This window comes from Roseovarius sp. B08, assembly GCF_051417955.1.
Taxonomy (GTDB): Bacteria; Pseudomonadota; Alphaproteobacteria; order Rhodobacterales; family Rhodobacteraceae; genus Roseovarius.
Genome location: NZ_JBPRLW010000001.1, coordinates 509,637 through 731,496, shown reverse-complemented (window position 1 = coordinate 731,496; position 221,860 = coordinate 509,637). Strand labels below are relative to the sequence as shown.

Annotated in this window: 213 protein-coding genes and 17 pseudogenes (2 of these 230 only partly in view); 114 read left to right on the top strand and 116 right to left on the bottom strand. The window is 65.3% G+C overall.

Translation table 11 applies throughout. The features are described from left to right. Window positions 1-976, bottom strand: a pseudogene (gene cbiE, locus ACSQ76_RS03680) (precorrin-6y C5,15-methyltransferase (decarboxylating) subunit CbiE) (it extends 220 nt beyond the left edge of the window). A 214-nt stretch (window positions 977-1,190) separates the two neighbouring features. Here cbiE and ACSQ76_RS03675 point away from each other — a divergent pair. After that, window positions 1,191-2,165, top strand: coding sequence for a glutathione S-transferase family protein (locus ACSQ76_RS03675; protein ID WP_437155505.1), 975 nt, complete (start codon window positions 1,191-1,193; stop codon window positions 2,163-2,165). A gap of 9 nt (window positions 2,166-2,174) precedes the next feature. Here ACSQ76_RS03675 and ACSQ76_RS03670 read toward each other — a convergent pair whose 3' ends face one another. Together ACSQ76_RS03670 and ACSQ76_RS03665 are read right to left on the bottom strand one after the other, a co-directional pair. Then, window positions 2,175-3,761: a methyl-accepting chemotaxis protein gene (locus tag ACSQ76_RS03670; protein ID WP_437155504.1), complete on the bottom strand. Its 1,587-nt coding sequence runs from the start codon at window positions 3,759-3,761 to the stop codon at window positions 2,175-2,177. Between the two features lies 1 nt (window position 3,762). Next, window positions 3,763-4,059 carry a hypothetical protein gene (locus ACSQ76_RS03665; RefSeq protein WP_306128465.1) on the bottom strand — a complete coding sequence of 99 codons (297 nt, stop codon included), beginning with the start codon at window positions 4,057-4,059 and terminating at the stop codon, window positions 3,763-3,765. Between the two features lie 250 nt (window positions 4,060-4,309). On the opposite strand from ACSQ76_RS03665, the gene rpmB reads away from it, so the two are divergent. The 3 genes from rpmB (at window position 4,310) to ACSQ76_RS03650 (ending at window position 6,392) form a co-directional block, all read left to right on the top strand. Then, entirely contained in the window at window positions 4,310-4,600 is a 291-nt protein-coding gene (gene rpmB, locus ACSQ76_RS03660; protein WP_057791083.1) for a 50S ribosomal protein L28, read from the top strand. A 107-nt stretch (window positions 4,601-4,707) separates the two neighbouring features. Beyond that, window positions 4,708-6,045: a sulfite oxidase gene (locus ACSQ76_RS03655; protein ID WP_437155503.1), complete on the top strand. Its 1,338-nt coding sequence runs from the start codon at window positions 4,708-4,710 to the stop codon at window positions 6,043-6,045. A gap of 5 nt (window positions 6,046-6,050) precedes the next feature. Then, a complete protein-coding gene (locus ACSQ76_RS03650) occupies window positions 6,051-6,392 on the top strand; it encodes an aldehyde dehydrogenase (RefSeq protein WP_437155502.1) in 342 nt (113 codons plus the stop codon). Between the two features lie 128 nt (window positions 6,393-6,520). Here the strand turns inward: ACSQ76_RS03650 and rpe are convergent, their stop codons facing one another. Continuing rightward, the gene (rpe, locus tag ACSQ76_RS03645) at window positions 6,521-7,204 is read right to left on the bottom strand and encodes a ribulose-phosphate 3-epimerase (RefSeq protein ID WP_437155501.1); all 684 of its coding nucleotides are present in this window, start codon (window positions 7,202-7,204) and stop codon (window positions 6,521-6,523) included. Window positions 7,205-7,354: 150 nt separating this feature from the next. Here rpe and ACSQ76_RS03640 point away from each other — a divergent pair, with 150 nt between their 5' ends. From ACSQ76_RS03640 to cueR, 5 genes are all read left to right on the top strand, one after another. Beyond that, complete coding sequence (locus ACSQ76_RS03640) at window positions 7,355-8,992, top strand: long-chain fatty acid--CoA ligase (protein WP_437155500.1); 1,638 nt, start codon at window positions 7,355-7,357, stop codon at window positions 8,990-8,992. Next, entirely contained in the window at window positions 8,989-10,008 is a 1,020-nt protein-coding gene (locus tag ACSQ76_RS03635) for a phosphotransferase family protein (protein WP_437155499.1), read from the top strand. The genes ACSQ76_RS03640 and ACSQ76_RS03635 overlap by 4 nt, the downstream gene beginning before the upstream one ends. Further along, a complete protein-coding gene (locus tag ACSQ76_RS03630; RefSeq protein ID WP_437155498.1) occupies window positions 10,005-10,418 on the top strand; it encodes a PaaI family thioesterase in 414 nt (137 codons plus the stop codon). Before ACSQ76_RS03635 ends, ACSQ76_RS03630 begins: the two co-directional genes overlap by 4 nt. A gap of 152 nt (window positions 10,419-10,570) precedes the next feature. Then, entirely contained in the window at window positions 10,571-13,015 is a 2,445-nt protein-coding gene (locus tag ACSQ76_RS03625) for a heavy metal translocating P-type ATPase (RefSeq protein WP_437155497.1), read from the top strand. Beyond that, a complete protein-coding gene (cueR, locus tag ACSQ76_RS03620) occupies window positions 13,015-13,401 on the top strand; it encodes a Cu(I)-responsive transcriptional regulator (protein ID WP_437155496.1) in 387 nt (128 codons plus the stop codon). The genes ACSQ76_RS03625 and cueR overlap by 1 nt, the downstream gene beginning before the upstream one ends. Window positions 13,402-13,732: 331 nt before the next feature. Here cueR and ACSQ76_RS03615 read toward each other — a convergent pair whose 3' ends face one another. The 10 genes from ACSQ76_RS03615 to ACSQ76_RS03570 all read right to left on the bottom strand — a co-directional run bounded on the left by ACSQ76_RS03615 (window position 13,733) and on the right by ACSQ76_RS03570 (window position 21,912). Beyond that, window positions 13,733-14,917, bottom strand: a complete 1,185-nt coding sequence (locus ACSQ76_RS03615; protein ID WP_437155495.1) for a cytochrome P450 — start codon at window positions 14,915-14,917, stop codon at window positions 13,733-13,735. Window positions 14,918-14,961: 44 nt separating this feature from the next. Next, window positions 14,962-15,267, bottom strand: a complete 306-nt coding sequence (locus tag ACSQ76_RS03610; RefSeq protein ID WP_437155494.1) for a trimethylamine methyltransferase family protein — start codon at window positions 15,265-15,267, stop codon at window positions 14,962-14,964. After that, window positions 15,164-15,763, bottom strand: a complete 600-nt coding sequence (locus ACSQ76_RS03605) for a hypothetical protein (RefSeq protein WP_437155493.1) — start codon at window positions 15,761-15,763, stop codon at window positions 15,164-15,166. The genes ACSQ76_RS03610 and ACSQ76_RS03605 overlap by 104 nt, the downstream gene beginning before the upstream one ends. Next, on the bottom strand, window positions 15,760-16,611 hold the full coding sequence (locus tag ACSQ76_RS03600) for a carbon-nitrogen hydrolase family protein (protein ID WP_437155492.1): 852 nt from the start codon (window positions 16,609-16,611) through the stop codon (window positions 15,760-15,762). Before ACSQ76_RS03600 ends, ACSQ76_RS03605 begins: the two co-directional genes overlap by 4 nt. A gap of 22 nt (window positions 16,612-16,633) precedes the next feature. Next, a complete protein-coding gene (locus tag ACSQ76_RS03595; RefSeq protein ID WP_306128475.1) occupies window positions 16,634-17,047 on the bottom strand; it encodes a hypothetical protein in 414 nt (137 codons plus the stop codon). Between the two features lie 78 nt (window positions 17,048-17,125). After that, a complete protein-coding gene (locus tag ACSQ76_RS03590; RefSeq protein WP_437155491.1) occupies window positions 17,126-18,283 on the bottom strand; it encodes an FMN-binding glutamate synthase family protein in 1,158 nt (385 codons plus the stop codon). Window positions 18,284-18,312: 29 nt separating this feature from the next. Continuing rightward, entirely contained in the window at window positions 18,313-18,489 is a 177-nt protein-coding gene (locus ACSQ76_RS03585) for a hypothetical protein (RefSeq protein ID WP_437155490.1), read from the bottom strand. A gap of 80 nt (window positions 18,490-18,569) precedes the next feature. Next, window positions 18,570-19,439 carry a GXGXG motif-containing protein gene (locus tag ACSQ76_RS03580; protein WP_437155489.1) on the bottom strand — a complete coding sequence of 290 codons (870 nt, stop codon included), beginning with the start codon at window positions 19,437-19,439 and terminating at the stop codon, window positions 18,570-18,572. Further along, on the bottom strand, window positions 19,427-20,362 hold the full coding sequence (locus ACSQ76_RS03575; RefSeq protein WP_437155488.1) for a glutamine amidotransferase: 936 nt from the start codon (window positions 20,360-20,362) through the stop codon (window positions 19,427-19,429). The genes ACSQ76_RS03580 and ACSQ76_RS03575 overlap by 13 nt, the downstream gene beginning before the upstream one ends. Before the next feature lie 80 nt (window positions 20,363-20,442). Beyond that, the gene (locus ACSQ76_RS03570) at window positions 20,443-21,912 is read right to left on the bottom strand and encodes a glutamine synthetase family protein (protein ID WP_306128625.1); all 1,470 of its coding nucleotides are present in this window, start codon (window positions 21,910-21,912) and stop codon (window positions 20,443-20,445) included. Window positions 21,913-22,138: 226 nt separating this feature from the next. On the opposite strand from ACSQ76_RS03570, the gene ACSQ76_RS03565 reads away from it, so the two are divergent. Continuing rightward, window positions 22,139-22,822 carry a FadR/GntR family transcriptional regulator gene (locus tag ACSQ76_RS03565; protein ID WP_437155487.1) on the top strand — a complete coding sequence of 228 codons (684 nt, stop codon included), beginning with the start codon at window positions 22,139-22,141 and terminating at the stop codon, window positions 22,820-22,822. A 134-nt stretch (window positions 22,823-22,956) separates the two neighbouring features. Here ACSQ76_RS03565 and ACSQ76_RS03560 read toward each other — a convergent pair whose 3' ends face one another. Together ACSQ76_RS03560 and hemC are read right to left on the bottom strand one after the other, a co-directional pair. Continuing rightward, window positions 22,957-23,508, bottom strand: a complete 552-nt coding sequence (locus ACSQ76_RS03560) for a hypothetical protein (protein WP_437155486.1) — start codon at window positions 23,506-23,508, stop codon at window positions 22,957-22,959. Between the two features lie 183 nt (window positions 23,509-23,691). Next, entirely contained in the window at window positions 23,692-24,639 is a 948-nt protein-coding gene (gene hemC, locus ACSQ76_RS03555; RefSeq protein ID WP_437155485.1) for a hydroxymethylbilane synthase, read from the bottom strand. Between the two features lie 93 nt (window positions 24,640-24,732). Here hemC and hemE point away from each other — a divergent pair, with 93 nt between their 5' ends. The 3 genes and pseudogenes from hemE (at window position 24,733) to ACSQ76_RS03540 (ending at window position 28,056) form a co-directional block, all read left to right on the top strand. Then, on the top strand, window positions 24,733-25,767 hold the full coding sequence (hemE, locus tag ACSQ76_RS03550; protein ID WP_437155484.1) for a uroporphyrinogen decarboxylase: 1,035 nt from the start codon (window positions 24,733-24,735) through the stop codon (window positions 25,765-25,767). A gap of 148 nt (window positions 25,768-25,915) precedes the next feature. Continuing rightward, window positions 25,916-26,212, top strand: a pseudogene (locus ACSQ76_RS03545) (aminopeptidase P family protein); the annotation flags it as partial. Window positions 26,213-26,812: 600 nt separating this feature from the next. Continuing rightward, window positions 26,813-28,056 (top strand): annotated as a pseudogene (locus ACSQ76_RS03540) (bifunctional alpha/beta hydrolase/OsmC family protein). Here the strand turns inward: ACSQ76_RS03540 and ACSQ76_RS03535 are convergent. Further along, window positions 28,038-28,415 carry a response regulator gene (locus ACSQ76_RS03535; RefSeq protein ID WP_306128485.1) on the bottom strand — a complete coding sequence of 126 codons (378 nt, stop codon included), beginning with the start codon at window positions 28,413-28,415 and terminating at the stop codon, window positions 28,038-28,040. The pseudogene ACSQ76_RS03540 and the gene ACSQ76_RS03535 overlap by 19 nt on opposite strands. Window positions 28,416-28,711: 296 nt before the next feature. Here ACSQ76_RS03535 and ACSQ76_RS03530 point away from each other — a divergent pair, with 296 nt between their 5' ends. Together ACSQ76_RS03530 and ACSQ76_RS03525 are read left to right on the top strand one after the other, a co-directional pair. Then, on the top strand, window positions 28,712-29,881 hold the full coding sequence (locus tag ACSQ76_RS03530; protein WP_437155483.1) for a lytic murein transglycosylase: 1,170 nt from the start codon (window positions 28,712-28,714) through the stop codon (window positions 29,879-29,881). Further along, complete coding sequence (locus tag ACSQ76_RS03525; protein ID WP_437155482.1) at window positions 29,878-30,993, top strand: THUMP domain-containing class I SAM-dependent RNA methyltransferase; 1,116 nt, start codon at window positions 29,878-29,880, stop codon at window positions 30,991-30,993. Before ACSQ76_RS03530 ends, ACSQ76_RS03525 begins: the two co-directional genes overlap by 4 nt. Window positions 30,994-31,315: 322 nt before the next feature. On the opposite strand, the pseudogene smc reads toward ACSQ76_RS03525, so the two are convergent. Continuing rightward, window positions 31,316-34,772 (bottom strand): annotated as a pseudogene (gene smc / locus ACSQ76_RS03520) (chromosome segregation protein SMC). A 273-nt stretch (window positions 34,773-35,045) separates the two neighbouring features. On the opposite strand from smc, the gene ACSQ76_RS03515 reads away from it, so the two are divergent. Beyond that, window positions 35,046-35,549 (top strand): hypothetical protein, encoded by a 504-nt coding sequence (locus ACSQ76_RS03515; protein ID WP_437155481.1) that lies wholly within the window; start codon window positions 35,046-35,048, stop codon window positions 35,547-35,549. Between the two features lie 10 nt (window positions 35,550-35,559). Next, a complete protein-coding gene (locus ACSQ76_RS03510) occupies window positions 35,560-36,033 on the top strand; it encodes a GNAT family N-acetyltransferase (RefSeq protein WP_437155480.1) in 474 nt (157 codons plus the stop codon). Here the strand turns inward: ACSQ76_RS03510 and ACSQ76_RS03505 are convergent. Then, window positions 36,021-36,404, bottom strand: a complete 384-nt coding sequence (locus ACSQ76_RS03505; protein WP_437155479.1) for a hypothetical protein — start codon at window positions 36,402-36,404, stop codon at window positions 36,021-36,023. The genes ACSQ76_RS03510 and ACSQ76_RS03505 overlap by 13 nt on opposite strands. A 192-nt stretch (window positions 36,405-36,596) precedes the next feature. On the opposite strand from ACSQ76_RS03505, the gene ACSQ76_RS03500 reads away from it, so the two are divergent. Next, window positions 36,597-37,184, top strand: a complete 588-nt coding sequence (locus ACSQ76_RS03500; protein ID WP_437155478.1) for a PRC-barrel domain-containing protein — start codon at window positions 36,597-36,599, stop codon at window positions 37,182-37,184. 156 nt (window positions 37,185-37,340) lie between these two features. Here ACSQ76_RS03500 and ACSQ76_RS03495 read toward each other — a convergent pair whose 3' ends face one another. After that, window positions 37,341-38,528 (bottom strand): NAD(P)/FAD-dependent oxidoreductase, encoded by a 1,188-nt coding sequence (locus ACSQ76_RS03495; protein ID WP_437155477.1) that lies wholly within the window; start codon window positions 38,526-38,528, stop codon window positions 37,341-37,343. A 191-nt stretch (window positions 38,529-38,719) separates the two neighbouring features. Here ACSQ76_RS03495 and ACSQ76_RS03490 point away from each other — a divergent pair, with 191 nt between their 5' ends. The 6 genes and pseudogenes from ACSQ76_RS03490 (at window position 38,720) to preA (ending at window position 43,904) form a co-directional block, all read left to right on the top strand. After that, window positions 38,720-39,070, top strand: coding sequence for a Lin0512 family protein (locus ACSQ76_RS03490; RefSeq protein ID WP_437155476.1), 351 nt, complete (start codon window positions 38,720-38,722; stop codon window positions 39,068-39,070). Continuing rightward, on the top strand, window positions 39,067-39,429 hold the full coding sequence (locus ACSQ76_RS03485) for a Lin0512 family protein (RefSeq protein ID WP_437155475.1): 363 nt from the start codon (window positions 39,067-39,069) through the stop codon (window positions 39,427-39,429). Before ACSQ76_RS03490 ends, ACSQ76_RS03485 begins: the two co-directional genes overlap by 4 nt. Before the next feature lie 73 nt (window positions 39,430-39,502). Beyond that, window positions 39,503-40,270, top strand: a complete 768-nt coding sequence (locus ACSQ76_RS03480; protein WP_437155474.1) for an FCD domain-containing protein — start codon at window positions 39,503-39,505, stop codon at window positions 40,268-40,270. 205 nt (window positions 40,271-40,475) lie between these two features. Next, window positions 40,476-41,800 (top strand): annotated as a pseudogene (locus ACSQ76_RS03475) (NAD(P)-dependent oxidoreductase). Window position 41,801: 1 nt separating this feature from the next. After that, window positions 41,802-42,587, top strand: coding sequence for an Fpg/Nei family DNA glycosylase (locus tag ACSQ76_RS03470; protein WP_306128498.1), 786 nt, complete (start codon window positions 41,802-41,804; stop codon window positions 42,585-42,587). Window positions 42,588-42,599: 12 nt separating this feature from the next. Then, window positions 42,600-43,904 (top strand): NAD-dependent dihydropyrimidine dehydrogenase subunit PreA, encoded by a 1,305-nt coding sequence (gene preA, locus ACSQ76_RS03465; RefSeq protein WP_437155473.1) that lies wholly within the window; start codon window positions 42,600-42,602, stop codon window positions 43,902-43,904. A 78-nt stretch (window positions 43,905-43,982) separates the two neighbouring features. Here preA and ACSQ76_RS03460 read toward each other — a convergent pair whose 3' ends face one another. The 3 genes from ACSQ76_RS03460 to ACSQ76_RS03450 all read right to left on the bottom strand — a co-directional run bounded on the left by ACSQ76_RS03460 (window position 43,983) and on the right by ACSQ76_RS03450 (window position 45,520). Further along, window positions 43,983-44,213, bottom strand: a complete 231-nt coding sequence (locus ACSQ76_RS03460; RefSeq protein WP_437155472.1) for an N-(5'-phosphoribosyl)anthranilate isomerase — start codon at window positions 44,211-44,213, stop codon at window positions 43,983-43,985. Window positions 44,214-44,298: 85 nt separating this feature from the next. Further along, entirely contained in the window at window positions 44,299-44,766 is a 468-nt protein-coding gene (locus ACSQ76_RS03455) for a hypothetical protein (protein ID WP_437155471.1), read from the bottom strand. Between the two features lie 127 nt (window positions 44,767-44,893). Further along, window positions 44,894-45,520 carry a TetR family transcriptional regulator C-terminal domain-containing protein gene (locus ACSQ76_RS03450; protein WP_437155470.1) on the bottom strand — a complete coding sequence of 209 codons (627 nt, stop codon included), beginning with the start codon at window positions 45,518-45,520 and terminating at the stop codon, window positions 44,894-44,896. 192 nt (window positions 45,521-45,712) lie between these two features. Here ACSQ76_RS03450 and ACSQ76_RS03445 point away from each other — a divergent pair, with 192 nt between their 5' ends. The 9 genes and pseudogenes from ACSQ76_RS03445 to ACSQ76_RS03405 all read left to right on the top strand — a co-directional run bounded on the left by ACSQ76_RS03445 (window position 45,713) and on the right by ACSQ76_RS03405 (window position 55,486). Then, a complete protein-coding gene (locus tag ACSQ76_RS03445) occupies window positions 45,713-46,963 on the top strand; it encodes a Zn-dependent hydrolase (protein ID WP_437155469.1) in 1,251 nt (416 codons plus the stop codon). A gap of 144 nt (window positions 46,964-47,107) precedes the next feature. Beyond that, complete coding sequence (locus ACSQ76_RS03440) at window positions 47,108-47,419, top strand: GIY-YIG nuclease family protein (RefSeq protein ID WP_437155468.1); 312 nt, start codon at window positions 47,108-47,110, stop codon at window positions 47,417-47,419. A gap of 46 nt (window positions 47,420-47,465) precedes the next feature. Next, window positions 47,466-48,929 (top strand): dihydropyrimidinase, encoded by a 1,464-nt coding sequence (gene hydA, locus ACSQ76_RS03435; protein ID WP_437155467.1) that lies wholly within the window; start codon window positions 47,466-47,468, stop codon window positions 48,927-48,929. A 4-nt stretch (window positions 48,930-48,933) separates the two neighbouring features. After that, complete coding sequence (locus ACSQ76_RS03430) at window positions 48,934-49,260, top strand: hypothetical protein (protein ID WP_437155466.1); 327 nt, start codon at window positions 48,934-48,936, stop codon at window positions 49,258-49,260. A gap of 142 nt (window positions 49,261-49,402) precedes the next feature. After that, window positions 49,403-50,208 (top strand): annotated as a pseudogene (locus tag ACSQ76_RS03425) (ABC transporter ATP-binding protein). Between the two features lie 93 nt (window positions 50,209-50,301). Further along, the gene (locus ACSQ76_RS03420; protein ID WP_437155465.1) at window positions 50,302-51,177 is read left to right on the top strand and encodes an ABC transporter permease; all 876 of its coding nucleotides are present in this window, start codon (window positions 50,302-50,304) and stop codon (window positions 51,175-51,177) included. Continuing rightward, window positions 51,174-52,019: an ABC transporter permease gene (locus ACSQ76_RS03415; protein ID WP_437155464.1), complete on the top strand. Its 846-nt coding sequence runs from the start codon at window positions 51,174-51,176 to the stop codon at window positions 52,017-52,019. The genes ACSQ76_RS03420 and ACSQ76_RS03415 overlap by 4 nt, the downstream gene beginning before the upstream one ends. Window positions 52,020-52,048: 29 nt before the next feature. Beyond that, on the top strand, window positions 52,049-53,041 hold the full coding sequence (locus ACSQ76_RS03410; RefSeq protein ID WP_437155463.1) for an ABC transporter substrate-binding protein: 993 nt from the start codon (window positions 52,049-52,051) through the stop codon (window positions 53,039-53,041). A gap of 321 nt (window positions 53,042-53,362) precedes the next feature. After that, window positions 53,363-55,486, top strand: coding sequence for a peroxidase family protein (locus tag ACSQ76_RS03405; RefSeq protein ID WP_437155462.1), 2,124 nt, complete (start codon window positions 53,363-53,365; stop codon window positions 55,484-55,486). A gap of 97 nt (window positions 55,487-55,583) precedes the next feature. Here ACSQ76_RS03405 and ACSQ76_RS03400 read toward each other — a convergent pair whose 3' ends face one another. After that, on the bottom strand, window positions 55,584-56,930 hold the full coding sequence (locus tag ACSQ76_RS03400; RefSeq protein ID WP_437155461.1) for a TrkH family potassium uptake protein: 1,347 nt from the start codon (window positions 56,928-56,930) through the stop codon (window positions 55,584-55,586). Window positions 56,931-56,932: 2 nt separating this feature from the next. Continuing rightward, on the bottom strand, window positions 56,933-57,589 hold the full coding sequence (locus ACSQ76_RS03395; protein ID WP_437155460.1) for a potassium channel family protein: 657 nt from the start codon (window positions 57,587-57,589) through the stop codon (window positions 56,933-56,935). Window positions 57,590-57,881: 292 nt separating this feature from the next. On the opposite strand from ACSQ76_RS03395, the gene ACSQ76_RS03390 reads away from it, so the two are divergent. Further along, entirely contained in the window at window positions 57,882-59,369 is a 1,488-nt protein-coding gene (locus ACSQ76_RS03390; RefSeq protein ID WP_437155459.1) for a D-alanyl-D-alanine carboxypeptidase family protein, read from the top strand. Between the two features lie 141 nt (window positions 59,370-59,510). On the opposite strand, the gene ccoS is transcribed toward ACSQ76_RS03390, so the two are convergent. The 5 genes from ccoS to ACSQ76_RS03365 all read right to left on the bottom strand — a co-directional run bounded on the left by ccoS (window position 59,511) and on the right by ACSQ76_RS03365 (window position 64,861). Then, the gene (gene ccoS / locus ACSQ76_RS03385) at window positions 59,511-59,669 is read right to left on the bottom strand and encodes a cbb3-type cytochrome oxidase assembly protein CcoS (protein ID WP_306128515.1); all 159 of its coding nucleotides are present in this window, start codon (window positions 59,667-59,669) and stop codon (window positions 59,511-59,513) included. Beyond that, window positions 59,666-61,861, bottom strand: coding sequence for a heavy metal translocating P-type ATPase (locus tag ACSQ76_RS03380; protein ID WP_437155458.1), 2,196 nt, complete (start codon window positions 61,859-61,861; stop codon window positions 59,666-59,668). The genes ccoS and ACSQ76_RS03380 overlap by 4 nt, the downstream gene beginning before the upstream one ends. Next, on the bottom strand, window positions 61,858-62,325 hold the full coding sequence (locus ACSQ76_RS03375; RefSeq protein ID WP_437155457.1) for a FixH family protein: 468 nt from the start codon (window positions 62,323-62,325) through the stop codon (window positions 61,858-61,860). The genes ACSQ76_RS03380 and ACSQ76_RS03375 overlap by 4 nt, the downstream gene beginning before the upstream one ends. Beyond that, a complete protein-coding gene (locus ACSQ76_RS03370; protein WP_437155456.1) occupies window positions 62,322-63,890 on the bottom strand; it encodes an RdxA/RdxB/FixG family protein in 1,569 nt (522 codons plus the stop codon). The genes ACSQ76_RS03375 and ACSQ76_RS03370 overlap by 4 nt, the downstream gene beginning before the upstream one ends. A gap of 77 nt (window positions 63,891-63,967) precedes the next feature. Then, window positions 63,968-64,861, bottom strand: a complete 894-nt coding sequence (locus ACSQ76_RS03365; RefSeq protein WP_306128519.1) for a LysR family transcriptional regulator — start codon at window positions 64,859-64,861, stop codon at window positions 63,968-63,970. 97 nt (window positions 64,862-64,958) lie between these two features. Between ACSQ76_RS03365 and ACSQ76_RS03360 the strand changes: the two genes are divergently transcribed. Both ACSQ76_RS03360 and ACSQ76_RS03355 read left to right on the top strand, forming a co-directional pair. After that, window positions 64,959-65,114: a hypothetical protein gene (locus tag ACSQ76_RS03360; protein WP_306128520.1), complete on the top strand. Its 156-nt coding sequence runs from the start codon at window positions 64,959-64,961 to the stop codon at window positions 65,112-65,114. Between the two features lie 220 nt (window positions 65,115-65,334). Beyond that, complete coding sequence (locus ACSQ76_RS03355) at window positions 65,335-66,153, top strand: alpha/beta fold hydrolase (RefSeq protein WP_437155455.1); 819 nt, start codon at window positions 65,335-65,337, stop codon at window positions 66,151-66,153. 116 nt (window positions 66,154-66,269) lie between these two features. Here ACSQ76_RS03355 and ccoP read toward each other — a convergent pair whose 3' ends face one another. Genes ccoP through ccoN form a run of 4 tightly spaced genes read right to left on the bottom strand, consistent with a single transcriptional unit; the run spans window position 66,270 to window position 69,767 of the window. Next, window positions 66,270-67,136, bottom strand: a complete 867-nt coding sequence (gene ccoP / locus ACSQ76_RS03350; protein ID WP_437155454.1) for a cytochrome-c oxidase, cbb3-type subunit III — start codon at window positions 67,134-67,136, stop codon at window positions 66,270-66,272. A 1-nt stretch (window position 67,137) separates the two neighbouring features. After that, window positions 67,138-67,335, bottom strand: coding sequence for a cbb3-type cytochrome c oxidase subunit 3 (locus ACSQ76_RS03345; RefSeq protein ID WP_437155453.1), 198 nt, complete (start codon window positions 67,333-67,335; stop codon window positions 67,138-67,140). Between the two features lie 12 nt (window positions 67,336-67,347). Continuing rightward, on the bottom strand, window positions 67,348-68,118 hold the full coding sequence (gene ccoO, locus ACSQ76_RS03340; protein WP_306128626.1) for a cytochrome-c oxidase, cbb3-type subunit II: 771 nt from the start codon (window positions 68,116-68,118) through the stop codon (window positions 67,348-67,350). 44 nt (window positions 68,119-68,162) lie between these two features. Continuing rightward, a complete protein-coding gene (ccoN, locus tag ACSQ76_RS03335) occupies window positions 68,163-69,767 on the bottom strand; it encodes a cytochrome-c oxidase, cbb3-type subunit I (RefSeq protein WP_437155452.1) in 1,605 nt (534 codons plus the stop codon). A 203-nt stretch (window positions 69,768-69,970) separates the two neighbouring features. On the opposite strand from ccoN, the gene ACSQ76_RS03330 reads away from it, so the two are divergent. Next, entirely contained in the window at window positions 69,971-70,819 is an 849-nt protein-coding gene (locus ACSQ76_RS03330) for a universal stress protein (protein WP_437155451.1), read from the top strand. 142 nt (window positions 70,820-70,961) lie between these two features. Here the strand turns inward: ACSQ76_RS03330 and ACSQ76_RS03325 are convergent, their stop codons facing one another. Both ACSQ76_RS03325 and fnrL read right to left on the bottom strand, forming a co-directional pair. Beyond that, complete coding sequence (locus ACSQ76_RS03325; protein ID WP_437155450.1) at window positions 70,962-71,615, bottom strand: hemerythrin domain-containing protein; 654 nt, start codon at window positions 71,613-71,615, stop codon at window positions 70,962-70,964. A 148-nt stretch (window positions 71,616-71,763) separates the two neighbouring features. Further along, entirely contained in the window at window positions 71,764-72,459 is a 696-nt protein-coding gene (gene fnrL / locus ACSQ76_RS03320; RefSeq protein WP_437158156.1) for a transcriptional regulator FnrL, read from the bottom strand. Between the two features lie 118 nt (window positions 72,460-72,577). Between fnrL and hemN the strand changes: the two are divergent. After that, a pseudogene (gene hemN, locus ACSQ76_RS03315) lies at window positions 72,578-73,934 on the top strand (oxygen-independent coproporphyrinogen III oxidase). Between the two features lie 6 nt (window positions 73,935-73,940). Here the strand turns inward: hemN and ACSQ76_RS03310 are convergent. From ACSQ76_RS03310 to greA, 6 genes are all read right to left on the bottom strand, one after another. Then, a complete protein-coding gene (locus ACSQ76_RS03310; RefSeq protein WP_437155449.1) occupies window positions 73,941-74,357 on the bottom strand; it encodes a GNAT family N-acetyltransferase in 417 nt (138 codons plus the stop codon). Beyond that, window positions 74,347-75,024: a tRNA (adenosine(37)-N6)-threonylcarbamoyltransferase complex dimerization subunit type 1 TsaB gene (tsaB, locus tag ACSQ76_RS03305; RefSeq protein ID WP_437155448.1), complete on the bottom strand. Its 678-nt coding sequence runs from the start codon at window positions 75,022-75,024 to the stop codon at window positions 74,347-74,349. The genes ACSQ76_RS03310 and tsaB overlap by 11 nt, the downstream gene beginning before the upstream one ends. Next, complete coding sequence (locus tag ACSQ76_RS03300) at window positions 75,017-75,577, bottom strand: NifU family protein (protein ID WP_306128531.1); 561 nt, start codon at window positions 75,575-75,577, stop codon at window positions 75,017-75,019. Before ACSQ76_RS03300 ends, tsaB begins: the two co-directional genes overlap by 8 nt. A gap of 96 nt (window positions 75,578-75,673) precedes the next feature. Further along, a complete protein-coding gene (locus ACSQ76_RS03295; RefSeq protein ID WP_152493874.1) occupies window positions 75,674-76,129 on the bottom strand; it encodes a universal stress protein in 456 nt (151 codons plus the stop codon). A gap of 74 nt (window positions 76,130-76,203) precedes the next feature. Further along, entirely contained in the window at window positions 76,204-77,220 is a 1,017-nt protein-coding gene (locus tag ACSQ76_RS03290) for a hypothetical protein (protein WP_437155447.1), read from the bottom strand. A gap of 37 nt (window positions 77,221-77,257) precedes the next feature. Then, a complete protein-coding gene (gene greA, locus ACSQ76_RS03285) occupies window positions 77,258-77,728 on the bottom strand; it encodes a transcription elongation factor GreA (RefSeq protein WP_306128534.1) in 471 nt (156 codons plus the stop codon). A 283-nt stretch (window positions 77,729-78,011) separates the two neighbouring features. Between greA and ACSQ76_RS03280 the strand changes: the two genes are divergently transcribed. The 4 genes from ACSQ76_RS03280 (at window position 78,012) to ACSQ76_RS03265 (ending at window position 82,313) form a co-directional block, all read left to right on the top strand. Continuing rightward, a complete protein-coding gene (locus ACSQ76_RS03280; RefSeq protein WP_437155446.1) occupies window positions 78,012-79,658 on the top strand; it encodes a 4Fe-4S dicluster domain-containing protein in 1,647 nt (548 codons plus the stop codon). A gap of 120 nt (window positions 79,659-79,778) precedes the next feature. After that, on the top strand, window positions 79,779-80,519 hold the full coding sequence (locus ACSQ76_RS03275; RefSeq protein WP_437155445.1) for a tetratricopeptide repeat protein: 741 nt from the start codon (window positions 79,779-79,781) through the stop codon (window positions 80,517-80,519). Continuing rightward, complete coding sequence (locus ACSQ76_RS03270; RefSeq protein WP_437158155.1) at window positions 80,516-81,490, top strand: tetratricopeptide repeat protein; 975 nt, start codon at window positions 80,516-80,518, stop codon at window positions 81,488-81,490. Before ACSQ76_RS03275 ends, ACSQ76_RS03270 begins: the two co-directional genes overlap by 4 nt. Then, complete coding sequence (locus ACSQ76_RS03265; protein ID WP_437155444.1) at window positions 81,477-82,313, top strand: 4-(cytidine 5'-diphospho)-2-C-methyl-D-erythritol kinase; 837 nt, start codon at window positions 81,477-81,479, stop codon at window positions 82,311-82,313. Before ACSQ76_RS03270 ends, ACSQ76_RS03265 begins: the two co-directional genes overlap by 14 nt. 9 nt (window positions 82,314-82,322) lie before the next feature. Here ACSQ76_RS03265 and ACSQ76_RS03260 read toward each other — a convergent pair whose 3' ends face one another. Then, entirely contained in the window at window positions 82,323-83,324 is a 1,002-nt protein-coding gene (locus ACSQ76_RS03260) for a polyprenyl synthetase family protein (protein WP_437155443.1), read from the bottom strand. A gap of 56 nt (window positions 83,325-83,380) precedes the next feature. Here ACSQ76_RS03260 and ACSQ76_RS03255 point away from each other — a divergent pair, with 56 nt between their 5' ends. The 3 genes from ACSQ76_RS03255 to ACSQ76_RS03245 all read left to right on the top strand — a co-directional run bounded on the left by ACSQ76_RS03255 (window position 83,381) and on the right by ACSQ76_RS03245 (window position 84,630). Further along, on the top strand, window positions 83,381-83,602 hold the full coding sequence (locus tag ACSQ76_RS03255; RefSeq protein ID WP_306128538.1) for a putative signal transducing protein: 222 nt from the start codon (window positions 83,381-83,383) through the stop codon (window positions 83,600-83,602). Next, window positions 83,599-84,354 carry a tRNA1(Val) (adenine(37)-N6)-methyltransferase gene (locus ACSQ76_RS03250; RefSeq protein ID WP_437155442.1) on the top strand — a complete coding sequence of 252 codons (756 nt, stop codon included), beginning with the start codon at window positions 83,599-83,601 and terminating at the stop codon, window positions 84,352-84,354. The genes ACSQ76_RS03255 and ACSQ76_RS03250 overlap by 4 nt, the downstream gene beginning before the upstream one ends. A gap of 111 nt (window positions 84,355-84,465) precedes the next feature. Next, on the top strand, window positions 84,466-84,630 hold the full coding sequence (locus tag ACSQ76_RS03245; protein WP_306128540.1) for a YdcH family protein: 165 nt from the start codon (window positions 84,466-84,468) through the stop codon (window positions 84,628-84,630). A gap of 50 nt (window positions 84,631-84,680) precedes the next feature. Here ACSQ76_RS03245 and ACSQ76_RS03240 read toward each other — a convergent pair whose 3' ends face one another. The 5 genes from ACSQ76_RS03240 to ACSQ76_RS03220 all read right to left on the bottom strand — a co-directional run bounded on the left by ACSQ76_RS03240 (window position 84,681) and on the right by ACSQ76_RS03220 (window position 89,700). Next, entirely contained in the window at window positions 84,681-85,619 is a 939-nt protein-coding gene (locus ACSQ76_RS03240; protein ID WP_437155441.1) for a transcriptional regulator GcvA, read from the bottom strand. 300 nt (window positions 85,620-85,919) lie between these two features. Then, window positions 85,920-86,642, bottom strand: a complete 723-nt coding sequence (gene phbB / locus ACSQ76_RS03235; RefSeq protein ID WP_306128543.1) for an acetoacetyl-CoA reductase — start codon at window positions 86,640-86,642, stop codon at window positions 85,920-85,922. Window positions 86,643-86,750: 108 nt separating this feature from the next. Further along, on the bottom strand, window positions 86,751-87,581 hold the full coding sequence (locus tag ACSQ76_RS03230) for a patatin-like phospholipase family protein (protein ID WP_437155440.1): 831 nt from the start codon (window positions 87,579-87,581) through the stop codon (window positions 86,751-86,753). 69 nt (window positions 87,582-87,650) lie between these two features. After that, complete coding sequence (locus ACSQ76_RS03225) at window positions 87,651-88,826, bottom strand: acetyl-CoA C-acetyltransferase (protein ID WP_437155439.1); 1,176 nt, start codon at window positions 88,824-88,826, stop codon at window positions 87,651-87,653. Between the two features lie 130 nt (window positions 88,827-88,956). After that, window positions 88,957-89,700 carry an EAL domain-containing protein gene (locus ACSQ76_RS03220; RefSeq protein ID WP_437158154.1) on the bottom strand — a complete coding sequence of 248 codons (744 nt, stop codon included), beginning with the start codon at window positions 89,698-89,700 and terminating at the stop codon, window positions 88,957-88,959. Window positions 89,701-89,907: 207 nt separating this feature from the next. On the opposite strand from ACSQ76_RS03220, the gene ACSQ76_RS03215 reads away from it, so the two are divergent. The 5 genes from ACSQ76_RS03215 to ACSQ76_RS03195 all read left to right on the top strand — a co-directional run bounded on the left by ACSQ76_RS03215 (window position 89,908) and on the right by ACSQ76_RS03195 (window position 94,152). Then, a complete protein-coding gene (locus ACSQ76_RS03215) occupies window positions 89,908-90,486 on the top strand; it encodes a DNA-3-methyladenine glycosylase I (RefSeq protein ID WP_437155438.1) in 579 nt (192 codons plus the stop codon). A gap of 76 nt (window positions 90,487-90,562) precedes the next feature. Next, window positions 90,563-92,320 carry a dihydroxy-acid dehydratase gene (gene ilvD / locus ACSQ76_RS03210; protein WP_437155437.1) on the top strand — a complete coding sequence of 586 codons (1,758 nt, stop codon included), beginning with the start codon at window positions 90,563-90,565 and terminating at the stop codon, window positions 92,318-92,320. Between the two features lie 8 nt (window positions 92,321-92,328). Further along, a complete protein-coding gene (locus ACSQ76_RS03205; protein ID WP_437155436.1) occupies window positions 92,329-92,901 on the top strand; it encodes a hypothetical protein in 573 nt (190 codons plus the stop codon). Window positions 92,902-93,000: 99 nt separating this feature from the next. Further along, window positions 93,001-93,771: a DUF6478 family protein gene (locus tag ACSQ76_RS03200; RefSeq protein ID WP_437155435.1), complete on the top strand. Its 771-nt coding sequence runs from the start codon at window positions 93,001-93,003 to the stop codon at window positions 93,769-93,771. Between the two features lie 9 nt (window positions 93,772-93,780). After that, window positions 93,781-94,152 (top strand): hypothetical protein, encoded by a 372-nt coding sequence (locus tag ACSQ76_RS03195; RefSeq protein ID WP_437155434.1) that lies wholly within the window; start codon window positions 93,781-93,783, stop codon window positions 94,150-94,152. 273 nt (window positions 94,153-94,425) lie between these two features. Here ACSQ76_RS03195 and ACSQ76_RS03190 read toward each other — a convergent pair whose 3' ends face one another. Both ACSQ76_RS03190 and mutL read right to left on the bottom strand, forming a co-directional pair. Further along, the gene (locus ACSQ76_RS03190; RefSeq protein ID WP_437155433.1) at window positions 94,426-95,661 is read right to left on the bottom strand and encodes a DNA recombination protein RmuC; all 1,236 of its coding nucleotides are present in this window, start codon (window positions 95,659-95,661) and stop codon (window positions 94,426-94,428) included. Further along, window positions 95,658-97,520, bottom strand: a complete 1,863-nt coding sequence (mutL, locus tag ACSQ76_RS03185; RefSeq protein WP_437155432.1) for a DNA mismatch repair endonuclease MutL — start codon at window positions 97,518-97,520, stop codon at window positions 95,658-95,660. The genes ACSQ76_RS03190 and mutL overlap by 4 nt, the downstream gene beginning before the upstream one ends. Before the next feature lie 183 nt (window positions 97,521-97,703). Between mutL and ACSQ76_RS03180 the strand changes: the two genes are divergently transcribed. Together ACSQ76_RS03180 and ACSQ76_RS03175 are read left to right on the top strand one after the other, a co-directional pair. Further along, window positions 97,704-98,081, top strand: coding sequence for a rhodanese-like domain-containing protein (locus ACSQ76_RS03180; RefSeq protein WP_437155431.1), 378 nt, complete (start codon window positions 97,704-97,706; stop codon window positions 98,079-98,081). Between the two features lie 95 nt (window positions 98,082-98,176). Further along, window positions 98,177-98,857, top strand: coding sequence for a hypothetical protein (locus ACSQ76_RS03175; RefSeq protein WP_437155430.1), 681 nt, complete (start codon window positions 98,177-98,179; stop codon window positions 98,855-98,857). Between the two features lie 9 nt (window positions 98,858-98,866). Here ACSQ76_RS03175 and ACSQ76_RS03170 read toward each other — a convergent pair whose 3' ends face one another. Further along, window positions 98,867-99,901 (bottom strand): succinylglutamate desuccinylase/aspartoacylase family protein, encoded by a 1,035-nt coding sequence (locus tag ACSQ76_RS03170; protein ID WP_437155429.1) that lies wholly within the window; start codon window positions 99,899-99,901, stop codon window positions 98,867-98,869. Window positions 99,902-100,038: 137 nt separating this feature from the next. On the opposite strand from ACSQ76_RS03170, the gene ACSQ76_RS03165 reads away from it, so the two are divergent. Together ACSQ76_RS03165 and ACSQ76_RS03160 are read left to right on the top strand one after the other, a co-directional pair. Then, window positions 100,039-100,635: a hypothetical protein gene (locus tag ACSQ76_RS03165; RefSeq protein WP_437155428.1), complete on the top strand. Its 597-nt coding sequence runs from the start codon at window positions 100,039-100,041 to the stop codon at window positions 100,633-100,635. A gap of 57 nt (window positions 100,636-100,692) precedes the next feature. Next, on the top strand, window positions 100,693-100,845 hold the full coding sequence (locus tag ACSQ76_RS03160) for a hypothetical protein (protein WP_437155427.1): 153 nt from the start codon (window positions 100,693-100,695) through the stop codon (window positions 100,843-100,845). 147 nt (window positions 100,846-100,992) lie between these two features. Here ACSQ76_RS03160 and ACSQ76_RS03155 read toward each other — a convergent pair whose 3' ends face one another. Next, complete coding sequence (locus tag ACSQ76_RS03155) at window positions 100,993-101,646, bottom strand: peroxiredoxin (RefSeq protein ID WP_437155426.1); 654 nt, start codon at window positions 101,644-101,646, stop codon at window positions 100,993-100,995. A 152-nt stretch (window positions 101,647-101,798) separates the two neighbouring features. On the opposite strand from ACSQ76_RS03155, the gene ACSQ76_RS03150 reads away from it, so the two are divergent. Genes ACSQ76_RS03150 through ACSQ76_RS03135 form a run of 4 tightly spaced genes read left to right on the top strand, consistent with a single transcriptional unit; the run spans window position 101,799 to window position 105,986 of the window. Then, window positions 101,799-103,241, top strand: a complete 1,443-nt coding sequence (locus ACSQ76_RS03150) for an aldehyde dehydrogenase family protein (RefSeq protein WP_437155425.1) — start codon at window positions 101,799-101,801, stop codon at window positions 103,239-103,241. A 5-nt stretch (window positions 103,242-103,246) separates the two neighbouring features. Continuing rightward, entirely contained in the window at window positions 103,247-104,035 is a 789-nt protein-coding gene (locus ACSQ76_RS03145; RefSeq protein WP_437155424.1) for a glycosyltransferase family 25 protein, read from the top strand. Next, window positions 104,025-104,885 (top strand): alpha-1,2-fucosyltransferase, encoded by an 861-nt coding sequence (locus tag ACSQ76_RS03140; protein WP_437155423.1) that lies wholly within the window; start codon window positions 104,025-104,027, stop codon window positions 104,883-104,885. Before ACSQ76_RS03145 ends, ACSQ76_RS03140 begins: the two co-directional genes overlap by 11 nt. A gap of 54 nt (window positions 104,886-104,939) precedes the next feature. Next, window positions 104,940-105,986 (top strand): serine/threonine protein kinase, encoded by a 1,047-nt coding sequence (locus ACSQ76_RS03135; protein WP_437155422.1) that lies wholly within the window; start codon window positions 104,940-104,942, stop codon window positions 105,984-105,986. A 58-nt stretch (window positions 105,987-106,044) separates the two neighbouring features. Here ACSQ76_RS03135 and ACSQ76_RS03130 read toward each other — a convergent pair whose 3' ends face one another. The 9 genes and pseudogenes from ACSQ76_RS03130 to ACSQ76_RS03090 form a co-directional block, all read right to left on the bottom strand. Continuing rightward, window positions 106,045-106,689, bottom strand: coding sequence for a pseudouridine synthase (locus ACSQ76_RS03130; RefSeq protein ID WP_437158153.1), 645 nt, complete (start codon window positions 106,687-106,689; stop codon window positions 106,045-106,047). 177 nt (window positions 106,690-106,866) lie between these two features. Then, window positions 106,867-109,740, bottom strand: a pseudogene (locus tag ACSQ76_RS03125) (error-prone DNA polymerase); the annotation flags it as partial. Window positions 109,741-109,904: 164 nt separating this feature from the next. Beyond that, entirely contained in the window at window positions 109,905-110,363 is a 459-nt protein-coding gene (locus ACSQ76_RS03120; protein ID WP_437155421.1) for a hypothetical protein, read from the bottom strand. Between the two features lie 17 nt (window positions 110,364-110,380). Next, complete coding sequence (locus ACSQ76_RS03115; protein ID WP_437155420.1) at window positions 110,381-110,863, bottom strand: RNA pyrophosphohydrolase; 483 nt, start codon at window positions 110,861-110,863, stop codon at window positions 110,381-110,383. Next, window positions 110,860-112,872: a M3 family metallopeptidase gene (locus tag ACSQ76_RS03110; RefSeq protein WP_437155419.1), complete on the bottom strand. Its 2,013-nt coding sequence runs from the start codon at window positions 112,870-112,872 to the stop codon at window positions 110,860-110,862. Before ACSQ76_RS03110 ends, ACSQ76_RS03115 begins: the two co-directional genes overlap by 4 nt. Next, window positions 112,850-113,914, bottom strand: coding sequence for a HesA/MoeB/ThiF family protein (locus ACSQ76_RS03105; RefSeq protein ID WP_437155418.1), 1,065 nt, complete (start codon window positions 113,912-113,914; stop codon window positions 112,850-112,852). Before ACSQ76_RS03105 ends, ACSQ76_RS03110 begins: the two co-directional genes overlap by 23 nt. After that, window positions 113,914-114,369 (bottom strand): dUTP diphosphatase, encoded by a 456-nt coding sequence (gene dut / locus ACSQ76_RS03100; RefSeq protein WP_437155417.1) that lies wholly within the window; start codon window positions 114,367-114,369, stop codon window positions 113,914-113,916. Before dut ends, ACSQ76_RS03105 begins: the two co-directional genes overlap by 1 nt. An 80-nt stretch (window positions 114,370-114,449) precedes the next feature. Continuing rightward, window positions 114,450-115,643: a bifunctional phosphopantothenoylcysteine decarboxylase/phosphopantothenate--cysteine ligase CoaBC gene (coaBC, locus tag ACSQ76_RS03095; RefSeq protein WP_437155416.1), complete on the bottom strand. Its 1,194-nt coding sequence runs from the start codon at window positions 115,641-115,643 to the stop codon at window positions 114,450-114,452. Between the two features lie 137 nt (window positions 115,644-115,780). Beyond that, window positions 115,781-116,659, bottom strand: coding sequence for an RNA polymerase factor sigma-32 (locus tag ACSQ76_RS03090; protein ID WP_437158152.1), 879 nt, complete (start codon window positions 116,657-116,659; stop codon window positions 115,781-115,783). 100 nt (window positions 116,660-116,759) lie between these two features. On the opposite strand from ACSQ76_RS03090, the gene ACSQ76_RS03085 reads away from it, so the two are divergent. The 4 genes and pseudogenes from ACSQ76_RS03085 (at window position 116,760) to ACSQ76_RS03070 (ending at window position 120,417) form a co-directional block, all read left to right on the top strand. After that, window positions 116,760-117,263 (top strand): bifunctional adenosylcobinamide kinase/adenosylcobinamide-phosphate guanylyltransferase, encoded by a 504-nt coding sequence (locus tag ACSQ76_RS03085; protein WP_437155415.1) that lies wholly within the window; start codon window positions 116,760-116,762, stop codon window positions 117,261-117,263. A gap of 131 nt (window positions 117,264-117,394) precedes the next feature. Beyond that, window positions 117,395-117,890, top strand: a pseudogene (locus tag ACSQ76_RS03080) (histidine phosphatase family protein). Beyond that, entirely contained in the window at window positions 117,887-118,765 is an 879-nt protein-coding gene (locus ACSQ76_RS03075; RefSeq protein ID WP_437155414.1) for a glutathione S-transferase, read from the top strand. Before ACSQ76_RS03080 ends, ACSQ76_RS03075 begins: the two are co-directional and overlap by 4 nt. A gap of 138 nt (window positions 118,766-118,903) precedes the next feature. Then, window positions 118,904-120,417 (top strand): annotated as a pseudogene (locus tag ACSQ76_RS03070) (YifB family Mg chelatase-like AAA ATPase). Here ACSQ76_RS03070 and ACSQ76_RS03065 read toward each other — a convergent pair. From ACSQ76_RS03065 to rsmI, 4 genes are read right to left on the bottom strand one after another with little or no spacing between them, the layout of a single operon-like run. Next, window positions 120,395-121,291 (bottom strand): alpha/beta hydrolase, encoded by an 897-nt coding sequence (locus ACSQ76_RS03065; RefSeq protein WP_437155413.1) that lies wholly within the window; start codon window positions 121,289-121,291, stop codon window positions 120,395-120,397. The pseudogene ACSQ76_RS03070 and the gene ACSQ76_RS03065 sit on opposite strands and share 23 nt — an antisense overlap. Further along, the gene (gshB, locus tag ACSQ76_RS03060; RefSeq protein WP_437155412.1) at window positions 121,288-122,223 is read right to left on the bottom strand and encodes a glutathione synthase; all 936 of its coding nucleotides are present in this window, start codon (window positions 122,221-122,223) and stop codon (window positions 121,288-121,290) included. Before gshB ends, ACSQ76_RS03065 begins: the two co-directional genes overlap by 4 nt. Window positions 122,224-122,280: 57 nt before the next feature. Beyond that, complete coding sequence (locus ACSQ76_RS03055) at window positions 122,281-122,670, bottom strand: YraN family protein (protein ID WP_437155411.1); 390 nt, start codon at window positions 122,668-122,670, stop codon at window positions 122,281-122,283. A 49-nt stretch (window positions 122,671-122,719) separates the two neighbouring features. Next, the gene (rsmI, locus tag ACSQ76_RS03050; RefSeq protein WP_437158151.1) at window positions 122,720-123,586 is read right to left on the bottom strand and encodes a 16S rRNA (cytidine(1402)-2'-O)-methyltransferase; all 867 of its coding nucleotides are present in this window, start codon (window positions 123,584-123,586) and stop codon (window positions 122,720-122,722) included. 85 nt (window positions 123,587-123,671) lie between these two features. Between rsmI and ACSQ76_RS03045 the strand changes: the two genes are divergently transcribed. Together ACSQ76_RS03045 and ACSQ76_RS03040 are read left to right on the top strand one after the other, a co-directional pair. After that, complete coding sequence (locus ACSQ76_RS03045; RefSeq protein ID WP_306127658.1) at window positions 123,672-124,856, top strand: penicillin-binding protein activator; 1,185 nt, start codon at window positions 123,672-123,674, stop codon at window positions 124,854-124,856. 22 nt (window positions 124,857-124,878) lie between these two features. Beyond that, the gene (locus tag ACSQ76_RS03040; protein ID WP_437155410.1) at window positions 124,879-127,644 is read left to right on the top strand and encodes a [protein-PII] uridylyltransferase; all 2,766 of its coding nucleotides are present in this window, start codon (window positions 124,879-124,881) and stop codon (window positions 127,642-127,644) included. Window positions 127,645-128,013: 369 nt separating this feature from the next. Here ACSQ76_RS03040 and ACSQ76_RS03035 read toward each other — a convergent pair whose 3' ends face one another. Both ACSQ76_RS03035 and ACSQ76_RS03030 read right to left on the bottom strand, forming a co-directional pair. Next, complete coding sequence (locus ACSQ76_RS03035) at window positions 128,014-128,517, bottom strand: hypothetical protein (RefSeq protein WP_437155409.1); 504 nt, start codon at window positions 128,515-128,517, stop codon at window positions 128,014-128,016. Next, window positions 128,514-130,091, bottom strand: a complete 1,578-nt coding sequence (locus ACSQ76_RS03030; protein ID WP_437155408.1) for an FAD-dependent oxidoreductase — start codon at window positions 130,089-130,091, stop codon at window positions 128,514-128,516. Before ACSQ76_RS03030 ends, ACSQ76_RS03035 begins: the two co-directional genes overlap by 4 nt. Window positions 130,092-130,401: 310 nt before the next feature. Between ACSQ76_RS03030 and murJ the strand changes: the two genes are divergently transcribed. Further along, complete coding sequence (gene murJ / locus ACSQ76_RS03025) at window positions 130,402-131,940, top strand: murein biosynthesis integral membrane protein MurJ (RefSeq protein WP_437155407.1); 1,539 nt, start codon at window positions 130,402-130,404, stop codon at window positions 131,938-131,940. Here murJ and ACSQ76_RS03020 read toward each other — a convergent pair. Then, window positions 131,937-132,635 (bottom strand): rhomboid family intramembrane serine protease, encoded by a 699-nt coding sequence (locus ACSQ76_RS03020; RefSeq protein ID WP_437155406.1) that lies wholly within the window; start codon window positions 132,633-132,635, stop codon window positions 131,937-131,939. The genes murJ and ACSQ76_RS03020 overlap by 4 nt on opposite strands. 74 nt (window positions 132,636-132,709) lie before the next feature. Here ACSQ76_RS03020 and trpS point away from each other — a divergent pair, with 74 nt between their 5' ends. The 3 genes from trpS (at window position 132,710) to ACSQ76_RS03005 (ending at window position 135,323) form a co-directional block, all read left to right on the top strand. Beyond that, window positions 132,710-133,729, top strand: a complete 1,020-nt coding sequence (trpS, locus tag ACSQ76_RS03015) for a tryptophan--tRNA ligase (protein WP_437155405.1) — start codon at window positions 132,710-132,712, stop codon at window positions 133,727-133,729. A 179-nt stretch (window positions 133,730-133,908) separates the two neighbouring features. After that, a complete protein-coding gene (locus ACSQ76_RS03010; RefSeq protein WP_437155404.1) occupies window positions 133,909-134,394 on the top strand; it encodes a VOC family protein in 486 nt (161 codons plus the stop codon). A 56-nt stretch (window positions 134,395-134,450) separates the two neighbouring features. After that, the gene (locus ACSQ76_RS03005) at window positions 134,451-135,323 is read left to right on the top strand and encodes a branched-chain amino acid aminotransferase (RefSeq protein WP_437155403.1); all 873 of its coding nucleotides are present in this window, start codon (window positions 134,451-134,453) and stop codon (window positions 135,321-135,323) included. Here ACSQ76_RS03005 and ACSQ76_RS03000 read toward each other — a convergent pair. Then, window positions 135,305-135,772, bottom strand: coding sequence for a DUF411 domain-containing protein (locus ACSQ76_RS03000; RefSeq protein WP_437155402.1), 468 nt, complete (start codon window positions 135,770-135,772; stop codon window positions 135,305-135,307). The two genes, ACSQ76_RS03005 and ACSQ76_RS03000, sit on opposite strands and share 19 nt — an antisense overlap. Window positions 135,773-135,979: 207 nt before the next feature. Here ACSQ76_RS03000 and ACSQ76_RS02995 point away from each other — a divergent pair, with 207 nt between their 5' ends. The 3 genes from ACSQ76_RS02995 to ACSQ76_RS02985 all read left to right on the top strand — a co-directional run bounded on the left by ACSQ76_RS02995 (window position 135,980) and on the right by ACSQ76_RS02985 (window position 140,193). Continuing rightward, entirely contained in the window at window positions 135,980-138,007 is a 2,028-nt protein-coding gene (locus tag ACSQ76_RS02995) for an FAD-dependent oxidoreductase (protein ID WP_437155401.1), read from the top strand. A 113-nt stretch (window positions 138,008-138,120) separates the two neighbouring features. Then, window positions 138,121-139,005 (top strand): CorA family divalent cation transporter, encoded by an 885-nt coding sequence (locus ACSQ76_RS02990; RefSeq protein WP_437155400.1) that lies wholly within the window; start codon window positions 138,121-138,123, stop codon window positions 139,003-139,005. A 282-nt stretch (window positions 139,006-139,287) separates the two neighbouring features. After that, window positions 139,288-140,193 carry a LysR family transcriptional regulator gene (locus tag ACSQ76_RS02985; protein WP_306127646.1) on the top strand — a complete coding sequence of 302 codons (906 nt, stop codon included), beginning with the start codon at window positions 139,288-139,290 and terminating at the stop codon, window positions 140,191-140,193. Window positions 140,194-140,259: 66 nt separating this feature from the next. Here the strand turns inward: ACSQ76_RS02985 and amrS are convergent, their stop codons facing one another. Further along, complete coding sequence (gene amrS / locus ACSQ76_RS02980) at window positions 140,260-141,321, bottom strand: AmmeMemoRadiSam system radical SAM enzyme (RefSeq protein ID WP_437155399.1); 1,062 nt, start codon at window positions 141,319-141,321, stop codon at window positions 140,260-140,262. A 54-nt stretch (window positions 141,322-141,375) separates the two neighbouring features. Here amrS and amrB point away from each other — a divergent pair, with 54 nt between their 5' ends. Continuing rightward, window positions 141,376-141,774, top strand: a complete 399-nt coding sequence (gene amrB / locus ACSQ76_RS02975; protein WP_437155398.1) for an AmmeMemoRadiSam system protein B — start codon at window positions 141,376-141,378, stop codon at window positions 141,772-141,774. Then, window positions 141,686-142,759 (top strand): AmmeMemoRadiSam system protein A, encoded by a 1,074-nt coding sequence (amrA, locus tag ACSQ76_RS02970; RefSeq protein WP_437155397.1) that lies wholly within the window; start codon window positions 141,686-141,688, stop codon window positions 142,757-142,759. Before amrB ends, amrA begins: the two co-directional genes overlap by 89 nt. Window positions 142,760-142,763: 4 nt before the next feature. Here amrA and ACSQ76_RS02965 read toward each other — a convergent pair whose 3' ends face one another. Then, the gene (locus ACSQ76_RS02965) at window positions 142,764-143,162 is read right to left on the bottom strand and encodes a VOC family protein (protein ID WP_437155396.1); all 399 of its coding nucleotides are present in this window, start codon (window positions 143,160-143,162) and stop codon (window positions 142,764-142,766) included. An 80-nt stretch (window positions 143,163-143,242) separates the two neighbouring features. Between ACSQ76_RS02965 and ACSQ76_RS02960 the strand changes: the two genes are divergently transcribed. Next, entirely contained in the window at window positions 143,243-144,031 is a 789-nt protein-coding gene (locus ACSQ76_RS02960; RefSeq protein ID WP_437155395.1) for an FAS1-like dehydratase domain-containing protein, read from the top strand. Here ACSQ76_RS02960 and ACSQ76_RS02955 read toward each other — a convergent pair. Next, a pseudogene (locus ACSQ76_RS02955) lies at window positions 144,032-145,082 on the bottom strand (NAD(P)/FAD-dependent oxidoreductase). Between the two features lie 55 nt (window positions 145,083-145,137). On the opposite strand from ACSQ76_RS02955, the gene mnmD reads away from it, so the two are divergent. The 4 genes from mnmD to ACSQ76_RS02935 all read left to right on the top strand — a co-directional run bounded on the left by mnmD (window position 145,138) and on the right by ACSQ76_RS02935 (window position 147,734). After that, complete coding sequence (gene mnmD / locus ACSQ76_RS02950) at window positions 145,138-145,806, top strand: tRNA (5-methylaminomethyl-2-thiouridine)(34)-methyltransferase MnmD (protein ID WP_437155394.1); 669 nt, start codon at window positions 145,138-145,140, stop codon at window positions 145,804-145,806. A 2-nt stretch (window positions 145,807-145,808) separates the two neighbouring features. Further along, window positions 145,809-146,675 carry a DMT family transporter gene (locus tag ACSQ76_RS02945; protein ID WP_437155393.1) on the top strand — a complete coding sequence of 289 codons (867 nt, stop codon included), beginning with the start codon at window positions 145,809-145,811 and terminating at the stop codon, window positions 146,673-146,675. A gap of 91 nt (window positions 146,676-146,766) precedes the next feature. Beyond that, complete coding sequence (locus ACSQ76_RS02940; protein WP_437155392.1) at window positions 146,767-147,132, top strand: hypothetical protein; 366 nt, start codon at window positions 146,767-146,769, stop codon at window positions 147,130-147,132. 131 nt (window positions 147,133-147,263) lie between these two features. Further along, complete coding sequence (locus ACSQ76_RS02935) at window positions 147,264-147,734, top strand: copper chaperone PCu(A)C (protein WP_437155391.1); 471 nt, start codon at window positions 147,264-147,266, stop codon at window positions 147,732-147,734. A gap of 55 nt (window positions 147,735-147,789) precedes the next feature. Here ACSQ76_RS02935 and ACSQ76_RS02930 read toward each other — a convergent pair whose 3' ends face one another. Both ACSQ76_RS02930 and ACSQ76_RS02925 read right to left on the bottom strand, forming a co-directional pair. Next, window positions 147,790-148,482: a lytic transglycosylase domain-containing protein gene (locus tag ACSQ76_RS02930; RefSeq protein WP_437155390.1), complete on the bottom strand. Its 693-nt coding sequence runs from the start codon at window positions 148,480-148,482 to the stop codon at window positions 147,790-147,792. Then, the gene (locus ACSQ76_RS02925) at window positions 148,431-149,855 is read right to left on the bottom strand and encodes a hypothetical protein (RefSeq protein WP_437155389.1); all 1,425 of its coding nucleotides are present in this window, start codon (window positions 149,853-149,855) and stop codon (window positions 148,431-148,433) included. The genes ACSQ76_RS02930 and ACSQ76_RS02925 overlap by 52 nt, the downstream gene beginning before the upstream one ends. Window positions 149,856-150,020: 165 nt before the next feature. Between ACSQ76_RS02925 and dapA the strand changes: the two genes are divergently transcribed. Further along, window positions 150,021-150,896: a 4-hydroxy-tetrahydrodipicolinate synthase gene (gene dapA, locus ACSQ76_RS02920; RefSeq protein WP_306127635.1), complete on the top strand. Its 876-nt coding sequence runs from the start codon at window positions 150,021-150,023 to the stop codon at window positions 150,894-150,896. Between the two features lie 102 nt (window positions 150,897-150,998). Further along, window positions 150,999-151,484 carry a flavodoxin family protein gene (locus tag ACSQ76_RS02915; protein ID WP_306127634.1) on the top strand — a complete coding sequence of 162 codons (486 nt, stop codon included), beginning with the start codon at window positions 150,999-151,001 and terminating at the stop codon, window positions 151,482-151,484. Window position 151,485: 1 nt separating this feature from the next. Here the strand turns inward: ACSQ76_RS02915 and ACSQ76_RS02910 are convergent, their stop codons facing one another. Further along, entirely contained in the window at window positions 151,486-152,202 is a 717-nt protein-coding gene (locus ACSQ76_RS02910) for an NYN domain-containing protein (RefSeq protein ID WP_306127633.1), read from the bottom strand. A gap of 65 nt (window positions 152,203-152,267) precedes the next feature. Then, window positions 152,268-153,137, bottom strand: coding sequence for a glutathione-dependent disulfide-bond oxidoreductase (yghU, locus tag ACSQ76_RS02905; protein WP_437155388.1), 870 nt, complete (start codon window positions 153,135-153,137; stop codon window positions 152,268-152,270). Window positions 153,138-153,375: 238 nt separating this feature from the next. Here yghU and ACSQ76_RS02900 point away from each other — a divergent pair, with 238 nt between their 5' ends. From ACSQ76_RS02900 to ACSQ76_RS02890, 3 genes are all read left to right on the top strand, one after another. Beyond that, window positions 153,376-153,663, top strand: a complete 288-nt coding sequence (locus ACSQ76_RS02900; RefSeq protein WP_306127631.1) for an I78 family peptidase inhibitor — start codon at window positions 153,376-153,378, stop codon at window positions 153,661-153,663. Between the two features lie 131 nt (window positions 153,664-153,794). Then, window positions 153,795-154,676, top strand: coding sequence for a LysR family transcriptional regulator (locus ACSQ76_RS02895; RefSeq protein ID WP_437155387.1), 882 nt, complete (start codon window positions 153,795-153,797; stop codon window positions 154,674-154,676). Then, window positions 154,673-155,551: a DMT family transporter gene (locus ACSQ76_RS02890; protein ID WP_437155386.1), complete on the top strand. Its 879-nt coding sequence runs from the start codon at window positions 154,673-154,675 to the stop codon at window positions 155,549-155,551. The genes ACSQ76_RS02895 and ACSQ76_RS02890 overlap by 4 nt, the downstream gene beginning before the upstream one ends. Here the strand turns inward: ACSQ76_RS02890 and ACSQ76_RS02885 are convergent, their stop codons facing one another. Genes ACSQ76_RS02885 through ACSQ76_RS02875 form a run of 3 tightly spaced genes read right to left on the bottom strand, consistent with a single transcriptional unit; the run spans window position 155,552 to window position 157,519 of the window. Further along, the gene (locus tag ACSQ76_RS02885; RefSeq protein ID WP_437155385.1) at window positions 155,552-156,187 is read right to left on the bottom strand and encodes a hypothetical protein; all 636 of its coding nucleotides are present in this window, start codon (window positions 156,185-156,187) and stop codon (window positions 155,552-155,554) included. It lies immediately after the preceding gene. 20 nt (window positions 156,188-156,207) lie between these two features. Next, the gene (locus ACSQ76_RS02880) at window positions 156,208-157,200 is read right to left on the bottom strand and encodes a glycosyltransferase family 61 protein (protein ID WP_437155384.1); all 993 of its coding nucleotides are present in this window, start codon (window positions 157,198-157,200) and stop codon (window positions 156,208-156,210) included. After that, window positions 157,190-157,519 (bottom strand): ArsR/SmtB family transcription factor, encoded by a 330-nt coding sequence (locus tag ACSQ76_RS02875; RefSeq protein ID WP_306127626.1) that lies wholly within the window; start codon window positions 157,517-157,519, stop codon window positions 157,190-157,192. The genes ACSQ76_RS02880 and ACSQ76_RS02875 overlap by 11 nt, the downstream gene beginning before the upstream one ends. Window positions 157,520-157,665: 146 nt before the next feature. Between ACSQ76_RS02875 and ACSQ76_RS02870 the strand changes: the two genes are divergently transcribed. Further along, the gene (locus ACSQ76_RS02870) at window positions 157,666-159,327 is read left to right on the top strand and encodes a Y-family DNA polymerase (RefSeq protein WP_437155383.1); all 1,662 of its coding nucleotides are present in this window, start codon (window positions 157,666-157,668) and stop codon (window positions 159,325-159,327) included. A gap of 349 nt (window positions 159,328-159,676) precedes the next feature. Here the strand turns inward: ACSQ76_RS02870 and ACSQ76_RS02865 are convergent, their stop codons facing one another. The 4 genes from ACSQ76_RS02865 to ACSQ76_RS02850 form a co-directional block, all read right to left on the bottom strand. Beyond that, entirely contained in the window at window positions 159,677-162,049 is a 2,373-nt protein-coding gene (locus ACSQ76_RS02865) for a DUF1989 domain-containing protein (RefSeq protein ID WP_437155382.1), read from the bottom strand. Between the two features lie 33 nt (window positions 162,050-162,082). Continuing rightward, a complete protein-coding gene (locus tag ACSQ76_RS02860) occupies window positions 162,083-164,089 on the bottom strand; it encodes an ABC transporter permease (RefSeq protein WP_437155381.1) in 2,007 nt (668 codons plus the stop codon). Continuing rightward, a complete protein-coding gene (locus ACSQ76_RS02855) occupies window positions 164,082-165,119 on the bottom strand; it encodes a quaternary amine ABC transporter ATP-binding protein (protein WP_437155380.1) in 1,038 nt (345 codons plus the stop codon). Before ACSQ76_RS02855 ends, ACSQ76_RS02860 begins: the two co-directional genes overlap by 8 nt. A gap of 90 nt (window positions 165,120-165,209) precedes the next feature. Then, entirely contained in the window at window positions 165,210-166,166 is a 957-nt protein-coding gene (locus tag ACSQ76_RS02850; protein WP_437155379.1) for an ABC transporter substrate-binding protein, read from the bottom strand. 188 nt (window positions 166,167-166,354) lie between these two features. Here ACSQ76_RS02850 and ACSQ76_RS02845 point away from each other — a divergent pair, with 188 nt between their 5' ends. Beyond that, entirely contained in the window at window positions 166,355-167,284 is a 930-nt protein-coding gene (locus ACSQ76_RS02845) for a LysR substrate-binding domain-containing protein (protein WP_437155378.1), read from the top strand. 82 nt (window positions 167,285-167,366) lie between these two features. Here the strand turns inward: ACSQ76_RS02845 and ACSQ76_RS02840 are convergent, their stop codons facing one another. Further along, window positions 167,367-167,945 carry an N-acetyltransferase family protein gene (locus tag ACSQ76_RS02840; RefSeq protein ID WP_437155377.1) on the bottom strand — a complete coding sequence of 193 codons (579 nt, stop codon included), beginning with the start codon at window positions 167,943-167,945 and terminating at the stop codon, window positions 167,367-167,369. 130 nt (window positions 167,946-168,075) lie between these two features. After that, entirely contained in the window at window positions 168,076-169,002 is a 927-nt protein-coding gene (locus ACSQ76_RS02835) for a histone deacetylase family protein (RefSeq protein WP_437155376.1), read from the bottom strand. A gap of 179 nt (window positions 169,003-169,181) precedes the next feature. On the opposite strand from ACSQ76_RS02835, the gene ACSQ76_RS02830 reads away from it, so the two are divergent. The 8 genes and pseudogenes from ACSQ76_RS02830 (at window position 169,182) to ACSQ76_RS02795 (ending at window position 176,526) form a co-directional block, all read left to right on the top strand. Beyond that, window positions 169,182-170,591, top strand: coding sequence for a mechanosensitive ion channel family protein (locus ACSQ76_RS02830; RefSeq protein ID WP_437158150.1), 1,410 nt, complete (start codon window positions 169,182-169,184; stop codon window positions 170,589-170,591). A 32-nt stretch (window positions 170,592-170,623) separates the two neighbouring features. Further along, window positions 170,624-170,872: an FAD-binding oxidoreductase gene (locus ACSQ76_RS02825; protein ID WP_437155375.1), complete on the top strand. Its 249-nt coding sequence runs from the start codon at window positions 170,624-170,626 to the stop codon at window positions 170,870-170,872. Beyond that, complete coding sequence (locus ACSQ76_RS02820; RefSeq protein ID WP_437158149.1) at window positions 170,869-171,291, top strand: hypothetical protein; 423 nt, start codon at window positions 170,869-170,871, stop codon at window positions 171,289-171,291. The genes ACSQ76_RS02825 and ACSQ76_RS02820 overlap by 4 nt, the downstream gene beginning before the upstream one ends. Window positions 171,292-171,535: 244 nt before the next feature. Next, window positions 171,536-171,892 (top strand): ribosome silencing factor, encoded by a 357-nt coding sequence (rsfS, locus tag ACSQ76_RS02815; protein ID WP_437155374.1) that lies wholly within the window; start codon window positions 171,536-171,538, stop codon window positions 171,890-171,892. Further along, window positions 171,893-172,363, top strand: a complete 471-nt coding sequence (rlmH, locus tag ACSQ76_RS02810; RefSeq protein ID WP_437155373.1) for a 23S rRNA (pseudouridine(1915)-N(3))-methyltransferase RlmH — start codon at window positions 171,893-171,895, stop codon at window positions 172,361-172,363. Between the two features lie 153 nt (window positions 172,364-172,516). Beyond that, window positions 172,517-174,035: pseudogene (gene gpmI, locus ACSQ76_RS02805) on the top strand (2,3-bisphosphoglycerate-independent phosphoglycerate mutase). Then, window positions 174,032-175,171 carry a murein hydrolase activator EnvC family protein gene (locus ACSQ76_RS02800; protein ID WP_437155372.1) on the top strand — a complete coding sequence of 380 codons (1,140 nt, stop codon included), beginning with the start codon at window positions 174,032-174,034 and terminating at the stop codon, window positions 175,169-175,171. Before gpmI ends, ACSQ76_RS02800 begins: the two are co-directional and overlap by 4 nt. 8 nt (window positions 175,172-175,179) lie before the next feature. Next, window positions 175,180-176,526 (top strand): S41 family peptidase, encoded by a 1,347-nt coding sequence (locus ACSQ76_RS02795; protein ID WP_306127613.1) that lies wholly within the window; start codon window positions 175,180-175,182, stop codon window positions 176,524-176,526. Between the two features lie 555 nt (window positions 176,527-177,081). On the opposite strand, the gene ACSQ76_RS02790 is transcribed toward ACSQ76_RS02795, so the two are convergent. Next, window positions 177,082-177,495 (bottom strand): hypothetical protein, encoded by a 414-nt coding sequence (locus tag ACSQ76_RS02790; protein WP_437155371.1) that lies wholly within the window; start codon window positions 177,493-177,495, stop codon window positions 177,082-177,084. Window positions 177,496-178,357: 862 nt separating this feature from the next. Here ACSQ76_RS02790 and ACSQ76_RS02785 point away from each other — a divergent pair. Next, window positions 178,358-179,023 carry a hypothetical protein gene (locus ACSQ76_RS02785; RefSeq protein ID WP_437155370.1) on the top strand — a complete coding sequence of 222 codons (666 nt, stop codon included), beginning with the start codon at window positions 178,358-178,360 and terminating at the stop codon, window positions 179,021-179,023. A 68-nt stretch (window positions 179,024-179,091) separates the two neighbouring features. Here ACSQ76_RS02785 and ACSQ76_RS02780 read toward each other — a convergent pair whose 3' ends face one another. From ACSQ76_RS02780 to ACSQ76_RS02735, 10 genes and pseudogenes are all read right to left on the bottom strand, one after another. Beyond that, complete coding sequence (locus tag ACSQ76_RS02780; protein WP_437155369.1) at window positions 179,092-179,970, bottom strand: IS1595 family transposase; 879 nt, start codon at window positions 179,968-179,970, stop codon at window positions 179,092-179,094. A gap of 73 nt (window positions 179,971-180,043) precedes the next feature. Beyond that, window positions 180,044-181,023: pseudogene (locus ACSQ76_RS02775) on the bottom strand (aminotransferase class I/II-fold pyridoxal phosphate-dependent enzyme). 169 nt (window positions 181,024-181,192) lie between these two features. After that, the gene (locus ACSQ76_RS02770) at window positions 181,193-181,537 is read right to left on the bottom strand and encodes a DUF2794 domain-containing protein (protein ID WP_306127609.1); all 345 of its coding nucleotides are present in this window, start codon (window positions 181,535-181,537) and stop codon (window positions 181,193-181,195) included. A 205-nt stretch (window positions 181,538-181,742) separates the two neighbouring features. After that, window positions 181,743-182,453, bottom strand: a complete 711-nt coding sequence (locus ACSQ76_RS02765; RefSeq protein WP_306127607.1) for an SDR family oxidoreductase — start codon at window positions 182,451-182,453, stop codon at window positions 181,743-181,745. Next, window positions 182,450-183,985, bottom strand: coding sequence for an AAA family ATPase (locus ACSQ76_RS02760; protein WP_437155368.1), 1,536 nt, complete (start codon window positions 183,983-183,985; stop codon window positions 182,450-182,452). The genes ACSQ76_RS02765 and ACSQ76_RS02760 overlap by 4 nt, the downstream gene beginning before the upstream one ends. 123 nt (window positions 183,986-184,108) lie before the next feature. After that, window positions 184,109-184,744, bottom strand: a complete 636-nt coding sequence (locus tag ACSQ76_RS02755) for an acyl-homoserine-lactone synthase (protein WP_437155367.1) — start codon at window positions 184,742-184,744, stop codon at window positions 184,109-184,111. Window positions 184,745-184,840: 96 nt separating this feature from the next. After that, the gene (locus ACSQ76_RS02750; RefSeq protein ID WP_437155366.1) at window positions 184,841-185,566 is read right to left on the bottom strand and encodes a helix-turn-helix transcriptional regulator; all 726 of its coding nucleotides are present in this window, start codon (window positions 185,564-185,566) and stop codon (window positions 184,841-184,843) included. Then, complete coding sequence (locus tag ACSQ76_RS02745; protein WP_306127603.1) at window positions 185,505-185,726, bottom strand: hypothetical protein; 222 nt, start codon at window positions 185,724-185,726, stop codon at window positions 185,505-185,507. Before ACSQ76_RS02745 ends, ACSQ76_RS02750 begins: the two co-directional genes overlap by 62 nt. A 223-nt stretch (window positions 185,727-185,949) precedes the next feature. Then, complete coding sequence (gene ccrA / locus ACSQ76_RS02740) at window positions 185,950-187,242, bottom strand: crotonyl-CoA carboxylase/reductase (protein WP_437155365.1); 1,293 nt, start codon at window positions 187,240-187,242, stop codon at window positions 185,950-185,952. A 133-nt stretch (window positions 187,243-187,375) separates the two neighbouring features. Next, complete coding sequence (locus ACSQ76_RS02735) at window positions 187,376-188,752, bottom strand: 1-acyl-sn-glycerol-3-phosphate acyltransferase (RefSeq protein ID WP_437155364.1); 1,377 nt, start codon at window positions 188,750-188,752, stop codon at window positions 187,376-187,378. 364 nt (window positions 188,753-189,116) lie between these two features. Between ACSQ76_RS02735 and ACSQ76_RS02730 the strand changes: the two genes are divergently transcribed. Beyond that, a complete protein-coding gene (locus tag ACSQ76_RS02730) occupies window positions 189,117-191,096 on the top strand; it encodes a methylmalonyl-CoA mutase family protein (RefSeq protein WP_437155363.1) in 1,980 nt (659 codons plus the stop codon). Beyond that, window positions 191,093-191,479, top strand: coding sequence for a nuclear transport factor 2 family protein (locus ACSQ76_RS02725; protein WP_437155362.1), 387 nt, complete (start codon window positions 191,093-191,095; stop codon window positions 191,477-191,479). The genes ACSQ76_RS02730 and ACSQ76_RS02725 overlap by 4 nt, the downstream gene beginning before the upstream one ends. Window positions 191,480-191,554: 75 nt before the next feature. Here ACSQ76_RS02725 and ACSQ76_RS02720 read toward each other — a convergent pair whose 3' ends face one another. Further along, window positions 191,555-192,106 (bottom strand): hypothetical protein, encoded by a 552-nt coding sequence (locus ACSQ76_RS02720; protein ID WP_437155361.1) that lies wholly within the window; start codon window positions 192,104-192,106, stop codon window positions 191,555-191,557. Between the two features lie 145 nt (window positions 192,107-192,251). Between ACSQ76_RS02720 and ACSQ76_RS02715 the strand changes: the two genes are divergently transcribed. After that, window positions 192,252-192,692, top strand: a complete 441-nt coding sequence (locus ACSQ76_RS02715) for an N-acetyltransferase family protein (protein ID WP_437155360.1) — start codon at window positions 192,252-192,254, stop codon at window positions 192,690-192,692. A gap of 19 nt (window positions 192,693-192,711) precedes the next feature. Here ACSQ76_RS02715 and ACSQ76_RS02710 read toward each other — a convergent pair whose 3' ends face one another. Next, window positions 192,712-193,239, bottom strand: a complete 528-nt coding sequence (locus ACSQ76_RS02710) for a DUF4329 domain-containing protein (RefSeq protein ID WP_437155359.1) — start codon at window positions 193,237-193,239, stop codon at window positions 192,712-192,714. Between the two features lie 72 nt (window positions 193,240-193,311). On the opposite strand from ACSQ76_RS02710, the gene deoD reads away from it, so the two are divergent. Continuing rightward, the gene (gene deoD / locus ACSQ76_RS02705; protein ID WP_437155358.1) at window positions 193,312-194,016 is read left to right on the top strand and encodes a purine-nucleoside phosphorylase; all 705 of its coding nucleotides are present in this window, start codon (window positions 193,312-193,314) and stop codon (window positions 194,014-194,016) included. A 70-nt stretch (window positions 194,017-194,086) separates the two neighbouring features. On the opposite strand, the gene ACSQ76_RS02700 is transcribed toward deoD, so the two are convergent. From ACSQ76_RS02700 to ACSQ76_RS02690, 3 genes are read right to left on the bottom strand one after another with little or no spacing between them, the layout of a single operon-like run. Continuing rightward, complete coding sequence (locus ACSQ76_RS02700) at window positions 194,087-194,938, bottom strand: MBL fold metallo-hydrolase (RefSeq protein ID WP_437155357.1); 852 nt, start codon at window positions 194,936-194,938, stop codon at window positions 194,087-194,089. 5 nt (window positions 194,939-194,943) lie between these two features. Then, entirely contained in the window at window positions 194,944-195,642 is a 699-nt protein-coding gene (locus tag ACSQ76_RS02695) for an SGNH/GDSL hydrolase family protein (protein WP_437155356.1), read from the bottom strand. Beyond that, complete coding sequence (locus tag ACSQ76_RS02690) at window positions 195,635-196,375, bottom strand: DUF2161 domain-containing phosphodiesterase (RefSeq protein WP_437155355.1); 741 nt, start codon at window positions 196,373-196,375, stop codon at window positions 195,635-195,637. The genes ACSQ76_RS02695 and ACSQ76_RS02690 overlap by 8 nt, the downstream gene beginning before the upstream one ends. A gap of 25 nt (window positions 196,376-196,400) precedes the next feature. Here ACSQ76_RS02690 and ACSQ76_RS02685 point away from each other — a divergent pair, with 25 nt between their 5' ends. After that, complete coding sequence (locus ACSQ76_RS02685; RefSeq protein WP_437155354.1) at window positions 196,401-197,321, top strand: manganese-dependent inorganic pyrophosphatase; 921 nt, start codon at window positions 196,401-196,403, stop codon at window positions 197,319-197,321. A 353-nt stretch (window positions 197,322-197,674) separates the two neighbouring features. Here the strand turns inward: ACSQ76_RS02685 and ACSQ76_RS02680 are convergent, their stop codons facing one another. Together ACSQ76_RS02680 and ACSQ76_RS02675 are read right to left on the bottom strand one after the other, a co-directional pair. Then, entirely contained in the window at window positions 197,675-198,232 is a 558-nt protein-coding gene (locus ACSQ76_RS02680) for a DUF2585 family protein (RefSeq protein ID WP_437155353.1), read from the bottom strand. Between the two features lie 12 nt (window positions 198,233-198,244). Beyond that, window positions 198,245-198,970, bottom strand: coding sequence for an HdeD family acid-resistance protein (locus ACSQ76_RS02675; RefSeq protein ID WP_437155352.1), 726 nt, complete (start codon window positions 198,968-198,970; stop codon window positions 198,245-198,247). Window positions 198,971-199,107: 137 nt separating this feature from the next. Here ACSQ76_RS02675 and ACSQ76_RS02670 point away from each other — a divergent pair, with 137 nt between their 5' ends. The 7 genes from ACSQ76_RS02670 (at window position 199,108) to ACSQ76_RS02640 (ending at window position 205,372) form a co-directional block, all read left to right on the top strand. After that, complete coding sequence (locus tag ACSQ76_RS02670) at window positions 199,108-199,875, top strand: HpcH/HpaI aldolase family protein (protein ID WP_437155351.1); 768 nt, start codon at window positions 199,108-199,110, stop codon at window positions 199,873-199,875. Further along, window positions 199,872-200,783: a glucokinase gene (locus ACSQ76_RS02665; RefSeq protein WP_437155350.1), complete on the top strand. Its 912-nt coding sequence runs from the start codon at window positions 199,872-199,874 to the stop codon at window positions 200,781-200,783. Before ACSQ76_RS02670 ends, ACSQ76_RS02665 begins: the two co-directional genes overlap by 4 nt. Before the next feature lie 45 nt (window positions 200,784-200,828). Beyond that, window positions 200,829-201,077 (top strand): hypothetical protein, encoded by a 249-nt coding sequence (locus ACSQ76_RS02660; protein WP_437155349.1) that lies wholly within the window; start codon window positions 200,829-200,831, stop codon window positions 201,075-201,077. Next, window positions 201,074-201,451 carry a type II toxin-antitoxin system death-on-curing family toxin gene (locus ACSQ76_RS02655; protein WP_306127585.1) on the top strand — a complete coding sequence of 126 codons (378 nt, stop codon included), beginning with the start codon at window positions 201,074-201,076 and terminating at the stop codon, window positions 201,449-201,451. Before ACSQ76_RS02660 ends, ACSQ76_RS02655 begins: the two co-directional genes overlap by 4 nt. 88 nt (window positions 201,452-201,539) lie before the next feature. Further along, on the top strand, window positions 201,540-203,498 hold the full coding sequence (gene parE / locus ACSQ76_RS02650; protein ID WP_437155348.1) for a DNA topoisomerase IV subunit B: 1,959 nt from the start codon (window positions 201,540-201,542) through the stop codon (window positions 203,496-203,498). Next, the gene (locus ACSQ76_RS02645; RefSeq protein WP_437155347.1) at window positions 203,491-204,321 is read left to right on the top strand and encodes a hypothetical protein; all 831 of its coding nucleotides are present in this window, start codon (window positions 203,491-203,493) and stop codon (window positions 204,319-204,321) included. The genes parE and ACSQ76_RS02645 overlap by 8 nt, the downstream gene beginning before the upstream one ends. A gap of 367 nt (window positions 204,322-204,688) precedes the next feature. Next, a complete protein-coding gene (locus ACSQ76_RS02640; RefSeq protein WP_437155346.1) occupies window positions 204,689-205,372 on the top strand; it encodes a hypothetical protein in 684 nt (227 codons plus the stop codon). A 110-nt stretch (window positions 205,373-205,482) separates the two neighbouring features. Here ACSQ76_RS02640 and ACSQ76_RS02635 read toward each other — a convergent pair whose 3' ends face one another. Beyond that, complete coding sequence (locus tag ACSQ76_RS02635) at window positions 205,483-205,881, bottom strand: c-type cytochrome (RefSeq protein WP_437155345.1); 399 nt, start codon at window positions 205,879-205,881, stop codon at window positions 205,483-205,485. Window positions 205,882-205,943: 62 nt separating this feature from the next. After that, entirely contained in the window at window positions 205,944-207,518 is a 1,575-nt protein-coding gene (locus tag ACSQ76_RS02630) for a lysine--tRNA ligase (RefSeq protein ID WP_437155344.1), read from the bottom strand. A gap of 113 nt (window positions 207,519-207,631) precedes the next feature. Here ACSQ76_RS02630 and ACSQ76_RS02625 point away from each other — a divergent pair, with 113 nt between their 5' ends. From ACSQ76_RS02625 to ACSQ76_RS02610, 4 genes are all read left to right on the top strand, one after another. Then, entirely contained in the window at window positions 207,632-208,057 is a 426-nt protein-coding gene (locus tag ACSQ76_RS02625; RefSeq protein WP_306127578.1) for a tellurite resistance TerB family protein, read from the top strand. Window positions 208,058-208,147: 90 nt separating this feature from the next. After that, window positions 208,148-208,384 (top strand): Lrp/AsnC ligand binding domain-containing protein, encoded by a 237-nt coding sequence (locus ACSQ76_RS02620; protein WP_306127577.1) that lies wholly within the window; start codon window positions 208,148-208,150, stop codon window positions 208,382-208,384. A gap of 22 nt (window positions 208,385-208,406) precedes the next feature. Next, entirely contained in the window at window positions 208,407-209,543 is a 1,137-nt protein-coding gene (locus ACSQ76_RS02615; protein ID WP_437155343.1) for an ABC transporter substrate-binding protein, read from the top strand. A gap of 622 nt (window positions 209,544-210,165) precedes the next feature. After that, window positions 210,166-211,002, top strand: coding sequence for a hypothetical protein (locus tag ACSQ76_RS02610; RefSeq protein ID WP_437155342.1), 837 nt, complete (start codon window positions 210,166-210,168; stop codon window positions 211,000-211,002). Between the two features lie 172 nt (window positions 211,003-211,174). On the opposite strand, the pseudogene ACSQ76_RS02605 reads toward ACSQ76_RS02610, so the two are convergent. The 5 genes and pseudogenes from ACSQ76_RS02605 to ACSQ76_RS02585 form a co-directional block, all read right to left on the bottom strand. Further along, a pseudogene (locus ACSQ76_RS02605) lies at window positions 211,175-212,365 on the bottom strand (IS3 family transposase). A 69-nt stretch (window positions 212,366-212,434) separates the two neighbouring features. Further along, window positions 212,435-212,893, bottom strand: a complete 459-nt coding sequence (locus tag ACSQ76_RS02600; protein ID WP_306127784.1) for a (2Fe-2S)-binding protein — start codon at window positions 212,891-212,893, stop codon at window positions 212,435-212,437. Window positions 212,894-213,537: 644 nt separating this feature from the next. Next, window positions 213,538-214,110, bottom strand: a complete 573-nt coding sequence (locus tag ACSQ76_RS02595) for an FkbM family methyltransferase (protein WP_437155341.1) — start codon at window positions 214,108-214,110, stop codon at window positions 213,538-213,540. Beyond that, window positions 214,080-214,430 carry a hypothetical protein gene (locus tag ACSQ76_RS02590; RefSeq protein ID WP_437155340.1) on the bottom strand — a complete coding sequence of 117 codons (351 nt, stop codon included), beginning with the start codon at window positions 214,428-214,430 and terminating at the stop codon, window positions 214,080-214,082. The genes ACSQ76_RS02595 and ACSQ76_RS02590 overlap by 31 nt, the downstream gene beginning before the upstream one ends. An 85-nt stretch (window positions 214,431-214,515) precedes the next feature. Further along, window positions 214,516-214,635: pseudogene (locus ACSQ76_RS02585) on the bottom strand (amino acid ABC transporter permease); the annotation flags it as partial. 85 nt (window positions 214,636-214,720) lie between these two features. On the opposite strand from ACSQ76_RS02585, the pseudogene ACSQ76_RS02580 reads away from it, so the two are divergent. Beyond that, a pseudogene (locus tag ACSQ76_RS02580) lies at window positions 214,721-215,034 on the top strand (ABC transporter permease subunit); the annotation flags it as partial. Next, window positions 215,031-215,801 carry an amino acid ABC transporter ATP-binding protein gene (locus ACSQ76_RS02575; protein WP_437155339.1) on the top strand — a complete coding sequence of 257 codons (771 nt, stop codon included), beginning with the start codon at window positions 215,031-215,033 and terminating at the stop codon, window positions 215,799-215,801. The pseudogene ACSQ76_RS02580 and the gene ACSQ76_RS02575, both read left to right, overlap by 4 nt. 60 nt (window positions 215,802-215,861) lie before the next feature. Here ACSQ76_RS02575 and ACSQ76_RS02570 read toward each other — a convergent pair whose 3' ends face one another. The 3 genes from ACSQ76_RS02570 to ACSQ76_RS02560 all read right to left on the bottom strand — a co-directional run bounded on the left by ACSQ76_RS02570 (window position 215,862) and on the right by ACSQ76_RS02560 (window position 219,255). Next, complete coding sequence (locus ACSQ76_RS02570; protein WP_437155338.1) at window positions 215,862-217,325, bottom strand: catalase; 1,464 nt, start codon at window positions 217,323-217,325, stop codon at window positions 215,862-215,864. A 166-nt stretch (window positions 217,326-217,491) separates the two neighbouring features. Further along, on the bottom strand, window positions 217,492-218,256 hold the full coding sequence (locus tag ACSQ76_RS02565; RefSeq protein WP_437155337.1) for an alpha/beta fold hydrolase: 765 nt from the start codon (window positions 218,254-218,256) through the stop codon (window positions 217,492-217,494). Window positions 218,257-218,601: 345 nt separating this feature from the next. Next, a complete protein-coding gene (locus ACSQ76_RS02560) occupies window positions 218,602-219,255 on the bottom strand; it encodes a hydrolase (protein WP_437155336.1) in 654 nt (217 codons plus the stop codon). 324 nt (window positions 219,256-219,579) lie between these two features. Between ACSQ76_RS02560 and ACSQ76_RS02555 the strand changes: the two genes are divergently transcribed. Both ACSQ76_RS02555 and ACSQ76_RS02550 read left to right on the top strand, forming a co-directional pair. Next, window positions 219,580-219,849, top strand: a complete 270-nt coding sequence (locus ACSQ76_RS02555) for a LysE family transporter (protein WP_437158148.1) — start codon at window positions 219,580-219,582, stop codon at window positions 219,847-219,849. 137 nt (window positions 219,850-219,986) lie between these two features. After that, a pseudogene (locus tag ACSQ76_RS02550) lies at window positions 219,987-220,088 on the top strand (transposase); the annotation flags it as partial. Between the two features lie 188 nt (window positions 220,089-220,276). On the opposite strand, the gene ACSQ76_RS02545 reads toward ACSQ76_RS02550, so the two are convergent. The 3 genes from ACSQ76_RS02545 to ACSQ76_RS02535 form a co-directional block, all read right to left on the bottom strand. Continuing rightward, window positions 220,277-220,540: a CBS domain-containing protein gene (locus tag ACSQ76_RS02545; RefSeq protein WP_437155335.1), complete on the bottom strand. Its 264-nt coding sequence runs from the start codon at window positions 220,538-220,540 to the stop codon at window positions 220,277-220,279. 27 nt (window positions 220,541-220,567) lie between these two features. Further along, window positions 220,568-220,726, bottom strand: coding sequence for a hypothetical protein (locus ACSQ76_RS02540; RefSeq protein WP_437155334.1), 159 nt, complete (start codon window positions 220,724-220,726; stop codon window positions 220,568-220,570). Between the two features lie 435 nt (window positions 220,727-221,161). Then, a protein-coding gene (locus ACSQ76_RS02535) for a catalase (RefSeq protein WP_437155333.1) crosses the window boundary here: on the bottom strand, window positions 221,162-221,860 show its 3' end. Its footprint extends 1,365 nt past the window's final position; the window shows 699 of its 2,064 coding nt (coding positions 1,366-2,064); the start codon falls outside the window, past its right edge; it ends in the stop codon at window positions 221,162-221,164.

Below are 221,860 nucleotides of genomic sequence, written 5' to 3'. Positions count from 1 at the left end.
TCAGCCCTCCGCCGATGTACACGGCGTCTGGCGCAGGCAGCCCGCCCAGCGCGTCCGGCGCCGTTCCGTCGACGAGGTCCAGCTTCGGCACGCCCAGCGCCAGTGCGTTCGCAGCGGCCATCGCCCGGCGGTCGGCCCGCGGCTCGATCCCGATGGCCCGGGCATAGCGGGCGCCGCGCATCCATTCCACCGCGACCGAGCCGCACCCGGTGCCGATGTCCCACAGGACCGCACCGCGCATCGGCATCAGTTTGGCCAATGTCGCCGCGCGCACCTCTCTCGGGGTTACGGTGCCGTCATGGTCGAACAACGCGTCATCAAGTCCCGGCACCCGCGGCAGAAGGGCGGCGTCCGGCGTGGCCACGCACTCCACCGCCAAGGTGTTGAACGCCGGCACCTCATGGTCCCACGTGTCCGCCACGCCCTCGAACCGCGCCTCCTGGGTTCCACCCATCGCGGCCAGCACCGTCATGCGGGAGGCGCCAAACCCGCGCTCTGCCAAAAACCGCGCGATCCGGCCCGGCGTGCCGGCGCCGGTGGCCAGGATCAGCAACCGCGCATCCGGCTGGATGAAGGCGATCATCTGCTCCACCGGGCGGCCATGCACGGTCAGGGTTTCCACGTCCGGCAGGCTCCAGCCCATGCGGGCGGCGGCCAGCTGAAACGCGCTCACCTGCGGATGATACGTGATCTCCGCCGGATCGAGCACCCGCCCGATCCGGGCCCCGATGGAAAACCACAGCGGGTCGCCGGCGACCAGCATCACGACGCGCCGCCCGCGCAGGCCGCGCAAAAGGGTGATCAGGTCCTCGAATGACTCGGGCCACGCCACGCGCTCGCCCGCGCCGGGCAGGACCGGATGCCGGTCGCCACCCACGATGATCTCGGCCGCCTCGACCACGGCCCGGGTGGCAGGCAAGAGACCTTCCATGCCGTCCTCGCCGATGCCCGCCACATGCAACCAACGTGTATCCATTGCTCATCCATCCCCGGCGCGAGGGCCTTGCGGCGCGCTGCTCCACCTGTCGGCACGACACCTACATCAGGCATCGCGAACGGGCAAACCAAAGCGAACGCGCCGTCGCGGCTGGCCCACCTTGTGTATGTCTGCACAGGGTCTGCGCGGCCGAGGGGCCTGCCCGAAACCATCTTTGCCGCTATGTGTTGACCCACAGGCAAAGGAGGACCCGATGGGCGAACTGATAGACGGCGTCTGGCATAGCGGCTGGTACGACACCAAGAAACACGGCGGCGCGTTCAAGCGCGACACGTCGCAATTCCGGAACTGGATTACCGCCGACGGCAGCCCCGGCCCCAGCGGCGACGGCGGCTTCAAGGCCGAAGCGGGGCGCTATCACCTGTATGTCTCGCTGGCCTGCCCCTGGGCGCATCGGACGTTGATCTTCCGCCGGCTGAAGGACCTGACGGACCTCATCGACGTCTCGGTGGTCCACCCCGACATGCTGTCCGACGGCTGGACCTTCGACGATGACTTCCCCGGTGCGACCGGCGACAAGCTCTACGGCCTTCCTTTCGCGCGAGACATCTACATCCGCGCCGATCCCGAAACGACCGGCCACGTCACCGTGCCGATCCTGTGGGACATGCAGCGCGAAACCATCGTGTCGAACGAAAGCGCCGAGATCATCCGCATGTTCAACTCCGCCTTCGACGACATCACCGGCAACCGCGACGACTATTATCCGGCCGACCTGCGCGCGACGATCGACCCCATCAACGACCGCGTCTACGACACGGTGAACAACGGGGTCTACAAGGCGGGGTTCGCGACCACGCAAAAGGCCTATGACGAGGCCGTCGGACCGCTTTTCGACTCGCTGGACTGGCTGGAAGAGCTGCTATCCGAACGGCGCTACCTGGCAGGCAACCAGGTGACCGAGGCCGATTGGCGGCTTTTCACGACACTCATCCGCTTCGACAAGGTCTATCACGGGCATTTCAAGTGCAACCGCAACAGGATCGTCGATTTCCCTAACCTGTGGGGGTATCTGCGCGAACTCTATCAATGGCCCGAAGTGGCGATGACGGTGAACTTCGACCATATCACCCGGCACTATCATTACAGCCACGACACGGTGAACCCGCACCGCATCATTCCGATCGGCCCCGACCTTGACCTGACGGCGCCGCACGGGCGCGGCTGACCGACGCGATCAGGCGGCCTGCCAGCCGGGCGCGCCGCCTGAATTTGCGCGGACCGCAGCACCAGCGCCCGCGCCGGCTTCGCCTTGCGCGTCAAGGTGGAACCGCGTCACGAGGGCGTGCAATGTTTCGGCTTCATTCTTCAGGCTGGTGGAGGCTGCCGATGATTCCTCGACCATGGCGGCATTCTGCTGGGTGACATGATCCAGCTGCGCGACCCCGGTGTTCAGTTCGGCCAGGCTGGTTGATTGTTCATGTGCGCCGCTCGCGATGTCCGCGATCAGATCCGCGATGTTGCCCACCCGCGTGACGATGTCGGTCAGCGCGTCGCCGGCGTTGTTCACGAGCGAAACGCCGTTCTCCACATGCCGGCTGCCGGCTCCGATCAAGCCTCTGATCTCGCGCGCGGATTCGGCGCTGCGCTGCGCCAGCGCCCGGACCTCGGAGGCGACGACGGCAAATCCCCGGCCGGCGTCACCGGCGCGCGCCGCCTCGACACCGGCATTCAGCGCAAGAAGGTTGGTCTGGAATGCAATATCGTCGATCACCCCGACGATCTGGTTGATCTCGTCCGACGATTTCTTGATCTCCGTCATCGCGCCTATGGCATCGCGCACCACGTCACCGCTGGTTTCTGCGCGGCCACGCGTTTGCTGGGCTACGTCTTTCACACGCGTCGCACCTTCCGCGGCGGACCGCACGCTCGACGTCATTTCCTCGAGCGCCGCGGCGGTTTCCTCCAGAGTGGCGGCCTGTCCTTCGGTGCGGCGCGACAGATCCAGAGAACCGGCGCTCAGTTCCTCTGCGCGCAGATGGATCTCCGTCGCGTTCTCGGCCACCGCGCCGATCAGCTCACGCAGGCTCGTGACGGTCGTGTTGAAATCCCGACGCAGGCTGTCGTACCCCGCCGGGAAAGGCGTGTCGATCGTCTCGCGCAGGTTGCCGGCGGCAAGGGTGTTCAGCCGCTCGCGCAGAACGCCGACAATGTCCTGCACGTCGCGCTCGGCCTGCTGTGCCGCGTTCCGCGCGGTGTCCGCTTCTTTCGTCAGCCTCAGCGCCTCGCTGCGCTGGCCGATCATGGCCGCGCGGCGCCGGTTGGCATCCAGCATGGACAACGACAGCACACCGCCTTCGATCACGACGATCGTACCGTGCAGCGCCGTGCGTATCACGTTGCTCATCAACTCGGCCGAGGGATACACCATCGCCGGCACCGCCAGGGTCAGGCCAAGGTGATGCACCGCCGTCAGGCCGCAGGCCATGACGAGCACCCGGATGCTGCCCATGGTCGAAATCACCGCCAGCACGGCAAAGAACATCATGTGGGTGTCAATCTGCCAGGGATGTCCGGCCAATGCCGCCGTGAACAGCGCGCATTGCCCGACCAGGCCCGCGGCGATGAATGCGGCCGCCAGCCTGCTGCGCGAATGTTGCGCCAGTGCGCCCGCACCGGCAAAGCCGAAGGACATCAGCACGAGGGGCAGAACCGCGTTGCCGGCCAGCCATGCCGCAGCCCCCGGCAGCGGCGCCACGAGCATCAGCATGAGGCTCGCGAATTTCAAACGATTTCCGTCGTCGATCGGTTCGTCCCTGGTCATCTCAATACCCTTCGATCCCGCAAAGCGACGCAAGCGCCGTGGCGTCCATCACCGCCCAGGCGCCAGCCGGAACCACGTCTTCCGGCCTGTCGAGAACCGCCAGGCGCGCCAAGGGCGCGGAACCCGGCCCGATTTCACGCCCACCGGCCGCCGCGATGATCCTGGCCGGGTCTGCACCCCAGGGCGAAACCACGACCAGCGCCGGACGGCCCGCACGGGCCGGAGCGGACATCAACACCGTCACCGGCAGCGTCGCCAGAAGCTGCACCGCAACAAAGCCCGCAAGGCAGGTTTCCAAGATCCTCGAACGTCGCACGCCCCGGGTTTAGAGGCACAATCCCTAACAGGCGGTTTAGCCGGGCGGAAAAATCCGGTCAGGCTTTCGGATCGGTTAAGGCAAACCCCGCAAAAACCGGCCCCGAATCCCTTGACGGGGTGGTCCAATGGCCGTAAAGACGCGCAACGGAATTCAGGGCGCTGCCTATGGCGGTGCCCGTTTGTATTGAGAGGGTCCGCGCAAGCGGCCCGACAAAAACGAGGATGAACCCATGTCGCGCCGCTGCGAACTGACCGGAAAAGGCCCGATGGTTGGCAACAATTCCAGCCATGCCAACAACAAGACCAAGCGTCGCTACCTGCCCAACCTGAACGACGTGACCCTGCAGTCCGAAACGCTGGGTCGCGGCATCAAGCTGCGCATCACCGCCGCTGCCCTGCGCAGCGTCGATCACCGCGGCGGGCTGGACCGCTTCCTGGCCAAGGCCAAGGACACCGAGCTTTCGGACCGCGTGCTGAAGGTCAAGAAAGAGATCGCCAAGGCCCAGGCCGCCAACGCCTGATCGCCCCGGCGCATCGACAAGACGAAGGCCCTGCCATCCGGCGGGGCTTTTTCTTTGCACGAACCAGGTCGGGCCGCGGAAAAGCCCTGCGCGGCCTCCAATGTCCCATGGTGCATGGCACTTTCCTGAGCAAAGCAGCAGATTTTTTGGAACGTACGAGGCTCCAGTCGCGTTTATTCTTGATGTTTTCCAGCAGGAGGAGCCACTTCATGAAACAGAATCCGGAAATCGGTATCGAAGACACTCTGCAAGACACCGGACGCCGCGGTTTTCTCGGTCTTTCGGGCGTCGGTCTTGCCGCGGGGATCCTGGGCCTTGGACTACCGGTTCAGATGACGGCCACTCGCGCGCTGGCGCAGGGCAGCGGCCTGGACGGCAAGGATGGACTGGACGTGCTGAACGACAGACCGGTAAACGCCGAAACGCCGGCGCATCTTCTGGACGACGAAATCACGCCGACCGATCGCCATTTTGTCCGCAACAACGGGATCGTTCCCGCCGAGACTTCGGCCGAGAACTGGACCCTGATCATCGACGGCCTTGTGGACCAGACCATGGAAATGAGCATCGACGAGCTTCGGGAGAACTTCGATGTCGTGACGATGGCGCTGACGCTGGAATGCGGCGGAAACGGGCGTGCGTTTTTCGATCCACCCGCCTCCGGCAACCAATGGACGTACGGCGCGGTCGCGTGTTCGGAATGGACGGGCGTCCGCCTGCGCAACGTGCTCGAAGCCGCGGGTATCCAGGATGGCGTTGTCTATACCGGCCATTTCGGCGCGGACGCCCACCTTTCGGGCGATCCGGACAGGTCACCCCTCTCGCGCGGCCTGCCGATCGAGAAGGCGATGACCGACAACGTGCTGATCGCGTTCGAAATGAACGGAGAGCCATTGCACCCGCTGAACGGCGCGCCACTGCGGCTTGTCGTGCCGGGCTGGCCGGGCTCGTGCTCCCAAAAATGGTTGACGCGGATCACGCTCTTGGACCAGAAGCACGACGGAACCAAGATGGCGGCCCCGTCCTACAGCGTGCCGACCTATCCGGTCGCGCCGGGAACGGAGGTTCCGCTCGAGGATTTCGAGACCATCCATGCGATGCCGGTCAAATCCCTGATCACGCATCCTCAGGACGGCGCCGAGGTGGGGCAGGAGTTCGAGGTGCGCGGCCACGCTTGGGCCGGTGACCGCGAAGTGGAGCGGATGGAGGTTTCCGCCGACTACGGAGAAAGCTGGCAGGAGGCAGAACTGGATGATCCGGTGAACGACGGCGCCTGGCAGCACTGGCGGACCAACGTTACAGTTCCGCAGGCCGGCTACTACGAGATCTGGGCCCGGGCGACCGACACGGACGGTGTCATGCAGCCATTTGCGATAAAATGGAATCCGAAGGGATACCTCAACAATTCGTTCCACAAAGTCGCTGTTCAAGCTGGGAGTGCGTAACCAAAATGCGTTTGAATGCAATTATTGCAGCGGTGGCACTTGCCGCCGCTCCGCCCTCGGGGGGCGTCGCACAGGAAGACGAACATGACGATACCAAGGCAGATGTCGGAGACGTAGGCGCGCTTTACCCTGCACAAGGCGCGGGCGTGACCTACGACTATTGCGCAAGCTGCCACTCCGAGATGCTTGTCGCCCAACAGGGCCAGACCCGTGAAGGCTGGGATGAGCTGTTGATATGGATGGTGGAGAAGCAGGGCATGCAGCCCATTCCGGAAGAGGACCGAGAGGTCATTCTCGACTACCTTTCCACGCACTACAATACCGACCGACCGCATTTCCCACGCTGACACCCGCGGACGAGTCACACGCTGAAACCGTGGCCCAAAATAGACGCGTTTCGCCTTGACCTTGCTGCACCTTAGGCGGACCGCGCCACGCACCCAAATCGCCACTGGTCCCGGCGCGACCCGGCCCGTCAGCCGTCCACCGCCGCCCGGATCGCTTTCATGTTCTGCCCGTACACCTCGGGCTTCTCCACCGAACCACCCTTGAACACGGCGGATCCTGCCACCAGCACATCGGCCCCCGCCTCCACCACCAGCGGCGCGGTCTCGGGCGTCACGCCGCCGTCGATCTGGATATGCACCTCGCGGTCCCCGATCATCTGGCGCAGCCGGCGCGTCTTCTCGATCCCGGACGTGATGAACTTCTGCCCGCCAAAGCCGGGGTTCACCGTCATCAGCACCACCATGTCCACCATGTCGAGCACATACTCGATCGCCTCCAGCGGCGTGCCGGGATTGACGCAGACCCCCGCCTTGCACGCCGCCCCGCGGATGGCCTGCAAGGTGCGGTGGATATGCGGCCCGGCCTCCACATGTGCGCTTATCATGTCCGCGCCCGCCTCGGCATAGGCCTCGATATACTGATCCACCGGCGCAATCATCAGGTGCACGTCCATAAACGTTTTCACATGCGGCCGAAACGCCTTTACCGCCGGCGGGCCGAAGGTCAGGTTCGGCACGAAATGCCCGTCCATCACGTCCACATGCACCCAATCCGCGCCCTGCTCCTCAACCGCCCGGATCTCGGCCCCGAAATTGGCGAAATCGGCGGACAGGATGGATGGTGCAATCTTGACGGAACGGTCGAACGGCATGGCAGGCTCTCCTTGGGGTTTGCCGTGCACATGCGGGGTTTGGCGCGCGCCGTCAAGCCTTGGGCAAACCCGATTGATCCCGGCCGATTGATCCCCCGGCCCATTCGTGCCACCAATTGGCCCCGCCATTCCGTTCAAGGGACCCCCGCCATGCTCGGCCAGATGCAGCACCGCCCGCTCAGGATCATCGATATCCTGATCTATGCCGCCGAAGCCTTCCCCGAACAGGGCCTCGTGTCCGTCCGCGACGAAGGCGACATTCACCGCGCCACATACCCCGAAACCCTGGCGCGCGTCGGCCAGTTGGCCCACGCGCTTGAGGCGCTCGGGCTGAAGACCGGCGACCGCATCGCCACGCTTGCCTGGAACGGATACCGCCATTTCGAGCTTTACTACGCCATCGCCGGCATCGGCGGGGTCTGCCACACGATCAACCCCCGCCTGCCGCCCGAGCAGATGCAGTATATCCTCGACCACGCGCAAGACAGCGCGATCTTCGTCGACATCAGTCTCGTGCCGCTGCTGGACAACGTCACCCTGCCCGAAGGCTGCCGCGTCATCGTCATGACCGACGCGGGCCACATGCCCGATGCCCCCGAGGGCGCGCATATCTACGAGGATCTCCTTGCCGATCAGCCCACGGGCTACGACTGGCCCACCCTGCCGGAGGACACCGCCGCCGGCCTCTGCTACACCTCCGGCACCACCGGCAACCCCAAGGGCGCGCTCTATTCCCATCGCTCTACCGTGCTGCACGCGCTGCTGGTCATCGCCGGGCACCCGCAAAGCCTGCGCCACGGGTCGCGCGTGCTGCCCGTGGTCCCGCTCTTTCACGTCAACGCCTGGGGCATGCCCTACACCGCGCCGCTGGCGGGCATGACCATGGTCATGCCGGGCCGCCATCTCGACGGGGCCAGCCTCTATGACCTGATGGACGCTGAACAGGTCTTTTCGGCCTGGGGCGTGCCCACCGTCTGGGCCGGCCTGCAACAGGAGATCGCCAAGCGTGGTACGCCGCCCAACGGCTTCAAGGACCTCGTGGTCGGAGGCTCCGCCGCCCCCCGCTCGATGATCGCCGCATTCGAGGAGATGGGCGTCAACGTCAACCAGGCCTGGGGCATGACCGAGATGAGCCCCATCGGCACTCGCGGCATCCTGCCCAGCCATCTCGACGACGCGCCCTTCGACGAACGCATCGACGCCAAGGTGGGCGCCGGGCGCCGCCTATTCGGCGTGGATTTCCGGCTCAAGGACGATGACGGCACCTTGATTCCTCACGACGGCAAAGCTCCCGGAGAGCTCTTCGTGCGCGGCAGCACCGTGATCTCGGGCTACTACAACAACGACCAAGCCACCGCCGACGCGATGGACGAAGACGGCTGGTTCGGCACCGGCGACGTCGCCACCCTCGACGGCAATGGCCGCCTCATCATCCGCGACCGCGCCAAGGACCTGGTGAAATCGGGCGGCGAATGGATCAGCTCCATCGACCTCGAAAACGCCGCCATCTCGCATCCCCTGATCGACACCTGTGCCGTCATCGCCGTCCCCCACCCCAAGTGGGACGAGCGCCCGGTGCTGGTCGTCGTCCCGGCGGGCGATGGAAAACCCACATTGAGCGACATTCATTCCCATCTCGAACCCTATTTCGCCAAGTGGCAGATGCCCGACGACATCCTCTTCACCGATGCCCTGCCACTGACCGCCACCGCCAAGGTTTCCAAGCTGACCCTGCGCAAGCAATTCTCCGATTACGTCCACCCCGACCTACGCGAGGACGGCGCGTGAGCCTCTCGCTCGACACCGCCGCGCTGGAGGATTGGGCCAGAACCCACCTGCCCGCCCTCGGCGGTCCGGTCACGGCCACCAAGTTCTCCGGCGGGCAATCCAACCCCACCTACATGCTCGACACGCCCACGGGCCGCTTCGTGCTGCGCCGCAAGCCCCCCGGCGTGCTGCTCAAATCCGCCCATGCCGTCGACCGCGAATACCGCGTGCAAAAGGCACTGGCGGACACCGACGTGCCGGTGCCCAAGATGCACGCCCTTTGCGAAGACGACAGCGTGATCGGCTCGGCCTTCTACATCATGGACCACGTCGAAGGCCGCAATTTCGACCAGCCGTCCCTGCCCGACATCGCGCCCAAAGACCGCAGCCCCCTCATCGACGCCATGAACCGCACCCTCGTGGCCATCCATTCCGTCGATCTCGACGGCACCGGCCTCGCCGACTATGGCCCCCCCGGCCACTATTGCGAACGCCAGACCGAACGCTGGACGAAACAATACCGCGCCACCGCGACCGAGGATATCGCCGAGATGGACGCCCTCATCGACTGGCTCTTCGCCAACATGCCCCCCGACGACGGCCAGCGCACGCTCGTCCACGGCGACTACCGCCTCGACAACCTGCTCTTTGCGCCCGACGCTCCCCGCGTCGCCGCCGTGCTGGACTGGGAGCTGTCGACCACCGGCCACCCCTATGCCGACCTCGCGGCGGTCATCATGCAATGGTCCATGCCCGCCACCACCGAGGGGCGCGGGCTGGAGGGGATCGACCGCGCCGCCCACGGCCTCTGGTCCGACCGGCAGTTCATCGACACCTATTGCGAAAGGCGCGGCCTCCCCGGCATCGAGGACTTTCACTTCTACCTTGCCTTCACCTATTTCCGCATGGCCGCCATCCTGCAGGGCGTCAAGAAACGCGCCCTTGATGGCAACGCCTCCGACCCCGACCGCGCCCTGAAACTGGGCGCCTACGTTCCCTTTTTCGCCCGTTCGGGCCTCCAGGCAGCAACAGGATGACACAGACCACAGATCCGACCACTTTCGAGACGCCCTCTCCGCTGTCCCAGACCTTCGGCTTTCGGCTGACCAAGTGGACCGAGGGGCACGCCCGCGTCGAGGCCCCGATCTCGCACAACATGACGAACCGCCAGGGCCTGCCCCATGGGGGCGTCTACGCCGCCCTTCTGGACACCGCGATGGGGTATTGCGGATGCTACACCGGCGACCCCGAAGTGAAGCAGAACGCTCTCACGCTGTCGATGACCGTGAATTACCTCGCCCGGGCCACCGGCACGCGGCTCATCTGCGAAGCGCATGTCACGGGCGGCGGCCGCTCCACTTTCTTCGCCAGGGGCGAGGTGCGCGACGACACCGGCACCCTCATCGCCGAGGCGACCGGCGTCTTCAAACTGCGCTCCCGGAAATAACCGTAGGGTGGGGTTCCACCCCACCGCGCCCCACTCGCACAAATGCCTCGCCAACGCGTAGGGTGGGTAAAACCCACGCGCCGGCACCCGGACCGAAGAAAGGCGTTCCACCCCCTTGACCTTCCAGTCACTGGAACCCTTATCTGCGTCCCATGACAACGCTCACCCTCGAACTTGACGGCATGTCCTGCGCCGGATGCGCAGGCCGGGCCGAGCGCGCCCTCACCGCCCTGCCGGGCGTGGGCAAGGCGTCGGTCAACTTCGCAACCGGCACCGCACAGGTGGACCCGGACGGCGCATCGCTCGAGACCATCACCGACGCGCTCGTCGCCGCCGGCTATCCCGCCCGCACCCAGCAAACCACCCTCTCCATCGACGGCATGCACTGCGCCTCCTGCGTGGGCCGGGTCGAGGACGGCCTGACCGCCACCCCTGGCGTCCTGACCGCCGCCGTGAACCTCGCCACCCAGACGGCGCAGGTCACCTATCTCTCGGGCACCACCACCCCCGCCGAGCTTGCCCGCATCGTTACGCAAACCGGCTATCCGACACGCCCCGCCGAGGATGACGCACCCGATCCCGCCGCCTCCCGCCGCGCGGCAGAGATCACCGATGCCCGCGATGCAACCCTGATCGCCGCCGTTCTGACGCTGCCTGTTTTCCTGGCAGAAATGGGCGGCCACCTCGTGCCCGTCTTTCACGAACGGCTGCACGCAACCATAGGCCAGACAAATCTCTGGACCCTGCAGTTTCTGCTCACCTCACTGGTCCTCGCCTGGCCCGGACGCCAGTTCCTGACCCTCGGGTTGCCCGCCCTCCTGCGCGGCGCGCCCGACATGAACAGCCTTGTCGCCTTGGGCACGCTCGCCGCATGGAGCTTCTCGACGGTGGCCCTCTTCGCCCCCGGCCTCCTGCCCCCCGGCACCGTAGCCGTCTATTTCGAGGCCGCCGCCGTGATCGTCACCCTCATCCTGCTGGGCCGCTGGATGGAGGCCCGCGCCCGCGGCCAGACCGGCGCCGCCATCCGCCGCCTGATCGGCCTGCAACCCGACACCGCCCGCGTGATCCGCAAGGGCGCGGCGCAGGAGATCCCCGTGGCCGAGGTCGCGGTCGGAGACACGCTGCAAATCCGTCCGGGCGCGCGCATTCCCGTCGACGGCACCGTCACCGACGGCACCTCCCACGTGGACGAATCCATGATCTCGGGCGAGCCCCTGCCGGTCTCCAAGGCCCAGGGTGACCCCCTCGTCGCCGGCACCATCAACAAAGAGGGCGCACTGACCATGACCGCCACCGGCGTGGGGCGCGACACGATGCTCGCCCGCATCGTCGCCATGGTGCAAGAGGCGCAGGGCGCCAAACTGCCGATCCAGGCGCTGGCCGACAAGGTCGTGCGCATCTTCGTGCCCGTGGTCATCGCCACCGCACTCGCGACCATCCTCGCCTGGCTCACCTTCGGCCCTGCGCCTGCGCTCGGCCTTGCCCTCGTGGCGGGCGTTTCGGTTCTGATCATCGCCTGCCCCTGCGCCATGGGCCTCGCCACGCCCACCTCGATCATGGTCGGCACCGGCCGCGCCGCCGAGCTTGGCGTGCTCTTCCGCAAGGGCGACGCGCTCCAGACCCTGGCCGAGGCCCGCGTCGTGGCCTTCGACAAGACCGGCACCCTCACGATGGGCCGCCCGACCCTCACCACGCTGCACCTCGCCGCCGGCTTCGAGCGCGCCGAAACCCTCGCCGCCATCGCCGCCGCCGAGGCACAGTCCGAACACCCCATCGCCCGCACCATCGAGACCGCGGCGCGCGATGAGGGGCTGACCCTGCCGCTGGTCAAGCACTTCTCCGCAATTCCCGGCCACGGCCTGTCGGCAACCGTCGGTGGCCAGGTCCTGCTGGCCGGCACCGCGCGCCTGATGCGCGACCACGGCGTCGACACCGCGCCCTTTGCCGACCGGCTGGACGAACTGACGGCCAATGGCGAAACCCCGGTCTTTGCCGCCATCGAGGGCCGCCTGGCGGCCCTGCTCGCCGTCTCCGACCCTGTCAAGGACACCGCACGCGACACCATCCGCGCCCTTCACGCCATGGGCCTTCAGACCGCCCTCGTCACCGGCGACACGCCGGCCACCGCCCACGCCGTCGCTGTCGCATTGGGCATCGACCATGTCGAGGCCGAGGTCCTGCCCGCCGACAAGCGCGACACCATCGCCCGCCTGCAGAAGGTCCACGGCCGGGTCGCCTTCGTCGGCGACGGCATCAACGACGCCCCGGCGCTGGCGCAGGCCGATACAGGTATCGCCATGGGCACCGGTACCGACATCGCGATCGAAAGTGCCGACGTGGTGCTTGTCTCCGGCAACCCCAAAAGCGTACTGACCGCCCTGCATGTCTCGCGCCGCACGCTGCGCAACATCCGGCAAAACCTCTTCTGGGCCTTTGCCTACAATGCCGCGCTCATTCCCGTGGCCGCCGGTGTGCTCTACCCTGTCACCGGCACGCTCCTGTCACCCATGCTCGCCGCCGGCGCCATGGCGCTCTCCTCGGTCTTCGTGCTGACCAACGCCCTGCGCCTGCGCCGCCTCTCGCCAGAGGGAACCTGATGAACATATCCCAAGTCGCCGACCGCACCGGCCTGCCGCCCAAGACCATCCGCTACTACGAAGAAATCGGCCTCATCACGCCCGATCGTGGCGCCAACGGCTATCGCAGCTTCTCGGATCAGCACCTGCACAAGCTGGCCTTCATCGGTCGCGCCCGCGCGCTGGGATTTTCCATCGAGGAGTGCCGCACCCTGCTGGCCCTCTACGAGGACGACACCCGCGCCAGCGCCGACGTCAAGGCCATCGCCCGCCAGCATCTCGAACATATCAACGAGAAAATCGAACAGCTGCAGTCCATGGCCGACACGCTCGGCCATCTCATCGACTGCTGCGCCGGCGACAACCGCCCAGACTGCCCGATCCTCAACGACCTCGCCCGCCACTGAGCGCCAGAATTTTCGTACGAAAATTCTTCCCCAAGATTATTCGTACGAATAATCTCTCGAACCTCCGCGCCGCTCTCCATTCCCCCCGCTCATCGTCGCATCCGCCCCGATATACCTGAACGGCAGGCGCGACGGCGCGCCTTGCGCCATGACGTGCTCCACGATCTCGCTCTCGGCATGGCCATGCAGGGTCAAATTGACCCCGGGCGCCGTCACCCGGACCTCCGTTATAACCGCTACACAACCGCCCTCGCGCCGCAGTTCCGTCACGGGCGGCTGCTTAAAAATCCGCTTTCGGTTGCGGGTCAGACCCTTCGCCCACGGCCCCGCATCACGCGATCTCGTATTTTATCGGCAGGCTCAGCGCACCGGTGTTCCCGCTGTCCGGCAGCCATTCCGGCGCGCCGTCATACGCCACCGTACGGAACGTCTGCCGCAATGCATCCAGCGCACAGCCCGTATCCGTCCGCGCCACGAAATGACCGATACAGTGATGCGCCCCTCCGCCGAACCCGAAATGCCGCTTGCGCCTCACCGTGATGTCGAACGCCGGATCCTCGCAGATCTCCGGGTCTCGGGCCGACGCATGGACCAGCAGGTTCAGCACCGTTCCCTTGGGGATCACCATCCCGTCCATTTCCACATCCTCGACGGCCTCACGGGTGGACCACGTCGTGGTGGGCCGTGCCCGGATGAACTCTTCCACCGCGTTGGGGATCAGGCTCTCGTCCTCGCGCAGCATCTGCCACTGCTCGGGGTTCTCGATGAACAGTGACAGGCCAAGCCCCAGCAAGGCCCGCGTCGTATCCACGCCGCCGAAGATGGAAATGACGATGGTGTTCAGCAGTTCCTCGTGCGTGCAGTCGCCGTTGCGGTCGAACTCCGCCACCATGCGGGCCACGTAGCTTTCGCTGTCCTCGCCGCGCCGCACCTTTGTCACCAGTTGGTCGGCCAACTGGAACAGCGTCTCGCAGGCCGCGTTGAACCGCTCCTGGTATTTCGGCGCCTCGATCCCCATCGCCAGCCCCAGGTCGGCGGCATTATGCGCCACCAGCGGCCACGCCTCGCGTTCCATGCCCAGCAGCGTCGTGATCGCCTGCCCCGCGAACGGCTCGCAGAACGCCGACTGGAACTCGCATGTGGTTTTCTCGCGCAGGTCCGCGCAAAGGTCCCGTGCGATCTCGTCGAACGCAGGGACCAGCGACAGCACGTAGTCCTCGCTCAGCGCCTGCACCGCCAGCGCCCGCAACTTCTGGTGCGAGTCCCCCTCGCGCCCGATCACGGAATCGCGCCAGAAATCCGCGAAAGCGCCTTCGATGCCCACCGTCTCCGGCCAGTTATGGCTGCCTTGTCGAAACCGCCGGTCGCGCAGGATCTTGCCCACCTGCCGGTACCGCAGCACCGCCAGGCCAAAGGGCGTCTCGGCGCACCAATGGGCCTCCCGCGCGGCGATGACTTCCGGCGCCCGGGTCGAGAACGTCGGGTCCTTAAGGTTCAGATACGGCAGGTTGCCCATGTGCGTCACTCTCCCGCGCCGCTGCGCGTCTCATAACTCCTGATTCATCGCGTCGGGTTTTCGCGCTCGCGCCTGGCAATATACGCCAGCAGCACCTCTTTCACCCCCTCGTCCAGCTTCGGCTCTTCATACTCGTTCAGCATCCTGCGCGCATGGGTCTTCCCCGAAGCACGATTTCTTTTGCGCGCATCGGCGCGGTCAGCGCCCCCCACGATCCTTGATCGGCAAGACGTCCAAATAGAAAGACTACCGCCGCCCACCCACCGGCGGATCGGCCCGGCTCGCGTCCCAGTCGGGCTCGAATCCCAGCACCTCGGTCGCGGGTGGCAAGGCCGGGTTGAACAGGACATTATGCGCCATCGTCGCCTGGTGCAGCAGGTTGTGCGGCGCCAGCCGCCAGACCTTGCAAGCCAGCTCGAACTCGTGACCGTAGGCATCAAAGCGCAACGTGGCATGCCCCGCCTCGTGCAGCGCCTTGGCGCCTTCGCTGCCCGGCGGGAAGGTCGCGGTCAGGATGTCGGAAAACTCCTTGGCCTTCTGATAATACGTCGCCGACAGGAACTGCAGCGCGTTCTGCCGCCGCTGCGCCGGGTCGTTGGTCTTGGCCGCCATATGCTGCAACTCCGGCGTCACCGAATACCCCGGCGCCTTGTTCAAAAGCGTGATCACAACGCCCATGGGCGCCTCATGCCCTTCGGGCGTCACCTCCGGCATGATCGCATCATCCGGTCGCCCGTCATTGTTGCGCATCGCCAGCTGCCGCACATGGCACTGCCACTTCAGGAACCCCAGCCGCAGCGGATTGTCGGAATAGCTTTGCCCCAGTTGGGCCGCTAAAGATGTCATGCCACGCTCCTCTCGGGGTCTGGCGTTTCCATGTCGAACTCCCGGTCGCTGGTCAGGCTCGGCACCCGACCGGCGGCCTTGTCCACGTCATCCAGGTCGATCTCCGCCTGCACCACGCCCGGCTCCGTACCGCCCTCGGCAAGCACCTCGCCCCACGGCCCGACAATCAGCGAATGGCCAAAGCATTCGCCCCCGCCCGGCACCGGCCCGATCGCACAGGGCGACACCACGAACCGCGTGGTCTCGATCGCCCTTGCCCGGTTCAGCACATGCCAATGCGCCTCGCCCGTCTTCCTGGTGAAGGCGGCGGGGCAGATCAGCATCTCCGCCCCCGCCTGCGCCAGCCCGCGCCACAGCATCGGAAACCGCAGGTCGTAACAGATCGTATGCCCGATCCGCCCGAACGGCGTGTCATGGATGACAGCCCGGCTGCCCGGCGCCACCCGCTCGCTTTCACGATAAACTTCCGTCTCGCTCAACTGAATGTCGAACATGTGGATCTTGTCATACCGCCCGGTGACCCTGCCGGACGCGTCCAGCATGATCCCGCGATTGATGATCCGCCCGTCCGGTCCGTCCACCGCGATGGAGCCGAGGTTCATCCACACCCCCGCCGCCCGCGCAAACGCCTGCGCGTCGCGCAGGAACGGATGCTCGCCTTCCGGGGCAGAGGGCGCCGCCACAGCCGCACCCTCCGTTTTCAGCCCGCCGCAATATTCCGGCAGGAAAAGAACCTGCGCGCCGTCTGCCACCGCCCTCTCGGCCAGGGGCCGCGCCTCCGCCCAAGCCGATGCGAAATCGGGCATGGGCCGTGTCTGCAGGCAGGCGATGCTGATCGGGCGCGTCATGTCTGGTCCTTTCAAAGTTCCTTCAGAACTTCATATAGGCCTTGCGCAGGTTCACCAAAGGGTGCCGGTCCGACATCTGGAACTTGATCAAGAGCTCCCGCGCGATCATGTCCCGGTCCTGCTGGTTGTCCGGCAGGTCGATAGAATCGGGCACCCGCACCCAGCCATTGTTGTTGCGGTCGAACACCGCCGGCGCGCCTTCCTCGTAGCCCATGTGCACGTCTTCCAGCCAGTTCAGGTCGTCCCAGCCCATTGTTTCCATGTACTTTTCCAGGAACGGCGTGATCCGGTCATAGTCCGGCACAAGGTTCACGTCATAGCGATAGCCGATATGCTGCCCGATTTCCTTTTCACGTTCCGAGCCAAGCCCGTCCTTGTCCTTCAGGAACTGGTCGACATCGGTAATCTGTGATCCGCGATACTGTGATCCAGCCATTGTTTTCCCTCCTTGTCGGGAGGTGGGGTGAAACCCCACCCTACGCGATATCCGTAGGGTGGGTTTCAAACCCACCGATTAGAAATGGTGATAATCCTCGACGCCAACCGTATGGCTGGTGCCCGCCAGCGGAACCCCCGCCATGGCCGAGGCCTCCATCGTCAGCGCGGCCAGGTCCTCGGGCTCCAGGCTGTGCAGGTAGGTCTTGCCGCACGCCCGTGCAAAGAGCTGCGCCTCGATGGTCAGCGTGTGCAGGAAGTTGTACACGCGTTCCGCCGCCTCGTCCGGGTCCAGCCGCTCGCGCAGCTTGGGATCCTGCGTCGCCACACCCACCGGGCAGCGGCCCGTGTGACAGTGATAGCAATAGCCCGGCTCGGCCCCGATTTCCTCGGGATAGTTGGCCTCGGGGATATCCTTGTTGCAGTTCAGCGCCATCATGGCCGAGTGGCCGATCGCGATGGCATCCGCGCCCAGCGCGATGGCCTTGGCCACGTCCGCGCCGTTCCGGATCCCGCCCGCGTAGACCAGGCTGATCTCGCCCCGCTTGCCAAGGCTGTCGATGGCCTTGCGCGCCTGACGGATCGCCGCCATGCCGGGCACGCCGGTATCCTCGGTCGCAAGGTGCGGGCCCGCGCCCGTGCCACCTTCCATCCCGTCGATATAGATGCTGTCCGGGTCGCACTTCACCGCCATCCGCACATCGTCGAACACGCGGGAGGCCCCCAGCTTCAGCTGGATCGGAATCTGCCAGTCGGTCGCCTCGCGGATCTCCTGGATCTTCAGCGCCAGGTCGTCCGGGCCCAGCCAGTCGGGGTGCCGCGCCGGCGAGCGTTGGTCAATGCCCGCAGGCAAACTGCGCATCTCCGCCACTTGGTCCGTCACCTTCTGACCCATCAGGTGCCCGCCAAGGCCAACTTTACAGCCCTGCCCGATGAAGAACTCGCAGCCATCGGCCAGAACAAGGTGGTTGGGGTTGAAGCCATAGCGCGACTGGATGCACTGATAGAACCACTTGGAGCTATAGCGCCGCTCGTCGGGGATCATGCCCCCCTCGCCCGAACAGGTCGCCGTGCCCGCCATCGTGGCCCCCCGCGCCAGCGCGGTCTTGGCCTCATACGAAAGCGCGCCGAACGACATGCCGGTGATATAGACCGGTATATCCAGCTCCAGCGGCACCTTGGCGCGCGGCCCGATCACGGTCTTGGTCTCGCATTTCTCGCGATAGCCTTCGATCACGAACCGCGTCAGCGTGCCGGGAAGGAAGGTCAGGTCATCCCAGTGCGGGATCTTCTTGAACAGCGAAAACCCCGCATCCGGTAGCGGCCAAGCTCGGACTTGATGTGGATGTCATCCATCACACGCGGCGGGAAGATGAAGCTGTCGCCGATGCGGTTCACATCGCGGTCCAGCTGTTTTTTCTGCGGCAGATCACCATCAGCCATGTTTGTCTCCTTCGTGCATGGTGAGGTGGGTTGCAAACCCACCCTACACGCCCGGCGTAGGGTGGGGTTTCACCCCACCATTACAAAATCAGTTTCTTCTCGGTCGGCTCGAGGTTGTCGTAGTTCCACAACATCTTGCCCGCGACGATCTTGGTGAAATGATCCACACCCTTGTCGGGCATCAGGCCGTATTGCGTCAGCTTCCGCGTCAGCCACTTCTTGTCCAGCTCGGTCAGCTCCGCCTCAACCGCGTCCACGCCCAGGCTCTTGATCTCTCCGCCCACGTAGATCGTGCCGTCATACATCGAGTCGCCCAGGTTCTTGCCCGCGTTGCCGCAAACCACCATCCGCCCCCGCTGCATCATGAAGCCCGACAGAGCGCCGGTATCGCCACCGACGATGATCGTGCCGCCCTTCTGGTCGATCCCCGTGCGCGAGCCCACCGAGCCGCGACACACAAGGTCACCGCCCCGGATGGCCGCGCCAAAGGTCGAGCCGGCATTCTTCTCGATCATGATCGTCCCGGACATCATGTTCTCGCCGCAGGACCAGCCCACGCGCCCGCTGATGCGCACGTTCGGCCCGTCGATCAGGCCGACGGCAAAATACCCGGTCGAACCTTCGATGATAAGGTTCAGCTTGCTCAGGATACCCACGCCAAGGCTGTGCATGCCCCGGGGGTTCTGCAACACGATCGTGCCATAGCCCTCGCGCATCAACGCGCGGATGTTCGAGTTCACTTCCGTCACGGTCTTGCCGTCACAGTCGATCTCGGTCCGCTTGTTGAAGTCGACATCAGGCGCCCACGGATAGGTGAACCGCTCCTCAGCATCCGGGTCGAACTCGACATACAGCGACTTGCCCGTCAGCTGTTCGGTCCGCATCCCCAGCGCGGTCACCCGCTCCTCCTGGGTCATCTTTTTCAGTTCTGCATCGCTTACGCTTGCCATACCCGGACCTCCTCATCGTAGGGATCTGTCGTGTCGATTTCCTGCGGCAGGATCGCGCGGATCGCCACCTCCTCGCTCGCCATGGCAATGAGGTCGTCGGATTCGTAAAGAACCAGCGGTTTCGCCGCCATCGTGTCCTTCGCCATGCCCAGCTGGTCCTTGGTGGCCACCAGGTAGGTGAACACCCCGTCGATCTCCTCGATCGACTTGCGCAGGGATTCCTCCAGCGTGATGCCGTTGGCCAGGTTATGCGCGGTATAGACCGCCAGCAGTTCGCTGTCGCAGTTCGACATGAACCGGTGGCCCTTGCGCTCCATCTCGCGGCGCATGATCCAGTAGTTGGTGATCTGGCCGTTATGCACCACGCTCACGTCGTTATAGGGAAACGCCCAGTAGGGGTGCGCCGACTTGATGTCGACATCCGATTCCGTGGCCATCCGCGTGTGCCCGATGGCGTGCGTGCCCTTGAAATCGTTCAGCCCATAGGCTTTCGAGACCACCGACGCATCGCCCAGGTCCTTGATCAGTTCCAGCCCGTTGCCCATCGACAGGATCTCGATCCCGTCGGTTTCCTCGATATGCTCGGCCATCTCGCCGACATTGTCGGCCCCGCTGAACACGTAGCGCAGCGCGTATTCCAGCGGCGCGTCCTTGGACTTGATCTTGGCGCCATGCTCTTCCATGACCTGCTCGACATAGGCGATCCGGTCCTCGATCACCTTGTGAACGCCGCGGCCCTTTTCCATGTCCTCGGCCTCGGCCACCTTCAGGCGCATGATGTAATCGCCCTCGGTCGGTTCACCGTATACCGCGTAACCGGTGCTGTCCGGCCCCCGGTGCTTGAGCGCCAGCAGCATCGAGGTCATCTCCGACCCCACGTCGCTGCTCTTGCCCTTGTAGATTAGTCCAGCAATTCCACACATCGCGAAACGCCTCCTCTGGGTTGCATAGTCGTTAGATCGGCGGCGGGCTCCTCAACCCGCCGCCAGACGCATGGGGTGCCTCAGGGCAGACACTCCATGTACGTGTCCTTGTCCCAATCCGTCACGGTGGACATGAACCGGGCGTATTCGTCGTGCTTGTACTCGTCGTAAAGCCGGTACATCTCGCCGGGCATCCCGCGCTGAACGACCTCATCGTTCTTCAAGAAGTCCAGCGCCTCGCCGAGCGACATCGGAAGCTTCTTGACCTGCTTGCCGGCCTCGATCGCGGCGTAGATGTTGCGCTCCTCGGGCGCGCCCGGGTCCAGCTTGTTGTCGATGCCGTCGTCCATCGCCGCCAGCAGGGTCGAGCCCATCAGGTACGGGTTCACCATGCTGTCGACCGAGCGGTACTCGAACCGCCCCGGCGCCGACACGCGCAGGCCGGTGGTGCGGTTCTGGAAGCCCCAGTCGGCAAAGACCGGCGCCCAGAATCCCGTGTCCCACAGCCGGCGATAGGAGTTCACCGTCGAACAGCCCACCGCGGTCAGCGCCTGCAGGTGATGCACCACGCCGCCGATCGCCTCCAGGCCCTCCTTGCCGGGCATCTGCGGGTCGTCGTCATCGGGCATGAACGTGTTCTCGCCGCCCTTGACGTACATGTAGTTCTCTTTCATGCCCGGCAGATCCTTGGGATCGTTGCCGCACTTGACGAACTCGTCCTCGCCGCCACGCCACAGGCTCATGTTGTGGTGGCAACCGCTCGCCGACACGCCCATGAACGGCTTGGTCATGAAGCAGGCGAAAATGCCGTTCTCGCGCGCGACCTGCGCACAGATCTGGCGATAGGTGGTCAGACGGTCCGCATTGCGCAGCACGTCGTCGAACATCCAGTTCAGTTCCAGCTGCCCGGGCGCGTCCTCGTGGTCGCCCTGGATCATGTCCAGGCCCATCTGCCGCGCATAGCGGATCACCTGCATGGAGACAGGCCGCAGGCTCTCGAACTGGTCGATGTGATAGCAGTAGGGCTTGGAGAAGCCGTCGCGCGGCTTGCCGTTCTCATCGAACTTCAGCCACATCATTTCCGGCTCGGTCCCGATCCGCAGGCTCCGGCCATGCTTCTTCTTGAAGTCCTCGTGCATCCGCCGCAGGTTGCCGCGGCAATCCGAGGTCAGAAAGCCGCCCGGATTTTCCTTTTCCTCGCGGTTGCGGAACAGCGTGCAGTAGAACCGGCCGATCGTCGGCGCCCACGGCAACTGCATGAAGGTTTCCGGCTCGGGGATGCCCACCAGCTCGGCCGCTTCCGGCCCATAGCCCAGGTAGTCGCCCGCGCGGTTGGTAAACAGGTTCACGGTGGCGCCATAGACCAGCTGAAAGCCCTTCTTCGCGACGGTTTCCCAGTGATCGGCAGGAATGCCCTTGCCCATGATCTTGCCGGTCACCGACACGAATTGAAGATAAAGGTACTCGATGCCCTTCGCATCGATCATCTTGCGGACTTCTTTGATTTTCTCGTCGCGCCCGGGGGCCTCGACAAATTTCTCAAGATCCATTTCAGCCACGGTTTAGCTCCCTGATGTTGTGCCGCCTTGCTTCGGTCTGGGACCAAGAAGCGGCTGGTATTTTAGGTGGCATGGGCAGGCATCGCGATACCGCCCAGCCCCTTCACGATTCCGAGGCTCAATCCAAAAGTCAACCGAATTTGATCCAAACATGCAGATTTCGCTGGAAATGGCCGCTATATGGTATATAATTGGTCCAATTAACGGAGGAATCACAGTGGGTGACGCACAAAGAATGGGCGCGGCCGATATCGCCGGCCTCATCCGGCGCGAAATTTCCAAGGGCACGCTGCAACAGCATGACCGCCTGCCGCCCGAACGGGTCCTGGCCGATACCTACGGCGCCGCTCGCGGCACCGTGCGCAAGGCGCTCATGCAGTTGGAATCCGAAGGTTTTGTCGAGATCCGGCCGGGCAGCGGCACCTATGTTCTGCACAAGACCGAGACGGCGGCGGCCAGCGCCATCGACAATGCCACGCCGCTGGAATTGATGGATGCCCGATTCGCGCTCGAGCCGCACAGCTGCCGCCTGTCGGTCCTGCACGGCCGCCACGCCGATTTCGACCGGATGGAGGCCCTGTGCGAGCAGATGGAGGCCAGTCTCGACGACCCCGCCGCGTTCTCCGAGGCCGACACGCTGTTTCACCGGGCCATCGCCGACAGCACCCGAAATGGCCTCCTGGTCTGGATCCTCACCCAGATCGGCAGCGTCCGCGGCCAGGATGACTGGACCCGGATGCGCCGCCTGACGCTGGATGAGCCGACGATCACCACCTACAACACCCAGCACCGCCAGATCCTCGACGCCCTGCGCGCCCGCGAACCCGAACGCGCCGCGACCATCATGAAGGAACACCTGGAAACCGCCCGCCTGTCGCTCACGCGCGCATCGGAAACCTGACACCCCGTCCCGGGCCTGACCCGGGACCTCACGCTGCAAAAGCCCATCGCCAACCGCGTAGGGTGGGTGAAAACCCACCTTTGGTGGATGAAAACCCACCTTTGGTGGGTAAAACCCACGCGCCGCAACGCCCGCTACTTCTTGTAAAGCCGCGCCATCTCGTCCTCGAAATACCGGTCGAATTCCTCCGGCGGCAACCACCCTACCGGCGCATCCTCCAGCTTCTGCCCCAGGAACAGCTTCACCGCCGCCACCGCGTGCCAGCTCTGGCTGCCCGCCGCGTGATAGGGCCGCATCGGCACATAGGTCCCATCCTTCAAAAGCAAATGCGGACGGTCGATCCCGCTGTCCGTGCCTTGCGCGCCCACCGTGCCGATCACGGCGGTTTCGACGTCACTCAACCGCCATTCCCATTCCTCGGCACCCTTGCGGTCCGTCACCGTCAGATGCACCCGGTCCGCCGCCCGGTCGAAGACCAGCACGGACCGCATCTTGCTGCGCTTCCAGTAGACCACCATCACGACGATCAGCACCGCTCCCGGCAACAGCAATTCGGGAAAGCCCTCCCACGCCATGAAGAGGCTCATGCCCGCCACGAACACGCCGGCCAGCGTCAACCCCAGCTTCTTGTCCGCCTGCTCATCGACCAGGGTCAGGGTGGTATCGGTCTTGTCCTCGATCCGCATCCACCGACGATGCCCCGCGCCCCGGAGTCCGTCAATACTACGTTGGGTGGGTGAAAACCCACACGTCCCACCGCACGCCGCATTAACACCCCGGCCTGCCGACGTCTCCACCGCCGCGATACCACCCGGATACCGACGCGGGTACCGACGTCCGAAATCAGCAAAACAAGGCCGTTAACCTTTTCATTCGCGCCAGTCGAAGAACCCCGGCCCCGCGCGCTCCAGCAGCCCCCGCGCCAGCGCTTCGCCCAGCTTCGCCCCGTCCTCGACCGGCGCCTCGCCCTCGTCGCTGATGCTCTCGCTGCCATCGGGCCGCAGCACCTCTCCGCGCAGCCGGATCGTGTCGCCCTGCAACTCCGCCAGCCCGGCAATCGGCGTCTCGCAGGACCCGTCCAGCGTCGCCAGAAAGGCCCGCTCCGCCGCCAGCCGCTTGCCCGTCTCGACGTCATGGATCGCCGCCAGCATCTCGGCCGCGCGGCAGTCATCCGCCCGCCGCTCGATCCCGATCGCGCCCTGCGCCACGGCGGGCAGCATGTCGCCCGTGTCCACCGCGCCCACCGCCACCTCGGGCTGTCCCAGCCGGTTCAGCCCGGCCATGGCCAGAAAGGTGCATTCCGCCACGCCATCATCCAGTTTCTTCAATCTTGTCTGTACGTTACCGCGAAACTCCACGACCTCCAGATGCGGGAACTTCACCAGCACCTGCGCCTTGCGCCGCAGGCTCGACGTGCCCACCTTGGCGCCCTCGGGCAGACCCGCCAGCCCCTCATAGCGCGGCGACACGAACGCATCGCGCACGTCCTCGCGCGGCAGGTACGTGTCCAGCATCAGTCCCTCGGGCTGCAACACCGGCATGTCCTTCATCGAGTGCACCGCGATGTCGATCTCGCCCGACAGCATCGCCTCCTCGATCTCGCGGGTGAACAGACCCTTGCCGCCGATCTCCTTCAGCGGTCGGTCGATCACCCGGTCGCCCGTGGTCTTGATCACCACGATCTGGAACGCCTCGTGCGGCAGGTCAAAGGCGTCGGCCAGACGGTCGCGCGTCTCGTTCGCCTGCGCCAGCGCAAGCGGGGAACCTCGTGTACCGATCTTCAACGGCGCGGCGGGGGTGGGCATGGTCACTGTCATGCAGACGGTCTAGACGTGTAAATCTGGGCTGACAAGTTTTGGTTGACTTTCCAAGGCTCAAAGCGGACCAAACCACCAAAAGGGAGACCGCACATGGCGCCAAAGAAAACCATTCTCAAGGCCCTCGCAGGCGAGACGCAGGCAACGCCGCCGATCTGGATGATGCGCCAGGCCGGGCGCTATTTGCCCGAGTATCGCGCCACGCGCGAACAGGCCGGGGATTTCCTGTCGCTGTGCTACAACCCCGATCTGGCCACCGAGGTCACGCTGCAACCCATCCGCCGCTACGGCTTTGACGGGGCAATCCTTTTCGCCGATATCCTGCTGGTCCCGCAGGCGCTCGGCGCCGACCTGTGGTTCGTCACCGGAGAGGGCCCGCGCCTGTCGACCATCACCCAGCAAGCCGATTTCGACAGGCTCGGCCCCGCCGACGAGGTGCACGAGACGCTCAACCCGATCTACCAGACCGTCCGCAATCTCTCCGGCGCCCTGCCCCCCGAGACCACGCTCATCGGCTTTGCCGGCGCCCCCTGGACCGTCGCTACCTACATGATCGCCGGCCGCGGCACGCCCGACCAGGGCCCCGCCCACGCGCTCAAATCCGAAAACCGCCCACTCTTCGACGCGCTGATGGAACGCATCACCGAAGCCACCATCCACTACCTCTCGGCCCAGATCGACGCCGGCGCCGAGGCGGTCAAGGTCTTCGACAGCTGGGCCGGCTCCCTCAAGGGCCAGGATTTCGAAGATTTCGCGGTGGCGCCGACCCGCCGCATCATCTCGGCGCTCAAGGAAAAACACCCCGGCATCCCCGTCATCGCCTTTCCCCGCGAAGCCGGCGACGGCTATATCGGCTTCCACGAAAAGACCGGCGCAGACTGCGTCGCCATCGACAATTCCGTGAGCCCCGACTGGGCCGCCGAACACGTGCAAAAGGACGGCTGCGTGCAGGGCAACCTCGCCTCGTCCCACATGGTCACCGGCGGCGACGATCTGGTGCGCGTGACGCGCGCCGTGGTCGAGGCGTTCCGCGGCGGCCCGCACATTTTCAACCTCGGCCACGGCATCACCCCGGATGCCGACCCCGACAACGTGCAACTGATGATCGACACGGTGCGCAGCACCTGACCTCAGGGACGTTTTCTTGGAAAGAAAACGCCCCGAAATCTTTTCAAGATTTCGCCCCACCTGTCCGAAAGCGACCAAAAAACATGTCGCGTCCCGGCGGGCCGCCCCGTCGCGCCTCCGTCAAGCTGGCTTGAGGGAGGCCTGCCGGATGAACATCCATCACCGCGACACGCGCAAGATCGACCCCACCCGTGGCCCCGTTCTGGGCGACAACACCCCCAACGACGCCGACCGGATCGAGATCGGACCCACCCAGCTGGCGTTCCGCGAATGGGAAGCCGCAGGCCTGCAGCTCCCCGACCTGCAAGCCATGCGCCGCTACCGCTGGGAGCGTCTGACCCGCTTCATCCAGGACCGCGACTATGCCGGGCTGCTGGTCTTCGATCCGCTCAACATCCCCGAACTCACGCAGCGCCATGTCGACGGCGCTCACCGCACCCTTTGGCCCCTTGCCCGAACCCGCCCGCCGGATGCGCTCGGGCCCGCTCTGGCCTTCCAGGGTCACGACCCCGTCCAGCAAATGCCCCCCGAACCCGTGGCTGGTTTCCTCTTCCGGCACGATCGTCGCGGTCGCGGTCACCCGGCGCACCGTGACCTCCCGGCACTTCAGCCGCGTCAGATGCTCCGACACCCTTTGCGCGACCTCGCGCTCCAGGGCCGTGCCGCCGCCGTTTGCCACCGCGGGTCCGGTTGTCTCGGAGGCACCGTCGGTCTCCGGCGCCTCCGGATCGACCGCGCCGCCAGGCTGCGACGTCATGAACGTTTCGCTCAGCGCGAACAACCCCACGCCCCCGCACCCAAGGGCAAGGACCAGGATGACCGACTTGGCGATCAGGAAATCGCTGGACATTCCGGCGTCTATCACCTTCCAACCATGCCGCCACCATGGCACAGCCCAAGGGGAGGCGGCAACAAAACAGGGGCTCTGCCTCCCATATTGCTCTGCCCACGCCGCGGACAGCCTCACATTCCCGAGACGACCGTGAAACACACCTTACGCTTCGGCCCGGAACCGCCATCTTGAAAGCAACCGAGAGGATTTCCGATGCCAAGCGAACGTTTCACATTCAAGGGCCATGACGGGCATGATCTGGCCGCCCGGCTCGACCTGCCCGAGGGGCCGCACCTGGCCACCGCGCTCTTTGCCCATTGCTTCACCTGCTCCAAGGACATCCCGGCCGCACGCCGCATCGCGGCAAGGCTGATGGGCGCGGGCATCGCCGTGCTGCGGTTCGATTTCACCGGGCTGGGCCACTCCAAAGGCGAGTTCGAAAACACGTCGTTCACCTCGAACATCGAGGATCTGGTCCTGGCCGCCGACGCCCTGGCCGTCCGCGGCATGCCCCCCAGCCTGCTGATCGGCCACTCTCTCGGCGGTGCCGCCGTGCTGGCCGCCGCGTCGCGCATCTTCAGCGCCCGCGCGGTCGCCACCATAGCCGCGCCTTTCGACCCGGGCCATGTCACCCACAATTTCGGTGGCGCGCTAGACCGGATCGCCGCCGACGGCTCGGCCGAGGTCGAACTGGGCGGTCGCCGCATCCGCATCGGCCAGAAATTCGTCGAGGATGTCCGCGCCGAGAAACTCGCCCCCCGCATCGCCAGTCTCAAGCGCGCGCTTCTCGTGCTGCACGCCCCGCGTGACGAAACTGTCGGCATCGACAACGCGACCGAAATTTTCAGGGCCGCGAAACATCCCAAGAGCTTCGTCACCCTCGACAGCGCGAACCACCTGGTCACCGACCCCGGTGATGCCGAGTACGCCGCCGGCGTGATCGCCGCCTGGGCGCAGCGTTATCTCGACCTAAAGCATCCCGCGCCGCCCCCGGCGCGCCCGAAGGCGTCGTGCGTGTGTGCGAGGTGGATCCCGACGGGTTCCTGCAAGACGTCCACGCCGGCCCGCGCCACCATGTCCGCGCCGACGAACCCGAAGCGTATGGCGGCACCGACCGCGGCATGAGCCCCTATGGCTTTCTCGCCTCGGGCCTGGGTGCCTGCACGTCAATGACCATCCGGATGTATGCCCGTCGCAAGGGCTGGCCGCTCGAGCACGTCTCGGTCGACGTCACCCACGACAAGGTCCATGCCCAGGATGCCGACTGCACCAGCCCCGCCAAGATCGACAGTTTCATTCGCACCATCCGTCTCAAGGGCGCGCTTAGCGACGACCAGCGCCAGCGCCTGCTGGAGATTGCCGACAAGTGCCCCGTGCACCGGACGCTGGAACAGACGTCCAGGATCGAGACCCGGCTGGCCGCGCCCGAGACCCCGGCTCAGCCCGAACGCGCGTAATGCTCCACCATCGCCGTCAGGTCGTCGGGCGGCGTATCGGCGCTGACGAAGGCCCGTGCATTGGCGCACAGCCCGAAAACCGACCCGTCCGCAAAGAACGACGTACTCGAGACGAACAGGATCGGCACACCGGGAAACCGTGCCTCGGCCGCGTCTGCAATGGCAAAGGCGCTGCTGCGCGTCAGGATCAGGTTCAGCACCACGACGTCACAGCGGGTTTCGCTCAGCGCATCCAGTGCGCCCTGCTGGTCATGCTCCAACCGCACGAACATACCGTGCCGTTCCAGGTGCCGCTGCCACACCCGGCCCAGCGCCGCATCGCTTTCCACGATCAGCACACGCAGTCGTCGCTTCGCCACCCTTCGGTCTTCTTCGGTCGTTCCGTTCGCACATGTGATCCGATCTCTGCACGACCAAAGGTTAACAAAAGGTTAATTTCAACCGGCCTCGCAAGTTGCCGGGCCTTGGAACCGGCACTCTATGCCCTGCGGCGCACAGCGTTGCACACCCGGCAAAGCGCGTCGGATGAAACGCCGCCGCCCGCCCGCGCGTTCGGGGCAGGTGATATTGAATAACACGCACCCGAAACTACAGGTTTTCCGGACTGGCCTCGGCCCGCCCGCTGCTGCACTCTGACGCAAAAAGGAAGTACTGAATGATCCGCTGCCTCGCTCTCGCCCTGTCGCTCTGCACCGCCACGACTGCCTATGGTCAAAGCTGCGGTGGCTCGTTCTCCGGCTTCGTCGACGCGCTCCGGCAAGAGGCGATTGCCCGCGGCCACGCACCGGACAGCGTGAACAGCTTTTTCTCCTCTGTACGCCAGGACCAGAGCGTGCTTCAGGCCGACCGCCAACAGGGCGTCTTCCAGAAACCCTTCACCGAGTTCGCTCGCCGCCTGATCAGCTCGGGTCGCCTCGACACCGGCCTTGCCAAGGCACAGGAATACGATGCCGTGTTCGACCGGATCGAGGCCGAGTACGGTGTGCCCCGCGGGGTGCTGCTGGCCTTCTGGGCGTTCGAAACCGACTTTGGCGGTTTCCAGGGCGATTACAACACGCTCAACGCGCTGGTCACCCTGTCGCATGACTGCCGCCGGCCCGAGCTCTTCCGCCCCCAGGTTTTCGCCGCGTTGGAGCTCTACGAGATGGACGGCTTCGACCCTGTGCGCACCACCGGCGCCTGGGCCGGGGAAATCGGCATGGTCCAGATGCTGCCGCAGGACATCATCGACAACGGCGTCGATGCCGATGGCGACGGCCAGGTCGACCTCAAGACCTCCGCCCCCGATGCGCTGATGTCGGGCGGCAAGATGCTGCAACACCTCGGCTGGCGCGCGGGCGAGCCGTGGCTGCAGGAAGTCGACGTACCCGACAATTTCGACTGGTCCACGACGGGATTGCGCACCACGCTGCCCGCCGCCGAATGGGCCGCGATGGGCGTCACGCCGCGCCACGGCCAGATCCGCGGCGACCTGCCCGCCAACGTGCTGCTGCCGCAGGGACGTAACGGGCCGGCCTTTCTCGCCTACCCGAACTTCAACGTCTATTTCGAATGGAACCAAAGCTACGTCTACGTCCTGACCGCCGCCTATTTCGCCAACCGGCTCGAAGGCGCGCCGGTCTTCGACGCGGGCAATCCCGATCCGGGCCTTTCCGGCGAGCAAATGAAGCGCTTGCAGGAAAAGCTCGCCGCGCGCGGCTATGACGTGGGCGGGGTCGACGGCATCCTCGGCTCCGGTACCCGCGCCGCCGTGCAGGACGTACAGCAGGAACTGGGCATGCCCGCCGACGCGTGGCCCACGCCCGCGCTCCTGAACGCCCTATGACACCACGCCGCGCGTTCGAGATTTTTCTCACCGCCCCGCCCGGCCTGGAACTCGTGCTCAAGGACGAGGCGCAGGCGGCGGGCTTCGCCAAACCCAAGGCCACCCCCGGTGGCGTACGCTTTCGCGGCCATTGGCCGGACGTCTGGCGCGCCAACCTCGCCCTGCGCGGTGCGGGCCGGGTCTTGGCCCGCGTCGCCCGCTTTCAGGCGATGCATCTCGACCAGCTTGAGGCCCGCACGCGAGAGATCGGCTGGACGGACCTTTTGCGCCCCGACGTGCCGATCACAGTCGAGGCCACCACCCGCAAATCAAAGATCTACCATCAGGGTGCCGCCGCCGAACGCGTCGCCCGCGCCATCCACGAGATCACCGGCGCCCCGCTCGAAGGCGACAACCCCGTGCGCGTCCAGTTGCGCATCGAGGACAACCAGTGCCTGCTCAGCCTCGACACCTCCGGCGAGCCGCTGCACCGCCGCGGCCAGAAACCCTTCGTGGGCAAGGCCCCCATGCGCGAGACCCTCGCCGCCCTGTTCCTGCGCCAATGCGGCTATACCGGCACCGAACCGGTGCTGGACCCGATGTGCGGCTCCGGCACCTTCCTGCTGGAGGCCGCGGAAATCGCCCTCGGACGCGCCCCGGGCCGCGACAGGCCCTTCGCGTTCGAGCGCTTCGCCAATTTCGATGCAGACGCATGGAAAGAGCTGGCGGCTGACCAACCCGATATCGAAACCGCCCTCCACTTCCACGGCAGCGACCGTGACGCCGGCGCCGTCGCGGGCGCGCGCTCCAACGCGGCGACCGCCGGCCTCGGCGACCTCATCACGATCTCGCACCATGCCGTCAGCGACCTCGAGCGGCCCGAGGGCCCGCCCGGCCTCGTCATGGTGAACCCGCCCTACGGCACCCGCATCGGCGAGCGCAAACAGCTCTTCGGCCTCTACGGCGCCCTCGGCAAGACCTTCGCGGAACGGTTCGCAGACTGGCGCGTCGGCCTCGTGACCACCGATGCCAGCCTCGCCAACGCCACCGCCCTGCCTTTCACCGACCCCGGCCCGCCCGTCGCCCATGGCGGCCTGCGCATCACCCTCTGGCAGACCGGACCGCTGCCCTAAGGCGTTAACCAAGGTCGCGCGCTCGGCTTTACTTTTTCGTAAGAAAAGCGCATCATATTGAGAATGCGGAAGTTGTCTTTCAGGTGAACCACCAAAGACGTGACCCCGCGAAGTTGCTGCTTCGCGGGGTCTTTCTTTGTCAGGGTATCAAAGCCCTATCCAAAGTCGAATGATCGTCACAACCAACGTTCCCGCTGCCAGAACGACCATCCATTTGCGGAAGGTGTTTTCCTTCAGTTGAACCACCTCCTCTCACTGCAAAGGGTTGCAGCGAGACCAGAGATATCGGCTCAATGTTCGTAAAATCTTAACGACGGAGGGCTCACGCCACCAACTGCTCCGCCTTCTTCAGGTCGACCGAAACAAGCTGGCTGACCCCTGCTCGCCCATCGTCACCCCGAACAGGCGGTCCATCCGGCTCATCGTCACCGCATGGTGCGTGATGATCAAAAACCGCGTCTCGGTCCGGCGGCACATCTCGTCCAGCAGATCACAGAACCGGCCCACATTCGCGTCGTCCAGGGGTGCATCCACCTCGTCCAGCACGCAGATCGGCGCGGGATTGGCCAGGAACACCGCAAAGATCAGCGCCAGCGCGGTCAGCGTCTGTTCGCCGCCCGACAGCAGGCTCAGCGTCGCCAGTTTCTTGCCCGGCGGCTGGCACATGATCTCCAGCCCCGCCTCGAGCGGGTCGTCGCTCTCGACCATCACCAGGTTCGCCTCGCCGCCGCCGAAAAGGTGCTTGAACAGCATCGAGAAGTTCGAGTTCACCTGCTCGAACGCCGTCAGCAGCCGTTCGCGCCCTTCGCGGTTCAGCGACGCGATGCCACCCCGCAGGGTGCGGATCGCTTCCTCGAGATCGGACTTCTCATTCACCAGCGTGTCGTGCTCTTCCTGCACCTCGCGCGCGTCCTCCTCGGCCCGCAGGTTCACCGCCCCCAGCGCATCGCGCTGGCGTTTCAGCCGGTTCACATCCGCCTCGATCGCCTCCGATGCGGGCATGGTCTCGGGGTCGACCTGCAACGTCTCCAGCAGGTCCTCGGGCGAACAGTCCAGCTCTTCCTCGATCCGCCCCGCCGCCTGCGCCTGCGTCTCCCGCGCGGCTTCCGCCCGCGCCTCGGACCGCGCCCGCGCCTCGCGCGCCTCGCCGGCCAGGCGCTCGGCGTCGCGCTCGTTCCCGACTGCCTCACGCGCCACCCCTTCGGCGTTCGACAGCGTATCGGCCGCCTCGGCCCGGCGCGCCTCGGCCTTGGTGATGTCGGCGTTCAATGCCTCGCGCTTCGCCGCCAGTTCGCCCGGCTTCGCTCCGGCCTCGGACAGTTCCGCTTCGCTGGCTTCCTTGCGCTCGGCCAGCTCCGCGCTGCGCGTCTTCGCCGTCTCCAGCCGGTGCCGCCAGCCCGACAATTCCTTGGTCACTTCCTGGCTGCGCTTCAGCCGGGCCTCGCCCTCGCGGCGCAATTCGTCATGGGCCGAGCGCTTGGACATCATCGTCATCCGCGCCGCCTCGACCGTCATCTTGACGTCTTCCACCTCGGCCCGCGCGGTATCCAGGTCGGCCAGGTCGCCCATCGCCTTCTCGGCCTCGGCCAGCGTCTTGCGCGCGGCCAGCGCCTCTTCCTCATGCCGCGTCACCGCCAGCCCGAGGCTTTCCAGCTTGGATCCCGCCAGGCTCCGCTCCGCCTCGGCCCGGCTCAGCGCCCGGTTCGCCTCGGCGACCCTGCCGTCCGCCGCGCGCCGCGCCTCGCGCGCCGCCTTGTCCGCCTCGGTCAACTCCACCAGCCGCGCCTTCAGCGTCTCGTGCGCCCGCTGCGCGCCCTCGGCCCGCGCCGTGGCGTGCGCCAACTGCTGCTTCAACTCCTCCAGCCGGTTCAACTGTTCCAGCCGCAGCGCGGCGGCCGACGGCGCGTCCTCGGCCCAGGCGCGGTACCCGTCCCAGCGCCACAGGTCACCCTCGACGCTCACCAGCCGTTGACCGGGTTTCAACAAGGCCTGCAGACGCGGCCCGTCATCCGGATCCACCAGCCCGATCTGCGCCATCCGCCGTGCCAGAACGCCCGGCACGTTCACATGAGCGCCAAGCGCAACGACGCCTTCAGGCAAGGTCTGCGCCTGGGCATACCCGTCCAGCGGAACCCAACCCGACGGCCCGTCCGCATCCACCTCCGGTGCCCGCAAATCATCGGCCAAGGCCGCGCCCAGCGCCTTTTCATAGCCCGAGGCCACCTGCACCGCGTCAAGGATCTGTCCGCCCTCGGCCGTGTCCCTTTCCAGCAAGCGCGCCAGCGCCGACACCTCCGCCGACAGGGCACTCACCTCGCCCTCGGCCTCGGAGCGTTCCGCCCGCGCATCCGCCTCGCGCCCCTGCGCATCGGCGCGCGCGTCGTCGCGGCCGCGGTCAACGCAGTTTCAGCTGCCTGCGCCGCCTCGGTCGCGTTCTTCTCGGCTGTCTCGGCCGCCTCGAACTCTTCGCTGGCCCGCGTCACGGTGTATTGCGCCGCCTCTACCGCGTCCTTGGCCCGCGCCGCCTCGGCATCGGCCCGGTCGCGGGTCTTGCGGCTGTCGTCCACCAACCTTTGCGCTGACTGGTGTCGCGCGGCCAGCCGGGCGACATCCTCGGTCAGTTCCGACAGTTCCGTTTCCCGCGCCTGCAAGACCTGGCTGGCATCCGCCGCCTCCGCGCTCGCCGCCTCCAGCTTGCCCTCATGCCCGTCCGAGGCTTTGGCCAGTTCCTGCGCTTCCCATTCCAGCCGCTCGATCGTCTCGCCCGCATCGCGGTTCAGGCTGTCCTCGCGCTCCATGTCGCGGGCCAGCTGCTCGATGCGCGCCTGCAACGTCTCGATACGGTCCTTGGCCGCCGCTTCCTGCTCGGCCAGCGTATCGCGGCTCACTTGCAGGCGTTGCAGCACCGCGGCGGCAATCGCCTCTTCCTCGCGCAGCGGCGGCAGTGCCTCGTCCGCCCGCGCCCGCAGCCTCGCCGCTTCCCGCGCCGCGCCCTCGGCCCGGGCCGCATCGCTCGTCCGTTCGGTCAGCTCGGTCTGCGCATTGGCCCGCGCCAGGTCCGCTTCCTTCCAGCGACGATAAAGCAGCAAGCCCTCGGCCTGCCGCAATTCCTCGCCGATCTGGCGATACCGCGCCGCCTGCTTGGCCTGCCGCGCCAGCTGCGCCAGTTGCGTGGCCAATTGCTCGATCACGTCATCAACGCGGGCCAGGTTGCTCTCGGCCCCCTTCAGCTTCAACTCCGCCTCGTGCCGCCGCTGGTAGAGGCCGGAAATCCCCGCCGCCTCTTCCAGGATACGCCGCCGCGCCGTGGGCTTGGCGTTGATCAGCTCCGAGATCTGCCCCTGCCGCACCAGCGCCGGCGAATGCGCCCCGGTAGAGGCGTCGGCAAACAGCATCTGCACGTCCCGCGCCCGCACATCCTTGCCATTCACCTTGTAGGCGCTCCCCACGTCCCGCGTGATGCGCCGGATGATCTCCAGGTGATCGGCATCGTTGAAGCCCGCCGGCGCCAGCCGGTCGGAATTGTCCAGGTGGATGCTCACCTCGGCAAAATTGCGGGCAGGCCGCGTGGCCGCTCCGGCAAAGATCACGTCCTCCATCCCCGAGCCGCGCATCGAGGTCGGCCGGTTCTCCCCCATCACCCAGCGCAGCGCCTCCAAGAGGTTCGACTTGCCACAGCCGTTCGGCCCCACCACCCCGGTCAACCCATTCTGGATGAACAAGTCGGTGGGGTCGACGAAGCTCTTGAACCCGGTCAATCTCAGCTTGGTGAACTGCACGGCGCGTGTCCCTCCGGTGGGGCCGGTCTGATTGTTCGACGTGATTCCGGCCTTGGGACCACATGCAAGCGCACGACCTTGCACCCTGTCAACGCAAAACCCCTGCATATGGCGCGAGCGCGGTACTTATCCACAAGATATTGCGCCTCCTTGGGCAAAACCAAAGGCGACTCGGCCCGTCTGGCCCGCATGTCCGTGCAAGATATTGCGGCATGTGCCCGCGAAACATATGCTGCGACGCAGATCAATATCGATGCCACGGAAAACATCGCCATGTCCAATCCGATAGCCCTTCTCGTTGCCGGTCTTGCCGGTGGGGCCGGTCTCGGCGCGCTGGTCACCGCAACGGTGATCGACCGGCCAGCCATGTCCAAGGCGGCGATGTCCGAGGGCATGGCCCACGACCATTCCGCCCACGATCACGGGCAGGGAAACGCCATGCACGATCACAAGATGGTCGAGGCCGCCGACCCCGCCCCGACACTGGAAATCGAGCTTCACCCCGACGGTCCGCAAAGCCGCAACCTGCACATCATGACCACCAACTTCACCTTCGACCCCGAAGGCGTGAACGGCGCGCACCGCCCCCGCCACGGCCATGCCCATGTCTACATCAACGGTGTCAAGCAGCCCCGCGCCTACAGCCCCTGGGTGCAACTGGACGCCCTGCCCAAAGGCACCCACGAGATCCGCGTCACGCTCAACGCCAACGACCACGGCCACCTCGCCACAAACGGCATGCCGATCGAGGCCGTGACGACCGTGACCATCGAATAGCCCGCGCACCATGCTCATCGTCGAAATCGCCAACCCGTCCAGCCCCGGCCCCCGCGCCCTGCTGGAACAAAGCCACGCCCTGATGCGAGAGCTGTTCCCGCCCGAGGACAACTATGCCCTCGATATCGAGGAATTGCGCGGACCCGACATCCGCTTCTACGCCGCCCGCGACGGCGCCCAGACACTCGGCACCGGCGCGCTGGCTCTCAAGCGCGGTTATGCCGAGGTGAAATCCATGTTCACCTCCGAGGCCGCCCGCGGCCGGGGCGTCGCTGCCGCGATCCTGCGCGCGCTGGAAGACGAGGCGCGCGGCGAGGACATCCCCGTCCTGCGCCTGGAAACCGCCGACGCGCTCGGCGCCGCGATCCGGCTCTATGAACGCCACGGCTTTGCCCGGTGCGGCATCTTCGGCGACTACCGCCCGAACACCACCAGCGTCTTCATGGAAAAGATCCTGTCACGGCCCGCCGCTCAGAACGGGTAACAGATCAGTTCTCCGCCATCCGCGTCCAGTTCGAACGCGTCGCATTCGAGATACGTCTCGCGCCGCTTTGGCGCCGGGGCGCCCGCCCCGCAATCCAGAGTGGCCCGCATCATCGCCTGGTCCCCGCTCAGTCGGTCCACCCGGCACCCGCTGACCCGCTCGATCGCCAGCACCGCGGGCACGCCCACGCTCGACAGGCGCATCGCGGGTTGCGGGTTCAACCGGATCGCCTCGGCCCGCCGCCCCGCCACCCGGATGTCGAATACCGACGCGCCCATCTTGGTCCGCACCGGCGAAACCCCGGAAAACTCCGGGCCGGGCGTCGCGCAGGCCGCGACGGCAAGTATCGGTATCAGGACAGGCAGGCGCATCGCCCAATCTTCGCAGGCATATCGTTAAAAAACAGTAACAACTGGCTTTTTCGCGCGGCGAAACGCAGAGGTCCGCGATTTGTTTCATCACGAACCCGGATTCTTTTTCCGGTCTCCGGGGAACGCCCCGGGGGGCCACGCACGTTTATCTACCAGATACGGAACGTAAAAACGTAAAAAAGGAGAAACATCATGAAACTCTTTGGCACAACAGCCATCGCAATGGCGCTCGCCACCACCGCCGCGTTCGCCCAGAGCGACTCGGATACCGACATGGATCCCGACACCCAGAACACCCAGGTCGAGTCCAGCACTGAAATGGACACGGCCGATGACGCCGCCACTCGAGGCGGCAGCGACGCTGGCGACACCCAGTCGGCCATGAACGACGGCACGACCTGGGACAAATCCAGCGAAGAAATGGGCCAGATGCAAGGTGATCTGATCCGCAGCCGCGACATCACCGGCGGCGCGGTCTACACCACCAACGAAGCCAACGACGAAGGCGAAGGCTGGGAAACGTCCGAGTATAACGAAGTCGGCTCGGAATGGAGCCAGATCGGCGAAATCGAAGACCTCGTCATGTCTCGCGACGGCAAGCTGACCGGCATCGTCGTCGAAGTCGGCGGGTTCCTCGACATCGGTGACAAGCACGTCCTGCTGTCGGTCAAGGACGCCAAGCTCGTCCCCGTCGATGACGCGACCTACACCTTCGTGACCAAGTTCAGCGAAGAAGAGATCGAGGAAATGAACGGCGTCGACGAAGGCTTCTGGAACTAAGCCGAGCCACGTCTCGCCATTGCCGCCGCCCCTTGCCGGGCGGCGGTTTTCGTTTGGCAGGTGCGCGCTACAGGCTCTTCCACCACTGGTGCGCCACGAACGCCGCCCGCATCGCGCCGGTCCTGGCCGCCTTGAACGGCACGCGGGTCAGATCGCTCAGCGGCACCGGCAACGCCGCCGGATCACCCCCGCGATCAGCTCCGCCATGCACTGGCCGAACACCGTTCCGGTCGTGATCCCCCGTCCGTTATACCCGATCGGCGTCAGCACCCCGGGCGCCAGCCGGATGATCCGTGGCAGATGATCGGGCGTCATCGCGATCTGACCGTGCCACGCCGCTTCGAACGTCACCTTTCCCAGTTCCGGAAACAGCCGCTCCAGCCGTTTTGCCGCCCAGCGCCGCGAAAGACCCCGACCCGCCGCGCCCATCACCGGCCCCATCGAACCCAGAACCATCCGCCCCGCCGCATCCCGGCGCAGGCTGGTCATGATCGTGCCGGTATCCCACACACCCTGCCGGCCCGGCAGCACATGCGCCATCTCCGCGCCCAGCGGCGGCGTCGCCAACTGAAAGAACTCGATCGTGGTGAAGATATCACGCAGCCCCGGCCACAGCCCGTCGGTATAGGCATTCGTCGCCAGCACCACGTGCCGCGCCCGTACCGTGCCGCGGTCCGTCTCGACAACCCATGCCTCGCCGTCCCGCCGCAGCGCCGTCGCCGTCACGCCGGTATGCACCACCGCCCCGGCCCCCTGCGCCGCCCGGGCCAGCCCGCGCACGTAGCCCATCGGGTTCACCGTCCCGGCGCGATGATCCAGCAAACCGCCGTGAAACGCCCATGTCCCTGTCCGCTCCGCCACCGCTTCGCGCGACAACAGCTCCACCGGCGCGCCCAGCCGCTGCCATTCGTCATATCGCTCCCGCAGGCCGTGCATCCCCCGGGCGGCATGGGCGGCATGAATGGTCCCCGTCCGCGTCACCTCGCAGCGCATCTGGTGCGTCTCGATCAGGTCGAATACCTGCCCCGGCGCGTTGCCGAACCGCTCGATGAATCGCGGCCCATAGGTGTCGCCCAAAAGCTTGCGCACCTTCGCCGGCGGATACCACACGCCGGCGTTTACCAGCCCGACGTTGCGCCCCGACGCGCCATACCCGATCCGCTTGGCCTCCAGCACATGCGCCCGCAGCCCCTTCCCGGCGGCGTAAAGCGCGGTCGCCAGCCCGGTATAGCCACCGCCCACGATGGCCAGGTCCGTCACCACGTCGCCCGGCATCGGCACGCCGCTCTCCGGCTCCTCCGCCGAGTTGTCCCACAGGGATATGCTGGGGCCATGCCCTGTCATCGCTGCCGTCCCGCGCCGCGTCTCGCCGCGGCACCGTGAGACGCAATGCCCCCAACGTCAATATCGCAGGCGGCACGACGATGCACCGCCCTGCGCCTTTCACGCGGCGCGTCCGCCGATCCACTGACAGCTTGCAATTTCACTGTTCCAAAAATACTCCGATCCCGACGCCAGCCACTTCGGAGCCCCACATGCCCAAAACCCGCCTTCTCACCGAATTCGGCATCGGCTCGTCCCTGCGCCACCGCGACTATACCGCTGCCGCCCGCCGCGCACTTCAGGATGCGCTCTGGCGCAACTCCATCAACCTCGCGGAACTCTTCGGCCAGCCCAAAGAGGCGATGATCATCGACGTGGAAATCGCCGCCCCCGACCCCGACGCCGTCGATATCGCCGCGCTGGCGGATGTTTTCCCGTACGGCCAGGTCTCCATCACCGCGCACAAGGGCGGCCTCGACGTGCCCCGCCCCGACGGCGGCACCCCCACCGTGATCGTCAACGCCGCCATCAATGTCAGCCTCAACCTGGAGCCCGCGCAATGACAGATCACCGCTTCATCATCGAAATGGGCATGGGCAACGACCAGTACGGCATGGATTACCAGAAGGCCGCCGCCCGCGCGATCGAATCCGCCATCCGCCGCTCGGCCATTCCGATGTATTCGACCACCGCGCTCGACCCCTCGCAGATGCGCGTCCAGGTCACCATCGGCGTGCAGGAACCCGACAAGCTCGACACCCACGCGCTCGCCGCCGGCCTGCCGCGCGGAAAGGCCACCGTCACCGCCACCTTCGGCGGGCATAACGTGGTGAACCCCGACACCGGCGACACCATCATCATCGCCACCGCGGCGGTCGAGGCGTTCCTGCCCGACCAGTCCGGCAACTACACCGCAGGCTAATTCCGAACGGCCCGGCGCTTGCCCCCTCTCGCCTCTGGTCATATGATTTGACCAATCCAATCCCGGGGCCGCCATGCCGTTCCAGAAAGTCACGCCCGAAAAACTCTCGCTCGCGGTCACCCGCCAGATCGAGAAACTGATCCTGCGTGGCATCCTGCGCCCCGGCGAACGCCTGCCATCGGAACGCGAGCTTGCAGACCGCTTCGGCGTCTCCCGCCCCTCCCTGCGCGAGGCCGTGGCCGAGCTTCAGGACAAGGGCCTGCTGACCACCCGCGCCGGCGCCGGCATCTTCGTGGCCGACGTTCTGGGCAGCGCCTTCTCCCCCGCCCTGATCGAGCTTTTCGCCAGCGACGACGAGGCCGTCTTCGACGTCATCGCCTTCCGCCGCGACATGGAAGGGCTCGCCGCCGAACGCGCCGCCCGCCTGGCCTCGGACACCGACCTTGAGGTCATCGCGTCCACCTTCGCCCGCATGGAAAGCGCCAAGGGCCGCGCCAACCCCGAACGCGAGGCACGGCTCGACGCCGAGTTCCACATGGCCATCCTCGAGGCCAGCCACAACGTCGTGATGCTGCACATGATGCGCTCGATGTTCCAGCTCATGCAGGAAGGCGTGTTCTACAACCGCCAGGTCATATTCAACCAATCGACCAGGCGCTCCAGCCTGCTGGACCAGCACCGCGCCATCCGTGACGCCATCCTCGCGCGCGACCCCGTCGCGGCCCGCGCGGCGGTCGAAACCCACCTCGATTTCGTCGAACGGGCGCTGACCGACCAGCGCAAGGCCGAGGCCCACGAACACATCGCCCGCCAGCGCCTGGAACACGAGAACCGCCGCTGAATTCCTCACCAAAACCGTAGGGTGGGTGGTACTGCGCGACGCGCAGGTTCACCCACCGCTGCGCCTCACGCCCTGCAGATGGCGGCCTGTCGCGCGCCTCCGGAACTCATTTCGCGCCGTTCACAAACTGCTCAAATTTTACCAATTGATAAAATTTTGATCTGTGCAATACTTTCTCCAAAGCGCACAGCCACTGGAGCCCTCCATGAGCCATTCCGCCCTGACCCCCGGCATCACCTCCGGCCGCCTGTCAGAGGACGACCTCGCCCGCAACTTCTCCGACCTGCACCCGCCGCTCGACGCGCACGAGGCGCTGGTGGCCGCGGACCGCTGCTATTTCTGCCACGATGCGCCCTGCATCACGGCCTGCCCCACCGATATCGACATCCCGCTCTTCATCCGCCAGATCGCCACCGGCACGCCCGAGGCCGCCGCGAAGACGATCCTCACCCAGAACATCCTTGGCGGCATGTGCGCCCGCGTCTGCCCGACCGAGACGCTCTGCGAACAGGCCTGCGTGCGCGAGGCCGCCGAAGGCAAGCCCGTGCTGATCGGGCAACTTCAACGCTACGCCACCGACACCCTTCAAGCCACGGGCATGCATCCCATCGCCCGCGCGGCCGAGACGGGCAAGTCGGTCGCCGTGGTGGGCGCGGGACCGGCCGGTCTGGCCTGCGCCCATCGTCTGGCGATGCACGGCCATGCCGTCACGCTCTTTGACGCCCGCCCCAAGCCCGGCGGCCTCAACGAATACGGCATCGCCGCCTACAAGACGGTCGACGGCTTCGCCGAGCGCGAGGTCGACTGGCTGATGCAAATCGGCGGGATCACCCTGGAAAACGGCAAGGCGCTTGGAGCCGACCTTTCGCTTGACGACCTTCGCGCCCGCTTCGACGCGGTCTTCCTCGGCATCGGGCTGGGCGGCGTCAATGCCCTCGGCCTTGCGGGCGAAGACAAGACAGGCATGCTCGATGCGGTCGATTTCATCTCCGACCTGCGCCAGGCCGGCAACCTGCGCGACTTGCAGATTGGCCGCGACGTGGTGGTGATCGGCGGCGGCATGACCGCCATCGACGCCGCCGTGCAGGCCAAGCTTCTCGGTGCGCTCAACGTCACGCTGGTCTACCGCCGCGGCCGCGACCGCATGAACGCCAGCGTCTTTGAACAGGACCTCGCCGCCTCCAAGGGCGTGCGTATCATCACCAATGCCACGCCCCGCGCCATCCACGGCAACGGCACCGTGCGCGAGATCGAGTTCGAATACACCGACGACGCCCTCACCCCCACCGGCGAGACCGTCCGCATCCCCGCCGACCAGGTCTTCAAGGCCATCGGCCAGGCGCTCGCGGGCGACGCCCTGCCCGATCTCGACGGTCGCAAGATCGCCGTCACCGGCCCGGGCCGCACCTCGGTCGCCGGCGTCTGGGCGGGGGCGACTGCGCCGCGGGCGGCGACGACCTGACCGTCACGGCGGTGGCCGAAGGCCGCGATGCCGCCGAAGACATCCACGCCCGGCTGACGGCGGGCTGACATGCCCGAGCTGCCCGAATGCGAGGCCAACCGCCGCAGGGTCGAGGCGCACTGCCTCCACCGTACCATCGAGGCGATCAAGATGGGCGAGACCTCGCACATGGACCTGCCCGGCAAAAACGCCCGCGGCCGCCTCACGGGCCGCCAGTTCACCGAAACCCGCCGCCGCGGCAAGGCGATCTTCGCCGGGTCGCAGACCGGCCCGTGGATCGTCGTGTCGCTCGGCATGACAGGCTCTTTGCGTCCCTATGAAGACGGCGACACGGCACCCGATCACGCCCGCATGACCTTCGTCTTCGAAGGCGGCCGCCGCCTCGCCTTCCGCTGTCCGCGCAAGCTGGGCTGGATCCGCGTCATCGACCGCCCCGACGACTGGATCGCAAAGGCCGGTCTCGGTCCCGACGCGATGGATATCGATCGCGACACCTTCGCCGACCGCGTCGGCAGCACGCGCGGCGCGGTCAAGTCCGCCCTCATGGCACAAAAGAAGATCGCGGGCATCGGCAACCTGTGGTCGGACGAGGCGCTCTTTCACGCAGGCCTCTCTCCCGACAGCCGTGGCGATGCTTTGACCGGCGATCAGCTCGACACGCTTTTCGACTGTACTCACAATGTACTTGGCCGCCTGCTCGACGCCAATGCCGATTACAGCCGGATTCCGAAAGAATGGCTTTTCCCGCACCGCCAGGAGGGCGCCACCTGCCCCACCTGCGGCGGAACCATCACCCGAAAAAAGGTCGGCGGCCGCTCCGCGTTCTACTGCCCCGACCATCAGCCCCGCACCTGAGGAGGTATCCCCATGGCAGACCTGACCACGAACTTCATCGGCATCACCTCGCCCAACCCCTTCTGGCTCGCCTCGGCGCCGCCCACAGACAAGGAATACAACGTCCGCCGCGCCTTCGAGGCCGGCTGGGGCGGCGTGGTCTGGAAGACATTGGGCGAAGAAGGCCCGCCCGTGGTCAACGTCAACGGTCCGCGCTACGGCGCGATCTGGGGCGCCGACCGCCGCCTTCTGGGGCTCAACAACATCGAACTGATCACCGACCGACCGCTGCAGACCAATCTCGACGAGATGACGCGCGTGAAAAAGGACTATCCCGACCGCGCCCTCATCGCGTCCCTGATGGTGCCGGTGAACGAGGACAGCTGGAAGTCCATCCTCGACCGCGTTCTGGAAACCGGCTGCGACGGCGTTGAACTGAACTTCGGCTGCCCGCACGGGATGTCCGAACGCGGCATGGGCTCCGCCGTGGGCCAGGTACCCGAATACGTGGGCCAGGTCACCGAATGGTGCAAGAAACACTCGAACCTGCCCGTCATCGTCAAGCTCACGCCCAACATCACCGACGTCCGCAAACCCGCCCAGGCGGCCAAGGACGGCGGCGCCGACGCGGTCTCGCTCATCAACACGATCAACTCTATCACGTCCGTCAACCTCGACAGTTTCGCGCCCGAGCCCACCATCGACGGCAAGGGCGCGCATGGCGGCTATTGCGGCCCGGCGGTGAAACCCATCGCGCTCAACATGGTGGCCGAGATCGCCCGCACGCCATCGCTCGCCGGCCTGCCCATCTCGGGCATCGGCGGCATCACCACCTGGCGCGACGCCGCCGAATTCATGTCACTCGGCGCCGGCAACGTGCAGGTCTGCACGGCGGCCATGACCTACGGCTTCAAGATCGTGCAGGAAATGATCTCGGGCCTGTCCCAATTCATGGACGAAAAGGGCTTCACCTCCACCAAAGACCTCGTCGGCCGCGCCGTTCCGAACCTCAGCGACTGGCAGCACCTGAACCTCAACTACATCACCAAGGCCCGCATCGACCAGGACCTTTGCATCAAGTGCGGCCGCTGCTATGCCGCCTGCGAGGACACCTCGCACCAGGCCATCTCGATGTCTCCCGGCCGCACCTTCGAGGTGATCGATGCCGAATGCGTGGCGTGCAACCTCTGCGTCAACGTCTGCCCGGTCGAGAACTGCATCACGATGGAGCAAATGGCTCCCGGCACCACCGACCCTCGCACCGGCAGAACCGTCGAGGCCGACTACGCCAACTGGACCACCCATCCCAACAACCCCGGCACCTGCGCCGCGGAATGACAACCCCAGATTCTTCGTACGAAGAATCTGAACCCCCAGAAAATTCGTACGAATTTTATGGGGGTCACCCGCACGGTATCAAAACACGATCCGGATCGGCCCGGCATGACAAACGACGATCATCTGGTCGCCGGTTTCGATCAAGTGGTACCCGCGTCTGCGCACTTCCCGCTCGAACGCCTCTCGCCCGACTTCCCGTTCCACCCAGCGGCGCGAGCGGCGCACTACCGCGCCGTTCCGGGCGGATTTGCTTGAAAACAACTGTGAGACCCAAGGGGCGGCGGGAACGGGGCGGGTAATCTGCATCATGCTCCGAACCTGACATCACCATGGTAAAGATGATGTTAAGGCTTCAGCACAAGCCGAGCCAAATGCGTCCCTGGACCTTTGGCCCTTACGCTCCGCCGTCGACCGCCGGCGCACCTGCCCGGCCGGACGGCCGGTCACCGCTAACCTCGACCTTCAGAACCTCGATCATCTCGCGCAGATCGGTTATGTCGCGCACGGCCCGCGACTGTTCCTGCCGCGTGCTGGCGCGCAGGAGGTCCTGCTGTCGTCCTACAAGCTCATACTGCGCCGCCACCAATTGATCGCGCGGGGTCTCCTGGCTCTTGATTCGCGCATCGAGCACGCTTTCGCCCGATGCCTTGGCCGGCAACCGCGAGACCTCGTCGCGCGCCGAACGCACCGTCGCCTCCGTGCGCGGCCCGTCCTCGCCCGTGGCATTGTCGGAATTGTTGCCGCTCGCACTGCTTTCCGCCGACCCCGAGGCGCTCCTGACGGCAAGTTTCTGAAGGTTCTGCCCGGCGCCGGCCGGCACCGAGGGCAGGAAGGTCACAGGGGCTGGTCCTGTGATGTTCATGTGTCCACTCCAAACACGGGGGATCGCTAGATCCGGCGCCCGCACCCAACCGACCTTGTACCACGCCACGAGGGGGGCCGCGACGCCATAAAAGAAAGCATTTTAGGCGATTTGGCCGCGCCGGGCGTCACACCGCCAGCATCCGGCGATAGAGCGTGTCGAGGAAAACAGACGCATCTTCATGCCCGTCACGCCCGTCCAGCAGCACCTGCACCTGCGCGTCGAAATCCGCGTAGTGCTGCGTCGTGGCCCAGATCGAAAAGATCAGGTGGCGCCCGTCCACCGGCTTCAGCCGCCCTGCCGCGCCCCAGGATTCGATCAGCGCCGCGGTCTCGTCCACCAGCGGCTTGAGGACCGACACCAGCCCCGCCCCGATCATCGGCGCGCCTTGCAGGATCTCGTTGGCAAACAGCCGGCTCTCGCGCGGCAGCGCCCGGCTCATCTCCAGCTTGCGATGCACATAGCGCAGGATTTCCTCCAGCGGCTCGCCGGCGGGGTCGATGGCGCGCATCGGGTCCAGCCACGTGTCCATCAACCCGTTCAGCAGCGTCACATGGATCTCTTCCTTGCCGGCAAAGTAATACAGGATGTTCGGCTTCGACAGCCCCGACGCCTCGGCGATCTGGTCCAGCGTCGCGCCCCGAAACCCGTGCATGGAAAACACGTCCAGCGCCGCGTCCAGGATGCGCTTGCGGTTGCGCAACTGTATCCGGCTCGGCTTGGCTCCGCCGGCCGCCTGCGTCCCGTCTTCCATCGCGCCCCTCACTCATTGCTGCCCGAAGATGTAGCACCGCCCGGCCCGAATTGGCCAGCGACGGGTGCAATGCTTGACAGACCCGCCCCGCTTCGCAATCGTGCTTTTACCATTTGGTAAAAAAGTGGCAACCGGGATGGCAGCCAATATCGCGTCCGCCCGTGCTATGATACGACAGACAGGGGGATAGCGATGACCGCACCGGGCCAAAACCTCAAGATCGACGGCGACAGGCTCTGGGACAGCCTGATGGAGATGGCCAGGATCGGCCCCGGCGTCGCGGGCGGCAACAACCGCCAGACCCTGACCGACGAGGATGCCGAGGGCCGCGCGCTCTTCCAGTCGTGGTGCGAGGCGGCGGGCCTGACCATGGGCCTCGACACGATGGGCAACATGTTCGCCCGGCGCGAGGGCACCGACCCTGACGCGCTGCCGGTCTACGTGGGCTCCCACCTCGACACGCAACCCACCGGGGGCAAGTATGACGGCGTCCTCGGCGTGCTCGGCGGCCTCGAGATCATCCGCACCCTCAACGACCTCGGCATCAAGACGAAACACCCCATCGTGGTCACCAACTGGACCAACGAGGAAGGCACGCGCTACGCCCCCGCCATGCTCGCCTCAGGCGTCTTCGCCGGCGTGCACGACCAGCAATGGGCCTACGACCGTGTCGATGCCGACGGCAAGAAATTCGGCGACGAGCTCGACCGCATCGGCTGGAAAGGCGACGAGCCGGTCGGCAACCGCAAGATGCACGCCTTCTTCGAGCTGCATATCGAACAGGGCCCCATTCTGGAGGCCGAAGGCAAGGATATCGGCGTCGTCACTCACGGTCAGGGCCTGCGCTGGATCGAATGCACCGTGACCGGCAAGGAAAGCCACACCGGCTCGACGCCCATGCACATGCGCAAGAACGCCGGCCGCGGCCTCGCCCGGATCACCGAACTGGTGCACGAGATCGCGATGAAGAACCAGCCGAATGCCGTGGGCGCGATCGGCCAGGCCAACGTCTATCCCAACAGCCGCAACATCATCCCCGGCAAGGCCGTCTTCACCATCGACTTCCGCTCGCCCGACCTGGAAAAGCTCGAAGGCATGGTCGCGGAGCTGCTGGAAAAGGCGCCGAAGCTCTGCGAAGAGATCGAGGTCGGCTTTTCCTCCGAGATCGTCGGCCAGTTCAACCCGCCCGCGTTTGACGAGACCTGCGTCAAGGCCGTCCGCGACGCCGCCGAACGCCTTGGCTACTCCCACATGGACATCGTCTCGGGCGCCGGCCACGATGCCTGCTGGATCAACGACGTCGCCCCCACCGCCATGGTCATGTGCCCCTGCGTGGACGGCCTCAGCCACAACGAGGCCGAGGAGATTTCCAAGGACTGGGCCACGGCGGGCGCGGACGTGCTGATGCACGCGGTGGTCGAGACGGCGGAGATCGTTGAATGATCGTCAAACGATCATTCAACGTCCCGGACTTGATCCGGGACCTCCCCGCCACTTCGCGCACCGCAGTCCCGGACTTGATCCGGGACCTCCCCGCCACCAGCGTGGCGCCACAAACATCAAAGCCGCGTTTACATCAAATTAACCATGTTCCCACACCACCGGACCATGGCGTTCTACACCTACATCATGGCCTGCCGCTCAAACACGGCGATCTACGTTGGAACCACAGGCAACCTGCGCGACCGCGCGGCTCAGCACCGGTTGGGGGCCGGCTCCGTGCACACGTCGAAATACAACATCACCAAGCTGGTCTACTTCGAGACCCACGAAACACTGGATGCCGCCGTCGCCCGCGAACGAAAGCTGAAACGCTGGCGGCGCGAGTGGAAAGACAGGCTGATCGAACACGCAAACCCAAGCTGGTCCGACTTGAGCATGGAGGCCTCGTTTCTCTGAGGTCCCGGATCAAGTCCGGGACTGCGTAGCACCAGGGAGACACCCAATGACCACCAAAGTCATCAAGAACGGCACCGTCTGCACCGCAGACCGCACGTGGAAGGCCGATGTCCTGATCGAGGACGAAAAGATCAAGCAGATCGGCGAGAACCTGAAAGGCGACGAGACCATCGACGCCGAGGGCGCCTATGTCATCCCCGGCGGCATCGACCCGCACACCCATCTGGAAATGCCCTTCATGGGCACCACGGCGGCCGAAACCTTCGAGACCGGCACCTGGGCCGCGGCCTGTGGCGGAACAACGATGCTGGTGGATTTCTGCCTGCCCGGCGCGGACGGCTCCATCAAGAACGCCATCGAGGAATGGCACCGCAAATCCGCTCCGCAGATCTGCTCCGATATCGGCTACCACATGGCGGTGACCGGCTGGAACGAGACCATCTTCAACGAGATGAAGGACGCCGTCGACATGGGCGTCAACTCCTTCAAGCACTTCATGGCCTACAAGGGTGCCTTGATGATCGAGGATGACGAGATGTTCGCCTCCTTCAAGCGCTGCCGCGAACTGGGCGCGCTGCCCATGGTCCATGCCGAGAACGGCGATCTGGTGGCCGACATGCAGCAGGAAATGCTGTCCAAGGGCATCACCGGCCCCGAGGGCCACGCCTATTCCCGCCCGCCCGAGTTCGAAGGCGAGGCCGCCAACCGCGCCATCACCATCGCCGACGCCGCCGGCGTGCCGCTCTATATCGTGCACGTCTCCTGCGAACAGGCGCACGAGGCCATCCGCCGCGCCCGCCAGAAGGGGATGCGCGTCTATGGCGAACCGCTGGCGCAGTTCCTGACCCTCGACGAGGGCGAGTATTTCAACAAGGATTGGGACCATGCCGCCCGCCGCGTCATGTCGCCCCCATTCCGCTCCAAGGACCACCAGGACAGCCTCTGGGCGGGGCTTCAGGCTGGCTCGCTCCAGGTCGTCGCCACCGATCACGCCGCCTTCTCGACCGAGCAGAAACGCATGGGCGTGGGCGATTTCACCAAGATCCCCAACGGCTCCAACGGGCTGGAGGAACGGATGCCCGTGCTCTGGACCCGCGGCGTGGAGACGGGGCGCCTCACGCCCAACGAGTTCGTCGCCGTCACCTCCACCAACGTCGCCAAGATCCTCAACATCTACCCCAAGAAGGGCGCCATCGTCGAAGGCGCGGACGCCGATATCGTGGTCTGGGACCCCAAGATCACCAAGACGATCTCGGCCTCCAACCACCATTCGATCCTCGACTACAACGTGTTCGAGGGCTTCGAGGTCACGGCCAATTCCCGCTACACCATTTCGCGCGGCGAGGTGATCTGGGCCTGGGGCCAGAACTCCCAGCCCCAACCCGGCCGCGGCCGCTTCGTCCCCCGCCCCGCCTTCCCCTCGGCGCACGAGGCGCTGTCGAAATGGAAGGCGCTGACGGCTCCGAAGATGATCGAGCGCGATCCGCTGAATATCCCGGCGGGCATCTGACCCCGTGCGCCTCGCCCTCGCCCTTCTCCTGCTGGCCAGCCCGGCCACGGCCCAGCTGGCCGCCCCCCTCGGCAATCCCGACGGCTGCGCCCGCATCCTGGGCGAGGAGGCCACCAAGGAAAACGAGGTCGCCATCGTCGCGGGCCACCTGAACCTGCACGGCGCGATCTGCCAGATCACCGCCGTGCAGACCGGCACGCTCATGGCCACCTGCCCCGGCGACGCCGAGAGCCGCAAAAAGGTCCTCGGCATCACCCGAAGCGCCGATGGCACCGGCGTCACGCTGACCCTGCCCGACGGCTCGGTCGAAGACCTGGTTCCCTGCGAATGAGCCACGCCGCCATGCGCCCGCGCCATTGCCCGCAAATTCATCATGTGCCTGCTCCACAGGCATCTGACGCCCGGACCCGCCTTGACACCGCCTTGCGGCATGGGATTGTTCCCTTCACCCGGCCCGGAGACACGACACCATAATGCAAGACGCCCAAGCCACCACGACATCCAGCTCCGTGATCGCCGCCCGCGACCTTTCGCTGACCTTCCAGACCAATGACGGGCCCGTGCATGCGCTCAAGGACGTGACGCTGGACGTGGACAAGGGCGATTTCGTCTCCTTCATCGGCCCCTCGGGCTGTGGCAAGACCACCTTCCTGCGCTGCATGGCCGACCTTGAACATCCCACCGGCGGCAGCATCTCGGTCAACGAAATGACCCCGCCGAGGCCCGCCAGCGGCGCGCCTATGGCTACGTCTTCCAGGCCGCCGGCCTCTACCCGTGGCGCACCATCGCCGGCAACATCCGCCTGCCGCTGGAAATCATGGGCTACTCCAAGGCCGACCAGCAAAGCCGCATCGCCCGCGTCCTCGAACTGGTCGATCTCGCGGGATTCGAAAAGAAATTCCCCTGGCAGCTGTCCGGCGGGATGCAACAACGCGCCTCCATCGCCCGGGCGCTGGCATTCGATGCCGATATCCTGCTGATGGACGAACCCTTCGGCGCGCTCGACGAGATCGTCCGCGACCACCTCAACGAACAGCTTCTCCAGCTCTGGGACCGCACGAACAAGACGATCTGCTTCGTCACCCACTCGATCCCAGAGGCGGTGTACCTCAGCACGAAGATCGTCGTCATGTCCCCCCGCCCCGGCCGGATCACCGACGTGATCGAAAGTACGCTCCCTCGGGAACGCCCGCTCGACATCCGCGACACGCCGGAATTCCTGGAAATCGCCCACCGCGTCCGCGACGGGCTTCGCGCGGGTCACAGCTATGAGGAGTGACTTCGCAAAACGCGCCCCGGACTTGATCCGGGGCCTCCTGCTCACCACGGGCCCAGAGGCCCCGGCTCGGTGGCCGGGGCGGGAGACGCCCTGATGCGCAACATCGTCCCTGTCCTGACGGTCGTCGCGACCCTCATCGCGCTCTGGTACGCGGGCGCCGTCGTCCTCAATGCGCCCTGGGCCTATGACAAGGCCGCCCGCGCCGAGGTCACGCTGACCTTCCCGGAACTCGTCGCCGACACCTGGTCGCAGGAAAAACCCAAGCTGCCCGCGCCGCACCAGGTTGCGGCGGAAATGTGGAACACCACCGGCGCGATGATCGCCAGCGGGCGGGCTTTCTCCAAGCGCTCTCTGATCTACCACAGCTGGATCACCTTCAGTTCCACCGCCCTGGGCTTCCTCTTGGGCACCGCCCTCGGCACGCTTCTGGCCATCGGCATCGTCTACAACCGCACCATGGACATGAGCGTCATGCCCTGGGTCATCGCGTCCCAGACCATCCCGATCCTCGCCATCGCGCCGATGATCATCGTGGTGCTGAACGCCGTGGGCATCTCGGGGCTTCTGCCCAAGGCGATGATCTCGATGTACCTGTCGTTCTTCCCGGTCGTGGTCGGCATGGTGAAGGGCCTGCGCAGCCCCAGCCAGATGCAGCTCGATCAGATGCGCACCTGGAACGCCAGCCGCTCGCAAACCTTCTGGAAACTGCGCCTGCCGTCGTCGATGCCCTACTTCTTCACCTCGCTAAAGATCGCCATGGCTGCCAGCCTCGTCGGCGCCATCGTCGGCGAACTGCCCACCGGCGCCGTCGCGGGCCTTGGCGCGCGGCTTCTCGCGGGCAGCTATTACGGCCAGACCATCCAGATCTGGAGCGCGCTGATCATGGCCGCCGCGCTGGCCGCCATTCTCGTTGGCCTGATCGGCCTGATCCAAAGGTTCACGCTCAAGCGCATGGGAATGGCGACATGAGCTGGCTGATCGCAGGGGCGCTCATCTGGGCCGCGGGCTGGTGGATCAACACGCGGCTGGCCCGCCACCCGCAGAACACCGCCGCACAACTGGCCGCGCCCATCGTTTTCGGCGCCACGCTCATCGCCGTCTGGGAATGCCTCGTCTGGGGATTGGGCATCAAGCTCGCCCTCCTGCCCGCCCCCAGCGTCATCGCCGTGACGTTCGCCAATTCCCTCAACATCCTCTGGGGCGACTTCCTTCAGACCGCCATCAAGGGCGCGCTGACCGGCTATATCCTCGGCTGCGGCGTCGCGTTCCTGACGGCCATCGCCGTCGACCGCTCCGATTTCCTGAAACGCGGCCTGCTGCCCGTGGGCAATTTCGCCGCCGCCCTGCCGATCATCGGCCTCGCCCCCATCCTGGTGATGTGGTTCGGCTTCGACTGGCAGTCCAAGGCCGCCGTCGTCGTCGTCATGGTGTTTTTCCCCATGCTGGTGAACACCGTCCAGGGCCTGTCCGAGGCGGACGCGATGCAGCGCGACCTGATGCGCACCTACGCCGCCGGCTACTGGACGACGCTCCTGAAACTCCGCCTGCCCGCCGCCATGCCCTTTGTCTTCAACGGGCTCAAGATCGGCACCACGCTCGCGCTCATCGGCGCCATCGTGGCGGAATTCTTCGGCTCGCCGATCCAGGGCATGGGCTTTCGCATTTCCACCTCCGTGGGGCGCCTCGCGATGGATCTGGTCTGGGCCGAGATCGTCGTCGCCGCCCTCGCCGGCTCGGGATTTTACGGCGCGGTCGCCCTGATCGAGCGCGCCGTCACCTTCTGGCACCCGTCCCAACGGGGCCGGACATAACCAAAGCAAACCAGAACAGGGAGAAGACAATGAAACATCTCACAACCACGCTCGGCCTTGCCGCCGCCACCCTTTGGGGCGGCATGACCCAGGCCGCCGACGACGTCACGCTGCAACTCAAATGGGTAACGCAGTCGCAATTCGCCGGCTACTACGTGGCACAAGACCAGGGCTTCTACGAAGAGGAAGACCTGAACGTCACCATCAAGCCCGGCGGGCCGGATATCGCCCCCGCCCAGGTCATCGCCGGCGGCGGTGCCGATGTGATCATCGACTGGATGCCCTCGGCCCTTGCCAGCCGCGAAAAGGGCCTGCCCCTCGTCAACATCGCCCAGCCGTTCAAAAGCTCCGGCATGATGCTGACCTGCCGCAAGGACACCGGCATCGAAGGCCCCGAGGATTTCAAGGGCAAGACGCTCGGCGTCTGGTTCTTCGGCAACGAGTACCCCTTCCTGTCGTGGATGAGCCAGCTCGGCATCCCGACCGAGGGCGGCGAGGATGGCGTCACCGTCCTGAAACAGGGCTTCAACGTCGATCCCCTGCTACAGAACCAGGCGGCGTGCGTCTCGACCATGACCTACAATGAATACTGGCAGGTCATTGACGCCGGCCTCACGCCCGAGGACCTCGTCGTGTTCAAGTACGAGGACCAGGGCGTCGCCACGCTCGAGGACGGCATGTACGTGCTGGAGGAAAACCTCGAAGACCCCGAGTTCGTCGACAAGATGGTCCGGTTCGTCCGCGCCTCGATGAAGGGCTGGAAATGGGCCGAGGAGAACCCCGAAGAGGCCGCGATGATCGTGCTCGACAACGACGCCACCGGCGCCCAGACGGAAGAGCATCAAAAACGGATGATGAGCGAGGTTGCCAAGCTGACCGCCGGCTCCAACGGCGCGCTCGACCCGGAAGATTTCCAGCGCACGGTCGACTCGCTGCTGTCGGGTGGCTCCGACCCGGTCATCACCGAGGACCCGGGCGAGGCCGCCTGGACCCACCAGATCACGGACGAGGCGCTGAACTGAGGCCAATCGCCGTTTAACTGACGCGTTCCGCCTGTCGCCTTCGCATGGGGCACCGGGCGGAACGCCCATTCTCTCAGGGGCCGGATACCTGCTGCGGCAGGGTCGAAAATGTCCGGGCAGAGCCACGCGGCGACTGGCGCCGTAAACAGTTAATTTCTTCGTTAATGAATTACACCGCTCACAGTTTCGTGATATCCTGTGAGACAACTAAATGAGTCGCACGCAATCCGCTGCGCATTTTTTTATAAATTCAGGGCGCCGGTAGCCCAGAAAAATATGTATTGCGCGTCGTAAGCGCGACACAGGGTGAGGGGAAGCCAAGTGTCACAGAGTTCAACTACGCCACATCCGACAACACTGACCCGGCCGGCAGACGGGACCGGGTCGAATATCGACAATCCGGAATGGGGGGCGACAGGCACGCACCTGTTGCGGATCGCACCGAGCGGCCTCGGCCCGGAGGCCGAAATGTCCGGCGCGGACAGGCCCGGCGCCCGCGAGATTTCCAACGCGGTGGCGGCGCAATCCGCCGATACCAAGAACGCGGCGGGCGCTTCGGATTTCTTGTGGATCTGGGGCCAGTTCATCGATCACGACATATCGCTGACCGAGGCGGGCTCGACCAAATACGTGCCGATCGACGTGCCCGCGGGCGACCCCTATTTCGACCCGTTCCACACCGGCACCGCCGAGATTCCGTTCTTCCGCGTCGATCAGCACGACGGCGTCTACGCGAACGAGATCACCAGTTTCATCGACGCCTCCATGATCTACGGCTCCGACGCGGCCACGCTGGCCGCGCTGCGCGTGGACGGGGGCAAGCTGCTGCTGGACGAAAACCAGCGGCTAGTGCTGGACGGCGACGCGCTGCTCACCGGCGACGTGCGTGCCGCGGAAAACGTGATGTTGTCCTCGATGCACACCATCTTCACGCGAGAGCACAACCGCATCGTCGATGAGCTGGCCGCGGACGACCCCACGCTGACCGACGAGGCGCTCTTCAACATGGCCCGCGCGCATGTCGAGGCCATCGTTCAGGCCATCACCTTCAGGGAATTCCTGCCGATCCTCGTCGGCGCAGACGCCATCGAGGCCTATGACGGCTATGACCCGACGGTGAACCCCGGCATCTCGGTCGAGTTCTCCACCGCCGTCTTCCGTCTCGGGCACACGCTCTTGTCCTCGAACCTGCAAAGTGTCGCCGAGGACGGCACGGTCGGCCCGTCGCTGGCCCTGCGCGATGCCTTTTTCCAGCCGGCACTCCTCGACCAGCCGGATCTGATCGAGGACATGCTGCGCGGCGCGGCCACCCAGAACGCACAGGCGCTCGACACCCAGGTGGTCGAAGACGTGCGGTCCTTCCTGTTCGGCCCGCCGGGCGCGGGCGGGTTCGATCTCGCCGCGCTCAACATCCAGCGCGGCCGCGACCTCGGCATCGCCAGCTACAACGACCTGCGCGAGGCGCTTGGGCTCGCAAGGGCCACGACCTTTCAGGACATCACCTCGGACACCACGCTCGCGGGCAAGCTCGCGGCGGTCTACGGCTCCGTCGACCTGGTCGATGCCTGGATCGGCGGGCTGGCAGAGGACCCTCTGGATACCGGCCTCCTGGGGGAAACCTTCCACATCATGGTGGTCGACCAGTTCTCGCGCCTGCGCGACGGCGATCCGTTCTGGAGCGAGGCCCGCGACGGGCTCACCGACGAGGCGCGCGCGGCGCTCTGGGACACGACGCTCAGCGACATCATCCTGCGCAACACCGATGTCGGCGCCCTGCAGAACGACGTTTTCGCCGCCATGGACCGCAGCATCGGAACCGTGGACGCGGACGTGATGAAAGGCAGCGTCCGCGCCGATTTCATGTTCGGCGGCGACAGCAACGACATCCTCCGCGGCCGCAAGAACCACGATGACCTGCAAGGCGGAGAGGGCAACGACAAGCTCTATGGTCAACAGGGGGCCGATACGCTGGAAGGCGGCGCAGGCAACGACATGCTCAAGGCCGGCTCCGGCTCCGACCTGCTCGAAGGCGGCGACGGCAATGACCGGCTCTACGGCGACAAGGGCCGCGACACCTTGATGGGCGGCGCCGGAACCGACGAGCTCTGCGGCGGTCAGGCCCGGGATCTTCTTATGGGCGGCGAGGGCGATGACACCCTTTACGGCCACGACGGAAGCGATACGCTCGAGGGCGGCGACGGCGATGACCTGCTTATCGGCGGCCGCGGCAACGATGTCGTCACCGGCGGCGCCGGCAGCGATTGCTTCGTGTTCCGGACCGGACAGGCCGGCCACAACACGATCACCGATTTCGAAGCCGGCGTCGATGTCTACAAGATCCACGAGAATTCGACCGAGACCCTCAGATTCAAGACGTTCTCCGACGACCTCGTGTTCTACGCTGGCGATGACTGGAGCCTGACGATCGAGGATTATTTCCTCTGACACCCGGTCGCGCCTGACAGTCGCAACGGGGACGCGTGGGAAAAGCCGGGATCGCGCTGGTCATCCGCCGTAGGGTGGGTTTCCAACCCACCTCGCCTCACCCCAGGAACACCTTGTCGCCCGGGTAGCGCACCCGCGGCCGGCTCTTCACCGCCAGGAAGAATCCCAGCGTCAGCGGACCCACCCGGCCCAGGAACATCACCGCGATGATCACGGCCCGCCCCAGCCAGTTCAATTCGCCGGTCGCCCCGTTCGACAGCCCCACCGTGCCAAAGGCCGAGGCCACCTCGAACGCCAGGTCCCGGAACGCGATGTTCTGCGTCGCCGTCAGCACGAACAGGCTCGCGAACATCAACAGCCCGCTGATCGTCGCCAGCGCCATCACCTTCAGCACCTGATCCAGCGGCAGGCTCCGCCCGAAGACATGCAGCGCCGGCCGCCTCTGGAAAAACGCGACCGTCGCCAGCAGCATCACGATCAGCGACGTCACCTTGATCCCGCCCGCGGTCGAGGTCGACCCGCCCCCCACGATCATCAGCATGATCGTCAGCAGCGAGGTGGAATCCTTCATCGCCGCGATGTCGATCGTGTTGAACCCCGCCGTGCGCGGCGTCACCCCCTGGAACCAGCTGGCCCACAGCTTATCGCCCGTGCTCTCCAGCCCGGCCAGCGTGCCCGGATTGTTCCATTCCAGCAGCGCGAAACAGACCACCCCGATCACGATCAGCCACAGCGTCCCCGCGATCATCAGCTTGGAATGCAGCGACAGCTTGCGCCACTTGCGGTGCTGATAGACGTCGCCCACCACGATGAACCCCAGACCGCCGAGGATGAACATCGCCGTGACCGTCAGGTTGACCACCGGGTTGCCCACCCACTTCGACAGGCTGTCGGGCTCCAGTGCGAAACCTGCGTTGTTGAAGGCCGAGATACTGTGAAACACCGCGTACCACAGCCCCTGCCCCCAGCCGAGGTCCGGCACGAAGACCACGGCCAGCAGCACCGCGCCCACCGCCTCGCAGCCCAGCGCCACGTAAAGGATGATCCGCACAAGCTGGCCCAGGTTGCTGATCGTCGCCTGATTCAGGTCCTCGCGCAGCATCACCTTGTGCGGCATCCCGATGGGTATGCCGAACGCGGTCAGGATCAGCACCGCGAACACCATCAGGCCCAGGCCCCCGAACTGCATCAGGCAGGCGATGATGATCTGCCCGAACAGGGTGAAATCCGACCCGGTATCGACCACCACCAGGCCCGTCACCGTCACCGCCGAGGTCGCGGTGAAGATCGCCTCGCCCAAGCCCACCTTGTCGTGATGCGACGCCGGCAGCCACAACAGCAGCGCGCCCAGCGCCACGGTCAGGAAATACATCACCGCCAGAACCGCCGGCGGCGACAGGTTCAGACGTGTCGAGCCCAGCTTGATCGACGATCTTCGCGCCACGCTCAGAGACTCGCGGAAAAGTCGCGCAGGTTGTTGCGCTCACCCAGCATCAACAGCAGGTCGCCGGCCTTCAGCGTGCAATCGTCCCCGTCCTGTCCGAGGAACTTGGTTCCCCGCATCACGCCCAGGCAGCGCAGGTCGAACTTGTCCACGTGGTTCAGCTTCGACAGCGTGGTGTCCTCCAGCTCTTCCGGCACCTTCAGGTTCACCACGAAGAAACCGTTGCCCAGGCCGACATAGTCGCGCACCAGCGGATTGTGCATGACCTGCGCGATGCGCTGGCCGATCTCGACCTCGGGGTGAATCACCCGGTCCACGCCTATCCGCGACAGGATGCGGTGATGCGTCCGGGTGGTGGCCTTGGCCCAGACCGCGCCCGCGCCCACCTGCCGCAGGTTCACCGCCGCGAGGATGCTCGATTCCAGGTTGTCGCCCACCGCCACCAGCGCCATGTCGACCTCGCCGATGCCCGCTTCCTTCAGGGCTTCGTCGTCGCGTGCGTCCAGGATTATGGCCTCGCCCAGCTTGTCCGCGTGGCGGCTGACCCGGGTTTCGTCGATGTCTACGCCGATCACGTGGTTGCCGAACCGTTCCAGCTCGGTCGCCACCGTGCTGCCGAAATTCCCGAGGCCGATCACGGCAAAACTGCGACTTGACATGAGGTCCCCTTCCTCTTCGCACGCAAACGCGCGGGGTGATGCGCCAGTTCCGCGGACGGCGTGGAACCCGGCCCGCCGGCCGCCGGTCGGGCCGACATAATCCCGCCACAATTGCCGGTTTAGCGGTCGAGGCGCCTGAAACCACAACATGTGTCCTGCATTGCCCTGGAACTCCTTCAAAATCTTTGAAAATAAGCACTTTATCCAAAACAACCCCTGTGCTACCTTTTTTCCAATAATGACAAGCCAGCCGAAAAATCGGCGGTGAACGAGGCAGAGAAAGAGCAGTTCCATGAGAACGCGAAGCAGGCAGCCCATCCGCTGGGGTCTGGTGGCTATGGCCACTATCTGGATGATGGTTATCGTACCGCTGAGCGCGGTCGCGGCCCCTTACGCAGCACTGGTGATGGACGCACGATCCGGCGAGGTGCTCCACGCGAGCAACGCCGACACCCGCCTTCACCCGGCATCCCTGACCAAGATGATGACCCTCTACGTGGTCTTCGAGGCGGTCGAGAACGGCGAGATCACCCTCGACACGCCCGTGCGCATTTCAAAACATGCGGCCTCCGAGCCGCCGTCGAAACTCGGCCTTCGGTCGGGCTCGACGATCAAACTGCGCTACCTCATCCGCGCCGCGGCTGTGAAATCGGCCAATGACGCCGCCACCGCCCTGGGCGAGGCGATCGAGGGATCCGAGGCCGCCTTCGCCCGGCGCATGAACCGCACCGCCAAGGCGCTCGGCATGACCCGCACCACCTTTAAGAACGCCCACGGGCTGACCGAAGAGGGCCACCTGTCGACCGCCCGCGACATGACCCTGCTGGGCCGGCACCTCTTTTACGACTATCCGGAATACTACAATCTCTTCTCCCGCGTCACCGCCGACGCGGGCCTCAAGACGGTCTATCACACCAACCGCCGCCTGCTGAGCGACTACAAGGGCGCCGACGGGATCAAGACCGGCTACACCCGTGCCGCCGGCTTCAACCTCACCGCCAGCGCCGAGCGGGGCGGCGAGCGCATCATCGCCACCGTGTTCGGCGGCCGCTCCACGGCAACGCGCAACGCCAAGGTGGCCGAACTCCTGGATCTCGGCTTCCGCAGCGCCCCCAGCCGCGTCGCCGTGAACCGCCCGACCAAGCCTGTCTACATGGGCAAGGTCGGCCCCGGCCCGGCCGATGATGGCCATTCCGTGCCCGGCGGCGTGGGCAAGACCGTGCGCCTGGCCTCGGCCGCGGCGGTCAAGAAATCGCTCCGCCCGCAGCCGCGCCCCGGCGAGGCCATCGTGGCCAGCGCCACGCCCGATGTCGGCAACAAGCAGGATATCGAAAAGGCCCTTCTCGCCGCCGCCGAAACCATTACCGAGGACGCCCGGCCCGCCGCGCAGGGCAGCATCGCGCCCAGCGCCAACCCCAAGGCCCGGCCCCAAGACCTCGTCCTGGCCAGCGTCGACCCCACCGCCGAGACCACGCCGAAGGCGCAAGAGCCCGCCAGCGACCCGGTGCAGAAGGTCGTCACCCGCATCTCCACCTCCGGCGGGCGTCACTGGGGCATCAACGTCGGCCGCTATCCCAGCCAGTACAAGGCCCAGAAGGTCCTGCTGAAAACCGCGCTGAACGAGATGGAGACGCTCGACGGCTCCCTGCGCAAGGTGGTCAAGCGCTCCACCGGGTTCGATGCCAATTTCATGGGCCTCACCCGCGAAACCGCCGACCTCGCCTGCCGCCGCCTTCAGGCCAAGCAGATCACCTGCTTCATGATCGACCCCGGCGCGTAACGCCGCGTCCGATCCACAGAACGCCTGCGCCTCGTTCCGCGCAGGCGTTTGCCGTTGCGGGCCCCGCCCCCGGCTTTCACTGTTCCCAAAATACTCAAGATACCACCGACGCCACCCGGCACGCCGCTCTACAGCGATGCACTACCGCTTCGGCTTGTCGTCGTAGGTGTCGCTCAGGATGCGATGCGCATTGCCCTCTGGGTCGTCATACTGGTTGCTGCGCACCGTCCAGACAAAAAATGCCAGCCCCAGCCCGCCCAGTATCAGCGAAATCGGAATGAGATAGGCCAGAATGGTCATGCACGCCTCCCCGACAGCCTCAGCGCGTTCAGCGACACGGTAATCGAACTGGCCGACATCGCCAAGGCCGCGATCAGCGGCGTCGCCAGCCCGGCCACGGCCAGCGGCACGGCAATGACGTTATACAGCGTCGCCAGACGGAAATTCTCGGTGATCCGCCGCCGCGCCTTGCGCGCCACGACCAGCGCGTCGGCCAGCGGGCTCAGGTCCGTGCCCAACAGCACCACGTCGCTCGCCACCCGCGCGGCATCCAGCGCCGAGGCGGGCGAGATCGACACATGCGCCGCCGCCAGCGCCGCGGTGTCATTCAACCCGTCGCCCACCATCAGCACATGGGCACCCGTGTCGGACAACTCCGCCACGATCCGCGCCTTGTCCTCGGGCAGCACGCCCGCGTGCCACGCCTCGATCCCCAACCGTTCCGCCAGCGCCTTCACCGCCGGCTCCGTGTCCCCTGACACCAGCCAGACAGCCTTGCCCGCGCGCAACAGCGCCGCCACGGCCTCTTCCGCGCCGGGCCGCAACGCATCCTCGAAAGTCAACGCCACGGGCGTCGCCTCGCCGATCTGCAGATAGGTCGCTGTACTCGCCGCAGGCTCCGCCCCGACCCAGGCCGCCCGACCCAGCCGCACCTCCAGATCGCCCACGCGCCCCGACACGCCATAGCCCGGCACCTCGGCAATCTGCGTCACGTCCGCCGCCTTCGCCTCCGCCTCGCCCAGCGCCTTCGCAATCGCCCGCGCCAGCGGATGGGCCGAGCCGCGCGCCAGCGCCAGCGCCACGCCCCGCGCCGCGTCGTCCAGAACCTCCGCATTGGTCAGCACCGGCACGCCCGCCGTCAATGTCCCGGTCTTGTCGAACACCACCGTGTCGACCTCCGCCAGCCGCTCCAGCGCGGTCTCGTGTTTGATCAGCATCCCCTTGCGAAACAGCCGCCCCGACGCCGCCGTCGTCACCGCCGGCACCGCAAGCCCCAGCGCACAGGGGCAGGTGATGATCAGCACCGCCGCCGCGATGTTCAAAGCGGTGCGCATGTCGAACGTGTAAAGAAACCAGCCGGCAAAGGCCAAAGCCGACAGGATATGCACGCCGGGTGCATAAAGCTTCGCCGCCCGGTCGGCCAGCGACGTATAGCGCAACCGCCCCGACTCAGCGATGGCCACCAGATCCGCCATCCGGTGCAGGGACGTCTCCGCCCCTACCGCGCTGGCGCGAATGCGCAGCGGCCCGGTCAGGTTCACCTCGCCCGCCGAAACCGCCTGCCCCGGCCCGGCAAAGACCGGCACCGTCTCGCCCGTCAACAGCGACCGATCCAGTTCCGACGTACCGTCGACGATCTCGCCATCCACCGGCACGCGCCCCCCGGCCCGCACCAGCAGCACGTCGCCCACCGCCAGTTCCGCGATGGGCCGCTCGACCTCTTGGCCGTCCTCGATGCGCCACGCGCGCGGCACTTCCAAGGCGGTCAGTTCCTCGGCCGCCGACCGCGCGACGGCCCGTGTCCGGTGATCCAGGTAGCGCCCCGCCAACAGGAAAAAGACCAGCGCAATCGCCGCGTCGAAATAGGCGTGATGCCCCGACAGCGCCGTCTCCCATAGCGACGTCACCACCGCCAGCGCCACGGCCAGCGTGATCGGCACGTCCATGTTCAGCCGACCCTGCCGCAGCGCACTCCACGCGTTGCGATAGAACGGCACCCCGCAGAACGCCACGGCGGGCAGGGCAATCGCCGCCGAAATCCAGTGGAACATATCCCGCGTCGCGTCATCCGCGCCGGACCAGACCGACACCGACAACAGCATCACGTTCATCATCGCGAACCCGGCCACCGCCAGCCGCATCAAGAGCTCGCGCCCGGCCTTGTCCGTCGCCGTGGCGTTCAGCGTGCCGGGGTCCAGCTCATGCGCCTCGTATCCCAACCCTTCGACCAGGCTCACCATCTCGGCGGGCGTCACGTCCTCGTCCGCGTCGATGCTCGCCCGTTTCAGCGTCAGGTTCACCCGTGCCGAGCGCACGCCGGGATGCGCGTTCAGCCCGTCCTCGATCTTCGAAATACACGCGGCACAATGGATCGTCGGCAAGGACAGCGCAATCTGCCCACCCTCGGGCGTAACCTCCACGTCCTCTGCCGCAGGGGCCGCCGCACAGGCCGGGCAGCCCATCGCCGCCTGATGCCGCATCGCCAGGGTCACGCGCCGCTCTCCTTGATGAGTACCACGCGCTGCTGGAACACCGTGCCGTCCTCGGCCCGCGCCTCCATCCGGATGTTCCAGTTGCCCGCGCCCAGCGGGACGGTGGCGAAATACGCCTCGCCGTCGAACCGGAACGCCGGCGTCACGTCATCCTGCACATGGGTCGCCCGCCCCACAGTTGCGTCCAGCGCCGCCACTTCCACCGGCTGGCCGTCAGCATCGGTGATCTTCAGCTCCAGCAGACCCGCCTTGTGCGTCGCGGCCACGCTCCAGCCCAGCGCCTCCTGCGCGTCGCGCCGGTCGTCAAAGCTCTGGCTGGCGATATAGGAGTTTTTCGTCTCCAGCCCCGGAAAGGTCTTCACCGCCGAAAACGCCAATATCAGGTTCACCGCGATGATGATCGAAAACGCCCCGGCAAACCCGGCAAAGACGTGCCATCCCTTGAGTGTGAAATCGCGCTTCATTCGCCCCTCCCGTTAAAGATCGTGTCCTTGTGGGCGCGGTCCCCGTTCGAGATATCCTCGACCCACAGGCGCACGTCCGTCGCATCGCTCTGCGCCGCGTCCGATCCCGGCGGCGCAATCAGGTAGACGCGCTGCAGATAGGTCTCATTGGCCGGCACCTCTACCGTTTCATAGGGCGTCCCTTCAAGCTGCACGCGAATGGCCGGGTCGCCCTTGGCCGAAATCCGCATCGGGCGCGCCTCGCCATGCTTGTTGCGCAGCCGCACCTCATAGGTGTTGCGGATCGACCCGTCCGACAGGGTGACGAAGGTGGGGTTGCGCACCGGCGCCACCGTCAGGTCGATATCCGCCCGGATGAACAGCGCAAAGAGCAGCCCTGCCCCCACCAGCGACCACAACGAGGTATACATGATCGTTCTGGGTCGCAGGATATGCTTCATCACCGGCTTCGGTGGCTTGCCCTCGCGCTCGCGCACCTCGTCGGTCAGAGCCATGTAGTCGATCAGGCCGCGCGGCTTGCCGATCTTGGCCATGATGTCGTCGCACGCGTCGATGCACAGGCCACAGGTGATGCACTCCATCTGCTGCCCGTCGCGGATGTCGATCCCCATCGGGCAGACATTCACGCAGGCCATGCAGTCGATGCAGTCGCCCGGCCCCTTCGCCGCCGCCGTCGCATCCGGCACCATGTCGCTCTCGTTGTTCGGCACCGGCGTCCTGGCATAACTGCCGCCTGCCGTTGCCCCGGCTGCGTGCGACGCCGCCTCGGCCTTGACCGCGTCCTCGGCCTGCCGCCGCCGCACGTTGCCCTTGCCACGCGGCTCGCCCCGCCAGTAGCGGTATCCGATGGTCAGCGTGTCCTCGTCCATCATCGCCGCCTGGATACGCGGCCACGGGCAGGCATAGATACAGATCTGCTCGCGCGCGAACCCGCCGAAAAAGAACGTCGTACCGGTCAGGATGGCGATGGTCGTATAGGCGATGGGATGCGCGTTCAGCGTGAAGAGGTCCACCAGCAACGTCGGCGCATCGGTGAAATAGAACACCCAAGCCCCGCCGGTGGCCACCGCGATCAGCAGCCACAGCGCCCACTTGGTCAGCCGCAGACGCACCTTGCGGGCATCCATCTTCTTCTGCCGGTGCAAGCGCAGCCTTGCGTTGCGGTCCCCCTCGACCCAGCGCTCCACCGCGATGAAAAGGTCCGTCCACACCGTCTGCGGGCAGGCATAGCCGCACCAGACCCGGCCCAACGCCGAGGTGAACAGGAACAGGCCCAACCCCGCCATCACCAGCAATCCGGCCACGAAATAGAACTCGTGCGGCCAGATCTCGATCCAGAAGAAAAAGAACCGCCGGTTCGCCATGTCCACCAGCACCGCCTGATCGGGCAGCGACGGCCCCCGGTCCCAGCGTATCCAGGGCGTGACGTAATAGATCCCCAGCGTCACGATCATGATGATCCACTTGAACCGGCGGAACCAGCCGCTGACACGCTTGGGAAAGACAGGCTCGCGCGCGGCGTAAAGGCTCGGCGGCGTCCCGGAAGATTCAGGTGATGAAGTCACGGCAGCTCTCGCTCCGATGAAGGTCTGTTGCGCGAGGTCCTTCTGCCACGGCGCGTTTTACAAAACCTTGACTCAGATCAACCCTTTTCGTCGCAGGGCGCTTCCTTCTGGCGCCGCAGCCACGTGACGAAGGCCCGCGCCTTCGGGCGCAAGACGCCGGGCCGCGTGACGATATGATACCCCGTCTCGCCCGCATCCCGAAAGAGCAGCCTCAACCGCCCCGCCTCCAGCTCCGCCTCGACCGACGACCTGGCCGTGCTGATGATCCCCTGCCCGGCCCGCGCGCCGTCCAGCATCAGGTTCCCGGGCACCTGCGTCACGCTCTTGGCGCGGCCTTCCGTCACCCCGTGCTTGCGCAGCCAGTCGGTCGATTCCGAGGTGCCCAGCTCTTCCAGCCACGGATACTCCAGCAACTGTTCGGGCCGCGTGATCTCGCAATCGCCCACCAGCTTCGGCGCCGCGGTGATCACGATGTCCGACGGCACCAGCATCTCCACCTCCAGCCCCGGCCAGTTGCCATCACCAAAGCGCAGCGCAAGGTCATAGCCCCCCGGCGTCAGCTCGTGCAGCTCCGCCGAGGGGTTGATCATCAGGTCCACGCCGGGGTGCCGCGTCTGGAAATCCATCAGCCGCGGCATCAGCCACGTCGTGGCAAAAAGCTGCGTCGTCGACACCTGCACCGCCCGGTCCGCATCCGCACCCGTCAGCGCATCGATGCTGCGCGCGATCGTGTCGAAGCCGGTCTTCAGCGCATCGGCCAGCTCGCGCCCCTCCGTGGTCAGCTGCAGCTTGCGCCCGCTGCGATCGACCAGCGGCACCCCCATCCGCGTCTCCAGCGCCTTGACCTGCTGGCTGATCGCCGCGTGGCTGACGTTCAGCGCCGCTCCCGCCGCCTGGGCCGAGCCGGTCTCGGCAAGGGCCGCGAAAGCGCGCAAGGCCGTCAGGGGCGGGAGGGTCAGCCAATCGGTCATGTAAGCCTGCCTTACATATCCAAATTTTTCCTGAGTCGCAATAACGCGCTATAGGTGCCAGATTGAGGCTATCACACGAACCAGAAAGGAGAACGACATGCTGGGTATTCTTTCAGATAGCTTCCACACCGCCACCCGCCTCAATGACACCAACGTTCGCGAGGGCCGCGGCCACTGGGCGCCCAACACGCGCTTCGACAACCGCCGCGATGCCGAGCTCGAGGCGCACCGCGTCGGCCGTCTGCCGCGCTAGACCAAAGCGATGTACGACGCCCGTATCTTTCACCCCAGACCGGCCGCGCGCCTCCGGCTCCGTCACTGTCCCTGGCCCTGGCGCACACGCCGCTGGCCCTACCCCATCACCGATGTCGGCCCGCGCGCGCGTTAGGCGCGCGGGGCGTCTCCCCGACTGACCCGTGGTCCCGGCCTTCTGGCCGCGCCACGGGTCTTTTTTCACCGTCCGGATTATCGTGATGACCTGGAACCTTGATCACACTGCAGACACCCCCGCCGGAACCGTCGCCTGGGGCCGCGCCGGATCCGGCCCGCCTCTTGTGCTCGCGCATGGCTGGCCGTGGTCGTCAGTAACGTGGCACCGGATCATTCCCGCGCTGGCCCAATCGCATACCGTCCACTGGTACGACATGCCCGGCTACGGCTGCTCAGACAAACGCGCCGATCAGCCCACCGGGCTCGACGTGCAGGGCCAGGTCTTCGCTCACATGCTGACGCACTGGGGGCTCGACCGCCCCCGCGTCGTGGCACATGATGTCGGCGGTGCGACCAGCTTGCGAGCGCATTTGCTGCACGGGGCCGAGTTCGACCGTCTCGTGCTGATCAACGTGGTGGCGATGCGGCCCTGGGGCTCGGATTTCTTCGACCATGTCGGCCGCCATGTCGACGCCTTCACCGGCCTGCCTCCGCAAATCCATCAGGCCGTCGTGCGGGCCTATATCGACGGCGCGCTGGTCACCGACCTTGCCGACGACGACACCGAGGCGCTCGTCGCCCCGTGGCTCGACGAGGCCGGACGCGCCAGTTTTTACCGCCAGTTCGCCCAGGCCGACGAACGCTTCACCGCCGAAATCGAGCCGCGTTACGGCGCCGTCCGCTGCCCGGTCACGATCCTCTGGGGAGAGGCCGATCCCTGGATCCCCCTCGCCCGGGGCCGCGCCCTGCACGCCCTGATGCCGCGGTCGGAGTTCAAGACGCTGCCAAGTGTCGGCCACCTGCCCCAGCTCGAAGCGCCCGACGCGGTTCTGCGCGCCCTGTCGGGCGTGCTCGAAAACTGACCTGGTGAAACGAAAAACACCGGCCCCTCCTGGAATGCGCGAACAGAGGGAGGGGCCGGTGCCGTCCCGGGGGCATTGCAATAGTGCCTCCGGGAATCTCGTGTCGGGCTGTCAGATTACTCGCCGCCGCCCAGCTGGTGGACATAGGCCGCCACCGCGCGGATCTCGGCCTCCGTCAGGCGCTCCCGCCAGGGCGGCATCACGCCAAAGCGCGAGTTCCACACCGTCTCGTACAGCGCGTCGTAATCGCCGCCATACAGCCAGATCGCATCGGTCAGGTTGGGGGCGCCCTGTTCGACCATGCCCGTGGCGTCCTCGCCGTGGCAGGCGGCACAGTTGTATTCGAACACTTCCGCGCCCGCCTCGGCGGCCTGCGCGTCCTGCGGCTCGCCCGACAGGGACATGACGTAATTCACCACCTGCACGACCTCTTCCTTGGTCAACAGCTCGTCACGGCCAAAGGCCGGCATTGCCGAGTAGCGCGCGTCGGGGTCGTCGTCGTTGCGAATCCCGTGGGTGACGGTGGTGTGGATCGCCTCCATCGTACCGCCCCACAGCCACGAGTCGTCCGACAGGGTCGGATAGCCGACGAATCCGCCGCCCTCGCGCCCGTGGCACTGCACACACCAGGTGTTGAACACCGCCTCGCCCGCCGAGCGCGCATAGCCGGCCAGCTCATCGTCGCCGGGAATAGACGCCAGTTCGACACTGGCCAGCCGCTCGTTGAGCTGCGAGTTGGCCGCCTCGGCCGTTTCAATGTCGACCTGCACATTGGCTCGGGTCGAGTATCCTAGATAGCCCTGCGTCGCGCCCGAGATCATCGGCCAGGCCGGATAGGCGATTGTGTACCAGACGCCCCAGAGAATCGTGGCATAGAACACCCACAGCCACCAGCGCGGCAAGGGGTTGTTGTATTCCTCGATCCCGTCCCATTCGTGACCGGTCGTCTCGACCTCGTGCTTGTCTTTCGATGTCTTGGCCATCTCAGTGCTCCTCGTCCGAGGCATGGCGCGCGGCCCGTGCCGGCGCGTCTTCGTTGCGAAACGGAATGTCCGCGACATTCTCGTAGGTGTCCCGCGATCCGGGCCGCATGACCCAGATCACGACGCCGATGAAGAAGGCGAAGAGCGCCAGCAGCATCCAGCTGTCCGCGAACTCCCGCAGCAGGGAATAGGTGTCCATCGTCGTTGCTCCTTACCGGCTGGCCACGGGCGTGAAGGTCGAGAAATCGACCAGCGTGCCCAGCATCTGCAGATACGCGATCAGGGCATCGGCTTCGCTGATGCCCGGGCGGCCGTCGAAATTGGCCACCTGCACCTTTTCGCCATACCGTTCGATCAGCCCGTCAAAGTCGCTTTCCGGGTCGGCCTGCGTCCGGAAATCCGCCTGCGCGTTTTCCACATGCGCGTCCTCGTAAGGCACACCCACCAACCTGTGCGTCGCCAGAAGGTCCTCCACGTACTGCCCGTCGAGCAGCCGCTCCTCCAGATAGCCGTACTTGGGCATCACCGATTCCGGCACCACCGATTGCGGGTCGCGCAGGTGGTCCACATGCCACGCGTTCGAGTACCGCCCGCCCACACGCGCCAGGTCCGGTCCGGTCCGCTTGGACCCCCATTGGAACGGGTGGTCGTACTGGCTTTCGGCGGCCAGGCTGTAATGGCCGTAACGCTCCACCTCGTCGCGCATCGGCCGGATCATCTGGCTGTGGCACACATAGCATCCCTCGCGGATGTAGATGTCACGCCCGGTCAGCTCCAGCGGGGTGTAGGGGCGCATCCCCTCCACGTCCTCGATGGTGTTCTCCAGCCAGAACAGCGGTGCGATCTGCACGATGCCGCCGATTGTCACCACCAGGAAGGCAAAGATCGCCAGCAGGGTCACGTTGCGTTCCAGGATCTGGTGCCGGTCCAGGAAGGTCTTCTTCTTGGGCCGGTCCCCCACGCCCGTGGCCGAAGCCGGCATCGGGGGTTTCTGCATTTTATCGTCAGCCATTTTTCCGGCCCTCCTTATTCAGCCGGGACAGCGGAGTTGTCGGCTTGCACTGCCGGGCTCCGTCTGACTGTCATGTAAAGGTTGTAGCACATGATGATCGCGCCAGAGAGGAACATGACCCCGCCCAGACCGCGCACCACGTACATCGGCAGCTTCGCACTCACCGTGTCGGCAAAGGAGTTCACCAGGAACCCGTTGGCATCCACTTCACGCCACATCAGGCCTTCCATGATGCCGGTCACCCACATCGACGCCGCGTAAAGAATGATCCCGATCGTCGCCAGCCAGAAGTGCCAGCTCACCAGGCTCAGGGAATACAGCCGCTCGCGGTTCCACAGCTTGGGCACCAGGAAGTAGAGGCAGCCGAACGTGATCATCCCGTTCCAGCCCAGCGCGCCCGAGTGCACGTGCCCGATGGTCCAGTCGGTGTAATGCGACAGGCTGTTCACCGCGCGGATCGACATCATCGGCCCCTCAAAGGTGGACATCCCGTAAAAGCCCAGGCTGATCACCATCATCCGGATCACCGGATCGGTGCGCAGCTTGTCCCACGCGCCACTCAGCGTCATCAGACCGTTGATCATCCCGCCCCAGCTGGGCATCCACAGCACGATCGAGAACACCATGCCCAGCGTCGAGGCCCAGTCGGGCAGCGCGGTGTAGTGCAGGTGGTGCGGACCGGCCCAGATATACAGAAAGATCAGCGCCCAGAAGTGGATGATCGACAGTTTGTAGCTGTAGACCGGCCGCCCGGCCTGCTTCGGCACGAAGTAGTACATCATCGCCAGGAACCCCGCCGTCAGGAAGAAGCCCACGGCGTTGTGCCCGTACCACCATTGCGTCATCGCATCCTGCACGCCCGAGAAAACCTGCACGGACTTGGAGCCGAAGATGCTCACCGGGATCGACAGGTTGTTCACCACGTGCAGCATCGCGACGGTGATGATGAACGACAGGTAAAACCAGTTCGCCACGTAGATATGCGGCTCTTTCCGCTTCACCAACGTGCCGACGAAAACGGCCAGGTAGGACACCCAGACGATGGTCAGCCACCAGTCCACGTACCATTCAGGCTCGGCGTATTCCTTGGATTGCGTCGCCCCCAGCAGGTAGCCCGTGGCGGCCAGAACGATCACCAGCTGGAACCCCCAGAACACGAACCACGCCAGGTTCCCGCCCCACAGGCGCGCGGCACAGGTCCGCTGCACCACGTAGAACGACGTCGCGATCAGGGCGTTGCCCCCAAAGGCAAAGATCACCGCGCTGGTGTGCAAAGGCCGCAACCGGCCGAAGTTCATGTAGCCCTGCGCCCACTCGAAGTTCAGCGCCGGAAAGGCCAGCTGGAACGCGATGAACGTCCCCACCAGAAAGCCCACGACACCCCAAAGCGCCGTGGCGATCACCCCGGCGCGCACGACCCCGTCCATGTATTCGCCGGACAGGTCGACCACCGGCCGCTCCTCGTCCGTGTTGCGCAGCACCCAGATGAACATGCCCGCCGCCACCAGGGCGATGGTCAGCGCATTCACAAGGTACGCGATATCCCGCGCCTGGTTGGCGGCGAACAGCGCGAAAAACGCGATCAGCCCCAACAGGATCAGTTTTACGTAGTTACCCATTTTGCGTCCCTTTGCCGTATGTCCGCGCAGGCCCTGCCGGGGCGCACGGAGTCATTTGACTGGGGCCGCTTATTTCCGATGCCGCCTGCCCCCGCTTTGATCTGCATCAAAGGATTTGCGGGAATGGATTGACCGGCATCAAGGCAGCGTCTCGCCCCGGGGGCCAGACTGCGTTCGAAATGGTTAATGAAAAGCGAATCGCAATGTCCTGGAAAACGATCTTCTGCGCCCTGTCAGACGTGTCTCGCGTCGAGCACACCTTGACCCACGCCGCCGCCCTCGCCCGCCTGCACGGCGCGCATCTCGACGTGCTCAGCCTCGGCGTCGCCCGCGATCCGGCAACCCATTATTTCACCGGCGCCGGTGTCAGCGCCGTGGCGCTGCAGGACACCTTCCAGCGTTGCCACGAAGAGGCCGCCGAGATCGACAGCGCCGTACGCGCCTTTCTTGCCCGGCAGGACGGTTTCCTCTGGTCCTGCGACAAGGGTGTCGCCCAGCTTGCCGATCTCGGGCACCATGTCGCCGACCGCGCCCGCTTCGCCGATCTCGCCGTTCTGCCCATGCCCTATGGCGAGGGGCTGGGCGCCGAGCTTGCTCGCCTGACCGAGGCAATCCTCTTCGACGGGCGCATCCCCGCCATGGTCCTGCCGGACACGCCCGACATCACCCTCGACCCCAAGCGGGTCGTGATCGCCTGGAACGACGGCCGCGAGGCGCTGCGCGCCGCCCGCGACGCCCTGCCGATGCTGCGACGCGCCGACCGCGTGCATCTCGTGGTGGTCGATCCGCCGGTGCACGGCCCGAACCGCTCCGATCCCGGTGGGCTGGTCTCGCAGTTCCTCGTGCGCCACGGCGTCACGGTCGAGATTGACGTGTTGTCCAAAACCCTGCCCCGCGTCGCCGACGTGCTCTTGCGCCGCGCGCAGGACATCGACGCCGACGCGCTGGTCATGGGCGCCTATGGCCATTCCCGCGTCCGCGAAGCGGTCTTCGGCGGTGCCTCCCGCTACATGCTGGAACACGCGCCCCTGCCGGTCTTCATGGCGCATTAAAGCGTTTCCGGGTCGGTCTGAAACATGCATCGCTTTTTGCGTCTCAAGAGGCAGCGAAAAGCGATTCAGTGTTTCCCGGAAACACTCAGGTCGGGACTGGGGTCGCGCAACGGACCAGACACATGGGCTCGTGCGCGCGGCCTCAGATCGTCCCGAGGTAATACCCGATGGCCTCTTCCAGTTCCGTCTCCTCGTATCCGAAATGCGAGCGCACGACCTCTTCCAGCTTCCGGAACGTCGCGGCGGCCTGGACAAAGTTCGCCTCAACGGGGTCTTCCGCCAATGCCTCGGCGGCGCGCCCTAGGCGGACGATCAACTCGTGCACCACCTCGTGCTCCGACATCAGCTTGGCCACGACCTGCCGGAACATGCCTCCCCCCGCCGCCTCGATCCGGGGGAACATATCGGCGCTTTCGATGTCGTGGTGAAACTTCAGTACCTGACACTCGCGCCCGCACAGCGTCCCGAACACCCGGAAATTCTCGGCCATGTCGAGTGACAATACGATCCGCCTCAGGTTTTCGGGCGGGGTATCCCCGGCTTCGATCCGCGCCAGCACCGCGCCGACCTGCGCCATCTCCATAAGGTACTGACGATGAATTGCCGCCAGATGTCGACCTTGGCGCCGGTGCCTGTCCGTGGCGGCCGGAACCTTCGGCGCCTTGGGCCGCGCGGCTTCGTCGATCGTGAGGTCTTCCAGGGAATGGGTCGAGAGGTCAGCCATGCCCGGTAACAAAGCCCCCGCCCTCGCGAAGTCAAGCCCGCCCGACACACCGTAGGGTGGGTGAAAACCCACGCGCCGCGCCTTAACCACGCATTAATCCCGAACGCTCCGTTAACCCGCCAAATCGCGAAAATTCCACCGTCGTAATACCACTTGAATACCGACGCGATACCGACACCGAATTTCTCCTTAATTCAATAGGTTAACCCGATTCGCGCACTCAGGCCAGCATCCCGCCATCACTGTCATCGCCCGCCTCTTCCAGCAGGCGGTCGAAATCCGGCACCGTCACATGCCGTTTGCCTTCCAGGTGGATCACCTGGTCGCGCTTCAGCGCGCTGATCTGGCGGCTCACCGTCTCCAGCGTCAGGCCAAGATAGTCGGCCATCGCCTCGCGTGTCAGCGGCAGGTCGAACACCACCTGCCCCGCGGCCTTGGACATGTTCAGGACCGCGTTGCGCCGCCCCAGGATGGCCAGGAAGGACGCGATCTTCTCCCGCGCCGTCTTGCGCCCCAGAAGCAGCATCCATTCGCGCGCCGCATCCAGCTCGTCCAGCGTCATCTCCAGCAGGCGCTGGCCGATATGCGGCGTGGTTTCCATCATGTTTTCAAAGGGATGCTTGCGGAAACAGCACATCACCACGTCGCTCACCGCGACCACGTTATAGGCCGCCTTCTCGCGCCCCGGACGCCCCACGAAATCGCTCGGCAACAGCAGGCCCACCATCTGCGTGCGCCCGTCCTCCAGCGTCTGGGTCAGCATCGCGATGCCCGACACGACCGAGCCCACGAAATCCATCCGGTCCCCGGCCCAGATCAGCGTCCGCCCCGCCTCGAAGCTGCGATAGTACTTGATCTGGTCCAGCTTCTCCAACTCATGCGCGTCACATCGCGCACACACGGCCCTGTGTCGAATCGGGCACTCCTCGCACTCGCGGGGGTCAGGTCCTGTGCCTCATTGAGCATCGAGAATGCTTTCGGTCGGGTTGATCTGCATCAAGGTTTCTGCGCTTTCCCATGTCTAATTTAACGCCATGATTGACCGAGAACAACTCCGCAGACTGGGCCTGTTCGACGCGAACGTACCGCGTTACACGAGCTACCCCACCGCACCGCATTTTACCGATTCCGTCGGGTCCTCGACCATGCGGAACTGGATTTCCAACATCGAACCGGGCAGCGCAATCTCGCTTTACCTGCATGTGCCCTTCTGCCGCAGGTTGTGCTGGTTCTGCGCCTGCCGCACGCAGGGCACCAAGTCGCTCTCACCCGTCGCCGCCTATGTCGAAACGCTCAAGGCGGAACTGGCACTTCTGAAGAACACCCTGCCCGAGGGCATCACCCTGTCGCGCCTGCACTGGGGCGGAGGCACGCCGACGTTGCTGTCACCGGACCTGATCACCGACCTCGCCGAGGCCGTCCGCAACGCCGTGCCTTTCGGTGGCGATACCGAGTTCTCGGTCGAGATCGACCCCAACGAGATTGACGCCCCCCCGGATCGACGCACTCGCCGCCGCCGGCATGAATCGTGCCTCGGTCGGCGTGCAGGATTTCGACGACGTGATCCAGCAGGCCATCGGCCGCATCCAGACCTTCGACATCACCCGCGACGCGATCGACGCCCTGCGTGCCGCAGGGGTGCGCAGCCTCAACGCCGACATCCTCTATGGCCTGCCGCACCAGACCAGGGGGCGCATGGTCGAAAGCGTGCAGAAGCTCCTTTCGCTCAACCCCGACCGCGTGGCGCTTTATGGCTATGCCCACGTGCCGTGGATGGCCAAGCGCCAGCAGCTCATTCCGTCCGAAGCGCTGCCCACGCCCGAGGAGCGGCTGGAGCTGTTCGACGCCGCCCGCCGCCTGTTCGTCTGGGACGGCTACCGCGAGATCGGGATCGACCATTTCGCCACGCCCGAAGACGGGCTCAGTTGCGCGAAAAGGCTGGGCCGCCTGCGCCGCAACTTCCAGGGCTACACCGACGACACGTCCGAGGTGCTGGTGGGCCTCGGCGCCTCTTCGATCTCGCGTTTCCCGCAGGGCTATGCCCAGAACGCCCCCGCCACGGGCGCCCATACCGGCGCCATCCGCGAGGGCCGTTTCTCGACCAGCCGCGGGCACGTCTTCAAGGGGCAGGATCTTTTGCGCGCACGTCTGATCGAGGCCGTCATGTGCGACTTCCGCATCGACGCGGGCGAGATCTGCGAAACCTTCAGCATGTCGCGTCTCGATGTCCGCACCCTGCTGGAACCGACGGCGCGCGCGTTCCAAGGGCTTGTCGATCTCAGCAACGAAGGCCTCTTCATCCCGCCTGCGGCGCGCCCACTGACCCGCATGATCGCCCGCAGCCTGGACAGCTACGACCTCAGCCGCGCAGGCCACAGCCCGGCAATCTGAGGCGTCTCAGGAGAACCGCTTTTCCAGCACCAGCGCATCGACCGGCCCTCCCTCGGGCCGGTTGTAGTACTCCTTGCGCCGCGCAAGCTCGGTGAACCCTTCGGAAAGATAAAGCGCCAGCGCCGCCACGTTGTCCGCGGCCACTTCAAGGAACAGCCTGTCGGCGTTGCGCCCTCGCGCCTCTGCCTCGAACGCCCGCAGGCAGGCCCGGCCATGTCCCTCGCGTCGCGCGTGCGGGTCGGTCGCCAGGGTAAGCAGCTCCGCCTCGCCCGCCACCGCCTGCCCCATGGCAAAGCCTTTCCCGTCGCCGGTCACGAAAACATGCGGGCGCTCCAGAAGGTCGCGAAACTCCGCCGCGCTCCAGCCACGCCCCTGCCCTGCAAAGGCGCGTCCGTGCAGCGTCGCCAGCGCCTCAGGCGTCATCGAGGATGACCGGCGGTGCCTCGCGCGACGGCGCGGCATCGGCCGGTTTGAGGTAGAGCGGCGCGGGCGCGACGATCTCGCCGCCCAGCCGCTGCACGGCGATACGGGCAATGGCCGCTGCAGTGGGATGTTTCTGCGCCACCGCCTCGGCACCGATCCGCTCGGCCACGGCCTTTGCCGCCGCGCCAACGCAGACCAGCCCCGGTTCGCCAAGCACCGGGTCGATGGCGTCGACAGTCACAAGTGCCGGTGCGACTGGGCTGCGCGTTCCGAATCCCTGCACATAGACCTGCCCCAAGGGCGCGTCGCGCGTCGCCAATACCGGTCCGTCCTGCCCGAAGGCCGCCGCCTCCAGGATACTCACGCCCACCGCCGGAATATCCAGCGCCAGAGCAAGCCCCCGCGCCGCCGAGACCGAAATCCGTATACCGGTAAAGTTGCCGGGCCCGGTGCCGACGCCGATCGCGTCAAGCTCCGCCCACGCCACGCCGGCGGCCGAAAGAACCTCCTCCAGCGCCGGGAAAAGCGCCTCCGCCTGTCCCTTGGCCATCTCGACTGCGTGCTCCGACAGTACCTCCTGACCCGAAAGCAGACACACCTCCAGCCATGGGCCGGAGGTGTCAAAGGACAGGATCAGCGGTGCGTCGGTCACAGGCGTGTCAGACACCGACCGGGCGCACCTCGGTCACTTCGGGAATGTAATGGCGCAGCAGATTCTCGATGCCCATCTTCAGGGTGATGGTCGAAGACGGACAGCCTGCGCAGGCGCCCTGCATGTGCAGGTAGACGACGCCCCGCTCAAAGCCGTGGAACGTGATGTCACCGCCATCCTGCGCCACTGCGGGGCGCACCCGCGTATCAAGCAACTGCTTGATCTGGTCGATCACCTCGGAATCCTCGCCCTCACTCGCGGCGTGGCCCGATTCGGCGGCCTCACCCGTCATGACAGGCTGACCCGACTGGAAATGTTCCATGATCGCGCCCAGGATCGCGGGCTTCACATGGTCCCACTCGACCGCGTCCTGCTTGGTCACGGTCACGAAATCGTTGCCCAGGAAAACGCCGGTCACGCCTTCCACTCCGAACACACGGGCGGCCAGAGGCGACTTGTCGGCCCCCTCCGACGACGGGAAGTCCGCCGTCCCGGTCTCCAGCACGGTCTGGCCGGGCAGGAACTTCAGCGTGGCGGGATTGGGGGTCGATTCTGTCTGGATGAACATGATGCACGCCCTTTCGAAACTGTTATCCAAGATATGCGCAGGGGCGCGGGTGCTGTCAAGGTTTGGAACGATTCTAAATTCTCCGGTGGCGACTCCTCAGGTGATCGCTTCCAGCCGTTCCTTGCTCAGATCGCCCGGAACGATGGTGATCGGAATCGGCAAACCGCCCGAATTCTTCGACAATTGCGACACCAGCGGCCCCGGCCCCTTCTTGTCCGCGCTGGCACCCAGCACCAGCACGCCGATTTCGGTATCTTCCTGCACCTGCGCCATGATCTCGGCCACCGGCTCACCCTCGCGGATCACCAGCTCCGGGTCGATCCCCTGCTTGTCGCGCATCCACTTGGCGAAAACCTCGAAATGCGCATGGATGCGCTCGCGGGCCTCCTCGCGCATGATGTCGCCCACGCCGATCCAGTGGTTGAATTCCTCGGGTGGAATCACCGCCAGGATCTCGACCCCGGCCTGCGTATTCTTGGCGCGCATGGCAGCGAACCGCATGGCATTCAGGCATTCGCGGCTGTCATCCAGCACCACCAGAAACTTGCGCATGGTTTTCCCTTTGTCTTGCGGCGCTCATATTGACGGGTTCGGAGGCTTCGGGCAACAGCAGCTTTCGGGCAAACTCAGTCGAACGTCCCCGCCACGCGCCCCACCAGCATGAAGGCCCGCGCCGTGCGCGTATCCGACATTTCGGACATTTCCGCATCCGTCGCGGTTTCCGCGAACTGGCTGATGGTGCGGTCGAATATCCGCAAAAAATGGTGCGCCGCGTCGCGAAAGATCGTGTCCTGCTTCATCCGCGCCGCCGTCAGCGCCAGCGACGAGCGGTCGCGCACACCCCCCAGCGCCGCCACCGCCCGGCCCCGTTCCCCGGCGGCGAACCGGCGCCACACCTCGGGCCGGGCCATGTCGGGGCGCAGATCGTCCATGTAGATGCCGTCCTGCGACAACAGCGTCAGCACGTCCTGGCTGGCCTGCACCAGCTGCGCGCTGTGCCGGACCTTCAGCGCCCGTCGCAACGCGGCAAAGCCTTCGCGGTCCTCGGCATTCTCCGGAAAGTTCAACGCCCGGATGAAATCCGATGTCGCCAGCGGCGGGGCCATCTCCTCGGGCGGGGTGCCCAGGGGCAGCGCCACCTGGTCCGTTCCCGTCTCGACCGCGGTCGCCACCGGCGCGGGCCGCACATCCGCCGGGCTGCGCGAGGTCGAGAACATGGCCAGCGCGGTCTCGGTCTTGCGCTGCGCCGCCGCGATCTCCTCCAGCTTCTTGGTCACAGAAGGCTGGGCCGTCTCATGCGCCATCTGGCTCTGCGCCACATAGGCATGCCGTATCGCGTCGATCGCGGTCTGCAGCCGCCGGCTCTCCTCGCGCATCACCTTGCTCGACCGTGCCGCCGTCGCCGCCACCCAGATCATCGCCACCGGCATGAAGATCGCCAACAGGACCACCACGAACTGCAATGCCCCGCCGGTTCCCCCGAAAACCCCCATGGGCGCCAGAACCAGAAAGAAAACCGCCGTTCCGACAAGCCAGGCCACCGTCAGCGCCAGCGCAATAACCTCGACGCCCGTGGCCCTGTCCTTTCGGGGCCGGTCGTAGACACCCAGCGGGGTCTGTGGGGCTTGCGGTCGGTCGGTCATCGGTGAACCTGATTGCGGTGAGGCTGGCAAGGCCGGGTCAGATATACTCGACCTTCAGAACTTCGTAGGACTTGTCGCCACCGGGCGTGCGCACTTCTACGCTATCGCCCTCCTCCTTGCCAATCAACGCCCGCGCAATCGGCGATTTCACGTTCAGCAGGCCCTTCTCGATATTGGCCTCGTACTCGCCCACGATCTGATAGGATTTTTCCTCGTCCGTGTCCTCGTCCACCAGCGTGACCGTCGCGCCGAACTTGATCGGGCCCGAAAGTTTCCTGGGGTCGATCACCTCCGACAAGCTGATCGCGCCTTCCAGCTCCTTGATGCGGCCCTCGATGAAGGATTGCTTCTCCTTGGCCGAATGGTACTCGGCATTTTCCGACAGGTCGCCATGCTCGCGCGCCTCGGAAATGGCCCGGATGATGGCGGGGCGCTCGACGGATTTCAGGTGTTTCAACTCCGCGTTCAGCGCGTCGAACCCGTCCTGTGTCATCGGGATCTTTTCCATGCCCTGTCCTTCTTTTCTGTCCCTAGTATCACCAAGGGGCCGCCCTTGCGCGACCCCGTGCCAATCTCAAACCATGCGCGACAGATTGACCTGACCTGACCCGCCAATGCAAGTAGGTCCTGACAGTCGACCGCGCAATCGCGCCGAAACTTGCGCCTTTTTGACGCTTTTGACCGCCTGTTACGTCGTGTTCGAATTGACCTTGCGCAACCCCGCACGATAACCAGTTGCGAAGTTTCTTACGCGGGCCGGCATGCGACCGGACGACCAGGAGAGGACCAAGATGACCCAAGTCGAACGCGAAGCCATGGAATACGATGTCGTGATCGTGGGCGCGGGGCCCGCCGGCCTCAGCGCCGCGATCCGCCTGAAACAGCTCGACCCCGAGCGCGAGGTCGTCGTGCTGGAAAAAGGCTCCGAAGTGGGTGCGCATATCCTGTCGGGCGCGGTGCTCGATCCCTGCGGCCTCGACGCGCTCATCCCCGACTGGAAGGAAAAGGGCGCGCCGGTCACGGTGGAGGTCAAGGAAGACAATTTCTACATGCTGGGCGAGGCGGGCAAGGTCCGCATCCCCAACTTCCCGATGCCGCCGCTGATGAACAACCACGGCAACTATATTGTGTCGATGGGCAATGTCTGCCGCTGGATGGCCGAACAGGCCGAGGCGCTGGGGGTCGAGATCTTCCCCGGCATGGCCTGCTCGGAAATCGTCTATGGCGAGAACGGCGAGGTAAAGGGCGTGGTGGCCGGCGAATTCGGCAAGAACCCCGACGGCACCCCCGGCCCCGGCTACGAGCCGGGCATGGAATTGCACGGCAAGTACGTGTTCCTGGGCGAAGGCGTGCGCGGCTCGCTGTCCAAGGAGGTCATCGCGAAATACGACCTCGCACAGGGCAAGGAGCCGCAGAAATACGGCCTCGGCATGAAGGAAATCTGGGAAATCGACCCCGAAAAGCACCGCGAAGGCACCGTCACCCACACGATGGGCTGGCCGCTGGGCAAGAACGCGGGCGGCGGCTCGTTCATCTACCACCTCGACAACAACCAGGTCTACGTGGGCTTCGTGGTTCACCTCAATTACAAGAACCCGCACCTTTACCCCTACATGGAATTCCAGCGGTTCAAGCATCACCCGGTGGTGGCCGACCTGCTGAAAGGCGGCAAACGCGTCGCGTACGGCGCCCGCGCCATTTCCGAGGGCGGGTATCAGTCCATGCCCAAGATGGTCGCCCCCGGCGTCGCCCTGCTGGGTTGCTCGGTCGGCATGGTCAACGTGCCGCGCATCAAGGGCAACCACAACGCCATGTTGTCGGGCAAGGCCGCGGCCGAGGCCGCCCATGCCGCGATCGAGGCGGGGCGTGCCAGTGACGAACTGCCGGACTACGAGACCGAAGTGCGCAACGGCGCGATCGGCGCGGACCTCAAAAGGGTCCGAAACGTCAAGCCCTTGTGGTCCAAGTACGGCCTCACCGCCTCGCTCACGCTGGGGGGCCTCGACATGTGGACCAACACGCTGGGCTTTTCGGTCTTCGGCACGCTGGGCCACGGCAAGACCGACGCCGAGTCGACCGAAGAAGCCAGCAAGCACAGCGAAATCGCGTATCCCAAGCCGGACGGCAAGCTCAGCTTCGACCGCCTGACCAATGTCAGCTTCTCGATGACCAACCACGAGGAAAGCCAGCCGTCGCACCTCAAGCTGAAGGACCCGAAGATCCCGGTCGAGGTGAACCTGCCCAAATATGCCGGCCCCTCGGCCCGCTACTGCCCGGCAGGGGTCTACGAATTCGTGGAAAAGGACGGCGAGCAGCAGTTCGTCATCAACTTCCAGAACTGCGTCCACTGCAAGACCTGCGACATCAAGGATCCGCCACAGAACATCAACTGGACCACGCCGCAGGGCGGTGACGGGCCGAACTATCCGAATATGTAGGCCACAGGCGAAATCACGCGGATAACGAGGGCGGCAAATTGGCCGCCCTCATTGCGTTGGCAGGCGGCTCATACTACCTTTGCGCAAATCATCGACCGCACAGGCAGGGAGCCCATACCCGTGAAAATCCTGACCGCAGGCGCGATTGCCGCGCTCTTGCAGGGCATCGCATTGCCCGCTCTGGCAGATATCAATGTCGGCGCCTATCTCGCCGCCCGACAGGCCCGCTACCAGAACGACTTCGACGCGGCCGCCCGGTACTACACCCAGGCGCTGACCCGCGACGCGGCGAACCCGGTGATCCTGGAAAGCGCCGCCATCGCCTTCATGGCCCTGGGCCAGATCGACCGTGCCGTGCCCGTGGCCCGCCAGATCGAAGAGCAGGAGCTGCAAAGCCAGGTCGCCTTCATGGCCCTCATTGCCGAGGACGTGGCCGCCGGCAACCACGACGCCGTGATCGAGCGGATCGAGGCCGGCCAAGGCGTGGGCCAACTGGCCGACGGGCTGATCATGGCCTGGACAGAACTGGCCCGCGGCGATGTAGACGCGGCCCTCGCCCTCTTCGACGAGGTCTCCGAGGAACGCGGCCTGAAGAACTTTGCCCTTTATCACAAGGCGCTGGCGCTCGCCTCCGTCGGCGATTTCGAAGCGGCCGAGGCCATATTCGCCGGCGGCAACGATGACGCCCCCTGCAACGCACCCGCCGCGGTACCCGCGCCTGGGCCGTCGTGCTCAGCCAGCTGGAACGCAACGACGAGGCCATCGCCCTTCTCGACGATGCCTTCGGCCCCACCGCCGATCCCGAGATCCTGGCGCTTCGCTCAGAGCTGGAAAGCGGCCTGCCGGTCGCCTTCGACATGATCTCCGGCCCGAAGGACGGCGTGGCCGAGGTGTTCTTTTCCATCGGTCAGGCCCTGCTTGGCGACATGGGCGACGACTATACCCTGCTCTATGCCCGCGTGGCGCAGTATCTCAATCCCGACCATGTCGACGCGATCCTGATGTCCGCGGAATTGCTGGAATCGCTGGAACGCTACGAATTGGCCACCCAGACCTACAAGAGCGTGCCGCGCGATCACCCCTCCTTCACCGCCGCCGAGATGGGCCGCGCTGAATCGCTGCGCCGCGACGACAAGATGGACGCGGCGATCGAAGTGCTGGAGCAACTGCGCGACTCGCATCCCGAACTGCCGCTGGTTCACGTGGCCGCCGCCGACCTTTATCGCCAAACCGAAAAATACGACCAAGCGGTGTCGGCCTATGACGACGCGCTCGATCTTCTCGGAGAGACTCAACCGGAGCACTGGTTCGTCTATTACGCACGGGCCATCAGCCATGAACGGCAGGACAACTGGGAGCAGGCAGAGGCCGATTTCCGCAAGGCGCTCGAGCTGAACCCCGAACATCCGCAGGTCCTGAACTATCTCGGCTACTCATTGGTCGAGAAACAGGTCAAGCTGGACGAGGCGCTGGGCATGATCGAGCGCGCCGTCGAGGCCCAGCCCGAGTCGGGCTATATCGTCGACAGCCTCGGATGGGCCCTGTACCGCCTGGGCCGGTACGAGGAATCCATCGGCCACATGGAACGCGCCGCCGAACTGATGCCGGTCGACCCGGTGGTCAACGATCACCTCGGCGACGTACTCTGGGCCGTGGGCCGCGAGATCGAGGCGCAATTCCAGTGGCGGCGCGCCCTGTCCTTCGTGGACATGGAAAACCCCTCGCCCGATATCGATCCGGAACGGATCCGCCGCAAGCTCGAGGTCGGCCTCGACACGGTGCTGCGCGAAGAAGGCTCGCCCCCGCTGGAGGTTGCGGATGACGGCGGCTGAGGGTTTCGCCCCGGCCAAGATCAACCTGACGCTGCACATCACCGGGCAGCGCGACGACGGCATGCATCTGCTCGATTCGCTGGTGATGTTTGCCGATGTGGGCGATCACCTGACGGTCACGCTATCGGACACCCCGCACCTTTCGGTCACCGGCCCGATGGCCAAGGGCGTGCCGGACGGGCGCGACAACCTCGTGCTGCGGGCCGCCGAGCTGATGGGGATCAGCGCCGACATCACGCTCGACAAGGTTCTGCCCCATGCCGCGGGCCTGGGCGGCGGCTCGTCCGACGCGGCCGCGACCCTGCGCGTGCTGTCGCGCCTGACCGATACGCCCCTTCCCACCGATGTCACGCCGCTGGGCGCCGATGTGCCCGTCTGTCTCGGCAACGGCGCCGCGCGGATGCAGGGGATCGGCGAAAAGATAACCGCGGCCCATGACCTGCCCTGCCTTCACGCGGTGCTGATCAATCCCGGTGTGCCCATGCGCACGCCCGATGTCTTTGCCGCGGTCGGTCAGAAGAACAACACAGCGATGCCCACCGAAATACCTCACGATCTCAGCGCGATCGACTTCATCGACTGGCTTCGCGGAATGCGCAACGATCTGGAATATGCGGCCATCGGGCAGACGCCCGTCATCTCGCAGGTGCTGGGCGCGCTCAGCGTTACGGCGGGCTGCCGCATGGCCCGCATGACCGGCTCGGGCAGCAGCTGTTTCGGCCTTTACACCGGCGAGGAAACCGCTCGCGCCGCGATGGGCCGCCTGAAAGAGGAAAATCCGGGCTGGTGGGTCACCGCCACCCGCCTCAATGCGCATCCCTGAGGGCGCGGCCTAGCGGATTCGTGCCACCACGTAATCCGACAGCGCCAGCAGCATGTCCCGCACCGGGTGCTCGGGCAATTGCTCCATCGCCGCGTTGGCCTTTGACGTCCATTCCAGCGCATCGGCGCGCGTCGCCTCCAGCGTGCCGTGATGGTTCAGCAGCCGCAGCGCCTCGTCCAGGTCGCCGTCGCGCTGGTCGCCCTTCTCGATGGTCCGCGCCCAGAAGGCCCGCTCGCTCTCGTCGGCCAGCGCCACCGCCTTGATCACCGGCAGGGTCAGCTTGCGCTCGCGGAAATCGTCGCCCACGTTCTTGCCCGTGGCCCTGGTATCGCCCTGGTAGTCCAGCAGGTCATCGACGATCTGAAACGCGATGCCCAGCGCATCGCCATAATCGAAAAGCGCCTGCACCTGGTCGTCCGTCACACCCGCGATCACGCCGCCCACCTCGGTCGCCGCCGAAAACAGCGCTGCGGTCTTGCCGCGCACGATCTGCAGGTAGACATCCTCGTCCGTCTTCAGGCTGCGCGACGCGGTCAGTTGCAGCACTTCGCCCTCGGCAATCGTCGCCGCGGCGTTGGACAGGATGTCCAGCACCGTCAACGACCCGGTTTCCACCATCAACTGGAAGGCACGCGCGAACAGGTAATCCCCGGTCAGCACGCTGGACTTGTTGTCGAACAGCAGGTTCGCCGTCGGCCGACCGCGCCGCTGCGCGCTTTCGTCCACCACGTCGTCGTGCAACAGCGTCGCGGTATGAATGAACTCCACCGTCGCGGCCAGCTTCACGTCATCGCCGCCGCCATATCCGCACAGGTCCGCCGCCGCCAGCGTCAGCATCGGGCGCAGCCGCTTGCCGCCCGCCTCGACCAGATGCGCCGTCACTTCCGGGATACGCGGCGCATGGCGCGACGCCATCCGCTCACGGATCAGGATGTTCACCTCGTCCAGCTTGCCCTGCAAGTGCGAGGCCAGCGCCTCGTGCGGTTTGGTTGCGGCGTGGTCCAGTCCCATCAAACTCCTGTCACTCAGGCTCGACAATGCGCGTCCGGTGTCCTTAAGTCATCCCCATGAAGCATCTTCTCAGCACCACCGACCCGACCGTGATGGCGTTTGCCAAGGCCCTGCTTCAGGGCGAGGATATAGACTGCTTTGAATTGGACGTAAACATGAGCATCCTCGAAGGCGGCATCGGGATCTTCCCGCGCCGCCTGATGGTAGGAGAGGAAGATTACCTTCCCGCTCGCCAGACCCTTGAAGACAACGGGATAGAGGTCGAGCCGCTCTCGTGACGCGTGACACCACCTGCGACGATTTTCTCGGCGGCCGGCTGAAGATCCTGCAGCCCCGGGCCGGCTATCGCGCCGGGATCGACCCGGTCCTGCTGGCCGCCAGCATTCCTGCCAAGCCGGGCGACACCGTGCTCGACCTCGGCTGCGGCGTCGGCGTCGCAGGGCTCTGCCTGGCCCGGCGCGTATCCGGGGTCCACCTGACGGGCCTGGAACGTCAGCCCGCCTATGCCGACCTCGCCAGGGCGAACGGCGCGGCGAACGACCTGCCCTTCGAGGTGGTCGAGGGCGATCTGTCGGACATGCCGCGCACCCTGCGCGACCGCCAGTTCCACCACGTCCTCGCCAACCCGCCCTATTTCGACCGCGCCGCCAGCACCACGGCCGCCGATCCCGGCCGCGAAGGCGCCATGGGCGAGGATACCCGCCTCGCCGCCTGGGTGGCCGCCGCGGCGAAACGCACCCGGCCCAAGGGCACCACCACCTTCATCCAGCGCGCCGAGCGCCTGCCAGAGCTTCTGTCCCACGCCGCAGGCCACCTCGGCAGCCTCCAACTTCTGCCACTGATTCCCCGCCCCGGACGCCCCGCGCGACTGGTCCTTCTGCGCGGACGGCGCGGTGGACGGGCCGCATTTCGGCTGCACGACGGCTTGTGCCTGCATAATGGGCAGCACCACGTTAACGATTGCGAAAACTACACACCGGCAACGGCTTGCATCCTGCGCGACGGCGGGGAAATGCCATTTCCAGACTGATTTAGGCAAGTTGTAGCTAAATCCCGCCACCCGATTTTGCGTACGCAGCGTGACAGATTACATGTTTTGTGCTGCACTATCCCGTGCACATCAGAAAGAGGAGACGCATTCATGGCTTTGAGTTCGCACGTCGAGGAACTGAAAAAGAAACACCAGGCTCTCTCGGAACAGGTCGAAGCGGCACAGCGTGCCCCGGGCACACCAGACCTCGAAATCTCAAGCATGAAGAAACGGAAACTCCGGCTGAAAGAAGAAATCGAACGACTTTCCCATTAACATGTCACGCAAAGTCTGATCGGGATGCGCCCTCGCGGCGCATCTCGTGATCACATTGGCCTCAGCGGGATCAACTCCAGTCTGGCCGTGGTATCGAACCCCTTGGCGGTTTCGGCCAGCATCCAGTCGCGGAACGCCTTGATCTGAGGCTTGTCTTCCGCACCCTTGCGGCAGACGAACCTGAATTCCGCGCCGCCGCTGATTGCCTTGCCATAGGGGGCCACCAACCGCCCTTCCATCACGTCCTTGATGACCAGCGCCCGGCGCCCCAGAACCACGCCCACCCCGGCCAGCGCCGCATCCATAGCGTGATCGCCTTGCGAGAACCTCGGGCCATGCGGCTCTACCGGGTCGACGCCAACCGCCCGGAACCACGCCGCCCAATCCGTCGGCGGGTCCAGGAAATCGATCGACTGGTCCACGATCAGCACCGCCTCGCGCAGGCTTTCTGGCGTCGGATATCGCTCGGCCAGTGCGGGCGTCATAACCGGCGTTACCCATTCTTCGGCCAGCGGCAGCGAATACAGTCCCTTGTCCGGCCCCTGGCCAAACCGGATCGCTACATCCACCTGGTCGCGGTCGAAATCCATCAGCCGCAGCGACGCCGAGAATCGCAGCTCGATCTCTGGATGCGCTTGCGCGAATTCATACAGCCGCGGCGCCATCCACTTGGCGGTAAAGGCCGGCCCCGCCGTCACCGTCAACGTGCTGGCGTCCAGTTCCCGCCGTGTCGCCGCCCAGGCCGCCGACAGCGCCGAGAACCCGTCGCGGCACCCCGGCGCCAGCGTTTCGCCCGCCTGCGTCAACTCCACCGCCCGGTTCAGCCGCCGGAACAGCGGCGCCCCCAGATGCTCTTCAAGCGACTTTATCTGAAAAGACAGGGCGGCCGGCGTCACGTTCAACTCCGCCGCGGCCTTCTGGAAAGACATGTTCCGCGCCGCGGCCTCGAAGGCGCGCAAGGCGGTAAGAGGGGGCAGGCGGTCACTCATTTCAATAAAGTATAACTTAACCGAAGACGTGAAAAGTCTCGTTTGTCGCCTGCACCGAAAAGGCTCATGTTGAACCCAGTCAAGTTTACCTGAAAGGTACGGCCATGATCGAGACCGCCTCTGATGCAAAGACCCGCGACGCTTACCGCGCCGCACACTACCAGCGCAGCCGCTTTTTCGGCGAAGTCTTCGGCTGGCTCTCCCGCAAGCCTTCTTCCAGGTGATCGTTGCAGGTCTCTGGAAACAGAAAGGGCCGGTTCCCCTGACCGGCCCTTTCGCATTCGATAATTTCAGCGCTCTTCAGACGAAGAACTGTGCCCCGTTGGCCGAGATCGTCGAGCCGTTGATGAAGCCCGCATCGTCCGACGCCAGGAAGGCCACGCAGCGCGCGATCTCTTCAGGCTCGCCCAGGCGGCCCGCCGGGATCTGGCCGATGATCGATTCGCGCACCTTTTCCGGCACCGCCATCACCATTTCCGTGGCGATATAGCCGGGGCAGACCGCATTCGCGGTAATTCCCGCCCGCGCCCCTTCCTGTGCCAGCGACTTCACGATGCCAAGGTCGCCCGCCTTGGTCGCGGCATAGTTCACCTGCGCGAACTGGCCTTTCTGACCGTTGATCGAGCTGATGACGATCACGCGCCCGAACTTGCGCTCGCGCATCCCGGGCCAGACCGGGTGCACCGTGTTGAACACGCCCGTCAGGTTGGTGTCGATCACGTCTTTCCACTGATCCGGCGTCATCTTGTGGAACGGCGCGTCACGGGTGATGCCGGCATTCGCCACCACCACGTCGATCGGCCCCAACTCGGCCTCGACCGTCTCGATCCCGGCCTTCGACGCGTCGTAATCGGCCACGTTCCACTTGTAGGTCTTGATGCCGGTCTCGTCGGTGAACTTCGCCGCGGCCTCGTCGTTGCCCGCATAGGTGGCGGCCACTTCGTATCCTTCCGCCTTCAGTTTCTTCGAAATGGCTTCGCCGATACCGCGGCTACCGCCGGTCACAAGGGCAACTCTTGCCATGGGAATCCTCCAGTCTTTCTGTTCAGTGTTGGGTTGCTTGGAAACTTTGCTACTCATCTCACGCACAAATCGCAACATTGTTGCGCAATTCTTTTTGTCGCGCGGCACTCATCCGCCATTCAGATACGCCTCCGCGTCTTGTTGCCCCAAGGACCAGGTCTCGCGCAGCTTCTGCGGATCGGTAAAATCGATCTTGTCGGCCGGCGTCTCCTCGGATGGCCAGACATAGACCCGCCCCGGCACATCGGGCAGCTTGCGGTACTGCCGCGTCAGCAGCACCAGCGTTTCGCCCTCATCAGGCTCGGGCAGGGGTGCCTGGTCGGCCATGCCGCCGTCAACCACGCGCCGGTCACCCCAAAGCGGCGGCTCGAACACCGGGGGGATCACCGCCGCCGCGTTCACCAGTTCCACCAGCCGCCCGTCCCGCGCCGCCTGGTTCGCATCCACCAGCTGCGCCGCCAGGCCCATCTTCTCGGCCCAGTCGAAATGCGGGCTGCCCTTCACGTGCAACTCCGCCTCGTAGGCCGCCGCGAGCGCGGTGCCCGTCATCGTTGGATTGTCCGTCGAAGGCGGATGCGCGATCTGGATCTGAAAGGCCGGGCCGTCCGCGACCCGTGCGCAGGCTGCCTTGTCCAGCACCGTTTCCACTACGTCGCAATAGATCCGCTGATGCGGCGTGATGCCCTCCTCATCGGCGGCGAACAGATCGAGATTGTGATCCCGTTTCTCGAACGCATCGCACATCTCGTCCAGCAGCCGCCGTTCGATCCCGGCGATCCATGCGGCACCGGCCAAAGCCCCGCCGCTGACCCCGGTCACGCGCTTGGGCGTGAACTTGCGCTCCTGTTCCAGCCGGGTGATGAACCCGCCCTGCCAGAAACACCGCAACCCACCGCCGGAAAAGACGATCTGAGGGGGATTGTCGGGCAGCTTCATCAAGGATCATCCGTGGGCCTGGACAGAAAAACAGGCCCCGCGGGGCCTGCTTCCTATTTTTAAATCAGCATCTTAGGGGCGCTCGATGCACATGGCCACGCCCATTCCGCCGCCGATGCACAGCGTGGCGAGGCCCTTTTTGGCGTCGCGGCGCTTCATCTCGAACAGCAGGGTGTTCAGAACACGGCAGCCCGAGGCGCCGATCGGGTGGCCGATGGCAATCGCGCCGCCGTTCACGTTCACGATCGACGGGTCCCAGCCCATGTCCTTGTTCACCGCACAGGCTTGCGCAGCAAAGGCTTCGTTGGCTTCCACCAGGTCCAGGTCGTCAACGCTCCAGCCCGCCTTTTCCAGCGCCTTGCGGCTGGCATGGATCGGGCCCACGCCCATGATCGACGGGTCCAGACCGGCCGTGGCATAGGACGCGATCCGCGCCAGCGGCTCGATCCCGCGCTTCTCGGCATTCTCGGCACTCATCAACAGCACGGCGGCCGCACCGTCATTCAGGCCCGAGGCGTTGGCCGCTGTGACCGAGCCGTCCTGCGTGAAGGCGGGGCGCAGTTTCTGCATCGCTTCCATCGTGGCGCCGTGGCGGATGTATTCGTCCTTGTCCACGACCGTCTCGCCCTTGCGGGTCTTGACGGTGAACGGGATCACCTCGTCATCGAACTTGCCCGCCTTCTGCGCCGCCTCGGCCTTGTTCTGGCTGGCGACGGCGAACTCGTCCTGCTGGTCGCGCGTGATCTGCCACTTGTCGGCAACGTTCTCGGCGGTCTGGCCCATGTGATAGCCGTTGAACGCGTCCCACAGCCCGTCGCGGATCATCGTGTCGATGTATTTCATGTCGCCCATCTTGTGGCCCGAGCGCAGATGCGCGGCGTGGGGGCTCAGGGTCATGTTCTCCTGCCCACCGGCAGCCACGACATCGGCATCGCCCAGCTGGATATGCTGCGCACCCAGCGCCACGGCCCGAAGGCCCGAACCGCAGACCTGGTTGATGCCCCAGGCCGCGCTTTCGATCGGCAGGCCGGCATTCACATGCGCCTGGCGTGCGGGGTTCTGGCCCTGCGCCGCCGTCAGAACCTGGCCGAGGATGGTTTCTGAAACCTCGGATTTGTCGATGCCTGCGCGCTCGACGATGGCTTCCAGAACGGCCGCGCCAAGGTCATGCGCCGGGGTGTTGGCAAAAGCGCCGGAAAAAGAGCCGACAGCGGTCCGTGCTGCCGAGGCGATAACAACGTTGGTCATAGTGTCCTCCACCAATTCTTGCTGGCCGAGGATCGCAGGCCTGCACATCACGTGCAGGCCCCGGATTCCCCGCATTGCGCAGGGTGTACCGCAGTCGCCGCAGCGCGGCAACTGTAGCCGTTGTCACAGGTCAGGCGATCACCGCTTCCTGGGCAGTTTCCAGCCATGGCGGCTGCACCGTGGGTGCCCCGAAATAGTAGCCCTGAAGACAATCCATGCCGATGTTCTGCAAAAAGACGGCGTCGTTGGGGCGCTCCACGCTTTCGGCGACGGTCACCATGTCGAACTGCTCGGCGATCGAGATCAGCGCCCGCGTCAACACCTGATTGTCCGGGTTGTCGGCGATCCCGCGGATGAACTGCCCGTCGATCTTGAGGATGTCGAAGTAGAAATCCCTCAGGTACCGGAACGAGGTGAACCCGGCGCCGAAATCGTCCAGCGCGAAACTGATACCTTTCTTTTGCAGGCTGGCCATGAAGTTCACCACCAGTTCCGGCACCAGCATGGCAGAGCTTTCCGTGATCTCCAGAATCAGGCGCTCGCCCAGGGTCGGGTCGTGGCCCAACCCGCGCTTCAGCGTGCGCATCCAGCGCGGATAGCCGATCGACCGGGCCGACATGTTGATCGACAGGCGGATATCGGGATGCTCGCGCAAGGTGCGGATTCCCTTTTCCAACGACAGGCAATCGACGATCCGGCCCGTCTCCATGGTCTCGATGACATGAATGAACTCCCGCGCCGGAATGATCCGGCCGGTTTCATCCAGCACCCGCACCAGCCCCTCGTAAAAGGCCGGCCTGTCCTGCCGCCCCGACGGCACCACGGCCTGGTAGGCCAGCATCACGTGGCCGTGCCGCACCGCCGCCTCGACCATCCGGATCACCGACTGGTCCCGCCCCGACACCGCATAGGCCAGGGGTTGTCATGCCCGGACGGGACATTCGCCCACTTCAATCTCTTGTCACCCATGAAACTCTCCGTACTCCACAGCCGCCCAATAAGCGCCACGCAAGCTAAGGAATTGTTAAACCGGGCATTTGAGTCATATTGTCCGCTACAGGCGAAATCGGGGGCGTGAACCATGGAAAGATGCGGCTGGGTCGGCACCGATCCCATCTACGAGGACTATCACGACACCGAATGGGGCGTACCCGAATGGGACAGCCGCGCGCTGTGGGAAAAGCTCATCCTCGACGGCTTCCAGGCCGGTCTCAGCTGGATCACCATCCTCAAGAAGCGCGAAAATTTTCGTGAAGCGTTCCAAGGGTTTGACCCGGATCTCATCGCCACTTGGGGCGAGGATGACGTGCAGCGTCTTCTGGGCGATCCCGGCATCATCCGCCACCGCGGCAAGATCGAGGCCACCATCGCCAACGCCCGCGCCTGGCAGACGATCGAGGCCGAACAGGGCTTTGACACCTACCTTTGGTCCTGGATGGGCGACGCGCCCTTGCATAACCGCTGGGCCAACCTTGCCGAGGTCCCCACCGAGACCGAAATATCCCGCGCAATTTCGAAAGATTTGAAGAAACGCGGCTTCAAGTTCTGCGGCCCCACCATCGTCTATGCCTTCATGCAGGCCGTGGGCATGGTCAACGACCACATCATCACTTGCCATCGCCATGCCCCCGTGGCCGCCATGGCCCGGCCGCCACGCTGAACTTTGCCTGCGCGAAAGCTTGCCCCCGTCGCGGCTCTGGCCTAGACCGGATCCAACGATTTCAGGGGAGGCCCAGATGACCAAATTCGACAAAAGCAAACTGCCCAGCCGCCACGTGACCGAAGGGCCCGCGCGCGCGCCGCACCGCTCGTATTACTACGCCATGGGCATGACCGAAGAGGAGATCCACCAGCCTCTCGTCGGCGTCGCCACCTGCTGGAACGAGGCCGCGCCTTGCAACATCGCCCTCAACCGCCAGGCCCAGGCCGTCAAGGGCGGCGTGAAAGAGGCCAAGGGCTCCCCCCGCGAGTTCACCACCATCACCGTCACCGACGGCATCGCCATGGGCCACGAGGGGATGCGCTCCTCGCTCGCCTCCCGCGAGGCCATCGCGGATACGGTAGAGCTTACCATGCGCGGCCATTGCTATGACGCCATCGTGGGCCTTGCGGGCTGTGACAAGTCTCTGCCCGGCATGATGATGGCCATGGTCCGCCTCAACGTGCCGTCGGTCTTCATCTACGGCGGCTCGATCCTGCCGGGCAAGGCCCCACAGATCGACGAGATCCCCGAGGAATTCCGCACCCGCGACCTGACCGTGCAGGACATGTTCGAGGCCGTGGGCTGGAACCAGAACGGCACCATGTCCGACAAGGCGCTCGACGCGCTCGAACGCGTCGCCTGCCCCTCGGCGGGCGCCTGCGGAGGCCAGTTCACCGCCAATACCATGGCCTGCGTGTCCGAGGCGATCGGCCTTGCCCTGATGAACTCCTCCGGCATGCCCGCACCTTATGAATCCCGCGACCAGTATGCCGAGGCGTCGGGCCGCGCCGTCATGGCGCTGCTCGAAAAGAACATCCGCGCCCGCGACGTGGTCACCCGCAAGTCCATGGAAAACGCCGCGCGCGTCGTCGCTTGTACCGGCGGTTCCACCAATGCCGGGCTTCACCTGCCCGCCATCGCGCATGAGGCCGGGATCGAGTTCTACCTCGACGATGTCTGCGAGATCTTCCGCGACACGCCCTATTTCGTCGACCTGAAACCGGGCGGGCAATACGTTGCCAAGGACCTCTACGACGCAGGCGGCATCCCCGTGGTGATGAAGGAGCTGCGCAAGGCGGGCCTCATCCACGAGGACTGCATGACCGCGACCGGGCGCTCCATCGGCGAAGAACTCGACCGCATCGAACGCGAGGCCGACGGCAAGGTCATCTACTCCGTCGACGCGCCCCTCACCAAGACTGGCGGCGTCGTCGGGCTCAAGGGCAACATCGCGCCGCAAGGCGCCATCGTGAAGGTGGCGGGCATCGCGCCCGAGCATCAAGTCTTCACCGGCCCCGCCCGCGTCTTCGAATGCGAGGAAGACGCGTTTGCCGCCGTGCAAAAGCGCGAATACGAAGAAGGCGAGGTGATCGTCATCCGCAACGAAGGCCCCGCCGGCGGCCCCGGCATGCGCGAGATGCTGGCCACCACCGCCGCGCTCTCGGGGCAAGGCATGGGCAAGAAGGTCGCGCTCATCACCGATGGCCGCTTCTCGGGCGCGACACGCGGCTTCTGCGTGGGGCACGTGGGCCCCGAGGCCGCCCATGGCGGCCCCATCGCAATGCTGAAAAATGGCGACATTATCACCATCGACGCGATCAAGGGCGAGCTTTCCGTCGATCTCAGCGACGCCGAACTGGAGGCCCGCAAGAAAGACTGGCCCGGCCCGCGCGAGACGATCTACGCCTCCGGCGCGCTCTGGAAATACGCCCAGCTCGTGGGCGAAACCTACAAGGGCGCCGTCACCCATCCGGGCGCCAAGGCCGAGCGCCACGTCTACGCAGACCTCTGAGCCGTCCCGTGCGCGCGCTCCGAACAATCTGGCTGGCGGCCCTGCTCTGGCCGCTGGCCGCCTGCGATGATGTGGGGGGCACCTCCGACGCATCCAACGTGGTCAGGGCGCTGTCGCTCTATGACGGCGCTGTCGTGGTGCGCGGCCCGCGCGGCTATTGCGTCGACGCCGACAACACCCGCCGCCAGCCCTCCAACCGCCTCGTCTTTCTCGGCAGCTGCGAGTCGCTCAGCGGCGAACCCGGCGTCACCGTGCCCCTGGCCCTGATCGTGGTCAACGTGGCCGACCGGCAGCCGGGCCGCGCCCAGCCCACCGCCGCCACCATCGCCGCCAGCGCCGCCCCGAAAAAGCCGCTGGCCGCGATAGATTCCGACGGTCTCGCGCTGGTGCATCTCGACGCGGGCGGCGAACTGGCCCTGCCCGGCGGCGACCCGCGCTACTGGCGCGGCGGCATGGTCATCAACGACCATTTCGTCAGCCTCGCAGTCTACGCCCCGGCCGGCAGCCGCCTTGCCGGAGGGGCAGGCCGGGGCTTCATCACCGACCTCGCCCAGACCCTGCGGGCCGCCAGCGCGCAGTAACCCAAGGCAATCAATGCATTGTTTCCAAACTCTGCTTAATGCTATGACAATGTCTCAGGGGCAGAGTGCGGCGAAACCAACCGGAAACGATCCACGACAATGGGGCTGAAACGTTCAGGACTGGATTGGCTGGCCCATCGGCGCGACCTGCGGCGATGGCGGCAAACCGTGCGCGAGGCCACGTCGATGACGCTGGAACAACTTCGCGCCGAACGCTCCGAGGCGCGCAAACTGCGCTATCACCTGAACGAGTTGATCAGCCACGCCGACAATCGCCTCGCTCTCCCCATGATCGGCTCCCACGCCTTTCCCAAACCGCATGGCACCGACTGGTCCTGGCGTCCCGCGATCTGGCGCGAACCGCTGGCCGTACCGGGGCAATCCTCGGTCCTCAGCAAGACGCAGTTGGGCCACGAGCTGACGCTGTTTCACGACTGTCAGCATTCCGAGCTGTCGCTGCGCCAGTTGCGCAACACGCGCGAGGCCGATCTTGCGCCTTTCGGCCTGCGCATGGATGTGTTCAGCTTCGACGGCTCCTTCCTGTCCCTCGTGCTCGACCTTCCCGCGGCAGCAGTGAGCGGGTTGCAGTCCCGCCACCTCATCCGCATGGACACCATCGTCGAGATGGAAAAACCGCTGGAAATCTTCGCCCGGCTGAACATCAAGCACGGCCCGAACACCGAACAGATCGTGCGCGAATTGCCGCTGCACGAAGAGGATATCATGGTCGAATTCGACCTCGCCTATTCCAAGCTCAACGAAAAGCGGATCGAACGGGCCTGGATCGACCTGATTTTCGAGAACCCCCAGATGAGCCAGGTCATCCTGCGCGACCTCACCTTCAGCCGCCGGCCCCGCGCGGAATTCTAGGAGGCCCCCATGCAAGAACTGACATTGACCAAGACGCGCCTCTTCGAAGGGGTCTGGGAAGGGGTCATCACCGGCGCGGGCGACCGCCGCCCGGACGTGTCGGTGACGCACCTGCAAGACACCATCGCCGGGGTCGAGGTGATCGAGAAACCCGAAGAACAGGCCTGGGTCCTGCGCGTCCCCATCCCCGCCGACCGCATCGCCGACGGGGTGCAGACCTTCCTGATTTCCGACACCGGAACCGGCGCTGCCCTGGGCAGCTTCTCCATCGTCTCGGGCGATGCGCTGGCCTACGACATCCGCGCCGAGGTGACGCTCCTGCGCGAAGAACTCGACATGCTCAAACGCGCCTTCCGCCGCCACTGCCTTAAGACGATGTAGGTCCGCTGGGCGGGACTTAGCGGACGTTCTGTACTGACGGTGAGGAGACGCGCATCGACGGGCCGTGGTACGGCGAACCGACGATGGTGATGGGCAGTTTATGACTGCCAAGCACATCCAACCTGAGAGCGTGGCACTTCACCGGCGAAATCGCCGTGCCGGGGGACGGCCCGGCGATGCGCGGCGGGCTTCGCCCTTGTTCCGCACAGGCGCTTTGTGAGTGTGCCAGCTATGAGCTCGTTCCCGGCCTTCGCTGCCATGCCTGACCGCCGACTAGCCGTCCTTGCCCAGCTTCACCACGTTCACCGGGTCTTCCGGCGCAAGCTCCTCGAAGTCGAAGTTGTCCAGCTTCGCCGCCCGCTTGCCGGCACGCTCGGCCGCGGTTGAAATCCCCTCCACGTCCCGCCGCGCCTGGTCGAAATGTGTCTCCAGCTTGCCCGCGCGTTCCAGCACCAGTTCCACGTCGCGGTGCAGCTGCCCCAGCATCTTGCGAATGGCCCCTGCCTGTTCGCGCATCCGCGCGTCCTTCAGGATCGCGCGCATCGTGTTCAGCGTGGCCATGCAGGTGGTCGGCGACACGATCCATACCCTCGCGGCGAACCCCTCGCGCACCAGTTCCGGGAAATTCGCGTGCAGCTCGGCATAGACCGCCTCGGACGGCAGGAACATCAGCGCGCCATCCGCCGTCTCGCCATCGAGGATATACTTGTCGGAAATATCCCTGATATGCTTTTTCACCGAGGTCCGCAGGAACTTCGCCGCCTCGTTCACCTCGTAGTCGCTCTTGGCATTGCGCAGCGCCTCGTAGGCCTCCAGCGGGAACTTGCTGTCGATGGCGATCGGCCCCGGCGGGTTCGGCAGGTGAATGAGGCAATCCGCCCGCCGCCCGTTCGACAACGTCGCCTGCAAAGAATAGCTGTCCGACGGCATCGCCTTGCTGACGATGTCGGTCAACTGGATTTCGCCGAACGCCCCGCGCGTCTGCTTGTTCGACAGGATATCCTGCAGCGTCAGCACGTCGCCCGACAGCTTGGTGATATTGTCCTGCGCCTTGTCGATGGCGCTCAGCCGCTCCTGCAAGGCCGTCAGGCTGGTCGCCGTCTGCTTGGACGACCCGTGCAGGGTCTCGCGCATCCGCTCCTGCATCTCGGTCAGCGCCCGCTGGCTGCGCATCGCGTTGTCCGCCAGCCGGTCCTGCATCTGCTGTTGTACGCCCGCCAGCCGCTGTTCCACCATCTGCGCCAGTTGAGTCTGCCCGCTGGTCGCCGTGTCGCTGACCATCTGGATCGAACTGCGCAGCCCCTCCTGCCCGTTGGCCAGGCTCTGCACGTTCTGTCCCAGGTGCCCCAACTGCTGCGCCAGCGGCTCCGTCGCCCGCGCCGTCCGCGCCGCGGCCCGCAGCGCGAGGATCACCAGCAGCAGAATCAACAGCACCACGGCCCCGGCCGCCAATGCCGCCATCACCAGCGGATCGTCCAACGCGTAAGTGGTCTCGCCAATCGTAATCATGTCCGTCCGAACAGCCGCTCTATATCGCTCAGTTTAAGCTCCACATAAGTGGGCCGCCCATGGTTGCATTGCCCGGAATGCGGCGTCGCCTCCATCTCGCGCAGAAGCGCATTCATCTCTTCCCCGCTCATCCGCCGCCCCGACCGGATAGAGCCGTGGCAGGCCACCCGGCTCAGGATCGCCTCGATCTTCGACTGAACGTGCAGCGCTTCACCCATATCCGCCAACTCGTCCAGCACGTCGCGCAGCATCCTGCCCGCGTCACAGTGCCCCAGGATCGCCGGCGTCTCGCGCACAGCAATGCTCCCCGGCCCGAACGCCTCGATCACCAGCCCCAGCCGCGCCAGCTCCTCGGCCATGTCCAACAGCATCCCCGCCTCGCCGCCGCTCACGTCCACGATCTCGGGGATCAAGAGCGCCTGGCTGGCCACGCCGTTCTCGGCCATCTGCCGCTTCAGCTTCTCGTAGACCAGCCGCTCATGCGCCGCATGCTGATCCACGATCACCATCCCGGTCTCGGTCTGGGCCACGATGTAATTCTCGTGCAGCTGCGCCCGCGCCGCCCCCAGCGGCAGCGATTGCGGCGCCACTGCCTCTTCAGAGGTCTCCACCACGTCCGGCTCCACCCGCCCGGACCACGCGCCCTGCATCTCGGCAAAGCCCGCCTCCGGCGCCTGCATCCGGTAACCCGCCGCACGCGCCGCCGCCCCGGGCCGGTCCATCTGGTAGGCCCGTGCGCCGCCCGCCTGAGGCACCGGCTCGGGCCGCATCGCCCCCAGAGTCGCCCCCGCCACGGTGGTCGACGCCCGGTGCCCCGCCTCCGCCAGCGCGTGACGCAGCCCCGACACCAGCAAGCCCCGCGCCACGCCGGGGTCACGGAACCGCACCTCGGATTTCGCCGGGTGCACGTTCACGTCCACCAGCTTCGGCTCACATTCCAGGAACAGCGCCGCCGCCGGATGCCGGTCCCGGCTGAGGAAATCGTGATACGCCGCCCGCAGCGCGCCATAGAGCATCTTGTCCCGCACCGGCCGCCCGTTGACGAACAGGTACTGCGCCACGCTCGACCCCCGCGAATAGGTCGGCAACGCGGCATAGCCCGTCATCGCGACCCCCTCGCGCTCGGCCTCGATCCGCAGCGCGTTCTCGGCGAATTCCCGCCCCAAGACCTGGCTCAACCGCCCGTGCAGCGCATCGAACAGATCGCCCGTCTCTGCATCGGCGCGAAACACCGTGCGTGGCTCGCGCCCCTCGCTCACGTCGCTCAGGGTGAAACTGACGAACGGTTCGGCCATCGCCAGCCGCTTGATCACGTCGCCCACCGCCTGCGCCTCGGCCCGGTCGGTGCGCATGAATTTCAGCCGCGCGGGCGTGGCGTAGAAAAGGTCCCGCAACTCCACCACCGTCCCCCGGTTCAGCGCCGCAGGCTTCACCGCACCGATCCCGCCACCCGCCACCGTGATCTCGACCCCGTCGAACCCCTGCGCCCGGCTGGTGATCGTCAGCCGCCCGACCGCCCCCAGGCTGGGCAGCGCCTCGCCCCGGAACCCGAAGGAATGGATGTTCAAAAGGTCCGACCCGTCGATCTTCGACGTCGCGTGCCGGCTCAGTGCCAGCGGCAGGTCCGCTTTTGTCATTCCGCAGCCATCATCCCGTACGCGGATCAGGGTCTTGCCCCCATCGGCAATATCCACCTCGATCCGCCGCGCGCCTGCATCCAGCGCATTCTCCACCAGTTCCTTGACCGCCGAGGCCGGGCGCTCCACCACCTCACCGGCCGCGATCCGGTTGATTGCCGTCTCCTCAAGCTGCCGGATGACAGGCCGCTCCTGGCTTATATTGGGGCTGATTTCGTTCATACCGCTATACCTAGCATGGCCTCGCACGATTCTGCTAGGTCCGACTGCATCATCCAAAGCTTCCGACAGAGCTTTTCCTACGATCCGGCCAGCCCCGGCATTCAAACGACAACCACGCCGCGGGAACCCGTGCGGTAACCCCGTGGTTTTCCCTCAAACGCCAAGCCCATGAAAGGCCATCCCATGCACTCCGAAACCATCGGCGCCGCCACGTTTGAAACCTGGAGCATCGACGAGGTCGCCGACGCCTTCGCCGCGAACGAAATCGTCCTGATCGACGTCCGCACCATTCCCGAATACGCCTTCCAGCATATCGAGGGCGCCATGCTCTTTCCCATGCCCTTCTTCGACGCCAACAAGCTGCCCGGCCAGTCCGACAAACGCATCGTCCTGCACTGTGGCTCCGGCCTGCGATCCGAAAAGATGGCCCGCGCCGCGATCGAGGCCGGCATCGACCGCATCGCCCACATGGAGGGCGGCTTCGGCGCGTGGAAAGAGGCCAGGAAGCCCTATATCGGCACGTCCATGAGCACCGGAGGGCCAGAGCGGGTCAATACCTGATCCGGGCGGGTCTCCGCCATGCGGGCAGGCTTTGCGCTTGATGCCGCGCCGCACCTCGCCTATGCCCGCCGAAAAGATGTGGCACGAGGCGTACCATGACACTATCCACTCTCCGGCTACTCGACAAACTGATCCTCGGCATCGTCGTTGCCGTTCTGGTGCTGACCGTCGGCGTCTACGTCTACAACACCGAATATTTCTCGCTCACCTATGCGCGCGAGGACGGCTTCGTCGAATACGGCACCGCGATCTTCCTGTTGTTCGCCAGCTTCGTGCTGATCGGAAACGCCCGCTCTCTCAAAGCCCGCAGCGCAACGCTCGCCTTCGCCTGCACCCTGTTCTACGCCCTGCTCTTCTTCTTCGCCGCGGGCGAGGAGATTTCCTGGGGCCAGCGCATCTTCGGCTGGGAAACCGGCGAGACCTTCCAGCAGATCAACAAGCAGCAGGAAACCAACCTGCACAACCTGATCGTGCCCACCCCGTGGGGCGATTTCCACCTCGCCAAGACGCTCTTCGGCCCGATCCTGACGCTGATCCTGCTGGTCTACCTCGCCGTCCTGCCCTTGCTCTACCCGCGCGTCGGCTGGATCAAGCGCGCCGCCGATCGCATCGCGGCCCCGGTCCCCGGCACCCGTCACGCCGTGCTCGCCGTCGCCGCCAGCCTCGTAATCGCCGCCATCGACGTTTCGCGCAAATGGGAGGTCTACGAACTCGTGTTCAGCCTGCTGGCCACCTCGATCTTCCTGCTGCCCCAGAACCGCGAGCACACGACCTGAGCCAGCCAATCAGATGATCTCGTCCTCGTCGTAAAGCGGCGCGGCGTCCATATACGCCGCCGCGCCCTCCGCGGCATGTTCGGCCCGAGGCGTCTCGGCGATGTGGAATAGCGCCTCGCCCTCGTAGACCGCCGGCATGTTCGACCGCCCGATCACGATGCCCACCTCCTCGCAGACCACCTCCCGGTCGGTCTGGCCCATCGGGTCGCTGACCGCACCCAGCACCGTGCCCGGGTCCACCGCGTCGCCGATCGCCTTGTAGCCGCGGAAAACGCCGCCCACCGGCGCCCTGTACCAGTGCGACGTGTTCGCCACCACCGGCACGCTGCGCCGCTTCGGCACGCCCTTGGACCCGATCATGCCCAGCCGCCGCATCACCCGCAGACAGCCGCTCACCCCGGCCCGCACCGCCAGTTCGTCGAACCGCAGCGCCTCGCCCCCCTCGTAAAGCAGGACGTCGACGCCCTCCTCCTCGGCCGCCAGCCGCAAGCTGCCCTCGCGCAGCTTCGAGGCCATCATCACCGGCGCGCCAAACGCCTCTCCCAGCGATTTCAGCCGCTCGTTGCCCGGCGTCAGTCGGATCTGCGGCAGGTTCGTCCGGTGGATCGCCGCCGAATGCAGGTCGATCCCCACATCCGCGCGCCGCACCACCTCTTCCATGAAGATATGCGCCAGCCTTGACGCCATGCTGCCTTCCGCGCCTCCGGGAAAACAGCGGTTCAGGTCGCGCCGGTCCGGCAAATAGCGGGAATGATTGTGAAACCCGAACCCGTTGACGATCGGCACCGCCAGCAACGTGCCCGCCATCCCCTTCAACGGCGCCGCCCGCAACAACCGCCGCACGATCTCCACGCCGATCACCTCGTCGCCATGGATCGCCGCCGACACGAACAGAACCGGCCCGGGCCGTCGCCCGTGGATCACGTGCACCGCCAGGCTCACCGGCGTGTGGTCCGACAGCGTGCTCACCGGCACGTCGACCGTCATACGGGCGCCGGGCTTCACCACCTGTTCGCCGATCTCGAAAGGGTCTCGCTTCGCCATGCCCGGCTATGTCGCGCAAAAAACGGGCCCTGTCCACAACCGACAAGCCGGGCAACCGCCGAGGCGCACAGCGCAAGTTGGTACCAATCTGCCCGCTCCGTGCTAATGTGATCCCGGCGAGGGGCGAAAGGGACTGCATGACCGGCACCGTGAACGGCCTTTACGGCAGCGCGACCCAACGACAGTTGCAGGCGGCGACACTCGCGGCAGCGGACATGCTACGCGACACACCCGGCGCGGTTTTTGCCGCCCGAATGGCCGGCACGGACGACCCTAACCTGTTCGGCTGCAACAGGATCGAGCAAATCCTGCGCGACCAGGGCGCGATCACGTTCCGCATGACCCCGACAGAAGACTGCCCTGAAATCGAGCGCCACCTGGCCGAGATCGGCTGCACCATCACCTGGTGGGACGTGTTCGACGGCCCGCGCGACAGTATCCGGGCCGCCTGCGACGACGCTCTCGGCCAGGCGCGCGACGATCTCGTGCCGGCCTCGCCATCCGGTTCCGACGATTCTGCGTTCTTCGAAAGGGTGCAGGATTTCATCGCCCGCTGCGGCATCGCGCCCTACCCTGCGCAGGTGCTCTCGGGTCAGACGGGGCCTGCCGCGCTCGCCGTGTTCGCCGACCCGGCAGACGGCGCCATCGCTGCCACCGCCTTTGCCTACTTTCCCTACAACACCCATGGCCCGCGTCACGCCACCGCCTGGGCCGGGCCCGTGGCGGTGCACTAGGATCAGCGCAAACGCGCCATCGGCGTCCGGGTCAATGCCCTTGCCCTGCGCGCGGCGGTGGACCATCTCGGCGCCGCACGGGTGCAGCAATTCGCCCGCACCACCAACCTCGCGTCCTGCCGGATGATCGAACGCTGCGGCCTGCGCCTGCGCTGCGACGTGCGCTCGGGCATCGCCCAGCCCGCCGGCGCTCAAAGCTTCACGCGCTGACCTGACTCACCCCCGCAGCCTCTTCCTCTGGCCGTAAATATCCCGGGGAGGAGGTCGAAACCCCGGTTTCGACCGGAGGGGCAGCGCCCCTCCGACCCAATATCCTGCGCGGCGCAGCCTGCGACATTTTAATAGCGCCCCGCCGGATCAACCCGGCAGCTTCGCCATCCGCAGATACGGCAGCACCGTGTTGAACTCCCCGAACTTGGCCTTGGCGTCCTCGTCGCTGACCGAGGTCGGGATCACCACGTCCTGCCCCACGGTCCAGTCGGCGGGCGTCGCCACGCCCTGACCGGCGCTGGTCTGCAACGCATCGAGCGCCCGCAGAACTTCGCCGAAATTGCGGCCCACCGTCATCGGATAGGTCATCGTCAGCTTCAGCTGCTTGTCCGGCCCGATAATGAAGACCGAGCGCACCGTGGCGCTGTCGGCGGGCGTGCGGCCATCGGGCAGGTAGGCCTCGGCGGGCAGCATGTCGAAGGCCTTGGACACCTCCAGCCCGTCATCGGCAATGATCGGAAAGCCCGCCCTCGCGCCGCCGGCGGTCTCGATGTCGCCCTTCCATTTCTTGTGATCCTCCACACCGTCGACGCTGACGCCGATCACCTTCGTGCCGCGTTTCTCCCACTCGTCGGTCAACCGCGCGACGGCGCCGAACTCGGTGGTGCAGACTGGCGTGAAATCCTTGGGATGCGAGAACAGGATCGCCCAGCTGTCGCCGATCCAGTCATGCAGGCTGAACTCCCCCTGGTCGGTGGTCACTTTCAGGTCGGGAATGGTGTCGTTGATCCGCAGTGCCATGAGGCATCTCCTTCGTGTTGAAAAACGGCTCTTCGCCATCAACATAGGAAGGCGGCGGCGAAAACAACACCCACCTCTTGCGGCATCCCGCCCCCTATGGTCATCTGCGCGGCAATTGACCGGCGGGAATGCCCGGTCCGAAAGGAAAAGCAATGATCGAGAAGAAACAGTTCTACATCGACGGCGCCTGGGTCGACCCGGTCGCGGGCACCGATCACCACGTCATCGACCCCTCGACCGAAGACCCCTGCGCGGTGATCTCATTGGCCGGCGAGGCCGATTGCGATGCCGCCGTCGCCGCCGCCAAATCCGCCTTCCCCGGCTGGATGGCCACCCCGGTGTCCGAGCGCATGGCCCTGGTCGAGAAACTGCGCGAGATCTACAAGACCCGCTCCGAGGACATGGCCCGGGCCATCAGCCTGGAAATGGGCGCGCCCATCGACCTCGCCCGCGCCCAGCAGGTCGGCGCCGGGTCGTCGCACATGAAGGCCATCCTCAAGGCCGCATCGGAATTCGACTGGATCGAGCCCCTGGGCGATCACGCCCCGAATGACCGCATCATTCACGAGGCCGTGGGCGTCGTCACCATGATCACGCCGTGGAACTGGCCGATGAACCAGATCTCGCTCAAGGTCATCGCCGGTCTGCTGGCGGGCTGCACCATGATCCTGAAACCGTCCGAGGAATCGCCCCTCTCTGCGCTGCTCTTTGCCGAAATGATCGACGAGGCGGGCTTTCCCAAGGGTGTCTTCAACCTTGTCAACGGCGACGGCGCGGGCGCGGGCACGGCGCTCACCGGGCATCCGGACGTCGACATGGTGTCATTCACCGGCTCCTCGCGCGCCGGGCGGCTCATCTCCAAGAATGCCGCCGACACGCTCAAGCGGGTTTCGCTGGAACTGGGCGGCAAGGGTGCCAACCTCATCTTCGCCGATGCCGACGACAAGGCCGTCAAGCGCGGCGTCCTACATTGCATGAACAACACCGGCCAGTCCTGCAACGCGCCCACTCGGATGCTCGTGCAGCGCGAGATCTACGACCAGGCCGTGGAAACCGCCGCCGAAACGGCGGGCAAGGTCACCGTCGGCCCGGCGTCCGAGGAAGGCCGCCACATGGGCCCCGTGGTGAACGAGACCCAGTTCAACAAGATCCAGGACCTGATCCAGAAGGGCATCGACGAAGGCGCGCGCCTCGTGGCCGGCGGCACCGGCCGCCCCGACGGGCTCAACCGCGGTTTCTTCGTCAAGCCGACGATCTTCGCCGATGTGAGCAACGACATGACCATCGCGCGCGAGGAAATCTTCGGCCCGGTCCTGTCGATCATCCCCTTCGACACCGAAGAGGACGGCATCCGGATTGCCAATGACACGCCCTACGGCCTGACCAACTATGTCCAGACGCAGGATCCCGCGCGCGCCAACCGCTGCGCCCGCGCCCTGCGCTCGGGCATGGTGGAAATGAACGGCCAAAGCCGCGGCCTCGGTTCGCCTTTCGGCGGCATGAAACAGTCCGGCAACGGACGCGAAGGCGGCAAATGGGGGCTTGAGGACTTCCTCGAGGTCAAGGCGGTTTCCGGCTGGACCGAAGGCGCCTGAGGCGCATGGAGGTTCACGTCTTCGTGTTGCATCTCGTCCGGGCTTCGGCCCGGCGGGACAACGCGCAGGCGCTTCTGGCCGACGCCCGCGAGATCGGCGGCATGAAAGGCCAGATCTGGCCTGCCGTCGACGGCTCGGCCATGTCCGCCACCGATCTGTCGGCCAGCGTCGGAGCCGCGCTCTTCGAGCCCGATTACCCGTTCCCCCTCAAAGCGGGCGAGATCGGCTGCACCCTGTCGCACCGCCAGATCTGGGCCGAGCTTCAGATGCGCGACGCCGGCGCCGCCCTGATCCTCGAGGACGACGCCGAGATCGCCCCCGACACGTTCGAGGCTGCACTCAACCTCGCCAGAACCCATATCGACAAGCTCGGCTATATCCAGTTCCAGACCCGCGCCCCCACTGGCCCGTCGCACCTCGTCGACACGTCCGGTGACTGCCGCCTCGTGGTGCCGCAGCAGGCCGGCCTGCGCACCACCGGCCAGATGGTCAGCCGCACCGCCGCCGCGCACCTGCTGGCGCTGTCCAACCCGTTCGACCGCCCCGTGGACACACTCATTCAATCGCACTGGCACACTGGTCTGCGCCCCGCGATGATCTACCCCTCGGGCCTTGCCGATATCGGGGAAGAGCTCGACGGCTCCACCATCCAGGCCGGCGACAAGCCCTGGACGGAAAAGCTCGTGCGCGCGTTGCACCGCACCCGCTACCGCGCCGCAGTCGCGCGCCTGTCACGCCGCAGCGCCGCGCCCGCCAGGGGCGGTTTTGCGCCGAAGGATGCCCATGACGACTGACCGCATCATCACCCGCCTCTTCGGTGGCGCCGGCAACCAGATGTTCCAGTATGCGGCCGCCCGGGCGCTGGCCGACAAGCTCTGCTGCGACTTGCAGGTCGACAACCGCTACGTCGCCGGCTCCGCCGACCGCGGCGACTGCTTCGCGCATTACGCCAATGGCCGCTTTACTCGGAAAGGGCCCCTGCCGCCGGCCAAGTCCGATGGCTGGCTGCGCTATGGCCTCTGGCGCGCCTTCGGCACGTCGCCGAAAATCTACCGCGAGAAAACGCTGGGCTTCGATCCGGGATTACTGGAATTGCCGCCGAATGTTTACCTGCACGGCTACTGGCAGTCCGAACGCTATTTCACCGACATCGCCGAGCAAATTCGCGCCGACCTCACCTTCACCACGCCGCTCGACGGCCCCAACGCCGATATGGCCGCGCGCATCGACGGGGCCGCCAATCCCGTCGCCCTCCACGTCCGGCGCGGCGATTACATCGCCACCGGCGCCTATGCCGCCATGACGCCCGACTTCTACCGCGCCGCCGCGCGCCACATCGCCGACACCACCGGCACCGACCCCACCTGCTTCGTCTTCTCCAACGATCCCGCCTGGGCCCGCAACAACCTCGCCCTGGGCTTCGAGACCGTGGTGGTCGACCTCAACGACGAGGCCACCGGCCATTTCGACCTGCACTTGCAGACCCTCTGCGCCCACAACGTGATCGCCAACTCCACCTTCTCGTGGTGGGCCGCCTGGCTGAACGTCAATTCGGACAAGATCGTCGTCGCCCCCAAAACCTGGTTCACCTCGCCCGCGCTCTGCAACCCCGACCTCATCCCCGACCGCTGGACACGTCTGTAGGGTGGGGTTCCACCCCACCTTCCCCCACAGGACGAAACCCTCTACACACCCCACATGACAATCACCCCCGATATCGCGCAGGCCACCTTCGTGCCCGAAATCGTGCACAAGCGTGATATCTTCTCGGAAACCATCTCCGGCCACCTCGACGGCCACCCCGATTTCCCGGTCGTCCTGCGCAAGCTCGACACCGTGCCGCTCTACGCCCGTCCCCTCTCGCGCTGGCTGGCCGCCAAGGAAACCCGCGGCCTCCGCGCCGTACAGGGCATCGAAGGCTGCCCAACGCTGATCCGCGCCGATCGCGTGGGCCTTTTGCGCAGCTGGACCCAAGGCACGCCCCTCCAACTCGCCAAGCCCACCGACCCGGAATGGTACCGAGACGCCAAGCGCCTGCTTCGCCAGATGCGCCGCGCCGGGGTCACGCATAACGACATCGCCAAACCCCAGAACTGGCTGATGACCCCCGACGGCCGCGCCGCCGTCATCGACTTCCAACTCGCCTCGGTCCACGCCCGCCGGGGCAAGCTCTTCCGCCTCAAGGCGCGCGAGGACCTGCGCCACCTGCTGAAACAGAAACGCGCCTACGCGCCGCATTTGCTGACGCCCTCCGAGCACCGCATGCTGGCGCAGAAATCCCTGCCCTCGCGCCTCTGGATGGCCACCGGCAAGCGGCTCTACAATTTCATCACAAGGCGGATCATGAACTGGTCCGACGGCGAAGGCACCGAGGACCGGCTGGAGCGTGACGGCCCCGCCCTGCGCAAGGCCCTGCTCCCCCATCCGCAGATCACCGACATCGCCCTCTGCACCTTCGCCCTGCCCGCCAAGGGCGTCGGCCTCTACGCCTTCGTCGAAACCCCGCTTACCGCGCCCGAGGTCACGAAACTGGCCCCCGCGCCAAAACCCGAACACATCCAGACCGTCGCGGCCCTCCCCCGCCACCCCGACGGCACCCCACGGCTCGACGCGCTCACGCTCATTGCCACCAACCGCCTGGATGAACTCGAACAGCTGCAGGCTGACGATCCCGATCTCGCCGCCACGCTGAGGCCTATCGTGGCGCACCGCCTCAACCTCACGGACCGCGTGCTGCGCGCCTGAGTTTCATTGTTCCAAAAATACTCATGACACGACCGCGCCACCGGCCGCAGCGCCCGCGTCAAAACGGCGCCTTCTGCCGAAACACCATCCCCGCCCCGCCATCCGGGTGCCGCAGCCGCAACTCCTCCGAATGCAGCATCAGCCGCTCGTGCTCCAGCGCCGCGCCCTCGGCATAGAACGGATCGCCCAAAATCGGATGCCCAAGGGCCCGCATATGCACACGCAGCTGATGGCTCCGCCCGGTCTTCGGCATCAACCGCATCCGGGTCTCGCCCTGCCCGTATCGCTGCACCCGCCAGTCCGTCACCGCCGCCTTGCCGGTCTCATGGCACACTTTCTGCCGGGGCCGGTTCGGCCAGTCCACGATCAACGGCAGGTCGACCGTCCCGGTCCGCTCTTCCACCCGGCCCCAGACCCGCGCGGTGTAGATCTTCTTCACCTGACGTTTCTCGAATTGCAGCCCAAGATGCCGCTGCGCGTGGGGCGTCAGGGCAAACACGATCACACCCGACGTGTCCCGGTCCAGCCGGTGCACCAGCAGAGCCATGGGAAACGCCTCCTGCACACGCGAAAGCAGGCAATCGGCCAGGTGCGGCCCCTTGCCCGGCACGCTCAACAGGCCGGACGGCTTGGCCACCACCAGGATCTCGTGATCCTCGTGCAGCACCTCCAGCGGCGTCGTCGGCGGGTCATACTCGGACATGGCCGCCGCATACACCAGCCCCGCCAGCCGCGCCAGCCCCGTCGCTGACCCGGGGCCTCCTGGCCCTTTTCCTCTGGCCAAAAATATCCCCGCCGGAGGCTCCACCACCTGCCGCGCGCGATGCGCCTCGTCCCCCTGCCGCTTCGACACGGCGGGGAGGGTGGGTGGGCGCCGTGTCGAAGCGGCAGGCGTCAACACATCCCTGAGCAGCGCAAGCGGATGCGCCTTCAGCGACAACCGCATCGAGACGTAATCCTCCACCACTTCCTCGCCCTGCGTCATCGCGGGGAGGTGAACGGCAGGCTCGAACACCGCCTCGCCCTCCATGTCCCCGGCGAAAAGCGGCAGCGCGGTTTTCCCAACCATCGCGTGGGTCTCCCACAGCGCCCCGCGCCGCGCCACGTCGATGCTGGCAAAGGCATCGGCCTCCGCCAGCCGCGTCATCACCTCGGGCGCCACCCCCGCCCGGCGCCATACGTCGCTCACCTCGCGATACCCGTTGCCCCGCGCCGCGGTGATCCAGTGGGCGTCCTCCTCGACCATCCCCTTGACCTGCCGGAACCCCAGCCGCAGGGCCAGCCCGCCTGCCTCATCCGGTTCCATCGCGTTGTCCCAGAAACTGGCGTTGATGCAAACCGGGCGCACCTCGACGCCATGTTCCCGCGCGTCCCGCACGATCTGCGCCGGCGCGTAGAACCCCATCGGCTGCGCGTTCAACAGCGCACAGGCGAATATCCCCGGATGGTGCCGCTTGACCCATGCACTGGCATAGACCAGCAGGGCAAAACTCGCCGCGTGGCTTTCGGGGAACCCATAGCTGCCGAACCCCTCGATCTGGCTGAAACACCGCTCGGCGAACTCCATGTCATAGCCATTGGCCCGCATACCGCGCAGAAACCGCGAGCGGAACGCGCTGATATTCCCGTGTTTCTTGAACGTCGCCAGCGACCGACGCAGCCTGTCCGCCTCGTCCGGCGTGAACCCGGCCCCGATGATGGCGATCTGCATCGCCTGCTCCTGGAAAAGCGGCACGCCCAGCGTCTTGCCCAGCACCCGACCCAGCTCATCGGATGGAAACTCCACCCTTTCCTCGCCATTCCGCCGCCGGATATAGGGATGCACCATGTCGCCCTGAATGGGCCCCGGCCGGATGATCGCCACCTCGATCACCAGGTCATAAAACGTGCGAGGGCGCATCCGGGGCAAAAAGTTCATCTGCGCCCGGCTTTCGACCTGAAACACTCCGATCGTGTCCGCCACGCACAGCATGTCGTACACCTTCGGGTCCTCCGGCGGCAGCGAGGCCAGCGTATGTTCCTGCCCGTGGTGCTGTTCGATCAGGTCGAACGCCTTGCGCAGGCAGCTCAGCATCCCCAGCGCTAGCACATCCACCTTCAGGATGCCCAGCGCGTCGATATCGTCCTTGTCCCAGCAGATGACCGTGCGGCCCTCCATCGTGGCGTTCTCGATCGGCACCAGCTCATCCAGCCGCCCCTCGGTGATGACAAACCCGCCCACATGCTGGCTCAGGTGCCGCGGAAACCCCTCGATCTCGCGCACCAGCTCCATCGTCTGGCGCAGTCGCCGGTCATCGGGGTCAAGCCCGATCTCGCGCATCCGCTCCCGCTCCACCGCGCCCGAGGTGGCAAAGAACCCCCATAACTGCGAGCTGAGCGCCCCCACCGTGTCCTGGCTCAGCCCCATCGCCGCACCGACCTCGCGGATGGCCCGCTTGCCGCGATAATGGATCACCGTCGCGCACAGCCCCGCGCGGTGCCGGCCATAGCGTTCGTAGATATGCTGGATCACCTCCTCGCGCCGCTCATGCTCGAAATCCACGTCGATGTCGGGCGGCTCGTTGCGTGCCTCGCTGACGAACCGCTCGAAGACCATCGTGCCGGTTTCCGGACTGACCGAGGTCACGCCCAGGCAATAGCACACCACCGAATTGGCCGCCGACCCGCGCCCCTGGCACAGGATCCCGCGCGACCGGGCAAAGGCCACCACGTCGCGCACCGTCAGGAAATAGGGCTCGTATTTCAGCTTGGCGATCAGGCTCAGCTCGTGCTCGATCATCCCCCGCACCCGCTCCGGCGCGCCGTCGGGATAGCGCCAGCGCAGCCCTTCCATCGCCAGCCGCCGCAGCCTTTGCGCCGCCGTTTCCCCCTGCGACACCTCGCTGGGATACTCGTACCGCAGCTCGTCCAGCGAGAACCGCAGCCGCGCCGCCACCTCCCCCGTGCGCCGCACCGCCGCCTCGTGGCCTGAAAACAGCCGCAGCATCTCCGCCTCGGACCGCAGCCGCTGCTCGCCATTGGCCAACGCATCCCGGCCCAGCGCGTCCACCCGCCGCCCCTGCCTTATCGCGGTCAGCACATCCGCCAGCCGCCGCCGCCGCGCGTGATGCATCGCGGGCAGGGCCGAAGCCACCGTTTCCAGCCCAAGCTCCCCTGCCAGCGCGGCCAACCGGCCAAATCGCGCCCGGTCCTGCCCGTCATAGCGCGGCGCCATCAGCAGGTAACACTGCCCACCAACACCCTTCACCAGCCGCCCCGCATGACGCTTCCAGTCCCGCAACGCCCCCTCGGGCGGATGCAGCAACAGCACGATGTCCTCCATCCCCTCCAACAGGTTCTCCAGCCGCAGGTCGCATTCCCCCTTCTCGACCCGCAGCCGCCCGGCACTGATCAACCGGCTCAGCCGCCCCCAGCCTTGCCGCGTCTCGGGCAGGGCGGTCAGCACCAGCCCCTCGCGCAGCACCAGACGCGCGGCGGGATAGAAGCGCGGCACATGGGCCCACTCGGGCGCGCGCGGCTCCGGCGCGGGCGGGCCTATGGGACCGTCCCGCGCCTCGATCCGCTGTCGCTCGGCCACTAGCCGTGCAATCTCGCGCACCGCCGCATGGGCGCGCACCACGCCGGCGACCGAGTTCGCGTCGGCGATGGCCAGCCCCGCCAGCCTCAGCTCCGCCGCCCGCGCCACGTATTCCTCGGCGTGCGACGCCCCGGTCAGGAACGTGAAGTTGGACGTGATCGACAGCTCGGTGAACATGGCAGGCCCCATGATATTCACCTTTTGTTCTCATTTCGAGTCCGAATCGTAGGGTGGGTGAAAACCCACGCGCGCACCTTCAATCATGCCGCGCGGCCCCACTCAACCCGTCCCGGACCCGATCCGGGACCTCGTAGGGTGGGTGACAACCCACGCGTCCCCCCTCACTTGGGCGGCACACACTCCAACCCACCCATGCAGGTCTCCACCTGCTTGACCTGCTCCGCCGACGGCTCCGGGAACGCCCAGCTGCCGCAGGGGTCGGCCACCATCACCAACTTCCGCCCGTGCTTTTCAAGAAACGCAAGGTACTCCACCCCCGATTGCGCCCCGCCACACCAAGGCCCGAAACAGTTGACTTCCAGCGTGATGTCCCGCGCAAACGGCGTCGTGAACCCCGCCCGCGACAGCGATGTCCCCTCCAGCCGCGCCGGAATGGTCACCACCCGCCGATCCTGGTTCGTGCCGTCATTCTCCGGCAACCGCGCCTCGTCGAACCGCAATTCGCCCGTCACGACCACATAGGCCTGCTCCGCCTCCGACGCCTGGCCGTAGGTCCGCGCCACGTCCGGCCGCATGCACGACAGCGCCACCGCCGGCCCTGCGGCCAGGACAAAGGCCATACTTGTCAAAATCCGTTTCACAGCTTGTCTCCAAACGACTCCAGAACCCTTGTATAAACCGACCGCTTGAACGGCACGATCGCCCCCACCACCTCGTCCGGCGAAATCCATTTCCACCTGGAAAACTCCGCCGGCGGCAGGGTGATGTCCACATCCGCATCGGTCCCGTGAAACCGCATCAGGAACCATTTCTGCTCCTGCCCCCGGTACCGCGCCTTCCACAGCTTGGGCACCAGCTCATGCGGCAGATCGTAGGGAATCCACTCCGGCGTCTCCGCCTCCACCGTCACCAGGTCGGCCTTCACCCCGGTCTCTTCCCACAGCTCCCGCAGGGCCGCGTCGCGCGGGTCCTCGCCCTCGTCGATCCCGCCCTGCGGCATCTGCCAGGCGTCATACTCGCTGTCGATCCGCTGGCCGACGAAAACCTTGCCGTCCCCGTTGACCAGCATCACGCCCGCGCAGGGCCGATAGGGCAGTTTCTCGATCTCTTCCGGTGTCATGCCGCCAGCCCCCGTCCTTTCAACAACGCCTCGACGCCGGGCATCCGCCCCCGGAAGGCCAGGTACAACTCCTCCGCCTCGCGCGAGCCACCCATCGACAGGATGTTCTCCTCCAGCGCCTTCGCCTTCTCGGCATCGAACGCCCCGCCCGCCTCCTCGAAGGCTGCAAAGGCGTCGGCATCCATCACTTCGGACCACATGTAGCTGTAATAGCCGCTCGAATACCCGTCGCCACTGAACACATGCGCGAAATGCGGCGTCGCGTGGCGCATCCGGATCGCGTGCGGCATCCCCATCTCCGCCAGCACCTCGGCCTGTTTCGCCATCGGATCGTCGGGCGCCTCCCCCTCGTGAAAGGCCAGATCCACCATGGCCGACGCCACGTATTCCACCGTCTGGAAGCCCATGTCATAGGTGGCAGCGCCCAGCACCTTGTCCAGCATCTCCTGCGGCATCGGCTCGCCCGTCTCGGCATGGGTCGCGAACTCCGACAGCACCTCCGGCACCTCCAGCCAGTGTTCATAAAGCTGGCTCGGCAACTCCACGAAATCCCGCGCCACGGACGTGCCCGAAATGCTCTCATACGTCACGTCCGACAGCATCTGGTGCAGCGCATGCCCGAACTCGTGAAACAGCGTCCGCGCATCGTCATAGCTCAACAGCGCCGGATCGCCCTTGGCGAAATTGCACACGTTGATCACCACCGGCCCCTTCACATCGGGAAACTTCCGCTGGCCCCGCATCGCCGAACACCACGCGCCCGACCGCTTCGACCCACGCGCAAAGTAATCCCCGATGAACACAGCCACATGACGCCCCTCCCGCGTCACCTCCCATGCCCGGCAATCGGGATGGTATAACGGCACGTCCAGCCGCTTGAACTCCAGCCCGAACAGCCGATGCGCACAGGCAAACGCCGCCTCGATCATCCGGTCCAGCTGCAGATACGGCTTCAGCGCGGTCTCATCCAGATCATGCTCGATCTTGCGCCGCTTCTCCGAATAGTACCGCCAGTCCCAAGGCTCCAAAGGCCCGTTCACACCGTCCTCGCGCATCATCTCCGTCAGCACCTCGGCATCCGCCTCCGCCTGCGCGCGGGCCGGGCCCCAGACATCCATCAACAGACCGCGCACCGCCTCGGGCGTCTTGGCCATCTCGGTCTCCAGCTTGAATGCCGCGAAACTCTCGTATCCCAGCAACTTCGCCCGCTCCTCGCGCAGCTTCAGCACCTCTGCGGCAATATCCCGGTTGTCCGTCTCGCCCCCATTGGCCCCGCGCGAGGTCCACGCCTCATACGCCTTTTCCCGCAAATCCCTGCGCGGGGAGAACTGCAAAAACGGCACGATCAAGGACCGCGACAAGGTAATCACCGGCCCCGCCGCCCCCTTCTCCTCACCCGCCGCCCGGGCCGAGCGCACCACGAAGTCCGGCAGCCCTTCCAGGTCGGCCTCGTTCAACTCCATGTACCACCCCGCCTCGTCCTTCAGCAGGTTCTGCGTGAACGCCGTACCCAGCTCCGCCAGCCGCGCGCGGATCTCGCGCATCCGCGCGTCCGCCGCACCTTCCAGCCCGGCCCCGGCCCGCCGAAACCCGCGATGCGTCAGCATCAGCACCCGCTCCTGCTCCTCGGTCAGCCCAAGGCTCTCGCGATCCTCCCAAAGCGTCGCAATACGCTGGTAGAGCGCCTTGTTGCCGTAAATCTCCGACGAATACGCGGCCAGCTTCGGGCTGAACTCCCGCTGCAGTTCCTGCCGCTTGTCATTGCTGTCCGCCCCTGCCACGGTGAAGAACACAGACAACACCTTGTCCAAATTCTTTCCCGCCACTTCCAGCGCCTCGACCGTGTTGGCAAATGTCGGCGGCTCCGGATTGTCGGCAATCGCAGCGATCTCGCCCCGCGCCTCCTCCAAGGCGGCCTCGAACGCCGGGGCGAAATCCTCGTCCGACACCTTGTCGAACGGCGCCATCCCGAACGGCGCCTTCCACTCACTCAACAGCGGATTGGTCATCTTGCTCTCCTCTTTGGCCGCAAACCGGGCAATCCGCCCGACGGCTCAGTGTTATCTTCCGGCTCTCTCCATATAGAGCGTCATAGATCAGCATTTCACCCCGCAGCGCCGCCCCCGCCTGCGCGATCACCTTCACGGCCTCCACTGCCATCATCGACCCCACGACACCCGGCAACGGCCCAAGCACGCCGGCTTCCGCACAACTCGGCGCCAGCCCCGGAGCCGGGGCTTCGGGGAAAATGCACTGGTAACACGGCGCGCCACGCGCGGGATCGAACACGCTCACCTGACCCTCCCACTGCGACAATGCACCTGAAATCAACGGCTTGCCCTGCGCCACCGCCACCCGATTGGCCAGATAGCGGGTGTCGAAATTGTCCGTCCCGTCCAACACAAGATCATACTCGGCAAACAAATCCGCCGCGATCTCCTCGCTCAACCGCCGCTCGTAGGGGCGCATCTCCACATAGGGGTTCACATCCCGCGCCGCCTGCGCCGCCGAATGCACCTTGGGCATGTCGATCCGAGCATCCGTATGGATCACCTGCCGCTGCAGATTGGTCGCATCCACCACGTCATCGTCGATCACCCCGATCCGGCCCACGCCCGCCGCCGCCAGGTACAATATCGCGGGCGAGCCCAGCCCCCCGGCCCCGATCACCAGAACCTTCGCTTCCTTCAGCGCCTTCTGCCCCGGCCCGCCGATCTCGCGCAGCACGATATGCCGCGCGTAGCGTTCCAGCTCGGTCGGCGCGAACAGCCCTTTCGGCTTTTCCGGCTCCGGCGCCGCCACCCGGCCCCGCAACCGCCGCAACACCTGGCGATAGGCCAGCACCAGCGCCACCGCTCCGGCCAGCAGAAGCCACGGCGCCACCGTGCCGCCGGTCGCCTCGCGCAACCCGTTCCCATCGGGCAGCACCAGTTGGGTCAGCACCACGAACGCCCAAAGGATCGCAATCATCATCCAGCGCTGCCGCCGCGGCGCGCCCATCCACGCCCCCAGCCCCCAGATAGCACCCGCCAGCACAAGCACCAACAGCATCAGCTCGCCCCCGTGGACCCGAAACCGCCCGCCCCGCGCGCGGTGTCCTCAAGGCGCTCCACCAAATCGAATTCCGCCTGAGCCACCGGCGCAACCACCATCTGCGCGATCCGCATCCCGTGTTCCACCGTGAACGGCGCATCCCCTGCATTCATCACGATCACCCCCAACGGCCCGCGATAATCACTGTCGATCGTGCCGGGGCTGTTGGGCAACGTGATCCCATGCTTCAACGCCAGCCCGGAGCGCGGCCGCAGCTGCACCTCGTACCCGTCCGGAATCGCCAGCCGCAACCCTGTCGGCACCAGCGCCCGCCCACCCGGCGCGATCACCACCGCGCCCCGGTCGGGCAGGTTGGCGCGCAGGTCCGCTCCCGCCGCCCCCGCTGTCTCATAGCGCGGCAGGCCCAACTCACGGTCCGCGCCCTCGTCCCACATCACCGAAATGCTCACCATGCGCCGGTTCTTCCCGCTTTTCCTCTGGCCATAAATATCCTCGCCGAAGGCATTAAACTCTTCCGGCGCACCATCCGGTCTCAGCCCAGCGCCGCCGCGATGCGCTCCGCCAGCCGCCGCGCCACGTCCACCTTCGACATGCGCGGCCACGCCTCGGCCCCGTCTGCCGTGATCAGCGTCACCGCGTTCTCGGTGCCGCCCATGATCCCCGTCGCCGGGCTCACGTCATTGGCCACGATCCAGTCACACCCCTTCCGCGCCCGCTTGGCCGTGGCATGATCCACCACGTCATCTGTCTCGGCGGCAAAGCCCACCACCAGCGGGGGCCGTCCGGCCTCCATCCGGCTGACCGTGGCCAGGATGTCGGGGTTCTCGGCAAACTCCAGCACCGGCAACTCGCCACCTTCCTTCTTGATCTTGCGCGCCCCGGCACTCGCCACACGCCAATCCGCCACGGCGGCGGCAAAGACGCCTGCATCGGCGGGAAGTGCTGCCTCGACCGCCTCCAGCATCTCCTGCGCGGTCTCGACGGCCACGACCTCCACCCCCTCTGGCGGCGGCACATCCGCCGGTCCGGTGACGAAAACCACCTCCGCCCCCGCGCCCGCCAGCGCCCTGGCAATCGCCGTGCCCTGCGCACCGGACGAGCGGTTGGCGATGTACCGCACCGGGTCGATCGGCTCATGCGTCGGCCCCGAGGTCACCACGATCCGCTTGCCCGCCAAAGGCCCGGCCGCAAGCCGCGCCTCCACCGCCGCCACGATCTCCAGCGGCTCGGACATCCGCCCCGGCCCGTGCTCGCCACAGGCCATGTCGCCCGCGTTCGGCCCGACAAATCCGATCCCGTCGCCTTTGAGGGTCGCGATATTCCTTTGCGTCGCCGCATGCTCCCACATCCGCACGTTCATCGCCGGCGCCAGCAGCACCTCCGTATCCGTCGCCAGCAGCAGCGTCGACGCCAGGTCGTCCGCCTGCCCCGTCGCCATCTTCGCCATCAAATCCGCCGTCGCCGGGGCCACCACGATCAGGTCCGCGCTGCGGCTCAGCTCGATATGCCCCATTTCGGCCTCGTCGGTCAGGTCGAAAAGGTCCCGGAACACCTTCGTCCCCGCCAGCGCCGACACCGACAGCGGCGTCACGAACTCCGCGCCGGCCTTCGTCAGAACCGGCGTCACCGCGGCACCGCGCTCGCGCAGCCGCCGGATCAGGTCCAGCGCCTTGTAGGCCGCGATCCCGCCCCCGATGATCAGCAAAATTCGTTTTCCGGCCAGCATGCGAAGGCTCCCTTCAGTCTCGGCCAGACACTATGCCCGGACCCCGCACGGCACAAGGCCCGCCACCCGGACAAGAAAAAACGCTGCCGCACCCCGCGACAGCGTCAATTCTCGTCTCTCGAACCCTGTCGAGCGGCTCAGGCCAGCAGGCTCTGCACCTCGCCGCCCTGCTTCTCCAGGTACCGGCGCATCTTCTGGAACGCCGCCGCCTCGATCTGGCGCACGCGCTCCTTCGACAGGCTCAGCTCCTCGCCCAGGCTCTCCAGCGTCCGCGCCTCGTCCTTCAGCTTGCGCTGCACGACGATGAACCGCTCGCGCTCGTTGAGCTTGGACATCGCGCTGCCCAGCCAGTTGCGCAGCGCGCCCCGGTCGTGGTCTTCCTCGACCAGTTCGTCACCGCGCTTGCCGTCATCCTCGATCGTGTCGATCCACTCGCGGCCCTCGTCCTCGGTCGATTGCGTCGCGTTCAGCGAGAAATCCGTGCCCGACAGCCGGCCTTCCATCATCTCCACGTCGCGCAGCGGCACACCCACCTCGATGGCGATCATCTCGCGCATCTGGTGGCGGTCCAGCGTCTCGCCCTTGGCCATGGATTCGCGTTCCAGCCGGGCCTGAACCCGCCGCATGTTGAAGAACAGCGACTTCTGGCTGCTGGTCGACCCGGTCCGCACCATCGACCAGTTGCGCATCACGTAATCCTGGATGCTGGCCTTGATCCACCACACCGCATATGTCGAGAACCGCACGCCGCGGTCGGGGTCGAACTTGTCCGCCGCCTTCATCAGCCCAAGGCCCGCCTCCTGGATCAGGTCGTTCATCGGCGCGCCATAGCGCCTGTATTTCGAGGCCATCGAAATCGCCAGCCGCATGTAGGCGGTGATCAGCCGGTGCAGCGCCGCCTCGTCCCGCTGGTCGCGCCAGGCATAGGCCAATGTCAGTTCGGTCTCGGCGTCAAGCAGTTCGGCCTTCATCGCCGCGCGTGACATGTTTGTGCTGAAATTGCCATCCAAGGCCATGGTGAAATACTCCCGGTCGCGGTTCAAAGCAGCTTTTTCGCAGTCTTTGGTGGTGGTACGCACGATCCCAACGCGCGGATCACGAAAAGGATGCAAAAAAATGTTGCCAGGAGTCACTATCGTCTTAGGGAGCATCGGATCCGGCAAGACGATCCTTGCCGAAGAGCTGGTCCTCGGCACCGGCCGCACACCCGTCGCGCTGGTGACCACACCTCCTGACGACACCGGGATCCAGGCCACGCTCGCCCGGCGTCAGGCGTCGCCGCACATCGCCTGGCACACCCGGCACGAACCGCTCGATATCGGCCGCGCCCTCGCCGGGATCAGCGGCGACAGCGCCGTTCTCGTCGATGCGCTGCCGCTCTGGCTGGCCAACCGGGCCGAGGCCGGCCACGACCTGGCCGAGCCCGAAGCAGAGCTCATGGCCGGCCTTGCCCTCTGCGCCGCGCCCGTGGTGATGATCACCCGCGCGCCCGAAATCTGCGAAGACGCCACGCTGCGCACCGCCCGCGGACGGCTGAACATGAAACTCGCCGCCACGGCGGGGCTCGTGGTCAATGTCACCGCCGGCCTGCCGCAGGTGCTCAAGGGCAGCCTGCCGTGAAAACCCGGCTGTTCTGGGTCCGCCACGGCCCGACCCATGCCAGGGGCCTCGTCGGCTAGGCCGACCTGCCCGCCGATCTCTCCGACACAGCCCGTGTCGCCCGCCTCGACGCGCACCTGCCGCGGCGGGCCATGCTCGTCTCCTCCGATCTCTCCCGCGCCGTCGTCACCGCCGACGCGCTGGCGAGGGGCCGCACGCGCCTGCCCCACGATCCCGCCCTGCGAGAACTTCACTTCGGCGACTGGGATCTCAAGGCCCCCGACGACATCGACGACCAGGCCAGCTACCAGGCGTTCTGGGATCGGCGAGGTGCGCCCGCCCTCGGGCGAAACCTGGCCCGAGCTTGCCGCCCGCGCGGGTGCGGCGACCGATGCGCTCATCGCCGCCCATCCCGGTACGGACCTCGTGATCGTCGCCCAACTCGGCGTCATCCTGACCCAGGTCCAGCGCGCCCGCGACCTCACCGCGACCGAGGCGTTCGACCACGATACCGCCCCCCTCTCGGTGACCAAACTTCACCACCCCCCCCGGGTGGCACGTGGCGGGCATGAATCACACCCCGTGATGCACACCCGCACAAATGATCGCTTTGCGCAGTCCCGCCCCCGGCCTAACGTCGCGCCATGATATACGATCTCTTCATCGGCGACCGGACCTTCTCAAGCTGGTCCCTGCGCGGCTGGCTCATGCTGGAAAAATTCGGCCTGCCGCACCGCACGCACATGGTCGGGCTCTATGACGGCACCATGGCCGACGACCTCAAGGATCTCGCCCCCGCCCGGCTCGTGCCGGTGATGCGCGATGCCGACGGAATCGTCATCTTCGACAGCCTCGCCATGGCCGAAACCCTGGCCGAGCGCCACCTCGACGCCGGCCTCTGGCCGTCCGACCCCACCGCCCGCGCCCTCGCCCGCTCGATCACCGCGGAAATGCATTCCGGCTTCTCCGCCCTGCGCACCGACTGCCCAATGCAGCTCCGGCACCAATGGCAGGGCTTCACGCCATCAGATGCGGTCAAGGCCGATCTCTCCCGCATCGAAACCCTCTGGTCTCTGGCCCGTACCCGCCACGGCGCGGGCGGCCCCTGGCTCTTCGGGCGCTACAGCCTCGCCGACGCCTTCTATGCGCCCGTCGCTGCCCGCATCGCCGGCTACGCGCTGCCCGTGGACGCCACCGCTCAGGCCTATGTCGACACCACCCTCGCCGACACCGCCTTCCGCCAGTGGCGCGCGCTCGGTCTCACGAAATCCTACGACCCTGTCCCGTACGACCGGCCGCTCGACCATTCCGACTGGCCCGGCCCGGCCCCCGTCAAGGCCCGCGCCGTCACCGACGGCACATCCGAAAACAGCACCTGCCCCTATTCCGGCAAAGCCCCTACGCATCTGATGGAAACCGGCGGGCGGATCTTCGGCTTCTGCAACGCTACCTGCCGCGACAAGACGGTGGCCGACCCCGAGGCCTGGCCCGCCTTCACCGCCCTGCGCGACGCCACGACCTGACCCGCCTCTTCCTCTGGCCATAAATATCCCCGCCGGAGGCTCCGACGACTGCCAAAAGCGCGATCTCAAAGTTGGTTAACCTTTCCTAAACCACTCCCGGGCTATCCGTTAACCATTCTCAAGGGAACGGAGTCCCCCATGGTCGCCCGCGCCTATACCGTCGCCTTCGAGGGCGTCGAGGCCCGCCAGGTCGAGGTGCAATGCGCCGTCACCCCCGGCGTCCCGGCCTTTTCTCTCGTGGGCCTGCCCGACAAGGCCGTGTCCGAGGCCCGCGACCGCGTCCGCACCGCGCTTTCCTCCATGGCCATCGCGCTCCCCTCCAAGCGCATCACCATCAACCTCTCGCCCGCCGACATGCCCAAGGAGGGCAGCCATTTCGACCTGCCCATCGCTCTCGCCCTGCTCGCCGCGCTGGAAATCATCCCCCCGACGCCGTCGAAGGCACGTGCAGCTTGGGCGAACTCTCCCTCGACGGCTCCCTCATCCCCGTCATCGGCGCGCTCCCCGCCGCCATGGCCGCCGCCGAGGAAGAGCGCACGCTCCTCTGCCCCAAGGGCTCGGGCGCCGAGGCCGCCTGGGTCGGCGCCACCCAGGTCATCGGCGCCGCCACCCTCGCCGACGTCGTGCGCCACTACACCGGCCAGTCCCCCTTGCCCCCGGCGGAGCCCGGGGAGGTCACGGCGGACGCCTCGGGCCGCGACCTGCGCGACGTCAAGGGCCAGGAACGGGCCAAACGCGCGCTGGAAATCGCCGCCGCGGGCCGCCATCACCTGATGATGGTCGGCACGCCCGGCTCCGGCAAATCCATGTTGGCGGCGCGCCTGCCCGGCATCCTGCCGCCCCTCACCGCGCCCGAGGCGCTGGAAACCTCGATGATCCACTCCCTCGCGGGCCTCCTGACCGAGGGCGGCATCAACCGCACGCGCCCCTTCCGCGAGCCGCACCACACCGCCTCCATGGCCGCCATCGTCGGCGGCGGGCGCAGGGCGGGCCCGGGCGAGATCAGCCTTGCCCATAACGGCGTGCTCTTCATGGACGAGTTTCCCGAATATCCCCGCGCCGTGCTCGAAACCCTGCGCCAGCCGATCGAGACCGGCGAGGTCGTGGTGGCCCGCGCCAACGCCCATGTCCGCTATCCCTGCCGCTTCCTGCTGGTCGCTGCCGCCAACCCCTGCAAATGCGGCTACCTGCCCGACCCGGCCCGCGCCTGCGCCCGCGTGCCCCAGTGCGGAGAGGATTACATGTCCCGCATCTCCGGCCCTCTCATGGACCGCTTCGACCTGCGCATCGAGGTCCCCCCGGTCAGCTTCACCGATCTCGACCTGCCCCCTCCGGGCGACAGCTCAGCCCAGGTGGCCGAGCGGGTCGCAACGGCAAGGGCGGTGCAGCAGGCGCGCTTTGCCGACCGGCCCGACATGCGCCTCAATGCCGATGCCGAAGGCGAGGCCCTGGAAGAGATCGCGACCCCCGACAGCGAAGGCCGCGCATTGCTGGGTACCGTGGCCGAACGCATGGGGCTGACGGCGCGCGGCTACCACCGCGTCCTGCGCGTCGCCCGCACCATTGCCGATCTCGACGGCGCGGACGGCGTCCGCCGCCCCCACGTGGCCGAAGCCGTCAGCTACCGCCTCACGACGATGAAAGAGACCTGATCCAGTCCCCCAGGTCCGCCAGCGTCTCGCGCCCCTCGGGCAGCATGTTGTGGAAAAGCGGCCAGACATGCGGCAGGTCGTGCTCCACCACCTCGGTCACGTCCACGCCCGCCGCCCGCAAATGCGCCGCCATGCGGACCGTGTCGTCGCGCAGCGCCTCGGTATCGCCCACCCCGATCCACACCGGCGCCGCGCCGCCGAAATCGGCAAAAAGCGGCGAGACGCGCGGGTCCTTCGGGTCCGTGTCGCCAAGATACCACTCGCACATCTCCTCGGCCCGCTCGATCGGCAGCACCACCTCGCTCTCGGCGTTCTCGCGGATGCTGTCGCCCGAAAAGGTCAGGTCCGTGAGCGGCGACAGGGCGATACAGCCCCTGGGCTGCGTCAGGCCCTCCCGCGTGATCTCCGCCAGCACCGCCAGCGCCAGGCATCCCCCCGCGCTGTCGCCCGCCAGCACCACGCCGCCGGGCCGGTCCACCACCGCGCGGTAGGCCGCCATGCAATCGTCGAACGCCCCCGGAAAGGGTGTCTCCGGCGCCAGCCGGTACTGCACCAGCGCCGCCGGCGCCCGCGCCTCGCGCGACAGCACCGCCAGCATCTTGCGATAGACCCGCGGACTGCCGAACACGAACCCGCCACCGTGGAAATACAGGATCAGCGGCCCGTCCTCGCGCCCCACGCCCAAGGCCCAGGTACACAGCACCGGCACATCGCCCAGTTCATCCTCGGCCACCGAGGTGCCGCGCGGCGCGTGGAACAGAAACTTCGCCTTGGTCTCGAAGGACCTGCGCGCCTTGGCGACCGTGGCCTTGCGCAAATGCGGCTTCTCGGTCAGCCGCAGCCACCGGTTCAACAGTGGCCGCATCACGCTCATGCGCGTTTCGCCTCGATCGCGTCCCAGATCCTGCGCGCCACATTGATCCCGTCGAACCGCTCCAGCTCCTGGATACCAGTGGGCGAGGTCACGTTGATCTCGGTCAGGTACTGCCCGATCACGTCGATTCCCACGAAGATCTGCCCCGCCTCGCGCAGGCGCGGGCCGATGATGGCGCAAATCTCGCGGTCCCGGTCGCTCAACGCCACCTTCTCGGGCCGTCCGCCCACATGCATGTTCGACCGCACCTCGCCCTTGCCGGGCAGGCGGTTGATCGCCCCCACCGGCTCGCCATCCACCAGGATCACGCGCTTGTCGCCATCCTTGATCTCGGGCAGGTATTTCTGGACGATCAGCGGCTCGCGGCTGAACCCGCTGAACATCTCGTGCAGGCTCGAAAGGTTCCGGTCGCTCTCGGGCAGGTGAAAGACGCCCGCCCCCCCGTTGCCGTAAAGCGGTTTCAGGATCACGTCGCCATGCTCGGCCTTGAAGGCGCGGATGGTATCCAGATCGCGCGCAATCGCCGTGGGCGGCATCAGCTCGGGAAAATCGAGAATCAACAGCTTTTCCGGAAAGTTCCGCACCCAGAACGGGTCATTCACCACCAGGGTCGTGTCCCGCACCCGCTCCAGCAGATGCGTCGTGGTGATATAGAACATGTCGAACGGCGGATCCTGGCGCAGCCACACCACGTCGAACTCCGACAGGTCCGCCACCCGCGCCTCGCCCAGGCTGAAATGATCGCCCTTCACCCGCTGCACCGTCAGCGGCCAGCCCTGCGCGATGATCCGTCCACGGTCATAGGCCAGCTTGTCGGGCGTATAGTAGAACAGCTCATGCCCCCGCGCCTGCGCCTCCTCGGCCAGGCGAAAGCTGCTGTCCCCGTCAATGTCGATCCCGCCGATCGGATCCATCTGAAAGGCGATTTTCATGGGCCGTCCCCGTCTTGTGGTGCCCTCTACATGGGCCAAGCACCGACAGGGATCAATTCAGAAATGACCGAACGCGTTTTCCATCACCGTCACGACGCCCTGACCGTCAACCACCGCCAGGTCGAAACGCACCTCGCTCAACTGTCCATCCGGTGTCTGCCCCAGGTATTCCGACGCCGCCACATGGATGCGCTGCATCTGCGCCGGTCGCAGCAGCGCCATAGCGCTGTCGACGGTGTCCGACGCCTTGACCTCGCAAAACACGTAGACGCCCCTGTCGAGAAAGATCAGGTCGATCTCACCGCCCTGGCCCCGCCATCGCGTTTCCAGCAGGTCGGCCCCGCGACGATCATAGTCCAGCGCCAAGGATTTCTCGGCGGCCGCGCCCTTGTGATAGGCCAGTGCGCCGCGTGCCGCACGCCCGCGCAGGATGGTGTCGCATGTCATTCCGATTCGCCTTGTCTATACCTTGCCCCGGCATTTCACACCAAAACACCTAATTTTCGCCTAACGCCTCCAGTTCCAGCGCCCGCTGATACACGACCCGCCGTTTCAGCCCCAGCCGCGCCGCCACCGTATCCGCCGCATCCCGCACGCTCTGCGTCTCCAACGCCGCGCTCAGCGCCGTGTCGAGGTCTTCCGCCGTGCCTGCCTCGGCCGTTCCGCGTTCGATCACCACGACGATCTCGCCCTTGACCGCCTGTGCTTCCAGCCCCGCGGCCAACTCGCCCAGCGTCCCGCGCAGCACCTCTTCGAACTTCTTCGTCAATTCCCGGCACACCGCCGCCTGCCGCCCCTCGCCCAGAACCTCCGCCGCGTCGTGCAGCATCGCCGCCACCCGCTTGGGCGATTCGTAGAACACCAGCGTTCCGGGCACGCCCGCCACCTCCCGAAGTGCGGATTTCCGCTTGGATCCGCCCGACGGCAGGAAACCCGCGAAAAAGAACCGGTCGGTCGGCAACCCCGCCACCGTCAGCGCCGTCACGACCGCCGACGGCCCCGGCGCCGAGATCAGCGCGTGCCCCTCGGCCACCGCAGCGCGGGCCAGATCATAGCCCGGATCGGCCACCATCGGCGTGCCGGCCTCGGACGCGTAAACCACTGATTTGCCCTGCCCAAGCGCCGCCATCAGGCGCGGGCGGGCGCGGTCGCCGTTGTGATCGTGGTAGGACACCAGCGGCCTGTCGTTCAGCTTGACCCCGTGGATTTCCATCAGCCGCCGCAGGCTGCGCGTGTCCTCCGCGGCCAGCATGTCGGCGCTGGCCAGTATGTCGAGGGTCCGCAGCGTGATGTCCCGCGCCGCGCCAATGGGCGTCGCCACAAGGTACAGCCCGGGCGCAAGGCTCTGCCTGTCGGGATTCATCACTGGACCCGCCTCTCTGGACGTCTATTATCGTGGCCAACTGCGCCGTCCGGCCGGACTGCGCGAAAGAAGGAGTTCATACCCGATGTTTGCCGTTTTCGATGCTGTCCGCAAGCCGTTCCACCGACTTGCCCTTCTGGCCACCGTCCTGGTCCTCGCCGCCTGCGATGCCGGGATCCCCGTGGTCGGCGGCGACAGCGGCCAGCGGATCGACCCCGGCGCCGCCGTCCCGGTTGCCTTGCTGGTGCCGCATGGCGCCGCCAACCCGAACGAACAGCAACTCGCCCGAGACCTCGAAAACGCCGCGCGCATGGCCGTGGCGGACCTGTCTGGCGTCAATATCGACCTGCGCGTCTATGGCACCGCCGGCAACGCGGGCAAGGCTCAGCAGGCCGCACTCAATGCCGCCGCCGACGGCGCCAAGATCATCGTCGGCCCCCTGCACGCCGAATCCGCCAACGCGGTCGCCGTCGCCATGGCGCCCAAGAACATCAACGTGCTGGCCTTCTCCAACAATCCCACCATCGCGGGCGGCAACCTGCTGGTCCTCGGCCAGACCTTCCAGGACACCGCCAACCGCCTCACCGGCTATGCGGTCAGCCAGGGCAAGCGCCGCATCATGACCGTGCATTCGCGCAACCTCGCCGGAGAGCTGGGCCGCGACGCCATCGCCCAGGCCATCCGTGCCAACGGTGCCACATCGGCCGGCGTGGTGAACTACGAATTCTCGCAGGGCGGCGTCGTCGGCGCCGTGCCCGCGATCAAGCAAAACGCCCAGGCCAACAGCGCCGACGCGATCTTCCTTACCGCCAACGCCGCGGGCGCCCTGCCGCTGTTTTCCCAGATGCTGCCCGAGGCGGGGCTGTCGCCGGCTGAGATGCAGTATATCGGCCTCGCCCGCTGGGACGAGCCGGCCCAGACCCGCACCTTGCCGGGGGTCCAGGGCGGCTGGTTCGCCATCCCCGACCCGCAGCGCGCCAACCAGTTCGCCTCTCGCTTCCGGGCGGCCAACGGCAACGCGCCGCATGACCTTGCCGGCCTCAGCTATGACGCCATCGCCGCCATCGGCGCGCTGACCAGCTCGGGCCGGGCCGACGCCCTGTCGCGCTCCAGCCTGACGCAATCGTCGGGGTTCCAAGGCGTCAACGGCATCTTCCGCTTCCTGCCCAACGGCACGACGCAGCGCGGCCTCGCCGTGGCCACCATCCGCAACCAGCAGGTCGTGGTGCTGTCGCCCGCCCCTGCCAATTTCGGTCGCGCGGGGCTCTGATCCCGCGCCGCCGGCACACGCCATGAAGGACACGCTGACGCCGCCGGACGCGCTGATCTGCCCGGCCGAGGTCATTTTCGACCACGACACCGTCGAGGCCCGCATCGACGCCGCGCGCGAGACCGATCCCTCGGACACCGCCGCCCTGCGCCGCGAGGCGGTTGCGGCCATGACCGACGCGATGAAGGCCGGCCGCGCCGCCATCGCCGAGGCACTGCGCCATACACCGTTCGCCGCGCGCGAGGCGACCCGCGCCTATACCTGGCTCACCGACTGTGCCGTGATGACCGCGCTCCAGGTGGCCAGCCGCCACCTGCACCCCCTGCCCAACCCCACCGAATCCGAGCGACTGACCGTCTTTGCCGTGGGCGGCTACGGCCGGGGCGAGATGGCCCCCTTCTCGGACGTGGACCTGCTGTTTCTCACGCCGTACAAGATCACCCCCTGGGCCGAGAGCGTGATCGAAAGCACGCTCTACATGCTTTGGGACCTCAAGCTGAAGGTCGGCCACGCCAGCCGCACGATCCGCGAATGCATCCGCCTCGGGACCGACGATTTCACCATCCGCACGGCACTTCTGGAAAAGCGCCTGCTCTACGGCGACGACAGGCTGGCGGGCGACCTCGACCACCGCCTGCGCAACGATCTCTTCAAGGGCACCGAACGCGAATTCGTCGAGGCCAAGCTGGAGGAACGCGACGCCCGCCACGAAAAACAGGGCGAACGCTACATGGTCGAGCCCAACGTCAAGGAAGGCAAGGGCGGCCTGCGCGACCTGCAATCGCTGTTCTGGATTTCCAAGTACCTCTACCATGTCGATGACGTGTCCGATCTCGTTGGCCACGGCCTGTTTCTCGAGGACGAGTTCGAAACCTTCCTCAAGGCCGAGAACTTTCTCTGGGCCACCCGCTGTCACCTGCACCTCGTCACCAATCGCGCGACCGAGCAGCTCACCTTCGATCTCCAGGTCGAGGTGGCCGAGCGCATGGGCTACAAGGACCGCGCCGGGCGCCGCGCGGTCGAGGTGTTCATGCAGGAGTATTTCCGCCACGCCACCGCCGTGGGCGACCTCACGCGCATCTTCCTGACCAAGCTGGAAGCTGCGCATGTGAAGTCAGAGCCGCTGCTGCAACGCCTTTTCACCCGCAAGCGCAAGCTCAAGGACGGCTACAAGGAGGTCCATGGCCGGCTGGCCATCGTGAATGAAAATGCTTTCCTGTCCGACCCGCTCAATATCCTGCGCGTGTTCGAGGAGGGCCTGCGCACCGGGCTGCTGATCCACCCCGACGCCATGCGGCTGGTCACCGCCAATCTCGAGCTCATCAACGACGACTTCCGCGAAAGCCCCGAGGCCCGCAAGCTCTTCCTCGGCCTGCTGCTGAAGCACGGCAACCCGGAACGCGCGCTGCGCCGGATGAACGAGCTTGGCGTGCTTTCCGCCTTCCTCCCCGAGTTCGAGCCCATTCGCGCCATGATGCAGTTCAACATGTATCACAGCTACACGGTGGACGAGCACACCATCCAATGCGTAAGCCAGCTGTCCAGGATCGAGCGCAAGGAACTGACCGAGGACCTGCCCATCGCCTCCTCGATCCTTGATGCCGGCGTGAACCGCAAGGTGCTCTACGTCGCCATGCTGCTGCACGACATCGGCAAGGGCCGGGACGAGGATCACTCGATCCTCGGCGCCCGGATCGCCCGCCGCGTCGCGCCTCGGCTGGGCCTGAAACCCAAGGAGGTCGACACGGTGGAATGGCTGGTGCGCTATCACCTGCTGATGTCCGACATGGCCCAGAAACGCGACATTGCCGACCCGCGCACCGTGCGCGACTTCGCCAAGGCCGTGCAGACCCGTGAACGGCTCGATCTTCTGTGCGTCCTGACCGTCTGCGACATCCGCGGCGTCGGGCCCAACACGTGGAACAACTGGAAGGCCTCGCTCATCCGGGCGCTCTACCGCCAGACCCGCCGCGCCATGGAAGGCGGGCTCGAGGCGCTCAACCGCGAACAGCGCGGCACCGACGCCAAGCGCAACCTGCGCGAGGCGCTCACCGACTGGGACGCCAAGGACCTCAAGACCGAGTTGGAGCGCCACTACCCACCCTACTGGCAGGGCCTGCACGTCACCGCGCACGAGGATTTCGCGCTTCTCCTGCGTGACATCTCGGAAAACGAGGTCCGCATCCAGCTCACCCCCGACGAGGACCGCGACGCCACCCGCGTCTGCTTCGCGCTGGCCGACCATCCCGGCATCTTCAGCCGCATGTGCGGCGCGCTGGCGCTGGTCGGCGCCAACGTGGTGGACGCGCGCACCTATACCACCAAGGACGGCTATGCCACCGCCGCCTTCTGGATACAGGACGCCGACGGCAGCCCTTACGAGGCCGACCGCCTGCCGCGCCTCACGCAGATGATCCACAAGACGCTTCGGGGCGAGGTGGTGGCCCGCGATGCCATGCAGTCGCGCGACAAGATCAAGAAACGCGAACGCGCCTTCCGCGTGCCCACGCATATCACCTTCGACAACGAAGGCTCGGAAATCTACACGATCATCGAGGTCGACACCCGCGACCGCCCCGGCCTGCTCTACGACCTGACGCGCACGCTTTCCAACGGCAACGTCTACATCAACTCGGCCGTGATCGCGACCTACGGCGAACAGGTGGTCGACACGTTCTACGTCAAGGACATGTTCGGCCTGAAATTCTATTCCCCCGCCAAGCAAAAGGCGCTCGAACGCAAACTGCGCCAGGCGATCTCTGAGGGGGTGGAGCAGGCCACACGCTGACCGATGGCGGTTGTGCGGACATAAAAGACGTTTGATCTACAGACCCGGCGCGGAAACAGGCCGCAGGCCCCGCGCCATCGACGGGCCGCCCCCACGGCCCGGCGATTGGGTGAAGTTCGGTGCATCGCTCAATCCTGTTTCGGATTTGGCTGGATAAAGTGCTGCCGAACTACCGTCGGATCGCCGCGCCGCGGCCCGTCGGTGGCGCTCGGGGATATAAATCACATTTGTCCGCAAAGGGCTCGAAGCGGTCATTGCGCTACAAGTTCGCCGCAGGGTCGTGAAGACATCATTTTCTGCGAAGAAAATGGCTGTGAAAATACGTATTTTCACGCCCGGAATTTTCCAAAATTCCGGTCCGCGCCCGCATCACTGCTCCGGTGACAAATCCACCCGCTCGCCCCGCCGCGGTGGATCGACCTGCGCCCCGGTGACCGTCCGGGCAAAGGCGTGGCCCGCATGCACCGCCGCCGCGATGGTGCCCGGGCAGAAACAGTCGCCGATCCGCGTCACCGCCTTGATCCCCGCTGACGCCCACTCGGCCTCGCGGTCCTTCAGTCCGGTCCACAGCCCATCGTTGGGCACCCGCGACGTCACCGGCACCAGCGTCGCGCAGGGCACCTGTCGCCGGGCATCCGAATAGACGCAGGCCAATTCCAGCGTACTGCCGTCGCCCTCCGCCACCTTGTGCAGCGGAATGATCGTCACCCCTAGTTCGATCAGCCGCGCCTGGATACGCTCTTGCTCCAGCGTGTTATCCGTCCACGGCGCGACGACGGGCGATGGCGTCACAAAGACCACCTCGCGCCCCGTCTGCACCGCCAGCTCCGCCAGCACGCTGGCAAGGTAATACCCGTCATCGTCATAGATCACGACCGGCCCCGTACCATCATCCTGCTCCAGCCCCCCTGCATCGCACTTTCGGGAGAAAGCACCGGCAAGGCCCCGAACGCCGCGACCGGCAATCGATGCGTGCGCCCCACCCCGTCCAGCCGCCAGCTGGCGCCGGTGGCCAGCACCACCTGCCCGATCCCGTAGTCCAGGATATCCGACGCACTCAGCCGGCTTTGCAGGTAGAGATCGGCCGCATCCTTCTGCTGCAACTGCCACAGCCGCCAGTCACGCACCCGGCCCCATTCCGCCAGCCCCGGCAGCGCGCTTTCGATGGCCACGCGCCCGCCCCAGGTGTCGCTCGCCTCGGCCAGCACCACCTCGTGCCCCGCCGCGACCAGCCCGCGCGCCGCCTCCATGCCAGCCGGCCCGCCGCCCACGATCAGGAACCGCTCCGACACCACCTTGTCGCCGGTCATCACCTCCGGATGCCAGCCGCGCCGCCATTCCTCGCCCACCGTGGGGTTCTGGGTGCAGCGCATCGGCATCAGCAACTGATCCCCCGACACGCAGATATTGCAGCCGATGCACTCGCGGATATCTTCCAGTCGCCCGTCCCGGATCTTGTTGGGCAGAAACGGATCGGCAATCGACGGCCGCGCCGCGCCAATCAAATCCAGATGCCCTGATTTCACCAGCCGCACCATCGCGTCGGGCGAGGTATAACGCCCCACGCCAACCACCGGCTTCGTCGTCACCGATTTAACGAAGGCGGTGTAAGGCTCCTGATACCCTTCCTTGGCAAACCGCGCCGTCTGGCTGTCATTCGACCAGTCAGAGATGTTGACGTCCCACAGGTCCGGCTCCTCGGCCAAGGCCTCGATGATGTCGCGCCCCTCCACCTCGTGGCGCAGACCCGCCGCGCCCATCAACTCGTCCACCGCCAGCCGCACCGCGATGGCGCAGCTGTCGCCCACGGCCTCCTTCGTATCGGCCAGAACCTCGCGGAACAGGCGCAGCCGGTTCTCGAAACCGCCGCCATATTCGTCCGTCCGGTGATTGTGCCGTGCCAGCAGGAAATGCATGAGCAGCGTCATGTCATGCCCGGCATAGACATAGATGATGTCGAAGCCCGCCTGCTTGGCCCGCCTCGCCGCGTCCACATGCCAGCCCCGGAACGCCTTGATATCCGCCTTGTCCATGCCCCGCGCCTGCCACGGATCGCCCCAGTCGCTGACCGTGCCAGAAGGCGCCAGCATCGGTTCGCGCGAATAACGACCGCTGGCATGATGCCCGTTATGCGCCAGCTGGATCGCCGCCAGACTGCCATGCGCCTGCACGGCCTCGGCCATCAGCCGCAGCGCCGGGATGTCGCCGTCGTCCCACAGCCGTCCCTCGTTCGCGGGCGTCAGGTCGGAACTGGGGTGAATCTCCACCTCCTGGGTCGACACCACGCCCCAGCCGCCCTCGGCCTTCACGGCCCGGTGCGCCGCCTCGGCCTGCGGATAGCGAAAGCCCATGCCGGTGCAATGCGGCACCTGGTAGAACCGGTTGCGCGTGACCTTGGGCCCGATCCGCACCGGCTCGAACAGGATGTCATAGGGCGAGGTCGTCATCTGGGGCACCTTCCGGTCGGGGTGGGGTTGCCCAGCACGCTATCACTCTCGTCGCGGGGCGCCAGACCTCAAATCCCGCTGAACCCACCGCACGGTGCGGTCACGAACCGGGTCCGGCCGGTCCGCGAAAATGGCACCGACGCCATGCCACCAAAATACCGACGTAATACCGAAGCCGGATTTGCGCGGCCCTCCGCCATTCACCTTCGATTCGCGCGCCCGCCCGTGCCGGTCGCCTCACGCGGCCCTTCCCCCGTCCCCGGCAATCGGCTACTGCTCTTGTAAAACAAGACGAACGCAGGCACCGCACATGCAACCCATCCGCCTTCTCTCCGGCGTCCTGACCGTGGGCGTCTGGACCCTGGCCAGCCGGATCCTGGGCTTTGTGCGCGACGTCATCATCGCCAACCTCATCGGCCCCGGCGTTCTGATGGACGCCTATGTCGCCGCGTTCCGCCTGCCTAACCTGTTCCGCCGCTTCTTTGCCGAGGGAGCGTTCAACGCGGCCTTCGTGCCGATGTTTTCCAGGCGGCTCGAGGCCGACGAGGACCCGTTCGGCTTTGCCCGCCTGGCGCTTTCCGGCCTCAGCCTCGTGCTGCTCATACTGACCGCGCTGGCGATGATCTTCATGCCCGTTCTGGTCTACGCCACCGCCGAGGGCTACTATGGCGACCCGCGCTTCGACATCACCGTCGACTATGCGCGCATCACCTTTCCCTACATCTTCTTCATCTCGCTCGCGGCCTTGTTTTCCGGGGTTCTCAACGCCGCCGGACGCTTCGCCGCCGCCGCCGCCGCGCCAGTGATCCTGAACGTGCTGCTGGTCGGCGCCATGCTGATCGCGCACTGCACCGGCGGCCCCGTGGCCGATGCGCTCATATGGACGATCCCCTTCGCTGGCGTGGCGCAGCTGGCGCTTGTCTGGATCGCCGCAGACCGGGCGGGGATGCGCATTCGCCCCACCCGGCCCCGCTGGACGCCCGAGATGTCGAACCTCGTGCGCGTCGCCGTGCCCGCGGCCTTGGCCGGCGGCGTGGTGCAGATCAATCTCGTGGTGGGGCAACTCGTGGCCTCCAATACCGAAAGCGCGGTCAGCTGGCTCTACGCCGCCGACCGCCTGTACCAGTTGCCCCTGGGCGTCGTGGGCATCGCGGTAGGCATCGTCCTGCTCCCCGACCTCTCGCGCCGCCTCAAGGCCGAGGATCACGAGGGCGCCCGTCACGCCTATTCCCGCGCCGCCGAGATCTCATTGGCGCTGACCGTACCATGCGCCGTGGCGCTGATGGTCATTCCCCTGCCGCTGGTGTCGGTGCTGTTCGAGCGTGGCAAGTTCGATGCCGACGACACCGCCGCCACCGCGCTCGCCGTGATGATCTACGGCCTCGGCCTGCCCGCCTTCGTGCTGCAAAAGGTGCTGCAACCGCTATTTTTCGCCCGTTCGGACACGAAAAAGCCGTTCCACTACGCGCTCGTGGCCATGGTGGTGAACGCCGCGCTGGCCGTGGGGTTGGCGCAGGTCGTCGGCTGGTGGGCGGCCGCCATCGCAGCCTCGGCGGCCGGCTGGGCCATGCTCTGGCTGCTGGTGCGCGGCGCGCGCGGCTATGGCGAGGTCGCCCGCTTCGACGACCGCTTCCGCCGCCGCGTCTGGCGTATCCTGCTGGCGTCTTTCCTCCTGGGCGTCATCCTGTGGGGCCTGCAGGTGCTGATGACGCCATTCTTCGGCCTGAGCGGTTGGCGCTGGCTAGCCCTCCTGGTGCTGATCGGCCTCGGCAGCGTCAGCTATTTCGGTCTCGGCCAGCTACTGGGGGCTTTCCGCCTCTCGGAATTCCGCGCCGCGGTGCGCCGCTAACGCCGCCGCAGCTTCTGCCGCAGCCGCGTCATTCCGCCAGGCACCAGCACGAAGGACAGAAGAAACCCGCCAACGAATCCGCCGATATCGGCCACCCAGGTGAAATAGTTGCCGTAAAGCACACCGAAAAACAGTTGCAACCCCAGCAGAACGCCGATCATCACGAAAGCGCGCATCTGGTTCTCGCCGATCGCGCCCAGTTGCAGCCAGATCAGGCAGGTGAAGCCCCCGATCAGGCCATAGACGCCGGGGAAACCCCCTATTAACCCCGGCCCGTCAGGATAGATCAGGCCAAAGACCAGCGCGCCGAAGATGCATGAGGCGAAAAATAATAGCGCCACCGCCCATCCGGCCATGCGCTCGGCCACGAATTTTCCGATGGCCAGGGTCATGACGATGGCGAAAACCGCCTGCATCAGGCTGGCATGAACGAACGGATAGGTGACGAAGCGGATAAGATAATCAATCCTTAACTGACCGGTCTCCAGCATCCATGTCATCGCGCGGTTGGAAAACCCGAACTGCTGGATCGTCGAGATTCGCCAGCCGATCGCCTCGGGCCCGCCCACCATGCCGCGGGCGCCCAATTGGAACACCGCCTCGGCGGCGGCCATGGCGGCCACGATGGCCAGCACCAGCGGCGGGATCGGGTTGACCGGGCTGTCACCGGGACCGGCGGCATTGGGATCGGACATCGGTGTGGCCTCCTTGACGGCTGTTGGCCGCAGCAGTAAGCGAGGCGGACACGAATTTCCAGACGGAGTCCGCCATGGCCGAGGCCAGCTTCACCCCCCGCGTCTTCTCGGGCATCCAGCCGTCGGGCAACCTGCATCTGGGCAATTACCTCGGTGCGTTGAAACGGTTCGCCGACAGCCAGGACAGCGGCGTCGAGTCGATCTTCTGCATGGTCGACATGCACGCCATCACCGTCTGGCAGGATCCCGAGGCCCTGCGCCGCGCCACCCGCGAACTGACCGCGGGCTTCATCGCCTCGGGCGTCGATCCGGCGCGGTCGGTCCTGTTCAACCAAAGCCAGGTCTCGGCCCATGCCGAGCTGGCCTGGATCTTCAACTGCGTCGCCCGCATGGGCTGGATGAAGCGGATGACCCAGTGGAAGGACAAGGCCGGCAAGAACCAGGAAAACGCCTCGCTGGGCCTCTTTGCCTATCCCGCGCTGATGGCCGCCGACATCCTGGCCTACCACGCCACCCATGTGCCGGTGGGCGAGGACCAGAAGCAGCATCTGGAGTTGACGCGTGATATCGCGATCAAGTTCAACAACGATTTCGAGGTCGATTTCTTCCCCATCACCGAGCCGGTGATCGAGGGCGCCGCCACCCGGGTGATGAGCCTGCGCGACGGGTCCAAGAAAATGTCGAAATCCGATCCGTCGGACATGTCCCGGATCAACCTGACCGACGACGCCGACACGATCTCCAGGAAGATCCGCAAGGCCAAGACCGACCCCGAGCCCCTGCCGTCCGACGCCGAAGGGCTGGAAGACCGCCCCGAGGCCCGCAACCTGGTGAACATCTACGCCGCGCTCAACGACCAGAGCGTCGATCAGGTGATGCGCGACGTGGGCGGGCAGCAATTCGGCACCTTCAAGCCCGCGCTGGCCGAGCTGGCGGTGGAAAAGCTGGCGCCGATTTCCCAAGAGATGGCCCGCCTGATGCAGGACACCGCCGAGATCGACCGCATCTTGTCGGACGGCGCCGGAAAGGCCCGCGAGATCGCCGCGCCGATCCTCAAGCGCACCAAGGACATCATCGGCATGGTCGGCGCCTGACCCGATCGAGTGGCTGCGCCACGCACGATTGGCGGGAATGAGGGGCGCTGCCACACCCCGGAGTACTTTCGGAACGATGAAAGTCCTGTGTGTTTGCGCACCGTCTCTGCGGCAGCATGTGGAATTGCTTGGCACGTGAAACTGGCCCATTTCTGCGGCAATCAGGAAAGGGCCATATCATGTCGTTCACAACCCATCCCGAAACCCGCATCGGTCACGTGCACCTCCGCGTCTCCGACCTCGAGCGCGCCATCGCCTTCTATTCCGGCGTTCTGGGCTTCGAGTTGCAACAACGCTACGGCACCGAGGCCGCATTTCTGTCCGCGGGCGGCTACCACCATCACATCGGCCTGAACACCTGGGACAGCAAGGGCGGCACACCGCCGCCTCCGGGGCATACGGGCTTGTACCATACGGCATTCCTCTATCCCGATCGCACCGCATTGGCGCAGGCTTTGAAACGCGTGCTGGAGGCGGGCATCGCGCTGGACGGCGCCGCCGATCACGGCGTCAGCGAGGCGGTCTACCTGTCAGACCCCGACGGCAACGGGGTCGAGCTTTACCGCGACCGCGCCCCCGAGGACTGGCCGCGAGACGCGGAAGGCAATCTCAAGATGGTCAACAGCCGGCTGGATATCGAGGCCCTGCTGGCCGAAGCCGGCTGAGCCCTCTGGACCCTGCCGCGCCTCCGGCTTAGGGTCCGCGCCAAAGGGAGGCGACCATGGCCACAGGCAGCAACATCCGGACCTATTTCGACGGCACCTGGCATGACGGGGACATCCCGGTGATGCGCGCCGCCGATCACGGCATGTGGCTGGGCTCCAACGTCTTCGACGGCGCCCGCTTTGCCCACGGCCTGACGCCCGATCTGGACCGGCACTGCGCCCGCGTGAACGCCTCGGCCGAGGCACTGATGGTCACGCCGACCGTGTCGGTGCAAGAGATGGTCGAGATCGTGCGAGACGGGCTGACCGCCTATGCCCCCGGTGCGGCCATCTATATCCGCCCGATGTACTGGGCCATCGAAGGCGGCATGTCGGCCATCGTCCCCAAGGAAGGCGGCGCCACCGGCTTTGCCATCAGCCTCGAGGAAATCCCCATGGCCACGCCCGAGCATTCCGCCACGATCACCCGCACGCGCTTTCGCCGCCCGGTGCTGGAGGATGCCGTGGTCAACGCCAAGGCCGCCTGCCTTTACCCCAACAACGCCCGCATGCTGGCCGAGGCGAAATCCAAGGGCTTCACCAACGCGCTGGTGGCCGACGCGCTTGGCAACGTGGCCGAGGCCGCCACCGCCAATGCCTTTGCCGTCAAGGATGGCGAGGTCTTTACGCCGGTCCCGAACGGAACCTTCCTGGCCGGGATCACCCGCGCGCGGCATATAGAGAATCTGCGCGCCGATGGCGTCATGGTGCATGAATGCGTCATGTCCTTCGACGATTTTCACGATGCGGACGAGGTCTTTCTGTCCGGCAACATGATGAAGGTCACGCCGGTCACTGCCTTCGACGACACGAATTACCAGATCGGCCCGGTTACTCGCCGGGTGCGCGAGATGTACTGGGACTGGGCCGCTCAGGCCGCCGCGTCGTAGCTGGAAAAGACCTCGGTCCCGCCGTCCCGCAGGATCAGGTGAACGTCATAGGCCTCGCGCCGGTCCTCCGGCCCCATCCCCGGTGAGCCATAGGGCATCCCCGGCACCGCAAGGCCCACAGCGTCGGGGCGCTCGTCCAGCAGGCGGCGGATATCGGCGGGCGGCACGTGACCTTCGATCATGTACCCGGCAATCTTGCCGGTGTGGCACGAGATCATCTGCTGTGGAATGCCGTTGTCGATCTTGTAGCGCGACAGGATCGTGCCGAACGCATCCTCGCTGGTCACGGCAAAGCCGTCGTCTTGCAGAACCTCCATCCACGCGCCACAGCAGCCGCAGTTGGGATCTTTCATCACATGAATGGCGGGACCGGATTGCGCCAGGCCGGCAAGCGGGGCCGTGGCCACCAGACCGGCGGCACCGGCGAGAAAGTTGCGTCGGGTCGGCATCGGCAGTCTCCTTGCAGGCTGGGTTGGCGCGGAGTCTGGACAGGTTCGCGCGCCGTCGTCAACCATCCGCCCCCGCACCCGGCATCACAACCGGGTGACCCGTCCCGTCGCCGCCTAACGCAGCGTCGGACGTGACAATCGCGGCTGACGTGACCATGGTGCGCGTCAACCTACGTTTTGATCCGAACGTCCCCCGGGAGGCCGCACATGACCCGATACCCCCACTTGCTCGCCCCGCTCGACCTGGGCCACGTCACGCTGAAGAACCGCGTGCTGATGGGCTCGATGCATACCGGGCTGGAAGAGACCAAGGACTGGAACCGGGTGGCCGAATTCTACGCCACCCGCGCCCGCGGCGGGGTCTCCCTGATGGTCACCGGCGGCATGGCTCCCAACCGCGAGGGCGGCGTCTTTCCCGGCGCGGCGGGGCTTTTCAACGAGCAGGACATTGCCAACCACAAGGTGGTCACCGACCGGGTGCATGACGCGGGCGGCCTGATCGCCATGCAGATCCTGCACGCGGGCCGCTACGCCTATGGCCCCGAATGCGTCGCCCCCTCGCCGATCAAGTCGCCCATCTCGCCCTTCCCGCCCAAGGAGCTGGATGAGGATGGCATCGAGAAGCAGATCGCCGATATCGTCACCTCCGCCGCCCGCGCCCGCGAGGCCGGCTATGACGGGGTCGAGATCATGGGGTCCGAAGGGTATTTCCTCAACCAGTTCCTCGTGCGTCACATCAACAAGCGCGAAGACCGCTGGGGCGGCTCCTACGAGAACCGGATGCGCCTGCCGCTGGAGATCGTGCGCCGGGTGCGCGAGGCCGTCGGCCCCGATTTCATCCTGATCTACCGCCTGTCGATGATCGACCTCGTGCCCGGGGGCTCGACGTTTGACGAGGTGGCGCAATTGGCGCAGGAGGTCGAAAAGGCCGGGGCCAGCATCATCAACACCGGCATCGGCTGGCACGAGGCGCGCATTCCCACCATCGTCACCTCCGTGCCGCGCGCGGCCTTCACCTGGGTCACGAAAAAGCTGATGGGCCATGTGGGCATCCCCGTCATCACCTCGAACCGGATCAACACGCCGCAAGTGGCTGAGGACGTGCTGGCCCAAGGCTGCGCCGACATGGTGTCGATGGCTCGCCCCTTCCTGGCGGATGCGGAGTTCGTCAAGAAGGCCATCGAGGGCCGCGCCGACACCATCGCGCCCTGCATCGCCTGCAACCAGGCCTGCCTCGACCATACGTTCTCGGGTAAGATCTCGACCTGCCTCGTGAACCCGCGCGCCTGCTATGAAACGGAATTGCCGATCACGCCCACCGACGCGCCGAAGGCCGTTGCCGTCGTCGGCGCCGGTCCCGCCGGCCTTTCCACAGCGATCACGGCGGCGCAGCGCGGCCATGACGTGACGCTCTTCGACCGCGACGACCAGATCGGCGGCCAGCTCAACATGGCCAAGCAGATCCCCGGCAAGGAGGAATTCTTCGGCCTCGTCGATTGGTACGACACCATGCTGAAGGAAACCGGCGTCACCGTCAGGCTGAGCCATAACGTGCAGGCCGACGACCTGACCGGTTTTGACGAGGTGGTCATCGCCACCGGTGTCCTGCCCCGCGACCCGGAAATCGAAGGGCAGGATGGCGACAACACGCTCAGCTATATCGACGTGCTGAAGCACAAGAAGCCGGCGGGCAAACGCGTGGCCATCGTCGGCGCGGGCGGCATCGGCTTCGACGTGGCAGAATTCCTCGTCCACGAGGGCGAAAGCCCGACCGAGAATCTCGAGGAATGGAAAGAGGAGTGGGGCGTCGGTGACCCCGCGCAGACGCCCGGCGGCCTTGCGCCCGAAGGCCCGCAGCCGGATGCGCCCGCCCGCGCCGTTACCCTGCTGCAGCGCAAGTCCGAACGCGTGGGCAAGCGGCTGGGCAAGACCACCGGCTGGATCCACCGCGCGTCTCTCAGGATGAAGGACGTCGAGATGGTCGGCGGCGTGAACTATGAACGGATCGAACCCGCCGGCCTCGTCGTCTCGAACGGCGAAGGCCGCGAGGACCCGCGCACGCTCGAGGTCGACAGCATCGTGCTCTGCGCTGGACAGGTCAGCGAACGTAGCCTGGCCGACGCGCTGGGGGCCAAGGGAATTGCCTGTCACGTGATCGGCGGCTCGGATGTGGCGGCGGAACTCGACGCCAAGCGCGCCATCGACCAGGGCACGCGGCTGGCGGCCACGCTATAAGGCGAAGCTCGTCGTACCACCGGCGGGCTAACCTCTGCGCCAGGCCTTTTCACCCTAGGCAGACGGTGTTTTGGCATCTTGTGACTGGCCGCACCCGACCGTAATGTCGCGCCATGCCCGTTTGCGCATTCGATATAGCCCCCGATGGCACCGCCCGTCCGGCCTCGGAAAGCGGCCCGGCCGAGGGCTATGCCTGGTGGCATTTCGATTTGAAGGATCCCGAGCTTCCGGCATGGCTCGCGGACCGCGTACCCAGCATTCCGGCCGAAACCTTGCTGGCGCCCGAAACCCGCCCGCGGTGCGACCGGTATGGCGACGGGCTCATGCTGAATTTTCGCGGTGTTAACCTCAACACCGATGGCCCTGCCGATCAGATGGTGGCAGTGCGCATGTGGGTCACGGCGGGCTTGGTCGTAACCGTGCGAGTGCGCAGGGTCTTCGCCATCGACGCCATTCGGCAGGAGGTCGAAGCCGGCACCGCCCCCCTCAGCCCCATCGCCTTCGTCCACGACCTCGCACAACGCCTCATGACGCGGGTGCAGGACACCGTCTTCGACCTCAGCCGCCGCGTGGACCTCATGGAAGACAGCGTCGAGGACGACGAGGAAGACCCGCCCGAGGATCTGGCCGAGGACCAGCGCATGGCGATCCGCCTGCGCCGCTACCTCGCCCCGCAGCGCGACGCGCTTGTCGAGCTTGTCGGCACAGACAGTGAGCTTGTCAGCCCCGATGCGCGCGCCCGACTGCGGGAGCTGGGCAATCTCGCAAAGCTTGCGGTCGAGGAGCTGGAGTCGATGATCGGGCGGATGCAGGCCGTGCAGGACCACCACGCAACGCAGGCCGACCAGCGGCAGAACCGCAACGGCTATATCCTGTCGATCGTCGCGGCGGTGTTCCTGCCGCTCGGGTTCATCACCGGGCTCTTCGGCGTGAACGTGGCGGGGATGCCCGGCGTGGATACCCCTGGGGCTTTGCCGCCCTGTGTCTGGGGCTTGTGATCCTGACCATCGCCGCGCTCTGGATACTGCGAAGGCTGAAGTGGATCTGACCGGGACAAATCGACGGTAATCGTGATCTGACCCGACTTCACCGGCGGGTCGTGCGGCACATGGTTCACCTCACCCGGCATTGGTGGCAGGCGTCGAAATAGCTGGCGAAAGCTGTTTCCGGGCCATCAACGATGCATCACAAAACCAAGATATTGTCTGGCCCGCGCCCCAGTTGTGCCCGAATTTCCCACGATACCTTCATTCCAACAATAAACGACGAGGGTATCGAGAATGGACCGCCTTACCGAAATGGAGGCCTTTGCGACCGTCGTGGACCAGGGTGGGTTCACCGACGCCGCGCGCAAGATGGGCATTTCCAAGTCCGCAGTATCCAAGCACGTCTCGTCGCTCGAGGCCCGCCTGGGCGCGCGCCTGCTGAACCGGACCACCCGCCGGGTCAGCCCGACGGAAATCGGTCTGGCCTATTACGACCGCGCCCTGCGGGTGCTCAATGACGCCGGCGAGGCCGACGCCCTGGTCAGTTCCATGCAGTCCGATCCCTCTGGCCTGCTGCGCATTTCCGTGGCCACAGATTTCGGCGTCAACCACCTCAGCCCGATCCTCGGCCAGTTTCTCGACGATTTCCCCGACATCACCGTCAACATGGTGCTCAACAACCGCTACGTGGAGCTGATTTCCGAAGGCTTCGACATGGCCATCCGCATCGGCGAGCTGGAAGACAGCACCCTGCGCGCCCGCAAGCTGACCGAGACCAACAAGCGCATGATCGCCAGCCCCGGCTATCTGCAGAAATACGGCTGCCCCGGCAAGATCGATGATCTGAACGAGCACAAGCTCCTGCACTACTCCAGCCAGTCCAACGGCTCGGTCTGGAAACTGACCGCGCCTTCGGGCGAAAAGCGCCAGGTGCGCACCGCCGGCGGCCTTTCGGTCAATGACGGTCAGTCGCTGCTCAATGCCGCGATCTCGGGCCTCGGCATCGCCTACCTGCCCAGTTTCCTCTATGCCAACGCGATGAAGGACGGTCAGGTGGTCGACGTCATCCCTGACCTGCCGATGGAAACCCAGGGTATATACGCGGTCTACCCGCCGGGCCGCTTCACGCAGCCCAAGGTGCGCGCCTTCATCGACTTCCTTGTCCACGCCTTCGCCGAGAAGGGTCCCACGGACTGGTAAGATTTTCCTCCGCCTGTCAGGCAACCTGACCCCGGGTGGCGCGCCGCCCGGGGCCTTTTGGCGTGCTCAGGCCATGCGCAGCGGCAGCCGCTTGCGCCCCCACTCCCCCGGCGGGCCGTCGATCACTCCGGGAAAGCGCGTGCCGCAGGTGACGCATCCGCCGGAATCGTCCAGCTTCCATTCGGAAAGCACGTGCCAATCCCGCCCGATCACGCAGTCCCCGCATCCCGCGCAATAGCTCGACTGCGCATCGGGGTGATGCACGTTGCCGATATAGACATGCCGCAACCCCGCCTGACGCGCCACGTCACGCGCCTGCAACAACGTATCCAGCGGCGTGCGCTCGTGGGAGAGCATCCGGTGATCGGGATGAAAGGCCGTGAAATGTATCGGCACGTTCGGTCCGCAAGTTTCCATCACCCAACCCGATAGCGCCTCCAGCTCCGCCGCGCTGTCATTCTCGCCCGGGATCAGCAGCGTCGTCAGTTCGACCCAGCAATCGGTCTCGTTCACCGCATAGGCAATCGTCTCCAGCACCGGCGCGATCTCCGCTCCGGTAAGCTTGCGATAGAAGCTTTCGGTAAAGCCCTTCAGGTCGATATTCGCCGCATCCATCGCGCCGAAGAATTCCGTCCTCGGCGCATCGCAAATATACCCTGCCGTCACCGCCACGCTTTTCATACCCGCCTCGCGGCAGGCGGCGGCAGTGTCCAGCGCGTATTCGTGAAAGATCACCGGATCATTATACGTGAACGCCACAGACGCACAGCCCTCTGCCCGCGCCACTTGGGCAATCTTTTCCGGCGCCGCCTCATGTGCCAGGCTGTCGACCTCCCGGCTTTTCGAGATTTCGTGGTTCTGGCAGAACTTGCACGCCAGGTTGCAGCCCGCCGTGCCGAAACTCAGCACCGGCGAGCCGGGCAGGAAGTGATTGAGCGGCTTCTTCTCGATTGGGTCGATGCAGAACCCGGTCGAGCGCCCGTAGGTATCCAACACCATCCGGTCGCCCTGCCGCATCCGCACGAAACACATCCCCCGCTGCCCGTCCCGCAACGTACAGAAACGCGGGCACAAGGTGCAGCGCAGCCTGCCGTCACTCTCGGCTTCCCAGAATCGCGCAGGGTGCATCGTCAGTCGTTTTCCTTCATTATCCTGGTTACCAGATAGGTATTGGACGCCGAAATGAACAGTGAACCCGATCCCATCATGCGCCAACCCGCCGTCGCAGGAACCTTTTATCCCGCCGACGCGCAGGCGCTTTGGTCCGAGGCCGAAAGCTGCATCACCCGCGGCACCAGCGGCTGGCGACCCGAAGGCTCGGCGCCCCGCGCGATCATCTCGCCCCATGCGGGCTATCGCTTTTCCGGCTGGCTGGCCGGCGCAGCGTGGCGTGCCACCGCACGCGGGCGACCCTCGACCATCGTCATCCTGTCGCCCTCTCATGCCCACGCCTTCGACGGCATCGCCCTGCCGTCGCAAAAAGGGCTACGCCATGCCCGGTTTCGACGTGATGATCGACCGGCCCGCCGCCAACAGCCTCGTGCAGGCCGGGCTGGCCCATGTCGAGGACGCTGCCCATGACCACGAGCACGGCATCGAGACACAGCTTGCTTTTCTGCATCGCTTGCATCCCCGCGCCAAGGTGGTGCCGCTCGTCATCGGCAACGCCCCTCAAGACCAGGTGTCCGCGGCCATCGACCACCTCAGTGCGCTTGACCAGCCGCTTTTCGTGTTGTCGAGCGATCTCAGCCACTTCCTGACCCGCGACGCGGCGGATGCCAAGGATGCCGAGACCGCCAAGCTTCTGGAAACCTCCAGGGGCACTACGCTCACATCCCGTCATGCCTGCGGCGCAGGCGGTATCGCAGGGTTCATCGCCTCGGACGCAGGCGCGGGCCTGCGCCTCGCCCGCCTCGCCATGGCCTCCAGCGCCGATGTCACCGGCGACACCTCTCGCACCGTGGGCTACGGCGCCTGGGCGCTTTTCGACACCACCGGCGAGATCATCATCCCGCGCCACCGCGAGATGCTGCTCAAGGCGGCGCGGCAGACGCTCGACTCCTTCACCAAGCGCGGCAAGCCGCCCAAGCTAGATGAAACCAGCTTTCCGCAGGCGCTGCGCGGCCACGCCGCCAGCTTCATCACCCTGCAACAGGACGGCCGCCTGCGCGGCTGCATCGGCTCACTCACCGCGCATCAGCCGCTTGCGGGTGACGTGTGCGAGAACACGGTCAAGGCCGCCTCGGCCGACCCGCGTTTCAGGCCCGTCACTGCCGAAGAAGTCCCCGGCCTGCGCCTCAAGATCGCCGTGCTGTCCCCCTCCGCACCGATGACGTTCTCAGGCGAGGCCGACCTGCTGTCACGGCTGACGCCGCACCGCGACGGGTTGATCCTGCGCGACGGGGCCAAGCGCGGGGTGTTCCTGCCGATGGTCTGGGAGAGCCTGCCCGACCCCGCGGCGTTTCTGACCGCGCTGAAGGTCAAGGCGGGGCTGCCCAAGGATCACTGGAGCGATACGCTGGAAATCCACCGCTTCTGCGCCGAAAGCTTCGTTGAGCCGGACTAGGCGCTCAAGAGACGTTGGAAATCTCGATCAGGTTGCCATCCGGGTCGCGTATGTAGATCGAGGTCAGCGGCCCCGTTGCGCCGGTCCGCGGCACCGGCCCTTCCTCGACCGTCACGCCGTGACCGGCCAGGTGCGCCCGCCAGTCTGCCAGCGGCACATCGCTCAGGAAACACAGGTCCGCCGTGCCGGGCGCGGGATGCGCCGCCTTTGGCTCGAACTCCGCGCCCGCCTTGTGCAGGTTGATCTTCTGCGCCCCGAATTTCAGCGCCCACCGCCGCGAGCCGTCGGTCGGGGTGAACGCCTCCGCATCCATCCCCAGCGATTGGGTGTAGAATGCCACCGTCGCGTCGATATCCGCGACTGTCAGCACAAGATGATCCAACGATGTCAGGCGGGGCGGCATGGGGTTTCCTTTCGTCGCAGGCATTGTCTTTTCGCGCGCTGCCAGCATAGACATATGCCGAAACCGGACGGCAGGCCAAGATGACAGACGCCACGCGAACCCTTCACGACCCCATCGACCCGGCCCGCGCCCGCGCACTTCAGGCCACGCTGGGTGAGACGCCCACCTTGGGAACCGGCGACGCCCTTCCGCCTTTCTTCCACCAGATCTATTTCTGGGACCCGCAGGTGCCCGCCGACCTTGGCCCCGATGGTCATCCCAAACTGGGCGGCGTCATCCCGGACATGGGCCTGCCTCGGCGCATGTGGGCCGGCGGGCAGCTGGAATTCCACGCCCCCTTCCGCGCGGGCAAGCCCGCCACCCGCCGCACCACCCTCGAAAAGGCCGAACACAAGCAGGGCCGCAGCGGCCCGCTGGCCTTTGTCACCCTGCGGCACGAAATTTGGCAGGACGAAACCTGCTGCATCGCCGAGCATCAGGACCTCGTCTATCGCGAGGATAGAACGGGCCAAAAACCCGAACCGCCCCGCGCCCCCGACGGCGCAGTGAAAACCCGCACGGTCAGCTTCGACAGCACGCTCCTCTTCCGATATTCCGCGCTCACCTTCAACGGCCACCGCATCCATTACGACGAAGGCTATGCCCGGCAAGTCGAAGGCTATGACGGCCTCGTCGTCCACGGGCCCCTTCTGGCGCATCACCTGATGCAGATGGCCGATGCCGAACTGGGCGGTCTGAAGCGCTTCAGCTTCCGCGCGACCAGCCCCCTGATGCATCACGAGGTGGCCGAGATATGCTGGGGCAAAGACGGCGCATGTTGGGTGCGTGGCCCGGACGGGCGACAATGCATGTCCGCAAAGGCTGGCTGATCATCGCGACTTCGGCAAAGACGCCTCGGGCCTGAATGCCGCCGGGATCTCGTCCCGCCCGTCCAGCACAAGATCCGCCATCACCTGCGCCACCTTCGGCGCCATGCCGAACCCGATCTTGAAGCCGCCATTGGCAATGAACTGGTGGGGGTATAGCGGATGCACCCCCAGCATCGGCGCCCGCGACCGGGCGCGGGGGGCGCACCCCGGCCCAGCGTTCGATCACTTTTGCCTCGCGCAGCGCAGGCACTGAAATGCGGGCGCGAGCCACCACGTCTTCCAACTGCCCGTCCGTGTCCGTCGCACTGTCATACTCCCGCTCCGAGGTCGATCCCACGGCGGTGGTCCCGTTGCGGTGAAAAATCACGTGCAGCGCATCGGCAAATACCTGCGGCGCTTCTGGCGCCGAAAAATCAAGTACCGCGCCCTGCCCTTTGACGCCATTGCCCACCGGCGCGCCCAGCTTGTCCGACAGTTCGGCCAGCCCCATTACCCCCGTGGCATGAACCACGCGGCCCTGCGGCTTACCCTCCGTCACGATCTCTCCACCCCGCTTCACGATCGCCGCCGCCAGCGCCTTGCCCGCCTCGCGCGGATGCAGCCGCGCCGACAACGTATCCAGGATCAACAAGCCAGTCGACGTGACCGGCGCATGTGCCACCGCACCCGCTTCCACCACCCCCCATGTCGCAGCCTCGCCCCACAGCTCGCGCGCCGTGACCTCCCTTTGCCGCGCCAGCGCCAGCCCGGCCTCGTCCGCCACCGGCTGCACCCGGCCCGTCCGCGCATAGCCCGGGGGCAGGCCCGACACCTGCGCCACCTCGGCCCAGAACGCCTCTGCCGCCAACAGGCTGTCCAGCTGAAACGCCTTCTTTTCGTTCCAGTTCTCCGGCGCATGCGGCGCCAATGCGCCCACCACGCCGCCCGACGCGCCCGCGCCCACACCGGCGGGGTCGATCATCCGCACCTTCGCCCCCCGCGACTGGCACGCGAAGGCGATGGACAGGCCGAAGATCCCGGCTCCGAATATGGTGACGTCTGCCATTGTCATTTCCCCGGCCCGGCGGCATGGTCGCCGGGATTTTCCCTGACTACCGGAAGGCGCGATGCAGGACCAGCAGGCAGAACTGGAATGGCGCGACGGGGACGTGCCGGTCTCCACCCGCTTCGACGACCCGTATTTCAGCCTCGAGAACGGCCTTGCGGAAACGCGACACGTCTTTCTCGGCGGCAATGACTTGCCCGCACGGTTCCGCGACGGGTTCCATGTTGCAGAACTTGGTTTCGGCACCGGTCTCAACTTCCTGACCGCGCTTCAGGCATGGCGCGCGGCAGACGTGTCCGGCACCTTCCATTTCACAAGTTTCGAGGCATTCCCGATGGACCCTGACCAAATCGCGCGCGCCCTCTCGGTCTTCCCGGACCTGCCTGTCGAGGCGCTCGGGCTGAGCGATGGCGGCCCCTTCGGTGACACGACGAGAGGCTCCGACTACACCCTGCGCGTCATGATAGGCGACGCGCGCGCCACCCTGCCCCAATGGGACAGCCAAGCTGACGCCTGGTTCCTGGACGGCTTTTCCCCCGCCAAGAACCCCGAACTCTGGGAAGAGTCCCTGATGCGCCAGGTGGGCCAGCACACCGCACCCGGCGGCACCGCCGCCACCTACACCGCCGCGGGCTTCGTCCGGCGCGGCTTGCAGGCGGCGGGATTTGAAGTTGACCGCGTTCCGGGATACGGGCGCAAGCGGCACATGACCCGCGCAAGAAAGACCTGAGCATGGCAGAGCAGAACACCCGCCTCGGCATCATGATGATGGTAACGACCACATTCATCTTCGCGGTGCAGGACGGCATCTCGCAATACCTGGCGCGGGAATACAACGTGCTGATGATCGTCATGATCCGCTACTGGTTCTTTGCCGCCTTCGTGATCAGTGTCGCCACCCGCACCGCCGGCGGCCTGCGCGCCGCCGCCCGCACCGATCAACCGCTGGTACAGGGATTTCGCGCCGTCCTGCTGGTCGCCGAGATCTGCGTGATGATCTTCGGCTTCACCCTGCTGGGGCTTGTGGAAAGCCACGCCGTCTTCGCCTGTTACCCCTTGCTCATCGCCGCGCTCTCCGGCCCGGTCTTGGGCGAAAGCGTCGGCTGGCGTCGCTGGGCGGCCATCGGGGTCGGCTTCGTCGGCGTGATCATCATCCTGCAACCGGGCTTCGGCGTTTTCCAGCCCGAAGCCATCGTGCCGCTCATCGCCGCGCTGATGTTCGCGCTCTACGGCCTGCTGACCCGTTACGTCGGCCGCCGCGACAGCGCCGCCACCAGCTTTTTCTGGACCGGCACGGTGGGATCGGTCGCCATGACCGCCGTTGGCCTGTGGTTCTGGGAACCGATGTCGGCCTATAACTGGCTGTGGATGGCTGCACTCTGCGTGACCGGCGCGGCGGGGCACTACACGCTCATCAAGTGCTACGAGGTCGCCGAGGCCAGCGCGGTCCAGCCCTTCGCCTACCTGCAACTGGTCTTCGCCAGCACTATCGGCATCCTCTTCTTTTCCGAGACGATCCGTCTCAACGTGGCGTTCGGCGCGGGGCTCATCGTGGCCGCCGGACTGTTTACATTGTGGCGCCAGCGTCTGCGCGGCTAGTGCGGCATTTTACCGGGCTTTTCCCCGCAAGGCTGACGATGTATCAGGAACACCGAATGGCAAAGGGCACCACATGCGCACGGCGCGGTACATGACGGCGATCGGCAAGGCGGCCCTGACGGTGCTGCTCGCGCTTTTCATCGCGATCCGCGTCGTGGCCCAGCCCACGATCCTCGCCGCGCCTGAATCGGGAGTGATGGCTCTCTGCTCGGGCGGGCAGATCGTCTATGTCTCCATGGATACCGGCCAGCCGGTGGACACGGGCGACGACACGGGCCTGGCGGCTGATCCCTGCCCGTTCTTCGGCGTCACGGCGTTCGATATCAACACGCAGAAACAATTGGCGCCCCCGGCTGTGGTGCCGACCGCGCTCAATGTCTTCGCGGCCAGCGCAACGTTCCCGATACCCGGCGCTTCGGTTCAGAACGCCGCGCGTGCCCCGCCGCTGCCGGCCTGACCCCGCGCGGGCTCAGCGCCCGCAAACGACACCTCCGGAACATCGATGCAGTCGGGCTTGCCCCGGCGCGTTTCCGTAACCTATCCGGCACGCGACACATTGCACGCGTCGCCCCCCTGCAGGAGACTGACATGAAACATATTCTCACCCTTGCATCCGCCCTGATCCTCTCGGCTGGCATGACCGCCGCACATGACTACACCGTGGGCGACCTTGAAATCATGCATCCCATGGCGTTCGAGACGCCCAAGATGGCCAAGGCCGGCGCGGGGTTCATGACGATCACAAACAATGGCGACACCGACGACGTGCTGCTCGAGGTCCGCGCTGATTTCCCCAAGGTCGAGGTTCATACGACCGAGGAAACCGACGGCGTCGCCAAGATGATGCATGTCGATAACCTGCCCATCCCCGCCGGTGAAACGGTAAAACTCGCACCCGGCGGCTACCATGTCATGTTCATGGGTCTCTCGTCGCAACTAGAGAAAGGCCAGGAAATCCCGGCTACGCTGGTTTTCGAGAATGCAGGCGAGGTCGAGGTCATGTTCAACGTCGAGTCCCGGCCCGAGGAGGGCGAGACCATGGACCACTCCAATCACTGACGGATGCCTTCCGCACGGGCGGGCCGCATCGCCGAAGTCGCCCTGGCGCAGACGTTCAGTCCACCGTCGGTGACAGGGTGCTTCCGGCCAGTTCCTGCGAAAACGGCACCGGGTGCGGCTCCTTGCCCAGCCGCGCCCGGTAGATCGGCAGGCTTTCGGCCACGCGCATCACGTAATTCCGCGTCTCGTTGAAGGGGATGTGCTCGATCCAGTCGATGATATCCCCGCCGTCCTGCCGCGGATCCCCGAACCGCGTCATCCAGCGCGGGGGTCGCGCTGGCCCTGCGTTATAGGCCGCTGCCATCATGATGACATTGCCGTCGAACTGGGCCGCCATCTGCGCCAGGTAGGCCGAGCCCAGCCGCGCGTTGTAAGCCCAGTCCTCGAACACCCGCGACCGTGTATGATCGGTCACGCCCAGCCGCCGTGCCACTTCCGCCGCCGTGCCCGGCATCAGTTGCATCAGGCCCATCGCGCCCGCGCCGCTGGCCACGCCTTGGTCGAACTCGCTCTCGCGCCGCGCGATGGCCAATGCCAATTCCATCGGCACGGGCAGGTCCAGCTCGTGCATCGGATGCAGCGGGTAATAGGGCGCAGGCAGCGTGATGCCGCGCTGCGCCGCCGCCTTGCCTACCATCACCTGCAGATGCGGTGAACCCAACTCGTCCATTGCCTGGCCCAGCTGCCTGAGCGGCTTCAGCTCCAGCGTGTCGGCGAGGTGGGTGAAGAACGTTTCGGCCAGCGACACGCGGCCATTGGCCAGCGCCAGAACGCCGGCCTGGAAAACCTCGCCCTGCGCAAACTCCGCTTCGCGCCAATCCGGAAAGGTCTGACGTCCATTGAGCGCCCGGTCGAACGGAAAGCCCCCCCGCTCGGCGGCCAGCAACCCGTAAAAGCTGGTCTGATGCAGGGCCCCCAACTCATAGGCGAGCTTGGCGGCAGCCTCGTTGCCCGCCGCCTCCTGCGCCCGTCCAAGAGCCAATACCCGGCCCGGCCCAGCGAAATCGGCGTCTCGACCCCGTCCATGAGCCGCTGGAAATGAAAGACCGCCAACTCGGCGTCGTTGAGATCGGTCAGTGCAATGAACCCCGCCAGCCACTCCAGGTCGGCGAAATGCGACCCTTCCACCAGGCCGTGCACCGATGCCAGATCATAGGCCGTGCGTGCCGCACCGTCGCGCATCCGGTCACGCGCCAGTTCCCGCCGCCAGCCGGCCCAGCGCTCGGCATCGCCCAGACCGTTCCCCTCCAGCCGGCTTTGGCGAAGAATCAACTTGATCGCATCGTCCGGCCGGTCCTGGCGGATGTGACGGTTGTAAAGCGCATAGGCGATATGCGGATTGCTTTGCGCCGCGTCGGGCAGCAGTTCAAGGCGCTTGTCCGCACCATCCGCCCCGGCCTCGATCATCAGCCGGGTCTCGGCGATCTCGCGCGTGGCGGCGTCGACCAGCGGCAGCATCTGCTGCACATCCCTCAGCCCCCTCCACAGCGCCATGTCCAGCCGCGCCTCGTGATGCGGCTTCAACAGTTCCGGCCGCGCCCGCAGAAAGGCATCATGTTCGGCGGTCGACAGGTCCAGCGTCCGCCATGCCAAGACGAGCGCGACATCGGCATCGCCGGGCCGGTCGGCCTTCTGCAGTGCCCGGGCGTAGGACAAAGCTCCCAGGCCCGATTGCGGCACCCGATCCTCGTAGAAGGTAACGATCTCTTCGGGCGTCGCCCCGATCATCGCACCTTCGGCCTGCTTGTGCAGGTAATCCAGGCCGGGCCAGTCGGCGTGATCGGTCAGAAAGGCCAGAACTTCGCCCGGCGTCCCTTCGCCCGCCCTCAGACGGTGCCACTCGATCAGGGTGACCGCCGCGGGCCCGGCGCGCTCCGCAATCTGCGCCGCGGTTGTCCAGCGCCCGGCCAGCATCGCGTCGAACGCGCTGGACAACGGGCGCGGCGGCACACGCGGTGGGGGCGTGATCATGACAGTCCCGCCCTCTCCTTCGTCCGCAGTCTCGTTGACGCTGACGGCTTCGGCCTCCGCCCCCGTCTCGGGCGCGTCCACGCCATCAGTCTGGGCCACCGCAACAAGCGGCCACAGCAGGGCCAATAAAGCCACGACAAGTCGTTGCACGCTGAACATCACTTGCATTTTCCCGGGCCAGCGACGATAGACACAGCCAGCCTAGTTTCCAGGGGACGGAACGTCCATTCACAAGCTGGGCAACGCCGCGGCAGACTTCCGTGTCCCGCGGTCATCCACCAGCCCTTTGGGCTAAGACATAGAGAGGAGCGTATCATGTTCAAAGGATCATTTCCTGCCCTGGTCACGCCGTTCAAGAACGGCGAGCTGGATCTTGATACGCTCAAGGAACTGGTGGAATGGCATATCGGCGAAGGCAGCCATGGCCTGGTGCCCGTCGGCACCACCGGCGAAAGCCCCACGCTCAGCCATACGGAACACGAAACCGTGGTCTCCGAGGTGGTGCGCGCCGCGGCAGGCCGCGTGCCGGTGATCGCGGGCGCGGGCAGCAACAACACGCTCGAATCGATCCGCTTCCTCCAGCATGCCGAAAAGGTCGGCGCCGATGCAGCCCTGGTGGTGACTCCCTATTACAACAAGCCCACCCAGCGCGGTCTGATCGCGCATTTCACCGCGCTGCACGATTGCTGCAACCTACCGATCATCATCTACAACATTCCGGGACGGTCCATGGTGGACATGATGCCCGACACGATGGGCGAACTGGCCAAGCTTCCGCGCATCGTCGGCGTCAAGGACGCCACGGGTGACCTCGCCCGCGTCAGCCATCAGCGCATGACCTGCGGCAAGGACTTCTGCCAGATTTCGGGCGAGGACGCGACGGCCCACGGCTTCAACGCCCAGGGCGGCGTCGGCGTGATCACCGTTACCGGCAACGTCGCACCCCGCATGGTGGCCGAGGTGCAGAACGCCACGCTTGCCGGCGATTACGCCAAGGCGCTGGAAATTCAGGACCGGCTGATGCCGCTGCACAAGGCGATCTTCACCGAGCCGGGGCTGGTGGGTGCAAAATATGCCCTGTCCCGGCTGGGCCTGTGCAGCGCCGAGGTCCGCTCGCCCCTCACTGAGCTCAGCGACGAGACCAAGGCGCTGGTCGATGACGGCCTGCGCCATGCCGGGCTGATGAACTAGGTCGTCCCGCCTTTACCTTGGCGCAATCTGCTTCACCTTCTGCGGTGAAACGGCAAGCTTGCCCGCAGCGCAAGGGAACGAGATGAAAGGTCAAGGCGCGTCATGGCGGAGCTTCTGATCGTCTACCATACCAAGACCGGCGGCAGCCGCCAGATGGCGGAGGCCGCCGCAGACGCCGCGCGCGAAGAAACCACGACGACCCTCCAGACCGCTGAAGAAACCGGGCCAAAGGACCTTCTGCGCGCCGATGGCTATATCTTCTGCGCGCCGGAAAACCTTGCCGCCATCGCCGGCGTGATGAAGGATTTCTTCGACCGCTGCTATTATCCCGTGCTGGGCCGGATCGAGGGGCGTCCCTATGCCCAGATGGTCTGCGCCGGCTCTGACGGCACGAACGCGCAAAAACAGATCGCCCGGATCGCGCAGGGCTGGCGGCTGAAAGCGGTGCAGGAACCGTTCATCATCTGCACCCACGCCCAGACGCAAGATCAGATCCTGGCCGAAAAGAACCTGTCGGAAGACGACCTCGCTCCCTGCCGCGAACTTGGACAGGCGCTTGGCGCGGGCTTGGAAATGGGCGCGTTCTAGCCTAGTCGACCCGCCGCACCAGCATCTGGTTGCCAGGTCCCGACTTGGTCTCGAATACTTTCAACTGGCCGACAAGATCGCTCAGCTTTTTCTCGCCATAGGTCCGCGTGTCGAAATCCGGCTTGTCCGCCTGGATCTGCTGGCCGATGCGTCCTAGCGGATACCATTCGCCTTCCTGGTCGATCTTCTCCATCGCGTCGAAGATCAGGTTGCGGGCATTGGCCGCGGATTTCGAATCCAGCCCCGCTTTGGCCTTGGCGCGCGACGATGATCCGACCTCCTGGTAGATGTTCTCGATAGCGACAAAGCGATTGCAGGCATTCTTCAACGCGTCGGGGGCCTTCGCCTCGCCGATGCCGATCACCGTCAGGCCCTGTTCGCGGATGCGGCTGGCCAGCCGGGTGAAATCGCTGTCCGACGAAACCAGCACGAAGCCGTCGAAATGTCCCGCGTGCAGGATGTCCATCGCATCGATCACCAGTCCGATATCCGACGCGTTCTTGCCCTTGGTGTTCGCGGTCTGCTGATGCTGGACCAATCCGAGCTTCTGCGCCGTCTTGGTCCAGCCGCTCAGTTGCTGGCTCGACCAATCGCCATATACGCGCCGCAGGCCCGGCTCACCATAGCTGGTGACTTCCTTCAGGATGGCATCGGCATACTTCGATGGCACGTTATCGGCGTCGATCAGAACGGCAAGCAGGTGGGAACGGTCGGGCATGGCAACTCCTTCTCAGGGCGCACCCTGCCCTATCCGTCCACCCGGCGAAAGCCGATAGTGGGCGCTCAGCCCTTCTCGCCGATCTTGTCCTGCGTCTTGGTCTCGAAATCCGACGCGTCGTGGCGCTCCCACAACTGCTCGTGCAGCTCGCCCATGGTGCGGTTCACCATGCGCCCGCGCTGCACCGTCGGACGGTCGAGGATCTTTTCGGCCCAGGCCACGACATTCTTGTATTCATGCACGCTCAGGAACTTGCCGGCATCGTATTGCCGGCCCAGCGCCAGGTTGCCGTACCAGGGCCAGATCGCCATGTCGGCGATGCTGTAATCCTGTCCCGCGATGTAAGGCCGGTCCGCCAGCTGCTTGTCCAGCACGTCCAACTGCCGCTTGGCCTCCATCGCGAAGCGGTTGATCGCGTATTCGTATTTCTCGGGCGCATAGGCATAAAAATGGCCAAAGCCCCCGCCCAGGTAGGGCGCGCTGCCCATCTGCCACATCAGCCAGTTCATCACCTCGGTCCGCTGCGGGCCGGATTCGGGCAGGAACGCCCCGAACTTTTCGGCCAGATGAATGAGGATCGAGCCGGATTCGAAGACGTTTATCGGCTCAGAGCCCGAGCGGTCCACCATTGCCGGAATCTTGGAGTTCGGGTTCACCTCGACAAAGCCCGAGCCGAATTGGTCGCCATCACCGATCCGAATGAGCCAGGCGTCGTATTCCGCATCATGGCCCGCGGCCAGCAATTCCTCGAACATCACCGTTACCTTCACCCCGTTGGGCGTGCCCATGGAGTAAAGCTGGAACGGATGCTCGCCCACCGGCAGTTCCTTGTCATGGGTGGCCCCGGCGATCGGCCGGTTGGTCGAGGCGAACGTGCCGCCGTTTTCGGCGTCCCAGGTCCAGACTTCGGGCGGTGTGTAGGTATCGTCGGTCATTTACGGCTCTCGCATTGCAATCTGTTCAAATAGAGAGCTAACCGACATATGCGGCAATGCAAGGTGCGCCGGTGCACAGATTTGTGTGCAAGGGGCCGTCGCCTCGGGTCGGACCGCCGTAGGCTTTCGGAAAACGGAGCTGTGCAACCCGCCATCTGAAACGACTTCGTCAACGGGGCTTGCGGAACGGGCGTGCTTGCGCCAATGCTGCGGCGAACCGTGCGAAGGAGAAAGACATATGCGCTGGTGGATGATCTTGACGGTGGCTAGCTTGGCGGGCTGCGGTCCCGCAATGACCGAGGGCGGCGCGCCATCCCGGGCTGATGAAAAAGGCCCCGACAGTTGTCTTGCTGCCACTCACGCCGCACTTGTCGGGCAACCGCTGAGCGCTTTCGACCAGTCGGCGCTTGACCAGCCGGTGCGCGTCATCCCGCCCGGCGGAATCGTGACGATGGACTACAACCCCGAGCGGTTGAACGTTGACCTGGACAGCAGCAACACCATCGTGCGCTTCTGGTGCGGATAGGCGCGCACCCGGGCGCGTGATCCGCAGTACGATCAGAACCCCACCTCAATTCCGGCCTTGCGCTTATTTCAACGCAGTTGATACTGCGCTGGCAGAAGTGTTTGATTTCGCACAAACGAGCGAGGCCCCTCATGGACAGCTGGGATGAAGTCCGCACCGCCTTTCACGTGGCACGCGTAGGAACGGTCAGTGGCGCCGCCGATGCGCTTGGTGTCCACCACGCCACCGTCATCCGCCATATCGACGCGCTCGAGGAACGGCTTGGCGTCAAGCTGTTCCAGCGACACGCCCGCGGTTATTCCACCACCGAGGCGGGCGAGGACCTGCTGCGCGTGGCGCAAGCCACCGATGATCAATTTAGCCAGTTGGCGGGCCGCATCAAAGGCCGCGGCAACGACGTGTCGGGCGAATTGGTCGTCACATCGCTGGGCGGGTTCAGCCACCTTCTGGTGCCGGTCCTGGCAGAGTTTCGTCAGGAATACCCCGACATCATCCTGCGCTACCTGACGGGCGACCGCCTGTTTCGGCTGGAATACGGCGAGGCGCATGTCGCCATCCGCGCCGGCCGCGCCCCGGATCAGCCGGACAACGTGGTGCAGCCCTTCTATACCCAGGCGCACACCCTCTATGCCGCGCAATCCTATATCGACCGGCACGGCTTGCCCGCGTCCGAGGACGAGTTCGAACAGCACTGGTTCGTCAGCGCAGACGATCCCAAGAACCGCGCGCCCTTCAACCAGTGGCTGCGTCAGACCGTGCCCGATGCGCGCATCATCTTTCGCAGCCAGGACGTACATGCCCAGCGCTGCGCCATCATCGAAGGCGCCGGCATCGGATTTCTCAGCCGGGTGCTGGCCCACCAGCTCGGCGACCTGACCGAGGTCATGCCCGCACGCGACGAATGGTCCGCGCCGATCTGGCTGGTGACCCACATGGACCTGCACCGCACCACCAAGGTTCAGGCCTTCCTGCGCTTCCTCAAGGACCGCGCCAAGGCGTGGGAGGTCGAATGACCGACCGGCTGCGCGGCCATGCCGCGATGCTGGCTTTTTCCGGGCTGATCGCCGGGTCCTTCGCGCTTGGCTCGATGGCCGCGCCTCATATCGCGCCTACCGCGCTCAACGCCGTGCGGTTCATCCTTGCCTCGGTCCTTCTGGGCAGCGCGGCCCGGGCGACCGTCGGCATCCCGCGCACCACGTGGCAGGCGCCCTGGCGCTACCTGCTGCTCGGCGGGTCGATGGGGCTTTATTTCGTGATGATGTTCGAGGCGCTGAAAACCGCCGCCCCGGTCAGCGCGGCGGCGGTCTTTACCCTGACCCCCATCATGTCCGGCCTGTTCGGCTATATCCTTCTGCGTCAGGTGATGACTGCGCGCATGGGCTTCGCGCTGACCATCGGTGCCACGGGCGCGCTCTGGGTGATCTTCGACGCCGATCTTCAGGCGTTCCTGCGGTTCGAAATGGGCCGGGGCGAGATCATCTTCTTCTTCGGCTGCATCGCGCACGCGTTCTATACCCCGCTGGTACGCAAGCTGAACCGGGGCGAGCGGCCCATCGTCTTTTCCTTCGGCGCCATGGTCGCCGCCGCCGGGCTGATCGCGCTGGCGGGCTGGTCCGACATGCGCGGCACCGACTGGCCCGGCCTGCCCGCCATCGTCTGGATCACCATCGTCTATACCGCCGTCGCGGCTACGGCGATCACCTTCGTCCTGCTGCAATACGCCTCGCTCCGCCTGCCCAGCGCCAAGGTCATGGCCTATACCTACCTTACACCCACATGGGTGATCTGCTGGCAGGCGGCGCTGGGCCACGGACTGCCCCCGCCCCTGATCCTCGTGGGCGTCGGGCTGACCATCGTGGCGTTGGTCCTGCTGCTGAAGGACGAATAGCTACTCCGCCAGGTCCCGCGCCGCGTCGTAAAGCCGCCTGAATTCTTCGCCGAACGCGTGCTCGGGAACACGGCGCAGGAAATACCGCACCGTGCCGATCGGCGCCGGCAGTTGCACGTCCATCGTCATGGTGTCGCCCGCGCATGCATAGGTGATCGTCGGCTCGTACCGCTCCGCTCCCGCAACCGGTGCGGTCATGACATCACCATTGGCCGTCATCGTAAACATGGCCGGGGCGGAGCCTGCATCGCAGAAAGTGATCCGCCCAGCCTCGCCATTGATAAACCCCACCTGCGTCGGCGCGGCAAGGTCCAGCCGCACGTCCACGACATCGCCGGTCTCGACGAACGTATCGGTAAATTCCGTGGCTTGGTGAAACGGGAGCGTGTGATAGAACCCGTCATCGTAGATCGAGATCCCCAAGGCGGGCGACGCGCCCGCCGCGATTTCACGGATCACGTTATCGGGCACCATCCCCTGCAAAGCGTCCCGGATTCGCGCCGGCGCCGTGTTCTCGCCAATCCAATGTCCGATCATGCAGGGATCGCCCACCGGGGGTGGCGCGACACAGGCGTTCTGGGCCAGGCCAGGGGCGGCCCAAAGGGCCAGCATCAGGGTCAGGGCAGATGACTTCATGGCAAGAATCCTCCGGTTGCTCAGAGAAATCCGCCCGCCTCCAGTTTCCGCACAAGGCGGCGATAATCCATGGGCGGCGGCACGTCCTCTGACACCTGTCCGTCGTCCGTACGCAGCAGCGCGTTCATTTTTACCAGGTCCACATCGCAGAACGCGTCGATCTGGTTGGCCAGTGCATCGAACGCCCCCTGCCGCCAGCGCCGCTGAATCAGGCCCACCCGTGTGCCGGGCCGCATCACGAACGGCGCAAGATGAAAGGCCGAGCCATCGGGCCCCACGATCTGCCGCGACGCTGCGTAATGGGCGCATTGCTCCGGCAGGCTGTGACGCTGGGGATGCATGATCGTGTAGCCCGCCTTGCGCATCAGCCGCTCGATCCGCTCTTCCTGGTCCACCATCTGGTCCGCGCGTTTCAGCAGAGACCGCGACAGGTAGATCTTCTCGTCGCCCTCGGGCAGGACCGCCGCCTGAAGCCGTCCGCGGATGAACCGGCGAAACTCCGGCGTGCCGGTGACCCAGTCGCGGTGGCCCATGCCCTGCGTCGGCACGTCCAGCACCTCGACCCGCACCGGGGTTTCCACGAAATGCACCGGCAACCCGTCGCTCAAGAGGTCCACGAACGCCTTCAGCCGCCGCTCGAAAACCGCCCCGAAATCAATGCCATGCATTGGGATCAGGACCAGGCCGTCATAGCTGCGCTGCCCCAAGGGCCACATCCGCGAGATGCATTCCAGCAAAAAATGCCCAAAATGATGCCGCCCGATGCCGATGAAGAGATGTCGCCCCGGCAAGACCTCCGCCGTCCCCGGCAGACCCGGCTGCGCGGTAAAGCGATTGGAGGAATAAAGCGTCCGCGACTGCTCCACAAAGCTGCCATCCGCCCGGAAAACCCCGCAGGCCAGTTCCCGGCCTTGCGACATTGGGACCACCTGCGCCTGTTCCACCGTCTCGACATGCGGCTCCGGCAAGACGTGCGGATCCAGCCCTGGGCCGGGCGCCGCGTCATCCATCATCGCGGAACTCTTTCGCCAGGAACTGTTCGAACGCATCCAGGTTCACCGCCTCGAACTGGCCGAAACTCTGCATCCAGATGCTGGCGTCGCGCAACGCGTCGGGCTCCAGCTTGCACCACACGACCCGGCCCCGCCGTTCCTGGCTGATCAGGCCGGCGCGGGTCAGGATGCCAAGGTGCTTCGAGACGGCGGCCAGCGACATCTCGAACGGCTCCGCCACGTCCGTCACGGCCATGTCATCCTCCAGCAGCATCGACAGGATCCTGCGGCGGGTGGGATCGGCCAGTGCGGCGAATACTGTGTCGAGCGATTGGGCCATGGTGCACCGTTTAAGCCTTGGGACACTGGCCGCGTCAACTGTATTGGGCCTTGGGAGGGGCATTGCGGACTCGACTCCGGTCGCGGCGCACCCTAATTTGGAACAAATCAAGAACAATCATCTGCTGCTGATCCGGTCCCGCTGCCATGCCCGAACGGCGTATCCTTTCTGTCTGGTTTCCCCGGCTGGGGGCCGAACGGCTGTTGCGGCGGACCGGGCTGGATGCGGACGTGCCTTTTGCCGTGGTGCGCGACACCGGGCAGATGCAGGTGCTGTGCTCGCTGTCCGAGGCGGCCGAGGCGGCGGGGCTGCGCGTGGGCCAGCCCTTGCGCGATGCCCATGCGATGTGCGCCACGCTGGTCACGAAACTGCAGAACCCGCATCAGGAGGCGGTGTTTCTGGCCAGCCTCGGACGGTGGGCCGAACGGCTGAGCCCGTGGATGGCGACGCAGCCGCCCGATGCGTTGCTGCTGGATATCACAGGCTGTGCGCATCTCTTTGGCGGGGAAGAGGCGATGGCCCGGCAAATCGTTGAAGAGGCGTCACTTTTCGGGCTGACCTCGCGCTGCGGGCTGGCCGGCACGGTGGGCGCGGCCTGGGCGTTGGCGCGCTATGCCGGGGCTGTGCCGGGGGCGGATCGCAGCGGCGACGCCATCGACCAGGAGGCCCGCGCGACCCGCTCCCGCGCGGCCAAGCGGCGGCACTGGGAAAGGGGCGGCGCCGCACCGGTGGCGGGCGTAAGCCGTTCAACTCAAAAGCCGTTTTCCATCGCGCCGCCCGGGCAGGCGCGCAGTCTTCTGTCCCCCCTGCCCATCGCCGCCCTGCGGCTGGAAGAAGAGCAGGTCGCGGCCCTGAACCGGCTGGGGCTACGCAAGGTGGGCGACCTGCTGAACCAGCCGCGCGGGCCGCTGGCGCGGCGCTTTGGCCGGGGGCTTTTGTTGCGGATGGACCAGGCGGTGGGGGCGGCACCGGAACCTGTCTCTCCGGCGCGGGTGAAGCCCCGGCTGGCGACCCGGCTGACCCTCCCGGAACCCATTGGTTTGATTGATGATTTGCAGGCCGGGCTGGATCGGCTGGTGCCGCGGCTGTGCCAGCTTCTGGCGGACCAGGGACAGGGCGTGCGCAAGGTTCGGCTGGAGGCGTGGCGCGCCGATGGCAGCATGGGCTGGATCGAGGCGGGGCTGGCGCGGGCGACGGACGAGCCCGACCGCATCCGGCCCCTGCTGGCCATACGGCTGGACGAGATCGACGCAGGCTTTGGCATCGACACGTTGCGCCTGATCGCGGCCGTCAGCGAGCCCATCCAGCACCGCACCGCTGCGGGTCATCTGGACGCCACCGCCGCCGCCCGGGACCGGCTGGCGCGGGACACGGCCGTGGAGGATCTGATCGGTCGCATCGGCGGGCGGATCGGGCTGGAAGCGATCACGCGCCTGCACCCCGCCAGCAGCCATATCCCTGAAAAGACGTCACAAATCCTGGCCGCCGCATGGTCCGAGCCGGCGGGCGACTGGCCCCGCCCCGCCACCCCGCGCCCCTTGCTGATGTGGTCGCCCGAGCCGGTCAACGCGCCGGATGCGCCGCACCTGCCGGCCATCTTCCGGTGGCGCGGGCGGGCGCATGACCTGGCCGAGGCGAAGGGACCGGAGCGGATCGCGCCGGAATGGTGGCTGGACGATCCGAACTGGCGGTCGGGGGTCAGGGATTACTGGCAGGTGACCACTGGCCAGGGGGAGCGGTTGTGGCTGTATTACGCCCATGGCGGGACGATGTCGTCGGGGTGGTTCTGTCAGGGGCGGTTTGCGTAGGCGAATCAAAAGGTTAAGGAGGCAGATTCGCCGAAAATGCGATGTCGGTATCGCGTCGGTATTCAAGTGGTATGGCAGCGGTGCGATTTTTTGCGTTTCGGGTGGTTAACAGGGCGTGCGTGGGGCGCGTGGGTTTTCACCCACCCTACGCGGAGATTCCGAACGGAGGCGGTCGCGGGTCACGCCCGGCACGGGGTGGAGGTAGGCATCCCGGCACAGGCGGGCGGTGGCGGGGTGGAACCCCGCCCTGCGTGGCGGGTGCGAAGGTGTGACCGTCATCCCGGACTTGATCCGGGATCTCCGGGGCAGAGAGATCCCCGGGTCAGACCCGAGGATGACAGAAAAGAGATCAGCAGTAGTTGCCCTTCACCCGTTCCTTGGTCGGGTCGAAATGCGGGTAGGGCACGACCTTGGCCTTGAGGCGTTTCTGCAGACCGTCCAATTGCCCCACCTCGATATCCGTGCCCGGCTCGGCGTGGGTCACGTCCACGCGGGCCAGCGCGATGTTCTTGCCGAGAATGGGGGATTTGACCGCAGAGGTCACCTCGCCCACCTGGGCCTTGCCGATGCGGACGCAATCGCCGGGGCTGGCGACGCGGCCGCCTTCGAGTTCCAGACCGACCATCTTGCGCTGCGGATGCGCCTTGCGTTCTTCCAGCGCGGCACGCCCGATGAAATCGTCGTTCTTGGATTTCAGCGGCACGGTGAAGCCGATACCGGCCTCGAACGGGTCGGTCTGGTCGTCGAACTCGGAGCCTGCGAAGATCAGTCCCGCCTCGATCCGGATCATGTCGAGCGCCGCCAATCCAAGCGGCTTCAGCCCCATCGGCTCGCCCACGTTCCAGATCGTGTCGAACACCTCTTCGGCGTCCTTGGGGTGGCAGAAGATCTCGTAGCCCAGTTCGCCGGAATACCCCGCGCGGCCCACGACAATCGCGGTGCCGTCGAAATCGTTCAGCCGGGCGGGGGTGAAGCGGAACATGCCCAGTTCTTCCAGCGTTGGGTTGGGCGGGGCGGTCCAGATGATCTGTTTCAGGATATCACGCGACAGCGGCCCCTGCACCGCCACGTTATGCAGCTGATCGGTGGAGTTGCGGACCCAGGCATTGAGGCCCAGTTTCTCGGCCTGTTCGCGAATCCACAGGCCCGAGGTGTCGTTGCCGCCGATCCAGCGGAAGGCGTTTTCGCCCATGCGGAAGAGCGTGCCGTCGTCGATCATGCCGCCGTGTTCATAGCAGATGGCGGTATAGACCAGTTGGCCCACGGCCAGCTTCTTGACGTTGCGGGTGACGCAATACTGCATCAGCTCCTCGGCGTCGGGGCCGGTGACTTCGTATTTGCGCAGGGGCGACAGGTCCATGATCGCCGCCTTCTCGCGGCAGGCCCAGTATTCGCCGACGGTGCCGACCGAGGGGAAGCTGTTCGGCAACCAGTACCCGTTATACTCGACAAAGTCCCGCGTGTGCCTGGCAAAGCAATTGTGGAACCCGGTTTCCTTGGTGTGTTCCAAAGGTGCCTCCGCTGATTTTCTGTAGCCGATGGAGCGGCTGAAGCTGTTGGTTTCGGAATAGGTGCGGACCTGGATGTCGGTGGGATTCCAGCCGTTCGCCTCGTCCACGTCGCAGGGACAGGCGGTGGAGACGCAGACCAGGTCGGTGAGCGCACGCAGAAGCACGTAATCGCCGGGGCGCGACCACGGGTCGTCCATGCCGATGGCGTTGGTCTCGTCCAGCATGGTGTTGAAGAAGAAGTTGATCGCGGGCCAGCCGGCGCGGGGGCGCACGCCGTATTGTTCGAGATCGCGGTTCATGTTCTCGGAACAGTTTACGTGGCCGGGATAGCCCAACTCCTCGTAATAGCGCTGGGTGCAGGCCAGGCCGAACGTGTCGTGCCGCCCGCAGGTGTCCTGCACGATCTCGACCAGCGGTTCCTGATCGACGTTCCAGTACTTCGCGAAGATGCCCGGCTGCGGGTAGAGCGAGCCCATCAGGGTGCGCGTCGTGGTCGGGTCGATCTCGCGGTCGAGGCCCTTGTCGAGCGAGCGCAGCGAGAATGCCTGAAAGTCCGAGCATTCGCGGCCCTGCACGTCGAGCACCTGGATGAACTGGCCTTTCTGCACGTGATAGGATTTGGCCTCGCCCGGCTGGATGTTCATGTCGACCAGCGGATCGGCCAGCGGGTCGGGCGGCATGTGCCCGCCCTTGGCGATGCCGGGATCGGCGCGGCGGATATAGAGGATGAGGTCGGTGGGCGGGGCCTGCGTGCCCGGGTCCATCGGCCCGCCGGGGGCGGCGACGATCAGGAGGCCGTCGCTGTCGGCGTGGAAGGTCGCCATCTCACCGGCGCGGGAGCCTTCGGAGAAGACCTTGATGCATTGCGCATCGCCCAGCTTGAACCCCGCGCGGTCGAGCGCCGAGGCGACGCGGCGGCCCGAGACCGAGCCACCCGCCAGGACCGACAGAACGCCGTCCGGGCGGCCGTGGCTGGAGGCGCCGAGGCGGCCGGGGTCGGATTTGCCGTCGGGGGTGAAGAACACCATCTCGCCGGGTTGCAGCCCCTGGAAATCCAGCACCGAAATCTCGTCGCCGCGATAGATCGGCACGGCGCGGGAGCCGCCGCCGGGGATGGGGTGTCGTTCCGTTCCGTGGGGCAGGATGGGCAAGCCGGGCGTGATGACGCCGGCGCGTTCATACGGGGTCTCGAAGACAGGCTTAACGGTCATGGATGTGCCTTTTATCACTCGTGAATTGTGGCATCAATCGAGGCCCAGCGCCCGTTTGCGCCGGTTGGCCCAGCTGAGGATCGCCATGTCGAAGGTCAACGCCATGAGCGAGACATTGATCCCGAGGACGAAGTTTTTGCCCAGGTCGGTGCCCGCCAGCGTGCGCTGAAGCTCTTGCCCAAGGTCCTGCGTGCCGATGAAGGCCGCGATGATGACCATGAAGAAGGCGAACATGATGCCCTGGTTGAAGCCGACGGCCATGGTGGGCATCGCCAGCGGCAGTTGCACCGAGGTCAGTTTCTGCCAGCGGGTGCAACCGGCCATGTCGGCGGCCTCGGTCATTTCGGCGGGCACGCTGCGCAGCCCCTCGATGGTGTAGCGGGTGAGCGGGACCATGGTGAAGATCACGATGGAGAGCACCACGGTGGTGTCGGTGATCCCGAAGAGCATGATCGCGGGCAGCAGGTAGATGAAGCTGGGGAAGGTCTGCGCGGTGTCGCAGGCCAAGAGCATCCGCTCGGACCATTTTTCCGACCGCGCGGCAAGGATGCCGATGGGAATGCCGATCAGCATCGAGATCGCCATGGCCGAGAGCACCGAGTAGAGCGTGATGACCGAGCGGTCCCACCAGCCGGAGAAGGCGACGATGGAGAAGAAGATCGCGGCGTAGATCGCCGGTTTCTTGCCGCCGACGCCATAGGCGAAGGCCACCACCAGCAGGATGAAGGCCGAGGTGGGAATCCACAAAAGCGCGTCGCGGAAGGGGATCAGGACCCAGACGTTCAGGACATAGCGGATGGTGCCGGTGATCGCCTCGACCACGTCGAGATTGAGGAAGCTCTCGAACACCCCGTCGATCTCGCGCCCCATGGAGAGCGACTGGCGGCGGCCGACCTCGTTCAGGATCTCGATCGGTTGGGCCAGCAGATAGAGCCCGGCGAAGACCAACACCGACAGGACGGTGTACTTGTAGCGGATGTAGAAGGGCGTGTCCTTGGGGTGATGCTCGGGCAGCTTGCGCACCCACGCCTTGCTGAGGCGGTCGAGGGTGATGGCGACCAGCACGATGGTGATCCCGATCTCGAAGGAGCGGCCCAGTTTGAGGGAGTTCATCATGGCAAGGAGCTTGCCGCCCAGGCCCGGCATGCCGATGAAGGCGGTCAGAACCACCATGGCGAGGCAGAGCATTATGACCTGGTTCACGCCGACGAGGATTTCCGTGCGGGCCGAGGGGATGAACACCTTGGTCAGCATCTGCCAGCGCGAGGCGCCGGACATCTTGCCGGCCTCGACGGTCTCGGGCGAGACCTTTTTCAGGCCCACGGTCGTCATCAGGATCATCGGCGGGGTGGCATAGATCGTGGTGGCGATGGCCCCCGCGGTGGGGCCGACCTTGAAGAAGATCACGGCAGGCAGGAGGTAGGTGTAGAAGGGCAGCGTCTGCATGACGGCGAGTAGCGGCTTGATGGCGTTGTCGAACCACTTGTATTTCCACGCCGCGATGCCGATGACGAGGCCCACGAAAAAGCCCAGCGGAGCGGCCACCAGCAGCACCGAAAGGGTCTGCATCGTCAGTTCCCACTGGCCCATGAACGCGGTCCAGACGAAGGTGCCGCCCGCCAGCAATGACAGTTTCCAGCCGCCAAGGTAATAGCCGATCACTGCGGCCAACCCCGCCACGGCGGCCCACGGTATGGGGTCGGCCATGTAAGGCCAGCGATACTTGCCTTCAAGCAGGTTGGCGGTGACGCCCAGCAGGAACTCCAGCGGGCCTTCGGCGAACCAGCGGGTGATGTAGATCAGGCCAAAGCGCCCCTCCTGCATGTCGCCGGTGACGACGTCGAAGAAGGCATCCAGCCACGTCGCCAGCGGCGGGATCCATGCTTCGGGCAGGCGGACGAGAAAATCCGGCAGAACGGGCTTGGCCGCGCAGAGCAGGATCGCGGCCACCAGCAGCGCCACCAGCACGGGGTCGCGGGTGGCGCCGGGCTGGCGCATCGACAGGGAGGTGCGTGTGGCGTTCGTGGCGACATCAGCCATTGGCGCTGTCCCCCAGAAGCACCTCCAGCGCCTCTTGCCGGGCCATCACGCCCATGATCCTGCCGTCCTTGCCCGCCACCGGCAGATGGTCGCGCGGGTCGCTGACAAGCTGGCGCGCGATCTGGTGAATGGTGCGGTCGCCCGCGATGGCCTCGCCCTCGACCGCGTGGCCGTTGACGGGTTTCGCAAGAACGCTGGCGTGCACGACATGTGCCTTGTCCACGTCCTCGGTGAACTTGCGCACGTACTCGGTCTGCGGGTCCAGCACGATCTGGTCGGGCGTGTCGCATTGCTCGATCGCGCCGTCCTTCATGATGGCGATGCGGTCGGCCAGGCGCAGCGCCTCGTCGAAATCGTGGGTGATGAAGACGATGGTCTTGCCCAGCATGGCCTGAAGGCGCAGGAATTCGTCCTGCATCTCGCGCCGGATCAGCGGGTCGAGCGCCGAAAACGGCTCGTCCAGGAACCAGATATCCGGCTCGATGGCAAGGCTGCGGGCGATGCCGACGCGCTGTTGCTGACCGCCGGAGAGCTCGCGCGGGAAATAGTCCTCGCGGCCCTCAAGGCCCACCAGCTTGATGACTTCCAGTGCGCGTTCGCGCCGCGCATGCTTGTCCTGGCCGCGCATTTCCAGCGGGAAGGCCACGTTTTCCAGCACGGTGCGGTGCGGCAAGAGGCCGAAAGACTGGAACACCATGCCCATCTTGGAGCGTCTGAGTTCGATCAATTCCTTCTCGGGCAGGGCCATGATGTCCTGCCCCTCGACCTCGATCGTGCCGCCGGTGATGTCGTGCAGGCGGGAAAAACAGCGCACCAGCGTGGACTTGCCCGAGCCGGAAAGCCCCATGATGACCAGCATCTCGCCCTTGGCAACCTCGACCGACACGTCCTTGACCCCGGCGATGTAACCGTCGGCGCGGATATCCTCGTAACCGTGCCCGGCAGGCATGGATTTGAGGTATTGGCGCGGGTTGGGGCCGAAGAGCTTCCACGCGTTGCGGCAGGAAATGACGGGGCTGTCGGTGGTCATGAGCGGGCTGGTCCTTGGATTGTCGCCGGCGATGCGAGCCGCCGGCAAGGCCCTGCCCGGCGCATCACCGGACAGGGAAAGGCGAAGAGGTCAGGTGTCGCCACCGGGCAGCCAGCCCTTCCAGACGTCCTCGTTGTCTTCCAGCCAGATTTCGGCGGCTTCCTCGGGCTCGTAATCCTCGATATCCACCAGCTTGGCCATCTCGGCGATCTGGGCATTGGTGAAGGAGATCTTGGTCAGCACCTCGTAGGCATTGGGCCACTTGTCCTTCATCCCGTCCCAGGCGGCCTTTTTCAGGTAGCCGTCGGCGGGGTTGCCGCAATCGTAGAGCGCGTCGGGGTTGGGGCCCTTGGCCGGGTCGGTGTCGCAGCCGTCTTCCCATGCGGGGAACTCGACGAACTCGCCCGGCCACACGGCCTCGGCGAAGTTGGGGGTCCAGTTGAAGACGAGGATCGGGGTCTTGTCTTCCTCGGCCGACGCGATGTGCGCCCAAAGCGCGGCGGCGGACCCGGCGTTCTTCACGACATAGTTCAAGTCCAGCGCCTCGGCGCGTTCCTTGCCGTGCTTGAGCCAGTCGACGGGACCGTCGAGGAACAGGCCCTTGTCGCCGGTTTCGGGCGTGGCGAACAGCTCGGCGCAGTCGTTGAGCGCCTTCCAGTCGGGCAGGCCCGGGCAGGCGTCCTTGGTCCAGGACGGGTACCACCAGTCCTCGCGCGTGACGGCATCGTGGTCGCCCGCGTCGTGCAGGCCGCCCTTTTCCAGCGCCTCGCGGAACGACGCGCCGAAGGCACCTTCCCAGACTTCCAGTTCCAGCGTGACGTCGCCGAGCCGGATCGATTCGTAGACCGCCTGGCTGTCGGTCGTGACGAATTCGACGTTGTTGCCCATCTCCTCGAAGATCTGGCCCACGGCGTGGCTCATCACGATCTGGCTGGACCAGTTGTGCAGCGGGATGACGATGGGTTCGGAACTGTCCTCGGCGGCGAAGCCTGCCGTGGCCGAAGCCAGGGCGATGGCCGTCGCGGACATCAATGCTTTGATTTTCATGTTAACTCCCAGTCGGTTGCATGGGCCTGATTCTGTGTGCCGGCCCTTTGTTGGAGTGGGAAGTATCGCGCAGGTGCAGAAAAATTCTGATTATAAACTTTTTGTGCCATGCCTCTAGAAATGTTTGGCAAACGGGGGTGGGCGCGGCTAGGCTCGGGCCGTTGTCCCGAGTTTGAGGAGTGTGAAGGATGCTGCGCAATCGCGCCGTGCTGCCGCGCCTTGACTACCTGCTGGCCTTCGAGGTGGCCGCGGAGCTGGAAAGCTTTGCCGCGGCGGGCAAGGAACTGAACGTCTCGGAAACCGCCATCAGCCGCAAGATCCGGCTGCTGGAGCAGCATTATCAGTGCGCGCTCTTCGTGCGCGGGCACCGCTCGGTGCGGCTGACGGATATGGGGCGCAAGCTCTTGTCCGGGATCACGCCGGCGCTGAAGACTTTGGTGCGGGTGTCCGAAGACATGTGCGCGGAGCTGGAGAAAAGCACGGTACGTCTGGCGGCGACGAACTCGGTCTCGTCGCTGTGGCTGATGCCGCGGCTGCGGGCGTTTCACGAGGCGAATTGCAATATCACCATCGCGCTCACGTCGTCCGACGTGGACGAAGAGTGCCTGGCCGAGGACATGGACCTTGCGATCCTGCGCGGCGAGGGCGACTGGCCTGGATTCGAGGCGACGCGGCTGTTCGGCGAGACGGTGTTTCCGGTCTGCGCGCCGGGCTACCTGAAGGGGCAGGCGCGGATCGACAGCATCGCGGCGCTGCGCCAGCACGACCTGATCGAGGTCAGCAACAACCACACCGAATGGCTGAACTGGCGCACCTGGCTGGACCACAAAGGCGCCGACCCCGACACGGTCCGTCCGTCCGCATCGGTCAACACCTATCCGCTGGCGATCCAGGCGGCGCGGGACGGGTTGGGCATCGCGCTGGGATGGGGGCATTTGGTGGACCATCACCTGCAGTCGGGCGACCTGGTCCGGCCGATGGGGGGCGAGCATGTGCGCACGCGCTCGGGCTATTACCTGTTGCGGCGGCAGGGGCTGGAGCCGCGCAACGAAAGCGCCATCGTGGCGCATTGGCTGCTGCAGGAAAGCGCCGCACGGCAGAGATACGCGGCGGAATGAGACGCGGGGCGTCTTGCAGATTATTCTGCGAATAATCTGCGCCCCAGAAAGTTCGTACGAATTTTCTGGGCTTACCGTTTTCTCAGAACGGCGGGCGCAGGACCGCGTGAAGGTAGGTGCGGGTTTCGCCCACCATCTCCTCGGCCAGGGACAGCGCCGTGGGCCAGGGCGGGTCGAGCGTGGCCTCGACCTCGCCGATGTCGAAGGTCAGGGTCGCGTCGTGACGGCGCGCCAGGCGCTGCATGCGTTCATTCTCGCGCAGGCACATCATGTAGAGCGAGCGCACGCCGCGGTTCTGCGCCGCCGCGAGCATACGCACGAAGAGCGCATCGCCGATGCCTTCGTGCTGCCAGTCGGGATCGACACTGAGCGCGATCTCGGCCCGGACGGGCCAGCTGTTGAGCAACATCCGCAATTCGCCGACGCCGTGCAGATCACCCTCGACGAAGGCGCCGTACACGACGCTGTCGAGGCCAAGGACGGTCTCGGCATAGCCCGTGACGAACTCATCGGTCACGCTGGCGCCGAAGCGCAGACGGCGGGTTGCCGGATCGAGCCGGGCGAAATGGTCCAGCAAGAGCCGCTTGTCCGCCAGCCACAGACGGCGAATATCGGGTTTTATCAATATCTTGTCGTGGTTGACGTCGGCATTCATCGTCATGGACTCCTTGGCGCGGGCCAGGCCCGGGCCGGGATGTCCTCCCTGCCCGGAAAATAATGCCGCGGCGCGGCATTTTCCATGAAGTTTCGATGAAACCGTTAGTTTACGTGACGGCAGGCCGGCGCCTTTCTCAGCCGGCCGCCCGGATCAGCTCGTCGAGATGCACCGCCCCGCTGGCCGCGAGCGCGCGCAGATCGTAGCCGCCTTCCAGGCTGGAGACCACGCGGCCCTTGCATTGCTCGGCCGCGATTTCGCACAGGCGACGGGTGACCCAGGCAAAATCGTCCTCGCGCAGGTTCAGGTTGGCCAGCGGGTCGTCGGCATGGGCGTCGAAGCCGGCCGAGATCAGGATCAGTTCGGGCCTGAATTCTTCCAGCCGGGGAAAGACCTGGCCCTCGTATTCCTGCCGGAAGCCCTGCCCCGCCGTTCCCGGCGCCAAGGGCACGTTCAGCACGTTATCGTGGTCGCCGGTCTCGTGCGCGCCGCCCGAGCCGGGCCAGAGCGGCATCTGGTGGGACGAGATGAAGAGCGCGCGCGCCTCTCCGCGCAAAAGGTCCTGCGAGCCGTTGCCGTGGTGCACGTCGAAATCCACCACCGCGACGCGGGACAATCCGTGACGCTCCAGCGCGTGTTTCGCGGCAATCGCGACGGTGCCGAAGAGGCAGAAGCCCATCGGCGTCGCGGTCTCGGCGTGGTGGCCCGGCGGGCGCATGGCGACGAAGGCGTTGCCGACCTCGCCCGCCATCACCTTGTCCACCGCCAGCATCGCGCCGCCCACGGCGCGCGACGCGCAGTTGTATGAGCCGGGCGACAGCCACGTGTCACCATCCAGCTGGTTGAAGCCCTGCGCCGGGATCGCCTCGCGGATCATGGTCACGTAATCCTGCGGGTGACAGAGCGTCAGGTCGGCGTCCTCGGCCAGCGGCGCCTCGGCGCGGACCACGTCCTTGCCCTCGAGCGCGGGCCACAGGTGTTCCAGCCGTGCCACGCGTTCGGGGTGACCGTCGGGTGTGACGTGGTTGAGGCCATCCTCGTGGGTGACTAGTAGCGTGGACATGGGCGCGGCTCCTCCTCTTTGACTAAGCTCCGGGCGGCAACGGGGCCGCGCCGAATGTTCACAACAGCTTAGAGGCCGTGCGGCCACTGTCCAGCGCGACTTGTCCACAAGCGGCGGGCGTGTAAGGTATTCTCATGGAAGAGGACGCCACCGACACCGCAACCGGCGAAGAGGCCGGTATGAGCTCGCCCGTCGAGGCGACGCCGGACCCGACGAACGACGCGATCGAGCAGGCGCAGACCATCGCCATCGGGCTGTGGGAGCAGGCGCAGCTGTTCGTGGCGGGGCTCTTGCGGCCGTGGAGCCTTTATCAGGTTGGGATCATCCTGGGGCTGTGGGTCGCGGCGACGATCCTGGCGCGGATCTTCGGCCCGCACCTGCACAACTGGATGCGCAACCGCGAAGGCTGGCCCAAGTGGAGGATGCGGTTCCTGGTGATGGTGCACCGGCGGCTGCGGCTGATCTTCATGGTACTGATGATCTGGCCGGTCTACTGGATCATGCAGGAGGTCACGTGGCCCAGCCGATCCTACCTGATCGGGGTCATGGCGAGCCTTGCCACCGCGTGGCTGGTCATCGCCATCGTCACACGGCTGATCGTCAACGCGTTCCTGCGCGGCATGGTGCGCTATGCGGCCTGGACATGGGTCACCCTGTCGATCCTCGGCCTTACGGACGAGACGATCCAGATCCTCGACAGCGCGGCGATCGACCTGGGCGAGATGAGACTATCGGTCTGGATGGTGCTTCAGGCCATCGCGATGATCGCCTTCCTGATGTTCCTGGCGCGGTTCGTGTCCACAACCTCGGCCTCGCGCATCCGGTCGAACAAGGACATCTCGCCGTCGATGCAGGTGCTGGCGGTAAAGGTCATGCAGATCCTGCTCTACGGCGCCGCGTTCTTTATCGGTCTGCGCGTCGTGGGGGTGGATCTGACCGGGCTGGCGGTGCTGTCGGGCGCCATCGGCGTCGGCCTTGGTTTCGGCCTGCAGAAGGTGGTGTCGAACCTGGTGTCGGGCGTGATCATCCTGCTGGACAAGTCGATCAAGCCGGGCGACGTGATCAGCCTGGGCGAGACCTTCGGCTGGATCAACAGCCTTGGCGCGCGGTACGTGTCGATCACCACGCGGGACGGGAAGGAATACCTTATTCCGAACGAGGACCTGATCACCGGGCAGGTGGTGAACTGGTCGCATTCCAACGAGTTCGTGCGGCTGGATATCTATTTCGGCACAGCCTATGGCGACGATCCGCACCTGGTGCGCCGCGTGGCGATCGAGGCCGCCAAGGGCGTGGAGCGTGTGCTGGCCTTCAAGGCGCCTGTCTGTCACATCGTGGGGTTTGGCGACAGCAGCGTGGATTACATCCTGCGGTTCTGGATCAGCGACCCGACGGGGGGTCTGACCAACATTCGCGGCAATGTGTACCTGGCGCTGTGGGACGCGTTCCAGGAGCACGGGATTTCCATCCCCTTCCCGCAGCGCGAGGTCAAGGTGCTGGAAGGCTCGGAACTGGGCACGCGGGCGTTGGACGGGGCCGAACCGGGCAAAGCGACGCGGAACGGCGCGGCAGAGGAACAAGGCGGCTGACCGTGGCGTTACCGGGCCAGAAGGGAAATCTCATGGCCCATACCCTGACCCTGCAATCGCAGGATAACGTCACGCACGATACGCACCGTTATGTCTTCGACCGGCCCGAAGGCCTTGATTTTCAGCCCGGGCAGGCGGCGGAACTGGCGATGTGCCGCGACGGCTGGAAGGACGAGGGGCGACCCTTCACCTTCACCTCGCTGCCGGCGGACAATCACCTGGAGTTCACGATCAAGAGCTACCCGTCGCATGAGGGCGTGACCGAGCAGTTGCCGGGCTGACCCCGGGCGAGAAGGTCACGCTGGACGGCCCCTTTGGCGCGATCACCGACGAAGGTGCGGGCCTGTTCCTGGCCGCGGGGGCCGGGATCACGCCGTTCATCGCGATCCTGCGAAAACGCGCGAAAGAGGCCGACCTGGAGGGCTGTCAGCTGATCTTTTCCAACGAGACCGAGGGCGACATCATCCTGAGCGAGGAATGGGCGCAGATGCAGGGCCTGAGGGTCGATCACGTCCTGTCCGAGGAAGACGTGCCGGACCTGCATTACGGCAAGGTGGACAAGACATTCCTCGAACGCCACGCGGCGCTGTCCGGACAGGTTTATATCTGCGGGCCGCAAGGCTATGTCGACGCGATGCGCGACACGGTGAAGGACCTGGGCGTTCCGGGCGACGGCATCCATACCGAGGAAGGCTGGTAAGCGGTCTTTCCGGCGCGGTCAGGCGCAGGTCGCGCCGGAATAGTGCCGGTTTTCGGGGCGCGCACGAACACGTTCCGCCGATTGGCGAAAGCCTTCATTGAATTGTGACAGGCGGGTTGCTATTTTGGAGATATGCTCGGCACCGGGGCGGATCGGTGCGTAGTAGAAGGAGGACAATGTCCTGTCTCTTACAATCGACGCGGCCCCTGCCGCTGAACGGGGCGCAGCCTTGAGCGCGTCCGACATGGCGACAAGCAGTGACGCACAGCTTGCGCGCATCCTTTCCGCACTCGACGAAGACAAGGCCGAAGAGATCGTGCAGATCGACCTTCGCGGCAAATCCGCGATCGGCGACTACATGGTGATCTGCTCGGGCCGGTCCTCGCGCCAGGTGACGGCCATCGCCGAAAAGCTTTCGGAGCGGCTGAAGACCGAGATGGGCGTGCTGACCAAGGTCGAGGGCAAGGACGCGGGCGACTGGGTGCTGATCGACACGGGCGACGTGATCGTCCATGTCTTCCGCCCCGAAGTGCGCGACTTCTACCAGCTTGAAAAGATGTGGCTGCAAGGCCACGAGGCAGCCAAGGCCGCCAAGAGCTGAATGCGCGTCCATATCTGCGCGGTGGGCCGGATGAAGGCCGGCCCGGAACGCGCGTTGCTCGATGATTATCTGGTTCGGTTCGACCGGACCGGCCGCGCACTGGGGCTTGGCCCGGTGCAGATGCACGAGGTCGAGGACCGCAAGGGCGGCGGCATGGACGCCGAGGCGGAGCTGCTGGAGCGCGCCTTGCCCAAGGGGGCCGTGATCGTGGCGATGGACGAGCGCGGCAAGCTGCTGTCCTCGCCTGACTTTTCCGACAAGCTGGCCGGTTGGCGCGACACGGGTCGCGGTGATGTGGCTTTCGTGATCGGCGGTGCCGACGGGATCGCGCCCGCGCTGCGCGACCGGGCGGAGTTCACGCTGTCCTTCGGCAAGATGGTCTGGCCGCACATGCTGGCCCGGGTGATGCTGGCCGAACAGCTCTACCGCGCCGCCTCGATCCTGGCGGGGGCGCCGTATCATCGGGCGTGACCTGGCGGAGTGGCTGCGCCACGCTCTTTGCATGTATGAGGGGCGCTGCCCCTCAAACTCCCCAGGATATTTTCAGCCAGAGGAAGCAGGCAAGAAAGCGGTTCACCCCCGGGCGAGACGGGTTAGAAGCGGCCAAGGATTCAGGAGGCAGGATTGAGCGCGCCGAAACCCGTAGTTCTGTGTATTCTCGATGGTTGGGGGCTGAGCGAGGCGCGCGAGGCGAACGCGCCCCCTGCTGGCCGCGACACCGCATTTCGACGGCCTGATGCAGAGCTGTCCCAATGCCACGCTGGTCACCCACGGACATGACGTGGGCCTGCCCGAAGGGCAGATGGGCAATTCGGAGGTGGGACATCTGAATATCGGCGCGGGCCGGGTGATCGAGATGGACCTGCGGCGCATCGACCGGGCGATCGAGACCGGCACCTTCGGCGACCTGCCCGGCATCATCCGGTTCGCCGAAAAGGTCAAGGCGGCGGGCGGCACGGCGCACCTGCTGGGCGTGCTGTCGGACGGCGGCGTGCACAGCCATATCGGGCACATGATCGCCGCCGCCAACGCGCTGACCGCGCGCGGCCTGCCGGTGGCCATTCACGCCTTTACCGACGGGCGCGACGTGGCGCCGACCTCGGCCAAGGTCTATCTAGAGGCGCTGCGGGCGGCCCTGCCCCTGGGCGCGCGGATCGCCACCGTGTCGGGACGGTATTACGCGATGGACCGCGACAACCGCTGGGACCGGGTGAAGCTGGCCTACGAGGCGCTGGCCCACAGCGAAGGCTATACCGCCGACACCGCCGCCACCGGCATCGACGACGCCTATGCCAAGGGCCGCACCGACGAGTTCATCAAGCCGCGCGTGCTGGGCGATTACCAGGGCATGAAGGACGGCGACGGTCTGCTTTGCCTGAACTTCCGGGCCGACCGGGCCCGCGAGATCCTGGCCGCCTTCGCCGACCCCGAGTTCGACGATTTCGACACCGGCAGGCGCCCGGCCTTTTCCTGTGTCAGCGGGTTCACCGAGTATTCGCGCCAGCACAGCCGGTACATGGACTGCATCTTTCCCGACGAACAGCCGGTCAACACGCTGAGCGCGTGGCTGGCGCAGCATGGCAAGCGCCAGTTCCACACCGCCGAGACCGAGAAATACCCGCACGTCACCTTTTTCCTGGCCGGCGGGCGCGAGACCCCCGAGGAGGGCGAGGCGCGGTACATGGCCGCCTCGCCCAAGGTGGCCACCTATGACCTGCAACCCGAGATGTCGGCGGGCGAGGTCACAGACCACCTGGTGGGGGCCATCGAAGAGGGGTACGATTTCATCGTGGTGAACTATGCCAACCCGGACATGGTGGGCCATACCGGCGACCTCGATGCGGCGATCCGGGCCTGCGAGGCGGTGGATGCGGGGCTGGGCCGCGTGCTGGAAGCGCTGGATTCGGCCGGCGGCGCGATCATCGTCACCGCCGATCACGGCAATTGCGAGACCATGATCGACCCGCTGACCGGCGGGCCGCACACCGCACACACCACCAACCCGGTGCCGGTCATCGTCAAGGGCGCACCCGAGGGCGCGCGGCTGCGCGACGGGCGGCTGGCCGATCTTGCGCCGACGGTGCTGGACCTGATGGGCCTGCCCAAGCCCGAGGAGATGACCGGGCAGAGTCTGCTGCGATGATCCGCGCGGGGTTTCTGTCGCTGGCGCTTTTGGCCGCCGCGCCCGCCCCGGCGCAGGACCCGGGCGCGGATGCGCGCGCGGCGTCGGACCGGCTGAACCGGGCCGCCGCGCTGATGGAGGCCGCCGACGGAGCGGCCAACCGCGTCAAGGCGCTGACCGAGGTGGTGGGCGCCTACGAGGACGGGCTGGAAGCGATGCGCGAAGGGCTGCGCCGCGCCGCCATCCGCGAAGAGGCGCTGTCGCGCCGGCTGCAGTCGCGCGAGGACGAGATCGCCCGCCTGCTGGGCGCGTTGCAAAGCATGGCGCAATCCGAGGGGCCGGTGCTGCTGTTGCATCCCTCGGGCCCGATCGGCACGGCGCGGTCCGGCATGATCCTGTCCGACGTGACCCCGGCGCTGGAGACCCGCGCCGCCGCGCTGCGGGCCGAACTGGAGGAAGTGACCGTCTTGCGGACCTTGCAGGAAAACGCGCTGGACACGCTGCGCGAGGGGCTGCAAGGCGCGCAGGAGGCCCGCACCGCGCTGAGCCAGGCGATTGCCGACCGCACCGACCTGCCCCGCCGGTTCAACGAGGACCCGGTCAAGACCGCGCTGCTGGTGGCCTCGACCGAAACGCTGGAAGGGTTCGCCAGCGGTCTGAGCGAGATCGCGGTGGACGAGGTGCCCGGCTCGCTGCCCGGTATCGACGCCCGCAAGGGCAGCCTGCGCCTGCCGGTCGAGGGGCGCATCCTGCGCCGCGCCGGAGAGGCCGACGCCGCCGGAATCGTCCGCCCCGGCATCGTGATGGCCGCCCGCCCGCGCGCGCTGGTGACCACCCCCGCCCCCGCGACGCTGCGCTATCGCGGCGAATTGCTGGACTACGGCAATGTGGTCATCCTCGAGCCGCAGGCGGGCCTCCTGATGGTGTTTGCCGGGCTCGACGTGGTCTATGGCGAGATCGGCGAGGTTCTGCCGGGCGGCAGCCCCATCGGCCTGATGGGGGCGCCAGAGGGCGCGGACGGGCAAGGCACTAACGCTCTCTTGATCGAGAATGGCAAAGATGCGGGTGCGTCCCGGACCCAAACACTTTATATAGAAGTCCGAGAAGAAAACGAACCCGTCGATCCGGAGACCTGGTTCGAGACAAGCGAAGGATGAGCAACCCGATGAAGAAGTTTCTGATCGCCGCCCTCGTCGGCAGCCTGACCGGCGCGGTCGTGACAACCCAGGTCGCGGCGCCGCTTTTGGCGCAGGAGGCGGCCAAGACGACGAATGTTTACGAACAACTTGATCTCTTTGGTGATATTTTCGAGCGCATCCGCTCGCAATATGTCGAGGAGGTGGACGAGGGCGAACTGATCGAGGCCGCGATCAACGGCATGTTGACCTCGCTCGACCCGCATTCCAGTTACCTCAGCCCTGACGACGCCGCCGACATGCGGGTGCAGACCCGCGGCGAGTTCGGCGGCCTTGGCATCGAGGTCACCCAGGAGGACGGATTCGTCAAGGTGGTGTCGCCCATCGACGGCACCCCGGCGGAAACCGCGGGCATCGAGGCCGGCGATTTCATCACCCATGTGGACAATGAAAGCGTGCTGGGCCTGACCCTGGACGAAGCAGTGGAGATGATGCGCGGCCCGGTGGGCAGCGAGATCATCATTACCGTGGTCCGCGAAGGCGAAGCGGAGCCGTTCGACGTCTCGATCGTGCGCGACACGATCAAGCTGACGGCGGTGCGGGTGCGCACCGAACAGCAGAGCGTCGTTCTGCGGGTGACCACGTTTAACGACCAGACGTTCCGCAACCTGGAAAGCGGTCTGGCCGAACAGATCGAGGAAGCCGGCGGCATCGACAGTATCAGCGGCATCGTTCTGGACCTGCGCAACAACCCGGGCGGCCTGTTGAACCAGGCGATCGAGGTGGCCGACGCCTTTCTTGAAAAGGGCGAGATCGTCAGCACGCGGGGGCGGCTGGTCGACGATGGCGAGCGGTTCAACGCCAAGCCGGGCGACCTGGCCGAAGGCAAGCCGATCGTGGTGCTGATCAACGGCGGCTCGGCCTCGGCGTCGGAAATCGTCGCCGGCGCTTTGCAGGACCATCGCCGGGCCATCGTGGTGGGCACCAAGAGTTTCGGCAAGGGCTCGGTCCAGACGGTCATGCCACTGCGCGGCGACGGCGCGATGCGCCTGACCACGGCACGGTATTACACGCCCTCGGGCCGCTCGATCCAGGCGCTGGGCGTCAGCCCGGACATCGTGGTGGAACAGCCTCGCCGCGAAGAGGAGACCGAAGAAGAGGAAGAGGAAGGCGCCGCCAACCGCTTTGGCCGGTCCGAGGCCGACCTGCGCGGGCGGCTGGACAATGACAGCCTGAGCGAGGACGAGATCCGCCAGATCGAGGAAGAGCGCGAAAAGGCCGAGGAAGCCGCCGAACTGCGCGAGGAGGACTATCAGCTGGCCTACGCGATCGACATCCTCAAGGGCCTGACGGCGCTGGGACCGCAATACGACTGAGCCGGTCGAACACCGAAAGAATGCGCGGGCGGGGATCATCCCCGCCCGTTTTCGTATTACGCTGCGCCATGCCCGACTTGCGCCGCCCCTCCCCCCGAGACGTCGCCGACCTCACGGCGCTGTGCCTGCGGTCCAAGGCCTATTGGGGGTAGGACGCGGCGTTCATGGCCGCCTGCGTGCCGGTGCTGACGCTGACCGAGTCGGAGTTGCGGAACACCCCGACCATGTCCGAGGTCGACGGCGAGACGCTGCTGGGCATGGTGCAGGTCTCGAACGGGAACAACGGCTGTACCCTGCAAAAGCTTTTCGTCGATCCCGCGCATATGGGCGCGGACACGGGGCGGCGGCTGTACGGTCAGGACGGCCCGCGACATGGGCGCGCGCGAGATGATCGTCGAGTCCGACCCCGGCGCGGTGCCGTTCCATATCGCCATGGGCTGTCGCGCGGCAGGCAGAGCCCCGTTCGAGACGATCCCGGGCTTGATGCTGCCGCGCCTGATGTACGATCTGCGGTATGCCCCACAAAATTCGTACGAATTTTGTGGGGCTGCAACTTCAGAGCGTCGAAAAGTTGATCGATACGTAAAGCAACTCCGCCCCGTCGCCGCTGAAGGTGGCTGATACCCTCATGCCGCAGGGTGTCGCCCGTAGACTGCGCCGGATCACCCCCGTCGTGGGAAAGCGTGGACCGTTCCGGCGGATCGACCAACCGCCGCCCACCCGCAGCTTGCCGTCATGCGTGCGGTGGGGTTGATATACCCCGGCCCCGGTACCGACGCGAAAGCCTTGCGCCTCGAGCCGGAGGGCAGCGGCGTCTGCACCGCCCCATACGTGCAGCAGGCGGAAGATACAGACCTTGGCATCTCCGATCGTGTCGATCCGGTCCCAGTCCATTTGCAGAAGATCCTGGCGTTCGGTGGCATCGGACCCTTCCCGCAGACAGGATTGCGGATCGGGAAAGTGCCGCATCGCGCGTTTTCAGGTCGCCGGTCATATGGCTTGGGTGTTCCACCTGCACAGGTGGCACGCCGGGCTGTTGCGGCATCAGACCGTAGAAAGCGCGCGTCAGGTTGGACCAGAGCATCGGGGCCAGAAAGGTGATCATGACGACGAGGTAGATTTTCTCGTGCAGCCGGGTCTGGCGGAAACGTGCGATTGACCAGCCGGGGCGACCGGCGACCCGGCCCGTGAGAAGCCAGTAGAAAAGGAAAAACAGCGGCAATATTCCCAGAAGGACGTTGACTTGGCCCAGCGGCACCGCGATCACGATAACCGCGAGGGCCAAGACATGAGATGTGGCCCGCAGGCCATCCCGGTTCCAGGCCCACCGATCGATCACATAGAGAATGGCCGTCGCGACGGTAATGACCAGAAAGGTCACCGGAAACACGAACATGAGTGGAAAAAGAACGCCCCCTGCCCTGTGCGTTTAGTGAATCTCTGGATCGCCCCAAAGCCCCCTGCCACCATCGCTGCCGCGAAGAGGGACAGGATGACGGGTGCGTGCGGCACCCGGTCGGTACTGGTCATGGTAGAGTCTCCGCGTCGCGCCCCTGCGCAGAGCATAGGTCTGGATTGGCCGGAGAGCAGGTCAGAAAACCTTGACCCCGGGCTCGCCGCTGCCGCGCCTGGTGTACACTCTGCGATAGGCCCCACAAAATTCGTACGAGGGGTGTATCCCCTCAGCATACGTTTACCTCTCGACTCCACGGCAGGAGTCGTGAGATGAATTGGGTATGTTTAGAAAAACAAACTCCACTGTTCAAGCTACTGAATCTTGGGCCTCGGCTGGCATATTGCTTCACACTCTTTGGACAAAGGGGTGCCAGCCATGCTGACTACGGGAGCGGGGACTTGGATTGCATCACAGATGCCAATTTTGGCTAATCAAGGATGGCCGCTTTGGGTTTTTGCGGGAGTTGGGTTCGCCGCTGCACTCCTGCTTTCTGTGTCTGCTGTAGCCAACTTGCGTTACAGGTGGAGTGCGTCAAACGCCCTGAACAAAGGAATACAGTGGAATGATTCCACATTCACACCTTACGCAGTAATAGATGGCGGGACTCACTCTTTATCTGAAATATTTGGAGGTACAGGAGTACGTTCAAATCTTACATTTAGAAACGCAAACATTGTCGGTCCTGGCGTTGCGGCCCTTTTTGGTTCAAAGCTAGAAAAGTGCGATATCGCGGGCGTCCCAGAGCCAGTAGTCATACACATGAACCAAGACTTTGCGCGGGTAGGAAACCTCACACACGTTTTTCACAAATGCAACTTTTTGAATTGCGTGTTTTACAATTTGGTGCTGGTCGATGACCCAACTTTTATCAGCAATCAAACACAACAAACTCATGCTTTCATACGCTTGGACTCGGACGATCTAACTAGCAATTACCTTGCAAAATTAGAAAGCAATATGCAGATCGAGAATAAGTCAAATAAAGGTGGTTTAGAGAATGATGCAGTCAAAAAACCTAAAGACGGCCAGAGTGAAGGGTAGTCTTAACGAGTTCATTAAAGAACACGAAGACGATCCAGACGGAGATCTTGATAAGTTAGACGCTGTGATTAAGCGTCCAACTCAGGAAAACGGGAAAGCAACTCGTCCAGCATCATCTGAGGACGCATCCGACGATTGAAGCGGTACTCGAATTCCTTGGCGTAGGTCTCAAGGTACTTGGGCGAAACGCTGGTATGCGTCCCTTGGATTGAGCATTTCAGGTGCCGCCAGAAGTTCTCAACAGCATTGACTGTCTCGCCATTCGGGCCAACGTATCCGTCCCGATCCTTGTTGATCCGCTTAACGTCATAACCCAACTGGTCAAGGCCATTGTAGGAGCGCCATTGGTCGGCGTGGATCTCCGAACCTTTGGCAACGGCCTTCTCAATTTCGCCGTGCAGGGTGACGCGTGAGGCGTTCGGGATCACCTTAACGATAGCCTCGCCGCCACGCTCGACCATCGCCATGATAGCTGTTTTGTGCGGGCTGCGGCCATGCGTACCGGGCTTGCGACCGCCCATGTAGGTTTCGTCAACCTCGACAATCTCACCTTCGCCGCCAAGAGGCGCGTCACCGTCGATTTCTGCCATGTGTTCGCGGATCAGGCGGGCCATGCGCCATGCGGTCTTGTAGGTCACGCCAAGCTGACGCTGCAATTCCTTGCCGCTCACGCCATGCTTGGACGTGGTGAACAGGAAGATAGCGTAGAACCACAGTTGAAGCGGGGTGCGGCTCTTTTCAAAGATGCTGCCCACCATCGGGTGAATATGATGCCCGCACCACTGACAGGAAAAGGCTTGCTCATTGGTCAGGCGATACCATTTGGCCTCGCGCTCACACTTGGGGCAAACGTGGCCTTGGCCGAAGCGGACGTTGAACAAATGCTCAAGGCAAGCCTCGTCGGTGGGGAACTTTTGGAAGAACTGGCGGACGTTGGTCTGTTTCATAATACACAGATGGGAATTGGCCCACCGTATGTCAAGGGGATACACCCCTCGTACGAATTTTGTGGGGCACGGTTCAGCCGGTGCGCGTCAGATGCGCCTCCATCGCCGCCAGCCCGTCGTCCAGCCCGCGCCGACCGAAGCCGAGGCGAAAGCGGTCGGTCGGAGTCGGCCCGAGGTCCGAGCGGTAGATCGTGCTGGGCAGCAGCAGGACGCCCGCCTCCTCCACCAGTTTGCGGGCAAACTCCTCGACCCCGTCCGCACCGAGGTAGCGCGGGAAGCCGGTGCAGGCGCCATCGGGACGCTGCCACTCGAAAAGGTCCGGATGGCGCGCGAAGAACGCGTCCCATTTGGGAAGGTTCTCGTCCACGATGGCGCAGTTGCGCGCGAGGATCGCATCGCGGTTCTTCAGCGCGATCAGGGCCAGCCGCTCGCTGGGGCCGGAATTGCAGATCGACAGGTAGTGCTTCATCCGCTCCATCCGGCTCAGCACTTCGCGGTCCTGGCAGGCAATCCAGCCCAGGCGCAGCCCCGGCAAGCCGTAGGACTTGGACATCACGCCCAGCGACAGGCCGCGTTCATAGACATCGGCGATGAAGGGCAGGTGCTGCGCGTCCGACGGGCCGAGACCGTTGAAGATCTCGTCATGCAGGATCCAGATGCCGTGCTGGCGGCAAAGGTCGATCAAGGCGTCGTACCGGTCCGTGGCAGGATCGCACCGGTAGGATTGTGCGGGAAGTTGATCGTCAAAAGCCGTGTGTTGGGGCGGATCGCGGCGCGCACCCGGTCGAGGTCGAGCGACCAGTTGTCGTCAGGATCCAGAGGCACGCCCGTTGCCTCGCAGATGGCCAGCGGCAGGCTTTCATGCGACTGATAGTTGGGCGTGACCACGATTGCGTGGCTGTCCGCATCGAGCAGAACGGCGTTGGCTGCAAAGATGCCTTCGCTGGCGCCGGCAAAGCACAGGATGTCGTCGGCGCCCTGGCCCGCGTAGGTCGCGGCGATGGCTGCACGCAGATCGGGCGCGCCGCAGGTTTCGGTATAGCCCAGCCACATGTTCTCGAACCCGGCGCGGTCCTCAGCGGTGGCCATGGCCAGAAGTTCGGGCAGCGCCATGCTTTCGGCGTCCGAGGCCGTCAGGTGGTGGCGGGCCTTGAACTCCCACTTGGCGAAATGGGTTTCGAGCCGGAATTCGGGCAGCGTCGTCATTGGTGTTCCTGTCGGTTCAGTCCACCGCGCGGATAAGCTTGCGCTCCAGCACGCGCAACACCGTCCGCAGGTCGTGACCACGCTTGAGCACTTGCCCGTCCATGCCGATCACCGCGTACTGCCCCTGCCGGTTTCTCAGCTTGGGGCGTTTTTCGATGCGGTAGAGCGGGTTTTCGGCGGTGCGCCGGAAGACCGAGAAAACGGCCACGTCGCGCAGGCTGGAAATCCCGTAATCGCGCCACTCACCGGCGGCGACCATGCGGCCATAGACCGACAGGATCGCGGCAAGTTCGGTACGGTGAAAGGCCACCTCAGGCGCACCGGGATGAGGCGGGAACGGGGAGGTGGGTTGGAATGTCATCCTTTCAGAGTTGCGGCAAATGGGCCCCGAGGCAAGGAATTTGTGGATTGCGTCGGTCATCCGGCTGTGTGGTGCCGGCGTCATCGGAGACTTGATCCGGGGCCGCGCGGGGCAGAGATCCTCGGATCAGGCCCGAGTGTGAGCGTGCGCCCGAACTGAACACCTTTCGGGTCGCCATCCTGCGGGCTGGCAATCGCGCGGCTCTCTACCCCCGGCCGATATAAGGCATCTTCGTCGCCATCACCGTCATGAACTGGACGTTCGCCTCGGGCGGCATTTCGGCCATGTGCAGGACGGACCGGGCGGCGTTTTCCACGTTCATCGTCTGCATTTCGGGACTGGCCTGCTTCAGCCCGGCCACAAGTTCGCTTTCGGCATTGCCGATATCGATCTGCCCGCAGGCGATGTCGAAAGGCCGGCCATCCAGCGACAGCGAGCGGGTCATGCCGGTGATCGCGTGTTTCGACGTGGTGTAACAGATCGAACCGGGGCGGGGCACATAGGCCGAGAGCGAGCCGTTGTTGATGATCCGACCGCCCTGCGGGTCCTGCGCGCGCATCGCCGCGAAGGCCAGCCGCGCGGTGATGAACATGCCGCGCAGGTTGACGGCGATGACCTGGTCGAATTCCTCGACGCTGACCGCGTCGGGTGTGGTGGAAGGGCCGAACATGCCGGCGTTGTTGAACACCGCATCCAGACGCCCGGTCTTGCCCAGAAACGTTTCGAAGGCGCGGTCCATGGCGCCCGCGTCGGTCACGTCCGCGGGCAGGACGACCGCCTCGCGGCCCTGTGCCAGTTCCGCCAGTTTTTCGGCGCGACGCGCCAGCAGGCCCACCCGCCAGCCTGCATCGAGGAATACCTCGGCCGTGGCCCGCCCGATGCCAGAGCTTGCGCCGGTGATCAGAATGGATTTCATAGCTCTGTCTCTGCCTCCATTTCCAGTTCCAGGGGCGCGGGGGCGGCGCGCAGGTCGTCGATGCGCAGAGCGCCGGTGGGTTTCGACAGCCGGTTGCGCACGACCCAGTGCAGACGCTCCTCGGCGCGGGTGATGGCGACGTAGGCCAGACGCTTCCACAGCGGTTGCCCCGCCTCGGTGCGGCCCATGCGGGCGGCGGCATAGATGTCTGGCGCAAAGACCTGCACATCGGGCCATTGCGACCCTTGCGCCTTGTGGATCGTCACCGCCGCCCCATGCAGAAACGTGGCGCCCATGCGGGCGGCGAAGGGGATGAAGGGCTCCTCCTCGTCCGGCTTCTCGATCTTGACGATGCTGGCGGCGCTGACGCGCGGGTCCTCGGCGCCCATCACGTGCAGGCGGGAAAAGCCCGGCTTGCGACCCGCGCCCAGATAGATCACCTGCGCGCCCTTGATCAGGCCGCGCGCCTCGAGGTCCAGCCGTTTCTTGCGATGCTTGAGCGGCAGTTCCAGCCCGTCGCAAATCAGCGGCTCACCTTCCAGAAGCTCGGTTTCGGGCGCGCCATGCACGGCGCGGAATGCGTTGATCAGCCGGATGCGCGTGGCGTTGCGCCAGACCAGCACGGGGCTGCGCGCCATCAGGTCCACCTCGACCCTTTGCGCCCATTGCACGCGGTCGTCCTGCGCCGCCTTCTGCTCGACCAGCCGCTCGAAATCCTGAAACCCGACCTCGGGGTCGCCCAAGGCGTGCGCCAGATCGAGGATCGGGTTGTCGGCGTCCTGCCGATGGATTCGGTTCAGCGTCAGCTTGGCCGGCGCGGGCAGCCCGTCGAAGACCATCGCGCCGGACTGGTTCACCGGGGCAAGCTGGGCCGGGTCACCGAAGAGCAGCAGCGTCGGAAAGATCTCCTGCAGATCCTCGTATTGCTTTTCATCCAGCATCGAGGCCTCGTCGATGAAGCCGATATCGAGCGGTTCCTCGCGGCGTTTCCAGCCGGTGATGAAATCGCTGCCCCTGAGACCGGCGGCGGCCAGCGCCCCGGGGATGGACTTGTGCGTGCCATAGAACAGCCGCGCGCGTTCCAGCGCCTCCTCGGTCAGGCCCTCGATCTCGGGCTTGTCGCCATTGCCGGCCAGCCATTCGGCGATGCGCTCGTATTCGGGGTCATAGACGGGGGTGTAGAGGATGCGGTGGATGGTGGTGGCGGGCACGCCGCGCATCCGCAATACGCTGGCGGCCTTGTTGGTGGGGGCGAGGATGGCCAGCGTGCGGCGGTCCTTGCGACGGCGGCCTTCCCAGTCGCCCGACACTACGTCGACGCCCGCCTCTTCCAGCGCGCGGTAGAGAGCGGCCAGCAGCAGGGTCTTGCCCGAGCCGGCCTTGCCGACAACGGCCATCACGCGGGACTTGCCCTCGCGCGGCGGGGTCAGCATCCCCTCGTCAAGGTCCACGCCCACCTCGCGCAGCGCGGCGGCGATGCGGTCATGGGCCTCGGCCTGGTCATCGGAATAGGTGAGCGCGGTCTGGGACATGGCGCGACCCTACAACCGCGCTTTGGCCGGCACCAGCGCGGGGGCCGATTTCTTGCAAGAAATCGGATCGGAAAATTGCAATTTTCCGGCCCGGAATTTTCGAAAATTCCGGTGCTGCGCAGATCAGGCCGATTGCGCGAACGGCTGGCGCTCGTCGCCGAAACTGCGGCGGAACCACTCTTCGCTCAGTTGCGGGGTGACACCGGCGCGGCGGGCCACCTGCGCACGGGCGGCGTCGGTGAATTCCCACAGGCCCACGCTGATCCGGTCGCGCCCCGTGCCCACGCTGCCCAGAACCTCGGGCGACGCGCCGATCATCCGGTAGATGCGCACCATGCGCGCGTCGAACACACCGGCGAAATGCTGCACGCCGAAATGGCGCATCAACTCGCCTCCGCCCAGCATCAGCGCGGCGGCGACCCGGCTTTCGGCGCCCCGCGCGAGGCAGAAGCGGGTGCATTCCCAGATATGCGGGCTGACAATCGTGCCGCCGCCAATGATATCAGTGAAATGCTCGTTGATCATCGTCCGCCCGGTGGTGGGCAGGAACCGCATCGAGCCCGTGTGGCGGCCATCCGCTCCTTCCCAGATCACGTAAAGCGGGTTGAGGGCGTCATACGCGTCGCTTTCGAACCCTTGCGGATCGACCGTAACGTTCCAGCCCAGCCGGGTTCCGAACTGGTCGGCCCGGTCGCGGAACATGCCCTCGGCCAGCTTGGTGCAACGGGTCAGTTGATCGGCGTAAAGATAACGTAGCACGGGCGGTTTTCCCCTCTGTCGTTTTGATAAGAGGAAAATTCCCGACGACTCGTTAAATGCCCATGCAGGCACCGCGCGTTGCTTTGACAGGCGGTGTCAGATCACGATCAGCCCCTGGCTGATGGCGCGGGCAACCGCGTGGACGGTATTGATCGCCCCAAGCTTGAAGCGCGCGGATTCGATATAGACCCGCAGCGTGTGCTCCGAGATCGACAGCGTGTCGGCCACCTGTGCCCGTCCATAGCCCAACGCCAGCAGCGTCAGCGCATCCACCTCGCGCGGGGAGAGCTGCCGCGCGGGCGCGGGGGCGCGGTCGGGCTCGAACTCCAGCGCCTTCTGGTTGAACGTGTGCGCGCACAGGATCAGCTCCCGGCGATGCGCCTCGGTGAACACTGCCCAGGCGTCGTCGTCGCAGCGGTGGTTCACTGTAAAGAGCGCGAATTGCCCATTGGGCCCGCGCAGGGGTATCGAATAGCCCTGGTTGCCCAGCCCGTGATCCAGCGCTTCCTTCAGGAAGGCCTGCTCGGGTTTGCCGGACCAGTCCAGCCGCTTCCAGTCGACCGGGTGGAACCGCTGGTAGCACGCCTTTACGACCGGATCGATGCGCAGATAGTCCTTTTCGATATAGCGATCAATCCAGGCTTGCGGATAGGTCCCGCAGCCATACTGGTCGCCCGCGGCACTGACCCAGTGATAGATGAGATGATCGATTTGAAACAGCTCGCGCAGGCGGTCTGCCAGGCTTTGCAGGTCCGCCGGGTCACAGGCGCGTTCGAGGTCTTCCAAAATCGGTTCCAGCCGCCGCGGCGGTTGCACGTTCATACCCAATCGTCCCTTCCCGCGCCGGCGTCGATTCAGATGCCAGCTCCGCCGCCGCGACGAGTCTCGTGTCGTCGATCTGTTCGGCGAGTTCCCAAAGACCGTTCTGCCGAGCAAAGGTCCTGAGATCGGCCAGGACGTCCAGTATCCACTCGTTCTGCATGTGAGCCTCCTACGGGAGTAGTTAACGATAGATTAACTCAACTTTAGCATGTTAAACTTTATTGCCGTATTCGCGCTTTTTCCCTCCCCAAAAATGGTGAGGGCGCGATTTCCAAGCCTCTGAAATCGCTGGTTCTGCCCGAAACACATGGAAAAAAGCCTGCGAACCGGGACACCGATTCGCAGGCCAGATGCGGGCCGGACCGGCCCGTCAGGGAGAAGTCTTAACCTTTCTTGCCGGCGTCCAGCACGTCCTCGACCGTGCGCAGCCCGGTGCGCGGGGATTGCACCAGCACCGCCATGTTGCCCGGCTTGTGTTCGTTGCGCAGCATCTTCATGTGCGCGCCCGGGATCTCTTCCCAGGGAAAGACCTCGGACATGCAGGGATCGATGCGGCGCTCGACCACCAGCTGGTTGGCGGATGAGGCCTGTTGCAGGTGGGCAAAGTGGCTGCCCTGCAGGCGCTTCTGGTGCATCCACATGTAGCGCACGTCGAAGGTACAGTTGAACCCGGTGGTGCCGGCGCAGATCACGACCATGCCGCCCTTCTTGCACACCAGCGCCGAGACCGGGAAAGTCGCCTCGCCGGGGTGTTCGAACACGATGTCGACGTTGTTGCCCTTGCCGGTGATGTCCCAGATCGCCTTGCCGAACTTGCGCGCCTCGGTGAACCATTCCTTGTATTCCGCACTGTTCACCTTGGGCAGCTGGCCCCAGCAGTTGAAATCCTTGCGGTTGATGACGCCCTTGGCACCCAGCGACATGACGAAATCGCGCTTGTCCTCGTCGGAAATCACGCCGATCGCGTTCGCACCCACCGTGTTGGCCAGCTGGATCGCGAAGGACCCAAGGCCGCCCGACGCGCCCCAGACCAGCACGTTCTGCCCGGGCTTCAGCTCGTGCGGGTGGTGACCGAACAGCATCCGGTAGGCGGTGGCCAGCGTCAGCGTGTAGCAGGCGCTTTCTTCCCAGCTCAGGTGCTTGGGCCGCGGCATCAACTGTTGCGCCTGCACGTTGGTGAACTGCGCGAACGATCCGTCGGGCGTCTCGTAGCCCCAGATGCGTTGCGTGGGCGAGAACATCGGGTCGCCGCCGTTGCAATGGATGTCGTTGCCGTCGTCCTGGTTGCAGTGGATCACGACCTCGTCGCCCACTTTCCAGTTCTTGACCTTGTCGCCCACGGCCCAGACCACGCCAGAGGCGTCGGAGCCCGCGATGTGATAGTCGGCGCCATGCCCGTCGAAGGGGCTGATCGGCTCGCCGAGGCCCGCCCAGATGCCGTTGTAGTTCACGCCCGCGGCCATCACGAGGACCAGCACCTCGTTGCTGTCGAGCGTCGGCGTGTCCACCACCTCGACCTGAAACGACTTGTCGGGCTCGCCATGCCGCTCGCGGCGGATCGCCCAGGCATACATCTGCTTGGGCACATACCCCAGGGGCGGCAACTCGCCGATCTCGTAGAGGTCTTTCTCGGGCGCGTCGTAGGGTGCGATTCCGGTTTCGGTGTCCAGAGCCATCGGGGCCTCCTTCATATGCGTTTGCCGCGATGCAGAATCGCGCCTGTCCGCCCTGAAATATCTTTCATCACGCAACAATGCAATGCCGACTTATGGATTTTTGAAATTTTATAACCCCGCAGATGCAGAAAAATCACTCGTTTTGCGCCGCACCTGCGAAAAACTGCCGGATGGAATTGGCGTAATAGGCCAGCAGGTCGCGCTCTTCGGGCACGATCTCGATGCCCTGTGCCGTGTCGCGGACCAGCCCGCGCTTGCGCAGGATGCGCAGGCCCGCCTCGACGGAATAATCCATATCCTCGCGCGCGATATGAACATGCGCCTGGCCAAGGCTGCCAGCCATCTCGGACAGCACCTGTTTCAGCCTTGCCTCGGGCAGCGGCGTTCCGGCCTCCAGCAGGGCATGGGCGACCATCGGCACCGGCAGCACCGGCACCTCCTGCCCGATCCGCGCCATCAGGCGGTCGCCCAGGGTTTCGACCGGAGCGCCCGGGTGTTCGCGCTGAAACGCCGACAGCGACACTGGCGCGCCAAAGCTGACCGCGGCATAGCCGTGGCGGTGATAGCGCCGGGTGATCCACAGCCAGAATTGCTTCAGCACGAAGCCCGCCACCACGCTGATCCGCGCGCCGAAGCGGCGCTTGCCCGCCTTTCCCGCAGCGACAAGGATGCGGTCCTCGAACACTCGGTCATAGTTCACGGCGACCGGAACGAAGACCACGTCGCGCCCGCCCGGCTCGCGCTCCTCGATGATGTATTTCAGGATGCCCAGCTTGGGCCTGGCCAGCGCACCATCAAGGCTCAGGCCGCCCTCGGGGAAGACCGCCTGGGTCACGCCGCCGTCGGTGGCCATGCCGACATAACGCGCCAGCACCCGGCGATAGAGCGCGTTGAGCGACCGGCGCCGGATGAAATACGCGCCCATGGTGCGGATCAGCCGGCTGAGCGGCCAGACCCGCGCCCATTCGCCCACGGCATAGCTGAGCGCCGATTGCTCGGCGGCGAGCCAGGTGACCAGCACGTAATCCATGTTCGAGCGGTGGTTCATCACGAAGATTATCGTGGCATCGGGGTCGATAGTGCCGATCCCCTTTTCATCGAACCGCCCCATGCGAACGCGGTAGAGCGCCGTGCTCAGCAGCTTGGTCAGCCGGATCGCGATGCCGAAATAGGCGAAGGCGGAAAAGCTGGGGACGATCTCGCGCGCGTAGCGCTTTGCCTTCTCGAAGGCCACGTTCTCGGGGATGCCGTTTTCCTGAGCGTGCTCGGCGATGGCCTTGCTGACCTCGGGGTCGTAGATCAGGCGCTGGATCATGTCGTAGCGGCGCGCGAGCTTGAACGGCTCGATCTTGCGCTCCAGCCGCTGGTTCAGGCGGTTCACCACGCGCTCCATCCGGCGACGGAAGAACCAGCGTACCGACGGGAACAGGAAATGCGAGGCAAAGGTGACCGCTGCGAAGAGCAGGATCAGCACCAGCAGCCAGAGTGGAAGTTCAACCGTTTGCGTCATTGCCAGCACCATGCCAGCCCGCGTGAGGGGGTACAAAGAAAAACGCCGCAAGCCGCGCGATTGCCAGCCCGTCCGGGCGGCCCCCCTTTCGGCGATTGCAGGCAATCGCCTTTCGGTCAGCGGCCGATCGCGCGGCGGCCTTCGGCCTTGATTCCGCGCGCTTTCGGTCAGCGGCCGATCGCGCGGCGGCCTTCGGCCTTGATTCCGCGCGAGGGATAATTGCCTGCCGTGTCTGCTCAATCTGGCCACTCACCCCACCCCGCCCCGAATTGCCGCAACGCAGCGAATTGACAGCGTCACATAATTCCGAATAGTTTGCCCACGTTGAAAGAAAGTTGCGCAAACCGATTCACGAGGCCGCCCGATGTCGCAGATGCAGAATGACACCCCCAAGGATCGTCCCTGGCTGATCCGCACCTATGCGGGCCACTCCACCGCCAAGGCGTCGAACGCGCTCTACCGCTCGAACCTGTCCAAGGGGCAGACGGGCCTCAGCGTGGCGTTCGACCTGCCCACCCAGACGGGCTACGACAGCGACCACGTTCTCAGCAAGGGTGAGGTCGGCAAGGTCGGCGTGCCGGTCTGCCACCTGGGCGACATGCGCACGCTCTTCGACCAGATCCCGCTGGACCAGATGAACACCTCGATGACGATCAACGCCACCGCGCCGTGGCTGCTGGCGCTCTATGTCGCCGTGGCCGAGGAACAGGGCGCGGATGTCAGCGCGCTTCAGGGCACGGTGCAGAACGATCTGATCAAGGAATACCTCAGCCGCGGCACGTACATCTGCCCGCCGAAACCCAGCCTCAAGATGATCGGGGACGTGGCCGAATACTGCTACACCCATATCCCCAAGTGGAACCCGATGAACGTCTGTTCCTACCACCTGCAAGAGGCCGGCGCCACGCCGCAGCAGGAGCTGGCCTTTGCGCTGGCGACCGCCTGCGCTGTGCTGGACGAGCTGAAGCCGCGCGTGCCGGAAGAGGATTTTCCGGCGCTCTGCGGGCGCATCAGCTTCTTTGTGAACGCGGGCATCCGGTTCGTCACCGAGATGTGCAAGATGCGCGCCTTCGTCGACCTGTGGGACGAGATTCTGCAAACCCGCTATGGCATCGAGAACCCAAAGTTCCGCCGCTTCCGCTATGGCGTGCAGGTCAACTCGCTGGGTCTGACCGAGCAGCAGCCGGAAAACAACGTCTACCGCATCCTGATCGAGATGCTGGCGGTGACGCTCTCGAAGAAGGCCCGCGCCCGCGCCGTGCAACTGCCCGCCTGGAACGAGGCGCTGGGCCTGCCCCGCCCGTGGGATCAGCAATGGTCGATGCGGATGCAGCAGATCCTGGCCTACGAGACGGACCTGCTGGAATACGAGGACCTGTTCGATGGCAACCCCGCCGTCGACGCCCGCGTCGAGCAGCTGAAGGAAAGCGCCCGGCAGGAGCTTGAGACGCTGGGTAGCATGGGCGGCGCGATCGGGGCGATCGAACACATGAAGGCGCGGCTGGTGGACAGCAACGCCGACCGTCTTGGCCGGATCGAGGCGGGTGAGACCACCGTGGTGGGCGTCAACAAGTTCACCACCACCGAGCCCAGCCCGCTGCAATCCGAGGATGGCGGCATCATGCGCGTCGATCCGGCGACCGAGGCCGAACAGATCGACCGCCTGAACGCCTGGCGCGAAGAGCGCGACGACAAGGCCGTGAAGACCGCGCTGGCGGCGCTGCGCGAGGCGGCAGCGATGAACGAGAACATCATGCCCGCCTCCATCGCGGCGGCCAAGGCGGGTGTCACCACAGGCGAATGGGCCGAGCAGATGCGCCAGATCCACGGCCAGTATCGCGGCCCCACCGGCGTCTCGGGCAGCCCGTCGAACCGGACCGAGGGCCTGGACGAGATCCGCGACGCGGTCGATGCGGTCAGCAAGAAGCTGGGCCGCCGCCTGAAGTTCCTTATGGGCAAACCGGGCCTTGACGGGCACTCGAACGGCGCCGAGCAGATCGCCTTTCGTGCCCGCGACTGCGGCATGGACATCTCGTACGAGGGCATCCGCCTGACACCCGAGGAAATCGTCACCGCCGCGCTGGATGACGAGGCGCACGTGATCGGCCTGTCGATCCTGTCGGGCAGCCACATGCCGCTGGTAGAGGATCTGCTGAACCGGATGCGCGAGGCGGGGCTGGGCCACGTGCCGCTGATCGTCGGCGGGATCATCCCCGAGGAAGACGCCCGCCGCCTGCTGGAGATGGGCGTGGCGCGGGTCTACACGCCCAAGGATTTCGAGCTGAACACCATCATGATGGATATCGTCACGCTGGCCGATCCAAAGGCCGTCGCGGCGGAGTGAGCGACAGGGCGGATCGCAACAAGGCCGACGCCATGGCCTTTTACGACCTGATGTTCAACCAGTGCCGCCCGCGCGAAGCCATCAGGCGCTACGCGGGCGAGGTATATATCCAGCACAATCCGCATGTCGCGGACGGTAAGGATGCGTTCATCGACTATTTCGAGCGCATGGCGCGCGAATATCCGGGCAAGCAGGTGCGTTTCGTCCGCGCCGTGGCAGAGGCCGACCTCGTGGTGCTGCATTGCCACCAGACATGGCCCGGCAGCGAAGATTATGCGGGGATGGACATCTTTCGTTTCGACGAAAGTGGCAGGATCGTCGAGCATTGGGACGTCCTGCAGGTCATCGCCGGCCAGTCGGCCAACGAGAACGGGCTTTTCTGATGCGTCCCGGGATCGTCCGCGGAGGGATTGGGCGCGACCCCGGAACGCACTGGGCGTACCGGATAACCGGCCCGCTTACTCGGTCTGGGTGTCTTCGGTCTCGGCGCCGTCCTCGGCACCTTCGGCGGCCTCGGCCTCTTCTTCCGCGGCTTGCTGAGCGGCCTTGCCTTCGGCGGCGGCAACCTTGATCTCGTCAAGGATGCGCTGGTTCAGTTCCTGATCCTGCTGCGCCGCGATGTCGATCGCCTTGAATTCCGCCGGCGTGATATCGGCGATCACGTCGATGGCGTTCACGATGGAGTCGTTGGCATAGGCCATCAGTTCGGCACGTTTCTCGCCGTCCGCCTCTGCCTCGATCCGCGGCATGAAATGCTCGGCCACGACGTTCACGGCCACCAGCGCCTGCACGAAAGAGCGCAGCTTTTCGTCGGTCAGGGTGTCGTTGGTGATCCCCTCGGCCGGCTCGATCGCCTCGAGCGTGCGGGTCGGGGTCTGTTTCTCGGCGTTCTGCTGGGTTTCACCCTGCGCGGCCCCCTGCTCGGTGGTGCCATCTGCGGCTTCCTGTGCAAAGCCTGCGGTGGTCAGTGCCAGTGCCGCGGTGGTGGCGATTGCGATGCGTTTTATCATTCCTGTCTCCTCGACGGATTGCCTCGGTTTCACTTGGCAGACACATGGACAGTCCCGCCGCCCGATGCAATGCGCTCGGCGAAAAAGCGCTGGAATCCGGGGCTCGGGCAGGACAATGTGCATCCGACCGCAACGGAGCCGTGCCATGCCTCTTACCATTCGCCCAATCGAACCCAAGGACGAGACGCACTGGCGCAGGCTCTGGAGCGCCTATCTCGAGTTCTATGAAAGCAGCGTCAGCGAGGAGGTCTACCAGACCACGTTCGCCCGGCTCTGCGCGCCCGAGGTGATCGACCAGAACGGCCTGCTGGCGCTGGACGGCGAGACGCCGGTGGGCTTGGTGCATTACATCTTTCACCCGCACAACTGGCGGGTCGAGAAGATCTGCTACCTGCAGGACCTCTATGCCGACCCTTCGGTGCGCGGCACCGGCGTGGGCCGCAAGCTGATCGAGGCGGTCTATGCCGCCGCCGATGCCAACGGCACACCTTCGGTCTACTGGATGACACAGGATTTCAACAGCCAGGCGCGGCAGCTCTACGACCGGATCGGGCAGCTGACGCCCTTCATCAAGTACACCCGCTAAGGCGCCCCGGCGCCCCGGTTCAGGGAAACTGCGCCGCCTCGCGGCGCATGAGTTCGCGCAGGGTATAGGAGCGCGCGATCGGCCCCTCGGCCCCCATCACGTGACGCGGATCGGCGGGAATGCAGCCCGGACCGCAGAGCTGGCGCACCACCATGCGGCGCGTGTCGAGGAACCACAGCCGCCCGGCCGGCGTGCCGACATAGCCGTTGATGCGCTCGCCCTTGTCGGCGCGGATGTCGTTGACGGTGGGCACCTCGGACCAGGCGTTTTCGTCATAGGCGCCGTGGGTGTGCCAGGAGGCCACCACGCGCAGTCCCTCGGGCCAGTTGGGCTGGCAATAGTTCAGGTATCCCCGCCGCGCGCGCGTGGTGGCCAGCTGGCCCGCGGCGGTATAACCGATATAGCCGCAATACTCGCGGTTCTCGGCCACCGACCGGGCCTGCGCCTGAGACAGGACATGCCGCGCAACGCCGATCTCGTCGGCGGTCTGCGCGGGCGCGGCGGCGGGCGCCACCGTCAACAGCGCCAGAAGGGGCAGTATCCGCATCGGCGTTTGTCCTCTCTTGCGGCGGCGGGTGCAGGCGTTACCTTAGCCTGATCTCACAGCGAAGGGCAGTCCATGACAATCCATATCGGCGCCGCACCGGGCGACATTGCCGAAACCGTCCTGATGCCCGGCGACCCGATGCGCGCCAAATGGGCCGCCGAGCGGTTCCTCGATGCGCCGCGCCAGGTCAACGCGGTGCGCGGGATGCTGGGCTTTACCGGCACGTGGCGCGGCCACCCGGTGACGATCCACGGCAGCGGGATGGGCATGGCGAGCCTGTCGATCTATGCCAACGAACTTCTGCGCGACTTTGGGGCAAGGACCCTCATCCGCATCGGCTCCGCAGGCGGGATGCAGGGGCATGTGGGGCTGCGCGACGTGATCCTGGCCATGACCGCCAGCAGCGTGGCGACGCCCTCCTCGACGATCTTCCGCGAGTTGAACTATGCCCCCTGCGCCGACTGGGGCCTGCTGCGCGCGGCCGTCGCGGCGGCCGACGCAAAGGGCGTGCGGCACCATGTGGGCGGGATCTATTCGTCGGACACGTTCTATGACGAACGGCCCGATCTGAATGAACAGATGACCCGCCACGGCATCCTGGCGGTCGAGATGGAGACCGCCGAGATGTACACGCTGGCCGCGCGGCACGGCGCCAGGGCGCTGTCGGTGCTGACGGTTTCGGACCACCTGTCGACCGGCGAGGCCCTTTCCAGCGAAGACCGCGAGGCCAGTTTTGCCGACATGGTGGAGATCGCACTGGAGGCGGCGTTCCCGTAGGGTGCGTTTTCAACGCACCTTTCCTGGGCCGGACAACCACCGTTCCGGCACGGTGCGTTGAAAACGCACCCTACATGTCTTCCAGGAACGTGAACGCGTCCCCCTCGACCCGCACCCGGCCCAGCGATGGCAGCCGGAAATGCGTGCCCAGCACCCGCGCATCCCGCTCCGCCGCCGCCTCCAGCAACGCCCGGCGCGAGCGGACCGCCTGCTCCGGCGACTGGTCGAAGGTGAAGTACCACTCGGGATGCCAGCATTGCGCGGCGGTGTGAATGGCATCCCCCGTAATCACCGCCTCGGCCCCGCCGCTTTGCACCCGGACCGACACATGCCCTCCGGTATGCCCCGGCGTCGGCATCAGCGTCACGTGCTCGCCGATCCCGTGCGCGCCCTCGACCAACTCCGCCTGCCCTGCCTCGATCACCGGCAGGAGGCTTTCGTCATACATGCCCCGGGCCTTCTCGGCATAGAACGCCTCGTCCGCCTTCGGCAGCAGGTAGCGCGCGTTGGGAGAGGTCGGCACCCAGCGCCCGTCAAGCAGCCGCGTGTTCCAGCCGATGTGATCGACGTGCAGATGCGTGCACAGGACATAGTCGATATCCTCCACGCCCACCCCCGCCGCGCCCAGCGCGTTCAGGAAACGCGGCGTGTCGCGCTGATGCCAGTCGGGAAAGCTGGGGGCGGTCTTGTGGTTGCCCACGCAGGTATCCACCAGGATCACGTGATCGGGCGTCTTCAGCAGAAAGCCCTGGATCGGCAACATCACGCGCCCCGTGCGGGGACAGAGCCCGCCCGGCACCTTCTCGGCGATGATGCGGCCCACATCCCTACCGGCGCCCGGGAACATCTCTTCGGGGGACAGAAACGGCGCGTCGATCTCCAGGATGCGCCACACCTCCACCTCACCGATCCGACACAGCATGACGCTCAACCTTCCCTGATCCGCTCCGCCACCCGGCCCGCCCAGAGGTCATAGAGCGGAGCGGCGGGATGAAACCCGTCGGCGGCCATCAGGCCCCGGTCCGTCGGGAATGCCATTGGAACGTAGCGCAGCGCAGGCGTTCGCGCCACAAGGTCGCACAACTCGCCATCCAGTGCCGCCGCGCGCCGCCCGAGAACCCCGCGCAAGGGGCGGGGCAGCAGCGGGAACAGCCCCAGCGGCGGCACGCCCGAGGCGACGACGCGCGTCACGCCGAACCTGTCCTGCAACAAAGCCACGAGGTCACTGTAATTGCGCCGCCACCGCGCCCGGCGCATCCCGTTCTTGGCGTCGTTCACGCCCAGCGCGATCACCGCCACGTCGAATTGGGCGCGCCGCATCTGCGCCAGATCGGCCAGGGCGGTTGCCGTGGTCGCGCCGCCCCGCGCCTCCAGCCGCCAGTGCACCCGGAATTGCGGGGCAAGATGCGCAGCCAGCCGCCCGGCGAGCGCCTCGGCCTGCGTCTCGACGCCCACGCCGGCGACGGAACTGTCGCCCACGATCAGCAACCGCAGGTCCGGGCCTTCGCCCGCCACGCCGTCGCGCGGGCCTGACGCCTCGGGCAGGCGCGCGGCGCGCAGCATGACCCAGGCCGCCTGTGGCACCAGCACCGGCGACAGCAGCGCCGCGCGGAGCGCGTCACGCATCGGTTTCCGCCTCGCACAGCGCCATGCCCGTCTCGCTCAGGGCATAGACCCCGCGCTCGACCCGAAAGAACCAGCCGGAATGGTTGTCGGCCATGATCCGCGTGGCCCGCGCCACGCCCGTCGCCCTGGCGATCACCGCGCCCGAGGACGGGCCGTGTTCCGACAGGTACGCCACGCAGGCGCGCACATCCTGCTTGTAGGCGGTCTCGATCTGCCCGCGCGTGCCGCCCTCGTTCGGATCGCCCCGGCGGGCGTTGAACTCCTTCAGCAGCCTTGCGCGCTTGACCTTGGACTGGCGCGGCCGGAACGGCGCGGGATGGCAATGCGCCTGCACCTCGCCCGTATCCGATTTCACGCTGAGAACCCCAAGCCCCAGCCGCTTGCAAAGGCCGATATTGCCCTTGAACGCCCGCCAGCCCGCCTTGCCCTTCCAGCGCGGCACGGCCACATAGACCTGCTCGGTCACCGCCTGTCGCGCCACCGCCTGTTGCAGCAGGGTCAGGGAAAAGCCGGTCTTCAGCTCCACCACCACCGGCTCGGCATCCGGGCGCAGCCCGACCACGTCCGCCGGGCCGACCTCGGATTTCACGGCATAGCCCAGCGCCTCCAGCCAGGCCTTGACCGGGGCGTATAACAGGGTTTCGCGGGCGTCATGCATCCCGGCAATTTGGCCGCAGGTTGCATGGGTGACAAGCCCTTCGCACAGCCCTATAAGGCGCGCGAACAAACTCATTCCAGCCCCGAGGACGACACATCCGATGACAACGCTCGTATTTGGCCACAAATCCCCCGACACCGACAGCACCGGCTCGCCCATCCTCTGGGCGTGGTACCTCAACGACGTGAAGGGCGGCGATGCCGAGGCCGTCCTTCTGGGCGAGCCCAACACCGAGGCCGCCTTCATGCTGGAACGCTGGGACCTGCCCAAGCCGCGCATCATCACCAATGTCGATGACGGCCAGCCCTGCATCGTGGTGGACACCAACAACCCCGCCGAGTTGCCGACCAACATCAACGGCGCCGACGTGCAGGGCATCATCGACCACCACAAGCTGGTGGGCGGGCTGGAAACCTCCGGGCCGATCGATATCACAGTGCGCCCGCTGGCCTGCACCGCCACGGTCATGATCGACCTTATGGGTGAGGATGCCGAGCGCATGCCCGACTGGGCCAAGGGCGCGGCGCTGACCTGCATCCTCAGCGACACGCTGGAATTCCGCAGCCCCACCACCACCGACCACGACCGCGCCACCGCCGAGCAACTGGCCCGCGACCTGGGCGTCAGCGTCGCCGACTACGCTGCCGAGATGTTCGCGGCCAAGTCGGACGTGTCGGCCTTTTCCGACGCCGAGCTGATCCGCATGGACAGCAAGGAATACGAGGTCGGCGGCACCAAGTTCCGCGTCTCGGTCCTGGAAACCACCGCGCCCGCCACCGTGCTGGACCGCAAGGACAGCCTGATGGCCTCGATGCAGGACGTCGCCAAGGAGGACGGCGTCGACCAGGTGCTGCTCTTCGTCGTGGACATCCTGAACGAGGAAGCGACCCTGCTGGTGCCCAACGACCTGGTGAAGGGCGTGGCCGAGAAAAGCTTCGGCGCGTCCGCGTCGGGCGATACGGTGGTCCTGCCCGGCGTGATGAGCCGCAAGAAGCAGATCATTCCCAACCTGGCGGTCTGACACCCTTCGCTAGCGCTTGCATTCCGAACGCCTCCGCAGGATTTGCGGGGGCGTTTTTCGTATCCCGCCGGCCCCGTGACGTTGACGCCGCGCGTCGGTTTTTTCTCACCGCCATCCCGGACTTGATCCGGGATCTCTCGCGGCAAGAGGTCCCGGGTCAGGCCCGGGACGGGGTGCGACTTGTGGCACCGCGCCGCAAACTGTAGGCCTGATTATGGAAACATCCGCCGGAGACGCACCGCATGGGCCTTGTCGTCCTTCTTCTAGTTGCCATCGTGGTGCTGTCCTTCATCGGCATCGGCCGCCGCACCCGGCGGCGGGACAAACATCGACGCGACGACGACTGAGCGGCCTCAGCCGCCCGCCTGCCAGTCGGAGATGGCCTCGACCGGGTAGAGCAGCATCACCACGTTCAGCGTCAGGTTATCGCGGATCACCCACAGCGTCAGCAGCTCGAACCCCACCACCACGGCCACGCTGGCCCAGACCGGCAAGCGCCGCGCCAGCCAGAAGCCCAGCCACATCGCCGCGATGTCCGAGGCCGAGTTCAGCACGCTGTCGCCGTAGTAATCCAGCGAGATCGTCACCTCGCGGTAGCGCTCGATCACCGCGTCGGTGTTCTCGACGATCTCCCACGCGCATTCCACCGCCGTCGCGATCACCAGCCGCCAGCCCGGATCGACCCGGCGCGCCACCAGCCACAACAGCGCGTAGAACAGGACCCCGTGCAACAGGTGGCTGGGCCAGTACCAGTCGAACACCTGCTGGCTGCCCTCGCTGGTGCCCACGGTGCCCCAAAGGTCCACCCACCCGCAGGGGCATGTCGGATTGCGCCCCATTCCAAGCAGAACCACCAGCGTGGCAAGGCCCATCAGGGCCACGATGCCGAATGTCACGCGCCTGTTGCTCATGCAGACACCGAATCACAGCACCGCACCCCTGTCCATTGCAAAGCGCGATCGCATATCGGGGCAAGGCACACCCGCGCACGAGACGGGCGCGCTCCTGAGTGGACCGCGCCCGCCTGCACATTCAACATGTTTACCGCTTAAGAAAGTTCCTGCCCCGGTGCCCTGGGCTTGTTCCAGGCCAGCGCCAGCGTGGCGATGCCCGACAGCGTCAGGTCCACCCCCCAGAAACAGGCCAAGCACGTCGGCGGCGGCGCCCGGCAGGCCCAGCACGATCATCCCTGCAAGCGCCAGCGACATCAGCCCGGCACCGGCGATCCAGCCCCAGCCGTGACGCGCGCGCATCCGGAAGGCGTAAACCAGGCGCAACAGCCCCAATATGGCGAACAGCACGGCGACCGCCAGCGTCAGGGTGATCAGTCCGGCCACCGGGTTCAGCAACAGCGAGACAGCAAAGAGCACCAAGGCCAGCCCGATCAGCCCGCCAAGAACCCGACCGCCCAGCGCGTCGCCCCGGTCACTGAAGGCCAGCCAGAGCTGCGTCAGCCCGGCCAGCAGGAACGCGGCGCCCGCAACGGCGGTGACGGTCAGCGATGCGGCGAAGGGGTTGAAGAACGCCAGCATCCCGCCCACCAGCATCACGACCCCCAGGATCGTCAATCCGGTGCGGCCCGGTTCGCGCTCGGTCCGCCGGGTCGGTCTGTGTCGCACGGGGCGGCCCAGGGTTTCGGTCGATGTCATTGCGTGTGTCACCTTCGCAGACGTTTCACGCGGACAACGCGCGAGTTGCGGTGCCGGTTCCCAGACGCCCGCCGCTGGACCTCGGCCCATCGCCGCGTTTAACTGGCCCTCGAACTGAAGACCTTTGAGGCCCGCCCATGTCCGCCCCCGTCAACCGTTTCAAGACCGCCCTCGCCGCCGGAGAGCCCCTCATCGGTTGCTGGGCCGGGTTCGTCGATGCCTATGCCACCGAGATCCTGGGCACCGCCGGGTTCGACTGGCTGATCCTCGACGGCGAGCACGCGCCCAACACCATTCACACCCTCTCGGCCCAGATCGGCATCCTGCGCGCCTCGCCCAGCGAAGCGATCGTGCGCGTGCCCGTGGCCGAGGACTGGATCATCAAGCAGGTGCTCGACGCGGGCGCGCAAACGCTTCTGGCGCCGATGGTCGACACCGCGGCCGACGCCGAGCGGATCGTGCGCGCCATGCGCTATCCGCCCGGAGGCGTGCGCGGCTCCGGCGCGGCGCTGGGGCGTGCCTCGGGCTTTGGCGCGGTGCCCGACTATATCGCCACGGCCAACGACGAGATGTGCCTCGTGGTCCAGATCGAAAGCGTGGCCGCGCTGGAAAACCTCAATGCGATCTGCGCGGTCGACGGCGTCGATGCGGCCTTTATCGGGCCATCGGACCTGGCCAACGACATGGGCCATCACGGCGACGCGAACCACCCGGAGGTGCGCGAAGCCATGCAGGACGCGCTGGCCCGCATTCGCGCCGCGGGCAAGGCGCCCGGCATCCTCGGCATCGACGCGAAGACCACGCGCACCTATCGCGACTGGGGCGCGCAGATGCTGGGCGTGGGGATCGACGTGCTGCTCTTTGCCAACGCCGCCCGGGCGCTGGCGCGCAACTGGCAGGCATGACGCGCCTTCTGGTCGATCTGGGCGGCACCTTTTGCCGCGTCGGACTGTCCGACGGGGCCGGCCTTCTGCCCGAGCCCGCCCTCAGCTTTGCCAATGCCGATCACGCCAGCCTGGCCGCCCTGCTTGGCGCCTATCTCGACACGGTGCGCCCGGGCGCCGTCAAGGCAATATGCGCCGGGGTCGCCGGGCCGGTGCGTGCCGGGGCGGCGCAACTGACCAACCACGCCTGGCGTATCGAGGCGGCGGCGCTGGCCCGCGCCACCGGCGCCGACCGGGTTCACCTGATGAACGACCTTCAGGCACAAGCCTACGCGCTGGACGATCTGGACGCGGACAGCCTGACCCCCTTGATTTTCGGCACGCCCGACCCGCAAGGCCCGCGCATGGTGCTGGGGCTGGGCACGGGCTGTAACATCGCGGTCGCGCACCGCGTGGGCGACGACCTTTTCGTGCCGCCGTCAGAATCCGGTCATACCACCCTGCCCGACGCGCCGGGTTTTCGTGCGCTCTACGATCACCTGCGCGGCGAGGCATCACACCTGCCCATCGAGGCGGCCCTTTCCGGCCCCGGCCTCACCCGGCTACACCATTTCTTCACTGGCAAGACGCTGACACCTGCCGAGATCATCGCGTTGAAGCCGCGCAAGACGCTTCAGGCGTTCGTGTCATTGCTTGGCCTTTCGGCCTCGAACCTCTGCCTGTCGCATATGGCGACCGGGGGGCTTTACCTGATCGGCGGTACCGCCCGCGCCATCGCGCCATACCTCAGCCCGCTGGGCTTCACCGACACGTTCCACCCGCGCGGGCCCTACACCGATATCCTGACCGCGATACCGGTTACGCTGATCTCGGATGATAACGCCGCCTTGCGCGGCTGCGCACGATACCTGGCGCAATGCTTGAAATAATATACACTGAAGTGTATATTATGACGCGCACCTCAGGAGACACCCATGAAACGCCTGCACACGAACCAGATCTGCACCATGACCGAACTGCGCGAACCGCAAAAGGTACTCGACCGCGCGGGCGGCAAGCCGGTGGCGATCATGAAGAATTCGCGCTGCGTGGGCTACCTGGTGCCGGAAGAGGGGTCGCTTCAGGGCGAGCCGCGCTATGCCACGATGGACGAGGTCATGGCCGCCGTCGAGGCGACCCGCGAGCAGGCGCAGCCCGTGCTTGAGTATCTGAAGGACAAATGAGCTTTCTGCTTCTCTCCGCCGACCAGGTGGAGGCGCTTCACGACATGGCCCTGAATCCCGGCGAATTGCCAGGACGCGCGCGGGACAAGTCGCTGGAAGGCGCGCTCGCGCGCGTCGACAACCGGCTGGTCTACGGCATGATCGAGGATGTCTTCGACCTTGCCGCCGCTTATGCGGGGGCCGTCGCACAGGGCCATTGCTTCAACGACGGCAACAAGCGCACGGCCTATCGCACCATGCTGGTCTGCCTGACCCTGCACGGCGTGTCGATCACCCATGACACCGAAGAGATCGGCCAGATCATCATCGCCCTCGCCCAAGGCAAGCTGGCAGAGGACGACCTGGCCGACTGGCTGCGCACCAAAGCTGCGTAGGGTGCGGTTTCAACGCACCTGACCACTTCCCCCACCGCCTCCCCTCTGCCATACTGCGCCCCAACCCATAAAACAAAGAGCAGCGCACATGGCCGATGACCTTCTGACCCCCACCGATTCCGGCAATTACGACGCCTCCTCGATCGAGGTGCTGGAGGGGCTGGAACCTGTCCGCAAGCGCCCCGGCATGTATATCGGCGGCACCGACGAGCGGGCCCTGCATCACCTGGTGGCCGAGATCCTCGACAACTCCATGGACGAGGCGGTGGCGGGCCATGCCAACCGGATCGAGGTCGAGCTGCACGAGGATCATTCCATCACCATCCGCGACAATGGTCGCGGGATGCCGGTGGACGAACACCCCAAGTTTCCCGGCAAGTCCGCGCTCGAGGTGATCCTCTGCACGCTGCACGCGGGCGGCAAGTTCTCGGGCAAGGCCTATCAGACCTCGGGCGGCCTGCACGGCGTCGGCGCGTCGGTGGTGAATGCGCTCTCGGACCTCCTGATCGTGCAGGTGGCCCGCGACAAGAAGCTGTACGAGCAACGCTTCTCCCGCGGCATCCCGCAAGGCAAGCTGGAAGAGGTCGGCGCCGCCCCCAACCGCCGCGGCACCACCGTGACGTTTCATGCCGACGAGCAGATCTTCGGCCATCACCGTTTCAAGCCCGCGCGGCTCTTCAGTTCGATCCGCTCCAAGGCCTATCTTTTCTCGGGCGTCGAGATCCGCTGGAAATCCGCCATCCCCGACGGCGACACCCCGCAGGAGGCCACGTTCCACTTCCCCGGCGGCCTCGCCGATTACCTGCGCGAGACAATGGGCACCGCCTCGACCTATGCCGAGAATCCCTTTGCCGGAACCGTCGATTTCCAGGAACGCTTCGGCACGCCGGGCAAGGTGGAATGGGCGATCAACTGGACGCCCAGCCGCGACGGGTTCCTGCAATCCTACTGCAACACCGTCCCCACGCCCGAGGGCGGCACGCACGTGGCGGGCTTCTGGGCCGCGATCGTCAAGGGCATCAAGGCGTATGGCGAGCTGGTGAACAACCGCAAGGCCGCCAACATCACCCGCGACGACCTGATGACGGGGGGCTGCGCGCTGGTCTCGTGCTTCATCCGCGAGCCGGAATTCGTCGGCCAGACCAAGGACAGGCTGGCCACGACCGAGGCGCAGCGGCTGGTGGAAAACGCCGTGCGCGACCATTTCGACAACTGGCTGGCCGCCGACACCAAATCGGCCGGCGCCATCCTCGATTTCCTTGTCCTGCGGGCAGAGGAACGCCTGCGCCGCAGGGCCGAGAAGGAAACACAACGCAAATCCGCCACAAAGAAACTTCGCCTCCCCGGTAAGCTGGTGGATTGCTCGTCCTCAACCCGCGACGGCACCGAATTGTTCATTGTCGAAGGGGATTCCGCCGGTGGCTCCGCCAAGATGGGCCGGGACCGCAAGACCCAGGCCCTGCTGCCCCTGCGCGGCAAGATCCTCAATGTGCTGGGCGCGGCCAGCTCGAAACTGGGGAGCAACGCCGAGATCAACGACCTGACGCAGGCGCTTGGCGTGGGGCTTGGCACGCGGTTCAACATCGACGACCTGCGCTATGACAAGATCATCATCATGACCGACGCGGACGTGGACGGCGCCCATATCGCCTCGCTGTTGATGACGTTCTTCTTCACCCAGATGCGCCCGATGATCGACGCAGGCCACCTCTACCTCGCCTGCCCGCCGCTCTATCGCCTCACCCAAGGAGCCAAGCGCGTCTACTGCATCGACGAGGCCGAGCGCGACCTCTGGCTGGAAAAGGGCCTGGGCGGCAAGGGCAAGATCGACGTCAGCCGCTTCAAGGGCCTGGGCGAGATGGACGCCAAGGACCTGAAGGAAACCACGATGGACCCCGCGACGCGAAAACTCATCCGCGTGACCATCGACGAGGACGAACCCGGCGAGACCGGCGACCTGGTGGAACGCCTGATGGGCAAGAAGCCCGAACTGCGGTTCCAGTACATCCAGGAAAACGCGCGGTTCGTGGAGGAGTTGGATGTTTGAGCGCAACCGCGCTCCGCTCAATATATTGCTGGAAAGCGACGGTTGCGTATCGCACTTCGTCGATTTCGAAGACCCGAACGTGGCAAAAATGCTCGCTAATGGTGCTGATGCCAAACGCGCGAAAGACATTGATGCCCTATGTTGGGTGGTCTCACGCGCACTCTCTGATTTCTACTATCGAGATATCACGCGCGAGCTTGCTTTTGCATGTGCGCTTTTGGTGAACGCAGTCAATTCGTTTCCGACAATCAGCAAAGCTATAGCTGTCGGCGACCTGACAGGTGGGCTTGCTATCGGAAGAGTGAGTCTTGAGGGACTTGTTCGAGGAACAGCACTTGTTTGCTCGACCGAGGAAGAAAGAGAAAGAGCGCTTTACAATTACGAAAATGACTTTCGAGACAGCTATTCACGCCAGCGAAAATGGCTCGGGTCGATAAATGAAAACGACAGCTTTCCTCGAAAAATTGGGAAAATGTTCTCAAACCCTTTGAACGAGGATAAAAGCTTTGTCCAATCAGGCAAGCACGGCATGATCGAAGGTGTTTCAAACCTTCCATCGAACAAATCAATTCAGCGAAACGAGCGGGAACTCAAGTTCAAAAAGTTTCTTGAGAAAATCGATTGCTTTGAAGGCCAACAGGAAGCCTTCATACGGTGGATTGAAGACTGGCACAGCCTTTCTTCTAGCTTTGTGCACGCAGATGCCTTCTCAGTGCATATCACTAATTCTTTGAAGATGTTTGGCGTCAAAAGTACTGAAGACAGAAAGCTGCTTTACTTTGATCTGATGCAGCTTTTGACAACTCTTTTTGTGATTGCGTAATTCGATTGGCCCATGAACTCGATCAGTCGAGGGAGGCAGAATTCTTGGCTCGAGAAAAACAAAAATACCTTAAGCTTTGATCCCCCGCGCGGAATCAAGGCGCAGCACGCTGCGCCGCCGCGCGATCGCCAGACCGCGCCCCGGGCTGGCGATTGGCTGACGCAAGCCCCCCGATCAGAGGTCATGCGGACACCGCCACCATAAAGTGCCCTGAACACCCCTCGGATCGCCACCCCGCGGTCTGGCAATCGCGCGGCACCTCCACCCAGACCCACCCGTCCCGGGCCTGACCCGGGACCTCCCTGCCCCCGGCCGCAAGCGAAATCAGCCGGTTTCTTTTCCCGCGAATCCCGCTAACGTCGCGGCCATGCGCTGGCTTTTCCTGTTGTCCCTTGCCGTCCTGATGTCTTGTGGCCGCCCTCTGACGGACACCGAAAAAGCGTTCACCACGCAGATCCACGGCACCTCCATCGACACGAACCGCATCCGGCTGGTCGATGGCGCGCTCATCGGCAAGACCACCTATACCCGCAAGAAACGCCCCCGCGTCGCCTGCCGCGAACGCATATTCCCGCCGCAGGCCGAGGAGACCAAGGAAGTCACCGTCAGCCCCGCCGCCCTCGTCTTTCTCAACAAGGTGTTCTTCGCCAGGGACTGGTACCTGGAAAACTACCTGCCCGACTATGACGAGCGCATCTACCTGGTCGAGGCGATGCTCTTTGCCCACGAGATGACCCATGTCTGGCAATGGCAGAACCGCGCCCAGACGGGCTATTCCCCGCTCAAGGCCGTGCGCGAGCATCAGGTCAGCGACGACCCCTACCTCTTCGAGGTCGGCACCGACACGCAATTCCTCGATTACGGCTATGAACAGCAGGCCTCGATCGTCGAGGAATATGTCTGCTGCGCCACGCTGGACCCCGAAGCGCCGCGCACCGCCCGGCTGAAGGAATTGCTGGAAGGCGCGTTTCCGCTGGGCACGCTCACCATCCCCGACAAGGTCGTGCTGCCCTGGGACGGGGTCGAGTTGAACGGGATCTGCCGGGTCTAAAGCGTTTCGCGATAAAGCTGAATCACAGCGTATCGCGAAACGCAGCACAACAGCCAATCGTTGCACGCGTTTCGCCTTTTGCTGATGGCTCAGGTAAAAGGCGAAACGCTTTAGTCCTGGATGCTTTCGATATAGAACAGCAAGGCCGCCAGCGGGCGCGGCGTCGGCGTCATCACCCCGTCGCCCACGTCCACCGGCACCGTGTCGCCCTGCAACAGCAGGCCGAATTCCGGCATCTCGTGCCCCGGCAGGCCGGTGCGGTCATAGCCGTCGATCACCGACAGGACCCGCGTGCGGGAAAACACGCCGTCCTCCTTCAATGCCGTCAGGTCGGCGGGGGCCGGGTTGTAGGACCCTGCCCAAGGACCGTTGCCCATGCCGCGGCTGCCGTGGCAGACGGCGCAATTCTCTTCGAAGATCGCGCGCCCCTCGTCGGGTTCGGGCATCGAGTCCTGCGCGGTGGCCGCCCCGGCCACGAGGCACGCGGCGAGGGTGATTGGTCTGATCATGGTCCTGCTCCCTGTCTCTTTCCCCAGTCTAGCGGGCCGCGAACGACCCGCCTTGACGTGGATCAAGCCAGCTCGCCCGCCAGCGCACGGTCAATGAGCGCCACGGTTTCGTCAACACCGTAGAGTGCGATGAACCCGCCAAAGCGGGGCCCCTGGCTTGCGCCCAGCAGCGTCTCGTAGATCGCCTTGAACCAGTCGCGCAGCGGGTCAAAGCGGTCACGCCCCACGGCATAGACCACCGATTGCAGTGCCTCGTCCTCGACCGGGCCGTCATAGGCGGCCAGCTGGTCACGCAAGTCGGTCAGCGCCTCGCGCTCCAGCTCGGTCGGGGCGCGATAGGTCTTCGTCGGCGCGACGAAATCCTCGTAGTACTTCACCGCCGATCCTGCCGCGGCATCGAGATCGGGATGCGTCTCGGGGCTGGCATCGGGCGCGTAGCGGTTGATGAAGCCCCAGAGCGTTTCCTTGTCTTGCGCCGAGGCCACCGAAGCGAGGTTCAGCAGCATTGCAAACGACACCACCATCCGGCTTTCGGGTACGTCGCCGTTGTGGATGTGATGCACCGGGTTGTTCAGCTTGCCCGCCGCATCCTGGCCCGGATAGGCGCGCAATTGCTGGTGATACTCGTCCACCGCGCGCGGGATCACGTCAAAGAACAGGCGCTTGGCGGTCTTCGGTTTCTGGTACATGAAATACGAAAGGCTCTCGGTGCTGGCATAGCTCAGCCATTCGTCGATGCTGATCCCGTTGCCCGAGGACTTGGAAATCTTCTGCCCCTTGTCGTCGAGGAACAGCTCATAGGTGAAGTGTTCCGGCGCGGGCGTACCCAGGATCTCGCAGATCCTGTCATAGATCGGCGTGTTGGTGGAATGGTCCTTGCCGTACATCTCGAAATCCACGCCCAGCGCGGCCCAGCGCGCGCCGAAATCGGGCTTCCATTGCAGCTTCACGTTGCCGCCGGTCACCGGCAGGGTCCACTCCCGGCCTTCCTCGTCGTCGAACGTGATCTCGCCTTTCACGGCATCCACGTTCTTCATCGGCACATAGAGCACGCGGCCCGTCTCGGGGTGCAGCGGCAGGAAGATCGAATAGGTCTGCTGCCGCTCCTCGCGCAGGGATTTCAGCATGACCTTCATGATGTCCTCATACCGCTCGGCCGCGCGCAGCAGCGTCGTGTCGAACTGGCCGGACTTGTAGAAATCGGTGGCGGAATAGAACTCGTACTCGAACCCGAAGGTATCGAGGAACCGGCGCAGCATGGCGTTGTTGTGGTGGCCGAAGCTCTCGAATTCGCCGAACGGGTCCGGCACGCTGGTCAGCGGCTTTTGCAGGTGCTCTTGCAACATCTCCTGGTTGGGCACGTTACCGGGCACCTTGCGCATCCCGTCCAGATCGTCCGAAAAGCAGAAGAGCCGCGTCGGAATATCGCTGATCTGCTGGAACGCGTGACGGATCATCGTCGTGCGCAGCACCTCGCCGAACGTTCCGATATGCGGCAGGCCGCTGGGGCCATAGCCCGTCTCGAACAGCACATATCCCTTTTCGGGCGGCGCCTTTTCATAGCGTTTGAGCAGCCGGCGCGCTTCTTCGAAGGGCCAGGCTTTCGCACTCATCGCGGCGTCGCGCAGTTCGGACATGTCGGTCTCCAGAGGTTGAGGCCCGCGCGAACGGCGGGCCGCCTCGGTTCCTATTGCTACACCCCCGGACAGTCAATATTCTGCACCGCGACAAGACCGCCGAAGGACAGCGCATGACCGACCAGGATTCCCACCCGCTTACCCCGCAGGACTGCCTCGTGGCCATGATGATCGCCGTGTCCGCCTCGGACGAGGAAATCCGCACCGCCGAACTGGTCAAGATCGAAAGCGCGATCGACAACCTGCCGATCTTCGCCACCTACGATACCGACCGGATGAAGACCATGGCGCAGACCGTGTTCGACCTCTTCGCCGAAGAGGACGGTCTGGATGCGCTTTTCGGCCTCGTCACCGACAACCTGCCCGAGCGCCTGTATGAAACCGCTTATGCCCTGGCCTGCGACGTGGCTGCGTCCGATGGTCTTCTGGACGAGACCGAACTGCGCTTTCTGGGCGAGATCCGCTATCAGCTGAACATCGACCGGCTGCACGCTGCGGCCATCGAGCGCGGGGCGCGGGCACGGCACGTGCGCGAATGATCCCGGCGCGGCCCCTGGTGAAAATTGCCCATTTCCATCTGCGCCGAAAACCGTTCTAAATAGGCCCCAGCCGATCGGGAGACCTGTCACATGCGCCCACTGTTCGTGAATATCCGCTGCCGCCCCGGCACCTCCTACAAGGTGGCCGAGGAAATCGCCCTGCGCGAAATCCATTCGGAGCTTTATTCCACCTCCGGGCCGTTCGACCTGCTCTTGAAGCTCTATGTCCCCGAAGGCGAAGACGTGGGCAAATTCATCAACGAGAACCTCGCGACAATCGACAATATCGAACGCACCGAGACGACGCTGACGTTCAAGGCGTTCTGACACTTCCAAGGGAGAGGAAACAATGAAACTGAAAACTATCCTGGCCGCCACGGCGATGACGGCCCTGGGCGCGATGGCCCATGCCGAAGCCGTGAAGGTCGGCATGATCACCACGCTGTCGGGTGGCGGCGCGGGCCTTGGCATCGACGTGCGCGACGGCTTTCTGCTGGCGGTCAAGATGTCGGGCAACGAGGAGATCGAAGTCGTGGTCGAGGATGACCAGCGCAAGCCCGACATCGCCGTGCAGCTGGCCGACAAGATGATCCAATCCGAAAAGGTCGACGTTCTGACCGGCATCATCTGGTCGAACCTCGCCATGGCCGTGGTCCCCGCCGCCGTGGCGCAGGGCAAGTTCTACCTGTCGCCCAACGCCGGCCCCTCGGCGTTGGCCGGCAAGGGCTGCAACCCCAACTATTTCAACGTGGCCTGGCAGAACGACAACCTGCACGAGGCCGCGGGCGGCTATGCCAACTCGGCCGGATTCAAGAACACCTTCATCCTCGCGCCCAACTATCCCGCGGGGCAGGACGCGCTCACGGGCTACAAGCGCATCTACGACGGCGAACTGGCCGGCGAGGTCTTCACCCAGCTGGGCCAGACCGACTATGCCGCCGAGATCGCCCAGATCCGCGCGTCCGAGGCCGACAGCGTGTACTTCTTCCTGCCCGGCGGCATGGGGATTTCCTTCCTCAAGCAATATGCCGACAGCGGCGTCGACCTTCCGGTCGTCGGCCCCGCCTTCAGCTTCGACCAGGGTATCCTGCAGGCCGTGGGCGAGGCCGCGCTTGGCATCAAGAACACCAGCCAGTGGAGCAAGGATCTGGACAACGAGGCGAACAAGGAATTCGTTGCCGCCTTCCAGGAGGAATACGGTCGCCTGCCCTCGCTTTACGCGTCCCAGGGCTATGACACCGCCAACCTGCTGTTGTCCGCCATGGCCAAGGCCGACGTGGCGGATGCCGACGCCTTCCGCGCCGCGCTGAAGGAAGCCGATTTCGCCTCGACCCGCGGCGATTTCGAGTTTGCCTCCAACAACCACCCCGTACAGGACATCTATGTCCGCGAGGTGATCAAGGAAGGCGACGTCTACACCAACAAGATCATCGGCACCGCGCTGGAGGATCACTCCAACGTCTACGTCGAAGACTGCGAGATGTAGGACGGGCCGCACCCGGGGGCAGGCAAAAGCCGTCCCCCCGGGGGTCAGTTCTTTGTATGTTGTGGTGCAGATGGGTGTTTCAGGGGCTCGTGGCGCGATGACCGCTTCGAGCCCATAGTGACTGATGCTGCACTATGCACGAATGTCTGCAAGCCGTGTTGGTCGACGATGCTACTGACGCGTTGCTAACAGGTGCTTGAGACAGTACCGTCATTGAAATGAATAAGATATCGGACGGCCGTTTTATGCGTCTAAGTGTGTTTGCATTCATTGCGGCAATTGCACAGTCATCAGTCAGCGCCGAGCAGAGTGACCCGCGCCTTTGCGTTAAACCAGTCGTGTTCCAGGCGGACCAACCAGCCGCCCCGTTCAAAATTCATAGTGTTGTGATATCCGACGTTGCAGACAACACCATTGTGTCCCTTGGCGATCCGATAGTGAAGAACACAATAATCGGATTCATTCGTGACAATATCTTCATGACTTTGGGGGAGATCACCCAAAAATCACGGAAGTTGACGACATCTACGCAACAGGAAGTGGAGAGCGCATAGGAGTGTTCGGCTTAATTGGGGAACGGGAGTTATGGCGGCAAGACCCGACGACAGGAGAGTTCACCCGCATGCTCATCCAGGAGTTTCCGAACGAAGCGGCTGTTCGAACGGTGGGGTGGTCAACACCCATGAACGCGCTTCTGCTGACACGCGGCGGCTTGAGGAACACACCCGGTGCTGCGGTGTATGCGCTTCAGGATGACAAGATAAGTCATGTCGAAGGTATTGATGAATGGGTCACCAAAATAGTTGATTTCCCAAAGATAAATATGACACTGCTGGGCACTGAAGTTGAAAACAAAGTATATTTAATCGATGCCAACCAAAACATTCATGATCTAGGCACGTTCGAGCCGAAGGATTGGGTTTTCATCAACGATGCGATTCTGCTTTCCGCTCCGTACCGAATACTGATTGACATGGAGGAAGCGTATGGCCCTTTTAGGGGGCGATTTCTGGTGCGGCTCGAACTGGAAGGCGGGATTTGGGTTCCTGCGAAGGAACAGGAACGCCGGAACGTCCTAAACGACTTTGACTCGTTTTCAGACAAGGGCTTGTCCGGAGTGGACCTAGACCAGCTCTCTAATTTTGAGGGCGTTTATCGTAGGCCTGCACTATCGGCACCCGGTCCCGGTAGAACAAAGATCATTCGTGGTCAATTTGTTGAGGTGTATCTCCCAGAGTCGAAGGCCTACGTTGCTATCGGCGACGGCGTAATGAGGGCGTTCGACAGAGCCTCCGGCCTAGAAATTGATATTCTGGGTGCACAGGTCGATGTGCCCAAGTATTTTTCTTCAAAAAACTCCGTATATCTGACCGACCGGTCAGGACTGCTTATCGCTGCGACGAATGGATATTTCTTACTCAAAGATCAGGTTGCCGGAAATGCATCTGAATGTCGATAATGGTGCCCAATGGCATTCATGAAGCGAAAGCCGCAGAACCGTCTCTATTCCGCCACTGGTCTTGCCGAAGCCAAGGGTCGCATTGTCCGCAAAGCCGACCTCGACGTGCAGACCACGACATGCAAAAGCCGCCCCAGGGGGCGGCTTTGGTCTTTGACCTGCCACTGAACTTTCACCCATCCGGAACCAGAGCCCTTCGGGTTGATACGCCGATTGGCGCAGGTGGAGCAACCGACATCCGCGCGGAGCTTTCAGATGGCGCAGCGCGGGTGTCGGTTGCGGTGAACAGGCGCTCGGCGAACGCCTTGGGCGTCTGATAGCCAAGCGCCGAATGTGGGCGCTCCTCGTTGTAATCTGCTGCCCAGGCACGGATCACGGCGCGCGCATGGGGCATGTTGCGGAACATGGTTTCGTTGAGGAGTTCATCGCGCATGCGCCCGTTGAAACTCTCCACAAACCCGTTCTGCATCGGCTTGCCCGGGGCGATGTAATGCCATTCGATCCCCTGCGCGGTAGCGAAGGTTAAGATCGCGTTACTGGTCAGTTCGGTGCCGTTGTCCGAGACAATCATGCCGGGCTTTCCACGCCGTTCGATCAGGGCCGCCAATTCCCGCGCGACACGCCGCCCCGAGATCGATGTGTCCGGAACGGCCGCCAGGCATTCCCTCGTCACGTCATCGACCACGTTCAGGATGCGGAACCGCCGGCCACAGGCGAGCTGGTCATGGACAAAAATCCAGCGACCAGCGCGCATTGGGCCGGGCCTCGACCAGGATCGGTGCCCGGGTTCCTACCGCCTTGCGCCTGGCCCGGCGTTTGCGCACCGCCAGACCTTCTTCTCGATACAGCCGGTAGATACGGTTGATCCCGGAGGGTTCTCCCTCCCGGCGCAGCAGCACAAATAGCCGCCGATAACCGAACCGGCGGCGTTCATTGGCCAGATCCCGAAGCCGCTGGCGCAGCCCGGTCTCGGGCGGTCGCGCGGACCGGTAGCGGATCATCTTGCGGTCCGCTCCAACAATCTGACAGGCCCGCCGTTCCGACAGGCCAAGCCTGGCCCGCAGATGCGCAACGGCTTCGCGCTTCACGGCGGGCCTCACCATTTTTTTGAGAGCAGTTCCTTCATCGCCGCAGCGTCGAGCATCTGCTCCGCCAGCAACTTCTTCAGCTTGGCGTTCTCGTCCTCCAGCGCCTTCAGTCGTTTGGCGTCCGAAACCGTCATCCCACCAAACTTGGCTTTCCAGGCATAAAAGGTGCCTTCCGACATCCCGTGCTTGCGGCACAGATCGGCGCACTTCGCGCCTGCCTCATGCTCGGTAAGGATGCCGATGATCTGTTCTTCGCTGTATCTCGTTCGCTTCATTGTCCGTCCCTTCGTTGGGGCGGACTCTAATTCCAAATGGAGGAAAAATCCCGTGGCAGGTCATTTGCATCATTTTGTCCTCGCCTGTGCGGCCTGCTTGATCGCGGCCCGTATGCGCGGATAAGTGCCGCAGCGGCAGAGGTTCGCGCTCATCACCGCGTCAATGTCTTCGTCAGTCGGCTCGGGCGTGGAATCGACCAGTGCCGCCGCCTGCATGATCTGCCCGGCTTGGCAGTATCCGCATTGCGACACGTTCAGATCGCGCCAGGCCACCTGCACCGGATGATCGCCGTTCTCGGTCAGACCCTCGATGGTGCTCACGTCGGAACCTTCGGCCATCGAGATGGGGGTGATGCAGGCGAAGGTCGCATAGCCGTCCAGATGGATCGTGCAGGCGCCGCATTGGGCCATGCCGCAGCCGAACTTGGTACCGGTCAGTCCCAATTCGTCGCGCAGATACCACAGCAATGGCATTTCGCGGTCGCCATCGAAACTGTGCTCCGTTCCGTTCACGGTAAGGGTGATCATTATGCTTTCCTCGCTTTCAGGATGCGTGTCGTTGCCGGGCCGCCACCCACGGCGACTACGTCGCATCCACGGCTGCCTGCAATCGCTGGTGAGGCTAGGGACGTCGTCGCGTCAATCGCGACGGCGCTGCGGAGTATGGTTCGGCAGCCGACGCTGAGGATGGAGTTTTCGTTGCCGATTGTCATGGCATCTTCCTTCCGTTCTGAGTTCCGCCTGTAATTGACTGTATGTTCAAAAGCTTCAGAGTGTTACCGAGGCAGCTGGCTAAGTTCCCTCACCCTAGCTGGAGCGCTCGAGGCCTGCGGCGCAGGACTTGCTGCCCAAGCGCCGATATTGCGGTGTTCGGCCAATCGACCTTCGATATCAGCCGTGCTCAAAGCAAACCGATGGTACGGCCACCCGGCGTCAGCGATGATTTCACGGGGAAGCGGAAGCCCTGTAGGCGAGCATTGAGGCTGGTATGTTCATGACGACGAACTAACCTTGGCGCAAAGCACATATCAACTTAGCAATGCCGGTAACGTTCTTGGAATAAGCGTTTAGCTTCATACCATGTTTTCGCCTGTTGGAAACGTGGCGCCGGGCTGCCCTCTCGTAGTGGAAAACCGTCTACGTCCCGGCCCCCACCCATTGATGGCAACCGCTCACAACCGTTCCAAGATCCTGGCCAAGAGGGCAGAGTCGTTGTGAGCGGCCAGAAGGTTGTACCCCTTGTAAGGATCAGTCTTGAGTGCGCGCACCTGGTCAATCGATGTTACCTGACTGAAGCCGTCGTTGCAAAAGAAGAGACAGGTATCCGGGGTACTCAGAAGATGGCTGCTGGGGGCGCAGGCCGGGTCGCTGCCGTGGTCCTCGTAAATGATGACGCCCCCGTCTCGCAGCGCGCGTGAGGCCCCTCCGAGGGCCTCGACCTCGGCTCCTTCCACGTCGAGTTTGATAAGGGCCGGAACGCCTTTGGGCACGAGATCGTCGATGCGGCGGGTCACCACGGTTTCCGTCTTGTCGCCCGGGCCGGGTTTCCCATCGCTCAAAAGCCGTGCCGAGGCGTGGCTGTTCGCGACATTCACGAAGGTCAGGTGCTTGCCGGAGACCGAGTGGATGGCCACCTGGTGCAAGGCGACGTTCGGCAAGCGCCCCGCATTCGCCTCAAGCGCGGCAAAGGTCGCTTGCGCAGCCTCCGCCGCGATCACCCGATCGAACAGCGCGGCGGCGCGCACCGTCCAATAGCCCTTGTTGGCGCCGCAATCGCAGAAGACTTTCGCCTGCCCGGACGCGGCCCGGCCGCGACTTCCGGTTCGTACTCTTCGTGCCAAAGCGCGAACCTGGTCCAGTAACCGTCGTCCAGCGAGATTCCGAAGGGCGGCGCTCCGTCGATGCGCAGAAAAACCTGGTTGTCGCGGTTGAAAATCCGTCCGAGACCCCGGGCGAAACGCCCGTAGAGACCGCGTGACACTGCCAACCGGAACAACGCCATCAGCAGCGAGTATTGCAGCCGCGCGCCGGGGCTGGAGAAGGTCAGTTCACATGTGTCCTGCATTGGCTTCCAGTCATGACCGCGCTGTGCGAGGATCGTCCTCATAAGCCCCTGTTCGCGCCGTTTCACCACGGCTTGATTCCACCTCGACCGCGACAAGCACCAGCGCACAGACCATGGCCGCAGACGCCATCGCCAGCGTCAGCGGTACATAACCCAAGATGACCGGCACCAGCCCGAGCATGTACCCGATGTCGAGCCCCTGCATGAATTACTCCGCCGCAGGCGAGGTAACGTCGGTTCCGAACCACTTCTCCGAAATGTTGGTCAGCGTGCCGTCCGCGCGCAGCGTTGCGAAGTGGGAGGCGGCCCATCCGTCGGTATGACCCAGCGACAGCTGATGCAGCGCATCGTCCTGCCGCAGGCCGCGCGTGTGGCGGCGCCGACGCTGGTCAACTACTTCATCGACATGCTCAAGGGGACCTCTCTGGCCTTTACCCTCGGCGTGACCGAGATGATGGGCGCCGCGCAGAAGGAAGCCGCCGGCAGCTTCCTCTACTTCGAAGCTTTTCTCGTGGTGGCGGTGATCTACTGGGTCATGGTCGAGGCGCTGAACCAGGGGCAGAAAGCCCTGGAAACCCGGCTGAACAAGGCGTACGCCCGATGAGTTCGACGACCGGCGTGACAGTCAGGGGGTTGACCAAGACCTTCGGCGGGGCGGCGGTGCTGGACGGCATCGACCTCGACGTTTCTCCGGGTGAACGGGTGGTCATCATCGGGCCCTCGGGCACCGGGAAGTCGACGCTGCTGCGCTGTCTCAACTATCTTGACCAGCCGGATGCGGGGCAGATTTCCATTGGCGACCTGACCGTGGATGCCGCCCGTGCGCGCAAGTCCGACATCCTCGGGCTGCGGCGGCGCACCGGGTTCGTGTTCCAGAACTACGCGCTTTTCGCCAACAAGACCGCGCTCGAGAACATCATGGAGGCGCTGGTGACAGTTCAGCGCCTGCCGAGGGCCGATGCCGTTGCCCGCGCCCGGGACGTGCTTGCCGAGACCGGCCTTTCGGACAAGGCCGACAGTTATCCGGCGGCGCTTTCCGGCGGGCAGCAGCAACGGGTCGGTATCGGCCGCGCCATGGCTCTGGGTGCGGGAGTGCTGCTGTTCGACGAACCCACCTCGGCGCTGGACCCGGAGTGGGTGGGCGAGGTGCTCGACCTGATGCGCCGGGTGGCGGCGCAGAAACAGACACTCCTGATCGTGACCCACGAGATGCAGTTTGCCCGCGAGATCGCCGACCGTGTCCTGTTTATGCACAGCGGCAGGATCGTGGAGCACGGCACACCGGCACAGATCTTCGATGCCCCACAGGATGCGCGGCTCCGGCGGTTTCTGGCCCGGACAGGGGTTGAGCGCCCGTTGACAGCCCGGTAGGCCGAGGCGCCGGTGCCGAAGGCGGCTTTCCGACAGAACGCAGCCCGCAGGGACGTTCGATCAGAATTGCGGGTCCAGTTCATCCAGGGCCGCGCAGACGCCCGCGCCGAACTCGGGATGGACCTGCTGGAACAGCCCGATCTGCCGTTCGGCTATGTCTGCCGGAACGCCGCGCATCGACTCGGCGATGTTGTCGAAGAGCCGGGCCTTCTGCGCCTGGTCGAAGAGCAGGAACAGCGCGCGCGGCTGAGTGAAATCATCGATGCTGTCGCGATGGTCGAACCGGCCGACGGGACCCTGCAGATCGAGTAAGGGCTCGGCGAATGACGGATCCTGCCGAGGGCCGTCAAAGCTGTTCGGTTCGTAATAGGCATCCGGATTGGTTGCGTTCTCGAAGAAGCGCATCGCGCCGTCCTTGTGGTAATGATGCACCGGGCAGCGCGGACGGTTGACCGGCAGGGCTTCGTAGTGGGTGCCAAGCCGATAACGATGGGCATCCGCATAGGAAAATATCCTGCCTTGCAGCATCCTGTCCGGCGAATGGCCGATGCCGCGCACCACGTTCGAGGGGCTGAAGGCAAGCTGTTCGATCTCGGTAAAGTAATTGTCGGGGTTTCGGTTCAGCTCGAGCACGCCGATCTCGATCGGGGGAAATTCCGCATGGGGCCAGACCTTCGTCAGGTCGAACGGGTTGAACGGGAACGCCTCTGCCTGGGGTTGCGTCATGATCTGCACCTGCACGGTCCATTGCGGAAACTCCCCTGCCTCGATCGCGCCGAAGAGAGCCTCCTGATAGCCTTCGCGGGTGCGCCCCACGACTTCCCGCGCTTCGGCGTTGGTATAGTGGCGATGCCCTTGTCGGGTCTTGAAGTGGAACTTGACCCAGACCCGTGCGCCGCCGCTTGTCCAGAGGCTGTAGGCATGGCTGCCATAGCCGTTCATGTGAACCGGGCTGACGGGCAGGCCACGGTCGGAGAAGAGCATCGTGACCTGATGGAGGCTTTCGGGAGTGAGAGACCAGAAATCCCACATCGCGGTGGTCGATCGCAGATTGGTGCGCGGGTGGCGCTTTTGCGTATGGATGAAGTCCGGGAACTTCATCGGATCGCGGACGAAGAAGACCGGGGTGTTGTTGCCGACCAGGTCCCAGTTGCCCTCCTGCGTATAGAACTTGAGTGCGAAGCCACGCACGTCACGCTCATGATCCGCGGCTCCCATTTCGCCGGCCACGGTCGAGAAGCGCGCGATCATCGGCGTCTCGGCACCGGGTTGAAGCGCGGCTGCGCAGGTCAGGTGCGATATGTCGCCGGTGATCCGCAACACGCCATGCGCGCCCCACCCCTTGGCATGGACAACGCGTTCGGGGATTCGCTCGCGGTTCTGGTGGGCCAGTTTCTCGATCAGTTGCCAGTCCTGCATCAGAACCGGGCCGCGAAGACCGGCGGTGAGGCTGTTCTGGTTGTCCGCGACGGGCGCGCCTGCGGTGGTCGTCAGGCGGGGCGGCAGTGTTTCTTTGGTGGTCATGGTCAATCCTGTTGGGTCCGGCGAGGCTGGTCGCCGGCTTGTTACGCGCGCCGCGTTCCGAATCCTGCGCCGGTGCTGCTCTTACGTTTCGAGATTTCGAAGATCGGCAACCGCGTTAAGAGGCCGGCTGTCTCCGGTATGTCGTGCCGGCCGTTCGTCAGCCGATTCATTCCACCGCTTCGGCGGCCTGTCGGATCACATTCGCCACTTCGGCAGGGTTCGTCATTGGCAACATGTGACCGTTCTCGACATCGACGACAGTCGAGCCGGCTCGCTGCGACATCTGACGCTGCAGATCGGGCGCGATGGTCCGGTCGAGGGTCGCGATGATCGACCAGCTCGGCTTTTCGGTCCACGCCGCCGACCTTGTCCGGTATTCAAGGATCGCCGAGTTGGAAGCGGCCTGCGACCTGGCCACGTAGATGGCGTCATCCTCGGACAGCCCATTGCCGACGACCGAGAGGAAGGCCTCTTCATGGATCAGGTAGTGCCCATCTTCGAAGACCGTAAGCTTGTCGGGCGTGAACTCGGTTGGCATGGAGGCCAGCAGGCTGCCGCCGCTTTCACCGGCATCGGGCAGGAACGCCGCAACGTAGACGAGGCCGCTCACGTCAGGATCAACGCCAATTTCGCTGATCACCACGCCTCCATAGGAATGCCCGACCAGCAACATCGGACCGTCCTGGATGTCGACGATGCGCTGGACGGCGGCAATATCGTCTTCGGTGGAGGTCAGCGGCATCTGCGCCACCGTGACCTTGTAATCGTCTGCGGTGAGATTGTCATACACATCGCGCCAGGTGCTGCCGTCGACATTGGCGCCATGCACCAGAACGATCTTGGTCACATCGGCGCGCGCCACGCCTGGCTGCCCGGCTGCAGCGCCAATCGCCACGGCGCCGGAAATCAGAAGCGTTTGTAAAGTGTCCATGATCGGGGTCCATTATCTGTTTATTTGATGTTCACGCAGGGGGCCGCGTGGTCAGGGCCGGCGGTGGCTGCGGGGCATAATGTTCATTCATTCGTCAGCGACATACGCGATCGAGTCAGGGCATGATCCGACCGAACCGGGCCGGGCCGCAGGAGCAGGATAGCCGGCACCGGCAAAGGTGCGTCGCAGACCTTGCTGCAATGGCACCATTCTTGCGGGTGGGTTGGCCGGCCGCCGTGGTCGCTTATGTCCTACCGGTGTGGCAACGCGCCTTGATGCCGGCTTGGAGAAGGGGGTGGCGCGGGTCGATCCGCTTGCGAACCGGCCGCGCCATACCCGCCCGTGTCAGGCCGCGACCCCCGGTACCGGCGTGTTGAGCAACTGCTGCTCCCACAGATAGGCGATGGCGCTGCCGCCGAGGTGATCCCTGAGGGCATCGTTGAGCGCGGTCGCCGTCTCGGCCCGCGCCCAGTCGCGCTGCCATTCCGACGCAAGCGCCAGCCAGGTCATCATGTTGATGCCGCCCGCGGTCATGCGCTGGATCGCGACCTCGTGCGCCTCGACCGAGGTGCCACCGGACGCGTCGGTGATCACCGTCACGTCCCAGCCTTCACCGGCGGCCTGCAGCGCGGGCATCGCCACGCAGATCTCTGTCCAGAGACCTGCTATGATCAACTGCTTTCGGCCGGTCGCTTTGACGGCATCCACGACCTTGGGATCCTCCCAGGTATTGATCGTCGTGCGATCGATGACGTCCTGGTCGGGAAAGACTTCGGTGACATGCGGAAAGATGTCGCCGCCGCGGGCGGCGATCACGCTGGTCAGGATCGTGGGCACGCCGAACACCTTGGCCGCCTTGGCCAGGGCGGTCGTATTGTTCACGACCATGTGCGGATCGTGGCTGTTGAGGTTGGCGAGTTGGTAGGGCTGATGGTCGATCAGAACGAGAACCGAATCTTCGGGACGAAGAAGCGAGTCGAGGCCGTTGCGGAAGGTCATGGTCATATCCTTTCTTCTGAGGGCGAGCGGGGCTCTGAAGCCTGAACGTAGCCAATGAAAGCGGACCCCGCGTCGCTGGATCTGCCGAGAGGTTGCCATTCCTGCGGTCATGTCGGCATTCGAGTCCGTACCTGCCAGATCCTCCGGCGGCTGCGGCAACCAAGGCTCTCAGCCCCGTCTTGCTGTCAAAGCAGAGGCAGGCACCACGCCTGCGCAAGAGGGGAAGCCCCATCGGGCTGACTTCTCGGGGTTCTCAGATTGAACCGCAAGTGTGGTTAAACCCCAGCAAGTTCCGCACCGCTTGCAACTGAAGCCTTTGGTAAGCTGGCGCGGCACCCGAAAGCCGTTCTGTTCTTCGCCGCGTTATTTCCGCAGTTCCTGCCGGCAGATAGTGGGCCGGTGATCCTCGCCCTTCTGGTTTCGACCTTCGTACTCGTCAAATTCATCATTCTCGGTGGCTATGCAATCGGAGCCAGACACTTCGCCCGGCTGCTTCGCAAGCCGCAACACGCGCGGCGTGGGCGCATGTTGACCGGCGTCATATTTCTGGCCTTCGGGGCGCTGATGGTCTGGTCTGCCCTTACCGCCGCGTGACGCCGCGCGCCTATACGTAAAGCTTCTTCCCATCACTTAGGTGCCCCTACATTTGTGGATACTTTGCCCCCTAACCTTGAGGCGAGCAGGCCAACATTGGGACGAGCAATAATAGCGACGAGTTCAAGTAGGATGCGGTGCATCAGATCACGGTGCACGGGTATCCGGTGCGGAAGGTTTCCCGACGCTTGGGCGTGAGCATGCATTCGCTGTACAAATGGCTCAAGCTGTTAGCGGAGCCGGTTCCGAAACCCGAGACGGACCATCATCGGCAGCAACGCTCCGATGGGCGCATTGGATCATGGCGCGGGGACCAGCAACACCCATGATGTCCCCGGCCGTGGTCGGAGCCTCCCTGTTTCGCTCCAGCCGTCGTCGCAAGGTGGCACCGTATCTTCGATCTAAAGCGTTTTGCGAAAAACCTGAGTCACAGATTTTCGCGAAACGCAGTGAAACGCTCAGATGTTGTACGCATTTCGCCTTTATCTGTTGCCTCAGAATAAAGGCGAAACGCTTTAGGCGCAATGCATCCTCTCTTAACTGGCTGATCAGCTGGATCTTGAATATGACCCACCAAGAACTTTGCATTCTGCCCGACGACAGGAAGGGATGTGAAACGATGTCGCCGAAACAGGTCTGCGGCCTTGCTCAGGGGCGTTTTGGGGCGGCTCGTGACAATGTCGCGGGACACGATGCCCTGTGCCGTCACCGGAACGGATTAATGCGCCACGGCCTGCATCTCCGCTGCTCCGATCAGGCGGGCCAGGTCCTCGACACCAAGGTTAAAGGATTGGCTATAGCGCTCCAGGATGTTTGTCAGCTCTTCCTCGGACAGCCCCAACCGTTCGGTCGCCAGTCCCGTGTTTGCGCGGGTCATAGAACTGCCGAAATGGATATGCACCTAGGGTGCTTGTCTGCAGAGCATAACGTGGACAGAAAAAGGGACACTCTTAACACTTTTTTCGTAAGCAGCTGATATAAAATGACTTTATAACTTGACAATACTCCCGCCGGAGGAGAAGGCGGCGGCCTGTTCGGTTCGGGATCCGCAGGGATCTCTTGCGGGTCGGACTCCGCAAAGATGCCTGGATATGTCATGTCTCCCCCTTTTTGTGTCGCTTCGGTTTGTGACCTTTAGTTTTCAATTGCGCCGCGGATAGCCAACGGGAAACCTATCCCGCCCCATGCGCCTTGGACGCGGATTGTCCTGCAACCGACTCGGGTCGCGGCGTAACCCGTTAAACCTCGTTTAGCAGTATCGTCACGTGCCTAAGCCGCAAAGCCGCGGCGCCGCCCTAGGGAGCGTGCCGCGTTAGGCTTCGCGCTGCCAGTATCGCAGTTTGCCACATGCCTTGAGGAAGCTTTCCGCGGCATCGGTCGTGTCGAGCACATGAACACCCTCGTCGGGTTCTGCCGCAACCGCGGCCGGCCAGAACCGATCTTTCGCGGCGTCCGTCAGCGCAATGAACTTCATATGGGCTCGCGCGTCGGCCAGAAAGGTCTTGGCCCCGTGCATTCCGGCCAACTTTTCGGCACCGTCGGCCGACGCGAGAACGGCGACCGCGTCGTAGATGACCGAGGGTGCGCCATCGAGCTTCTGGTCCGCCTCGATCCTGCGCCCATCCGCGGCGGTCACGCCGCCCACCTTTTGCGCCACGACCTCGACCATCGCTCCGGCGTCCTCGGCGGCCTGTTTCAAAGCGCCGAAGAGGTCCGCATCAATCCCGTCGGTCAGCAGCACGCCCAGCTTGCGGCCGGCAAAGCTGTCGGGCGCGTTCTTCAGGATGCTGAGCGCGGAGGAAGGCTCGGTCTCGATCACCGGGCGGGCGGGCTTGGCCGCCTCCGGCATTTCTTCCAGCCCCAGGCCTTCGGCCACCGTCTCGGCTAGGTCCTCGTCGACGTTGCACAGATGAGAGACCATGCGTTGGCGGATCGCCAGTCGCTCGACCTTGGACAACTCGAAAGTGAATGCGTCGGCGATGTGATCCTTTTCCACGTCGGTCTGGCTGCG

What these genes read in the sequence shown, in the direction of transcription:
- ACSQ76_RS03105 (WP_437155418.1), bottom strand. Translation starts at nt 113,914, where the DNA reads ATGCTGTTGGTGCTTGTGCTGGCGGGTGCTATCTGGGGGCTGGGGGCG.
- ACSQ76_RS02610 (WP_437155342.1), top strand. Translation starts at nt 210,166, where the DNA reads ATGCTCATCCAGGAGTTTCCGAACGAAGCGGCTGTTCGAACGGTGGGG.
- ACSQ76_RS02710 (WP_437155359.1), bottom strand. Translation starts at nt 193,239, where the DNA reads ATGCGGATACTGCCCCTTCTGGCGCTGTTGACGGTGGCGCCCGCCGCC.
- ACSQ76_RS02875 (WP_306127626.1), bottom strand. Translation starts at nt 157,519, where the DNA reads ATGGCCCAATCGCTCGACACAGTATTCGCCGCACTGGCCGATCCCACC.
- ACSQ76_RS02630 (WP_437155344.1), bottom strand. Translation starts at nt 207,518, where the DNA reads ATGTCCGAACTGCGCGACGCCGCGATGAGTGCGAAAGCCTGGCCCTTC.
- ACSQ76_RS03150 (WP_437155425.1), top strand. Translation starts at nt 101,799, where the DNA reads ATGATCGAGAAGAAACAGTTCTACATCGACGGCGCCTGGGTCGACCCG.
- yghU (WP_437155388.1), bottom strand. Translation starts at nt 153,137, where the DNA reads ATGACCGACGATACCTACACACCGCCCGAAGTCTGGACCTGGGACGCC.
- gshB (WP_437155412.1), bottom strand. Translation starts at nt 122,223, where the DNA reads ATGAAAATCGCCTTTCAGATGGATCCGATCGGCGGGATCGACATTGAC.
- ACSQ76_RS02685 (WP_437155354.1), top strand. Translation starts at nt 196,401, where the DNA reads ATGACAACGCTCGTATTTGGCCACAAATCCCCCGACACCGACAGCACC.
- ACSQ76_RS03505 (WP_437155479.1), bottom strand. Translation starts at nt 36,404, where the DNA reads ATGCGCCTGCCTGTCCTGATACCGATACTTGCCGTCGCGGCCTGCGCG.
- ACSQ76_RS02885 (WP_437155385.1), bottom strand. Translation starts at nt 156,187, where the DNA reads ATGAAGTCATCTGCCCTGACCCTGATGCTGGCCCTTTGGGCCGCCCCT.
- ACSQ76_RS03220 (WP_437158154.1), bottom strand. Translation starts at nt 89,700, where the DNA reads ATGGTCGAGGCGGCGGTGCGGCACGGCCACGTGATGCTGGCCTACCAG.
- ACSQ76_RS03145 (WP_437155424.1), top strand. Translation starts at nt 103,247, where the DNA reads ATGGAGGTTCACGTCTTCGTGTTGCATCTCGTCCGGGCTTCGGCCCGG.
- ACSQ76_RS03420 (WP_437155465.1), top strand. Translation starts at nt 50,302, where the DNA reads ATGCGCAACATCGTCCCTGTCCTGACGGTCGTCGCGACCCTCATCGCG.
- ACSQ76_RS03485 (WP_437155475.1), top strand. Translation starts at nt 39,067, where the DNA reads ATGACAGATCACCGCTTCATCATCGAAATGGGCATGGGCAACGACCAG.
- ACSQ76_RS02835 (WP_437155376.1), bottom strand. Translation starts at nt 169,002, where the DNA reads ATGTCCACGCTACTAGTCACCCACGAGGATGGCCTCAACCACGTCACA.
- ACSQ76_RS03075 (WP_437155414.1), top strand. Translation starts at nt 117,887, where the DNA reads ATGATATACGATCTCTTCATCGGCGACCGGACCTTCTCAAGCTGGTCC.
- ACSQ76_RS02960 (WP_437155395.1), top strand. Translation starts at nt 143,243, where the DNA reads ATGACAGACGCCACGCGAACCCTTCACGACCCCATCGACCCGGCCCGC.
- trpS (WP_437155405.1), top strand. Translation starts at nt 132,710, where the DNA reads ATGGCCGAGGCCAGCTTCACCCCCCGCGTCTTCTCGGGCATCCAGCCG.
- ACSQ76_RS03445 (WP_437155469.1), top strand. Translation starts at nt 45,713, where the DNA reads ATGACCGCACCGGGCCAAAACCTCAAGATCGACGGCGACAGGCTCTGG.
- ACSQ76_RS02770 (WP_306127609.1), bottom strand. Translation starts at nt 181,537, where the DNA reads ATGACATTCCAACCCACCTCCCCGTTCCCGCCTCATCCCGGTGCGCCT.
- ACSQ76_RS02845 (WP_437155378.1), top strand. Translation starts at nt 166,355, where the DNA reads ATGCTGCGCAATCGCGCCGTGCTGCCGCGCCTTGACTACCTGCTGGCC.
- ACSQ76_RS02995 (WP_437155401.1), top strand. Translation starts at nt 135,980, where the DNA reads ATGACCCGATACCCCCACTTGCTCGCCCCGCTCGACCTGGGCCACGTC.
- ACSQ76_RS02645 (WP_437155347.1), top strand. Translation starts at nt 203,491, where the DNA reads ATGTTTGAGCGCAACCGCGCTCCGCTCAATATATTGCTGGAAAGCGAC.
- ACSQ76_RS02700 (WP_437155357.1), bottom strand. Translation starts at nt 194,938, where the DNA reads ATGCTGTGTCGGATCGGTGAGGTGGAGGTGTGGCGCATCCTGGAGATC.
- ACSQ76_RS03225 (WP_437155439.1), bottom strand. Translation starts at nt 88,826, where the DNA reads ATGACCAACGTTGTTATCGCCTCGGCAGCACGGACCGCTGTCGGCTCT.
- rsfS (WP_437155374.1), top strand. Translation starts at nt 171,536, where the DNA reads ATGGCGACAAGCAGTGACGCACAGCTTGCGCGCATCCTTTCCGCACTC.
- ACSQ76_RS03295 (WP_152493874.1), bottom strand. Translation starts at nt 76,129, where the DNA reads ATGCGCAAGTTTCTGGTGGTGCTGGATGACAGCCGCGAATGCCTGAAT.
- ACSQ76_RS02990 (WP_437155400.1), top strand. Translation starts at nt 138,121, where the DNA reads ATGCCCGTTTGCGCATTCGATATAGCCCCCGATGGCACCGCCCGTCCG.
- ACSQ76_RS03195 (WP_437155434.1), top strand. Translation starts at nt 93,781, where the DNA reads ATGCAAGAACTGACATTGACCAAGACGCGCCTCTTCGAAGGGGTCTGG.
- ACSQ76_RS03570 (WP_306128625.1), bottom strand. Translation starts at nt 21,912, where the DNA reads ATGGATCTTGAGAAATTTGTCGAGGCCCCCGGGCGCGACGAGAAAATC.
- ACSQ76_RS02620 (WP_306127577.1), top strand. Translation starts at nt 208,148, where the DNA reads ATGCGCCCACTGTTCGTGAATATCCGCTGCCGCCCCGGCACCTCCTAC.
- ACSQ76_RS03630 (WP_437155498.1), top strand. Translation starts at nt 10,005, where the DNA reads ATGACACAGACCACAGATCCGACCACTTTCGAGACGCCCTCTCCGCTG.
- ACSQ76_RS02735 (WP_437155364.1), bottom strand. Translation starts at nt 188,752, where the DNA reads ATGACGCAAACGGTTGAACTTCCACTCTGGCTGCTGGTGCTGATCCTG.
- ACSQ76_RS02590 (WP_437155340.1), bottom strand. Translation starts at nt 214,430, where the DNA reads ATGCAGGACACATGTGAACTGACCTTCTCCAGCCCCGGCGCGCGGCTG.
- ACSQ76_RS03130 (WP_437158153.1), bottom strand. Translation starts at nt 106,689, where the DNA reads ATGTCCGAGTATGACCCGCCGACGACGCCGCTGGAGGTGCTGCACGAG.
- ACSQ76_RS03605 (WP_437155493.1), bottom strand. Translation starts at nt 15,763, where the DNA reads ATGACATCTTTAGCGGCCCAACTGGGGCAAAGCTATTCCGACAATCCG.
- ACSQ76_RS02690 (WP_437155355.1), bottom strand. Translation starts at nt 196,375, where the DNA reads ATGAGTTTGTTCGCGCGCCTTATAGGGCTGTGCGAAGGGCTTGTCACC.
- ACSQ76_RS03525 (WP_437155482.1), top strand. Translation starts at nt 29,878, where the DNA reads ATGACACCACGCCGCGCGTTCGAGATTTTTCTCACCGCCCCGCCCGGC.
- murJ (WP_437155407.1), top strand. Translation starts at nt 130,402, where the DNA reads ATGCAACCCATCCGCCTTCTCTCCGGCGTCCTGACCGTGGGCGTCTGG.
- rpe (WP_437155501.1), bottom strand. Translation starts at nt 7,204, where the DNA reads ATGCCGTTCGACCGTTCCGTCAAGATTGCACCATCCATCCTGTCCGCC.
- ACSQ76_RS03600 (WP_437155492.1), bottom strand. Translation starts at nt 16,611, where the DNA reads ATGACGCGCCCGATCAGCATCGCCTGCCTGCAGACACGGCCCATGCCC.
- ACSQ76_RS03495 (WP_437155477.1), bottom strand. Translation starts at nt 38,528, where the DNA reads ATGACAGGGCATGGCCCCAGCATATCCCTGTGGGACAACTCGGCGGAG.
- ACSQ76_RS03360 (WP_306128520.1), top strand. Translation starts at nt 64,959, where the DNA reads ATGCTGGGTATTCTTTCAGATAGCTTCCACACCGCCACCCGCCTCAAT.
- ACSQ76_RS02540 (WP_437155334.1), bottom strand. Translation starts at nt 220,726, where the DNA reads ATGACCCGCGCAAACACGGGACTGGCGACCGAACGGTTGGGGCTGTCC.
- ACSQ76_RS03055 (WP_437155411.1), bottom strand. Translation starts at nt 122,670, where the DNA reads ATGACATGCGACACCATCCTGCGCGGGCGTGCGGCACGCGGCGCACTG.
- ACSQ76_RS02895 (WP_437155387.1), top strand. Translation starts at nt 153,795, where the DNA reads ATGGACAGCTGGGATGAAGTCCGCACCGCCTTTCACGTGGCACGCGTA.
- ACSQ76_RS02670 (WP_437155351.1), top strand. Translation starts at nt 199,108, where the DNA reads ATGTCCGCCCCCGTCAACCGTTTCAAGACCGCCCTCGCCGCCGGAGAG.
- ACSQ76_RS03040 (WP_437155410.1), top strand. Translation starts at nt 124,879, where the DNA reads ATGAAGGACACGCTGACGCCGCCGGACGCGCTGATCTGCCCGGCCGAG.
- ACSQ76_RS02640 (WP_437155346.1), top strand. Translation starts at nt 204,689, where the DNA reads ATGCGCTGGCTTTTCCTGTTGTCCCTTGCCGTCCTGATGTCTTGTGGC.
- ACSQ76_RS03170 (WP_437155429.1), bottom strand. Translation starts at nt 99,901, where the DNA reads ATGGCGAAGCGAGACCCTTTCGAGATCGGCGAACAGGTGGTGAAGCCC.
- ACSQ76_RS03045 (WP_306127658.1), top strand. Translation starts at nt 123,672, where the DNA reads ATGTTTGCCGTTTTCGATGCTGTCCGCAAGCCGTTCCACCGACTTGCC.
- ACSQ76_RS03115 (WP_437155420.1), bottom strand. Translation starts at nt 110,863, where the DNA reads ATGACACCGGAAGAGATCGAGAAACTGCCCTATCGGCCCTGCGCGGGC.
- dut (WP_437155417.1), bottom strand. Translation starts at nt 114,369, where the DNA reads ATGGTGAGCATTTCGGTGATGTGGGACGAGGGCGCGGACCGTGAGTTG.
- ccoS (WP_306128515.1), bottom strand. Translation starts at nt 59,669, where the DNA reads ATGACCATTCTGGCCTATCTCATTCCGATTTCGCTGATACTGGGCGGG.
- ACSQ76_RS03240 (WP_437155441.1), bottom strand. Translation starts at nt 85,619, where the DNA reads ATGAGTGACCGCCTGCCCCCTCTTACCGCCTTGCGCGCCTTCGAGGCC.
- ACSQ76_RS02720 (WP_437155361.1), bottom strand. Translation starts at nt 192,106, where the DNA reads ATGATAAAACGCATCGCAATCGCCACCACCGCGGCACTGGCACTGACC.
- ACSQ76_RS03655 (WP_437155503.1), top strand. Translation starts at nt 4,708, where the DNA reads ATGGTGCATGGCACTTTCCTGAGCAAAGCAGCAGATTTTTTGGAACGT.
- deoD (WP_437155358.1), top strand. Translation starts at nt 193,312, where the DNA reads ATGACAATCCATATCGGCGCCGCACCGGGCGACATTGCCGAAACCGTC.
- ACSQ76_RS03270 (WP_437158155.1), top strand. Translation starts at nt 80,516, where the DNA reads ATGATCTCCGGCCCGAAGGACGGCGTGGCCGAGGTGTTCTTTTCCATC.
- cueR (WP_437155496.1), top strand. Translation starts at nt 13,015, where the DNA reads ATGAACATATCCCAAGTCGCCGACCGCACCGGCCTGCCGCCCAAGACC.
- mnmD (WP_437155394.1), top strand. Translation starts at nt 145,138, where the DNA reads ATGCAGGACCAGCAGGCAGAACTGGAATGGCGCGACGGGGACGTGCCG.
- ACSQ76_RS03510 (WP_437155480.1), top strand. Translation starts at nt 35,560, where the DNA reads ATGCTCATCGTCGAAATCGCCAACCCGTCCAGCCCCGGCCCCCGCGCC.
- ACSQ76_RS02855 (WP_437155380.1), bottom strand. Translation starts at nt 165,119, where the DNA reads ATGACCACCGACAGCCCCGTCATTTCCTGCCGCAACGCGTGGAAGCTC.
- ACSQ76_RS03500 (WP_437155478.1), top strand. Translation starts at nt 36,597, where the DNA reads ATGAAACTCTTTGGCACAACAGCCATCGCAATGGCGCTCGCCACCACC.
- ACSQ76_RS03135 (WP_437155422.1), top strand. Translation starts at nt 104,940, where the DNA reads ATGACAATCACCCCCGATATCGCGCAGGCCACCTTCGTGCCCGAAATC.
- ACSQ76_RS02695 (WP_437155356.1), bottom strand. Translation starts at nt 195,642, where the DNA reads ATGCGTGACGCGCTCCGCGCGGCGCTGCTGTCGCCGGTGCTGGTGCCA.
- preA (WP_437155473.1), top strand. Translation starts at nt 42,600, where the DNA reads ATGGCAGACCTGACCACGAACTTCATCGGCATCACCTCGCCCAACCCC.
- ACSQ76_RS02940 (WP_437155392.1), top strand. Translation starts at nt 146,767, where the DNA reads ATGACGGCGATCGGCAAGGCGGCCCTGACGGTGCTGCTCGCGCTTTTC.
- ACSQ76_RS03585 (WP_437155490.1), bottom strand. Translation starts at nt 18,489, where the DNA reads ATGGCTGATGGTGATCTGCCGCAGAAAAAACAGCTGGACCGCGATGTG.
- rpmB (WP_057791083.1), top strand. Translation starts at nt 4,310, where the DNA reads ATGTCGCGCCGCTGCGAACTGACCGGAAAAGGCCCGATGGTTGGCAAC.
- ilvD (WP_437155437.1), top strand. Translation starts at nt 90,563, where the DNA reads ATGACCAAATTCGACAAAAGCAAACTGCCCAGCCGCCACGTGACCGAA.
- hemE (WP_437155484.1), top strand. Translation starts at nt 24,733, where the DNA reads ATGGCGCCAAAGAAAACCATTCTCAAGGCCCTCGCAGGCGAGACGCAG.
- ACSQ76_RS02615 (WP_437155343.1), top strand. Translation starts at nt 208,407, where the DNA reads ATGAAACTGAAAACTATCCTGGCCGCCACGGCGATGACGGCCCTGGGC.
- ACSQ76_RS02870 (WP_437155383.1), top strand. Translation starts at nt 157,666, where the DNA reads ATGCCCGAACGGCGTATCCTTTCTGTCTGGTTTCCCCGGCTGGGGGCC.
- ACSQ76_RS03470 (WP_306128498.1), top strand. Translation starts at nt 41,802, where the DNA reads ATGCCCGAGCTGCCCGAATGCGAGGCCAACCGCCGCAGGGTCGAGGCG.
- ACSQ76_RS03530 (WP_437155483.1), top strand. Translation starts at nt 28,712, where the DNA reads ATGATCCGCTGCCTCGCTCTCGCCCTGTCGCTCTGCACCGCCACGACT.
- ACSQ76_RS03395 (WP_437155460.1), bottom strand. Translation starts at nt 57,589, where the DNA reads ATGTCAAGTCGCAGTTTTGCCGTGATCGGCCTCGGGAATTTCGGCAGC.
- ACSQ76_RS03215 (WP_437155438.1), top strand. Translation starts at nt 89,908, where the DNA reads ATGGAAAGATGCGGCTGGGTCGGCACCGATCCCATCTACGAGGACTAT.
- ACSQ76_RS02635 (WP_437155345.1), bottom strand. Translation starts at nt 205,881, where the DNA reads ATGATCAGACCAATCACCCTCGCCGCGTGCCTCGTGGCCGGGGCGGCC.
- ACSQ76_RS03255 (WP_306128538.1), top strand. Translation starts at nt 83,381, where the DNA reads ATGAAGCATCTTCTCAGCACCACCGACCCGACCGTGATGGCGTTTGCC.
- ACSQ76_RS03650 (WP_437155502.1), top strand. Translation starts at nt 6,051, where the DNA reads ATGCGTTTGAATGCAATTATTGCAGCGGTGGCACTTGCCGCCGCTCCG.
- ACSQ76_RS02795 (WP_306127613.1), top strand. Translation starts at nt 175,180, where the DNA reads ATGAAGAAGTTTCTGATCGCCGCCCTCGTCGGCAGCCTGACCGGCGCG.
- ACSQ76_RS02830 (WP_437158150.1), top strand. Translation starts at nt 169,182, where the DNA reads ATGAGCTCGCCCGTCGAGGCGACGCCGGACCCGACGAACGACGCGATC.
- ACSQ76_RS02790 (WP_437155371.1), bottom strand. Translation starts at nt 177,495, where the DNA reads ATGCGGCACTTTCCCGATCCGCAATCCTGTCTGCGGGAAGGGTCCGAT.
- ACSQ76_RS03345 (WP_437155453.1), bottom strand. Translation starts at nt 67,335, where the DNA reads ATGGACACCTATTCCCTGCTGCGGGAGTTCGCGGACAGCTGGATGCTG.
- ACSQ76_RS02910 (WP_306127633.1), bottom strand. Translation starts at nt 152,202, where the DNA reads ATGCCCGACCGTTCCCACCTGCTTGCCGTTCTGATCGACGCCGATAAC.
- ACSQ76_RS03290 (WP_437155447.1), bottom strand. Translation starts at nt 77,220, where the DNA reads ATGACCGACCGACCGCAAGCCCCACAGACCCCGCTGGGTGTCTACGAC.
- ACSQ76_RS02655 (WP_306127585.1), top strand. Translation starts at nt 201,074, where the DNA reads ATGAGCTTTCTGCTTCTCTCCGCCGACCAGGTGGAGGCGCTTCACGAC.
- ccrA (WP_437155365.1), bottom strand. Translation starts at nt 187,242, where the DNA reads ATGGCTCTGGACACCGAAACCGGAATCGCACCCTACGACGCGCCCGAG.
- ACSQ76_RS03110 (WP_437155419.1), bottom strand. Translation starts at nt 112,872, where the DNA reads ATGACCAATCCGCTGTTGAGTGAGTGGAAGGCGCCGTTCGGGATGGCG.
- ACSQ76_RS03300 (WP_306128531.1), bottom strand. Translation starts at nt 75,577, where the DNA reads ATGTTCATCCAGACAGAATCGACCCCCAATCCCGCCACGCTGAAGTTC.
- ACSQ76_RS03490 (WP_437155476.1), top strand. Translation starts at nt 38,720, where the DNA reads ATGCCCAAAACCCGCCTTCTCACCGAATTCGGCATCGGCTCGTCCCTG.
- ACSQ76_RS03085 (WP_437155415.1), top strand. Translation starts at nt 116,760, where the DNA reads ATGTTGCCAGGAGTCACTATCGTCTTAGGGAGCATCGGATCCGGCAAG.
- ACSQ76_RS03190 (WP_437155433.1), bottom strand. Translation starts at nt 95,661, where the DNA reads ATGATTACGATTGGCGAGACCACTTACGCGTTGGACGATCCGCTGGTG.
- ACSQ76_RS02860 (WP_437155381.1), bottom strand. Translation starts at nt 164,089, where the DNA reads ATGGCTGATGTCGCCACGAACGCCACACGCACCTCCCTGTCGATGCGC.
- ACSQ76_RS02760 (WP_437155368.1), bottom strand. Translation starts at nt 183,985, where the DNA reads ATGTCCCAGACCGCGCTCACCTATTCCGATGACCAGGCCGAGGCCCAT.
- ACSQ76_RS03260 (WP_437155443.1), bottom strand. Translation starts at nt 83,324, where the DNA reads ATGGGACTGGACCACGCCGCAACCAAACCGCACGAGGCGCTGGCCTCG.
- hemC (WP_437155485.1), bottom strand. Translation starts at nt 24,639, where the DNA reads ATGACAGTGACCATGCCCACCCCCGCCGCGCCGTTGAAGATCGGTACA.
- ACSQ76_RS03440 (WP_437155468.1), top strand. Translation starts at nt 47,108, where the DNA reads ATGTTCCCACACCACCGGACCATGGCGTTCTACACCTACATCATGGCC.
- rlmH (WP_437155373.1), top strand. Translation starts at nt 171,893, where the DNA reads ATGCGCGTCCATATCTGCGCGGTGGGCCGGATGAAGGCCGGCCCGGAA.
- ACSQ76_RS03180 (WP_437155431.1), top strand. Translation starts at nt 97,704, where the DNA reads ATGCACTCCGAAACCATCGGCGCCGCCACGTTTGAAACCTGGAGCATC.
- hydA (WP_437155467.1), top strand. Translation starts at nt 47,466, where the DNA reads ATGACCACCAAAGTCATCAAGAACGGCACCGTCTGCACCGCAGACCGC.
- parE (WP_437155348.1), top strand. Translation starts at nt 201,540, where the DNA reads ATGGCCGATGACCTTCTGACCCCCACCGATTCCGGCAATTACGACGCC.
- ACSQ76_RS03410 (WP_437155463.1), top strand. Translation starts at nt 52,049, where the DNA reads ATGAAACATCTCACAACCACGCTCGGCCTTGCCGCCGCCACCCTTTGG.
- ACSQ76_RS03140 (WP_437155423.1), top strand. Translation starts at nt 104,025, where the DNA reads ATGACGACTGACCGCATCATCACCCGCCTCTTCGGTGGCGCCGGCAAC.
- ACSQ76_RS03515 (WP_437155481.1), top strand. Translation starts at nt 35,046, where the DNA reads ATGTCCAATCCGATAGCCCTTCTCGTTGCCGGTCTTGCCGGTGGGGCC.
- ACSQ76_RS02745 (WP_306127603.1), bottom strand. Translation starts at nt 185,726, where the DNA reads ATGCAGAACGAGTGGATACTGGACGTCCTGGCCGATCTCAGGACCTTT.
- ACSQ76_RS03155 (WP_437155426.1), bottom strand. Translation starts at nt 101,646, where the DNA reads ATGGCACTGCGGATCAACGACACCATTCCCGACCTGAAAGTGACCACC.
- ACSQ76_RS03375 (WP_437155457.1), bottom strand. Translation starts at nt 62,325, where the DNA reads ATGAAGCGCGATTTCACACTCAAGGGATGGCACGTCTTTGCCGGGTTT.
- ACSQ76_RS03165 (WP_437155428.1), top strand. Translation starts at nt 100,039, where the DNA reads ATGACCGGCACCGTGAACGGCCTTTACGGCAGCGCGACCCAACGACAG.
- ACSQ76_RS03480 (WP_437155474.1), top strand. Translation starts at nt 39,503, where the DNA reads ATGCCGTTCCAGAAAGTCACGCCCGAAAAACTCTCGCTCGCGGTCACC.
- ACSQ76_RS03090 (WP_437158152.1), bottom strand. Translation starts at nt 116,659, where the DNA reads ATGGCCTTGGATGGCAATTTCAGCACAAACATGTCACGCGCGGCGATG.
- ACSQ76_RS02865 (WP_437155382.1), bottom strand. Translation starts at nt 162,049, where the DNA reads ATGACCGTTAAGCCTGTCTTCGAGACCCCGTATGAACGCGCCGGCGTC.
- mutL (WP_437155432.1), bottom strand. Translation starts at nt 97,520, where the DNA reads ATGAACGAAATCAGCCCCAATATAAGCCAGGAGCGGCCTGTCATCCGG.
- ACSQ76_RS02945 (WP_437155393.1), top strand. Translation starts at nt 145,809, where the DNA reads ATGGCAGAGCAGAACACCCGCCTCGGCATCATGATGATGGTAACGACC.
- ACSQ76_RS03065 (WP_437155413.1), bottom strand. Translation starts at nt 121,291, where the DNA reads ATGAGCGTGATGCGGCCACTGTTGAACCGGTGGCTGCGGCTGACCGAG.
- ACSQ76_RS03010 (WP_437155404.1), top strand. Translation starts at nt 133,909, where the DNA reads ATGTCGTTCACAACCCATCCCGAAACCCGCATCGGTCACGTGCACCTC.
- ccoO (WP_306128626.1), bottom strand. Translation starts at nt 68,118, where the DNA reads ATGCCGGCTTCGGCCACGGGCGTGGGGGACCGGCCCAAGAAGAAGACC.
- ACSQ76_RS03020 (WP_437155406.1), bottom strand. Translation starts at nt 132,635, where the DNA reads ATGTCCGATCCCAATGCCGCCGGTCCCGGTGACAGCCCGGTCAACCCG.
- ACSQ76_RS03030 (WP_437155408.1), bottom strand. Translation starts at nt 130,091, where the DNA reads ATGACGACCTCGCCCTATGACATCCTGTTCGAGCCGGTGCGGATCGGG.
- ACSQ76_RS03415 (WP_437155464.1), top strand. Translation starts at nt 51,174, where the DNA reads ATGAGCTGGCTGATCGCAGGGGCGCTCATCTGGGCCGCGGGCTGGTGG.
- ACSQ76_RS03625 (WP_437155497.1), top strand. Translation starts at nt 10,571, where the DNA reads ATGACAACGCTCACCCTCGAACTTGACGGCATGTCCTGCGCCGGATGC.
- ACSQ76_RS02935 (WP_437155391.1), top strand. Translation starts at nt 147,264, where the DNA reads ATGAAACATATTCTCACCCTTGCATCCGCCCTGATCCTCTCGGCTGGC.
- ACSQ76_RS03670 (WP_437155504.1), bottom strand. Translation starts at nt 3,761, where the DNA reads ATGACCAGGGACGAACCGATCGACGACGGAAATCGTTTGAAATTCGCG.
- ACSQ76_RS03245 (WP_306128540.1), top strand. Translation starts at nt 84,466, where the DNA reads ATGGCTTTGAGTTCGCACGTCGAGGAACTGAAAAAGAAACACCAGGCT.
- ACSQ76_RS02675 (WP_437155352.1), bottom strand. Translation starts at nt 198,970, where the DNA reads ATGACATCGACCGAAACCCTGGGCCGCCCCGTGCGACACAGACCGACC.
- ACSQ76_RS03265 (WP_437155444.1), top strand. Translation starts at nt 81,477, where the DNA reads ATGACGGCGGCTGAGGGTTTCGCCCCGGCCAAGATCAACCTGACGCTG.
- ACSQ76_RS02625 (WP_306127578.1), top strand. Translation starts at nt 207,632, where the DNA reads ATGACCGACCAGGATTCCCACCCGCTTACCCCGCAGGACTGCCTCGTG.
- ACSQ76_RS02680 (WP_437155353.1), bottom strand. Translation starts at nt 198,232, where the DNA reads ATGAGCAACAGGCGCGTGACATTCGGCATCGTGGCCCTGATGGGCCTT.
- dapA (WP_306127635.1), top strand. Translation starts at nt 150,021, where the DNA reads ATGTTCAAAGGATCATTTCCTGCCCTGGTCACGCCGTTCAAGAACGGC.
- ACSQ76_RS03355 (WP_437155455.1), top strand. Translation starts at nt 65,335, where the DNA reads ATGACCTGGAACCTTGATCACACTGCAGACACCCCCGCCGGAACCGTC.
- ACSQ76_RS03200 (WP_437155435.1), top strand. Translation starts at nt 93,001, where the DNA reads ATGGGGCTGAAACGTTCAGGACTGGATTGGCTGGCCCATCGGCGCGAC.
- ACSQ76_RS03310 (WP_437155449.1), bottom strand. Translation starts at nt 74,357, where the DNA reads ATGACGCCTGAGGCGCTGGCGACGCTGCACGGACGCGCCTTTGCAGGG.
- ACSQ76_RS03005 (WP_437155403.1), top strand. Translation starts at nt 134,451, where the DNA reads ATGGCCACAGGCAGCAACATCCGGACCTATTTCGACGGCACCTGGCAT.
- ACSQ76_RS02915 (WP_306127634.1), top strand. Translation starts at nt 150,999, where the DNA reads ATGGCGGAGCTTCTGATCGTCTACCATACCAAGACCGGCGGCAGCCGC.
- ACSQ76_RS02890 (WP_437155386.1), top strand. Translation starts at nt 154,673, where the DNA reads ATGACCGACCGGCTGCGCGGCCATGCCGCGATGCTGGCTTTTTCCGGG.
- ACSQ76_RS02850 (WP_437155379.1), bottom strand. Translation starts at nt 166,166, where the DNA reads ATGAAAATCAAAGCATTGATGTCCGCGACGGCCATCGCCCTGGCTTCG.
- ACSQ76_RS02565 (WP_437155337.1), bottom strand. Translation starts at nt 218,256, where the DNA reads ATGGACACTTTACAAACGCTTCTGATTTCCGGCGCCGTGGCGATTGGC.
- phbB (WP_306128543.1), bottom strand. Translation starts at nt 86,642, where the DNA reads ATGGCAAGAGTTGCCCTTGTGACCGGCGGTAGCCGCGGTATCGGCGAA.
- ACSQ76_RS02780 (WP_437155369.1), bottom strand. Translation starts at nt 179,970, where the DNA reads ATGAAACAGACCAACGTCCGCCAGTTCTTCCAAAAGTTCCCCACCGAC.
- ACSQ76_RS02715 (WP_437155360.1), top strand. Translation starts at nt 192,252, where the DNA reads ATGCCTCTTACCATTCGCCCAATCGAACCCAAGGACGAGACGCACTGG.
- ACSQ76_RS02880 (WP_437155384.1), bottom strand. Translation starts at nt 157,200, where the DNA reads ATGATGGATGACGCGGCGCCCGGCCCAGGGCTGGATCCGCACGTCTTG.
- ACSQ76_RS02660 (WP_437155349.1), top strand. Translation starts at nt 200,829, where the DNA reads ATGAAACGCCTGCACACGAACCAGATCTGCACCATGACCGAACTGCGC.
- ACSQ76_RS03580 (WP_437155489.1), bottom strand. Translation starts at nt 19,439, where the DNA reads ATGGCAAGCGTAAGCGATGCAGAACTGAAAAAGATGACCCAGGAGGAG.
- ACSQ76_RS03595 (WP_306128475.1), bottom strand. Translation starts at nt 17,047, where the DNA reads ATGGCTGGATCACAGTATCGCGGATCACAGATTACCGATGTCGACCAG.
- ACSQ76_RS03640 (WP_437155500.1), top strand. Translation starts at nt 7,355, where the DNA reads ATGCTCGGCCAGATGCAGCACCGCCCGCTCAGGATCATCGATATCCTG.
- ACSQ76_RS03365 (WP_306128519.1), bottom strand. Translation starts at nt 64,861, where the DNA reads ATGACCGATTGGCTGACCCTCCCGCCCCTGACGGCCTTGCGCGCTTTC.
- ACSQ76_RS02840 (WP_437155377.1), bottom strand. Translation starts at nt 167,945, where the DNA reads ATGACGATGAATGCCGACGTCAACCACGACAAGATATTGATAAAACCC.
- ACSQ76_RS03000 (WP_437155402.1), bottom strand. Translation starts at nt 135,772, where the DNA reads ATGCCGACCCGACGCAACTTTCTCGCCGGTGCCGCCGGTCTGGTGGCC.
- ACSQ76_RS03280 (WP_437155446.1), top strand. Translation starts at nt 78,012, where the DNA reads ATGACCCAAGTCGAACGCGAAGCCATGGAATACGATGTCGTGATCGTG.
- ccoP (WP_437155454.1), bottom strand. Translation starts at nt 67,136, where the DNA reads ATGGCCAAGACATCGAAAGACAAGCACGAGGTCGAGACGACCGGTCAC.
- ACSQ76_RS02560 (WP_437155336.1), bottom strand. Translation starts at nt 219,255, where the DNA reads ATGACCTTCCGCAACGGCCTCGACTCGCTTCTTCGTCCCGAAGATTCG.
- ACSQ76_RS03120 (WP_437155421.1), bottom strand. Translation starts at nt 110,363, where the DNA reads ATGGCCTTTGTCCTGGCCGCAGGGCCGGCGGTGGCGCTGTCGTGCATG.
- ccoN (WP_437155452.1), bottom strand. Translation starts at nt 69,767, where the DNA reads ATGGGTAACTACGTAAAACTGATCCTGTTGGGGCTGATCGCGTTTTTC.
- coaBC (WP_437155416.1), bottom strand. Translation starts at nt 115,643, where the DNA reads ATGCTGGCCGGAAAACGAATTTTGCTGATCATCGGGGGCGGGATCGCG.
- ACSQ76_RS02600 (WP_306127784.1), bottom strand. Translation starts at nt 212,893, where the DNA reads ATGATCACCCTTACCGTGAACGGAACGGAGCACAGTTTCGATGGCGAC.
- ACSQ76_RS03460 (WP_437155472.1), bottom strand. Translation starts at nt 44,213, where the DNA reads ATGATGCAGATTACCCGCCCCGTTCCCGCCGCCCCTTGGGTCTCACAG.
- ACSQ76_RS02575 (WP_437155339.1), top strand. Translation starts at nt 215,031, where the DNA reads ATGAGTTCGACGACCGGCGTGACAGTCAGGGGGTTGACCAAGACCTTC.
- ACSQ76_RS02570 (WP_437155338.1), bottom strand. Translation starts at nt 217,325, where the DNA reads ATGACCACCAAAGAAACACTGCCGCCCCGCCTGACGACCACCGCAGGC.
- ACSQ76_RS02785 (WP_437155370.1), top strand. Translation starts at nt 178,358, where the DNA reads ATGCTGACTACGGGAGCGGGGACTTGGATTGCATCACAGATGCCAATT.
- ACSQ76_RS03615 (WP_437155495.1), bottom strand. Translation starts at nt 14,917, where the DNA reads ATGGGCAACCTGCCGTATCTGAACCTTAAGGACCCGACGTTCTCGACC.
- amrB (WP_437155398.1), top strand. Translation starts at nt 141,376, where the DNA reads ATGAACAGTGAACCCGATCCCATCATGCGCCAACCCGCCGTCGCAGGA.
- ACSQ76_RS02800 (WP_437155372.1), top strand. Translation starts at nt 174,032, where the DNA reads ATGATCCGCGCGGGGTTTCTGTCGCTGGCGCTTTTGGCCGCCGCGCCC.
- ACSQ76_RS02900 (WP_306127631.1), top strand. Translation starts at nt 153,376, where the DNA reads ATGCGCTGGTGGATGATCTTGACGGTGGCTAGCTTGGCGGGCTGCGGT.
- ACSQ76_RS03450 (WP_437155470.1), bottom strand. Translation starts at nt 45,520, where the DNA reads ATGGAAGACGGGACGCAGGCGGCCGGCGGAGCCAAGCCGAGCCGGATA.
- ACSQ76_RS02765 (WP_306127607.1), bottom strand. Translation starts at nt 182,453, where the DNA reads ATGAAATCCATTCTGATCACCGGCGCAAGCTCTGGCATCGGGCGGGCC.
- ACSQ76_RS02665 (WP_437155350.1), top strand. Translation starts at nt 199,872, where the DNA reads ATGACGCGCCTTCTGGTCGATCTGGGCGGCACCTTTTGCCGCGTCGGA.
- ACSQ76_RS02985 (WP_306127646.1), top strand. Translation starts at nt 139,288, where the DNA reads ATGGACCGCCTTACCGAAATGGAGGCCTTTGCGACCGTCGTGGACCAG.
- rsmI (WP_437158151.1), bottom strand. Translation starts at nt 123,586, where the DNA reads ATGAATCCCGACAGGCAGAGCCTTGCGCCCGGGCTGTACCTTGTGGCG.
- ACSQ76_RS03675 (WP_437155505.1), top strand. Translation starts at nt 1,191, where the DNA reads ATGGGCGAACTGATAGACGGCGTCTGGCATAGCGGCTGGTACGACACC.
- ACSQ76_RS03560 (WP_437155486.1), bottom strand. Translation starts at nt 23,508, where the DNA reads ATGCGGATCGAGGACAAGACCGATACCACCCTGACCCTGGTCGATGAG.
- amrS (WP_437155399.1), bottom strand. Translation starts at nt 141,321, where the DNA reads ATGCACCCTGCGCGATTCTGGGAAGCCGAGAGTGACGGCAGGCTGCGC.
- ACSQ76_RS03330 (WP_437155451.1), top strand. Translation starts at nt 69,971, where the DNA reads ATGTCCTGGAAAACGATCTTCTGCGCCCTGTCAGACGTGTCTCGCGTC.
- amrA (WP_437155397.1), top strand. Translation starts at nt 141,686, where the DNA reads ATGCCCGGTTTCGACGTGATGATCGACCGGCCCGCCGCCAACAGCCTC.
- greA (WP_306128534.1), bottom strand. Translation starts at nt 77,728, where the DNA reads ATGGAAAAGATCCCGATGACACAGGACGGGTTCGACGCGCTGAACGCG.
- ACSQ76_RS02730 (WP_437155363.1), top strand. Translation starts at nt 189,117, where the DNA reads ATGTCGCAGATGCAGAATGACACCCCCAAGGATCGTCCCTGGCTGATC.
- ACSQ76_RS03610 (WP_437155494.1), bottom strand. Translation starts at nt 15,267, where the DNA reads ATGTCCTGTTCAACCCGGCCTTGCCACCCGCGACCGAGGTGCTGGGAT.
- ACSQ76_RS03390 (WP_437155459.1), top strand. Translation starts at nt 57,882, where the DNA reads ATGAGAACGCGAAGCAGGCAGCCCATCCGCTGGGGTCTGGTGGCTATG.
- ACSQ76_RS02825 (WP_437155375.1), top strand. Translation starts at nt 170,624, where the DNA reads ATGGCCCATACCCTGACCCTGCAATCGCAGGATAACGTCACGCACGAT.
- ACSQ76_RS02750 (WP_437155366.1), bottom strand. Translation starts at nt 185,566, where the DNA reads ATGAACGTGCAACCGCCGCGGCGGCTGGAACCGATTTTGGAAGACCTC.
- ACSQ76_RS03175 (WP_437155430.1), top strand. Translation starts at nt 98,177, where the DNA reads ATGACACTATCCACTCTCCGGCTACTCGACAAACTGATCCTCGGCATC.
- ACSQ76_RS03455 (WP_437155471.1), bottom strand. Translation starts at nt 44,766, where the DNA reads ATGAACATCACAGGACCAGCCCCTGTGACCTTCCTGCCCTCGGTGCCG.
- ACSQ76_RS03575 (WP_437155488.1), bottom strand. Translation starts at nt 20,362, where the DNA reads ATGTGTGGAATTGCTGGACTAATCTACAAGGGCAAGAGCAGCGACGTG.
- ACSQ76_RS02965 (WP_437155396.1), bottom strand. Translation starts at nt 143,162, where the DNA reads ATGCCGCCCCGCCTGACATCGTTGGATCATCTTGTGCTGACAGTCGCG.